The sequence below is a fragment of the Brevundimonas sp. NPDC090276 genome, assembly GCF_044772165.1.
Lineage (GTDB): Bacteria > Pseudomonadota > Alphaproteobacteria > Caulobacterales > Caulobacteraceae > Brevundimonas.
On the sequence record NZ_JBIVYK010000002.1, the window covers coordinates 980,289 to 1,200,142 of the forward strand.

Genomic DNA, 219,854 nt, shown 5'->3' on the forward strand with positions numbered 1-219,854 from the left:
GACCGGGGTAATAGCCGTCGATTCCGCCGCTTGCAAGCGCTTGCTGCGCAGTTTGTGCGACTTTTTCAAAGACCTGCGCTCGGCCAGGCTTGAAGCTCAGGCCATGCGCGGGTCGGCCACGTCCTCGATCTCGAACTGCACCCCGCGACGGCCGTTCCAGTCGTCCGCCTTCAGTCGCCCGACCAGGTTCAACCCGCCCTGCCCCGCCAGCAGCGCCTTGCCCCCGGGCAGGTCGGCGCAGCGCCAGGCGATAGCCCGCACAGAGGCCCCGTCCGGCCCCACCAGACGACACCGCACATGACCGCCGTTCATGGCGACGGGCTCGCGCGCCTGCACGCCTTGCAGGGCGAACAGGGGTTCGGGGTTGGCCGGTCCATAGGGCGCCAGCTGCTCGAAGGCCTCAAACAGGTCGCGGGTCGCCGCGCGCGGATCGATCAGGGCGTCCACCTCGACCCAGTCCTGGGCCACAGCCTCGGCGCGCTCGCCCAGCAACTGGTCGTTGAGGAAGGCGCGCAGCTCGTCGATGCGGTCCGCCGCCACCGTCAGACCCGCCGCCATGGCGTGCCCGCCCCCGGCGATCAGCACGCCTTCGTTCCACGCCGTCTGCACGGCGCGGCCCAGGTTCATGCCCGGCTGCGACCGGCCCGAGCCCTTGCCCACGCCGTTGACGGCGTCGACGCCGATAACGATGACCGGCTTACGCCAGCGTTCGCGCAAGCGCCCCGCCACAATGCCGACCACGCCGGGGTGCCAGTCCTCGCCCGAGACCACGACCAGAGCCGACTCGTCAGCGTGCGCGCCCGTGGCCTCAACGCGGCGCACGGCCTGCTCCGTCACCTGAGCCTCGACCTCACGGCGAGCGATGTTCAGGGCATCCAGCTCCTGCGCCAGCATCCTGGCTTCGTCGGCGTCGTCGGTGGACAGCAGGCGCGCGCCCAGGTCCGACTTGCCGATCCGGCCACCCGCATTGATGCGAGGTCCCAGGATGAAGCCTGCATGATTGGACTTGGCCGGTCCTAGCTCGGCCCCGGCGGCGGCCAGCAGGGCGCGCAGCCCCGGGTTCTTCCAGTCCGACATGACCTTCAGGCCCAGACTGGTCAGGGCGCGGTTGAACCCCGTCAGCCCCGTCACGTCGCAGATGGCGCCCATGGCGGCCAGATCCAGCCACTGGCGGATGTCCGGTTCGGTCTTGCCCTCAAACAGGCCCCTCGCCCGCGCCTCGCGGTTCAGCGCCGCCAGCAGGACGAAGACCACCCCCGCCGCCGCCAGATTGCCCTGCCCGGAATTACAGCCCGGCCGGTTCGGATTGACCACGGCCAGACAGGCCGGCGGCTCCTCGCGCATCATGTGGTGATCGATGACCACGACGTTCAGCCCGATGGCCGCCGCGTGGGCCACGGCCTCGTTGGCCGCCGCCCCGCAGTCGACGGTGATGACCAGATCGGCGCCGCGCGCCTTCAGCGTGTCAAACGCCCGCGCGCTGGGGCCGTATCCCTCCGTCAGGCGATCTGGGACATAGATGGGCAGGTCCGCGCCCAGCGTGCGGAACCAGCGCACCAACAGGGCCGCACTGGAGGCGCCGTCCACGTCATAGTCGGCGAAGACGTGGATGCTGGTGCCCGCCTGCAAGGCGTCGATGATGGCGGTCGCCGCCGTATCCATGTCCATGAAGCTGGACGGATCGGGGAACAGGGCCCGCAGCGTCGGCGTCAGGAAGTTCTGCCCCTGATCCGCCGCCACGCCGCGCGCGGCCAGCGCCCGCGCCATGGGTTCGTCCAGATCCAGGGCCTGCATATGGGCCCGAATGGTCGACGCCTCGGCCGGACGCTGCCGCCAGGCGCGCCCCGACAGGGACCGCGAAACGCCGAGAAAGGCGGGAGCACTGCTGCCGTCAGCCATGAGGAATCCTTGTCAGCCCGGCCATCATTCCGGGATTCTGTCGTCCAGACGACAGGGAGCGCTTCAGGGACGCTGGCGGTCGATCGGCGGCGGCGCGGCGGCGCGCCGACGCAGGGCTTCGGCGAAGGCCTCGACCTCTTCCGGCGTCTGGGCGCCGATCGCAGCCATCTTGGCCGGATCAAAGCGACGCTGGATCGAAGCCACAAAGGCCGCCGGATCGCTGTCCAGCGTCCAGTCGATGCCCGCCACCTGGCTCGCCAGCGCGCCGCTGTCGGCGTTCAGCGTTTGCACATTGGCCGCCACCTGGGCCGGTTGTGGCACATCCGTCGGCGTCGCCGGAAAATCGGCCCAGCGCGGGTACTGCCGGTGCGCGTCCACCAGTTCCTGAACGCGGGGCGCCAAAGGCGAAGTCGCGTCCGTCTGCGGGTCGAACGAGCCGACGCAGCCGCTCGTGAGCAGCAGCAAACCGGTCATCGCCGGCACGATGGTCTTTTTCGACAGGAACACGTTCATCTCACCCCCGGTCATATGCCATCATCGTTCCCGGAGGAAGGCTCGCGACCCGACGCGAGGCCGGTTCCGGAGGTTCGCCCATGGCCAAGCGCCCGACCAAGGCTCCCCCCGCCCCGCTGCCGGCCGCCGCCGCGCCGCGCAAATCCGGGCGTCCGACCTCGGCCAAGCCGCGAGCCAAGAAGGCCCCACCGCCCGACGCCCCGCCCGAATCGCCCAAAGCCGACACCCCGCCTCAACCTGAGGCCGCCGCCGATCCCTTCGCTTTCGGCGCCGATCAGCGCCATCTGCTGGAAACCCTGTCGCTGAACCTGGCCAAGGCCGCCATGACGGCCCAGTCGGCCATCGCCGAGGCGGCCCTGTCCCAGGCCGACCGCCCTGCCGCCCTGTCGCCCGATCCGTTCAACATTGCCCCGGCCATGACCTCGGTCATGACCAGCCTGGCCGCACGCCCCGAAAAGCTGTTCCAGGCCCAGGCCGACCTGTTCGGCCGCTACATGGACCTGTGGTCCACGACGGCCCGCCGCGCCATGGGCGAAGAGGTCGCCCCCGCCCCCTCCACCGACAAGCGCTTCCGCGACCCGGCCTGGAGCGAGAACCCGGTCTTCGACGTCATGCGCCAGTCCTATCTGGTCACCTCCGACTGGATGAACGGCCTGGTCTCCAGCGTCGAGGACGTCGATCCACGTGTGAAGCGTCGGGCCGAGTTCTTCACCAAGCTGCTGACCGACGCCTTCTCGCCCGCCAACTTCCTCGCCTCCAACCCGGCGGCGCTCAAAGCCCTGGCCGAGACGGGCGGCGAGTCGCTGGTCAAGGGGATGCAGAATTTCGCCGCCGACCTGGAGCGCGGCGCCGGCAAGCTGAAGATCAGCCAGGCCGACTACGGCCAGTTCAAGGTCGGTGAAAACGTCGCCACCGCCCCCGGTCAGGTGGTCTGGCGCGACGAGCTGTTCGAACTGATCCAGTTCGACGCCGCGACCGAAACCCAGCACGCCGTCCCGCTGCTGATCTTCCCGCCGTGGATCAACAAGTTCTACATCATGGACCTGCAGCCGGCGAACTCGCTGATCCGCTGGCTGTCGGCCCAGGGCTTCACCGTCTTCGTCTGCTCCTGGGTCAACCCGGATCAGGACAAGGCCCAGTTCGGCTTCGACGACTACCTGCACAAGGGCGTTTATCGCGCCGTCGAAAAGACGCTGGAGCAGACCAACCAGAAACAGCTGAACGCCGTCGGCTACTGCATCGGCGGCACCCTGCTGGGGGCGGCCCTGGCCCACATGGCGGCACGCCAGGACGCCCGCGTCGCCTCGGCCACCTTCTTCGCCGCCCAGCACGACTTCGCCGAGGCCGGCGACCTGCTGCTGTTCACCGACGAACACTGGCTGGCCGAGATCGAGCAACAGATCGACGCCGCCGGCGGGGTCCTGCCCGGCGCGGCCATGGCCGACACCTTCAACGCCCTGCGCGCCAATGACCTGATCTGGTCCTTCTTCGTGTCCAACTATCTGATGGGCAAGGCGCCGCCGGCCTTCGACCTCTTGTTCTGGAACGCCGACCAGACGCGGATGCCCAAGCGCCTGCACCTCGACTATCTGCGTCGCATGTACGGCCAGAACGCCCTGGCGAAAGGCGAGTTCGAGATCGACGGTGAGCGCACCGACCTGTCAACGGTCCGCACGCCCCTCTACTTCCTGGCCAGCCGCGAGGACCACATCGCGCCTATGAACTCGGTCTATCGCTCGGCGCGGCTGTTCGGCGGGCCGGTGACCTACACCCTGGCCGGTTCGGGCCACATCGCCGGGGTCATCAATCCGCCTGCCGCCAACAAATACCAGCACTGGACCAACCCCGCCCTTCCCGAGACGCTCGCGGAATGGCAAGCGGAAGCGCAACAACACCCGGGCAGCTGGTGGAATCACTGGGCCGCCTGGCTGCACGAAAGATCGGGCGAACAGATCCCCGCCCGCGACCCGGAGACAGGCCCGCTGAAGCCCATCGAGCCCGCGCCCGGCGCCTATGTGAAAGTGAAGTCTTGAAGCGTATCGAACCCAACCTGCTGCTGGCCCTGGCCACCGCCGTCCCGCTCGCCCTTCTGATCGCCACCGCCAGCCTGTTCGGCGAACCGGGCAAGACGCTGAAATATGTCCTGCTGGCCGTCGTCTGCACGGTCGGGTTCGTCGTCTTCAACGGCATGATGTCCAAGCGCATGGGCCTGCAGCGCCCGCCGATGATCCACCCCGAGGCCGCTTCAACCGCGGTCTGGGCCAGCCTCTTCCCGCTGGCGCTGATCCTGGGCGCCGCCGTGCCGGTCTTCTTCCCCGGTCATGACTACGGCCTGCTGGTTGTCATCGGCGCTGTCTGGTTCGGCGTGACGGTCGAATCCGCGCTCAAGGCCCGTCAGGCGGGCTGAAACGTCAGCGCCACGCCGTTGTTGCAGTAGCGCCGCCCGGTCGGCGGCGGCCCGTCCATGAACAGATGCCCCTGATGCCCCAGACAGCGGGCGCAGTGGTACTCGGTGCGGGCCACGCCGATCAGGCGGTCGGTCTTGGCGCCGATATTGTCCTGCATGACCCGCGTGAAACTGGGCCAGCCGGTGCCGCTGTCGTACTTCCACCCCGACTGGAACAGTGGCAGGGCGCAGCCCTTGCAGACGAAGACGCCGCGCCGATGCTCGTCGTTCAAGGGGCTGCTGAACGGCTGCTCGGTCCCCTCATGCCGCAGCACGCGCCACGAGGCCTCGCCCAGCCGCCGCCTCCATTCCGCATCGCTGATCCGGCGAAAGGGCGAGTTCGCCCACTGCCCTTCCGACGCGTCCGCCGCCTCGGGCGCACAGCCCGACAGGGCGACGGCGACGCCGCCCAGAAATACGGACCTTCGATCGAATACGGCGTCCATGCCCCCTATACGGCGGCCGGGCGCATTTGGTTCAGATCAGGCCGGTCGCCTCGTCCAGACCCAGCATGATGTTGAGGTTCTGCACCGCCGCGCCCGAGGCGCCCTTGCCCAAGTTGTCGAGCATGGCGACCAGACGCGCCTGCTCCCCACCCCGATCACCAAAGACGTGCAGACGCATCCGGTTTGTGCCGTTCAGGGCCTCCGGCTCGATGCCCGTCATGGCCTCGGTTTCATCCAGGTCGGCGACCTCGACGAAGCGCTGGCCGTCGTAGGCTTCCAGCAGGGCCCCATGCAGCCGCTCGACCGAGGGCGTCTCCGGCAGGGCCGACAGGTGCAGCGGAACCTCGACCAGCATGCCCTGGCGATAGGCGCCCACGGCAGGCGCGAACAGGACGTCGCGCGACAGGCCCGTGTGCTTCGTCATTTCCGGCACGTGCTTGTGCTTCAGCGTCAGGCCATAGGCACGGAAGGCGGTGGACGCGCCCTCAGCCTCGAACTCGGCGATCATGGCCTTGCCGCCGCCGGAATAGCCCGAGACCGCATTGACCGTGACCGGATGCCCAGCCGGCACCAGCCCGGCCCGCACCAGAGGCCGCATCAGGCCGATGAAGCCGGTCGGATAGCAGCCAGGGTTCGACACCCGCGTCGAGGCGGCGATGGCCGCGCGCTGCTCCGCATCCATCTCGGCGAAGCCATAGGTCCAGGCCGGATCGACCCGGAACGCCGTCGAGGCGTCGATGACCCGCACGCTGGGGTTCTCGATCATCGACACGGCTTCCTTCGCCGCATCGTCGGGCAGGCACAGGATGACCGCATCGGCGCTGTTGAGCGCCTCGCGCCGCGCCTCCACGTCGCGCCGACGGTCGCCCAGCAGGATCAGCTCCAGATCGTTACGCGCCTCCAGACGCTCGCGGATCTCCAGCCCCGTGGTCCCGGCCTCGCCGTCGATGAAGATGGTGTGGGTCATGTTGTCGGTCTGGTCCTGTTTTCGGACAGAAAAAGGGCGCTCCGGGTTTCCCCGAAGCGCCCCAAATCCAAATCGCCTGAAAGCGATTAGCGCTTCGAGAACTGGAAGCTGCGGCGTGCCTTGGCGCGGCCGTACTTCTTACGTTCGACGACGCGGCTGTCGCGGGTCAGGAAGCCGTGCGGCTTCAGGACCTTGCGCAGTTCCGGCTCGTAGTGCGTCAGAGCGTGCGACAGGCCGTGGCGGATGGCGCCGGCTTGACCCGACAGACCCGAACCTTCGACGGTGCAGATCACGTCGTATTGCGTGGCGCGGTCCGAAACGGTCAGCGGCTGAGCGATCATCATGCGCAGCACGGGACGAGCGAAGTAAACTTCCTGGTCCTTGCCGTTGATGGTGATCTTGCCGGTGCCCGGCTTGACCCAGACGCGAGCGATCGCGTTCTTGCGCTTGCCGGTCGAGTAGGCGCGGCCTTGGGCGTCCAGCTTTTGCGTATAGACCGGGGCATCGGACTCGGCCGAGGCGGTCAGGCCCTTCAGGGCGTCGAAGCCGGTGGCTTCAGCAGTCACGTCGGTCATGCTTAGGCGCTCCGGGCGTTCTTGGCGGACATCGACTTGAAGTCGATGGTCTGCGGCTGTTGGGCTTCATGCTCGTGGGCGGCGCCGGCGAACAGACGCAGGTGCGTCATCTGCTTGCGAGCCAGCGGGCTTTCCTTCGGCAGCATGCGCTCGACGGCCTTCTCGAGCACGCGCTCGGGGAAGCGACCGCCCAGAACCTTCTCCGGGGTCGTCTGCTTGATGCCGCCCGGGTGACCGGTGTGGCGATAGTAGACCTTGTCGGTGTTCTTCTTGCCGGTGAACACCACCTTGTCGACGTTGGTGACGACGACGTAGTCGCCCATGTCAACGTGCGGGGTGTAGGTCGGCAGGTGCTTGCCGCGCAGACGGTTGGCGATGAAGGTCGCGAGGCGGCCCACCACGACGCCTTCGGCGTCGATGTGGATCCACTTCTTTTCGACCTCTGCCGGCTTCATCGAAGCCGTAGTGCTCTTCAGCATATTGAGGGTCCTAAAGACGAACGGTGCGGCCCACCCCCATGCAGGAATGAGCGGAAGGCGTGCTGATAGAGGGTCATCCACAGCAGGTCAACATCAGTTCGCGACGTGATTTTAGATCAACATATTGAATTAAAACAACTTACCATAAACGGTATTAAAATACCTGATCGCGACCAGCGCAAACCTCCTTTCTTCTCCCCTTGCGGGAGAAGGACAGCCACCCGCGCCCAAATGGTCGCAGCCACGCAACCGTCACACGACCGTATCGCCCCTGTCGTCCGCAGACGGTCTAAGCTCGACCGTCAAACGGAGTCCCTGCCCCATGCGCCTGCAACGCCGCCAACTGATCTCAACCGGGGCTGCGGCCTTCGCCTTCGCCGGCTTCGCCCGCAACGTCCACGCCCAAAGCGCGGGCGAGGAAACCTACGTCAATCAGGTCGAGGGCTATGGTCCGCTGAAGGCCGATCCCAACGGCCTGCTCGACCTGCCCGAGGGCTTTTCCTACCAGGTCATCTCGCAGAGCGGCGAGACGATGGACGACGGCCTGCTGGTCCCCGGCCAGCCCGACGGCATGGGCTGTTTCGCCCTGACGCCGACCACGGTCGCCCTGGTCCGCAACCACGAACTGAAGGGGTCCAAGGCGCTTCACCGCAACATGGGGCCAGGCGGCTTCCATCATGAGCGCCTCGGCCTGCTGGACGCGTCAAAAGCCTACGACACCTACAAGGACGGCCGCCCCCTGCCCGGCGGCACGACCACCCTGATCTATGACCTCGAGACCCGTCATACGGTGCGTCAGCACCTGTCGCTGGCCGGCACCTCGACCAACTGCTGCGGCGGCCACACCCCGTGGGGCAGCTGGCTGACCTGCGAAGAGACGGTCGAGACCCCGACCGACGCCGACGTCGCCAAATCCCACGGCTGGGTGTTCGAAGTCCCGGCAAACGCCACCGGTCTGGTCGATCCCGTGCCGCTGAAGGCCATGGGCCGCTTCGACCACGAGGCCGTCTGCATCGACCCGCGCACCGGCATCGCCTACCTGACCGAAGATCAGGGCGACGGCCTCTTCTATCGCTTCATCCCAACCGTTCCGGGCCAGTTGGCGCGCGGCGGACGGCTGCAAGCCATGACCTTCAAGGGTCAGCCCGGCGCCGACAGCGCCAACCACGACGCCCGCACCTGGTCGGTCAACGACTGGCGCGAGGTCGAGTGGATCGACATGGACGATGTCGAGGACCCGGCCGGCGACCTGCGCCATCGCGGTCACGCGGCAGGCGCCGTGAAAGTGGCGCGCGGCGAAGGGATCTTCTGGGGCGAGAACGAGCTCTATCTGACCGCCACCTCGGGCGGGCCGCTGCGTCGCGGCCAGATCATGCGCTATGTCCCCTCGCCCGACGAAGGCGGCGCGGACGAGGTCCGCAATCCCGGACGCATCCAGTTGTTCGTGGAAAGCACCGATCTGCGCACCATGAACATGGGCGACAACCTGTGCATCGCGCCTTGGGGCCACCTGATCGTCTGCGAGGACAACTATTCCGATGAGGTGCGCAACCACATCAAGGGCGTGACGCCCGACGGCCGCCTCTACACCATTGCCCGCAACGTCTTCACCGGGAACTCGGAATTCGCCGGGGCCGTGTTCTCGCCGGACGGCAGCGTCCTGTTCGTGAACATCATGTACCCCGGCCTGACCTTCGCGATCAGAGGCCCGTGGAACGCGGTCCGCTCATGAACAGGCGCGGGCGCGAGCGACGAACCAGCCACAGATTAACCGTCGCCGCGCCCAGCACCAAGGCCGCCACCGCCTGGTGCAGCGCGCCCAGCGTGATCGGCACGGCGTGCATCAAGGTGACGACGCCCAGCCCGGCCTGAAGCCACAGCATACCCGCCAGCACAAAGGCCGAAACGCCCAGCCCCTCGGCCAGCCGCCAGCGCCAGGCGTGGATGGCATAGGCCGTCCCCGCCGCCAGCAGGACATAGGCGCCGAGGCGGTGATTGAACTGCACCAGTCCGTGATCGTGCAGGAAGGCCAGCCCGCCCATGCTCCACTCGACCGGAGGGAAGATCGCGCCGTTCATCATCGGCCAGTCGGTGAAGACGAAGCCCGCCTTGGCCCCCGCCACCAGCCCGCCCAGCAGGCACTGAAGGAAAACGCCGACCAGCAACAGGGCCGCGCCCCAGGTCCAGCCGCGCGGCGAACGCGAATGATCCGATCCGCTCCAGGCCTCGAGCCCTGTCCAGATCAGGCCGGCGAAGATCAGGAAGGCCAGACCCAGATGGGTCGCCAGACGTTCGGGGGCCACATCGACACGCTCGGACAGGCCGCTGGACACCATCCACCAGCCGATCAGGCCTTGCAGACCGCCCAGACCCAGCAGAATCAGGCAGCGCCCGATCAACCGCTTCGGCATCCGCCGCATCATCAGGAAGACCAGGAAGGGAACCGCGAAGACCACGCCGATCAGGCGCCCGAACAGACGGTGCAGCCATTCCCACCAGAAGATCCCCTGGAACTCGCCCAGGCTCATGCCGGCGTTGACCTGGGCGTACTGCGGGATGGCCTTGTACTTGTCGAAGGCCTCGGCCCACTCGGCCGCGTTCATGGGCGGGATGGCGCCCATGATGGGCTTCCATTCGGTGATCGACAGGCCCGAACCCGTCAGGCGCGTCACGCCGCCGATGACCACCATGGCGAAGACCATCGCCGCGCTGAAGAAGAGCCACAGCGCCACCGCGCGGCTTTGATCCTGATTTCCGAAACGCTTCATTCGACGCCTGCCGTTCGCCCCGATACACTGTCGCCTTACAAGTCGGGCGACCGGGGCGGTATGCCCCCCCAGCGCGGCAAGATCGAGTCGCATTCGACGCCAAGGCGTCGCACCATTCTAAAGGAGCGCCCGTGGCGCCATATGCGGATATCGCCATCGCCGTCGTCGGCGCTCTGGTTCTGGCCTGGATCGCAGACCTGCTGACCGGCCGTCGCGGTCTGGGCGGGACTATTCTGGTCGCCGCTGTCGGCGCCGGCTGCGGCGCCTTCCTGGCCATCCGCGTCTTTGCGGTGGCCACGCTGGGCGACTGGATCTGGACCGTCTGGTCGCTGGGCGCCGCCGTGATCTGTCTGGTCGCCTTCTTCCTGTTCCGGAGCAAGCGCTGATGGGCGCCCGGACCCGCCGCTTCATCGCCACCATCGGCGTTCTGCTATTCCTGACCTTCTGGGTCTGGGGCGCGGTGTCGATCAACGACGTCCTGCCCAACATCTGGTGGCTGGACCTTATCTTCTTCGCCGTCGCTGGCATCGGCTGGGGCGTGCCCCTGATCCCCCTGCTGCGCTGGGCCGAGCGCGAGCCGACGCCCAAGACCTGACGCGATCAGTCTGCCGCTGATTTCAGCGCGTCCGGCCTGACGCCGTCGAACAGCCCCGCCATGTCCAGACGGCGGCTGGTCAGGTTCTCAAGCGTATAGCCGTCCAGCACCTTCATGAAGGCGGTCAACGCCTGCGCCAAGGCCCCGGTCAGGCCGCAGGCCGGAGCAATGACGCAGCTGCCGCAGTCCACTAGGTCGAAACCGTCTTCGGTATGGCGGACGACGGCCCCGATATTGATCTCTGACGGCGGTCGAGCCAGACGCACGCCGCCAGACCGCCCACGCACGCTCTCCAGATAGCCCGCGCCGACCAGATCGCTGACCACCTTCATCAGATGGTTCTGCGAAATCCCATAGGCGCCCGCGATCTCGGAAATCGAGCACAGCCGATCAGGTCGCGCCGCCAGATAGAGCAGCACGCGCATGGCGTAGTCGGTGTACCGCGTCAGGCGCATCCAAGTCTCCGATCGGCGCGTCACGGCGCCACACGAGAATTATATGCATCCTGCTTGCATGTTTCAAACGGCGCTTATAGATGCATAGCTAATGCATCTTTTGAGTGGATCCGATGATCGGCGCCTCGCAGAATACCCCACCGGCCTCAGCCCCGTTCGTGCTCAGCCCACCCGCGACCGCACGGGCGTCGGTGAAGATGCAAGCTGACGACGCGCCGCCCGACGACTAGGGCGCCGCCCCACCCCGCCCCACATTGCTATCACCTAAGGAGACTCTGATGTCGCAAGCCCTCAGCGAGCGTACGATCGCGCTTGTCAAAGCCACGGTTCCCGCCCTCGAAGCCAAGGGTCTCGAGATTGTTCGCGAGATGTACTCGCGGATGTTCCAGAACCCCGAAATCCGCGACCTGTTCAACCAGTCGCACCACGGCGACGCCGGGTCCCAGCCCCGCGCCCTGACCGGCGCCATCCTGGCCTACGCCAACAACATCGATAACCTGGGCGCCCTGGCCGCGGCTGTCGAACGCATCGCCCAGAAGCACGTCGGGCTGCAAATCCTGCCGGAACACTATCCCCACGTGGCCAAAGCCCTGCTCGGCGCCATCGCCCATGTCCTGGGCGAGGCGGCGACCGAGGAAATCCTGAACGCCTGGGGCGAGGCCTACTGGTTCCTGGCCAATATCCTGATCACGCGCGAAGCCGCCATCTATGACGACCTGGCCTCCGCGAACGGCGGCTGGAAGGGCTGGCGCGCCTTCGAGGTCGCCGAGGTCAAACCCGAGAGCAGCGTGATCACGTCCTTCGTGCTGAAGCCGGTGGACGGCGGCCCGGTACTGCGCCACCAGCCCGGCCAGTACCTGACCTTCTGGTTCGACATCCCCGGCCATCCGCCGGTGAAGCGCAACTACTCCATCTCCTGCGCCCCGAACGACGACACCTATCGCATCTCGGTCAAGCGCGAGGATCACGGCCTGGCTTCGGGCTGGCTGCACGACAACGCCCGCCCCGGCATGGTCCTGAAGGTCGCCGCCCCGGCCGGCGAGTTCTTCCTGCCAGAAACGCCTCAGCGCCCGGTCGTCCTGCTGTCAGGCGGCGTCGGCCTGACGCCGATGGTCTCCATGCTCGAAACCATCGTGGCCCAAAATCCCGACACCCAGGTCCACTATGTCCACGGCGCACGCGACGGCCAAGCGCACGCCATGAGCACCCATGTCCGCCAACTGACCGCAGCCCACCCCGGCGCCCGCAGCAGCACCTTCTATGAGACCACGACGGCGAACGAGGTACAGGGTCGCGACTATGACCACGAAGGTCAGATCAACGGCGCCTGGCTGAGCGAGCAGACCCCGATCAAGGAGGCCGACTACTATCTCTGCGGCCCCCGCCCCTTCTTGCGCGCCCTGGTCGCGGACCTGACGCAAGCGGGCGTTCCGTCCGACCGCATCCACTATGAGTTCTTCGGCCCCGCCGACGAACTGCTGGCGGCCTGACGCTCAAACGCCAAGCCAAGGGGCTGGACGCCTGCGTCCGGCCCTGAGGCGGATTTAAGGGCTGAAATTGCAAAAGGGGTCGCCCGAAAGCGACCCCTTTAACCAACCGATTTCCCTAAGGAAATGGTCGGAGCGACAGGATTCGAACCTGCGACCCCTTGACCCCCAGTCAAGTGCGCTACCAGGCTGCGCCACGCTCCGAAGGCGCTCCGTATAGACGGCGATTCCGCAGTCCGCAAACGCTAAAACGCTCTTTGAACAACAAGTTCGCTTCAGCGCTGCAGAACAGCGTCCAGACGCGCCTTCGCCGACTCCAGGTCGGCCAAAACAGCGCCCAGACGCGCGGAGGCGAAGGGCTGGGCCGAGATAGGAGCCGCCTCTTCCCGCTCGATGTCGGAATCAATCTCCAGCGCCGTGGCCGGGTCGCCATAGGCCGCCAGACGGGCCAGCCCCTGTTCCTTGTGCAGACGCTGGACGCCGCGAATGGTCAGCCCCTCGTCGTGCAGCAACCGACGCACGGCCTTCAGCACCGTGATGTCCTCAGACCGATAGAAGCGGCGGCCGCCCGCGCGCTTCACCGGGACGATGAAGTCGAACTTCGTCTCCCAGAAGCGCAGGACATGCTGCTGCGCGCCGACTTCGTCAGCGGCTTCGGAAATAGTGCGAAAGGCGTTCGGGCTTTTGGCCACAGTAACTTAGTCCTCGACGACCGCGTCGTGGACCCGGCTCTTCATGATTTGCGAAGCGCGGAAGCTGATGACCCGACGCGGATTGATCGCCGCCGGTTCACCCGTCTTGGGGTTGCGGCCCATCCGCGCGCGCTTCTCGCGCACCTGAAAGACGCCGAATCCAGAAAGCTTCACTGTCTCGCCGCGCTCGAGCGATTCGACGACCAGCTCGAGCGTGCGCTCGACCAGACCGGAGCATTCCTGGCGGGAAAGCCCCACCTCGTCATGCACCGCATCGCACAAATCCGCCCGGGTCAGGGTCTCTTGTCCCGTCACTGCGTCTCTCCGCTGCCAATTCGCACGCATAGAAGGGCAAAGTCGCCCCGAATCAAAGCCCTGAATGCAAATCTAGAGACGGAAGGCGCAGGCGCCCCATGTCAGACCGCCGCCCATGGCCTCGATCACCACCAGATCGCCACGCTTGATTCGCCCGTCCTTGATGGCCGCATCCATGGCCAGAGGGATGGACGCCGCAGAGGTGTTGGCGTGCAGAGCCACGGTCGAGACGACCTTGTTCTCGTCCAGCCCCAGACGCTCGCCGACACCGCGAATGATTCGCTGATTGGCCTGGTGCGGCACGAACCAGTCGATCTCGGGGATCTCGACACCCGCCGCCTCCGTCGCGCCGACGATGGCTTCAGAAATGTTCACCACGGCGTGGCGGAAGACCTGATTGCCCAGCATCTTCAGATGGCCGACCGTTCCCGTCGTGGACGGACCGCCGTCGACATAGAGCATGTCCGACTTGGAGCCGTCGCAACGCAGGGCGAAGCCCAGCACGCCCTGATCAGCCTTGGTCCCCTGCCCCTCGCGCGGTTCCAGCACAAAGGCGCCGGCGCCGTCGCCGAACAGGACGCAGGTGGTCCGGTCACTCCAGTCCATCAACCGGGTCATTTCCTCGGCGCCGATGACCAGGGCGCACCTGGCCATGCCGCGCGCGACGAAGCCGTCGGCGACGCTCATGGCATAAACGAAGCCCGAGCAGACGGCCTGGACGTCGAAGGCGATACCGACTGGTGCCCCCAGCTTGGCCTGCACAATGGCGGCGGTGGCGGGAAAGGTCTGGTCCGGCGTGGTGGTGGCGACGATGATCAGATCGACGTCCGCCGCCGTCTTGCCGGCGTCAGCCAGAGCGCGACGGGCGGCCTCGACGGCCAGATCGCTGGTCGGCTCGTCGTCGCGCGCCTGATGGCGCTGATGAATGCCGGTGCGCTCGACGATCCACTCATCCGAGGTGTCGACGAACTTGGCCAGGTCGGCGTTGGTGACGACCTTCTCCGGCAGGAAGGAGCCGACGCCGGTCACGGCGCTGCGGATGACGCTCACTGGTGGGTCTCCCCGATGGTTTCGGCGACGGGCGCGGGCTGGTCCAGGGCGGCGAGCCGTCCCAGATTGGCCCCGACCTTGGCCATGTAGTCGCTGCGCGCCAGATCGACGGCGATGCGGATGGCGTTTCCATAGCCCTGGGGCGTGGCGCCGCCGTGGCTCTTCACGACGATTCCATTCAGGCCCAGCAGAGGCCCGCCGTTAATGGCGTTGGGGTCGATCTTGGCCGCCATACGCTTCAGCGCCGGCATTGCGATCAGGGCGCCCAGCTTGGCGATCGGACCCGAGGTCAGCGCCTCTTTCAGCAGGGCCGAAATGAAGCGTGCCGTGCCCTCGGCCGTCTTCAGAGCGATATTGCCGGTGAAGCCGTCGGTGACGATGACGTCCACCGTGCCCTTGGCGATGTCATCGCCCTCGACAAAGCCGTGATAGGCAAGCGGGATACCGCCCTCGCGCAGGATGGCGTGGGCCTCGCGCACCTCGTCGTGGCCCTTTATGTCCTCGGAGCCGACATTCAGCAGACCGACGGTTGGCTTGGCTACGCCGTGCACCGCCGACTGGAAGGCCTCGCCCATGATGGCGAATTCGATCAGTTGCTTGGCGTCGCTGCCGATGTTGGCGCCCACGTCCAGAACGGCGGTGTAGCCGCGCAGGGTCGGCCAGCTGGCGACAATGGCCGGACGTTCCAGCCCGGGCGCCGCCATGCGCAGGATCAGCTTGGAGATGGCCATCAGGGCGCCGGTGTTGCCGGCGGACACGGCGGCCTTGGCCTCGCCCGTCTTCACGGCCTCGATGGCGTTCCACAGGCTGGAGCCCTTGCCACGACGCATGGCCTGGGCCGGCTTCTCGTCCATGGCCACCACCTTGTCGGTGTGACGCACGTCGCAGGTGGCGTCGGTCAGGCCGCAGCGCGCCATCTCGGCGCGAATCGCGGCCTCGTCGCCATGCAGCAGGAAACGCACGCCCTCGCCGTCATGTCGCGAGAGATAGTCCTTCACGCCGCCGACCACGACCGAGGGACCGTGGTCTCCCCCCATGGCGTCAAGCGAGATCAGTGTTGGGGATGCCAAGTGGAAATGGACTCCGTCGCCGTCTTGTCGCGGCTTCATATAGGGATGCAGGACGCAAATGTCGCACCCTTGGGATGCTACCAGGTCGACGTCAGGTCAACCTTCGCCGGAATCGTCCTTGGATTGCAGGGACTTCAGCACCGCAAAAGGCGAGATTTCGCCCGGTTCCTTAGGCTGTTCGAACACCGCACCCGGCTTGCGCGGGAAGGGATCCAGGCTCAGCGCCAGTTGTTCGACGGCGTACTGGCCCAGGTCCAGGCTGCCGCCTTCGATCTGGTCGGGCGAATCATCATCCAGCTCCAGATCGATTTCGCCCTCTTCATCAGCCTCGTCGCGCTCGCTCGCCTCGACCATCTGCACCGAGAACTTGCGATCGACATGAACCGGAAGCGGCTCCAGCGTCAGACCGCAGGTCTGAACCGCATCGGCCACAACCCGTCCGTCCAACCGCCAACCTGACACCGTCGGGACCAGGTTGATGTCTACTTGGAACGCCTCCAGCGCCCGAAGGTCCAGCGCTCGGGCGATCCGCTTGATGGCGTCGGCATCCGGTGTCAGGCGACGCTGCACGCCCGCACCGATCTGGTGCAGTCTCAGCGGCTCGCTGTAGGGCAGAGGAGGAAAGTCGTTCATGCGGTGATCTCCGCCCAGGCCGGGGCCTTGGACACGGTTTCAAACGACTGGGTCGTCAGGTTCTGACGCGACGTGACGGCATAACGCGCCAGGGCGTGTCCGGTCGCGACGTCGGCGCTTTCATAGACGTTCTTGGCCAGGGCCGCGGCCAGGGCGCCCACATCTTCGGCGCGCAGCGGGCCTTCATAGGCGCTCATACGGCCATACAGGGACTCGCCCAGCTTGCGCATCTTCTTGCCGACCGACACGTCGCCGACGCCCAGTTCGCGCAGGGTGTGATCCAGCGAAGAGATATAGGTGTCGAACAGCTTCTGGGCCGCGACCTCGCCGCGCTCGCCGTCCTGCTTGAGGCGAAGAAACAGAATCAGCACGTGCAGGGTGTAGAGCTCGAATCGGGCGTCGATCCGGTCAGCGACGCCCAGCGACGTGTAGAAGGCCGGCTGACGCGCCTGTTCGACCGCCAAGGCATACAGGGCGTCGCCCTGACGCTCGTCGGGCCGTTGTCGGAAGAGATTTCTTAGCATGAGCACCAGCCCCTTTTTCGCCGCGCCGTTGCACTAGGACGCAGCGCCGGTTAGGTCAAAGACCTTGTTATGCTGAGGCGGACGCTGATGCCCCGAATTACACCGATCTTCGCCGCTGTCGCACTGGCCGCCGCTGCCGGCGCCTGTGCGCCTACCATCGCCACCCAAGGCTTCCAGGCGATTGACGCCAAGCCTCAGGATGTCGTGGCCGGCACCGACACGCGCGAAACCGTCCTGTCGCGTCTGGGATCGCCGTCGACGACCTCAACCTTCGAGCCTGAAACCGTCTGGTACTATCTGACCCAGACGACCGAGCGCTACACCTACAACAAGGCGCAGGTGTCGCAGCGGACGATCACCGAGATCACCTTCGACAAGGCCGACGGCAAGGTCGCCGCGGTCCGCACCCTGGGCCTGGAGGATGGTCGCCAGATCGCCATGGAGCGCCGCGAAACGCCGACTCGCGGTCGCCAGCTGTCGATCATGGAACAACTGCTCGGCACCGTCGGCCAGGGCCAGTTGCCGCGTACCGAAGAAAACGTCCCCGGCCAGCGTCGCCCGGACTAAGGCTTCGGGCCGAAAAGATCAGGCCCCGGGGAGCGATCCCCGGGGCCTTATTCATTAGACGATCTTTCCGCTCGCCAGCACCGCCAGCAGCAGCAAGGCGACGATGTTGGTGATCTTGATCATCGGGTTCACCGCCGGACCGGAGGTGTCCTTGTAGGGATCGCCCACGGTGTCGCCGGTGACAGCGGCCTTGTGCGCTTCCGAGCCCTTGCCGTGGACCACGCCGTTCTTGTCCGTGAAGCCTTCCTCGATCAGCTTCTTGGCGTTGTCCCAGGCGCCGCCGCCCGAGGTCATCGAGATGGCCACGAACAGGCCGGTCACGATCACACCCATCAGCATGGCCCCAAGCGCAGCGAAGGCGTTGGCCTTGTCCGGCTGGATCAGCATGACGACCACGAACAGGACGATCGGCGACAGTACCGGCAGCAGGCTGGGTACAATCATCTCGCGGATGGCCGCGCTGGTCAGGATGTCCACCGCCTTGCCGTATTCCGGCTTGGTCTGGAACGTCATGATCCCGGGGTTTTCGCGGAACTGACGACGCACCTCGGCCACGACAGCCTCGGCCGCGCGCCCCACCGCTGTCATCGACATCCCGCCGAACAGGAAGGGCAGCGCCCCGCCGAACAGCAGGCCCACGACGACATAGGGGTTCGACAGATCAAAGGCGACCGCCCCCATCCCGTGGAAGAAGCTGCCCGGCGCGGCCTCGGCCGAGAAATGCTTCAGGTCTTCCACATAGGCGGCGAAGAGGACCAGAGCGCCCAGACCCGCCGAACCGATGGCGTAGCCCTTGGTCACGGCCTTGGTGGTGTTGCCCACCGCGTCCAGGGCGTCGGTCGAGACGCGGACTTCAGGAGCAAGGCCGGCCATCTCGGCTATGCCGCCAGCGTTGTCAGTGACCGGACCAAAGGCGTCCAGCGCCACGATCATCCCCGCCACGCCCAGCATGGTCGTGGTGGCGATGGCGATGCCGAACAGACCCGCCAACTGGAAGGCCGCGACGATGCCGACAATGATGGTCAAGGCCGGCAAGGCCGTGGATTCCAGCGAGACGGCCAGACCCTGGATGACATTGGTGCCGTGGCCCGAGACCGAGGCGTTGGCCACCGACTTGACCGGACGGAAGCCGGTGCCGGTGTAGAACTCGGTGATGACCACGATGGCCGCCGTGACCAGCAGGCCGACGACGCCCGCCCAGAACAGGTTCATCGGCTGGATCAGCAGCCCGCCCGAGGTCTCGACCGCACCAGGCAGCAGCTGATTAATGACCCACCAGACCGCGATGACCGACAGGACGCCGGTCACGATCAGGCCCTGATACAAGGCCCCCATGATATTGCCGCCCTTTCCCAGACGGACGAAGAACGACCCGATGATCGAGGTCACGATGCAGATGCCACAGATCGCCAGCGGCAGCATCATCATCACTTCGACGTAGGGCTGGCTGCGGAAGAAGATGGCCGCCAGCACCATGGTCGCCACGGTCGTGACGGCATAGGTCTCGAACAGGTCTGCGGCCATGCCGGCGCAGTCGCCGACGTTGTCGCCCACGTTGTCGGCGATGGTGGCGGCGTTGCGGGGATCATCCTCGGGGATGCCGGCCTCGACCTTGCCCACCATGTCGCCGCCCACGTCGGCGCCCTTGGTGAAGATGCCGCCGCCCAGTCGCGCGAAGATGGAGATCAGCGAGGCGCCGAAGCCCAGGGCCACCAGGCCGTCGACGACCGTGCGGCTGGTGCTCTCAAACCCCATGCCCTGGGTCATGAAGGCGTAGTAGCCCGACACGCCCAGAAGCGCGCCGCCCGCCACGAACATGCCGGTGATGGCGCCCGAGCGGAAGGCCAGGTCCAGCCCCTTGGCCAGACTTTCAGACGCCGCCTGGGCCGTGCGCACATTGGCCCGCACCGAGATCAGCATCCCGGCGAACCCCGCCGCGCCGGACAGCACCGCCCCGATCAGGAACCCGAGCGCAGCCCAGGGCCCGATAAGCAAAAAGGCCGCGACCAAGATCACGACCCCCACCATACCAATCGTTGTGTACTGACGCTTCAGATAGGCCGACGCCCCCTCCTGGATCGCCGCGGCGATCTCTCGCATCCTGTCGTTACCAGTGCCGGCCTTCATCAGGACGGCGGTCTGGACGGCGCCGTACAGCACCCCCAGCGCGCCGGCCGCGATGGCCAGCCAAACATAATTCATCATGGCGTTTCCAAGCCCTTGTGCAACGAGCACACGGATCCTTGGCGCGGGCGGGCTTTGCGCCTCTCACCGCCTTCCGGTCCCCCCGTGCGCCTACGGACGCAACTTCACGTCCCCCGGGAATTGCGGCTCAACTGTGTCAAAAGCTTCGTCGTGAAGCAACAGCGGTTTCTGAGACGCTTTTCAGACGCCCTGCATGCCCGTGCGGCGGCGCGGGGTCTGGCTGACGACCTCCACGCGTGTCACGGCCCCCCGGCCGATCAGGGTCGAGGCGGACCGGATCAGACTGGCGCTCAGGGCCGCCGTGTCCAGCGCCACCCAAGTGTTGGGCAGGACGAAGGGCGTGCGATGCCCGGCGCGGACCAGGGCGTCGCGCAGATAGGCCTCCTTGGCCCGAACCGCCTCGACCGTATGGCCCGCCCCCAGGTGCAGCTTCAGCACGATGAAGACGTAGTTGCGCACCCGCCCGTCGGTGATGACCGGCAAGCCCATGCCGGGCAGGTTCAGAACGGCGGCGGCGGGTTCGGCCTTCTCACTGGCGCGCGCGGTTCCAGCCATCGCGGTGGCGGTCAGGAGGGCTCCAGCCTGGATCAGGGCGCGACGTTGCATGGGTCCCACCCTGCCCTGCCCCGGTTAGGATTCCGTTGCCTAGTCGTGGGTCCAGCCGGTTCGCGTCGGGGTGATTTCCTGCCCCAGGTGGCGAACCGTTACGCCCTTGCCCTCGGTCACGCGGCCAATGCGGGTCAGGCGCAAATGGCGTCGCTCCGCTTCACGACGCAGGGCGTTCTCGGCGCCCGCCGGGATGGTCAGGATGATCTCGTAGTCGTCGCCGCCGGTCGCCAGCAGTTCCAGCGCTCCTTGCGGATCGACGCGGCTGTCCAGCCAGGCCTGGGCCGCCGCTGACAGCGGCAGGACCTCCAGATCCAGCTCGACGCCCACACCGCTGGCCTCGGCGATGTGACCCGCGTCGGCCAACAGGCCGTCGGAAACATCGGCGCTGGCCGTGGCCAGACCACGCACGACCGGAGCGAACTCCAGTCGCGGCATGGGGGTGCGATAGGCGGCCTCCAGGGCGTCCATGCGCTCGGGCTCCAGCGACAGCGTCCCTTGCGCCGCCTGCAGGCCCAGCCAGCCGTCGCCTATGGTGCCGGTGACGAAGACCAGATCGCCGGGCCGCGCCCCGCCTCGGCTGACCGTCGAGGACGACGGGGCCCAGCCCATCAGGGTGGCGGAAAAACTGGCCGGTCCCGGCGTCTTGACCGTGTCGCCGCCCAACAGGGAAATATCGAAGATGGCCTGATCGCGCCTCAGCCCGGCGACAAAGGCCTCGCGCTCGGGCCAGCCGCAGCGTTCGGACCAGTGGCAGGCCAGCAGGTAGCCGAACGGCTCAGCCCCCTTGGCAGCCAGATCGGACAGGTTCACGCGCAGCAGCTTCTGCGCCACCGTGTCCAGAGGGTCGTCGGGCAGGAAGTGGACGCCCTCGATAATGGCGTCCTTGGTCAGGATCAGATCATGCCCCGGACGCGAGGGCAGCACAGCCACGTCGTCGGCCAGCCCCCTCGCCCATTCCGGGTGCGCCAGCGGCTTCAGTAGCCGCTGGATGGTCTCGAATTCGCCAGCGACATCAATCGCGGGCATCGCGCGCCACGCCGTCCAGCGCCGCGTTCACGAACTTGGCTTCGGCGTCGTCGAAGAAGGCCTTGGCCAGCTCGACATATTCGTCGATCACGATTTCACGCGGCACGTCGGGCTTGGACTTCAGTTCCCAGGCGCCGCAGCGCAGCAGGGCGCGCAGGGTGGCGTCCAGACGCTCCATGCGCCAGTTCGAGGCCAGACGCGCCTTGACGGCCTCGTCGATGCCCCGCTGATCCTCGACCACGCCATGGACGATGTCGGAGAACCACTGCTCGTCAGCCTCGGCCAGAGGCGCGCCGTCGATGTCGGCGTCGAAGCGGTGATTGCGGAATTCCTTGACGACGACTTCGACGCCCTCGCCCGCCAGTTCCATCTGGTACAGGGCCTGAACGGCGGCCAGGCGGGCGACCGTGCGGGCGCGGCGTTGGCGGCTGGTCAGCTGCGGCTCGGCGCGGGCTTTGTCGGCCTCGGCCAGTTGGGCCATGACTTCTGCGACGGTCGCCGGGGTGGTGTTGGTCGGCTCGGTCACGAGGCCAGTCCTCCGCGCAGGCGCTTGCGCAGCGCGATCAGGTCCAGACAGGCGCGAGCGGCGCCGCCGCCCTTGTCGCCTTCGCTCATCCGGGCGCGGGCCCAGGTCTGGTCTTCGTCCTCGGTCGTCAGGATGCCGTTGCCGATGGCCAGGCCCTTGAGGCCCAGTTGCATGATGCCGGCGGCCGACTGATCCGAGACGATCTCGAAGTGATAGGTCTCGCCACGGATGACGCAGCCCAGGGCCACGTAACCGTCGTAGCGCGGCGCGGTCGGGAAGCGACCGGCTTCCTCGGCCATGGCGATGGCGGTCGGAACCTCCAGGGCGCCGGGCACGGTGACGACGTCGAACTGGGCGCCTTGCGCGCGCAGGGCGTCCTTGGCCCCTTCCAGAAGGGCGTCAGCCAGATCGTCGTAGTAACGCGCCTCGACGATCAGGACGCGAGTGGGGTCGTTCAGGATTGGTCTTCTCCGTCCATGTCGCGCCAGCCGGCGATGCGCAGGCCGTAGCCTTCAAGCGCCGTCGGATTGGGGCGGGTCGAACTCATGATGATCATGTCGCGCACGCCGAGATCCAGCAGGATCTGGGCGCCCACGCCATAGGCTTTGATCGCGCGGTCTGCGGCGGCGGGCTTGTCGCCGCCGACGAGGCGTTCCGACAGGCGGTGCAGGCCCGGGTCGCGCAGGAAGACGGCGACGCCGGGGCCCTTGTCGGCGCTGAGAGCCTTGAGCGCGCGGGGGATATAGTCCTGACGGGCCTCGATATGGCCCAGCAGGTCGGCGGCGAAGTCGATCTGGTGCATCCGCACCACGGTCGGCTTGGACGGGTCGATGTCGCCGTGGACCAGGGCGACGTGCTCGGCGCCCTCGATGGTGTCCTTGTAGACGATCATGCGGAACGGGCCGCCGTGGACGCTCTCGAACGGGGTATCCAGCACGCGCTCGACGAAGCGCTCAGTGCGGCGGCGATAGGCGATCAGGTCGGCGATGGTGCCGATCTTCAGGCCGTGCAGCTGGGCGAAGGCGATCAGGTCAGGCATCCGCGCCATCTCGCCGTCATCCTTGATGATCTCGCAGATCACCCCGGCCGGGATCAGGCCGGCCATGCGGCTGATGTCGACGGCGGCCTCCGTATGGCCGGTGCGGACCAGAACCCCGCCGTCGCGCGCCACCAGCGGGAAGATGTGGCCAGGCGAGACGATGTCGTCGGCGCCGCGCGACGGATCGGCGGCGACCTGAACGGTGCGGGCGCGGTCGGCGGCGGAAATGCCAGTCGTGACGCCGTCCTTGGCCTCAATGGAAATGGTGAAGGCCGTGCCCATGCTTTCGCGGTTTTCCGCGGCCATCGGCGGCAGGCGCAGTTGCTTGGCGCGCTCGGCCGTCATGGCCAGGCAGACCAGACCGCGCGCATGCTTGATCATGAAGTTGATCTGATCCGGCGTCGCGAACTGGGCCGGAATGATGATGTCGCCCTCGTTCTCGCGATCCTCGGCGTCCACCAGGATGTAGGGACGGCCGTTGCGGGCGTCCTCGAGAATGTCCTCGATCGGGCTGATCGGGCTATCGTTCATATTCGCCGCCAGTTGCATCACGCCGTCTCCTGCCACCGCGCGAGGTAGCGCGCCAGCATGTCGATCTCCAGGTTGACCTTGTCGCCGACCTTGAGGCCGCCGAGCGTGGTCGCATCCCACGTATGCGGAATGATGTTCAAGTCGAAGCGGCGCTCTTGCACCCCATTCACGGTCAGGGAAACCCCATCGACGGTGATTGAGCCCTTGGGCGCGATAAATCGGTGCAAAGGCGCGGGCGCCTCGATCACGATGCGGTGCGATCCGCCCTCCGGCGTGATGGAGACGACCTCGCCCAGACCGTCGACATGGCCCGAGACGATGTGGCCGCCCAATTCGTCGCCCAGCTTGGCGGCGCGCTCCAGATTGACGCGCGTATTCTCGGCCCAGTCGCCGAGTTTGGTCTTGGACAGGGTCTCGCCCGACACCTCGACGGCGAACCAGCCCTCGCCCTTTTCGGTCACAGTCAGGCAGCAGCCCGCGTGGCTGATGGAGGCGCCGAGGTCGATGCTGGCCGTGTCCCACACGGTTTCGATCTCATAGCGACGGTCGCGGTCGGTTTGGCGGACGCTGCGGACGCGGCCGATGTCGGTGACGATGCCGGTGAACATGGAAACTCCGGTCCCTTCGGACCCAAAAAACACAGTCTGAATAGTCTGAATCGTCTGAAATCAGCCGCCAGAGCGCGTGTAGCGTTCCCACAGGTCATCTCCGACAGGCTCGACGCCCAGACGACGGAACTTGGGGGCGTCAGCCAGCTTTGCAAGCGCCAGAGAGGCCACGCAGGGCCTGCCCTCCCCGCCCAGCAGGATCGGGGCGCGGAACCATTCGATGGCGTCCACCACACCCGCCTGCAGGAATGAGGCGACGACGCGGCCTCCGCCCTCGATCAGCAAGGAGCTGACGCCGCGGGCGGTCAGGGCGTCCAGAACGGCGGCGACGGCGGGGCGACCGTCGTCGGCGGCGACAGCGACGACCTCGGCCTGACCGATGGCGTGGGCGGTTGCGGTCGTCAGGATCAGGCTGTGGCCGCTGGTGATCTTGGCCGTCGCGGGGGTGCGCAGGCGGCTGTCGAGGACGACACGCAGGGGATGCGGCCCGGCGTAGTCAGGAAGACGCACTGTCAGTTCGGGATCGTCAGCCAACACAGTCTCGACGCCGACCAGGATGGCGTCATGGGTCGCGCGCAGGCGGTGGCCCTGCTGACGGGCTTCCGGCCCGGTGATCCACTGGCTTTCGCCGGACGCCGTGGCGATGCGACCGTCCAGCGACGTGGCCAGCTTCAGGGTGACGCGCGGGCGCATCAGCGCGGGTCGTCGGGCTTGGTCTCGTCGAAGCCCTCGTCGCCCAGGAATTTGGCGAAGTCGCCCGTATGGCGGAAGTCCTTGTAGACCGAAGCGTAACGGACGTAGGCGACCTCATCGACCGACTTCAGCGCCTTCATGATGAAGTCGCCGACGATGTGCGACGGGATCTCGGTCTCGCCCAGGCTTTCCAGCTGGCGCACGATGCGGCTGACCAGAAGTTCGACCTGATCAGGCTGCACCGGACGTTTGCGCAGGGCGATGCCCAGCGAGCGTTCCAGCTTGTCGCGGTCGAAGGGGGTGCGGCGGCCGTTCCGTTTCAGGATGACCAGTTCGCGCAGCTGCACCCGCTCGAAGGTGGTGAAGCGCCCGTTGCACTGCGGGCAGGACCGACGGCGGCGGATGGCCGCGCCGTCGTCAGACGGGCGGCTGTCCTTGACCTGGGTGTCGGCGTTTCCGCAGAAAGGGCACTTCATCCAGTCAGTCCCTTAGCGGTAGATCGGGAAGCGCGCGGTCAGTTCGCGCACCTGGGCGGCGACGCCCGCGACGACGGCCGGATCGGCTTCATCGCCGCCGTTCATCGACGAGACGACGTCGGCGATCCAGTGGCCGATCTGCTTGAACTCTTCCTCGCCGAAGCCGCGCGTCGTGCCGGCCGGGGTGCCCAGACGGACGCCCGAGGTGACGGTGAAGGGCGCGGTGTCGAACGGCACGCCGTTCTTGTTGCAGGTCATCAGCGCCTTCTCGAGCTCATGCTCGGTGGCCTTGCCGGTCACGCCCTTGGGACGCAGGTCGACCAGCATCAGGTGGCTGTCGGTGCCCCCCGAGACGATGGCCAGGCCGCGCTCGATCAGGACGCCGGACAGGGCCTGGGCGTTCTTGACGACTTGTTGGGCATAGCCCTTAAACTCAGGCTTCAGAGCTTCACCGAAGGCCACGGCCTTGGCGGCGATGACGTGCTCCAGAGGGCCGCCCTGCAGGCCGGGGAAGACGGCCGAGTTGATCTTCTTGCCCAGGTCCGCGTCGTTGGACAGGATCATGCCGCCGCGCGGACCGCGCAGGGTCTTGTGCGTCGTGGTGGTGACGACGTGGGCGTGCGGGATCGGGTCGGGATAGACGCCGCCGGCGATCAGACCGGCATAGTGGGCCATGTCGACCATCAGATAGGCGCCGACCGAATCGGCGATCTCGCGGAAGCGCTTGAAGTCGATGTGACGCGAATAGGCCGAGGCGCCGGCCAGGATCAGCTTGGGCTTCTCCTTCTGGGCCATTTCGGCGACATGGTCATAGTCGATCAGATGGGTGTCTTCGCTGACCTTGTAGGTCACGGGGCGGAACCACTTGCCCGACTGGTTGGCGGGCGAACCGTGGGTCAGGTGACCGCCGCATGCCAGGTCCATGCCCAGGAAGGTGTCGCCGGGCTGCAGCAGGGTGAAGAAGACGGCCTGGTTGGCCTGGGCGCCCGAGTGAGGCTGGACGTTGGCAAAGGCGGCGCCGAACAGTTCCTTGGCGCGCTCGCGGGCCAGGTCCTCCGTGACGTCCACGAATTCGCAGCCGCCATAGTAGCGACGGCCGGGGTAGCCCTCGGCGTACTTGTTGGTCAGGACCGAGCCCTGTGCGTCCAGCACCGCCTGCGAGACGATGTTTTCCGAAGCGATCAGCTCGATCTGCTCCTTCTGGCGGCCAAGCTCGCCCTGGATGCCCTTGAAGATCGCCGGATCAGCGTCGGCGAGGCTCTTGGAGAAGTACGAGTCGTGGGTGAAGGCGGTCACTGGCAGGCATCCCGAAGGCTGAGGGCGGAAACGGCGCTCCCTTCTAGGCCGCGCCGCCGAACACCACAACATCTAGGGGGTCAGCGCTGTGACAACGCTCGTTTCAGTTTGGCGATCGCCACGCGTTCGACCGCGCGCGGCTCCAGCGCCGGGCCCATGGCGGAGACCTCGACGCCCGTGGACGTGTGGATGGCCGAGCATTTCACATAGGCGCCGTTGCGGACGAACTCGACGATGACCTCGCCGAGTTCGGCGTCGGTCGTCATGCCGCGACCGGACGACGCGCCACGTTGCAATGCGAGAACAGCTTGTCCATCGCGTCGACCAGCTTGTCGATCATGCCGTCGTCATGGTTGGGCGACGGGGTGAAGCGCAGGCGCTCGGTCCCCTTGGGCACAGTCGGATAGTTGATCGGCTGGACGTAGATGCCGTGCTCTTCCAGCAGCATGTCCGAGATCAGCTTGCAGTGAACCGGATTGCCGACGTGAACCGGCACGATGTGGCTGACGCTGGGCAGGACCGGGATGCCGGCCTCCAGCAGGCGGCGCTTCAGGGTCTCGGCGCGTTCCTGGTGGGCGACGCGCAGTTCCGGGTGGGCCTTGAGGTGGCGCACCGAGGCCAGGGCGCCGGCGGTCAGGGCGGGCGGCAGGCTGGTGGTGAAGATGAAGCCCGAGGCCCAGCTTCGGACGGCGTCCACGATCACCGCGTCGGCGGCGATATAACCGCCCATGACGCCGATGGCCTTGCCCAAGGTGCATTCGACGATGTCGATGCCGTCCAGCACGCCGTCGCGCTCGGCCACGCCCGCGCCGGTTTCGCCGTACAGGCCGACCGCATGGACTTCGTCCAGATAGGTCATGGCGCCGTATTTCTTGGCCAGGGCGATGGTGCCGGCGATGTCGGCGATGTCGCCGTCCATCGAATAGACGCTCTCGAAGGCGATCAACTTGGGCGCGCTCAGCGGCGCGGCGGCCAGCAGTTCCTCGAGGTGTTCCAGGTCGTTGTGGCGGAAGATGTGGCGCGGGCCGCCGCCGTGGCGGATGCCCTCGATCATCGAGGCGTGGTTCAGCGCGTCCGAGAAGATGATCAGGCCCGGCAAGATCTTCTGCAGGGTCGACAGTGTCGCCTCGTTGGCCACATAGCCCGAGGTGAACAGCAGGGCCGCTTCCTTCTGATGCCAGCTGGCCAGCTCGGCTTCCAGATCGACCGCCGAGCGGGTGGTGCCCGAGATGTTGCGCGTGCCGCCGGCGCCCGCGCCGGTCTGGTCGATCTCGGCCGTCATGGCCTCGACCACGACCGGATGCTGGCCCATGCCCAGATAGTCGTTGGAGCACCAGACCACGACGTCCTGTTCGGAGCCGTCGTCGCGTCGGCGCACCGCCTGCGGGAACTGGCCGCGCACGCGCTTTAGGTCGGCGAAGACGCGATAGCGCCCCTCGCTGCGGACCTGCTCTACCGAGTTTTGAAAGGCGGACTTATAGTCGAACAAGACGGTAGTTCTTTCGCTTATACAGCTTTCCCCGCCTAATTGCGCTCGCCGACCAGCCTTGTCCATGACGAGAGCCGGACAAAACGTCTCAACCCCTTAATTGATAACGGTTCTCATCATGCCTTGACCGCCTATATCAAGCGGCTAGTTTCCCGCCGCATGAACAGACGCCACCTGATCCAGACCGGACTCGCCGCCTTTGGAGCCGGAACGACGGGATGCGCCGCACCGCCCGCCGCCCCTCCTTCGCGCTATGAAATGCCGATGGAAAGCGCGCCCCACCTGCGCACCCTGATGCAGTGGCCGGTCAGCGTGGACGTCTATGGCGCGCGGGACCTCGCTGCGGTTCAGGCCAATATCGTCGCCATCGCCAACGCCATCAGCGAACACGAGCCGGTGGCCATGATGGCCGCGCCCGGCGCGCGCGGCCTGGATCGCGCGCAGTTCAGCAGAAGCGTCGAGGTCTGGGACATTCCCACCGACGACCTGTGGTGCCGCGACAGCGGACCGACCTTCGTCAAGGACGCCGCCGGAAATCTGGCCGTCGCCCACATCCGCTTCAACGGCTGGGGGAACAAGCAGCGCCATCGCAACGATGGTCAGATCGCCGCGCGGGTGGCCGAACGCCTGAGCCTGCCGTTGATCGACAGCGGCGTGATCGGGGAACAGGGCGGGCTGGAGCATGACGGCGCCGGGACCATGATGGCCCACGCCAGCTGCTGGGTGAACGCCAACCGCAATCCGGGCCTGAACGCCGATCAGATCGCCGAACGGCTGGGCAAGGCGCTGGGCGCGACCAAGATGATCTGGGCGCCAGGGATCAAGGGCGCGGACATCACCGACTATCACATCGACGCCCTGGCTCGATTCTCGGGGCCGGGACAGGTGCTGATCCAGATCGACGACGAGCTGGATCCCGAGGACCCGTGGTCCGCCGCCGCGCATCAGACCCTGGGCATTCTTGAACAGGCCACGGACGCGCGCGGTCGTGCGCTGGAGATCACCCGCCTGCCGGAACCGATCGACATTCGCGGGACGGGGGACGACTTCGTGTCCAGCTACGTCAACTACTACGTCTGCAACGGGGCGGTGATCGCGCCGCAGTTCGGCGACCGTCGCGCCGACGCCGAGGCGCGCGAGATTATCGCGGCCCTCTATCCGGGGCGCGAGGTCGTGCAGTTGAACATCGACGCCCTGGGCGCATCCGGCGGCGGCATCCACTGCGCCACGCAGCAGCAGCCGGCCTGACCCGAACGGTCAGGCCGCGCCGCCGATGGCGGCTTATTGAGCCAGCGTATCCAGCCGTCCGCGCAGCATCTGCACCATGGCGGAGAAGTCCTTGCCGCCGTAGCCGAGGCCGTTGAACAGGGCGTAGAGGGCCTCGGCCTGGGCGCCCAGCGGGGTCGTGGCGCCCGCCTTGGCGGCGGCGTCCTGGGCCAGTTTCAGATCCTTCAGCATCATGGCGGTGGCGAAGCCGCCTTCGTAGTCGCGGTTCGACGGGGCGGTCGGCACCGGGCCGGCCCAGGGGTAGTAGTTGCTGACGCTCCAGCACTGGCCCGAGGACTTGGAGGCGATCTCGAAGAAGCGTTCCGGCTCCAGACCCAGCTTCTCGGCCAGGGCGATGGCCTCGCATGTGCCGACCATGGAGATGCCCAGCAGCATGTTGTTGCAAATCTTGGCGGCCTGCCCTGCGCCGTGGTCGCCGGCGCGAATGGTGATGCGGCTCATGGGGTCCAGCGCCGGCTCGACGCGGGCGAAGTCGGCCTCGTCGCAGCCGACCATGAAGGCCAGGGTGCCGGCGTCGGCGGCGGCGGTGCCGCCCGAGACGGGGGCGTCGGCGAAGGCGTAACCCGCCTCCTTGGCCAGACCGGCGACCTTGCGCGCCGTCTCCACGTCAATGGTCGAGCAGTCCAGCAGCAGGGCGCTGGCCGGGGCCACGCCGATGATCTGTTCCGAATAGACGCTGAGCACGTGCGGGCCAGCGGGCAGCATGGTGATGACCACCTCGGCGTCCTTCACCGCCTCGGCGACCGAGGCGACCGTGCGGCACCCGGCCTCGGCGGCGCGTTCCAGCGCGGCGGGCGACAGGTCGAAGGCGGCGACGTCATGCCCGGCCTTGGCCTGATTGGCGGCCATGCCGCCGCCCATGTTGCCGAGACCGATGAAGGCGATGCGAGTCATCTGAAGCGTTTCCCTTATGGATTTTGCGGCAGGGTTAGCGCCCCCCGCTCCGCTTCGCCAGTCACCAAATCGAGACGGTTCAGCCCGGCTTTCTGAACCGCAGCATGAACTGGCTGGTGTGGCCGCGAACGGCGGGATCGAAGACATTGGCGGTCAGCGGATCGTCGGTCCGCACCAGCAGATCGCTGGCGCCGTCCAGCACGAAGCCCGCCGCCTCGACCTCGCGCCGCACCTGATCCACGTCGATGCGGTGCAGGGTGTCAGGCGCATAGGGCCCCGCCCCTGTCGCAGCGGCGTGGTCGATGATGACGTAGAGTCCGCCGGGCTTCAGCGCCCGATAGGCCGCGGCATTGACCTTGTCCGCCGTATCCTCGGGGAAGGCCGCCAAATGCAGGTCGTGATAGTTCTGGGCGGTGAAGATCAGGTCCAGGCCGCGCGGCCAGGCCGGATCGCCGATCGACCCGCTAAGCGCCTTGACGTTCTCCAGAGCAGCGGCGGCGGCCAGGGCCTCGGCGTAGCTGGCCTGAAAGCCGATGAACTCGGCCGGTTGCCAGGCGACGACCTGCCCCTCCGGGCCGACGGCGGCCGAGAACAGGCGGGTGAAGTAGCCGCCGCCCATGATCATGTCGCCGATCTTCTGACCCGGCTCGACCTGGGCGAAGGCCAGGGTGTCGGCGGCGTGGCGGGCCGCGTCGCGGTCCGTGTCGGCGGCGGTACGGATCGGGCTGGTCAGGGCGGCTTCGTATGTGTCCGACGCGCTCTGTGCCGACGCCCCCGAGACGAAGATCAGGGGCGCCGCCGTCGCCAGTGAGGTGGCAAGGATGAAAGCAAGGAAGGAACGCACGGCTACTCCTCCTGTGATTTCAGCCGGTTCAGCCCGGCTTTCTGAAGCGATAGACAAACTGGTCGGTCTTGCCGCGAATGGCCTCGTCAAAGACGTTCAACGTGTGGTCGTCCGCCGGGTTCGCAACGGCCGAGGTCTCGCCGTCGAAGACGAAGCCGGCGGCCTCGACCTCGCGGCGCAGTTGGGCGCCCTCGATGCGGTGCAGGGTCTCGACGGCGGTGTTGCCGGCGCCGGGCGCGGCCTGATGGTCGATGACCACGAACAGGCCGCCGGGCTTCAGCGCCTTGAAGATGTCGCCGTTCATTTTCGTCACGTCCACGCCGAACCGGGGGATGTGGAAGTCGTGGTATTCCTGGCTCATGAAGACCACGTCCAGCGGCGCGTCGAAGGTCATGGCGTCCAGGTCGCCGTTGACGCGGCTGACGTTGGGATAGGCGGCGACCAAGGCGTCGGCGCGCGGGTTCTCGCGTTCAGCGGTCTTGTTCGGCACGAAGGCGTAGACGTGACCGCCCTCGCCCACGACGCGCGCAAACAGGCGGGTGAAGTAGCCCGCGCCGGGGCGGATGTCGGCGACGCGCTGGCCTGGCTGGATCTGAGCGAAGGCGAGGATTTCGGCGGGATGCCGCAGCGGGTCGCGGGCGACCTCGTCGGCGGGGCGGAGCGGATCGGCGACGGCGCTCTGATAGGCGGCGGGCGCGGCGTTCTGGGCCAGAACCGGCGAAGCGGCGGCGACCAGCAGGGCCGACAGGGCGGCGGCGAGCAGACGGGACTTCATGGGGCTACCTCCGGGAAAGCTGGGCCGCATAAGGCGCGCGTCCGGAGCCGCTGGCAAGCGGCTCCGGACAGGAGGGATCAACCCGCCATCGACGTGGCCGACTGCTTCTCCTTCAGCGTCACCAGTTCCTCCGCCATGGTCGGGTGGACGGCGCAGGTGGCGTCCCACTGGGCCTTGGTCAGGCCCGCCTTCACGGCAATGGCGGCCAGCTGGATCATCTCGGGGCTTTCCGGGCCGACGACGTGGACGCCGACGACGCGCTGGCTGTCGGCGTCGACCACCAGCTTCATCAGCACCCGCTCGTCCGAGCCGGTGAAGGCGTACTTCATCGGCCGGAAGCGGGTCACATAGACATCGACGCCATTCGTGCAGGCGCGGCGAGCCTCGTGTTCAGTCAGGCCGACGACGCCGACCGGCGGCTGGCTGAAGACGGCGGTGGCGACGGCTTCATAGTCGAAGTGCTGCGGGTTGTTCTTGTAGACCGTCTCGTGGAAGGCGACGGCCTCGCGGATGGCGACCGGCGTCAGGTTCATCCGGTCGGTCACGTCGCCGATGGCCCAGATGTTGTCCGCCGAGGTCCTGGAATACGGATCGACGGCGATGGCGCCCTCGTCGTTCAGTTCGACGCCCGCGTTCTCCAGGCCCAGCCCCTTGACGTAGGGGACCCGGCCGGTGGCGAACATGACCACGTCGGTTTCCAGCGTCATGCCGTTGCCCAGGTGGTTGACCAGGCCGCTTTCGGTCTTCTCGATCGACGCGTGCTGGCAGCCCAGGATGACCTTGATCCCGCGCTTCTCGATCTCGCCCGCCAGATGGGCGCGCACATCGTCGTCAAAGCCGCGCAGGATGTTCGGGCCGCGATAGATCAGGGTGGTCTCGACGCCCAGACCGGCGAAGATGCCCGCGAACTCGACGGCGATGTAGCCGCCGCCCGCGATCAGGATACGCTTGGGCAGTTCCGGCAGGTGGAAGGCTTCTTCGGACGTGATGGCGTGCTCGACGCCCGGCAGTTCCTCGGGCTTCCACGGACGGCCGCCGGTGGCGATCAGGATCTTCTCGGCGGTGAAGGTCTGGTTTTTGCCGACGATCTCGACGGTGTGGGCGTCCTTCATCACGGCGCGGCCGTGGACCAGATCGACGCCCGCCTTGCCCAGGTTGGCGGCGTAGATGCCCGACAGGCGGGCGATCTCGACGTCCTTGGCCTGAAGGAAGGTCGGCCAGTCGAATGTCGCATTGTCGAACGACCACCCATAGCCCTCGGCGATCTCCAGCGCATGGCTGACTTCCGAGGCCATGACCATGAACTTCTTGGGCACGCAGCCGCGGATGACGCAGGTGCCGCCGACGCGATATTCCTCGGCCACGGCCACCTTCTTGCCGCCCAGAGCCGTCAGCCGCGCGGCGCGCACCCCGCCCGAACCGGCGCCGATGACGAAGAGGTCGTAGTCGTATTGGGTCATGAGAAACTCCGCGCCGCAGGCCCCGGCGACGCTGCATGGCATGTGTAACGAGAAGTCGTGCCGGACGGCGACTGCCGTCCAGTTAGGCGGCGTGTGGACGACAGACAAGCCACGGGCACCGCGCCCGCACACACGCGGACGATTTGACGCTTGGCGCCTCGCAACCCTACATTCAGAGAACATCGATAACCCGAACGGAGACTCGCTATGATTGCGCTCACCCTGGCTGCACTGCTGTCAGCGACCCCTGTTCAGGACGCGCCCGCCACCAGGGCAACGCCGGCAGCCGAGGAATCGCCCGTCCGCCTTGAGGACGTCGAAGTCTCGGGACGCACCCTGGATGACATGATCAATAATTTCGTCGGCTCCGTCGCGGCCCCCAACCCAAATCGGAGTCTGGCGCGGTGGCGCGGCGGAATTTGCATCGGCGCCGCCAATTTCGATCCTGAAACCGCCCAGTATCTGGTGGACCGGATATCCACCGTGGCCAGCGATCTTGACCTGAGGGCCGGCGCTCCAGGCTGCACACCAAACGTAATTGTAATCGCCGCCAGCGACGCCGACGCCTTTTCACAAACGCTGGCCCAACGGTACGAGCGTGTCTTGCGGGTCAACGGCGTGGGCATGGACCGTGGCCGCGCCGCCTTCGCGGAGTTTCAGTCGTCCGACCGGCCGGTGCGATGGTGGCAGGTCAGCATGCCTGTGAATGCCGATACCGGCGAACGCGCCACCCGTATCCTGGGCGAGTGCGAAGGGACCTGTGGCGGCGGTAGCGCCGGCGGCGATATCTATTCCTACGCCCCGACCACAAAGGTCACAGCCTCACGTCTGAGTACGCAAATCGTCGACGACATTTTCAGAACCGTTGTCGTCGTGGACACCCGCCAACTGGCAAACGTGCAGACCCAGCAACTGGCTGACTATATCGCCATGGTCACCTTCGCACAGATCGATCCTAACGCGGACACCAGCCGCTATGCGTCGATCCTGAACGTCTTCGATGAGCCCGACAGCGTCACGAGCCTCACCGAATGGGACAAGGCCTATCTGACGGGACTCTACAAGACTGAGCGGACCCGCAAGAATCTCAGTTCGGCGCGCACCGAGATCGCCTCATCGATCCGACGCGCCCACGAACGCCTGCGCACCGAAGAGCAGTCTGAGGACTAGCCCGCAAGCGGGGCCTAGGGATTGAGCGTCTCCACGCCCTCGTCCGTGCCGATGACAGCCAGGTCGGTGAGGTCCAGGAAGAGGCCGTGCTCGACCACGCCGGTCAGGCTCTTGAGGTCGGCGGCGAGGCGGGCCGGGTCGTTGATGACCTTGCAGGCCGCGTCGTAGATCAGGTTGCCGCCGTCGGTACGGATCAGGCCGCGGTCGGCCTGACGGACGCGGGCGGGCATGGGGATGTCATGGTCGGCCAGGACGTCGGCGATGCGGTTAGCCGTGGTCTTGTGGCCGAAGGCGACGACCTCGATCGGCAGGGGGAAGGTTCCCAGCGCCGGAACCACCTTGGCTGCGTCGGCGATGCAGATGCAGCGTCCGGACGCCTCCCACACCAGCTTCTCGCGCAGCAGAGCCGCGCCGCCGCCCTTGATGAGGGCCAGGCCTGGGCCGATCTCGTCGGCGCCGTCGACGGTCAGATCGATGCGGGGGGTGTCCTCCAGCGTCGACAGGGTCAGGCCCAGTTCGCGCGCCAGATCAGCGGTGCGTTCCGACGTGGGGACGCAGCGCAGGTCCGGCAGGTTGCGCGCCGCCAGGGCCTTGACGAACCAGGCGGCGGTGGAGCCGGTGCCCAGCCCGACCACCATGCCGGCCTCGACGTAGGCGGCGGCGGCTTCGCCGGCGTTCTTCTTCTGCTGATCGCTCATTGGGATTTCGCCGCCTTCTTTGCGCGCATCGTGTCCATGAAGCGGGCGGCCCAGCCCGGCTTGGTCGCCTGTTCGGCGCGGCCCAAGGCCAGATCGCCCGGCGCGACGTCTTTCGTGACCACGGACCCGGAGCCGACCATGGCGCCCGCGCCGATGGTCACTGGCGCGACCAGCGACGAGTTGGAGCCGACGAAGGCCCCCTCGCCCACCGTGGTGCGGTGTTTAAAGAAGCCGTCGTAGTTACAGAAGATGGTGCCCGCGCCGATGTTGGCTTTCGCCCCCACATGGCCGTCGCCCAAATAGGCCAGATGGTTGGCCTTGGCGCCCGCCTCCATGCGGACGTTCTTGACCTCGACGAAGTTGCCGATCTTGACCCCCTCGCCCAGGTCCGCGCCGGGGCGCAGGCGGGCGTAGGGGCCGACCTCGGCCTTGCTGGCGGCCCTGGCGCCCTCGATGTGGCTGAAGCTGCGGATGCGCGCGCCCTCGGCCACGACCGCGCCGGGGCCGAAAACGACGAAGGGCTCGATGGTCGTGCCGGCGCCAACTTCAGTGTCCCAGGCGAAGTGGACGGTGTCAGGGGCCGACATGGTGACGCCCGCCGCCAGGAAGTGCTCACGCTGGGTCTGCTGGAACAGGGCCTCGGCCTGGGCCAGTTCGGACTGGGCGTTGACGCCCATGACCGAGTCTTCGGCGGCGAAGACGGCGCGGGTCGGGGCGCCGCGTTTGCGGGCCAGCTCGACCACGTCGGTCAGGTAGTATTCGCCCTTGGCGTTGTCGTTCTTCACCTCGGCCAGCAGGTCGAACAGCAGGCCGACCGGGGCGGCCATGACGCCGGAGTTGCAGGCGGTGACGGCCAGAACCTCGGCTGAGGCCTCCTTGGCCTCGGTGATGGCCAACAGGTCGTCGCCTTGCAGGATCAGGCGGCCATAGGCGCCGGGGTCGCGGGCCTCGAAGCCGATGACGGTGACGCCTTCGTGTGTGTCAGCGAAAACCGGCTCGATGTCGGCGGCCTTCAGCAGGGGCACGTCGCCGTAGGTCACGACCACATGGCCGATGAAGTCACCCAAGACGGCCTCAGCGGCGCGCACCGCGTGGCCGGTGCCGAGCGGCGGGTCCTGAACGGCGATGGAGTCTTCGCCGAGACGCTTTTCGACGTGGGCGCGGACCTCCGGCGAATGGCTACCGACCACGACCACGATGCGCTCGCAGCCCAGAGCCTCGGCGGCGTCGATGGCGTGATCCAGCATGGCGCGCTGGCCGACGGGGTGCAGAACCTTGGGCAGCGGCGACTTCATCCGCGTCCCCTGCCCGGCGGCAAGGATAATGGCGGCGCGAGGATGTGGTGCGGTCATGAATCGATCCGGCGGCTTGTCGTCCTGCGCGATCTAGCCCATTGCCGGGGCCTGCGCGAGCCGGGAGACGACATGAGCACTGAACGCGACCTGCAAGGCTGGACCATCGCCTTCGACCTGGACGGGACCCTGGTGGACTCGGCGCCCGATCTGATCGGCACGCTGAACCGGATGCTGGCGCAATATGACCTGCCGCCCGTGCCCATGTCCTCGGCCCGGCATCTGGTCGGGCATGGGGCCATGGCCCTGCTGCGTCACGGCTTCATGGAGGCGGGCGCCGCCTGGGACGAGGCCCATGCGCCCGGCCTGTTCGAGCGCTTCATCGAAGACTATCTGGCCCACATCGCCGACGAGAGCGTCGTGTTTGACGGCGTGGTGCCGGCGCTGGAGCGGCTGGCCGCGCGCGGCGCCATCCTGTGCGTCGCCACCAACAAGCGCACCGACCTGTCCGTCGCCCTGATCGAGGCGCTGGATCTGACCAGGCATTTCGCCTTCATCGCCGGGCCGGACGCGGTCTCGGCCCGCAAGCCCAGCGGGGCGCATATCCGTGAGGCGGTGCAAAAGGCCGGCGGCGATCCGGCGCGGTGCGTCATGGTCGGCGACAGCACCACCGACACCAAGGCGGCCAGCGACGCCGGCGTGGCCTGCATCGTCGTCGGCTTTGGCTACAACGACGTACCGCGCGAGGACCTGGGCGGGGATGTGGTGATCGACCACTACGACGGGTTCGAGGCGGCGCTGGCCGAGGTGATGGCGGGGTAAGCCCCCTTACAGAGAAGGAAAACTAAAAACTCAGACAGAACTTCTCAGCGTCAATCGCTCCCGTTGCGGTTGCCGTCACCTCTTGCGCCAAACACATAGAACGACCGCTCCTCCCCAAAGGTCGTCATGTTTCGTCGCTTCTTCGCTATCCCGCTCTGGCAGCGCACCGCCGCCGGTTTCGCCCTGGGCATCCTTGCCGGCCTGATCCTGCGCGAGCAGGCGACGGTCTGGCTGCAGCCGATCGGCGACGTCTATCTGAACCTGATCCGCATGGTGGTGGCGCCGCTCGTGCTGTTCACCATCGCCAGTTCGATAGCCAAGCTGGGCGAAGGGGTCGGCGCGGTGCGGCTGGGGGTGCGGACCATCGTCTGGTTCGCCATCACCTCCCTGCTGGCGGTTCTGGTCGGCTTTGCGTTCGGTCACATCATCAATCCGGGCGTCGGTCTGGCCGACCTGCCGCTGGGCGAGGTGAAGGAAAGGGTGATCCCGACGCCGCTGCAGGTACTGCTGGGCGTTGTCCCGACCAACCCCTTCGCCTCTCTGGCCGAGGGCAAGGTGCTGCAGATCATCTTCTTCTCGGCCCTGATGGGGGCGGCGCTGGTGGCGTTGGGCGACCGGGCGCAGACGGCGCGCCGGCTGGTGGACGAAGGCGCGGCCCTGGTGTTTCGCATCACCCGCTGGGTGATCCAATTGACGCCGTTCGGGGTGTTCGGCCTGATCGGCTCGGTCGTCGGCGGCTATGGCTGGGAGGCGCTGCTGCCGCTGGGCAAGTTCATCTTCGCCATCTATGCGGCCTGCCTGTTCCACATCCTGATCGTCTATTCGGGCCTGCTGAAGTTGCACGGCCTGAAGATCCGCAGCTTCTTCCGCGGGGCATTTGCGGCCCAGCAGACGGCCTTCGCCACATCATCCTCGCTGGGCACCCTGCCCATCACCCTGCGCCAGACGGTCGAGCGTCTGGGCGTGCCCCAGGCCTATGCCGCCTTCGCCGTGCCTCTGGGCGCCAATGTGAAGATGGACGGCTGCGGGGCCATCTATCCGGCCATCGCCTCGATCTTCATCGCCCAGTATTTCAGCATCGACCTGAGCCTGACCCAGTACGTGCTGATCGGCCTGACGGCGGTGCTGGGGTCGCTGGGCACGGCGGGCGTGCCCGGCACCTCCATCGTCATGCTGACCCTGACCCTGTCGACGGCAGGTCTGCCGCTGGAAGGCATCGGCTACATCGTCGCCATCGACCGGATCATCGACATGATGCGCACCGCCACCAACGTCACCGGCCAGATGCTGGTCCCGGTTCTGGTCGCCAGAGAGGAAGGCATCCTGAACGAGGACATCTACAACGGTCACGTCGCCTGGCTGCCCGGCGATCCCGAAGCGGAAACGCCGGAAGGCGTGCGCGCGGCGGGTATTTGATCAAAGAGGCTTGCCGTCGTCGGAATCGCGGGCTACATCGCGCCTCCCGACGGCCCAAGCCTTTCTGATTTGGTCGTTACTGCGCTGGACGCGTAGCTCAGCGGGAGAGCACCTCGTTCACACCGAGGGGGTCACAGGTTCAATCCCTGTCGCGTCCACCATCCTTTTCCAGCCCATACCCCAATGACGACCCTTTCGGCGTCGACGGCCTGACCGTGCCTATTCGACCCGAAGCAACTGCTTGCCCTGACTGGCGCTGCTGAAGAGGCGCAGAAAGGTTGCGGGGATGGCTTCAAAGCCCTGCTGGATGTCAACACGATAGCGGAGTTGGCCGGCGCGCAGCCAAGCTGTCAGTTCGGCCCTCGCGGCGGGAACATGATCCATGTGGTCCAGCAGGATGAAGCCGCGCATCTCAGCCCTCTGGGCGATCAGGCGCGACAGATTGCGTGGCCCAGGCGCTGGCGTCACGTCGTTGTAGCCAGAGATTGCGCCGCACAGGACGATACGGCCAAAGCGCGCGATGTGGGCGATCCCGGCCTCAAGGGTTTCGCCGCCGACGTTGTCGAAAAACAGATCGATCCCGTTGGGGGCCAGAGCTGCCAGCCGCTCGGCGACATCCCCGTTGCGATAATCGATGGCGGCGTCGGCGCCGTAGTCCTTGACCAGCCAGCGGCATTTCTCGGCGCCGCCTGCGATGCCAATGACGCGCGCCCCCCTCAGCCGCGCGATCTGCACCGCCACGGACCCGACCGCTCCCGCAGCGCCCGAGACCAGGACCGTGTCGCCGGCGCGAAGCCCCCCGACCTGATTCAGACCGACATGGGCGGTCAGGCTGGCCCCGCCGAGCACGCCCAGCGCCTCTTCCGGCGTCACGTCGGGCGCGACGAGGACCGGCGCAGGTTCGCCCCTCAGCGCAACGACAGAATAGTCCTGCCAGCTGAACAGGCCGCGCACCACGGCGCCTTCGGGATAGACGGGATTGCGGGATGCAACCACGCGCGCCGCCGCGCTGCCGCGCACAGGCTCGCCGATGGCGATGGGCGGCATATAGCTGGCGCCCTCGTCCATCCAGCCGCGCTGGGCCGGATCAAAGCCGATCATCAGGGTGCGGATCAGAATTTCACCCGCCGCCAGGTCGGGAACCGGCACAGGGCCGTCGCGGCGCGCGAAATCCTCGACACGCACCTGACCAATCGGACGGCGCGCGAGCACCCATTGGCGATTGATGCGGTCAACGGCAGGCATGGCGCGGCTCCGGCTCGATGGCGATGCGCGCACTATCCGGGTGTCGGCCCGACGCTGCCAGTCGCCCAGCCTCAACACAGCGTTTCCCGCGAGCTGGCTAATCATCGACGCGGAATGACGGATGCTACGGACAAACTGCACCGGGGTCCGTCATGTCCGAAACCGAAGCCCGCCTCGCCCGACTGGAAGCGCAGCTTCAGGCGCTGCAGGACCATGTGGCCGTCTGCCAGGTCATCGCCCGCTACGGCCCTCAGGCCGACACCGCCGATACCCATGAGCGTGGGCTGAAGGTCGGGACGCTGTGGGCCGAGGACGGCGTCTATGAACTGGCCGAAGGTTGGGCGGGTCAGGGGCCGGATGGGATCGCCGGGCTGCTGGACAACGACGTGCACCGCGCCCTGGTCCGCGACGGCGCCGCCCACATTCCCAGTTCGCCCCATGTAACGCTCGACGGCGACCGGGCTACGGCGGTCAACTATTCGCGTGTCTACAAGCATGTGGACGGGGCCTTCGTCGTCTGGCGGGTCTCGGTCAACCACTGGACGCTGGCGCGCACGGACGACGGCTGGAAGGTGCTGCGGCGGGTCAACCGCCTGCTGGACGGCTCCGACGAGGCCCGCGCCGTGCTGCGCACCATCGATCAGGCGGCCTGATCATGGACATGAAGGTCGACGCCCCGGTCCAGACGGATGTCCTGTTCACGCCGCTGACGATCCGTAAGCTGACGCTGGCCAACCGCATCGTCATGTCGCCGATGACGCGCTACTTCTCGCCGGGCGGCGTTCCGGGCGAGGACGTGGCCGCCTATTATCGCCGTCGGGCCGAGGGCGGCGCCGGGCTGATCGTCACCGAGGGCGTGGGCGTGGATCATCCCTCCGCCGTCGACGACCCGGCCATTCCCCACATGCACGGCACGGCCGCGCTGAACGGTTGGCGGCGGGTCGTGTCCGAGGTCCACGCAGCGGGCGGACGCATCTTTCCCCAGTTGTGGCATCAGGGGCCGTTGCGCGATCCGTCACGTTCCCTGCGTCCCGACCTGATCGGCGCGCGGCCCTCGGGACATTGGGGTAGGCCGGGCCACACCTCCTATGGCGACGACTATGTGGACGCCATGCGGGCGCCCACCGAGCCCATGACGACCGCCGAGATCAAGGCCGTGATCGCCGCCTTCGCCGAGGCTGCGCGCAACGCGATGGCGGTCGGTTTCGACGGCATCGCCCTGCACGCCGGGCATGGCTATCTGATCGACAGCTTCCTGTGGGCCGATACCAATCTGAGAACCGACGCCTATGGCGGCGACGCGGCCCGTCGCGCGGCCTTCGGCGCCGAGATCGTGGCGGGGGTGCGGGCCGAGATCGGAAACGCGCCGATCATGTTCCGCTTCTCGCAGCATAAGCAGCAGGACTATGGCGCCCAGCTCGGAAGCACGCCCGACGAACTGGGCGCCCTGCTAAAACCACTGGCCCAGAGCGGCGTCGATCTGTTCGACGCCAGCGGACGACACTTCGACCGCCCCGCCTTCGAAGGCTCGCCTCTGTCGCTGGCGGGCTGGACGCGCCGCCTGACGGGCAAACCTACCGTGGCCATCGGCGGCATCGGCCTGGGCAATGGTCTGGGCGAAACCCTGAGCGGCAGCAGCGAGACGAAACCGCTCGACAATCTGGACGCTGTGCGCGACGCCATCGCGCGCGGCGAGTTCGATCTTGCGGGCGTGGGCCGCGCCATCCTGAACGACCCGCAGTGGCCGCAGCGGGTCAGAACAGGCCAGCCCGCCCTGCCCTTCGACCGCGCCAACCTGCGCCGTCTGGCCTGACCAAGAGAAACGGCGCCGCCCAGAAGGGCGACGCCGTCTGTTCGTCTGCGGTCGCGGCTCAGGCGTAGCCGAGCGTGGCCTTGACCTCGAGGAACTCCGCGAAGGCGTGATCGCCCCATTCGCGGCCGTTGCCCGACTGCTTGAAGCCGCCGAAGGGCGCCATCAGGTCCGGCCCGGCGCCGTTGAGGATCACCTGACCGGCGCGCAACTGACGCGCGACCTTGCGCGCCCGGTCGATGTCGCCCGACTGCACATAGGCGGCCAGGCCGTAGACGGTATCGTTGGCCATCGCGACCGCCTCGTCCTCGCTGTCATAGGGAATGATCGACAGGACGGGGCCGAAGATCTCCTCGCGCGCGATGGTCGCGTCCGGGTCTACGTCGGCGAAGACGGTGGGCTTGACGAAATAGCCGGCGGTCAGACCCTCGGGGCGGCCGACGCCGCCCGTAACCAGGGTCGCGCCCTCTTCGATCCCCTTGGCGATCAGGCTCTGGATCTTGTTCCACTGCACGTCCGACACCACCGGCCCCAGGGTGACGTCGCCGGTCGGATCACCGACGGTCAGCCCCTCGGCCGCGGCCTTGGCGGCGGCCTTGGCCTCGTCCATGCGGGCGCGGGGGACCAGCATCCGCGTGGGGGCGTTACACGACTGGCCGCTGTTGTTCATGATGCGGGCCACGCCCGCCGCCACAGCCGCCGTAATGTCGGCGTCGTCCAGAATGATGTTGGCCGACTTGCCGCCCAGTTCCTGATGCACGCGCTTGATGGTGGGGGCGGCGTTCCGGGCCACCTCGACGCCTGCGCGGGTCGAGCCGGTGAAGCTGACCATGTCCACGCCGGAGTGGCTGGACAGGGCCGCGCCGACACCCGGCCCGTCGCCGTTGATCATGTTGAACACGCCCGCAGGGACGCCCGCCGCGTCCATTATCTCGGCCCACAGAAGACCCGACAGGGGCGCGACCTCGGACGGCTTCAGCACCATGGTGCAGCCGACGGCCAAAGCCGGGGCGACCTTGCAGCCGATCTGGTTCGACGGCCAGTTCCACGGGGTAATGAAGGCGCAGACGCCGATCGGCTCGCGGCTGATCAGGGTAGCGCCGCGCGGCGCCTCCTCGAAGGCGTAGTCCTTGAGCACCGCAATCGCCGTGCTCAAGTGGGCCACGCCCATATAGGCTTGGGCGTTGCGCGCCAGAGCGGCGGGGGCCCCCATCTCGGCGGTGATGGCCCGGGCCATCTCGTCCTGACGGCGGACATACTCAGCCAGGATGGCTTCCAGCAGGTCAATCCGCTCCTGCCTTGAGGTGCGGCTGAAGCTGGCGAATGCGCGCTGCGCCGCCTGGACCGCCCGGTCCACGTCCTCGGCTGCACCCAGACTGATGCGAGCGATCGGCTGCTCGGTCGCCGGATTGATGACGTCCAGCGTGCGCGGCGCCACGGGATCGACCCAGGCGCCGTCGATGTAGAATTTCAGATGGTCGGTCATGGCGTCTCCAGAGACGGTGAAATCGGTCAGGTCGGTTACAGGGCGACGCTCTTCATCGGCGTAGCACGGTCGGCCAGCCGCTCACGACAAACCGGCGTGCGGCGGCCGATCAACTGGCGTCCGACCAGAAATTCCCCGGGCGCGTTGACGGCCTCGACCGCCCGGATCACGTCACCGGCCATGTGGAACAGGGCGAAGCCCGGCGCGCCGGGATCGCCGCGCACGACCATGTCGTCACAGCCGACCGGCACGCCCGCGATCTGCAGCTTGAGATCATACTGGTCCGACCAGAACCATGGCGTCTCGGGCTCCGGCGCCGGGCGGCCGGTGATGGCGGCAGCGGCCTGACGGGCCTGCTCCAGTGCATTGGGCACGCTTTCCAGCCGCATGACCGTGTCATAGAGCGGCATAGGACGCCGGGTCACATCGCCGATGGCGAAGATCGCCGGATCGCTGGTCCGCGCCGCCAGATCGACCAGGATCCCGTCCTGACAGTCCAGCCCCGCCGCCCGCGCCAGTTCGTCGTTGGGCACGGCCCCGACCCCGACCAGAACCACGTCGCAATCCAGCACAGAACCATCGGCCAAACGCACGCCCCTGACCCGACCGTCCTCGCCGATCAGACGTTCGACCGCGGCGTCGAGAATGAAATGCACCCCGCGTTCCCGGTGATAGTCCTGGAAGAAGCGCGACAGGACGGGACAGGCCACGCGGGCCAGAATCCGGCTCTCGCGTTCCAGAATGACGACCTCGGCGCCGAGCGCCCGCGCGGACGCCGCCGCCTCCAGCCCGACATAGCCGCCACCGATCACCGCCAGCCGCTTCACGCGGTGACGCTGCGACGACAGCGCCGCCTTCAACGCCTCGGCGTCGGCGGCGGTGCGCAGGACCATGACGCCGTTCAGATCGGCGCCTTCGATCGGCAGCAGACGCGCCCGCGCGCCGGTGGCCAGGATCAGATGGTCATAGGGGATGGTTTCGCCGTCGCTCAGGCGCACCGCCCGCGTGGCGCGGTCGAGGGCTGCGACCGTCTGCGACAGGCGCAGGTCGACGCCGTTGTCGGCGTACCATTCCGGGGCCTTGAGCCGCAGGCTGTCGCCGTCGGCCTCGCCTTTCAGCCAGGCCTTGGACAGGGGCGGTCTTTGGTAGGGGCCCAGCGGCTCGTCGCCGATCAGGATGACGGCGCCCGCATGGCCGTACTGACGCAACAGGGCGGCGGCGGTCCCGCCGGCGTGTCCGGCGCCGACGATGACGATAGGCGCGCTGTCGCTCATGGGTCTGATTCTACTGGGAATATCAGTGACTCGATCAGGAGACCGGCGGCGCTGACGCCACCGATCCCCCATCGCGTTTTCGGCCTAGAACTTCACGCTGGCCTGTAGACCCAGGCTGCGCGGGTCGCCCCACTGACGCAGGGTGAACAGGGTCAGGTTGATGCCCGACACCCAGTACTCCTCGTCCAGCAAGTTCTTGCCCCACAGCGAGATCTCGGCCGTGCGCCCGTCGCCGATATTGATGTCGCTAAGCGAGATGCGGCCGTCCAGCAAGCCATAGGCCTTGCGATAGGACAGCGGGTCGCCGGTGATGCCGCCCTCCTGCCGGTCACGCCAGTTGTAGTTCAGGCTGGCGACGAACTCGCCGCCCGCCAGACCCGGCCAGCGATAGTCGACCCCCAGGGTGTAGTTGTGCCTGGGGATCAGCGGGAAGACATAGGTGTCGGTGACGTCCTGGCCCGAGGGCAGGATGAACTCGTCATACTCGGCCTTGGTGTAGCCGTAGCCGAAGTTGATCCGCAGGTTGTCGACCGGACGCACCGTGCCCTCCAGCTCGACGCCCGACATATGGGCCTTGCCGGCGTTGATGATGGTGGTCGTCACCAGCGACGGCACGAAAACACCCGCCTGGAAGTCCTTGTAATCACTATAATAGATAGATGCCGACAGGTTCAGACGGCGATCGAACCACTGCCCCTTGGTGCCGATCTCATAGGCCGTCAGCTTTTCAGGATTATAGGGCGTCATGAAGCTGGCGTTGGTCGCTGCCACGTCGTTGTTGCCGCCGCTCTTGAAGCCCGTGGCCACGCGGCCATAGACGTTCCAGTCGTCAGCCAGCTTCCACGACACGTTGAACTCGGGCGTGAACTCGGACCACGAACCGTCCGCCGTCAGCGGGATCAGATCGGACGGGCCGATGTTGCCCGGTCCCGGGAGGGCGCCGAGGGCCGGACCGCCGCTGCGCGTGATCGGATTGCCGGCGGCGTCACGCTTGAACACCCCCGAGCCCGGCGCCGCCGGATTGGCGAGATAGGCCGAGTAGCTCTGGCTGAGCGAGGTCGCCGACTTCTCGTCCTTGTTGATGCGGCCACCCAAGGTCAGGCTGAGCCGCTCGTCGAAGGCGGTCGGAGTCCAGGTCACCTGGCCGTAGGCGGCGACCGAGGTGTTGTCGGCCGAGCGCTCCTGCAGATCGTACTTGTTGCCGCCGAACTGGAAATTCCAGCGCGGGTTGAAGACGCCGTACTCTTCCTTGAAGCCAAACAGACCGAAGGTGTACTTCACCGGCCCGTTTGCGCCGATCAGCTGCAGCTCCTGCGACCACTGCTCGTAGTTGTTGTTGAGCGTGAAGTGCATCAGGTCGACGCCCGTCCCGTCGAAATCGGTCTGGCTACGCGACTTCATGCTGCGATAGGCCGAGATCGACTTGATGGTGATATCGCCGAAGAAGGGCACGGCGTCGGCGTTGTACTCGGCCGTCAGCGAGTGACCCTTGACGAAGAAATCGCTGCGATTGGAGTAGTCGTTGGCGATGCCATCCGGCCGCGTCGTGTGGATGGCGTTCTGGATATAGGGATAGAGGGACGCATACATCTGGCCCGGTCCAATCAGGCCCGGCGCACTGATCGCCAGCATGGCCGGCGAACTGCGGCTCGAGGTGTCGTCATAGCCGTAGGCGACCTTGATGTCCTCGGTCGGCCGCCAGACCACGTCCAGACGGCCCGCCTGCTGGTTCTGCTCACCGAAGGTCGAGAAACGGGCGTTGGGATGCGTGTTGTCGAAGAAGCCGTCGCGGGTGCGGCCCGAATAGGCCAGCTTGACGTCAAAGGCGCCGATGCCCTGACCGATCTCGCCGATGCGCGGCAGATCCAGCGACAGGCGCTGTTCGAACAGGTCGGCGCTGCCCACGCCCAGCATGAACTTGCCGCCGAACTGGCCAGTCGGCTGGCGCGTGACCAGGTTGACGGCGCCGCCGATGGTGTTCTTGCCGTACAGGGTCCCTTGCGGGCCGCGCAGCACTTCGACCCGCTCCAGGTCGACGGTGTCGAAGGCGGCGCCGGTCGACTTCGCGATCGGCACGCCGTCGATGTACATGCCGACGGGCTGGTCGCGGCCCAGACTGGTGTCCGCCGAGGGGGCCAGGCCGCGCATCGAGATCAACGGCCCGAAGGCGCCGCCGACCGTCTGGTTGATCTGGATATTGGGCACATAGCCGCTGATGGCGGAAATATCGGCCACCCCGGCGCGCTGCAGCGCCTCGCCGCCCAGGCTCGAAACCGACAGCGGCACGTCGATCAGGCGTTCCTCGCGGCGCTGCGCCGTGACGACCACGTCGTCGATGCTGGTGGCCTGTTCGGTCGCTGCTGCCTCTTGAGCCATGGCCATCACGGGCCAGGCGCCGGCCAGAGCGGTGCTCGCCAGCAGGATGGTCGCGGTGCGAGTCATGCGTCGTGTCATCTAACCCTCCCTAAATAGCCCATGACCTTTTCGGTCTAATTGGCTGTTTTTATTTGTTTTTATAAACGCCACTGTGGACCGACGGCGAGGAACGAGCCCCCTCCTCCTCGCCGCCGATTGTTTGTTGATGGTCTAGGCGCCGAAGCCCACGGGTTCAGCACGGGCCAGGATGCTGTCGGTGCGTCGGCGGATGTTGTTGTCGATCCGCTCGCTTTCCGGCAGCAGCCAGAACAGGCCGCTTGCCACGCCGTCCAGGGCGAAGTTGGCCACTTCCTCCGGCTCGGTCACCGGGACCCCGCCATTCTGCTGGGCCAACTCGGCCATCGACTTGCCCGCCGGTTGCGGACTGGCCGGATCGACGTAGTCCGCAGGCCGGGCCGAGCGCATCAGATTGGTGTTGACCAGATGCGGGCCGGGGAACAACAGCGCCGCCTTCACCTTGGCGTCCTGGGCCTTGAGCTGATGGTGAAGCACCTCCGTCAGGCTCGTCACCGCCGCCTTGGTCGAGGCGTATACGGGCGTTCGCGCCGAAGGCACCAGTCCGCCGTTGCCCGAGGTTGTGTTGACGACATAGCCGTGCTCGCCCCCCGCCAGCATCCGGGGCACGAAGGCCCGGATGCCGTGGACCACGCCCATGACGTGGATGTTGTGGCCCCACTCCCAGTCCTTGAGCGCCAGGGTCCAGATCGGCTCCCGGAAATCACCCAGGCCGACGCCGGCGTTGTTGAACAGCAGATGGACCGCGCCATGGCGGGCATAGGCCTGATCGGCCAGGGCCTCGACGGACTCCTGCTTCATCACATCGGCGACGATGCCGACGACGTCGCCCCCCTTGGCGCGCAGTTCAGCCGCGGTGGCTTCCAGCGCCTCGGCGTTGATGTCGCTGAGGACAACCTTGGCGCCCCGCTCGATCAGGGCTTCGCCCAGAGCGCGGCCTACGCCGCTGGCGCCGCCGGTGACGACGGCGACCTTCCCCGTCAGATCACGCATCCTGAAGCGCCGCCTCCGAAGCGAGCGCAATCTCGATGCCGCCGGTAGGGTTTTCGTCGTAGCGGCCGAACCAGAAGGGCTGCAGCCACTCGCCCGGCACCTTCTCCAGGATCTCGCCGCCCGTGACGCTGCGGCCTTCCGAATATTCCATCTTCAGCAGCTTGCGCACCGGCACGTCGACCAAGGGGTCACAGGCGGATTCGCGCAGGGTGACTTTTCCGCCGTTGACCACGTGGTGCATGTCCCAGTCGCGATCCCAGTTCAGTTGGGTCAGGAAGACATCGCCGTCGAAGCCGAAGCCGTTGTCGATACCCGGCATCCCCTTGTAGCAGAACAGGTTCTCGGTGAACTTCTTGGCGCCCAGGCTGTCGCCGATCTTGCCTTCCAGCTCGACGAAGGCGACGCCGTTGCGGGTGCAGGTGACGTGCAGACTGTCGCCGTTCTTGGTGAACTGGACGTCGGCGATCTTCTTAGGCTCGCCGAAGCGCTCACGGCCACCGATGACGACGAACTCGCCGCCCATGGGCATGGCCAGGACGTACCAGCCGACCTTGCCCTTGTAAGCGGACTCCACGCCGACCGTCATGGCCGCGGAAACGACCAGCTTGTCGGGCGTCGGACGCATTTCGACATAGGAGAACTGGATCAGGATCTTGGAGGCGGCGGTCGGCTCCAGCGGCTTGGGCAGCAGGGCCGCCACGATCTCGGGATCGGTCTCATAGAAGGCGCGCAGGGTCTGCACGGTGTTCTTGAGCCCGCCGCCCGAGGCGCGCGCCTCCATGGCGGCCTTGAGTTTATTCACGTCCTGAACGTAGCGAAGCTTGGCCAACGTCGTCTCTCCCAGTCGTTTTTTATGTGATGTGGACGAGAGCGGCGCGAAGGCAGCCGCTCCCGGTCGTTGTCAGGCGGCGGCCTTGATGAAGCTGGCCTTCTGCGGACCGATGCGGGCCGCGATGGCGTTCAGCGCCTTCTCATCCAGGTCGTAGACTTCCAGCGCATTGCCCGCGAACATCCTGGAAATGTCGTGTTCCGGCAGGCCGCCCAGGCTGGCGATCATCTTGGGCAGGGTGTGCGGCCAGGTGCCCTCGGGGTGCGGATAGTCGGTGCCCCACAGCACCCGGTCGATGCCGATGTTGTAGTAGGACTCGGTCGTTTCCTCGTCCGGCAGGGCCGAACAGCCGACCCAGATGTTGCGCTTGAAGTATTCGCTCGGCTTCAGCGACAGGTTCGAGCGGTGGTCGCCCAGCTTGCCGCTGGTGTGCTTGACCGAGGCGCGGACGTCCATCAGCTCCAACATCCACGGGAACCAGAACTCGCCGCCGGCTTCGGTGAAGGTGACCTTCAGCTTGGGGAACTGCTCGAACACGCCGCCGAAGATCAGCGCCGACATCGGGCGCGTCAGGTAAAAGGCGTATTCCGACAGATAGATGCCAATCCAGCCGGGCTGCGCCGTGTCATAGGCCGGCGCCGCGCCCGAGTGGAAGTTCACGGGCATGTTGTACTCTTGCAGCATGGCCCACACCCGATGGTATTTCGGATGGTTGTAGAAATCGAAGCCCTCCATCAAGGTCGGCAGGACCACGCCCTTCAGGCCGTTCTCCTTGGCCCAGCGGATCTCCTTGAGGTTCTCCTCCATGTCATAGAAGGCCGGGATGATGGCCAGGCCGATGCGGCGCACCGGGTCCATCTGACAGAACTCAGCCATCCAGCGGTTGTGAGCGCGGGCGCCGGCCCATTGCAGGTGAGCGTCCTTCAGGACCGGCCTCAGACCGATGTCGGCGCCAAAGGGCGGGGCGTTCCGCTCGGTGATGCCGTCGGGATAGAGGACCTCGGCGGCGATGCCGTCCTCGTCGAGAATCCGCGTGCGGATGGAGGAATCCCAGGCGCCTTCCATGCCTTCGCCCGCGGCGGCGCGCCACTTGTTGTTGAAGTCGTCGAGCAGGAAGTTCTTTTCGTGCTGTTCGCGCGCAGCGATTTCCTTGGCGATGCGAATATCGAATTCGGCCCGATACTGCGGATCGAGATACTCGCGATACCTCTCCGGCGGCAGACCAGCGTGACCATCAGAAGAAATTACCAGATACCGATCCACGGAACACTCCCACGTTTCTTTGACGGTTGAGAACTCATCTGTTCGTCAGCCGATTTTTTAATCTTGATGGAACGATTATTACCCGCCTCTCGTCGACAACAAGCGCGTGGACACAGACGGTTTATCCGCATCAGGAAACAATCGAAGTCCGCGCCAGATCGGCCTCACCGCGCCGCAGCGAGGCGTTCTTCCAGGCATAGAGCGCCAGCCCGGCCATGACGGCGCAGTTCAGAACAAAGGGCGCCGCAGGTGCGAACTCATACAGCAGCACGCCGACCACGGGGGTGACGACGATGGCTGCCCCCGACAGGCTCGAGACCATGCCCGCCACAAGGCCCTGCTGATCTGCGCGGGCCGCCAGCGACGCCCCCGCCGTAAAGCCTGGTCGGCAGAAGCTGAAGCCCAGGGTCAGCACGACATAGCCCAAGGTCAGCAGCCAGATCCCGTCCGCGAAGACGGTGATCAGATTGCCCGCCAGCGCCAGAAGCGCCCCGACGCGCAACAGCTGTCGCGGCGACATCTTCAGCCACGGGATCAGCACCCACTGGCCGACCAGGCCAGCGACCGCTCCCGCCGCCATGCCGATGCCGATGAAGCGTTGGGCCTCGGCCGCCGGCAGGGCCATGGAGTCCATGATGACGAATCCCAGGGTATAGACATTGATCGCCTGGGCGCAGGCCGACAACAGGCCGTACCAGAGATAGGGCCCGATATTCCTGTCGCGCCAGACCGCGAAGCCCGGCTTTTCAGACGCCGCCTTGCCCGCCGCCCTCGCCCTCAAGGCCGCCTCGCGCACGGCGGCAGACGGACGATCCGACGGGATCACCACCGCCACGGCGACCCAGATCGCCGCGGCGATCAGGGCGAAGACCACCATGGGCCCGGCCAGGCCGAGGAAGCCGAACACCAGCAGCGGCGACACCGCCGGGCCGATGATGGTGCCCATGCCCAGGGCCCCGGCCAGGGCTGACAGGGCGGCGGTCCGGTCCTTTTCGGACGTGCGTTCTGCCACATAGGCCTGGCTGGACGAGGCGGTCGCCGAGCCCAACAGGCCGAAGACGCCCCGGATCGCCGCAAAGGCCAGAAAGACCACGATCGGGGCCATCAGGGCCTGCAAACCGGCCCAGACCACTACCGCGCAGCCCAGCATGGAAAAGACGAAGCCGCCGAGGCCCAGCATCATCATCGGCTTGCGGCCGCTGATGTCCGACACCTTGGCCCAGTGCGGGGCGGTGATCGCCCAGAACAGGGCCGACAGTGAAAAGACCGCCGCGATCAGATGGTCGGAGATGCCGATGGCCCGGCCGATCGCGGGCATGACGGAGATCAGCCCCAGATTGCCCACGGCCATGGCCATCGACACCACGAAGATCAGAGAAAACACTGGCTTGGACAGGCTCTGCTCGCCCGTCAGGGGCGCGGCGGCGGCGTTGCGAAGTCTCTGAAGCACACTGGTCTCCCGCGCGGCGACCTTATGATGGTCGCGGGCGGACCAAGGCCGCCGGTCGGGAAAATAGAACCCAGGCAAACCGCGACGATAAGGCACGGATCGCGACCAGAGTGTTTCGTCTGCGGCCCTATTTCGGGTCCCGCGCAGATTGTCTTCGGACACAAACAATCCGTTCCTTCGGGGACCCTTCACCCTCTCCAGCCCGTCTCATAGCGTCGTGACAGGAACCAATCTTCCCTGCTTCACGGAGTGTCACGGCGTGCTGGACAAACGGCTGGATCTGGATGGCTTCGTCGCCAGCCTGCGCGACGGAATGACGATCGGAATCGGCGGCTGGGCGACGCGTCGCAAGCCCATGGCCCTCGTGCGCGCCATCGCGCGCTCCAACCTTAAAGACCTGACCATCGTCGGCTACGGCGGTCCCGATGTCGGGACTCTGGTGGCGTCGGGCAAGGTGAAGAAGCTGATCTTCGGCTTTGTTTCTCTGGATCATTTCCCGCTGGACCCGCACTTCCGCGCCGCGCGGCAGGCGGGCGCCCTGGAGATCATGGAGCTGGACGAGGGCCTGCTGCACTGGGGCCTGCGCGCCGCCGCCATGCGCCTGCCCTTCCTGCCCGCCAACTTCGGCCTGGCCACCGACATCCCCTCGCAGGGGATCAAGACGATCCGCTCGCCCTACGACGACGGCCAGACCCTGCTGGCCATGCCGGCGATCAAGCTGGACGCCGCCATCATGCACGTCCACCGCGCCGATCAGGCCGGCAACACTCTGATCTTCAGCCCCGATCCCTTCTTCGACGACCTGATGGCGCGCGCCGCCGATCAGGTCTTCGTCTCGACCGAACAGCTGGTGACGACCGAAGCTCTGGACCTGCCTGCCAACGCCCGCTTCCACCCGTTCGAGCGCAGCGTCGTCAGCGGGGTGATCGAGGCCCCGCTGGGCGCCCACCCGACCGGCGCCTCGCCCGACTACGGCATCGATATGGCCCACCTGAAAGCCTACGTCGGGGCGACCTCGCCGGAAGCCTGGGACGACTATCGCACCCGCTTCATCGACGCGGCGCCCGACGCCTATCTCGCGGCGGTCGGCGGTGACGACCACATCCGCGCCCTGCCCGCGCCGATCTACTGAGGCCCGCCGACATGACCCAGACTTCTCCCTACACCCTGGCCGAACTGTGCATCGCCGCCGCCGCCGACGCCTGGCGCAATGACGGCGAGGTTCTGGCCACCGGCATCACCCTGATGCCGCGCCTGGCCGCCGGCCTGGCCAAGCTGACCGTCAACCCGGCCCTGATGCTGACCGACGGCGAAAACCACTTCGTTTCCGAGCCCGTCCCGGTCGGCCCGCGCAACGGCTACGTCCCCAAGGTCGAGGGCTGGATGCCCTTCGCCCGCACCTTCGACAATCTGTGGGGCGGCAAGCGTCACGCCATGGTCGTTCCCACCCAGATCGACCGCTTTGGCCAGACCAATATCTCGGTCATCGGCGACCACGCCAAACCCAAGGCCGCCCTGCTGGGCGCGCGCGGCTATCCCGGCAACTCGATCAGCCACCCCAACAGCTATTTCGTGCCGACCCACAACACGCGGTCCTTCGTGGCGGGCGAAGTCGATTTCGTCTGCGGCGTCGGCTACAATCCGGCCCGCTGGCCCGATGGCAAGAAGCCTGCCGGCCTCGACCTGCGCATGGTGATCACCGACCTGGCCGTGCTGGACTTCAGCGGCGTCAACAAGGCGATGCGGGTGCGATCCCTGCACCCCGGCGTCACCTTCGATCAGGTTCAGGACAATACCGGCTTCGCCCTGGCGCGGCCCGAAGTCATCCCCGAAACCGCCGCCCCGACCGCTGAGCAACTGTCGATCATCCGCGACCGGCTGGACCCGCACAATCTGCGCGCCACCCTGTTCAAAGGCGATCCCGCCGGCGACCGCCGGCTGCAGGACGCCGCCTGATCATGAGCGACCTGGTCCCCCCGAAAGACGTCGAGATCACCTACGAGACCGAGACGCCCGTCGCCTATGCGGTAGAGGGGCCGGTCGCCTGGATCACCATGGATCGCACGGCGTTCCACAACGCCCAGAACTCGCAGATGACCTATGCGCTGGACGACGCCTTCCGCCGCGCCGTCGACGACGATGCGGTCAAGGTCATCGTCCTACGCGGGGCGGGAAAACACTTTTCGGCGGGGCACGACATCGGCACCCCGGGCCGCGACCTGCACAAGAGCTTTGATCGTCGGCACCTGACCTATGACCACATCAACAAGCCGGGCGCCGAGCTGCTCTATGCCCGCGAGCACGAGGTCTATCTGGGCATGTGCCGCCGCTGGCGCGACATCCCCAAGCCGACCATCGCCATGGTGCAAGGGGCCTGTATCGCCGGGGGCCTGATGCTGGCCTGGGTCTGCGACCTGATCGTCGCTTCGGACGACGCCTGGTTTCAGGACCCGGTCGTGCGCATGGGCATTCCCGGCGTCGAATACTTCGCCCACGCCTTCGAGATGCACCCGCGCATCGCCAAGGAGTTCCTCTTCCTGGGCGAGCGGATGCCCGCCGCCCGCGCCTATGAACTGGGCATGGTCAACCGCCTGGTCGCCCGCGATCAGTTGGAAGACCAGACCCGCGCCATCGCCGAAAAGATCGCCCTGATGCCGCGTCTGGGCCTGTCCCTGACCAAGCAGGCGGTGAACCACGTCGAGGATTTGCGCGGCAAGCGCACGGCCATGGACGCCGTCTTCCACATGCACCACTTCGCCCACGCCCAGAACGATCTGGTCAGCGGCCACAGCCTGGGCGGCCTGGACGGCAAGGCCATGGCCGCCGGCAACAGGCGCGCGGACGAGGGCAAGGCATGACCCTCAATACCGAACTGACCGCGCGGCTCGGCTGCCGCTATCCGATCGTCCAGACCGCCATGGGCTGGATCGCCACGCCCTCGCTGGTCGCCGCCACCAGCGAGGCGGGCGCCTTCGGCTTCCTCGGCGCGGCGGTGATGCGGCCCGACGAACTGCGTCAGGCCATCGCGCAGCTGAAGACGCTGACCGACAAGCCCTTCGGCGTGAACTTCCACATGTTCCAGCCGGGCGCCGCCGAGATCGTCGAGATCATCCGGGCCGAGCGCGATCAGGTCCGCGCCGTCAGCTTCGGGCGCGGCCCGGACAAGGCGATCATCGCCCGCTTCCGCGACGCCGGCATCGTCTGCATCCCCACCGTCGGAGCGCTGAAGCACGCCCGCAAGATGGTCGAGCTGGGCTGCGACATGATCACGGTTCAGGGCGGCGAAGGCGGCGGCCATACCGGCTCGGTCGCTACCACCGTCCTGCTGCCTCAAGTTCTGGACGCGGTGGACGTGCCGGTCGTGGCGGCGGGCGGCTTTAGCGACGGGCGCGGTCTGGCCGCCGCCCTGGCCTACGGCGCCGCGGGCATCGCTATGGGCACCCGCTTCCTGATGACCGCCGAAAGCCCCGTGCCCGGCGTCACCAAGGCCCACTATGTGAAGGCAGGTCCCGACGACATTCTGGTCACTACCAAGGTCGACGGTCTGCCCCAGCGGATGATCCGCAACCGGCGTCTGGCCCGCATCGAAAGCGCCGGTCCCGTCTCCATGTGGCTGCGCGCGCTGGAAAGCGCTCTGATGATGAAGCGCGCCTCGGGGGCCTCGACGCCCGAGCTTCTGGCCGCCGCCCGCGCCATGACCAGCCATGGCGGACTGACCCTGGCCCAGGCCATGATGGCCGCCAGCGCCCCCATGCTGATCCAGCGCGCCGTGGTCGAGGGCCAGCCTGACGACGGCCTGATGGCCACCGGCCAGGTGGCGGGGCGTCTCGGCGACCTGCCGACCTGCCACGACCTCATCGAACAGATTGTCGCTCAGGCCCGCACGCGGCTGGAGGCTGTGAGCAGCCCCCTCGCCTCCTCCCTGACGACGGCGGCCTGACGGAACCCTGACATGCCCATCCGCACCGACATCACAGACCGCATCGGCGAGGTCATCCTCGACCACCCGCCGGTCAACGCCCTGGACTCCGCGCTGTGGAACGCCCTGCCCGGCATCATCACCGAGGTCGGCAGTCGCGAAGAGGTGCGCTGCGTCCTGGTCCGGGCCGAGGGGCGCGGCTTCTGCGGCGGCGTCGACATCAAGGAGATGCAGGCCCACCCCGAGCGGATCGTGGCCCTGAACCGGGGCAACTACCTGACCTTCAAGGCCGTGCGCGACTGCCCGGTGCCGGTCGTGGTCGCCGCTCACGGCTTCGTCATCGGCGGCGGCATCGGCATCTGCGGCGCGGCGGATACGGTCATCGCCTCGGACGACTGCTACTTCTCCCTGCCCGAGATCGACCGTGGCGCCATGGGCGGGGCCTCGCACCTGTCGCGGATGCTGCCCCTCCATGTGGTGCGCGCCGCCTTCTTCACCGGCGGCAGGGTCACGGCCCAGGACGCCTGGCGCCTCGGCGGAGTCGAGAAGCTGGTTCCGCGCGATCACCTGCACGCCGAGGCCCGCGCCTTCGCCGCCGTCATCGCCGCCAAGAGCCGCACCGCCCTGGTCCTGGCCAAGCAGGCGCTGAACGGGCTCGAGGCCCGCGACGTCGACCACGGCTACCGCTTCGAACAGGGCTTCACCCTGGAAATGTACATGCACGCGGACAGCCAGGCCTCACGCGACGCCTTCGTCCACGACAACCAGACCGCGACGTTCTGAAGGTCATCCCAGTGAACCTGAGTTACACCCCCGAGCAGACGGCCTTCCGGCACGAGGTGCGCGCCTGGATGGCCGGCCACGTGCCCGTCCAGCCCCTGCCCTCATTCGACACCGCCGAAGGTTTCGAGGCCCACCGCGAGTGGGAGCGCACCCTGAGCCGAGGCAATTTCGGCATGGTCACCTGGCCTAAGGCCTATGGCGGCCGGGCGCTGGACCTCGTCCAGTGGCTGATCTTCGAGGAAGAATACTACCGCGCCGGCGCGCCCGGTCGGGTCAATCAGAACGGCATCTTCCTGCTGGGCCCGACCCTGATGGAGTTCGGCACGCCCGAACAGAAGGCCCGCTTCCTGCCCGCCATGGCCGCCGGCGATGAAATCTGGGCTCAGGCCTGGTCCGAGCCCCAGGCGGGCAGCGATCTGGCCGCCGTGGCCGCCACCGCCGTCGTCGACGGCGAGGACTATGTCCTCAATGGCCACAAGATCTGGTCGTCGCGCGCCGTCTTCGCCGACTGGGCCTTTGTTCTGGTCCGCACCGAGGCGGGGTCGCAACGTCACAAGGGCCTGTCCCTGCTGCTGATGGACCTGAAGACGCCGGGCGTCCGCGTCCAGCCCATCCCGCAGATCGACGGCGAGGCGGGCTTCGCCGAAATCTTTCTGGAAAACGCCCGCGTGCCGGTCGCCAACCGGCTGGGCGACGAGGGGCAGGGCTGGCACGTCTGCATGGCCACCGCCGGGTTCGAGCGCGGCCTGATGCTGCGCAGCCCGGCCCGCTATCAGGAGGCCGCGCGCCGACTGGCCGCCCTCTATCGCCGCCACGAAGACGCGGTCGATCCGGCGCTAGGCCGCGACGTGGCCCAGGCCTGGATGAACGCCGAGGCCTATGCCCTGTCGATCTATTCGACGGCCTGTCGTCTGACGGCGGGCGGGACGATCGGAGCCGAGGCCAGCTGCAACAAGATCTTCTGGTCCGAGATGGACATCGCCCTGCACCAGACGGCCATGGCCATCCTCGGCCCGCGCGTCGAGCTGCTGGCGACGCCCGATACCGACACCGGCGACTGGCTGGGCGGCTATCTCTTCTCGCTGGCTGGGCCGATCTACGCCGGATCGAACGAGATCCAGCGCAACATCATCGCCGAGCGCCTGCTCGGCCTGCCGAGGGGCTGATCGTGGATTTCGCCTTCTCCGACGAACAACAGGCCATCGCCCAGGTCGTCCGCAGCCTGCTTCGGGCGGAATGCACGGGCGCGCATCTGCGCCGCCTGATGGACAGCGGCACGGCGCGCGACGAGACGCGCTGGCGCCAGATTTTCGATCTGGGCCTGACCGGCGTCATGGTCCCCGAGGCCAGGGGCGGTCTGGGTCTGGACGAAACCGACTTCGTGCTCATCGCCCAGGCCTGCGGTCACGCCGCCCTGCCGGAGCCGCTGATCGAACTGGCGGGCGTGGTCCTGCCGTTGCTGGCGGCGGTCGATCATCCGCGCGCTGGCCACTGGCTGGACCGGGTTTTGGCGGGCGAAACGACGGTGGCTCTGGGCCATCCGTCCAACCCCTTCATCGCCGACGCCGATACGGCCGGCGCCCTGCTGCTGGTCCACGACGGCGCCCTGCATCTGGTCGAGCGGGCAGCGGTCGAGCTGATCGCCCAGCCGAGCGTCGACCCCTTCCGCCGCCTGTCGCGCGTGGTCTGGACGCCCTCGAACGAGACCCTGATCGGCAGCGCCGCCACAGTTGCCCCCCTGCTGGCCACGGCGCTGGAACGCGGCGCCATCTTCGCCGCCGCCCAGTGCATCGGTCTGGCCGAGCGCAGCGTCGAACTGGCCGTCGACTACGCCAAGGAACGCACCCAGTTCGGCAAGCCCATCGGCGTCAATCAGGCGGTGAAACACCTGCTGGCCACGGCCCAGGTCAGAATCGAGTTCGCCCGCCCCGTCGTCTTCGCCGCCGCCGCCGAGCGCGCCGCCGACAACGTCCTGTCGCGCGCCCGCGCCTCCCACGCCAAGCTGGCTGCGACCGAGGCCGCATCCCTGGCCGCCCGCACCGCCATCCAGGTCCACGGAGCCATGGGCTATTCGTGGGAGGTGGACGTCCACTTCCTGCTGAAGCGCGGCCTGGCCCTGGCGGGCGTCTGGGGCGACGAAAGCTTCCACCGCGCGCGGGTCAGGAGCCGCGCCCTCTCCTCCCCCGACATCGACCACAGCTTCGCCTGGGCCGCCCTGAAGGAAGACGCCGCCCATGCCGCATGAGGCCTATATCATCGACGCCGTCCGCACCCCCGTCGGGCGCAAGAAGGGCGGACTGGCCCACGTCCATTCCGCCGATCTGGGCGGACACGTCCTTTCGGCGCTAATGGCGCGCGTCGGGGTCGATCCTGGCGCGGTCGAGGACGTGGTCTTTGGCTGCTGCGACACCATCGGTTCTCAGGCTGGCGACATCGCCCGCTCCTGCTGGTTGGCGGCGGGCCTGCCCGAGCACGTTCCCGGCGTGACCATTGATCGCCAGTGCGGCTCGGCCCAGCAGGCGGTGCATTTCGCGGCGCAAGGCGTGATGAGCGGGACCCAGGACATGGTCGTCGCTGGCGGCGTGCAGAACATGAACGCCATCCCGATCTCCGCCGCCATGCTGGCCGGTCAGGCCTATGGCTTTGCCGATCCCTTCCGCGGCTCGACCGGCTGGCAAGCCCGCTATGGCGATCAGGAGGTCAGCCAGTTCCGCTCGGCCGAGATGATCGCCGACAAGTGGAACATCAGCCGCGCCGAGATGGAGCAGTTCGCGCTGGAGAGCCATCAGCGCGCGCTCGACGCCGCCGAGGCCGGGCGCTTCGACAATGAGATCATCCCGCTGGCGGGCGTGACGCACGACGAAACCCCGCGTCAGACCTCGCTGGAGAAGATGGCGACGCTGCAACCGCTGACGCCCGACGGGCGCATCACCGCCGCCGTGGCCAGCCAGACCGCCGACGGCGCCGCCGCCCTGCTGCTCGCCTCGCCGAAAGCGGTCGCCGATCATGGCCTCAAGCCGCGCGCCCGCATCCACCACCTGTCGGTGCGCGCCGATGATCCAGTCTGGATGCTGACCGCGCCCATCCCGGCCACCCGTCATGCGCTGGAAAAGACCGGCCTGCGGATCGAGGACATCGACCTGTTCGAATGCAACGAAGCCTTCGCCTCGGTCGCCATGGCCTGGATGAAGGAGCTCGGCATTCCGCGCGACCGGGTCAACGTCAACGGCGGCGCCATTGCGCTCGGCCACCCGCTGGGGGCCACCGGCGCGCGCATCATGACGACCATGCTCAACGAACTGGAACGCCGCGGCGGCCGCTACGCCCTGCAGACCATGTGCGAGGGCGGGGGTCAGGCCAATGTCACCATCATCGAGCGTCTGTGAGGAAAGCGTCCATGTTCGGTATCTGTGAAGGCCGCGTGGTCATCGTCACGGGCGCGGGCGGCGGACTGGGCCGCGCCTACGCCCTGGCCCTTGCGGCGGAAGGCGCGAAGGTCGTCGTCAACGACCTGGGCGTCGGAACCCACGGCGAGGCCGGTCAGACGCTCGGCGCGGCCCAGGCCGTGGTCGATGAGATCCTCGCCGCCGGCGGCAAGGCCGTCGCCAACACCGACGACGTGACCGAGGTCGAGGGCGGCCAGCGCATGGTCCAGACGGCGCTCGACGCCTTTGGCGACCTGCACGCCGTGGTCAACAACGCCGGCTTCGTGCGCGACCGGATGTTCGTCTCCTGCACGCCCGAGGAATGGGACGCGGTGCTGCGCGTCCACCTTCGCGGTCATTTTTGCGTCAGCCGCGCCGCCGTCGACTACTGGCGCGCCAAGCAGAAGGCGGGGCGCAATCCCGAGGCCCGCATCATCAACACCTCTTCCGGCGCAGGCCTGCAGGGCTCGATCGGCCAGAGCGCCTATTCCGCGGCCAAGGGCGGCATCGCCAGCCTGACCCTGGTTCAGGCCGCCGAGCTGGGCCGCTATGGGATCACCGCCAACGCCCTGGCCCCGGCCGCCCGCACCCGCATGACCGAAACCGCCTTTGCCGAGGCTATGCAGGCGCCCGAGGACGGCTTCGACGCCAACGACCCCGCCAATGTCGCCCCCACCATCGTCTGGCTGGCCAGCGCGAGCTCCGCCGAGGTGACGGGTCAGGTGTTCGAACTGCAGGGCGGACGGATCATGCTGTCCGAGGGCTGGCGCAACGGCCCCGGCGTGGATCAGGCTCGCCGCTGGCGTCCGTCCGAGGTCGGCGCTGTTGTCCATGAGCTTCTGGCCCAGCGCACCCCGGCCCAAGCCGTCTATGGCGCGGGCTGAGGGCAGGCGAATGAACATCACCCTCAGCGACGAACAACTGGCCATCGCCGAAAGCGCCCGCGCGTTTCTGGACGAACACGGCAGCTCGGCCCGTCTGCGCGCCGCCATCGAAACCGCCGCCGGCTGGGACGCCGAGCAATGGCGCGCCATGGCGCAGGAGATGGGCTGGCTGGGCGTCGCCGCGCCCGAGCGTTTCGGCGGCAGCGACCTGGGCCTGGTCGAGCTGGCCATCCTGCATGAAGAAGCCGGGCGCACCCTGACAGCGGCCCCGCTGTTCCCGACCCTGGGTCTGGCTCTGCCCGCCCTGATGTCGGCGGGCTGCGAGGCGCGACAGGTCGAGTTCCTGCCGCGTCTGGTCGAGGGCGAGATCCGCGCCGCCGTCTGCCTGACCGGCGCCTCGGGCGCGCCTGTTCCCGGCGATGTCGCCATCCGTCTGACGGCGGACGGCGACGGCTGGCGGCTCGACGGGACCGCCGAATATGTCCTGATGGGCCACGCTGCCAATCTGCTGATCGTCGTCGCCCGCACCGCGGGAACAAGCGGCTGGGAGGGCCTCAGTCTGCTGGCCGTCGCCGCCGACACGCCGGGGATCAGCATTGAGCGCCTGACCAGTCTGGACCTCACCCGCCCCTTCAGCCGCGTCCGCTTCGATCAGGTCCGCGTCAGCGACGACGCCCTGCTGGGCGCGCCGGGCAAGGCCGCCGCCGCTATCCACCGGATGCTGGCGGTCGGCACGGTCATGCTGGCCGCCGAACAGCTGGGCGGGGCCGAACGGACGCTGGAGATCACCACCGACTACGCCAAGCAGCGCGTCCAGTTCGGCCGCGTCATCGGCTCCTTCCAGGCCATCAAGCACAAGCTGGCCGACATGATGATGGCCGTCGAATCCGCCCGCTCGGCCCTGCATTACGCGGTGCGCCTGCTGGATGTGCCCGACGAGATGGAAGAGGCCGCCGCCGTCGCCGGGGCCTGCTGCTCCGAGGCCTTCCTGCAATGCGCGGGCGACGCCATCCAGATCCACGGCGGCATCGGCTTCACCTGGGAACACGACGCCCACCTCTATTTCAAGCGCGCCCGCGCCAGCGCCGCTCTGCTGGGCGGCCCCTCGCATCATTACGAAGCCGTCGCCGGCCTGATGGGTCTGGACGAGGCGTCGGAGCCCTCCGCATGACCCCTCCTCCGCCCTATCCGGTCGCCCGCAACCTGTTGCAGGGCAAGACCGCCGTCATCACCGCCGCCGCCGGCACCGGCATCGGCTTTTCCGTCGCCAAGCGCTTCGCCGAGGAAGGCGCGACCCTGCTGATCAGCGATCTGCACGAGCGCCGCCTGAACGAGGCCGCCGACGCCATCGAGGCCGCCGTCGGCCGGCGCCCGGCGACCCAGCTGTGCAACGTCACCGTGGAGGCCGAGGTTCAGGCCCTGGCCGCCCGTTCGGTCGAGGAGCTGGGCCGGGTCGACATCCTGGTCAACAACGCCGGCCTGGGCGGTTCGACCGCCGTGGTCGATATGGCCGACGACGAATGGGCCCGCGTCATCGACGTGACCCTGACCAGCGTCTTCCGCATGAGCCGCGCCTTCCTGCCCATCATGTATGCGCAAGGGTCCGGCGCCGTGGTCAACAACGCCTCGGTCCTGGGCTGGCGGGCGCAGAAGCTTCAGGCCCACTACGCCGCCGCCAAGGCCGGGGTCATGGCCTTCACCCGCTGTTCAGCGCTGGAAGCCGCCGAGCACGGCGTGCGCATCAACGCCGTCGCCCCCTCCATCGCCATGCACGCCTTCCTGGCCAAGGTGACGACGCCGGAACTGTTGCAATCCCTCGCATCGCAGGAGGCCTTCGGTCGTCCCGCCGAGGTCTGGGAGGTCGCCAACGCCATGCTCTTCCTGGCCTCGGACCTGTCCTCCTACATGACCGGCGAAGTGCTGTCGGTCTCCAGCCAGAGGGCCTGAGGCCATGCGCGTCTTCGAGACCCCGCAGGCCATGCTGGGACTGACCGATGAAGCCCTCGGCGTCAGCGACTGGGTGCAGATTGATCAGGACCGCATCGACGGCTTCGCCCACGTCACCGGCGACGACCAGTGGATCCACGTCGATCCCGAACGCGCCAAGTCTGGCCCCTTCGGCGCCACCATCGCCCACGGCTACCTGACCGTCTCGCTGGCCAACCTCTTCCTGCCCCAGATCATCGAGGTGCGCGGCTTTTCGATGGGGGTGAACGTCGGCGTCGACAATATCCGCTTCCTCGCCCCGGTCCGGGTCGGCTCTTGCCTGCGCGGCTCGGGCGTCCTGCTGCACGCCGAAGAAGCCAAGGCCGGGTCGGTTCAGGCCACCGTCCGCATCACCATCGAGATCGAGGGCGAGGCCAGGCCCGCCTGCGTCCTCGACGCCATCAGCCGCTATTATCCGTAAAGAGATTCCATGCGCCAAGCCGTCATCGTCAGCGCCGCCCGCACCCCCATCGCCAAGGCCTATCGCGGCGCCTTCAACGACACCGAGGCCACCGCCCTGTCCGGCCACGTCGCCGCCGAGGCCGTGCGCCGGGCGGGCATAGACCCGGCCAGCATCGAGGACGTCATCGTCGGCTGCGCCGCCCAGCAGGGGACCCAAGGGTATAACATCGGCCGTCTGACCGCCGCCGCCGCAGGCTTTCCTGACAGCGTCGCCGGCATGGCGCTGGACCGGATGTGCGCCTCGGGCCTGATGGCCATCGCCACCGCCTCGAAACAGATCGCCGACGACGGCATGGATGTCGTGGTCGCGGGCGGGGTCGAGTCCATCACCCTGACCCAGAACAAGCACAAGAACGCCTGGCGCGCCCGCAACGAGAGCGTCATCGCCCACTCGCCGCATATGTACATGCAGATGATCGAGACCGCCGAACTGGTTGCCGACCGCTATGGGATCAGCCGCGAGGCGCAGGATCAGTACAGCTTTGAGAGCCAGCAACGCACCGCCGCCGCCCAGGACGCAGGACGCTTCAATGCCGAACTGGCGCCCCTGACCACGCGCAAGCAGGTGGTGGACAAGGCCACTGGGGCGATCAGCCATGAGACCGTGACCCTGACCGCCGACGAAGGCCCGCGCGCCTCGACCACGCTGGAAAACCTCGCGGCGCTGGAGCCGGTGTTCAAGGACGGCGACATCATCAAGCAGGGCCGCCATATCACCGCGGGCAACGCCTCGCAGCTGTCGGACGGCGCCGCCGCCGTGGTGATTATGGAGGCCGCCGCCGCCGAGCGCGCGGGTCTGTCGCCTCTGGGCGCCTGTCTGGGCATGAGCGTCGCCGGCTGTCGTCCTGACGAGATGGGCATTGGCCCCGTCTTCGCCGTGCCCAGACTGCTGGCCCGCCACGGGCTGAAGGTCTCCGACATCGGCCTGTGGGAACTGAACGAGGCCTTCGCCTGTCAGACCCTCTATTGCCGCGACACTCTGGGAATCGACCCGGAACTGTTCAATGTCGACGGCGGGGCCATCGCCGTGGGCCACCCCTTCGGCATGACCGGAGTGCGCACGGCGGCGCACGCCCTGATTGAAGGCAAGCGTCGCGGCGTCAAGCACGCCGTGGTGACCATGTGTGTCGGCGGCGGCATGGGCGCCGCCGCCCTGTTCGAGGTGTTCTGATGCCCCAGATTTTCGTGACCCAGCAGGACGGCCAGCAACTGACGCTGACGGTTCCCTCAGGCCGTCGCCTGATGGAAGCCCTGCGCGACGGCGGCACCACGGTCGAGGGCACCTGCGGCGGGGCCTGTTCGTGCGGCAGCTGCCACGTCTATGTCGACGACGCCTGGCTGACCAAACTGACCGAGGCCGAGGACGACGAGCGCGAGATGATCGAGGCCATCGGCGACGTGATCGAGGTCCGTCCCAGTTCTCGCCTCGCCTGCCAGATCCAGATGAGCGACGCTCTGGACGGCCTGACCCTGACCATCGCCGAAGCCATCTAGGAGGCTGGGATGAGCCGCAATTTCGCGCCCGAACACGAGGGCTTTCGTCGTCAGGTCGCGGCCTGGCTGGACGAGCAGCTGTCCGGCCCCTTCGCCCACCTGCGCGGGCTGAACAACCACGTCGACTCCATTCCCGAGCGCCGGGAGTGGGAGGCGGCTCTGGGCAAGGCGCGCTACGGCTGCATCGGCTGGCCCGAGGAATGGGGCGGTCGCGGCGCCAGCATCGCCGAACAGGTCATCTTCGCCGAGGAATACGCCCGCGCCAAAGCGCCCTCGCGCATCGGCCATATCGGCGTCGAGCTGGCGGGACCGACCCTGCTGCTGCACGGCACCGAAAAGCAGAAGCAGCAGTTCCTGCCCGGCATCGCCTCGGGCGCCGACATCTGGTGCCAGGGCTATTCCGAGCCGAACGCCGGCTCCGACCTGTCCAACGTCCGCACCACCGCCTGGCTGAAGGACGGGCGCTGGATCATCAACGGCCAGAAGGTCTGGACCTCGATGGCCCAGTTCTCGGACTGGGTCTTCGTCATCTGCCGCGCCGATTCCGGCACGCGCGGCGCCAGCGGCCTGGCCTATCTGTTGGTGCCGATGAACCAGCCGGGCGTCACCGTCCGCCCCATCCGCCAGATGACCGGCGAGGCCGAGTTCAACGAGGTCTTCTTCGACAACGCCGAGACCGCCGCCGAGAACATCGTCGGCCAGCCGGGCGAAGGCTGGAAGGTCGCCATGGCCACCCTGGCCTTCGAGCGCGGGGTCTCGACCCTGGGCCAGCAGATGCATTTCAGGAACGAGCTGGACGAACTGGTCGCCCTCGCAAAAGCCAATGGCGCGGCCCGCTCGCCCCTGATCCGCCAGCGTCTGGCCAAGGCCCACGTCGGTCTGACGGTCATGCGCGCCAGCGCCCTGCGGATGCTGGCCAATCAGGACCCGTCCCCGACGTCGGGCGCCTATACCTACAAGCTCTACTGGGCGCTGTGGCGCCGTTCGCTGGGCGAACTGGCCATGGATGTTCAGGGTCTGTCGGGCCAGATCGGCACGGGCGAGGCCGACTTCAACGCCCTGACCCATATGCACCTGATGTCGCGCGCCGAGACCATCTACGCCGGCACCAACCAGATCCAGCGCAACATCATCGCCGAGCGCGCCCTGGGCCTGCCCCGCGAAGCGCGCGGCGCCCTGCACGCCTGATCTCCCCCTCCACCTCGGCATAAAAAAGGGCCTCTCCACGAGGGAGAGGCCCAGTTCGCCGGTCCTGGCCGGAGTCTAGACCAGGTCGAGGAAGGAAGGCCGTTCGCCGCCGCCGTCGACCGACAGCCGCGCCCCGCTGACGTAGGACGCAAGGGGCGAAGACAGATACAGAACCGCATTGGCGATATCGCGCCCGACGCCCATCCGCTTCAGCGGCAGGGCCTGAGCGATCGCGGCATGACCGGCGCCATAGTGATCGGCGGCGCCCTCGGTGGCGATCAGGCCGACGATGACGGCGTTGACGCGGATCTTCGGTCCCCACTCCATCGCCAGGCTCTGGGTCAGGTTGATCAGCCCGGCCTTGGCCGCGCCATAGATGGCCGTGCCCGGCGACGGCCGCACGCCCGAGACGCTGCAGATGTTGACGATGGAGCCGCCGTTCGGCTGCGCCTGCATATGCCGCCAGGCCGCCTGCGACACATGCATGGGCGCCATCAGGTTCAGCGCCACGATGGCGTCGCTGAAGCGCGGCGAGGCGGTCGCGGCCTCGGCCAGAGGTGAGCCGCCGGCGTTGTTGACCACGATATCCAGCCGGCCATGCCGCTCGACCAAGCCATCGACCATGGCCCGCACCTGATCGGCCACACGCACGTCGCAGGCCACGAACTCGGCGGTCCGCCCGCCATGCGTCGGCAGGGCCTCAGGCTCGCTCCGGCCGCAGACCACGACGCGGCATCCGGCCCCCAGAAGAGCCTCGGCGATGGACTTGCCGATCCCCTTGGCCCCGCCCGTGACCAGGGCGACCTGACCCGTCAGATCGACCGTGACCGAACCCTCACCCGACATGACGCAGGCCTTCTTCGGAAGGCATGGCGGCCAGCAGGAACTTCTGCACCTTGCCCGCCGGATTGACCGGCAGAACGTCGATGAAGGCGAACAGGCGCGGCACCTTGTAGTTGGCCATGTTGGCGCGGCACCACTGGCGGATTTCCTCGGCATTAGCCTCGGCCCCGGCGCGCAGGACGATGAAGGCCTTGCCGATCTCGCCCATGCGCTCGTCCGGCGTGCCGATCACCGCCACCTGGGCGATGGCCGGGTGGGCCGACAGGATGCGCTCGATCTCGGCCGGATAGCAGTTGAAGCCGCCGGTGATGAACATGTCCTTCATCCGGTCCGTGACCCGCAGATAGCCGTCGGCGTCGAAACAGCCAATGTCGCCTGTGTGCAGCCAGCCGTCGGCGTCCACCGCCTCGGCGGTCGCCTTCGGGTCCTCAAAATAGCCGGCCATGACATTGAAGCCGCGCACCCAGATTTCGCCTTCGCGGCCGGTCGCGACCGGCTCCCCCAGGCGATCGACGCACTTCACCTCGACCCCGGGAATGGGCTTGCCGCAGCTGTTGGCGATGCGATCGACGCCGTCGCCCATCTGGCTCATCGTCACCATGCCCGAGCTCTCGGTCAGGCCATAGGCGGTCAGGACGTTGCGGATGCCCAGCTCGTCCTGCATCCGCTGCACCAGAGACGGCGCCACCGAGGCGGCCCCGGTCACCGCGACGCGGATCGACGACAGTGTCACGCCCGTCTCGGCGCTGCTGGCCAGCATCTGCTGGAAGATGGTCGGCGGTCCCGGCAGGACCGTGATGCCCTCGGCCTCGATCAACTCGACGACCCGAATCGGCTCGAAGGTCGCCATCGGATAGGCCGTAGCCCCCTTCAGCAGACAGGCCAGCCAGCCGGCCTTGTAGCCAAAGGTATGGAAAAAGGGATTGACGATCAGATAGCGGTCACCCTCCCCCAGCCCGGCGCAATCGGCCCAGCAGGTGAAGGCCTGAACGCTCTGGGCGTGACCACTGACCACGCCCTTGGGATGGCCCGTCGTGCCCGAGGTGAACAAGATGTCGGCCGGGTCTTCGCCCCTGACCGCCAGCATGGCGGCGCGCGCGGCGTCCAGATTTCGGCCTGTCGCCGCGAAGGCGTCCCAATCCCCGTCCAGGGTCAGGACCCGCTCCAGATGCGGCAGGTCCAGACCCTCCAGCAAGGTGCGGTAGTCCTGCCCCAGAAAATCGCCGACCGTCAGCAGGATGCGGGCGCGGGTCTTGTCGAGGATGTACTGCGCCTCCAGTCCCTTCAGCCGGGTGTTCATGGTCACCACCACGCCGCCGGCCGACTGGACCGACAGGCAGGAGACGATCCATGCCGCGCTGTTCGGGGCCCAGATCGCGACCCGGTCGCCGGGCATCAGACCCGCCTCGATCAGGGCCGCCGCGCCTTGCAGCACGCGCTGCTCCAGTTGGGCGAAGGTCAGGCGTTCATCATCGACAATGGCCAGGGCGTCGCCGAACCGGGCGGCCGCGTCGATCACCGCCCGAGGAAGGGTCGCGACGCTCATGCCTTCTTCTTCTCGTGCCACTCGCCCATCTCGATCATGGCGTTGCGGTAGGGTCTGCGGGCCATGAAGAACATCAGCGCCACCAGCGGGCCAATGATGGCCGGCAGGATGGCCAGCGAGTAGCGCAGCGCATTGTCGTCGTGGAAGACGAACTGGGTCACGGCGGCGATGACGCTGGAGCCCAGGGCCATGCCGATGGTGGTCACGCACATCAGCATCAGGGCCGTCATCTGACCGCGTAGGCGGCTGGGGGTGATGTCCTGCAGCGAGGCCAGGGCGACGCTGTTGGTGCCTTGGCCGATGAAGGTGGCGACGCCCATCAGCAGCAGAGCCCCGCCCGCCGTCGGCATCAGCGGCCCGACCACCAGAGGCGCGACCTTCACCAGGGTCACCCAGATCATGATGTTCAGATTGGCGCCCGGATGGCCCCGGCGCATGAAGAAGCCCGAGAACCAGCCCCCGGTGAGATTGCCCAGACCGCCGCAAACGATCATCAGGATGCCGAAGGAATAGCCCGCCTCGGTGGCGCTCATCCCATAGGTGCGGATGAGGAAGGTCGGGTACCAGATGGCCGTGCCGATCGCGAGCATCCCCAGCAGGGACACCGAGCCGATCAGCGAGGAATAGACCTTCCAGCGACGGGCCAGGAAGACGCCGGTTTCGCGCAACGTCAGACGCTCGACCCCGATCACCGCCGTGGGCGCGGCGTGGCGCTTGGGCTCGCGGATCATGGCCACAAGGCCCGCGACCAGCAGACCCGGCAGGCCGACAATGAAGAAGACCATCTGCCAGGGCTGAACCAGACCGATGATCGGCACCATCACCGCGCCGTGCGCCTTGGCCAGTTGCAAGACATAGGCGCCGATGACCAGGGCCAGCCCGCCGCCGACCGGATAGCCAAGGGCAAAAACGCTGATGGCGAAGGCGCGGCGCTTGGGCTCGAAATAGTCGCTGATCAGCGAATAGGCCGTCGGCCCCAGGGTGGATTCCCCGATGCCGACCGCGACCCGCGCGCCGAACAGATGACCAAAGGTCCGCGACAGGCCGCTGGCCGCCGTGGCCAAGCACCACAGGACGATGCCCCCCGCCAGCAGCTTGCCGCGATTGCGTCCGTTATCGACGATACGCCCGATCGGCACAGCCGCCACGGCGACCAGAAGCACGGTGGCGAAGCCCTGCACCAGGCTGATCTGGAAATCGTCCAGCTTCAGGTCCTGGCGGATGTCCGACACCATCAGGGTCATGACCCGCGAGTCGATGGCCGAAATCGTGTAGCAGACGAACAGCAGGATCACGACCGCCCAGGCATAGACGCTTGAGGGCTGTTTCTCGGCCTGCCCTACGGGTTCACCAGCCTTCATCGCCGGTTCGTCATCGGGGATCACCCGGGTTACTGGCGCATCATCCAGGACGGTCATTGATGATCTTTCTAAGGGATGAAAAGGGCGACGGAAACGATCCGATGCTCGACTATATTCAGCGACGACTGCGGGATAAGTCCGCCTGAACGGCGGCTTTGTTTCCCATGACGAACACTCGTCTCACCGTTCGATCTGACCCAGATTGGCGTGCAGCACCGCGCCGTTCAGCGCGGGGCTATCGGCGCAAACGCGGATCAGGTTCGCGATCTCTTCGGGCTTCAGCAGCCGGCCCGCCACCACCATGCCGGTGATCGTCTCGACCGCATCACCGATGTGCGTGCGCAGCATCTCGGTATCGGTGAAGCCGGGACAGACGCAGGCGGTGTGGATTCCACTGCCCGCCAGATCCTGACAGGTCGCCCGCATCAGACCGATCATGCCGTGCTTGCTGGCGACATAGGAGGCGGCGCCCGCCACCGCCTTCTCCGCCAAGGTCGAGCCCACATAGAGGATGGCGGACCCCGGCTTCATCACAGGAATCAGCCGCCGGTTCAGCGCCTGGGGGGCGGCCAGATTGGCGCTAAGCACAGCCAGAAGATCGCGCGCCGACAGATCGCCGACCGTGTCATGGCGATGGACGGCGGCGTTGTGTATCAGGATCGTCTGGTCCCAGCCCGCAGCGCGTTCAGACAGAATGTCCGCCGCCTGTTCGACCTGCGCCAGGTCGGTGATGTCGGCGGCCAGATGTGCGATCTCCGGCGTCGGCGACGCCGAGCGTGACAGGCTGATCACCTCATGGCCCAAGCTCTGAAACAGCCGCGCTGTCGCCAGACCGATGCCCCGACTGCCGCCCGTCACGACGGCGCCGCGCCTCATGCCCCGACGCTCCGCCAGCGGCACTGGGCCGACTGACCGGGACCGGACGAGACCTCCAGCGCGATCTCGGTCACGCCCCAGCGCGCGGACCAGGCCTCCTGCCCCGCCAGCCGGTTCAGCAGATAGGCGGCCAGTTCCTCGACCGTCGTATTGCGGATCGGCAGCAGGCGCACGTCGTCCACCGGCAGGCGGAACTCGTCCTCGCCAAAGACAATCACGACGCTGCGCCCGACCGTGCTGATCGCCAGCGACGGCGCCTGGGTCGGGATCAGGACGTACTCGTCCAATTCCTCGCATAAAGCACGAAGCACACGCTTGATAATATTGTAATCAAACGCCATTCCATGGGCCGTCACACGGGTGGAGATGACCGCCGCGACCTTGAAATTATGGCCGTGCAGACGCTCGCGCGCGCCGTCCGCGAACAGTGTGAAATGACCGGCGGAGAACTTGATGTCCTCCTTGTCGATCCGGATCGTGCATTGCTGGATAGGAAGCGGCGCCGCCTCATGCGCGCGCCGTTCCGACCCCATCACCATTCCCATCAGAACGCCTGTCTACCGAGTGGAGGGAAAGGATGATCGACGACTATTCAGCCGCGACGCGCGCGGCCGGATCACCATCGAATTGGTAGAACTGCTCGAAATACTCGCGGAAACGCAGCACCGGACCGTCGCCGTCGCATAGCAGCGGACGGACGCGGTGGATCTTGGTGTGCCAGATCGGAATGTCGCCCTCGACGCCCGACTGGCCGATGATGCCGGCGATCGAGCGACGGATCATCTCGTTCTCGGGCGCGCCTTCGGGGAATTTCGGGTGGCGGAATTCGAAACGCAGCTCGACCTTGTCGTGCTCGACCGGGGTGGCCAGAACCTGCAGCAGAAGATCGGCCATGCCCTTGAACCGGGTCGACTTCTGACCAGCGCCCGTCTGCAGGGTGCGGACCTCGGTATCCAGGGTGCGGACCGTGCCGTCGGGCAGCTCCATGGTGCGCTGACCCGCAGCCAGGCTGCGGCGCACATGACCCTCGTAATGGCTCTCGCCTTCAGGGACCGCGTCCATCTTGTGCACGTATTTGAAGTGGGCCAGATCGACGCCGTTCTCGGCGATCTCCTGCGGATTGCTGTCGAAGGTCCACTCAAAACGGATCGGCGCGGCCCAGTCGGGCGACGACACCTCGTCCAGCACCTCGACCTCGAACATGGGGGCCACGCCCTGCGGATGGTGCCAGGCCCAGACCACGCCATTGGTCTCGGTGATGGGATAGGTCCTCAGGCAGCCCGGCTTGCGCGCCGCCGGCGGAATGATCCGCGAATAGGGGATGTCCTTGCAGGCGCCGTTCAGATCAAAGGCCCAGGAGTGGAAGGGGCAACGGATGGTCTCGCCCTCGACGACGCCGCCATGACCGATATGGGCGCCCAGGTGCGGGCAATAGGCCTCGGCCAGACCGGCGACGCCGCCCTCGGTGCGATACAGCACCAAATCCTCGCCGAAATAGCGGACCGGCTTGACGTCGCCGATCTTCAGCTCGTTCGAATAGGAGACAAAGAACCAACCGAACGGAATCGGCATGGGGAACCGGTCGACCATGGATAATCCTCCCAAAGCGCCGGTTGGTCCGACGTCTAAAGTTCAGCGATAGCGGCGTCTGCCCGCCTATGACGGTGCAGACTGAGCCGGCACGTTATCAAGAACGGGCGCCGCGATAAGGCGTCGTGCTTAGACTGAGCGTTCGCGCGGACGGACAATCGGCCCGTATGGCTTTCAGCCGACCGGCTCGGTCTCGGCCGAGCTTCGTCCCGCCAGGAAGACGTCCAGCTCGGCCAGCGAGGTCTGCATCCAGGGCCGAAGTTGGGTGCGGGCGAAGCGACTGGACAGAAAGTCGAGCAACAGCCTCAGCGTCGCGGGCACCGGCGTGCCGGGCGCGAAGATGGCCCAGGCCTCGCGGTCATAGTAGCTCCACTCGTCCTCGACCGCGACCAGGGCGCCCGACGCCAGCTCGCTGCGCACGAAGGCGATCGGCAGTTGCGCGAGACCCAGCCCCCGCACGGCGGCTACACGCAGCGCCGCCCCCTTGTTGCTCTTCCAGCGTCCGTTGACCCGCACCTTCTCGGCCCCGTCGGTGGAATTGAACCACCAGTGCCCGGTCAGGTCGGACAGGCAGATGTGGTTCTTCAGATCGGCGATGCCCTTGGGCGTCCCATGCTCGGCCAGATAGGCGGGCGAGGCGCACATACAGAAGGACAGGTAACCAATGCGGGCCGCGCGCAGGCTTGAGTCGATCAGGTCGCCGTAGCGGATGGCGACGTCGAAATCCTCGCCGATCAGATCGACCTCGCGCGAGCCCGCGTGGACCTCGATGCCCACGCCCGGATACTGGCAGGCGAAGTCGGCGATGACCGCCGAGATGAAGTTGACGTCGAAGGTGTCGTTCAAAGACACCTTCAGCTTGCCGGTCGGCGTCTGCTGCATCTGCGCCGCCTCATGGCTGGCCGCCGCCAGCGACCGGCGCATATCCCGGCACGAGGTATAGAAGCGCTCGCCGATAGCCGTCATCGACACCTGACGCGTGGTGCGCTTCAGAAGCTGCACGCCGAGCCGGGTCTCCAACTCGCTGACCCGTTTGCTGACAAAGGACTTGGAGGCGCCCAACTGGTCGGCAGCGGCGGTGAAACTGCCCGTCTCCACGACCGAAATATACTCTTCGATGCCGTCCCAGATAGAAATCACAGCCTCCCCCGGCCACTCTCTACGCGGTCCATCGCCTCACGCCCCCACGCGCCACGACTGGTCCTGACGCTCACCCTACATGTCCGCTTGATCATGACAATTGTTCGCGTGACGAAACTATTCAGAAAACTGACAAACGGGGCCGCCATGCCTAGCGCCCCGTGAACTGCGGCGCGCGACGCTCCATAAAGGCCAGCGGACCTTCGCGCGCATCCTGACTGGCCATAACCACGGCCTGACATGCCTGCTCGATCTCGAAGGCCTCAGGCAGGCCGCGGCCGCTGGAGCACAGAACCGCCTCCTTGGCCTTGGTCAATGCCAGAGGCGCGCCTTCGGCGATCCGGTCGCACAACGCCCTTGCTGTCACGCGCACGTCCGTCGGCGCGACAATGCGGTTGATCAAACCCATCGGCAGGGCGCGGTCCGCCTCGATCACGCTGGCCGCCAGGATGATCTCCATGGCGTTGGTCCAGCCGATCTGGCGCGGCAGACGCGCCAGCGAGCCGCCGCTGGGGATCAGCCCGTGCCGCACCTCGCTCAGTTGAAAGGTCGAGGCTGTCGAGGCCACGCGAAGGTCGGCGCTCAGCATCAGTTCGAACCCGGCGGCCACGGCCAATCCATTGACTGCCGCCACGACCGGCTTGTGAAAGTCGGTGCGGCGCAGCAGGGCGCGATCCACCAGCGACTGATGCTCATCGACCCACCGCTTCTCGAACACAGTCTCCGGCGCCCTCGCTCCCGTGGCCAGGGGCGCTAACGAGCCCAGATCCGCGCCCGCGCAAAAGGCCCGCTCCCCCGCACCGGTCAGCAGGACCACCCGGACGCTGTCATCCTGCGCGATCTCGTCCCATGCCTCGGCCAGACGAACCATCATCTCGGCGTTCAGGGCGTTGTGTTTCTCCGGCCGGTTCAGCGTCACCATCGCCACTCCGCCGTCGTTCTCGACCTGAACAAGAGACATGAAGCCGGCCCATCAACACCGGGCCCCTGCCCCGGCGGAAATACAGTTAAGGCGGCAAACCCCTGATCCGACAACGGCCAAGCGTCGACGAAGCGGGCTAGAAAATCACTGTTTACGCAGGAGACCCTTTCAACGACGAGCCGCGCTCTACACCCATCTTGACCCGGCCGAGACGCCGCCTGAAGCTGCGCAAAAGCCAATACGAGAGAGTGCGATGAGCAAGCGAGTCACAGTGATCACCGGCGCCTCAGGCGTGCTGGGCCGCACGATCGCGGACTCGGCGCTGGCGCGTGGCGACGCCGTGGCGGCCATCGACTTCGACCCCATCGCCCGCGAGGACGGCGACGACTGGATGAGCCTGGGTGGCGTCGACCTGACCGATCCCGCGGCCGCCGAAGCCGCTCTGCACGCAGTGGCCCGACGCTTCGGCAAGATCGACAACCTGCTCAACGCGGTCGGCGGCTTCGTCTGGCAAACGACCAATGGTCCGCTGGAAAACTGGGACCGGATGCACCGGATGAATTTGACGACCGTGCTGAACGCCTGCCGCGCTGCCCTGCCTCATCTGTCGCAATCGGCCGCCGGACGTATCGTCAATGTCGGCGCCCTGGGCGCGCTTCAGGCCGGCGCCGGCATGGGGGCCTACGCCGCGTCCAAGGCCGGGGTGCACAAGTTGACGGAGGCCCTAGCCGAGGAAACCAAGGCCAGCGCCCTGACAGTCAACGCCGTCCTGCCCTCCATCATCGACACCCCCGCCAACCGCGCCGACATGGCCGACGCCGATTTTTCGACCTGGGTTGAACCGTCAGAGCTGGCGTCGGTCATGCTGTTCCTCGCCAGCGACGCCGCCTCGGCGGTGACGGGCGCGCTGTTGCCGGTTAAGGGACGCGTCTAGCCGCCGTTCACTAGAACGCCCCCTGCCGCGGATTTGACTGCTGCAAAAACAGAAACAGTTTCCTTTTCTGCTTGCGAGAACACCGACGTTATGAAAACCTCCTGAGGGGGAAACACTCACGGGCGTTCTGGAGGGGAAATCATGAAAACGCGCACATGGCTGCCGGTCGCGATGATGCTGGTGCTGGGCGCCTGCGGGGCCAAGCCGGCCGAGAAGGGCACGGACCTTTCGAAGGCCAACACCACCTACCAGAACGAACTGATGGAGGCGCTGATCGACGCCAAGCCCGGCACGGTGATCGAAATTCCGGCGGGCGTCTTCACCATCGACACCAGCCTGAGCCTCGCCGTCGATGGCGTGACCATTCGCGGTCAGGGCATGGACAAGACCATCCTGAACTTCCGCAATCAGGCGGCGGGCGCCCAGGGCCTGCTGGTCACCGCCAGCAACTTCACCATCGAGGACCTGGCGCTCGAGGACACCAAGGGCGACGCCCTGAAGATCAACGAGGGCGAGAACATCATCGTGCGCCGGATCCGCACGGAGTGGACGCAGGGGCCGAAGACCGAGAACGGCGCCTACGGCATCTATCCGGTGCAGACGAAGAACGTCCTGATCGAGGACAGCGTGGCGATCGGCGCGTCCGACGCCGGCATCTATGTCGGCCAGTCCAGGAACGTCGTGGTTCGCCGCAACCGCGCAGAATACAACGTCGCCGGGATCGAGATCGAGAACTGCATCGACGCCGACGTCTATGAAAACCTGGCCACCAACAACACCGGCGGCATTCTGGTCTTCAACATGCCCCAGCTGCAGCAGGCGGGCTATCGGACGCGCGTCTATAACAACCGCGCCATCGCCAACAACACGCGCAACTTCGGCCACGCCGGCACCCCGGTCGCCAGCGTCCCGGCGGGCACGGGCGTCATCGTCAACTCCAACGATCAGGTCGAGATCTTCGACAACGAGATCGCCGACAACAAGACCGGCAACATCATCATCTCAGCCCTGTTCTCGGCGGGCTACTCGGACAGCGCTATGAGCGCCGATTTCGACCCCTATCCTGAGGCTATCCTGATCAAGGACAACCGCTTCAGCGGCGGCGGCAATGCCCCCGACGGCATGGAATTCCAGGCTCTGCGCATCGCCAAGTTCGGCCCGACCGGCCGCTTCCCCGACATCCTCTGGGACGGCTACGTCAATCCCAAACGCCTGGTGAACGGCCAACTGCCCGCTGCGCTGCGCATCTGCATCGACAACGGCGAGGCGGGCGTTCTGAACGTGGACGGCCCGAACAAGTACGCCAATCCGAACACAGACATGACGCCGCACAAATGCACCCTGCCGCGCCTGTCGCCCGTCGTCCTGCCGGGAGCCTGACGCGGCCCTATGACCCGGTTCAATCTGATTACCCTTTGCCTGGCGCTCGTCGCCGGGGCGACGGCCTGCACCAAGGCGCAACCTCAACAGGCCCTGGTCGACCCGACCTATTTCGCCACCGAAAACCCCAGGTCCCTGCGGGACTGGGGCATGGTCCAGGTCTCAGACGACGCCCTGATCCTGGGCCAGCGCGTCACGCCCTATGATCTGACGACGCCGCTGTTCACCGACTATGCGCAGAAGCTGCGGACCATCTGGATGCCAGCCGGCGCCGCGGCGGATTACAAGCCGGGCGACAACGAACTGTCCTTCCCGGTGGGGACGGTCATCACCAAGACCTTCTTCTATCAGACCGGTCGCGGCGGTCGGGTGCTCCAACAGGCCGATCAGGCGCTGATCCACGACGGCGAAGGGTTGAACCTGAAGAAGGTGCGCATCGTCGAGACCCGGCTGCTGATCCACCGGCCCGAGGGTTGGGCCGCCCTCACCTATCTGTGGAACGAGGCCCAGACCGAGGCGGTCCTGCACCGGGTCGGCGCGGTGGTCCCGCTGAAGTTGGCGCGTGCGGACGGCACGGACCAGGCCTTCTCCTACGTCGTGCCGAACGTGACCCAGTGCTCGGCCTGTCACGCGACCAACGTGGCCACCCGCATCATTCAACCCATCGGTCCCAAGCCCCGACTGCTCAATCGCGACTTCGCCTATTCGGACGGGACCGAGAACCAACTAACCCGCCTGACCAAGGCGGGCTATCTGCGCGGCCTCGCCGATCCGAAAGAGGCCCCGGCGGACGTGGCGTGGACAGACGCAAGCGCGTCGCTCGAGGCGCGGGCGCGGGCCTATCTCGACGTCAACTGCGGCCATTGCCACAACCCGGAGGGGCCCGCCGACACCTCGGGCCTGTATCTGAACGCCGCCACGCCGCTGTCGAGGGCCTCCGGCACGTGCAAGCTGCCGGTCGCGGCGGGTCCCGGCACCGGCAATCTTCGCTTCGATATCGTGCCGGGGGACGCCGAGGCCTCGATCATTCCCTATCGCATGGCGTCGACGAACCCCGCCGTGATGATGCCCGAGATCGGCCGCTCGACCGCCCACGCCGAGGGCGTGGCTCTCGTCCGCTTCTGGATCGATTCCATGGAGGGATCATGTCGGTAGAGACGCCCCCTGCCCTCGGCCCCCCCCTGGATGTCGCTGCGGTCGTCCAGCGCCTGCGCGCCGCCTTCGACAGCGGCCTGACGCGCGATCTGGCCTGGCGTCAGGCTCAGCTAGCCGCGCTCGAACGGATGATGATCGAGAACGAGGCCGAGATCGCCGAAGCCCTGAAGGCCGACCTCGGCAAGCCCTTCGGCGAGGCCGCCACGGCCGAGATCGATTTCGTCCGCAAGGAAGCGGCCCACGCGCGCAAACACCTGCGCCGCTGGGCGCGACCGCAACGGGCCGCGTCGCCGCTCGCCGTCCAGCCCGGCAAGAGCGCCATCGAGGCCGCGCCCTACGGCGTGACCTTGATCATCGGGGCGTGGAACTATCCCTTCCAGCTGGTGCTGGGGCCGCTGGTCGGCGCCATCGCGGCGGGCAACTGCGCTGTCATCAAGCCCTCGGAAATGGCGGCTCAGTCGTCGGCCCTGCTGAAGCAACTGATGGAACGTCATCTGGACCCGCGCGCCTTTATGGTGGTCGAGGGGGATGCCGACGTCTCAACCGCCCTGCTGGCCCAGAGGTTCGACCTGATCTTCTATACGGGCGGCGAACGCGTGGGTCGGATCGTGATGGCGGCGGCGGCCAAACATCTGACCCCCGTCGTGCTGGAACTGGGCGGTCAGAACCCCTGCATCGTCGATGAGACCGCCGATCTGGCGGTGGCGGCACGGCGCATTGTCTGGGGCCGTTTCCTCAACGCTGGCCAGATCTGCGTAGCGCCCGATCACGTCTATGTCGCCGCCTCGGTCGAGGCCCGGCTTCTGGACGAGCTGAAGCGCGCCGCGACGACCATGTTCGGGCCTGATCCGAAGTCGAGCCCGGACTTCGGGCGCATCATCAACCCGCGCCACGCCGCGCGCCTGCAGGCCCTGCTGGCCGACGGTCGCGCCGTCACGGGCGGCGAAACAGATGTCGACGCCTGCTATGTCGCGCCCACCATCCTGACCGAGGTCTCGCCCGATGCGCCGGTAATGGCCGAGGAAATCTTCGGCCCCATCCTGCCGGTCCTGCCCTACGAGACTCTGGATGCGCCGCTGGCGGCCATCAACGCCCGTTCACCGGCGTTGGCGCTCTATGCCTTCACCAAGAACAAGGCGACCGCCGACCGGATCATCGCCGCGACCCGATCAGGTTCGGCGACGATCAACGACACCGTCGTTTTCATGGCCAATCCCAACCTGCCCTTCGGCGGCGTCGGGGCCAGCGGCATGGGCGCCTATCACGGTCGGTTCAGCTTCGAGACCTTCAGCCACCGCCGCGCCGTGCTGAGGCGCAGCTTCGCCCTGGACGCCAGCATCCGCTATCCGCCCTTCACCAAGGGCAAGCTGGCGCTTCTGCGGCGCATGGCCTGAGGTCGCGTTTAGGCAGGGTCTTCCAGATAGAGCGAGAGATAGCGCTCCAGCGCCAGCGTGGCCTCGGCGAACAGGCTGTCAGTCCATTCGGACTGGGCCTCGCCGCTGGTCAGGGTTTCGAACGAGGTGAAAATCTCGGTGGCCATGCGCGCGACCGCCAGAGGCGCAGTGCCATGAAAGCCGTCGAGGCCCCGCTCCCAGCGCGCCGCCAGATAGGCCGCGATCTGCGCATTGGCGTGTTCCTTGACGATCCGCAACTCGCGCGTCGTCAGCATCAGATGGAACAGCGGCCGATAGGCCGGGTCCTCGTTCAACGTAGTACGCAGAACCAGCATCACCTGCAGATGACGCTCTCGCCACGAGGTGTACTGCGGGTTCTCCAGAATCTCGGCGATGCGGCCATGGATCTGCGACACCAGGGTCTCGAACAGCTCCTTGTAGATAGCGAAGACGTTCGGGAAGTACCGATAGATCGAGCTGACCGGCACATTGGCTTCGGCGGCGATGGCGCTGGTGGTGATCGTATCGACGGAAGTGGTGGCCAGCAGGCGTTCGGTCGCCGCCAGAACGCTGTCGATCCGGTCGCGCGCACGTTGCTGCATCGGCGCCGTGCGCCGCTCCAAGGTACTGGCCAGCGTGGTGATGGTCTCTTGCGGCGTGCGCGGGGCCACTGACGTCGTCCTCTCCATCCGGTTCCACAGGCCGTCTAACACGACCTGACGCCCCTGCAAGGGCGCATAGACGCACAGCCTCTTGTCAAACGGAATAATATTCTGTTTCGTGAACTTGAGGGAACGGGGATTTGGGAGGGCGACTATGAGCAAGATGGAATTCTGTCTGAAGGCGACGCTGGCGGCCAGCGTGGGTCTGACGGCGCTGATGGGGCCAGGTCTGGCCCAGGCACAGGAGAGGACGCCGCAGGAGGCGACGTCGCTGGACGACGTCATCGTCACCGCCCAACGGCGCGAGCAAAGCCTTCAGGAGGTGCCGATCACGGTCAACGTGCTCACCGCCGCGTCTCTGGAGGCCCTGGCGGCGGACGACATTGGCGACATGGCCGCCTTCGTGCCCGGCCTGTCGGTCTCGAACACCAGCCCGACCCAAGCGCGCTACAGCATTCGCGGCGTCGCAACCTCGGACTTCGGCGTCGGCACCGATCCGGCGGTCGGCGTCTATGTCGACGGCGTCTATGCGGCCCGATCGGGCGCGGCCCTGCTGGCCTTCAGCGACGTGGCGCGGGTCGAGGTGCTGAAGGGTCCTCAGGGCACCCTGTTTGGTCGTAACAGCGCCGCGGGCGCCGTCTCCATCACCACCAACAAGCCCAGCGACGAGTTCGAGGCCCGGCTCGGCCTTCGCCTCGGCGAATACGACAAGCGCCGCCTCGAGGGCCTGATCAACCTGCCGATCAACGACACCATGGCCCTGCGGGTCAACGCCCTGGTGAACCGCCGCGACGGCTGGCTGATCGATAGCGCCACCGGCGAGGACTATGATCGCGAAGACAACTGGGCGGCCCGCGCGGCCCTGCGCTGGGACATCACGCCCCGGACCCAGGCGACCCTGAGCTGGTCGCATGACGAGATCGATCAGGACGCGCGTCCAGCCATCGGCGTCGCGCCCATCCCGGCGGCGCCGGGCCTGCCCGCCTTCCCGTCCGATCCCGCCGGCTACACCAATCCGTTCGAGAAACGCGTCTTCAACGACGTCATCGACAACCACGAAACGCGCCGTCTCGACGAGGGCGTGCTGACCATCACACACGCCTTTGGCGACGTTGATTTCACCTCCCTGACCTCGATTCGGCAGTTCACCACCGAGAACCGCGAGGACGAGGACGGCACCAACCGCCCGGACCTGTATTTCGACACCAACAACCGGGAAAAGAACCGCTCCTGGTATCAGGAATTCCGTCTGGCCGGCGAAACCGGAGCGTTCAACTGGATCGCCGGCGCCAGCTACTATTCCGAAAACGCCAAGCAGCGCAGCGACACATACGCCACCACCGACACCATCAACACGATCCTGACCAATGCGGCCGGCATGCCGCTGTTCTCGCTGGCCGACATGATCCTGGGCATGGCCGGCATTCCCGCCAGCACCCTGGGCCACAGTTGGCAGGAGGACATGATCAACGAGGGCGACTTCGACGCGACCGCCGTCTTCGCCGACGTGATCTGGGCCGCCACCGATCGCCTGAACCTGACGTTCGGCCTGCGCTACACTCACGACAAGAAGTCGTTCCAGTGGCTGAACGACCGGCGCATCGCGCCCGAACTGGACGCCGTGCTGAACGATCCGACGACCAACTTCGTCTTGAGCGACAACATGGGCCCGGCGCTCGGTTACCTCTACTCGGACTATGTCTTCGACCTGTCTCCACTGGCCGGCGTACCGTGCGAGAACGGCGTCACGGTTCAGGAAGGCGTGACCTGCGAACTGTCGGATTCGTGGTCAGACCTCAGCCCGCGCTTCGTCGCCGACTACCACCTGACCGACAGCGCGATGGTCTTCTTCTCCTACGCCAAGGGCTACAAGGCCGGCGGCTTCAACAGCGTCGAGGTCGCCTCGCGCTTTGACAACGAAGACGTCCAGAATTTCGAGATCGGCCTGAAGAGCGACATCGGCGCCAACGCCCGCCTCAACATCTCGGCCTTCCAGTACGACTATGACGGCAAGCAATCGATCCGTCTGGTCGTCCCGGCGGGATCCAGCGTGCCGCAGTATCTGATCGAGACCAGCGACGACACCGCCTGGGGCCTCGACATGCAACTGGATGTGGAGCCGCTGGAAGGGCTGAAGCTGTTCGCCAACGCTCAGTACATCGACGCCACCTACAACCGGAAGATCACCGATGACGGCGATCTGGCCGGGCAGCCCACGGGCGAGCCCCTGTGGTCGGCGGCGGCAGGCGCTTCCTATCGCCACGACATGGGCGCTGCTGGTTCGCTCGACATACAGGTGATCCACGCCTATCGCGGCGAGGGACGATGCAACACGACCTCGACGGGCCAGGGCTCCTGCCTGAAGACGCCCTGGTTCGACCCGTCCGAAGCCCAGAACCGGACCGACGCGCGCCTCTACTGGCGGACCGCCAACGAGCGCTATCAGCTTGGCGTCTACGTCAACAACCTGTTCGACAACCAGTATGTGACCGGCGTCAACAACATCACCGCCACCACCCTGGGCACGCCGTTCGTCGGCCTGACCGAACCCCGCATGTGGGGCCTGGACCTGACCTATACCTACTGACAGACGTCGCCTGAGACCGCTTGAGAGCAACGGTCTCAGGCGCCGATCAATGGACTAGCGGTCTGGATCCGCTCAGAATTTGTCTGCCTGAAGCACTAGTCCGCATCGACGTCTGCCCTCGTCTGGCGATCAGGGTCTGAACTTCACGCTTCAATATCAGCAGAATCGGACGCTCATCTCCATGATCGGCGCCGCGACCCCGGACCGCTTGGCCCGGGGATCTTCACCCGACCTCAACGCGGCCTGCTTGATCGTCGCCGATCCAAAAGGAAATGGTCAAATTATTTGCCGTAATCGTCAGATAGTTTGACAAATAAAAGAACTGCTGCGCCAATCCCCTCATCTCGCATTCAGAACGAGAGTCAGAGGAGAGGGATAGGATGAAATTGTCATATTGGCTGAAGTGCGGCGTTGCGCTCGCCGCCGCCTGCGCCACCCCCGCGATCGCGCAGGACGCGACGACGGACGCCGCCGCAGCCCAGGTCGAAACCGCCACCATCGGCGACGTGGTCGTCACCGCCCAGCGCCGTGAGCAGAAGCTTCAGGACGTGCCGCTGGCCGTCAGCGCCTTCGGCGCCGAGGCCCTGGCCGACGGCAAGATCGAGAGCCTGACCAGCCTGGACGGCAAGATCCCGAACGTGGTCCTGGCCCCGGTCGGCGCCTATCCCTTCGCCAGCGCCTTCTTCATTCGCGGCCTCGGCTTCGCCGACGTGGAATCCAGCTTTGAACCCTCGGTCGGCGTCGAACTGGACGGCGTCTATCTGTCGCGCAACGTCGGCGCGGTTCAGGACTTCTTCGACATCGGCGGCGTGACCATCCTGCGCGGTCCGCAAGGCACCCTTTACGGCCGCAACACCATCGGCGGCGTGGTCAGCGTCCAGTCGCGTCGTCCCTCGTTCGACTTCGGCGCCCGCGCCCAGGCCACCTTCGGCTCCAACGGCCGCCAGGAACTGCGCGCCGGCGTTGAAGGCGCCCTGATCGAGGACCAACTGGCCGGCAAGTTCTCGTTCCTGACCAAGACCTACGACGGCTACACCAAGAATTTCGACGGCCGCAACATGGGCGCCCAGGACGTGACGTCGATGCGCGGCGCCCTGCTGTGGACGCCGACGGCGACCTTCGACGCCACCCTGATCGTCGACTACACCAAGGACAAGGGCACCGGCCCGGGCGTCGAGAACGCCAGCCTGCCCGGCATGGTCCTGCCCGGCTTCGGCGAGCCCGCCGACGCGGACGGCGATCCCTTCCTGACCCACATCGGCGACGACGTCTTCTCGAATCTGGAAGCCTATGGTCTGGCGCTGAACGCCAACTGGGACCTGGGCCCGGTCACGCTGACCTCCATCACTGGCTACCGCAACACCCAGACGGACGTGCAGAGCGACTTCGACGCCACGCCGATCCCCTTCATGACCGTCCACCGCAACGAAACCCATGACCAGTTCAGCCAGGAGTTCCGTCTGGCCTCGAACAGCGACGGCCCGCTGACCTATGTCGTCGGCGCCTACTATATGACCCAGGAATACGACATCGCCACGGGTCAGTTCGGTCTGGTGTTCGGCGGCCCGACGGCCGGTTCGACGATCTACACCAGCCAGAAGGCCGACTCCTGGGCGATGTTCGGTCAGGCGGACTACGAGGTCCTGCCGGGTCTGACGCTGACGGCCGGCGGCCGTTACAGCAAGGAAGAGAAGACCTTCACCACCCAGCCGCTTTTCTCGGCGATCGCGAAAACGTTCGACGCCAGCTTCGACGACTTCTCGCCCAAGGTGGCGATCAGCTACAAATGGTCGGACACCCTGCTGACCTACGCCCAGTACTCGCGCGGCTTCCGTGCGGGCGGTTTCAACGGCCGCGCCGGCACCTTCACGGCTGTCGGTCCCTATGACTCCGAAACGGTCGACTCCTATGAGGCCGGCATCAAGAGCGACCTGTTCGACCGCCGCCTGCGCCTGAACGCCGCTGTCTTCACCAGCAACTACAAGGACATGCAGCAAAGCGTTCAGCAGGTGATCCCGGGCACCAACATCAACCAGACCCTGGTCGCCAACGTCGGCAGCGCCAAGATTTCGGGCTTCGAGGCCGAGGCTACGGCGGTCATCACCAACGCCTTCACCGTCACGGCGTCGGTCGGCTACCTGGATGCCGGCTTCGACGAGTTCATGGCCGACCTGGGCGACGGCAAGGGCGTGATCGACCGTACCAATCTGCCGATGACCTATGCTCCGGAGTGGAGCAACAGCCTCACCCTCAACTACAAGGAGTCCTACGACTTCGGTCTGGTGACGGCTCAGGCCAGCGTGCGCCACATGAGCGACATGTACACCAGCTTCAACGCCCTGAACGCCACGTCGGACTTCGCCATGCGCAAGGCCAACACCATCGTGGACGGCAGCGTGTCGCTGGAACTGCCGGACGGTCGCTGGCGTGTCAGCCTGTGGGGCAAGAACCTGACGGATGAGGTGGTGATCAACAACACCTTCGGCGTGGGCCCCCTGCTCGCCGCGCGGGTCTATCAGCCGCCGCGTGAAGTCGGGGTCGACCTCAGCTTCACCTTCTGACGACCCGGAGGCCGGCGCTGAAAAGCGTCGGCCTCTTCTCTGCCTGACCGTTCCCATTCCGAGCTCACCCATGACGACTTCCGCCGAACTGATCGGCCGGGCGCAGGAGCTGCTGCCCGTCCTCAAGGCCCGCGCCGCCGAGACCGAGGCTCTGCGCCGCCCGCACGACGACACCATCAATGACCTGATCGACGCGGGCATCATCCAGATGCTGGTCCCCAAGCGCTGGGGCGGCGCCGAGTCCGACCTGAAGACCATGTTCGAGGTGGTCGACACCCTGGCCCAGGGCTGCATCTCTTCGGCCTGGATCGCGGCCTTCTACATCGGCCACAACCTCTACGCAGCCAAGCTGACCCCACAGGCGCAGGATGAACTGTTCGGCGCGCGCGGCTTCGTGCTGCTGCCGGCGGCGACCGCGCCGACGATGAAGGCCGAGCCCGTCGACGGCGGCTGGCGGATCACCGGCAGCGCGCCCTGGGGCTCCGGAGTCATGCACGCCGACTGGGTCATGGTGTCGGGCATGACCCCCGAAAAGACGCCGCGCAGCTTCATCATGCCGGTCTCCGACATCACCGTGAAAGACACCTGGCGCTTCAGCGGCATGGCCGGCACGGGCTCGAACGACATCGTCGTCAACGACGTCTTCGTCCCCCACTACCGCTCGATTGACGGCGTGGATCTGCGCAAGGGGCCGACCGACGGCACGGCCCTGTACGACAACCCGCTGTACGCCATTCCCCTGGTGCCCATGGCCTACGCCACCATCGTCCCGGTTCTGACCGGCGGGTTGAAGGGCGCCCTGTCAGCCTTCGAGGACATCGTCGACCGGCGCGTGCGCAACTTCTCGGGCGCCGTGGTCAAGGATCAGCAGCACACCCACATCACCCTGGGCGAGGTGCAGGTCGGAACACAGGCGGTCGACATTCTGGGCCGCGCCCATGTGGCCCGCACCGAGGCCCTGGTGCAGACCGGCTTCACCACCGACGACCGCATCAGCCTGAAGGGCTCGGCCGGCTATCTGGCCCGCACCGGCCGCGAGGTGTCGCAGAACATGATGGCGAACGCCGGGTCGTCCAACTACCACCACGACCAGCCGATGCAGCGCTTCTGGCGGGACCTGGCGACGGTCACCTCTCACGCCTTCTGGGACTGGGACATCGCGCGCGAGCAGGTCGGCCGCCGCCACTTCGGCCTGCCGATCAATCACCCCATCGTCTGAACGGAACGTCTTTCATGTCGCTCGAAGTCGTCGCCACAGGCCTGCAATTCCCCGAAGGCCCCATCGCCATGGCCGACGGGTCCGTCCTGCTTGTCGAGATCCGTCGCCAGACCCTGAGCCGGGTCTCGCCGGACGGCCAGATCACCGTCGTCGCCCATCTCGGCGGCGGTCCCAACGGCGCCGCGATCGGCCCGGACGGACGAGTCTATGTCTGCAACAACGGCGGTCTGGGCTGGGTCGATCTGGACGGCGGGCTGATGGTCCCCCACGGCGCGGCCAGCGACTACGCCGGTGGCTCGATCCAGGCGGTCGACCTGACCACCGGGGCCGTCGAGACCCTCTATACCGAATGCGACGGACGCCCGCTGAGCGCGCCGAATGATATCGTCTTCGACAGTCACGGCGGCTTCTGGTTTACCGATCTGGGCAAGGAAAACGAGACCACCCGCGACTATGGCGCGCTCTATTACGCTAGGACCGACGGCGGCTTCATCTCGCGTCAACGCGACCGGATTTCGTGGCCCAACGGCTGCGGCCTGTCGCCGGACGAGAAGACCCTCTACGTTGCCGAGACCTGGACCTGCCGCCTCTGGGCCTATGACCTGAGCGCGCCGGGCGTTCTGACGCCTGCCGCGGCCGCCTATCTGCCGGGGCGGCACGTCCTGACCCTGCCCGACTACCTGCCCTTCGACAGCATGGCGGTTCAGGCCAACGGCGACGTCTGCGTGGCCACCGGCATCAACGGCGGCATCACCGTCGTCTCGCCGACCGGCCAGGCCCACCACGTCCCGGTCCCCGACTTCGTCACCACCAACATCTGCTTCGGCGGCGCCGACATGAAGGACGCCTGGATCACCGGCTCCTCGACCGGAACCCTGTTCAAGACGCGTTGGGCCGAGCCCGGCCTCAAACTGGCCTTCAACGCATGAGCGCCTCCTTCCCCACTGACGCCGCCGTCCGCGCCCTCGCCGACCGCTTCATCGAGGCCATTCAGGCCGGCGACATCCAGACGGTGAAGGCCTGCTACGACCCCGCCGTCATCGTCTGGCTCAACACGGTCGGGGTCGGGGTTGATCGCCAAACCAACCTCGACGTTCTGTCCGGCTTTGTCGCAAAGACGTCCGAGCGGCAGTACCAGAACCGCCGGGTCGAGACCTTCCCCGGCGGCTATGTCCAGCAGCACCTGCTGAGAGCCACCCACGTCAAGGGACCGGTTCTGGAACTGGCGGCCATCCTGGTCTGCCAGGTGCAGGACGATCTGATCGTCCGGCTTGACGAGTACTTCGACTCCGCCCCGCTTACGGCCTGGTACGCCCAGATCAAGGCGTGCGCCTGATGCCCGCCTCCGCCCATTCGCTTCAGTACAGTACAGGAGACCGCGGATGACCTCAGCCGCCGCCACCGTCACAGCCGCAGCGCGATCGCGCCCGGCCTACGCCATCTATGTCGTTCTGGTCCTGATGGTCGCCTACATGCTGTCCTTCATGGACCGCGTCCTGATCAGCCTGATGATCGAGCCGATCCGCACGGAACTGGGTCTGGGCGACACCCAGGTCGGCCTGCTGGTCGGCTTTGGCTTCGTCCTGCTCTATTCGATCATGGGCATCCCCTTCGGCTCGCTGGCCGACAGCAGCAACCGTCGCAACCTGATGGTCTTCGGCGTGCTGGGCTGGAGCGCGGCCACGGCGGCCAGCGGCTTCGCCGGGGGCTTCGCCTCCCTGCTGGCGGCCCGGGCCATGGTCGGCATCGGCGAGGCGACCCTGTCGCCCGCCGCCTATTCCACCATCGCAGACCGGTTCGAGAAGAAGCGCCTCGGCTTCGCGGTCAGCCTCTACAACATGGGCGTGTCGCTGGGAGGCGGCGTGGCCATGCTGTTCGGCGGGGTTCTGGTCGCCTGGGCGATGAAAACCAATGTCGCCCTGCCCTGGGGCGATCTGACCGGCTGGCGTCTGGCCTTCGTGGCTGTCGGCCTGCTGGGCGCCCCCCTGGCCGCCCTGATGCTGCTGACCGTGCGCGAGGCCAAGCGTCGTCGCGGCGCCGCCAAGGCCCCGCCCCTCAGCGCCCTGTGGGCCCTGGCGATGAACCACAAGGCGGCCTTCGGCGGCGTGGTCATCGGTTATTCGCTGATGGTCATCGCGGCCTATGGCGCCATGCTGTGGGCCCCGGTCCACTTCGCCCGCGCCCACGCCATGAACCCGGCCCAGCTGGGTCTGGCCTTCGGCGTCATCATCGGCCTGTTCGGCACCGTGGGTCTGGCCGTCGGCGGCCTGCTGTCCGACCGTTCGGCCAAGCGCGGCCACGCCGACGCCCCGGTGCGGATCGTCCTGGCCTCGGCCATCATCCAGTTCCCGCTGATGATGGGCGCCTATCTGGTCAGCGACACCACCATCGCCCTGGCCCTGGCAGCGGTCGGCATGGCCACCGTCTCCACCATCGGCGGCCTGCAGGCCGGCACGCTGCAGATCCTGACGCCCGCCTCGATGCGCGGACGGATGACCGCCATCTATCTGCTGGTCGCCAACATGGCCGGCATGGGCTTGGGGCCGCTGATCATCGGCTTCATCAGCGAACACCTGTTCGACGGCCCGACCAGCCTGGGCAAGGCCCTGGCCCTGGTCACCGCCGTGTCGCTGAGCGCGGGCATCGCCCTGCTGCTGATCACCCGCAAGGCCATCATCGCCGCCGTGCAGGACAACGACCGCAACGAAGCCATCGCGGCCGCCGACGCCGTCTGATCCGCCTTCAAGGCTGACAGCAAAAACCCCCGCCGGTCGAACTGGCGGGGGTTTTCTTATGGTCCGTCAATCCGACGACCGTCAGGCCGTCTTCACATCCTTCCAGTACTCGTCGCGGATCAGCCGCTTGTAGAGCTTGCCCGTATCATGGCGCGGCAGTTCCTGCATGAAGTCGAACTGACGCGGAGCCTTGATCCCCGACAGGGACTGCCGCGCCCAGGCCGACAACTCGGCGGCGAACTCGGGCGTGGCGTCGGCCCAGTCGGCGGGTTGGATCACCGCCACGACCCGCTCACCCATCTCTGGGCAGGGCGCGCCGATGACTGCGGCGTCGGCCACCTTCGGATGCTGGATCAGCAGGTTTTCAATCTCTTGCGGATAGATATTCACCCCACCCGAGATGATCATGAAGCTCTTGCGGTCGGTCAGGAACAGATAGCCGTCCTCGTCCAGCCGCCCGACATCGCCCAGGGTGGTCCAGCCGCGCGCGTCATAGGCGGTCGCCGTCTTCTCCGGGTCGTTGTGATATTCGAAGGGGTGGTCGCCCTGGAAATAGATGTTGCCGACCTCGCCCGGCGGCAACTCGTTCCCTTCGTCGTCGCAGATATGGACGACGCAGAAATTGGCCTTGCCCACCGAACCCGGCTTCTTCAGCCACTCCTCGGAGTTGATGATGGTCATGCCGTTGCCCTCGGTCCCGGCGTAGTACTCGATCAGGATCGGGCCGAACCAGTCGATCATGGCCTGCTTGACCGGAACCGGGCATGGCGCCGAGGCGTGGATGGCCAGCTTCAGGGTCGAGACGTCGTAGCGGGCGCGCACCTCGTCCGGCAGTTTCAGCATGCGGATGAAGTGGGTCGGCACCCACTGGCTGTGGGTCACGCCGTGGGCGTCGATGGCGGCCAGGGCCAGTTCGGGATCGAACCTGTCCATCAGCACCACCGTACCGCCCAGATGCTGCACCCCCATCGACCAGCGCAGCGGCGCGGCGTGATACAGGGGCGCCGGGCACAGATAGACGCTGGCCCCGTCCACCCCAAAGCGGGTCTTGGCCACCAGGGTCGTCATGGGCATGGTGGTGATGTCGCCGTCCGCGGGCAGTTCCGGCCGGATGCCCTTGGGCCGTCCCGTGGTGCCCGAGGAATAGAGCATCTCGCCGCCCGCCACCTCGTCGGCGATGCGGGTCGGGGGTTGGGCCGACACCTCGTCCTCCCAGACGCGATAGCCGGTAACGACCCCGCCCAGCGAGAACAGCATCAGGTCCGACAGGCCCGCCGGCAGGGCTGGCGTATTCGGCAGATCGGCCCCTGCGATCAGCACCCTCGCCCCGCAATCACGGGCGATGTAGTCGACCTCGGCGAGGGTCAGCCGCGACGACAGAGCGACGAAGTAGAGCCCTGACCGCTGCGCCGCCCAGGCCAGGGCGAAGTAGTCGGGCGTGTTGCTAAGGCAGACCGCCACGGCGTCGCCGGGCCTCAGCCCCAGCGACCGCAACAGGTGGGCCGCGCGGTTCGAGGCCTCGTCCATCTGGCGGAATGTGGTGATCTCGCCCGTTCGGGCCATGATGATGGCGGGCTTGTCGGGCGTGACGGCGGCGAAATGACTGGGATGCATGATCTGCCTCAGAAGGCTCTGGCGGCGGCGTCCGCCTGGGCGTCGAAGCTGCGGACATAGGCTTCGCGGGCTTCGGCCCCCGGCTTGGTCGTGGCCGGGACCACCAGGGCGCGGATGTCGCGGATGCCGATGGTCTCAAAGATGTGCTTCAGATAGGGCAGCTGGAAATCGACGTAGTCGCCCGCCATCGTCGACGACCGCGTCAGGATCATCTGCATCGGTCGGTTCCGCAGCAGGCCGACGTGGCGCATCTCGTCGGCCTTGTAGCCAAAGGTCACGCGCGGCTGGACGATGACGTCGAGATAGAGCTTCAGGGCCCAGGGGATGCTGTAGTTCCACATCGGGCAGGACAGCAGGATGCGGTCGGCGCGATCCAGACGGGCCACGGCGTCGGTGACGATGCGCCAGGCGTCGTCCGCCTCGGGCGAGACCTCCTCGCCGAAGATGGGCGCGAACTTGCGAAAGGCGTGTTCGGCCTCAAAGCGAGGCAGGTCCTCTTCGAACAGGGCCAGGGTGTCGATCTCTTCGTCCGGGTTCTGTTCCCGCCAGGTGGCGAGGAAGCGATCCGCCAAGGAACGCGACGCCGAGCGTTCACCCTTGGGGCTGGCCACGATATGAAGCAGCATGACGTTTCCCGATCTGTCGGCTGGCGCCGATCTTTCGCAAGTTGAGCGGGAAGTTTTGTCAATTTATTTGGCAATCACAAGCCCTCGCCGCGCCGTTGACTTTCGCTGGTAGCCCCGCCAGTGATTGTAAGATTAATTGACGTTTGGAGAATGCGCCCGTGACCAGCCAACCGCTGAACGGCCCCCTGCACGGGCTGAAGGTCGTCGAGATGGGCCAGCTGATCGCCGGTCCCTTCTGCGGTCAGCTTCTGGGCGACATGGGCGCCGAGGTGATCAAGCTGGAATCGCCCGGCGTCGGCGATCCGATGCGCCACTGGGGCCAGGGCGAGACCCCGACCTGGTGGCGGGTGATCGCCCGCAACAAGTATTCCGTCGCCGTCGATCTGCGCTCGGCCGAGGGCCAGCAGACCGCGCGCGACCTGATCGCCCAGGCCGACATCCTGATCGAGAACTTCCGCCCCGGCACGCTGGAAAAGTGGGGTCTGGCCCCCGCTGACCTGATGAAAGCCAACCCGCGCCTGATCGTGGTGCGGGTGTCCGGCTATGGCCAGACCGGCCCCTATTCGTCGCGCGCCGGCTTCGGCGGAATCGGCGAGGCCATGGGCGGCTGGCGCGGCATCGTCGGCGAGCCAGACCGCGCCCCGTCGCGGGTCGGCGTGTCCATCGGCGACACCCTGGCGGCGACCTATGGCTGCATGGGCGCGCTGGCGGCGTTGCAGCACCGCGAACGCACCGGCCATGGCCAGGTGGTCGACAGCTCCCTGTATGAGAGCGTGCTGCAGGTCATGGAGAGCATGATCCCGGAATACGCGGTGAATGGCCACAAACGCACGCGCACCGGCTCGGTCCTGCCCAAGATCGCCCCGTCGAACGTCTATCCCTGCTCGGACGGCGAATACCTGATCGGGGCCAATCAGGACGCCGTCTTCGGCCGCCTGTGTGCGGCCATGGGCCGACCCGAACTGGCGACCGACGCGCGCTACGCCACCCATCTGGCGCGCGGCGAGCATCAGGTAGAACTGGACGTACTGGTCGGTGAATGGACCGCGACCCTGACGGTTCAGGAGCTGGAAGACCTGATGATCGAACACGCCGTCCCGGCGGGCCGCGTCTTTGACGCCGAGGACATGATGGCCGACCCGCATTTCGCGGCGCGCGAAGCCATCATCGAGGTCGAGGACCCGGTTCTGGGCAAGGTGGCCATGCAGGGCGTCTTCCCCAAGCTGTCGGCCACGCCCGGCTCGGTGCGCCGACCTGCTCCGCTGGAGGTGGGTCAGGACACGGCGGAGATTTTGCAACGCTGGCTCGGCGTGTAACCTCCTCTCCCCGGGCCCCCGTCGGATCTGGCCAGCGCCGGTCCGACGGGAAAGTCTCTAGATCGCGCCCAGATGCGGCGCGGCATATCCGATGCGGGCCTCGAAACGTTCGATCTCGGCCAGACGCGCCAAGGCAAGGTCAATCTCGTCCTTGCCTTCCAGCAGCCTGGTCTTGTCCGCCATGGCGATATCAAACGCCCAGACGCGACCGCCCGCCGTCACCGTCTGATCCGGCAGGGAGACGCTGAACCGCGCCGTAGCCGGATCGCGCGCCAGATCCATCAGCGCTAGACAGTCCGCCGCAGGCAGGACCAGCGGCAGGATGCCGTTCTTCAGGCAGTTGTTGCGGAAGATGTCGGCGAAGCTGGGCGCGATGACGCAACGGATACCTAAGTCCAGCAGGGCCCAGGGCGCATGCTCGCGGCTGGAGCCGCAACCGAAGTTGTCGAGCGCGATCAGCACGCCCGCCTGATCCCACGGCGACTGGTTCAGCACGAAATCAGCGCGCGGCTGATCATCGGCGTCAAAGCGCAGCGGGTGCAGCAGGATGCGCCCCAGACCGGCGCGGGTGACGCCCTTCAGAAAGCGCCCCGGCACCAGCTTGTCGGTGTCGATATTGGCGATGGGCAGGGCCGCCGCGACGGCGTCCAGAGTGGTGAAAGCACGCATCAGCCAAGGCTCCTGACATCGACCAGCCGACCCGCCACGGCGGCGGCGGCGGCCATCGACGGCGACACCAGATGGGTGCGGCCGCCGGGGCCCTGACGGCCCTCGAAATTGCGGTTGGAGGTCGAGGCGCAGCGCTCGCCCGGCGCCAGCCTGTCCGGGTTCATGCCCAGACACATGGAGCAGCCCGCCTCGCGCCATTCGAACCCCGCCTCGATGAAGACACGGTCCAGACCTTCGGCCTCGGCCGCCGCCTTGACGTGGCCCGAGCCCGGCACGACCAGGGCACGGACGCCCTCTGCCACATGACGCCCGCGCGCGATGTCGGCGGCGGCGCGCAGGTCTTCCAGACGGCCGTTGGTGCAACTGCCGATGAAGACCGTGTCGATAGCCAGACCGGCCAGAGCCTGATCCGAGGCCAGCCCCATATAGGTCAGCATCTGTTCTATCTGGGCTCGCTGGCCGGCGTCAGTCACGGCGTTCAGGTCGGGTGTGCGGCCGCCGATGGTCGTCACGGCCTCGGGGCTGGAGCCCCAGGTCACCATGGGTTCTATGGCGGCGGCGTCGATGCGCACCACCCTGTCGAACGTCGCGCCGGGGTCGCTGGCCAGGGTGCGCCAGTCGGCCACGGCGGCGTCGAAAGCCACGCCCTGCGGCGCGTGACGCCGGCCCTTCAGATAGGCGAAGGTTGTCTCGTCCGGCGCGATCAGGCCCGCCCGCGCCCCCGCCTCGATCGACATATTGCAGACGGTCATCCGCCCGGCCATGTCCAGGTCGCGGATCGCCTGGCCGGCGTATTCGATGATGTAGCCCGTCGCGCCATTGGCCCCAATCTGGCCGATGATGGCCAGGATCAGATCCTTGGCCGTCATGCCGCGGCCCAGCGCGCCATCGACCTGGATCAGCATGGATTTGGCGCGCGTCTGCACCAGGGTCTGCGTCGCCAGAACGTGCTCGACCTCGGAGGTGCCGATGCCGAAGGCCAGAGCCCCGAAGGCCCCATGGGTGGCGGTATGGCTGTCGCCGCAGACGATGGTCGTGCCCGGCAGGGTCAGTCCCTGCTCTGGCCCGACGACGTGGACGATGCCCTGATCCACACTGTCGAGCGGGATCCACGGCAGGCCGAACTCGACAGCGTTGACCTGCAGCTGTTCGATCTGCGCCCGGCTTTCCGGGTCGAGGATGCCCGCCGCGCGGTTCAGGGTCGGCACATTGTGGTCGGCTACCGTCAGGGTCTGGGCCGGGGCGTGAACGGCGACGCCGCGCTGGCGCAGGCCCTCAAAGGCCTGAGGGCTGGTGACCTCATGGACCAGATGGAAGTCGACATATATCAGCATGTCGCCGTCGCCGAGATCGGCGACCACATGCCGGTCGTAGATCTTGCTCAGCAGGGTGCAGGGTTGGCTCATGGCGACGCTCCTAGCGGCCGATAAACTGGGCGGGACGGCGCGCCAGGAAGGCGGCGGCGCCTTCCTTGAAATCGGCGGTGCGTCCGGCGTCGGCTTGCGCCTCGCGTTCAAGGTCAAGCGCCTGGGCGAAACCGAGATCCAGCGCCGCGCGGGCGGTGCGGCGCACGGCGGCATAGGCCAGCGTCGGCCCGGTCGACAGGCGCTCCAGCAGGGCCTCGGCCTCGCCGGACAGGCCCTCGGGATCGACCGCCTTCCATGCCAGGCCCCAGGTCACGGCCTGTTCGGCGTCAATGCGGTCGCCGGTCATCATCAGGCCCATGGCGCGGTGCCAACCGAGCGTGCGCGGCAGCAGCCAGCTGGCCCCGCCGTCCGGCGCCAGACCCACCTGGGCGAAGGCGTAGGACAGGAAGGCCGAGCGCGACATCAGGATCATGTCGGCGGCGAGGGCGATGGACGCCCCCGCGCCGATGGCCGGGCCGTTGACCGCCGCGATCAACGGGATCGGCAGGTCCGCCAGCTTGAGCAGCAGGGGGTTGATATGGGTCTCCAGAATCCGCCCCGCGTCGTCCGGCAGCGGCTCGGACAGGGTCCCCCCGGCGCAGAAGGCGCGGCCCGAACCCGTCAGCAGGATCGCCCGCGCGCCCGAAGCGACGGCGGCGTCCACGGCGGCGTCCAGCGCCTCCACCATCGGCTCGCTCAGGGCGTTCATCCGCTCGGGCTGATCCAGCCGGATGATCGCGCCCTCGCCCTTGCGTTCAAATCCGATCATCGCACACCTCGCCGCGCCGCCCCGGCCACGCAAGTCGCGGCGAGATCGGCGGAAAAACGCCTGAACATGAGTTGACAGACATGGTTCGGGGCGGGATTAGATGTCAATAGATTTGACAATCTTTCCCGCCCTCGCGGCGGCAGGAGCACCCCTTTCGATGAGAATTACGCAGGGCCTGGTGCGCGCCGTCGTCACGGCCGCAAACCGCACCGCCACCATCGACGGCGACCGCCGCCGCACCTGGCGCGAGGTCGGCGACCGCGTCGCGCGTCTGGCCGGCGGCCTGCGCGAACAGGGCGGGCTGACGACCGGCGACCGGGTCGCCATCCTGGCCAACAACTGCGACCGCTATTTCGAGACCTATTTCGGCGTCCTGTGGGCCGGGGGCGTGCTGACGCCGCTGAACACCCGTCTGGCCACGCCCGAACTGGCCTTCCAGTTGAAAGACGCCGGGGTCCAGGTTCTCTGCTTCGGCGAAGAGTTCGCCGCCGTCGCCGAACAGCTTCTGGCCGAAGGCGCCGTCAGCCGCCTGATCGCCATGGACGGTGCGGCCGACGACGCCGGCCTGACTCATGAAGGCCTGATCCAGACGTCAGCGCCCGCCGAGGAGCATCTGGCCGAGAACGACGATCTGGCGGGCATCTTCTACACTGGCGGCACCACCGGCCTGCCCAAGGGGGTGATGCTGAGCCACGGCAATCTGCACGCCATCGCCTCCAATCTGCTGATGACGATTCCGTTCGACGAGACGGGGGTCAATTTCCACGCCGCGCCCATGTTCCACCTGGCGGACATCGGCATCCTGTTCGCCACCATGACCGGCGCGACCCACGTCTTCCGCCGCAGCTTCAACGCAGAAACCATGCTGGAGGCCATCGCCGAACATGGCGTGACCCACTGTTTCACCGTGCCCGCCGTCATCGACCGGATGGCCAAGTACGAGCGTCTGGATCAGTTGGACCTGTCGAAGCTGAAGATGCTGGGCTACGGCGGCTCCTCCCTGCCCGCCGCCACCCTGGCCCTGGCGCGCGAGAAGTTCCCGGAGATCGCCTTCATCCAGGGCTTCGGCCAGACTGAGATGGCCTCGGTCACGGTGCTGACGCCCCAGGACCACCAGTGCGCCGACGATCACCCGCGCCTGCGCTCGTGCGGCAAGGTGGCGCCGGGCTTTGAAATCCGCATCGTCGACGAGAACGGGATCGAGGTTCCGCGCGGCCAGATCGGCGAGATCGTCGGCCGCGGCGACAACGTCATGCAGGGCTACTGGAACCGTCCCGAGGAAACCGCCGACGTCATGCGCAAGGGCTGGCTGCACACCCGCGACGCGGGCTGGATGGACGAGGAAGGCTATATCTACATCACCGACCGGCTAAAGGACATGATCGTGTCCGGGGCCGAGAACATCTATTCCATCGAGGTCGAGAACGCCCTGTCCTGGCACCCGGCCATCGAGGAAGCCGCCGTCATTGGCGTGCCGGACGCAACCTGGGGCGAACGCGTCCACGCCCACATCGTCTGCAAGGCGGGGGCGGAACAGCCGAGCTTTGAGGAGTTGTCCGCCTTCTGCCGCCAGCGCATCGCCGGCTACAAGACGCCCAAGAGCGTCAGCTTCAGCCAGACCCGCCTGCCGCGCAGCGCCGCCGGCAAGATCCAGAAGGGTCCGGTTCGTGAGGCCGTGCTGAAAGATCTGAACCTGGCCTGATCTCAGCGCCAGCAAGGAGGGGAAGAGGCGGGCGAGGGGTTGCCCGCCTTTTCTTTTGCCTGAAATCCAGCCTGGCCATCGGCCATAGAAAAAGGGCGGGACGCTCGCGCCCCGCCCTTCCCTGTTTTCAAGCCTTGTGCGGCGATCAGGCCGCGAGTGGCTTGGGCGCCGGATAGAAGCGCTCGCCCGAGGCGGACATGGTTTTCAGCAGGGCCGGCGGCGCGAAACGCTCGCCGTACTGCGCGGCCAGGGCCTCGCAGGCGGCGGTGAACTCGGCCACGCCGACGCTGTCGATCAGGCTGATCGGACCGCCGGTCCAGGGCGCAAAACCCCAGCCCAGGATGGCGCCGACATCGGCGTCGCGCGCGGCGGTGACGACGTTCTCGTCCATGCAGCGCGCGGCCTCGACGGCCTGACGATACAGCAGACGCTGCTTCAGGTGCTCGACCAGTTCCGGCGTCGAACGGGCGATCCTGACCGGGTACATCTCGGCCAGACCCGACCACAGGCTCTTGGCCCCGCCTTGCGGGTAGTCATAGACGCCCTTGCCGTTCTTGCGGCCCCAACGGTCCTGCGCGACCATGTCGATCAGGAACTTATCGGTGTCGCCCTCGACGGGCTCCGGCAGGTTCAAGTCCTTGCGACGCTGACCCGCGACACGGTCCACCAGGTCGATGGCCACGTCGTCCAGCAGCTCCAGCGGACCGCGCGGCATGCCGGTCATGCGGCCGACATTGTCGATGACGGCCGGGGCGATGCCCTCGATCAGCATCTCCAGACCTTCGCGAATATAGGTGTCGAACACGCGGCTGGTGAAGAAGCCGCGGCTGTCGTTCACGACGATCGGCACCTTCTTCAGCTGCTTGCAGTAGTCCAGCGCCTTGGCCAGGGTCTCCTGCGAGGTGTTCTTGCCGACGATGATCTCGACCAGCTCCATCCGGTCCACCGGCGAGAAGAAGTGGATGCCGATGAAGTTGGCCGGACGCTCGGAGGCCTCGGACAGGCCGGTGATCGGCAGTGTCGAGGTGTTGGAGGCGAAGACGGCGTCCGCCCCGATCTGGGCCTCGGCGCGCTTGGTCACATCAGCCTTCAGGGCACGGTCCTCGAACACGGCCTCGACCACCAGATCGGCGCCCTTGATGGCGTCATAGTCCGTGGTGGCGGTGATGCGCCCGACCAGTTCGTCAGCGGTGGCCTGGCTCATAGCCCCCTTGGTCACGGCCTTGGCGACCAGGCTTTCCGAATAGGCCTTGCCCTTGTCGGCGCCGGCCTGAGCCACGTCGATCAGAACGGTGTCAATGCCGACGCGGGCCTGGGCGTAGGCGATGCCCGCCCCCATCATGCCGGCGCCCAGAACGGCGGCCTTCTTGACGGTATAGGTCGGGACGTCCTTGGGTCGGGCGCCGCCCTTGGCCAGGGCCTGTTTCGACAGGAAGAGCGAGCGGATCATGGCCCGCGCCTGGGGCGTCTGCTGGGTGTCCATAAACAGGCGCGACTCGACGCGCAGCGCCGCGTCCATCGGCAGGTTGAAGCCCTCATAGACGCAACGGGCGATGTTCTTCTGGGCCGGATAGTTGCCATAGCTCTTGGCCATGACCTTGGGAGGGACCATGACGAAGACACCGCCCCCGGCCTCCGAATAGGGGCCGTCCTTCATGACATAGCCCTTGCGATCCCAGGGCTGGACGCCCTCGCCGCCGTTGAGGATCCAGGCCTTGGCCGCGGCCAGAGCCTGCCCCGGTTCGACCACCTCGTCGATGATGCCGATGGCCTTGGCCTTCTCAGCGTCGACCGGCGCGCCGGTCAGCATCAGGTCCAGCGCGGCCTGCACGCCCGCCAGACGCGGCACGCGCTGGGTGCCGCCCGCGCCCGGCAACAGACCGATGGTGACTTCCGGCAGGCCCACCTTGGCCTTGGTCGAGGCGACGCGGTAGTGAGCCGCCAGGGTGAACTCGAAGCCGCCACCCAGGGCTATGCCCTCGATGGCCGCGACCACCGGCTTGCCGACGGTCTCCAGCGCCCGCAGAGCCCAGGTCATGCGCGAGGTGGCGGGCAGAGCCGCTTCGCGCGCCGCGCCGGAGGCCTGACCGCCCGCCGTCTCGCCCAGTTCGCCCAGGTCAGCCCCGGCACAGAAGCCGTTCGACTTGCCCGAGGCGAGGATGGCGCCGCGGATGAAGAGGTCGTCGCGGATGCGGGCGACGATGGCGTCGATGTCGGCCACGGCGCTGTCGGTGAAGGTGTTCATCGTGCGGCCCGGCACGTCGAACAGGAAGGTGGCGATGCCGTCGGCATCCACCGAAACAGTGAAGTTGTTCATGTCGTTGTCCTGACTGTCAGATCGCGATCAGACGCGCTCGATGATGGTGGCGGTGCCCATGCCGGCGCCGACGCAGAGGGTGGCGAGGCCGGTCGACTTGCCCGTGCGTTCCAGCTCGTCCAGCAGGGTACCGAGGATCATGCCGCCCGTGGCGCCCAGCGGGTGGCCCATGGCGATGGCGCCGCCGTTCACGTTCATCTTGTCGTGCGGCACGTTCAGCTGCTGCATGAAGTACATGACCACCGAGGCGAAGGCCTCGTTCAGTTCGAACAGGTCGATGTCGTCGATGCTCATGCCGGCGCGGGCCAGAGCCTTCTGCGTCACGGCCACCGGGCCGGTCAGCATGATGGTCGGCTCCGAGCCGATCGAAGCCGTGCCGACGATGCGGGCGCGGGGCTTGAGGCCCATCTTCTCGCCCATCTCCTTGGTGCCGATCAGCAGGCCCGAGGCGCCGTCAACGATGCCCGAGCTGTTGCCGGCATGGTGGACGTGGTTGACCGCTTCGATCTCGGGATAGCGCTGACGCACGATGGAATCGAAGCCCGCCGCGCCGAGACCGGCAAACGAGGCCTTCAGCGCGCTCAGGCTCTCGACCGTGGTTTCGGGGCGCATGAACTCGTCATGGGCCAGAACCGTCACGCCGCAGTGCTTGACCGGGACGATGGAGTTCTTGAAGCGATTATCGGCCCAGGCGGCGGCGGCGCGCTTCTGGCTCTCGGCGGCGAAGGCGTCCACGTCGGTGCGGCTGAAGCCGGACAGGGTGGCGATGGCGTCAGCGCCGACGCCCTGGGGCGCGAAATAGGTGGTGAAGGCCACGTCGGGGTCGACCGACCAGGCGCCGCCGTCCGAGCCCATCTTGACCCGGCTCATGCTCTCGACGCCGCCGCCGATGGCCGCATCGGCCTCGCCGAAGACGACCTTGGCCGCCGCCGTGTTCACGGCTTCCAGACCCGAGGCGCAGAAGCGGTTCATCTGCACGCCGGCCACCGTCTGGGCCAGACCGGCGTTGATGGCGGCGACGCGGGCGATGTTGGCGCCCTGTTCGCCGATGGGCGCGACGCAGCCCAGGATCACGTCGTCGATCAGGCGGGTGTCCAGGCTGTTGCGGTCGCGCAGAGCCTGAAGCACCTGGGTCGCCAGCGAGATGGCGGTCACTTCATGCAGGCTGCCCTTGGCGTTGCCCCGCCCGCGCGGGGTCCGCACGGCGTCATAGATGTAGGCTTGTCTCACGGTCGTTTCCTCGGTTGTTCTGATCAGGCGCCGGGGGCGCGCGGAAGCGGCGCCGGCGTCAGGGAAAAGCGGGGCGCGGGGGCCGGCTGCATCACGCCGTCCAACTCGACGAAGGCCTGACGCTGGGCGTTATGCGGATAGGACGGGGCCTCGGCGAAGGAGAGCACCGGGGCGAAGCAGGCGTCGGTCCCTTCCATCAGGAGGCACCATTCGGCGCGGGTCTTGGCGGCGAAGATCTGGGTCAGGCGGGCGCGGCGCGTCTCGCGGTCCTCGATGCCGTCCTGATCCTTGAACAGGGGATCGTCGCTCAGGCCCGTGGCTTCCAGCATCCGCGCATAGAAGGGCGGCTCGATCGAGCCGATGGCGACATAGAGGCCGTCAGCGGTCTCATAGGTGTCGTAGTAGGGCGCGCCGGTGTCGAGGTAGTTGGTCCCCCGCTCGTCGCCCCAGATGCCCTGAGCGCGGAAGCCCCAGATCATGCCCATCAGGAGTGAGGCGCCGTCGGTCATGGCGCAGTCGATGACCTGCCCCTGCCCCGTCGAACGCGCCGACAGCACCCCGGCCAGCATGGCGAAGGCCATCATCATGCCGCCGCCGCCGAAGTCGCCGACCATGTTGATCGGCGGGGTCGGTTTCTCGCCCGCGCGGCCAAAGGCGTTCAGGGCGCCGGTGATGGCGATATAGTTGATGTCGTGGCCGGCGGCCTTGGCCAGCGGGCCTTCCTGGCCCCAGCCTGTCATGCGGCCGTAGACCAGCTTCGGATTGTCGGCCAGCAGGACCTCGGGGCCCAGGCCCAGGCGCTCCATGACGCCGGGGCGATAGCCCTCGACCACACCGTCAGCCTTGCGGATCAGTTCGCGCGCGGCGGCGCGGCCGTCTTCGCTCTTGAGGTCCAGTTCGACCCGCTTGCGCGAGCGCGCCAGGACGTCAGTGGGATCGACCCTGGCGCCCGGACGGTCGATACGGATGACCTCGGCGCCGTGGTCGGCCAGCATCATGCAGGCGAAGGGGCCGGGGCCGATGCCCGCCATCTCGATGATGGTCAGGCCCGACAGGGCGCCTGCGGATTTCGTCGCCGCCTTCATCGCGCCGACGCCCCGGCCGATAGTCCGAAGATGTCGCCAAGCATAACCGTCGCTCCCCGCACGTCCCTCTCGAAGAGGTCATACGGTGATCGACCGGCCGAACAATCTTGTCAAGAAATTTGACTTAAGCCGTTTCCAGTTCCGCGGCAGACCTCGCGTCCAGTCCGCCGAGGAAGGCGCGCAGACCCTCGCGCATGACGCCCAGTCCTTCGGCGCCCACGGCCTGTTCCAGCTCGGCTTCCAGCTCGCGCAGAATCTTTTGCGCGTCGTCGCGGATGGCGTGGGATTCGGGGGCGAACTGGACGATGCGGGCCCGCCGGTCGGCGGGATCGGGGACCAGTTCGACCAGCTTGTTCTCGACCATCTCCGCCAGAAACTGGCTCATGGCCTGACGCGAGATGCCCAGGTTCTCGGCCATGCGCGCCGCCCGCGTCTCGCCGTTGGCGACATTGACCAGGACCAGCGACTGGGTGCGGCTCAGCTTACCCCAGCCGCGGGCGTCCAGCCGCGACTGCAGTTGCTCGTCGAACCAGTAGACGGTGCGGACGAGATCGAGCATCAGGAGCGAGCGAGTCATAGGGCCAGTCTCGCCGCCCCGCGCCTTCGGGGAAAGCCCGAAAACGGCGTCATGTCGATTTTTAGTCAACTTACTTGACATTTATCGCGCCACATCGCGAACTGGACCTCCCACGAGGGAGGATAAAACATGACGAGCGAAATGCTCGCGGACCGGCGCATTCCTGCCGGAAACGATTTTCTGGCGCCCGACGCGGTCGCCGCCCTGACACCGGCCGAGCTGACCGCGCGGATCACGGCGCTGAAACCGATGATCACCGCCGCCTCAGCCGAGGCCGAGCGCCTGCGCCGCCCGGTGGACGAGGTGTGGAACGCCCTGCGCGCCACCGGCTATTTCTACATGTACGTGCCGCGTCGCTTTGGCGGGCTGGAGTTCGACCCCCAGGCCTATATCGACGCCACCCTGGCCATCTGCGAAGCCTGCCCCTCGACCGGATGGACGGCCAGCTTCGCCGCCGAGCACAACTGGCTGATCGCCCAGTTCCCGGAACAGACCCAGGCCGAGGTCTGGGGCCGCACCCCCTATGTCATCGCCCCCAGCGTCGCCGCCCCTCCGGGCAAGGCCGTGCGCGTGGACGGCGGCTTCCGCATCTCGGGCCGCTGGAAGTTCGGCACCGTCGTCATGCACGCCGACTGGGTCATGCTGAACGCCATGGAGGACAGGGGCGAGGGCCAGCCGCCGGTCGTGCGGATGATGCTGGCGCGCGCCGAGGACGTGAAGGTGTTGGACACCTGGTTCATGAGCGGCATGGCCGCCACCGGCTCCAACGACATTGTCGCCGAAGACCTCTTCATCCCCGAGGCCTACAGCTTTGTGGTGTCGGAGGTCCGCACCGGGCGCGGCAACGGCTCGCGCATCCACGACAACCCGCTCTACGCCGCGCCCATGCTGCCGCAGTTGTGCGTGACGGCGGCCCTGCCCTCGGTCGGCGCGGCTCGAGCGGCAGTGGAGTTGGGCCGCCAGCGGTTGACGGTTCACACCAAGATGGGCGGCCAGTCGACCCAGGTGGACAAGCCCGCCGCCCAGATGCGTCTGGCCCGCGCCGACCTCATGGTGCGCTCGGCGGAACTCTCGATCCGCCAGGCCGCCGACGAAAACCTGACGCTCTCGGCCCTGAGCGACGAGGAGCAGCTACCGCATCGTCTGCGTCTGCGTGCCCAGATCGCCTATGCCGTCAGCCAGTGCCTGGAGGCGGTGCGGACCTGCTGTGACTCGTCCGGGTCGGGCATATATGCGCTCGACAATCCGATGCAGCGCATCCTGCGCGACATCGAGGTCATGGCCAGCCACATCGTCTACGACATGGACGTGTCCACCGAACTGCATGGTCGCGCGATGGTCGGCCTGGCGCCGAACTCGCTGCTGACCTGAGCCCCGACGACTTCTCCGAAACTCTCCACTCGGGGGCCGTTCGCGGCCCCCTCTTTTTATGGACCGCCCATGAAAAAGGGGCCTGCAAAGGCCCCTCCTCCGATCCGCCATCAGCGCCGTCAGTCGATGTGCTGGCCGTCGTCGATCTGGATCACGGCGCCAGTGGCGTAGGCGGCGGCGTCCGAGGTCAGGTAGCTGATGGTCGGCGACAGGGCGTCGATCGGCATCAGGCGCTTGCGCGGCAGCTTGGAGATCATCTTCTGGCCCGCCTCGCTGGTGAACCACTCCTCATTGATGTCGGTCAGCATATAGCCGGGGCAGACGACGTTGACGCTGATGCGCGCGCGCGACCACTCATTGGCCAGGGCCCGGCCCAGCATGACCGCCGAAGCCTTGGACGCGCAGTAGGCGACCAGACCGGTCAGGGCGTGCAGGCCGCCCATTGAGGCCAGGATGACCACCCGACCGCGTTCGGACCGACCGCTGGCCAGCAGACGACGCCCGCCCTCGCGCGCGGTCAGGAAGACGCCGCGGCTGTTCACCGCCTGGATCTGATCGAACTCTTCGATAGACAGTTCCGTCGCCGGGCCGTCGGCGTTGACGCCCGCATTGGCGATGACGGTGTCGACCAGTCCGAACCGCGCCTCGGCGGCGTCATAGCCGGCGATGACCGAGGCCTCATCGGAGACATCCATCGACACGGCCAGGGCCTCGCCGCCCGCCGCCTCAATCTCGGCTACCAGGGCGGCCAGACGGTCGGCCCGGCGCGCGGCCAGAACCACCCTGGCCCCGCCCCGCGACAGGACGCGGGCGAACTCAGCGCCGATGCCGGAGGACGCGCCGGTGATCAGGGCCACGCGGCCCTCATGCGTCAGTTGGGTCATGCTTTCCTCTCACGCGCGGACAGCCAGGCGCGCGTCATGGCGCTGGTCCGGGTGCGTTGCAGTTTTTCATTGAGCCAGACGGCGGCGTCGCAGACCGCGTCGATGTCCACCGCCATCTGGCCGTTCAGGGCGTAGGCTACGTCCTCGGTGGCGACATTGCCCGCCGCCCCCGGCGCGAAGGGACAGCCGCCGGTGCCGCCGATGGAGGCGTCCACGGTCACCGCCCCGGCGGCGACCGCCGCCACGGCATTGGCGACGCCCGTACCGCGCGTGTCATGGAAATGGACCCGGACCGGCAGGGGCCGCACGGCTTCGACGACCGCCGCGACCAGAGACGACACCTCGTCCGGGCGGGCCACGCCGATGGTATCGGCCAGGGCGATCTCCAGCGGACCGAAGGCGGCCAGGCGACGCGCCATATCGACCACGCGCAACGGATCAACGGCGCCCGACAGCGGGCAGCCGAAGGCGACGGAAATCGTCACCTGGGCGTCGCGGCCTGCGGCCCTCGCCTGTTCGATGACGCGCCCGGCCATGGCGATGCCGGCGTCGACGTCCAGACCCTGATTGGCCGTGCCGAAGGCATCCGAGGCGGCGACGACAATGCCCAGCTCATCGACGCTGGTGGCCAAGGCCCGGCCCGCGCCGCGCTCGTTCAGAACCAGACCGATGGTGCGCACGTCCTCCCGTTTCGCCAGGGCGGCGATCACCGCCTCGGCGTCGGCCATCTGCGGCACCAGCTTGGGGTTAACGAAGCTGGCGACCTCGATCCGTCGCGCGCCGGCGGCGACCGCACGCGCAATAAGTTCGACCTTGTCGGCGGTCGACAGGATGGTCTTTTCGTTCTGCAAGCCGTCGCGCGGCGAGACCTCGACCCATTCGATCATGACTGGCTGTCCTTCGGCGCCGCCAATTCGTGGCGATAGCGCGGCTGGTCGATCGCCAGCGTGTCGAGCGCCAGGCGGCGCAGATGGTCGAAGACGGCGGGATCGTCAGCGCTGACGCTCCCGTCGCGCAAGGCTTCGGCCAGGGCGAGGTTCAGCGTGGCATAGTCGCCGTCCACGCCCAGAATCGCCTGCATCCGGGCGACGGCGGCGGCTTCGGCGGCGGGCCATTGGGCCAGTTCGCGCGACACGATGCCGAGCGCATTGGCCGCCACCTTGCGGTGGAAGCCGTCCGATGAGGTGCCCCCCCCTTCCAGCCAGGCCGTCGTCGCCGCCAGCAGTTCGTCCTTGCGCGGTCCCTCGATCATCGCGACGCCTCCATCAGGGCCAGAAGATCGACTTCGCATTCGCTGAGACGCCGGCCGATCACGGCGCGCTCGACCGACGCCGACGCGCCCGAGGCGAAGGTGCGGTACATCATCATCGTCACCACGGCCCATTTGAACGTGCCGACCGCCTGCCAGAAGCGCACGCGCTCGACCGACGGCGGCTCGCCGCCCGCGTCGCGATAGGCGTCCAGCAGGACCTCCAGATCGGCGAAGCCGCCCACCACCCGATGCGTCACGCCAAAGCGCCAGCTGTTGACGCATAGCCAGCCCAGGTCCTCAGCGGGATCGCCCAGGTGGGCCAGCTCCCAGTCGAGAACCGCAGCCAGCCCCCGCTCGGGGTCGACCATCAGATTGCCGTTGCGGAAGTCGCCGTGGACCAGACGCGGTGCGACCGGCTCGGGCAGTCGCGCCTCCATCCACTTCAGCGCCGCCTCCATGACCGGGCGCGGGCTGGTGCTCTTGCGATAGATGTCGGCGTAGCGGTCCAGCACGGCGCGGGCGTCCTGCACCTCCAGCGGCGGCAGGCTGGCCGGATCGACGGCGTGGATCTTCGCCAGGGCCTCGCCGCACTGACGGCCCAGTGTCTGGCGGGCCAGAGCGAAGGAGGCGTCGGCGGCGATGCGGCGACCTAGGGTATCGCCCGTAACCCGTTCGACCACATAGGCCTCGCCCAGACCATCGGCCTCGACGCAGTCGCGGACCAGACAGGCGACAGGAACGCCGCCCTCCTCCGCCGCCTTCAGCAGCCGGGCTTCGACCGGCAGAGGCAAGGAGGTCTCAAACACCTCGGCTTCGCCGCCCCCGCCACGTCGGCGTAGGATCAGCGGACGCGGACGGCCCGTGCCCTCCACGTCGAAGGCCCAGGTTTCCAGACTTGCGCCGCCGGTCAGGCGGCGCAGGCCCGTCACGCGCGCGCCGCCGGAGGCCAGCGCCGGCGCCAGCACATCGAGCCGGGCCTGGACATGCTCGGCCGGGTCGGATGCAGATGCGGATTGAGATGCAGACATGGGGAATGGATGACCGAAGCCATCGATCTTTGTCAAATAGATTGACGTTCATCGCGCAACCGGCACAGGATGAAACCTACCCTCAGTTCCAGTTGCGAGCCCCCGATGAGCGCCCACGCCGGTCCCTCCGCCTACACCCAGGAAGACGTTGATCTGTTCCGCGAGGGTCTGTCGAAATTCCTCGACGCTGAATGCTCGCCCGAGGTGATCGAGGCCTGGAACCACAACAAGATCGTGCCGCGCGACATGTGGACCAAGGGCGCCGAGTTTGGCCTGCTGGGCCTGTCGGTTCCTGAGGAATACGGCGGCATGGGCGCCGACTTCCGGCACGAACGCGTGGTGATCGAAGAGTTCGGCGCGCGCGGCATGGAGGGCTGGGGCGTGCCGCTGCACAACATGATCGTCGCCCCCTATCTGATCGCCTTCGGCACAGAGGCGCAGAAGGCGAAATGGCTGCCGGGCGTGGTCTCAGGCGAGATCGTCCTGGCCATCGCCATGACCGAGCCGGGCACAGGATCGGACCTGCAGGGCATCCGCACCCGCGCGCGTCTGGACGGCGACGAATGGGTGCTCAACGGCCAGAAGACCTTCATCTCCAACGGCCAGACGGCGGACCTGATTCTGGTGGTGTGCCGTACCTCGGACAACGGTTCGCGTGGCATCTCCCTGATCGCGGTCGAGGGCGACCGGCCCGGATTCGTGCGCGGCCGCAACCTCGACAAGATGGGCCGCGCCGCCCAGGACACCTCGGAGCTCTTCTTCGAGGACGTGCGCGTCCCCGCCTCCAATCTGGTCGGCGAGGTCGAGGGCAAGGGCTTTGGACAGCTGATGCAGATGCTGCCGCAGGAGCGCCTCGGCATCGCCGCCATGGGGCTGGCGATTCTGGAACGGGCGCTGAAGCTGACGGTCGAATACACCCGCGAACGCCACGCCTTCGGCAAGCCGCTGATGGAGTTCCAGAACACCCAGTTCACCCTGGCCGACATCAAGACCAAGGCCGTCATCGCCCGCAGCTTCATCGACGCCTGCACCGAAAAACTGATCCGCAGCGAACTGGACGCGGCCACCGCCTCCATGGCCAAACTGTGGATCACGGAAACCGAACTGGACGGGGTCAACCGCTGCCTGCAGCTGTTCGGCGGCTACGGCTACATGAACGAGTACCCGATCGCACAACTGTACAAGGACGCCCGCATCGACACGATTCACGGCGGTGCCTCGGAGGTCATGAAGCTGCTGATCGCGCGCACGCTTTAGGGCAGAAGCGATGAGACCGCAGCGCGAGTCAGGCTAGACAGGTTTCCGCTTGGCGCTTCACGGGCGACGAAGGCATAACATCGGTTCGGGAGCCCTTCATGATCTTCAAATCCGACTACCTGATCGTGCCCTTGCTGGCCGGTTTCGAATGGTTCGACGAGAGCCTGCAGATGAGCCTGCGCGAAGCGGGCTGGCCGCACCTGACCCGACCCGAGTCGATGGTGATGATGCATGTCCAGATGGATGTGGTGCGCCCCGCCGACATCGCCCGCAGCCTGCGCCTGACCCGTCAGGCGGTGCACTCGACGATCAACTCCCTGGTCGAACGTGGCGTCTTTGAAATGGCGGACGACCCCACGGACGGCCGCATCCGCATCGTGCAGCTGACCCCGATGGGCAAGGCCATGCGTCAGGACGCGCGCAAGATCGTCGAGCACCTGACCCAGGAGCTGAGCCGTCGCATCGGCGCCCGCCGCGTCAAGGCGTTGAACGAGGCCTTCGCCGGTGATTGGGGCGCCCCCATTGTTCACGCCTTGCCGGCAAGCGAATCCAAAGCGCCGGCCTTTCGTCAGGCTCAGGACAAAAAACAGTAAAGTAACTTGACGACTTTCCCGGAAAGGGATTGTCTACTTTCTTGACAATGAGGGCCACCAAGAGCCCCGGTCAGGGAGGAACACGAAGCGACCGTCGCCAAGAGCGGCGCGCACCTCCTCGTCGCCAATCAAGCCTCAATGATGAGGCCGCATGGGGAGGAAAGACATGCGCTACAAATACCTGATGCTGCTGGCGTCCAGCAGCCTGGCGCTCGGCTCGGCCGCTCACGCCCAGAACGCTGAACAGACCCCGACCGCCGATCAGCCGGCCACGGCGATCGGCGAAGTCCTGGTCACCGCGCGCAAGCGCACCGAACGCCTTCAGGACGTGCCGATCTCGGTCAACGTCACCAGCGGCGAGGAACTGGCCAGCCAGGACGTTCGCAACCTGGAGGCCCTGTCGGGCTCGGTGCCCAACCTGCATATCCAGGCCACGCCGGGCAACAACGCCATCTACATCCGCGGCATCGGCTCCTCGCCGGGCAACCTGGCCTTCGAGCAGTCGGTCGGCCTGTTCGTCGACGGCGCCTACGCCGGACGTGGCCGCCAGTTCGCCGCCCCCTTCCTGGACGTGGCCAGCGTCGAGGTCCTGCGCGGCGCCCAGGGGGCCCTGTTCGGCAAGAACACCGCCGCCGGGGCCATCAACATCACCTCGAACGGCCCGCGCGCCACACGTGAACTGGCGACCACCGTCACCGGCACGATCGACGGCGACAACGGCTATGAGATCACGCAGATCGTCTCGGGCCCGATCACCGACAAGCTGCTGGTCCGTCTGGCTGGCAAGTACAGCGACAACGAAGGCTGGCTGGAGAACACCACCACCGGCGACCACAATCCGGGTCGTGAGGACCTGATCGGTCGCGCCGTCATCGACTATCTGGCCAGCGACACCCTGTCCTTCCGCCTGAAAGTCGAGGGCGCCAGTCAGGACCTGACCGGCCAGCCGATGAGCAGCGTAGGCCCCGGCGGCGCCAAGTCCTTCACCCGCGCCACCACGCCGGGCGTGCCGGACTTTGACAACACCAACAGCTTCAACAGCGTGCTGACGGTCAACAAGGACTTCGACAACGGCGTCACCCTGACCGCGATCACCGCCTACTCGGCCTTTGACTACGACAAGCAGATCGACAGCGACTTCGTCGCTGCGCCCCTGCTGCGCACCATCTTCCAGGAAGAGTTCAGCCAGATATCCCAGGAGGTCCGCCTGACCTCGCCCAACGACGGCGCCCTGACCTGGATCGTCGGTGCCTATGCGCACCGCAACGAAATCGACATGCATCAGAATTCCAGCATTCTGATGGGCCCCTTCAACGGCGCCAGCGACCGTCTGTTCAACCAGACCAACGAGAGCTACTCGATCTACGGTCAGGCCACCTACGCCTTCAATGACCAGTGGAAACTGACCGCTGGCCTGCGCCAGACCTGGGAAGACAAGGCCGCCGACCAGACCCGCGCCACGACCGGCGCCGTCCCGCCGTCCTGGGTCAACACGCCGCTGAAGGGTCAGCGCGAGGAGAGCCAGCTCGATCCCTCGGTGCAGGTCCAATACGTCCTCGACCGCAACGCCATGTTCTACGCCTCCTACGCCAAGGGTTCGAAGGCGGGCGGCTTCGTCGGCGCCCAGTCGACCGGCGGTCAGGACGCCTTCGAGTTCGAGGGCGAGACCTCGCAGTCATTCGAGGTCGGGACCAAGCTGACCCTGCTGGACGGGCGCGCAACTCTGAACCTGGCGGCCTACACCTCCAAGTTCGAGGACCTGCAGGTCTCGGGCTTCAACGCCGCGACCAACGCCTTCATCACCACCAACGCCGCCAGCGCCAAGAGCCAGGGCGTCGAGGCCGAGGGCACGCTGCGCCTGCATCCGTCGGTCACCCTGTCGGGGTCGGTCGCCTACAACGACGCCAAGTATGATTCCTATCCGACCGCGCCCTGCGTCTACAAAAACGGCGTGGCCCCGCCGGCCAACTGCGTCGAGGACATCGGCGGCGTGCGCCTGCCCCGCGCGCCCAAGTGGTCGGGCGCCCTGACGCTGAACGTCGATCATCCGCTCGACAACGGCATGCGAGTCCAGGCCGACGCCACCGTGCGCGGCCGCAGCGGGACCTATCTGGAAGAGAACCTGAACCCCCTCTCCTATCAGGAAGGCTTCTCGAAGGTGGACCTGCGCCTCGGCCTGGTCTCGGCCGACGATCGCTGGACCCTGGCCCTGATCGGCCGCAACCTGACCAATGAATGGACGGCGTCCCACTCATACGGAACGCCCTTCCTGGCGGGCTCGCAGACCTACGTGGTCGATCCTGGGCGGGTCGTCTCGGTCCAGTTGGGCCTGCGTTACTGATCCCGTCCTCGTCCGGGGCTTGATCGGGGCTCCAGACAAAAACTCGCCGGAGCGGTCCCCCCGACGCTCCGGCTTTTTTCTGCCCGCTGTCCGCTGTCCGCTGTCCGGCACGCGCCGGGCAAAAGAAAACGGCCAGTCCCGCGAAGGACCGGCCGTTGTCGTCTCGACCGCGTCGGTCGATCAGAAGGTGGCGTTAAGCCACTCCACGAAGACGTCCGCCGATTCCGCCGCCTTGTCGGGCTGACCGGAATAGTAGTGGTTGGCGGCCTTGATGACCGCGTGGGTCTGGGGTGCCTGGACCGCGGCCGCCATCAGGCGGGCTGCGTGGCTGGGGGTGCAGGCGTCGTCGGCGCTGTTCTCGATGACCAGCATGGGCACTGTGATGCGCGCCGCGCACTTCAGACCGTCGGCATTGGAGTCGTCATACGACCATTGCGACATCCACGACCGCAGGGTCGAGAAGCGCGCCAGTCCGACCGGGCCGTCGTTGACCACCACCGGGTCGCCCAGCATGCAGTAGTTGGGACGGCGGTCGCTGGGCTCCAGCGTCTCGTCGATGAAGCGCGGGTCGGCCATGGTCCCCTGCACCACGAAGCCGCGCTCGTGGTTGTGCAGACCGGCGGCCTTCAGCTCGGCCAGCTGCGCCTTCACCCAGGCGGTGATGCGACGGTTGCGGGCCACCTGGGCGGCGCGATAGCGGGCCACATATTCCGATGAATAGGGCGCCTGATTGGGGTTGGCCGGGTCGTAGATGTTCAGTTCGGGATCGCGGTCGAACGGGCGGGTCTCGTCCGTCACCGAAGGGTCGATCCACTCGGTCAGGGTCAGGTTGCGCGACAGGTGGGCCGCCAGAAGGGCGATGCCGTCCGCCGGGATCAGATTGGCCTTGGTCAGGTCGATCGGATCGCCCGCCGGGGTCTGGGTCACCGTCGGGTTTTCGGCTTCCGCCTGATAGAAGAGCGACAGGGCGCCGCCACCGGACCAGCCGCCGAGGATCACCTTCTTGTAGCCCAGACGCTCCTTCGCATCGCGGACGCAGGCGCCCAGATCGAGCGCGCACTTCTCCATGATCAGGGCGTTGTCGATGCCCCGATAGCGGCTGTTGCAATAGATGACGTGGACGCCCTGCTTGGCCAGGGCCGCCGGCAGGGGCAGCCAGGCGCCGCCGCCGATCGGATGCATCATGATGACGACGGTGTCGGATTCCGTGTCCGGCCTCAGCAGGTGGGCCTCCAGCGCAACCGAGCCCTCGGCGCCGCCATAGGTGTCCTTGAAGGTGGCCTGCTCCTGGAAGACGATCAGGTAGGGAATACGCTGGTACTTCTTCTTCACGGCGCTCATCCCTTCAGCTCCGACTGGGGCTTGCCGCGGCGGTCCAGAGACTCGGCGCCGAACTTGGCTTCCTTTTCCGCGCGGGTGCGGGCCGACCAGTCCTTGATGAGCTGCGGCAGGACCGCGCCTTCCTCGGCCAGGATGCGGTCGTGATCGGCGGTGCGGCAGGTGACTTCGACCTGGATGCCGTTGGGGTCGTACATATAGACCGAGCGGACGAAGTGATGCTCGACCGGGCCCAGGCAGCTGACGCCATGCGAACGGATGCGCTGCTGGATCTCCAGCATGTGCGCCTCGTCACGCGCCTGCAGGGCGATGTGCATGTCGAAGCTGTCCTTGCGCTGGAACCAGTCGGCGTCAGCGGTCGAGGGCGCGTCGAAGAAGGCGACGAAATTGCCGTCCTCCATCTCGAAGAAGATGTGCATGTAGGGCACCGGATCGCCCAGGCCCGGCACCTCGTCCAGGACGATGCCCGCCGAGGCCTTCAGCCCCAGCACGTCCTCGTAAAACCAGCGCGTCTGCTCGGCGTCGCGGCAGCGGAACGCGGCGTGATGCAGCGACTGCAGGCCGCTGGGGGGAGACGATGTCGTGCCCATGGATCCGTCCTTCCTGACGTTTCTTATGTTGAAATCACTCCATACCCGCGCCCGATGTTTGTCAAATTGCTTTACGTTATTCGACAGCGGGCCTAGGCTCGGTCCAACGATAAGGAGGAGCCGAAATGGACTTCGAACTGCCCGCCGAACTGACCGGCTATCTGGCGGAACTGGACGCCTTCATCGCGGCCGAGATCGCTCCGCTTCAGGCGCAGGACGACAACGAACGCTTCTTCGACCACCGCCGCGAATGGGCCCGCACCGACTATGATCGCGGCGGCCTGCCCCGCCACGAATGGGAGGATCTGCTGGCCGAGGCCAAGCGTCGCGCCGACAAGGCGGGCCACCTGCGCTTCGCCCTGCCCGCCGAGTTCGGCGGCAAGGACGGCTCCAATCTGGCCATGGCCGTAATCCGCGAGCACTTCGCCGCCAAGGGCCTGGGCCTGCATAACGACCTGCAGAACGAGCACTCGATCGTCGCCAACTATCCGCAGGTGCTGATGTTCCGCGACTTCGGAACCCCGGCCCAGCGTGAGGAATTCATCGGCGGTATTCTGAACAACAAGCGCTCGGTCTGCTTCGGCCTGACCGAGCCCGACCACGGTTCCGACGCCACCCACATGGAGACCGTGGCCGTGCCCGAGACCCGCGACGGTGTCGCCGGCTGGCGCATCGACGGCGAGAAGATGTGGACCACGGGCATGCACGTCGCCACCCACGTCATGGTCTTCTGCCGCACCTCGGGCAAGGCGGGCGACGCCGACGGCATCAGCTGCCTGCTGGTTCCCGCCGAGGCGCCGGGCGTCAAGGTCGAGGAGTATCTGTGGACCTTCAACATGCCCACGGACCACCCGCGCGTCAGCTTCACCAACGTCTGGGTTCCCGCAGACGCCATGTTCGGCCCGGCCGGCGGCGGGCTGACCCTGGCCCAACATTTCGTCCATGAGAACCGCATCCGTCAGGCGGCCTCGTCGCTGGGCGCCGCCGATTTCTGCGTCAAGCAGAGCGTGGCCTACGCCCGCGCGCGCAAGCCCTTCGGCAAGCCGCTGGCCGCCAATCAGGCCATCCAGTTCCCTCTGGTTGAACTGGCCACCCAGGTCGAGATGCTGCGCCTGATGATCCGCAAGACGGCCTGGGAGATGGACCGCATGTCCAAGCCCGAGGTGGCGACCAAGCTCTCGGACCGGGTCTCCATGTGCAACTACTGGGCGAACCGTCTGGTCTGTCAGGCGGCGGACACGGCCATGCAGGTTCACGGCGGCATGGGCTATTCGCGCCATACCCCGTTCGAGCACATCTATCGCCACCACCGCCGCTATCGGATCACCGAGGGCGCGGAGGAAATCCAGATGCGCAAGATCGCCGCCTGGATGTTCGGCTTCGCCGGCCCGAACAAGATCGCCCGCGAACCCAAATCGGGTGACAAGGCGTGAGCCTCATCGTCGCCTTCAGCGACCTGCCGGACATGGCGGGTCGCGACCTCGGCGTGTCCGACTGGCTCAGCCTCGACCAGCCGCGCATCAACCGCTTCGCCGACGCCACCGACGATCATCAGTGGATCCACGTCGACGTCGAGCGGGCGACCCGCGAACAGGGCGGGCCCATCGCCCACGGTTTCCTGACCCTGTCGCTGCTGCCCCGGTTGCAGGACGACCTGTTCCACATCCAGGGCGCGGAGAAGGTGCTGAACGTCGGCGTCAACAAGGTGCGCTTTGTCTCTCCCGCTCCGGCGGGCGTGCGCGTGCGTCTGCGTCAGACGGTGGCGGCGATCGAGGCGCGCGCCGGCGGCTGGCAGATCACCAGCGACTGCGTCATCGAGGGCGAGGGCCTGGAGAAGCCTCTCTGCGTCGCCCAGAGCGTCATGCTGGCCCTGCCGGCGTCAGACGCGGATGCGGCCTAATTAGTAAAGTAACTTGACATATATTTCCCCGGTCGCAGTATCGGGGAAACCATGCTCGGCAACAGGGCAGGTCTACAGGGAAGGACGACGGCCATGGACAATGATCTGGCGCCCGCGCTGAAAAGCGCCCTGCGCAATCTGGTGCGCTCGGTCGTGGTCGTCACGGCCCAGGTCGACGGCCAGCCCTTCGCCATGGCGGCCACCGCCGTCAGCGAGGTCAGCATGGACCCGCCCTCCATGCTGGTCTGCATCAATCGCAACGCCGCCATCTTCCAGGCCATCGACGCCGGGTCGGACCTGATGCTGAACGTGCTGAGCGCCGACCATGAAGCGGTGTCGCGCGCCTGCGGCGGCGGCGTGCGCGGCGGCGAACGCTTCGCCATCGGCCATTGGCAAGAGGCCGCCGAGGGCCGCCCGCCCTTCCTGCGCGACGCCTGCGCCGTCATTCATCTGCAGCAGGCCAACGTGGTCGATCACGGCAGCCACCGGGTCGTCATCGGCGATGTCCTGTCCGTGACCCTTCCTTCGGCTCTGCCGCCGCTCGCCTATTTCGACGGCCGCTACGTGCAGGTGGCCGCCTGACCTGACAGATCGCCCAAAAGCCGCACAGAACGGCAGGGTTCATAGTGGAGTAGAGACATGACCAGGATCGACCGCCGTTCCCTGCTGGCCGGCATGGCAGGCGTCAGCGCCGCCGCAAGCGCCCCGCCTGTCCGCGCCCGCCCGCAAACGCCGCGCGATCCATCCAGGCCCCTGAACATCCTCTTCATCGTCACCGATCAGGAGTTCGGGCTGCAGTCCTATCCCGAGGGCTTCCTCGATCACCTGCCCGGCCACCGCGCCCTGCTGGAACGCAGTCTGCATGTGCGCAACTATCATGTGCACACCACGCCCTGCACGCCGTCGCGCGCCGTCATCTACACCGGCCAGCACACCCAGAAGACCAAGGTCTATTCCAACGCCGAACAAGGCGCCGTCCTGACGCCCGAGATCGACACCCTCGGCGACATGATGCGGGCGGCGGGCTACTACACGACCTACAAGGGCAAGTGGCACCTATCGAAGCTGCCCACGGCCGCGCCGGGCTTCCAGCGCGAGTTCCCCGACACCACCGACGCGATGGAGCCCTTCGGCTTCTCCGACTACAACTTCTACGGCGAGGAAATCGGCCTGACCTGGGCCGGATACCGCACCGACCGCGCCGTCACCGGCGACGCCGCCATGCTGATCGAGCAACTGGCGAAAAAGCCCGAGAAACGCGAGGACAAGCCCTGGTTCATGGCCGTGAACCTGGTCAATCCGCACGACATCATGTTCTACGACGCCACCGGCGAGCAGGCCGAGACGCGCGCCGTGTGGAACTTGGCCGGGGTCATGCGGGCCGAGCCGGGCGATCCGCTGTATCAGACCGACCTGGGCTACCCCCTGCCGCGCAGCTTCCATCTGGATGACCTGTCGACCAAGCCCGAGGCCCATCGCGGCATCTCGGCCCTCGACGTGAAGACCTATGGCGCCATGCCGCGCGACAACGAGGCCGCCTGGCTGCGCTTCGTAAACTATTACTGCAACTGCATCCGCGACGTGGACCAGAACATCCTCACCCTGCTGTGGGCGCTGGAGCACTCGGGCCAGATGGACAACACCATCATCGTCTATACCTCGGACCACGGCGAGCGGGCCGCCGCCCACGGCATGCGCCAGAAGGGCGGCACCATCTACCGCGAGGAAACCAACGTCCCGATGTTCATCGCCCACCCCGACGGCGTGCGCGGCATGACCACGGATGCGGTGATGAGCTCGGTCGACATCGCCCCCACCCTGCTGGGCTTCGCCGGCAAGGATGCGGCCTGGAGCAAAGCCGCCTTCCCGCAACTGGTCGGCCACGACCTGTCGGGCCTGACGCGCACGCCGACGTCCCGCACGGCCCGCGACGAGGAGGGCCACCTGTTCAACTACGGCGTCCTGCTGTCGTGGGAGCGGACCAATAAGAACTACCTCGACCGCCCCGTCTTCGACCTGTCGAAGCGGCGCGTGCATCGGGGCGTATTCGACGGCCGCTACAAGTTCGCCCGCTACTTCGCGCCGGGCGAGCACCATACGCCTGTGACCTGGGAGCAGTTGACCGCCCACAACGATCTGGAACTCTACGACACGGCCAGAGATCCCGAGGAAATCGTCAACCTGGCCGCCCGGCCCGAACGCCACAAGGCCCTTATCCTGCGCCTCAACGCCATGACCAACGCCCTGATCGCCCGCGAGGTCGGCGAGGACCGCGGCGGCGAATACCCCGGCCCGATCGAGCAGTACAACAGACTAAGCCTAGCCTAGCCCCAACTTCATATTGGGTCCGCCATCGGAAAATGACCGCAACATAGAAGAGGCCCTTCGTCCTCCATCGAAGGGCCTCTCCAATTCAGCTGTTCGTCAGAACAGCTGCCTGAGCTGGATCACTCCCACTCGATGGTGCCGGGGGGCTTCGACGTCACGTCGTAGACGACGCGGTTGACGCCGCGGACTTCGTTGATGATGCGCGTGGCGGTCTTGGCCAGGATGTCCCAGGGGAACTGGTAGAAGTCGGCGGTCATGCCGTCGGTCGAGGTGACGGCGCGCAGGGCCAGGACCTTTTCATAGGTCCGGGCGTCGCCCATGACGCCGACTGTCTTGACCGGCAGCAGGACGGCGAAGGCCTGCCAGATGTCGTCGTAGAGACCGGCCTTGCGGATTTCTTCCAGATAGATGGCGTCCGCGTCCTGCAGGGTAGCGACCGCTTCCGGCGTGATCTCGCCGGGGATGCGGATGGCCAGGCCCGGCCCCGGGAAGGGGTGGCGTCCGACGAAGGCGTCGGTCAGGCCCAGTTCGCGGCCCAGGGCGCGGACCTCGTCCTTGAACAGTTCGCGCAACGGCTCGACCAGCTTCAGCTTCATGAAGTCCGGCAGGCCGCCGACATTGTGGTGGCTCTTGATCACCGCCGAGGGGCCGCCCGAGGCCGAGACGCTCTCGATCACGTCGGGATAGAGGGTGCCCTGGGCCAGGAACTCAGCGCCTTCGATCCTGGCGGCCTCGCGGTCGAAGATCTCGATGAAGACGCGGCCGATGGTCTTGCGCTTGGTTTCCGGGTCGGAAATTCCGGCCAGCTCGCCGAGGAATTCCTTCGACGCATCAACGTGCACCAGCGGGATGTTGTAGTGCTCGCGGAACAGTTCCGTGACCTGCTTGGCCTCGTCCTTGCGCAGCAGGCCGGTGTCCACAAACACGCAGGTCAGCTGATCGCCGATGGCTTCGTGGATCAGGACGGCGGCGACGGAGCTGTCCACCCCGCCCGACAGGCCGCAGACCACCTTGGCCGAGCCGACCTGCTCGCGGATCTTGGCGATCTGCTCGTCGCGATAGGCGGCCATGGTCCAGTCGCCGGTCAGGCCGGCGATGCCGTGGGTGAAGTTCTTCAGGATCACGGCGCCGCGCGGGGTGTGCATCACCTCCGGGTGGAACTGCACGCCGTAGATCTTGCGCTCCTCATTGGCGATGGCCGCATAGGGCGCGCCTTCCGAGGTGGCGATGACATGGAAGCCTTCGGGGATGGCGGTGACGCGGTCGCCGTGGCTCATCCACACCGTCTCGCGGTGATCGACGGCGCCGATGCCGGCGAACAGCGGGCTCTCGCGCGTGATGACGATCTCGGCGCGGCCGAACTCGCGATGGTGGCCGCTCTCGACCTTGCCGCCCAGCTCGGCGCAGATGGTCTGTTCGCCGTAGCAGATGCCCAGCACCGGCACGCCCGCCTCGAACAGGGCGTGGTCAGCCTTGGGGCTGTCGGCGTCGGTGGTCGAGTTGGGGCCGCCCGACAGGATGATGGCCTTGGGCGCCACCGCCTTCAGCGCCTCGCCCGCCTTGTTGAACGGATGGATCTCGCAATAGACGCCGGCTTCGCGCAGGCGGCGCGCGATCAACTGGGTCACCTGACTGCCGAAATCGACGATCAGGACGGCTTCATGCGTGTGGGGCGCGGTCATGAGGGCTCAGAATCCGAAGCGGGCGTTGATGGGGCGGGTTCTTGACGGGTGAAGACGTCGGGATCAAGTCGCGATGCAGGAACATCGGCCAAAGCGGCGAGGCCCTGCGTCGTCAGCACCTCGGCCAGACGGTCCCAGGCCTCGGCCAGGTTGGCGTCGACCAGATGCAGGGTGGAGGTCCAGTCCTCCAGTTTCGTCAGCTCGCTCTTGCCGTCGCTGACCCCGCGCAGCGCCACCAGAGGCACGCCGAAGGTCTGGGCCACGCGCAGTAGGGCGAAGGTCTCCATGTCCACCATCTCGGCGTCGATAGCGTCATAGGCGGCGCCGGAAACCACATTGGCGCCGGTCGACAGGGTCGCGGTCGGCACGCCGGGGATGGGGCAAGGCAGGGGCAGGACGGCGGGCAGGTCCAGCAGCGGCGTCTTGCCCTTCTCGAACCCCAGCGGGCTGGCGTCCATGTCGCGATAGCTGACGGAAGAGGCCTGATAGACCGCCGCGTGCTCCAGATCGCGCGACCCGCACGAGCCCAGCGAGACAATCAGGTCCGGCAGGGCGTCGTCCGCCTCCAGCCGCGTCAGGGCGGCGGTCAGGGCGATGGCCCCCTCGACCGGGCCGATGCCGGTCATCAGGGGCGTGATACGCGCTTGGAGCGCCGCGCCGTACTCGGCGGGCGCCGCCATGACCGGCAGGACCGTCAGGCCATAGATGTCTTCTGACCGCCCGTCGCTCATGCCGTCCGCTCATAGACGGCGGCGAAGAAGCCGTCGGTGCCGGTCGAGGCCGGCGACAGGCGCAGACGATGACCGCCCTCGGCCAGAGCGCCCAGACGCTCGCGCGCCGCGTCGGTCAGGTTTGCCGCCTTCAGGGCCTCGGCCACCGGGACCGGGGCGAAGGCGGGGTTGTTTTCCTCGAAGGCGTCAGCCGTGGCCTCGTTCTCGCCGCGCAACATGGAGCAGGTGACGAAGACCAGACGCCCGCCCGGCTTCACCAGCTCGGCGGCCCGGCCCAGGATCTGGACCTGCAGGGCGTGCAGGCGCTCGACCTCGGCGGGCTTCAGACGCCAGGCGTCCTCGGGGCGACGACGCCAGGTGCCCGAGCCGCTGCACGGCGCGTCGACCAGGACCACGTCGGCCTGACGCACCAGATCCTCGACACCCCCGCCGTTCTGACCCAGCAGACGCAGATCGGCGGAGACGCCGGCGCGGGCCAGACGCGGACGGATGTTGTCCAGACGCTTCTGCACCACGTCATAGGCGAACAGGCGGATCCCCATCTCGACCGGCTTGGCCTTGGGCCTGGGCTGGACCACAGCCCCCTGCCCGTCCCCGCCGACCGGCGACCAGACAGCGACCGGAGCGGCGGGCGCCTCGGCCACGACAGCCTGGGTCGCCACCGGCTGGCCCAGCATGGCCAGACCCAGGGTCTTGCCGCCGCCGCCGGCGCAGTAGTCGACGACGGTCATGCCGGGCTGAACGCCCGTCAGCCAGCAGGCGACCTGACTGCCTTCGTCCTGAATTTCGATATGGCCCTGTTTGAAGGCCTCCAGCGCCTGGACGTTGGGCGGCGGCTCGGCCGACAGGCGCAAGCCCGCGGCCGACCAGGGCGCGCGCTCGGGCGACAGACCGGCCTCGACCAGTTCGGCCTCGACGCCGGCGACGGTCGTTTTCGCGAGGTTGACGCGCAGGTCGATCGGCGCGCGCGGCGCCATCAACTCGTGGGCTTCCTCGATCCAGCGGTCGCCGAAGGTGGTCTTGAAGTCCTCGACCACGAACTCGGGCAGGCCGGCAGCGACCCAGCCCGGCAGTTCGCCGGGGGCCGAGGTGATGCGGCCGCGCTCCTGCTTGGACAGCGGACGCGGGCCATAGCCCTCGCCCGAGTGCAGGGCCTCGATCTCGTCCAGCGGCAGGCCGTCGATCAGCGACAGCGAGCCGATGACCAGGGCGCGACCGTCTTCACGCCCGCCCATGGCCCAGACCAGACGGCCCCGGGCGCGGATGACCTTGTAGACGCGGTCGGCGATGGCGCGACGATCCTTGGACCCCGCATAGCGGTTGGCGGCGCCCCAGGCCTTCAGCACCACCTCGGCCGGCTGGCGGCTGTGGGCGATGCTGTCGAGGACGGAGGCGGCGGCGGCGAGGCGGGCTGCAGGGGTCAATCGGGTCTCGGATCAGATGAAAAGGGCCGCGAAGATCATGATCAGTCCCGCGAGCGAGACCAGCCAGACCAGCGACCGGATGTAGGGCACGCCAAGGGCGTAAAGCGGGATATAGGCGACGCGCGCCCAGAAATAGAGGGCGACGCCCCACAGGGTCAGGGCGCTCTCCGCGCCCGTGACGTGAGCGATCAGGACAGCGCCGATGAACAGCGGAAGGGTCTCATAGAGGTTGGTCTGGGCTCTTTCGAGGCGACCGACGACAAGGTTATGCGACGGCGGCGTCTGATCCCGAGCCCCGGCGTTCCAGCCAATGCCGAACTCCAGCGTCCGTCCTGCGGCGGGCAGAAGCACCTGCACCAGGGCCAGGACCAGCGTCGCGACCAGATAGGTCAGTTCAGTCGTCACGCCCCGGCCCTCCGCAACCAGTCAAAACGAAACCGCTCCCGATCCGAAGACCGGGAGCGGATCAGGGGGTCAGCCCTGACGATAGTTCGGCGCCTCGCGCGTGATCATCACGTCGTGGACATGGCTTTCGCGCAGGCCCGCATTGGTGATGCGCACGAAGCGAGCGCGTTCCTGGAAGTCCTTGATCGTGGCCCCGCCGACATAGCCCATGGAGGCGCGCAGGCCGCCGACCATCTGATGGATGACCGGTGCGATCGGCCCCTTGTAGGCGGTCTGGCCCTCAATGCCTTCCGGCACCAGCTTCTCGGACGAGACTTCCTTCTGGAAGTAACGGTCCGCCGAGCCCGCGCCCATGGCGCCGACCGAGCCCATGCCGCGGTACGACTTGTAGCTGCGCCCCTGGTACAGGAAGACCTCGCCCGGCGATTCATCCGTCCCGGCGAACATCGAGCCCATCATGGCGACGCTGGCGCCGGCCGCGATGGCCTTGGCCATGTCGCCCGAATACTTGATGCCGCCGTCGGCGATGACCGTGGCGCCCGTGCCCTTGGCGGCGCGAGAGGAATCCATGATGGCCGTCAGTTGCGGCACGCCCACGCCCGCGACGATGCGGGTGGTGCAGATCGAGCCCGGGCCGATGCCGACCTTCACGGCGTCGGCGCCCGCGTCGATCAGGGCGCGGGTGGCGTCATAGGTGGCGACGTTGCCGGCGATGATCTGAAGGCGGTTATTCTCGCGCTTGATGCGCTCGACCACCTGGGCCACCGAAGCCGAGTGGCCGTGGGCGGTGTCGATCACCACCACGTCGGCGCCGGCTTCCGCCAGAGCCATGGCGCGCTCGTAACCGGCGTCGCCGACCGTCGAGGCGGCGCCGACCAGCAGGCGACCCTGCTCGTCCTTGGCGGCGTTCGGGAAGGCCTGGGCCTTCTCGATGTCCTTCATCGTGATCAGGCCGACCGCGCGATAGTCCTCATCGACGACGATGACGCGTTCGATCTTGCGCGTGCGCAGCAGGTTCCACGCCTCTTCACGACCGGCGCCTTCGCGCACGGTGATCAGATCGCCGGTGGTCATCAGGGCCGAGGCCTTGATCGACGGATCGCCTTCGAAGCGCATGTCGCGGTTAGTCAGCATGCCGACCAGCTTGCCCGTCGCCGGGTCGACCACCGGGAAGCCGGTGATCTTCTTGGCGGCGACGATCTGGCGAACCTCGCCCAGGGTCGTGTCGGGCGAGACGGTCACCGGGTTGATGACCATGCCGCTTTCATAGCGTTTGACGGCGCGGACCTGCTCGGCCTGCTCCTCGATGGTCATATTGCGGTGAAGCACGCCCAGACCGCCGGCCTGGGCCATGGCGATCGCCAGACGGCTTTCGGTCACCGTGTCCATGGCGGACGACAGCAGCGGGATGTTCAGTTTGATGTTGCGCGTCAGCTGGGTCGAGACATCCGCCATCGCAGGCATGATCTCGGACGGGCCGGGTTCGAGCAAAACATCGTCGAAGGTGAGGCCTTCGCGTATCTCCATGGGGGAGTCTCCGTTTTGCGGGCCGCGTATAACGCCCCATGGCATGGAACCGCAACCCCAACCCAGACCTATGCAAGGAATAAGAGGAATTGCCTTGCGCCTTGAGGCGTTCAGACCCAAGTATTGCGAATGGTTCGCATGTTAATCAGTACAGCCCGACGCCTCGCCCTGAAGATCGCGAGCTACGGCCTGATGCACCTGATCGTCGCGATCCTGGTGGCCTTCGCCCTGACCCGCGACTGGCGCATCGCTCTGGCGGTCGGCGTGGTGGAGCCGATCGTCCAGACCCTCGCCTATTCGATCCACGACCGGGTCTGGCACCGCATCGAGCAGCGCCGGATGCTGTCAGGCTTTGAAGAAACCGCCGAGGCCGTCACCGCCCGTCTGGAGCTGATGAACGCCCACGAGCAGAACCGCGCCCACAACCACCACGGTCACAGCCATGCCCTGCCCCGCAGCCTGAAACAGGTGGCGTTGAAGACCGTGACCTATGGCCTGATGCACTTCACCGTGGCGGTTCTGGTGGCCTTCGCCCTGACCCGCGACTGGCGCATCGCCCTGGCCATCGGTATGGTCGAACCCCTGGTGCAGACGGTCTTCTTCACCCTGCACGACCGCATCTGGACGCGCATCGAAGCCAAGAAGGCCCGCCGGGCGGCGGAAGCCGCAACTGCCTGATCCTTTTCCGTCATCCTCCGGCGAGCGTAGCGAGACCGGGGGACCCAGCGGCGCCCGGAGGGCGAAAAACCCACGCGCTGTGTTTGCCGTAAAGATCGCCTTCGGCGCCGCTGAGTCCCCCGGTCTGCGCCGCTACGCGGCTTGCCGGAGGATGACGGAAGAGGAAGCTACTTCTTGTTCAGCGCCACCAGAAACACCTCGGCGCTGCCCTTGCGGCTCGATTCCGGCTTCACGTACTTCACCGTCTCGAACTCTTCGCGCAGCCGTGTCAGAACCCCGCCGGCGTCGCCGCCCTGGAAGTTCTTGGACACGAAATTCCCGCCCGGCTTCAGCGTGCGGATGGCGAAATCGGCGGCGATCTCGATCAGGGCGATGATCTTCAGGTGGTCCGTCTTGCGGTGGCCCACAGTGTTGTGCGCCATGTCCGACAGCACCAGGTCCGGTCGCCCGCCGATGGCGTCGATCAGTTGCTGGTCCACGCCCGGATGGGTGAAATCAGCCTGGATAAGGGTCGCGCCGGGAATCGGCTCGATCATCAGCAGGTCCACGCCCGCCACCGCCGTCGCGCCGCGATCCAGGCAGACCTGGATCCAACCGCCAGGCGCCGCGCCCAGGTCGATGACCCGCGAGCCCTTCTTGATCAGGCGGAACCGGTCGTCGATCTCCAGCAGCTTGAAGGCCGCGCGGCTGCGCCAGCCCTCGGCGCGCGCTCGCTCGGACCATTTGTCGGCCAACTGGCGTTTGATCCACTGCTGGCTCGACATGGACTTGGTGTCGGCCGTCTTCATCTTCTGGCCCAGGCCGCGCCCGGCGGCGGTGCCGCCCGTGGGCGGGCGAACCATCCGGCGGCGTTCCGGCGGCTTCTCGGCGGGCTTTTCGTCGTCAGTCATGCTTCCCACATAGCGGTGACAGCGTTCAGCCGCTATGACCCGCGCACAATTCTAGTCCGCACACCCCAAGGAGAGCCTCATGGCCGACCAAACCCTGACCTTCACCCTCGACACCGGCGACGGCGAAGAGCGCAACGTCGTGATCAAGCTGCGCGACGACCTCGCGCCGAACCACGTCAAGCAGATCACCGACCTGGCCAAGGAAGGCTTCTACGACGGCGTGGTCTTCCACCGCGTGATCCCGGGCTTTATGGCCCAGGGCGGCGACCCGACCGGCACCGGCACCTCGGGCTCCAAGAAGCCGAACCTGAAGCAGGAGTTCTCGGCTGAACCGCACGTCCGCGGCGTCTGCTCGATGGCCCGCACCGCCAACCCCGACAGCGCCAACTCGCAGTTCTTCATCTGCTTCGACGACGCCCGCTTCCTGGACAAGCAATACACCGTCTGGGGCGAAGTGATCGAAGGCATGGAACACGTCGACGCCCTGCCCAAGGGCGAGCCGCCCCGCGCTCCGGGCAAGATCGTCAAGGCGACCGTCGCCTAACGACCGGTATCAGCGGCGGGGGATCAGTCCCCCGCCCACCACCGCATCGATACGTTGTTGAAGGTCCGGTTTCCGACCTTGAGCGTCCCCGTCAGGACGACACCCTGGTCTCCCAGATTGCGCCGCGCCGTCGCCAGCGCGCCCTGGTCGAGCTTTCCATCGAACGACACCGCGCCCAGGCCTCCCGACAGGGTCTGAACACGCACCCGATCCTCGGTCACGTCATAAGCCGCTGGAATCAGACGCAGCCGACGCCGATTCCCGCTTTCCAGCGGCGGCCCGACCATGTCCTCGAACTCGATCATCACGGGCGCAAAGCCCGGTGGCCGCTGACCGCCCTCCCAGGCGATGAAGTCCGGAACCTGCCCCATGAAGACGTGGTGCAGCCGCCAGTTGTCGACCCGCACCTCTTCGGCCGGCAGATAGTAGCCGGACACGTCTTCAGGCAGGTCGTGCTTGAAAGCGGCGGACTTCGACGCCGCTGGGGCTTCGGGCGCATTCGCGGGCCGGTCACAAGCCGCCAGCGTCATCACTCCGGCCAGGGCCGCAATGGCGGCGAGACGCGTTGTCTTCACGAAACCTCGGCTCACGGAAGATGGATCAGGGCGGCCAGCCAGCCGATGTTCTGCAGCTTCTCGACCGACTCGAACAGCGGCACGGCCAGCAGGAAGACCAGCCCATCGCGCAACGTGGTCAGGAAGAAGCGCGGCCGCACGTCCAGCGACTCGGCATCCTGCCACTTGGAGAAGTCGGGCCCGAACCGCGGCGTCCGCGCGCAATAGTCCAGATAGGTTTGACCAAAGGCGCCCGTCAGCCAGGCCTCTTCGCGCTTCACTGTGGCGTAGAAGACGGCGACGGTCAGCAGCAGGAACAGGGTAACAAGCGTCACGCTGCCCGTCTGGGCGCCGACGCCGAAGGCTCCCATGAAGCTGAAGACGTAGAGCGGGTTGCGGCTGATCGAATAGGGCCCGCGATCCACGATCTCGGCCTTCTTGCGCCCGCCGATATAGAGCGAGCACCAGGCCCGCCCGACGATGCAGACGGCGATCAGCGCCAGACCAAAGGCCTCCAGCCCTTCATGCAGCGCCGTCTCGCCGCCCATTGACTGCGTAAAGAAGGCCAGAGCCACCACGGCGATGATGCCGACCAGCAGCGCCAGCTTGCGCAGCTTCTGCACCTTTTGAAGATCGAAACCCTGAACCGCCGACATCTGTATTTCCTCGACTGATGAGGGTGCGACAGAACGCCGCTCTGAAGGCGGATTCAAGGCCTATGTTTGCGAAGCTTTTGCAGCAGCCCCTACTGATCCAGCCAGGCGTCCAGCGCCCGGAAGCCCTCGATCGCCAGCTCGGTTGAGGACTGGAAGGTGGCGGGCACCACCTTTTCGAAGTCATCGCTCGGGCGGTGATAGTCGGGGTGATAGTTCACGCCGAAATAAAGGAAGGGCAGACCCGCGCGGTGGAAGGCGGCGTGGTCCGACGCCTCGACCCAGTTGTCGGCGCCCTTGTCCTCGGGCGTGTCCTTGCCAAAGGCCAGCGAGACAGTGCCACGCGGCGCGATCCGTTCCAGCACCGGGCGGAAATAGGGATGCTGATAGGTGCCGGTGACCCACAGCTTGCCGTCGCTGTCGGCGCGCGCCGTCATGTCGAAGTTGAGGTTCATCGAGATCGACGACAGCGGCACCGGCGGCGCCTCGACGAAGTGTTTCGCCCCCAGCAGGCCCCGCTCCTCCCCATCCAGAGCGACGATCAGGACGGTGTGCTCGGGCGGGTTGGCCTTCAGCCGCTTGGCCAGCTCCAGCATGGTCGCCACGCCCGAGGCGTTGTCGTCCGCGCCGTTGAAGACCTGACCGTCGTTGACGCCGACATGGTCATAGTGGGCCGTCACCACGATGTACTTGTCCGACACGCGTGTGCCCGGAATGACGCCGATGATGTTGGTCCCGTTGAAGGTCTTGGTCCCCTCGCGCGTCCGGCCCTGCATCTCCCAAGGCTGCAGGCGCCCCATGGACGAGGCCTGGACGCCCAGGGCCTCCAGCCGGCCGACGATGTATTCGCGCGCCCTGGCCCCGCCTTCCGATCCGGTGTCGCGGCCCTGCATGTCGTCGGCCGACAGGATGCGCAGGTCGTCCATAAGCTGGGCGTAGTCGGCGGGCGAAGCCGCGACGGGCGCCTCGGTCGCTGCGGGCGTCGTGGTCTCGCAGGCGGCCAGCGTCAGGGCGGCGGCGATGGCGGTCAGGCTGGCGAGAACAGGACGCATGAAGGGCTCCGGCAAATCAGTCGGCGGGACGCTAGCGGGCGTCGCGGTCGGCGTCAGATTACGTTTCTGTCATGGACGCTGCGATCCCGTCGCCGCCAGTGCTAAACAGCGCGACTGAACAAGGCTGGCCGCGCGATTCCCATGTTTGAAACTCCCGTCGAAATCCTGACCGAAGACCAGGCCCGCGAGGAGTTGGCGCAGCTGTCGGCCGAACTGGCCCGCCACGACGCCCTCTACTACGCCGACGCCGCGCCCGAAATTTCCGACGCCGACTACGACGAGCTGAAGCGCCGCGCCCTGGCCATCGAGGCCGCCTTCCCCGCGCTGACCAGCCCCGTCTCGCCGTCGCAACGGGTCGGCGCCCCCGTCTCCAGCCAGTTCGCCGAGGTCCGCCACGGCGTGCCCATGCTGTCGCTGGACAACGCCTTTGACGAGGGCGAGGTGCGCGACTTCGTGGCCCGCATCGCCCGCTTCCTCAAGCTGCCGGGCGACGAGCCCATCGCCTTCGTCGCCGAGCCCAAGATCGACGGCCTGTCGGCCAGCCTGCGCTATGAAAATGGCGTTCTGGTTCAGGGCGCCACGCGCGGCGACGGCAAGAGTGGCGAGGACGTCACCGCCAACCTGCGCACGCTCAACAGCATCCCCCAGACCCTGACCGGCTCCGGCTGGCCCGACGTCATCGAGATCCGCGGCGAGGTCTACGCCCCCAACGACGCCTTCGACGCCTTCAACGCCGCCGCCGAGGCCGAAGGCCGCCGCACCTACGCCAACCCGCGCAACTTCGCCGCCGGTTCGCTGCGCCAGAAAGACCCGAAGGTCACGGCCAAGCGCCCCCTGACCTTCTTCGCCTACGCCTGGGGCGAGACCTCGGCGCCGTTCGCGGACACCCAGCACGGCGCGCTGGAGGCCTTCCGCAGCTGGGGTTTCCAGGTCAACGAGCGCTCGATCCGCGTCGAGGGCGCTGAGGGCCTGATCGAGGTCTATCGCGGGCTGGAGACCGACCGCAGCGGCCTCGGCTACGATATCGACGGCGTGGTCTACAAGGTCGACCGGCTGGACTGGCAGCAGCGCCTCGGCTTCATCGCCCGCAGCCCCCGTTGGGCCATCGCCCACAAGTTCCCGGCGCAACAGGCCACGACCGTGCTGGAAGGCATCGACATCCAGGTCGGCCGCACCGGCTCCCTGACCCCGGTGGCCCGCCTGCATCCCGTCACCGTCGGCGGCGTCGTGGTGCGCAACGCCACCCTGCACAACGAGGACGAGATCGCCCGCAAGGACGTGCGCATCGGCGACACCGTCATCCTGCAACGCGCCGGCGACGTCATCCCCCAGATCGTCGGCGTGGTCGAAAACCTGCGCCCGGCCGGCGCCGTTCCCTTCGCCTTCCCCCACGTCTGCCCCGTCTGCGGATCGGAGGCCGTGCGCGAGGGTGACGAGGTCAAGCGCCGCTGCACCGGCGGCCTGATCTGCGACGCCCAGATCGTCGAGCGGTTAAAGCACTTCGTCAGTCGCCGCGCCTTCGACATTGAAGGCCTTGGAGAAAAGCAGCTGATCGCCTTCCACGCGCGCGGCTGGATCAAGGAACCGGCGGACATCTTCCGCCTGGCTCGCGATGAGGAAAAGCTGGCCCTGCTGCGGGCCGAGGATGGCTATGGCGAGACCAGCGTCCGCAACCTGATCGCCGGGATCAACGCGCGCCGCACCATCAGCCTGGACCGCCTGATCTTCGGCCTCGGCGTGCCCGATATCGGCGAACAGACCTCGCTGGTCCTGTCGCGCGCCTTCGGCAGCTGGACCGCCTTCCGCGACGCCTGCATGGCCGCGTCCGGGGGTCTGGCCAGCGACGACTGGAAGAGGCTCGCCGCCACCCACGCCATCTCGACCCGCGTGCTGGGACTCATGGCCGAGGCGAACCCGCCCGCCGACGATCCCTGGCCCGAGGCGCCGATGGATCAGAAGATCGCCCTCGCCTTCCCCGGCATGGCCGCCCCCGCCCGCCGCTCGCTGGCGGAGATTTCAAGCGGCTGGTCCGACCTGACCCGCTGGGCGAGCGTGGCGCGAAACGAAGGCCCGTCCGAGATTCTGAACCAGATCGCGGGCGTCTCCGGCGTCGGCCCCGTCGCCGCCGAGGCCCTGGCCCACTTCTTCCACGAGCCGCACAATCAGGCCGTCATGGACGCCCTGCTGGCCGAACTGGATGCGGTCGAGGACGTCGCCGCCCCAACAACCGACAGCCCCGTGGCGGGCAAGACCGTGGTCTTCACCGGCTCCCTGGAACGCTTCACCCGCGACGAAGCCAAGGCCCGCGCCGAAAGCCTGGGCGCCAAGGTCTCGGGTTCGGTGTCGAAAAAGACCGACTACGTCGTCGCTGGCCCCGGCGCCGGGTCCAAGCTGAAGGACGCCGAGAAACACGGCGTGACCGTCCTGACCGAGGACGAATGGCTGGCGCTTATCGCCTGACCATGGTCGCCTGAGCTAAGAACCCTGATGCACGCCGTCGCCATCGACTTCGAAACCGCCAACGAGCAGCGCTCCAGCCCCTGCTCGATCGGCCTTGCCTGGATCAACGACGGCGTCATCGAGTCCGTCGAGCACCACTACATCCGCCCGCCCGGCATGCGCTTCGCCAGCTTCAACATCGCCTTCCACGGCATCGGCCCGGAACAGGTCGAGGACGCCGAAGAGTTCCCCGCCGTCCTGGCCGCCATCGCCCCGCGCCTGCAGGGCCGGACCGTGCTGGCCCACAACGCCGCCTTCGACGTCAGTGTCATTCGCGGAACCTGCGACCACTACGGCCTCGCCTATCCCGAGTTCGACTACCTCTGCACCGTCAAGCTGGCCCAGATCACCTGGCCGGAGTTCGCCTCGCACAAGCTGAACAACGTCTGCGCGGAACTGGGCATCCAGTTCAAACACCACGACGCCGCTGAAGACGCCTTCGCTTGCGCCTCGGTCGCGCTGGAGACCCTGCGACTGCACGAAGCCGCCTGCGCCCGCACGCTCGCCAGCGCCGCCGGCATCAGCCTCGGGCGGCTCTACGCTGGCGGCTACAACCCCTGCTCTTCGGCTGGCTCGCGCCCACGTCGTCCGCGCGCCTGACCGACGACAGAAGGCCAGAGAATCCATCACCTTAGTCTGGAAGCGCACTCAGATATTGACCTAAGGTCATGTAATCATTGAGCGATACTCACAATTCAGGCCTTGTTTCGGACTGAAACCCGGATCACCCTTCGTCCAAAGGATCGGCTCAACGATCCGTGTGAAGGAATACGCCCGATGAAGCTTTCCGTCCTGGCGGCAGCCGCCGTCGTCACTGCGGCCCTGGCCTCGCCCGCTCTCGCGGCTGATCCGACCGGCCTGTGGCAGACCCCGACCAATGGCGGTCAGGTCCGCATCGCCCGCTGCGGTCAGGCCCTGTGCGGAACCCTGGTGACCTCGGAACACATCCGCGCCGAGCCTAACGCCCGCGACGAGCACAACAAGGACGCCAGCCAGCGCAACCGCACCCTGCGCGGCCTGAGCATGCTCAGCGGCTTCACCGGCGGTCCGACCGAATGGCGCGGCGGCTCCGTCTACAACCCGGCGGACGGCGGCACCTATCGCGGCACCATCACCATGACCAATGACAACAGCCTGCGCCTGCGCGGCTGTATCGTCGCCCCCCTGTGCAAGACCCAGACCTGGACCCGCATCCAGTAGCAGCGATCTGCACGCTCGAATGAAAGACGCCTCCCCCGCGATCGCGAGGGAGGCGTCTTTGTATCAGCGGTTCAGTGCCGATCGCCCGGCGGCGGCGTAGCGTTCGCCTGACGCCGCGCCCTTGGGGAAGACCGCCTCGATCCGCGTGAGGTCTTCCGAAGTCAGCACGATCTCCGTCGCGGCGATGTTCTGCTCCAGCGTCGTCACCCGGCGCGTGCCCGGAATGGGAACCAAATCCTCGCCCTGCGCCAGCACCCAGGCCAGGGCCAGTTGCGCCGCCGTCACGCCCTTGTCCGCCGCGATGGCGCTGACCGCCGCGACCAGGTCCATGTTCTTCTGGAAATTCTCGCCCATGAAACGCGGGTTCGATCGGCGGAAATCGTCGGCCGGCAGGTCATCGATCGACTTGATTTCACCCGACAACAAGCCCCGCCCCAACGGACTATAGGGCACGAAGCCGATGCCCAGTTCACGCACCGTGACCAGGATTTCATCCTCCGGGTCGCGGCTCCACAGTGAGTATTCGGTCTGCAGGGCCGTGATGGGATGAACGGCATGCGCCTTGCGGATCGTGGCGGACGCGGCCTCGGACAAACCCAGGAAGCGGACCTTGCCCTCCTTCACCAGCTCGGCCATCGCCCCGACCGTTTCCTCGATCGGCGTATTGGGATCGACACGGTGCAGATAATAGAGGTCGACGTGATCGACGCCGAGTCGGGTCAGACTGCCCTCGATGGCGCGGCGCACATTGGCGGGCGATCCGTCAACCGCCAGCACGGTACGGTCGGCGTTGTAGTTGATGCCGAACTTGGTGGCGACGAAGGCCTCATCGCGCCGCCCCTTCAACGCCTTGCCCAGCAGCAGCTCATTGGTGTGAGGGCCATAGACTTCCGCCGTATCGAACAGGGTCACGCCCAGATCGAGCGCACGGTGGATCACGTCGATCGACTGCCCCTCGTTCGAGCCGCCGTAAAAGGCGCTCATGCCCATGCAGCCCAGACCTATGGCCGAGACTTCAGGGCCGCCGAGACCCAGCTTGCGCGTCTTCATGAGCGCATTCCTTCTGATGTGAGGGGGCCGGCGGCGCATCCGCCAGCCGACATCAGATGGGCGCCGTATCGCCCCATTTCAAGGGGCGGTGCTCAGATCAGGCTGGCGACGATGGACAGGATGGTCGCCGTCGCCACCGCGTTCAGCGCCATGCCCAGGCTGGCGAAGGCGCCCGCCGTCTGATTCACCTGAAAGGCCCGCGCCGCGCCGAAACCGTGCGCCGACACCCCGACCGCGAAGCCCCGCGCACGATAATCCCTGATCTTCAGCAGGTTCAGCAGCGGCGTCGCCGTCATCGCTCCGATCACGCCCGACATCAGCACGATCACCGCCGCCAGAGCCGGTATGCCGCCCAACTGCGAGGCCACCGCCATGCCGACCGGCGTGGTCGTGGCGCGCGGGGCGATGGAGGCCATGATCTCGGCCGGTGCGGCGAACAGCCAGACGATGCCGACCGCGCTGACGATGGCCGTCGCGGCCCCCGCCAGCAGGGCGCAGGTCAGCGGCCTGGCCAGACGCCGGATCGTCGCCCGCTGCGCCCAGATCGGCACGGCCAGCCCCACCACCGCCGGCCCCAGCAGGAAGCCCAGCACCTGCGTCGCCTCGGCATAGGTCGGATAGGGCGTGCGGGTCAGCAGCAGGAGGCCGATCAGCACCGGCGTCGCCAGCAGCACCGGATGGCACAGCGGGTGGCGCCCACTGCGCCGCGACAGCACATCGGCCGCCTCGAACACCACCAGCGTCACCGCCAGCCACAGCAAGGGCGTCGCGATCAGATCGCTCACGACGCGTCCTCCACCGCTTCAGGCTCCGGCTCGCGCCCCGCCACGGCGCGGAACACCAGAGCCGTCACCACCAGCGTCAGCAGGGTCGAGACCACCACGGCCACGACGATGCCGAGGCCATAGCGCGACAGGATCGCCCCCTCCTGCATCACGCCCACAGCCGCCGGAACGAACATGATCGACAGATGCGCCGTCAGCCAGCCCGTCACCTGGGTCAGCGTCAGCCGCTCCCTCGGCACAAAGGCCAGCCAGCCCAGCAGCAGCACCATGCCGATCACCGACCCCGGCAGGGGCAGGCCCGTCAGCCGGTGGATCACCTCGCCCGCCAACTGGCAGACGAACAGCAGGGCGATGGCGCCGATCATCGGATCAGAGCGGCGCCGTCTGCGCCTTCAGCCATTCCAGCGCCGCCTCGTCCTTCTGCACGCCCTCGGCCAGCAGAGGCCCGACCTTGGCCAGAACCTCGGCGTGATAGGCGTCCACATAGGCCCGCTCGTCCGCCGTCAGCAGGGCGACGTCGATCAGACGCCGATCCAGCGGCGCCAGGGTCAGCTGCTCAAACCCGTGCATCGGCCGCTCGCCGCCCGGCACCTGAACCGGAGCGGTCACGACCTGAAGGGTCTCGATGCGGATGCCCCACTCGCCTTCGCGGTAATAGCCCGGCTCGTTGGACAGGATCATGCCGGTCAGCAGCGGCTGGGTATTGACGTAGGGGGCGATGCGCTGCGGCCCCTCATGCACGCCCAGATAGGAGCCGACGCCGTGGCCGGTGCCGTGATCGAAGTCGAAGCCCGCGTTCCACAGCGGCTGACGCGCCACGGCGTCCAGCTGATGCCCCGTCGTCCCGGCGGGGAAGCGGATCACCGCCATGGCGATGTGGCCCTTCAGGACCAGGGTGAACATGCGGCGCTGATCGGCCGTGCCCTCGCCGATGGCCATGGTGCGGGTCACGTCCGTGGTCCCGTCCAGATACTGACCGCCGCCGTCCACCAGCAGAAGCGAACCCGCCTCCATCGGACGGATCTTGGCCCCGACCGGCTTGTAGTGCGGCAGGGCGCCGTTCGGGCCGACCCCGGCGATGGTGTCGAAGGACAGGTCCTTCAGCATGCCCGTCGCGTCGCGGAAGCCTTCCAACGCCTCGACCACCGCCCGCTCGTCCGGCAGTTCAGCCTGAGCCACCGTATCGACCCAGTGCAGGAAGCGGGTGAGGGCCGCGCCGTCACGGATGTGAGCCTGACGGCTGCCCTCGATCTCGACGGCGTTCTTCTGGGCGCGCGGCAGGGCGCAGGGGTCCATGCCGCGCACGATGGCGGCGCCCGCCGTTTCCAGACGGTCGAAATACCATGCCGAGGACACAGCCGGGTCGATCAGCACCTTCTGGCCCGACAGGGCGTCCAGGGCGGCGGGCAGCGCCTCGGGCGCCTCCAGCGTCACGGCGTCGCCCAGCCAGCCGGGCAGTTCGTTGGTGATCTTGGCGGGGTCGAGGAAGACCTTGGCCGTGCCATCGGCCTTCACCACCGCCTGCCCCAGCGGCAGGGGCGTGCGGATCACATCGCCGCCGCGAATATTGAACAGCCAGGCCAGCGACGACGGCGAGGTCAGCACGGCGACGTCCGCGCCCTTGGCCGCGATGGCCTGACCGATGCGGGCGCGCTTGGAGGCGGCGTTCTCGCCGGTATAGCGGTCCTCGTGCGGGACCACCGGGGCCTGCGGCTGGGCCGGGCGGGCGTCGCCCCAGGCCAGATCAATGGGGTTGGGCTCGACCGCCTTCAGCGTCGCCCCGGCCTTCTCGACCGCCGCGCGCAGGGTCGCCAGGGCGTCGGGGCTGTGCAGGCGCGGGTCATAGCCGATGACCGAACCGGCGCTCAGGCCCTCCAGCCAGGCGGCCAGCTTGTTCAGTTCAACACGCTCGAACAGGGCCGGGTCAGTCTGGGCCTTGGCCTGAACCGTATAGCGGCCGTCGACGAAGACGGCGGCCTTGTCCTGCAGCACCACGCCGGCGCCGGCCGAGCCGGTGAAGCCGCTGACCCAGGCCAGACGCTCGCTGGCGTCGGGCAGGTATTCGTTCTGATGCTCGTCCTCGTGCGGGACCAGCAGGCCATCGAGGCCCTGCTCGGCCATCTTCGCCCGCAACAGGGGCAGATGCTTCGCCCCGAAGGACGGATCGGTGGTTTCGTCGAATGTCTGGCGCATGGTGCTTCCATACATCCCCCCATTGGACATGGGGAGAGGCCCTACGCATTCGCCTCGGTTCGGCCGTCGTCGCGATGACGACGGCCAATCCGGTTTACCGCAATCAGAAGCGGAAGGTCAGGAAGGTCCCGAGATAGGACTGGTCCTCGGCCGTGCCGGTTTCCTTCAGGAAGTCGCCGGCCCTGGTGTAGTTCGCCACCCCCATCAGCGAGACATAGGGCGTCAGGGCATAGCGGGCGAAGACGCCGGTGCGCCAGCCGACATAGGAGGACTGCCCCTCGTTGGCGCCGCGCAGCACCATGCCGGACAGGGCGTAGAGGCCGTCGTCCTTGCTCTGACGCCACAGGCCGGCGGTGTTGGCGCCCAGGGTCAGCTTGGGCGTCGGGCGCACCGTCACCTCGGGCTGCAACAGCACCATGTTGGCGAAGCCCAGATCGGTGCGCAGGGCCGCCGGCTGCGGGAACAGGGGGTTGAAGCTGTTCAGCTTGCCGTCGTTCGGGTCCTTGTCGCCCGAGCCGACGTCCAGACGCACGGCCACGCGCGGCGACCACTTCACGCCCGGGAAGGTACGGCCGCCGACCGCCGAGAAGAACCAGGCGTCGATGTCGAGATCGCGGAACGAGCCCCACTGCTTGACCGCCTCGACCTCATAGTCCCAGGGCGCGACCTTGCCGGACAGACGAACCGACAGGGTGTCGCGGTCGTCGCGGCCCGCGACCTGACCGTCGAACGGCGTCACCAGACGGTCGGTGTTAACGTAGAGCAGTTCCAGCTTGGGCGCCGTCGCCCCCTGCCCCAGCGCCTTCGCCGCCGTCGCGCCATAGAGGCGATAGTCGAAGTTGGTGGCGTCGTCCCACGAGGCCTTGCCTTCGCGCAGGGCGTAGCCGGCGAAGGCGCCGCCGCTCCAGCCGGTCGGGCTGTCATACAGGACCCGAACCATGTCCATGGCCACGCGGGCGTTGGCGCCCTCACGCATGTCGAACAGGCGGAAACCGCCCTGACCGAACTCCTGACGACCAGCGCGGACGCGCAGGCTGCCGCCGCCCAGACCGGTCTTCGCCTCAAGGAAGGCCTGATGCAGGTCGGTGCGGTTTTCCTCGATCACCGGCTCGCCGCTGGCGAGGCCCGAGGTGCGAGCGTCCTGCACGTCGACGAAGGCGCGCAGCGAAGAGCCCAGGTTCAGTTCCCCCCACAGGCGGGCGCGGGTCTGGAAATCGCCGCCGGTGTCCTGAGCCCCGCGACCGAAGCGCTCATTGTCGCGGTGTTCGGCGCGGAAGCGCAGTTCACCGCCGAAGCTGGCCCAGACGGGGCTGCGCTCGCCGCCGACCGGCACATATTTGAACTTCGACCAGGTGGAGGTGCGCTTGGCCGGGTCGGCCAGGTAGGCGTAGCTCTCGTCATGGTTGATCAGCTTGAACGGCGGCGGCGCGGCGGCCGGAACCGCTACCGGAGCCTTCTGGATCGGCGCCTCGGCGTCTGCGGGCATGGGGGCGTGCGAAAGCAATGCGGCGGCGGCCGCAGCGGCGATACTCATGGATTTCCTCCGGGAAAGGGCGCGGTTGGCTCCGCGCTCGGTTCGATTGGGATGATTATTCGGCGTCGGGTTGTTTGCCCGGGACGGCGTTCTGGAAGGCGGGCAGTTCGAGGCAGGCGGCCTCAAGCGCCAGCAGGCGCGGCCAGCGCAGCTCGACGCCGAAGCGGCGCGCGTTGCCCAGTTGCGGCACGATGCAGAGGTCGGCCAGGGTAGGAGCGTCGCCGAAGGCGAACGGGCCCGGCTGGTCGGCCAGCAGCTTGTCGACCGCGTCGAGGCCTTCCTCAATGACGGTGGCGGCCCAGGCCTGAACCACCTCTTCGCCCAGACCGAGATCGCGCAGGCGTTGCAGCACCTTGAGGTTCTGCACCGGGTGGATGTCGCAGGCGACGGCCTGAGCGACCGCCCGAACCTTGGCCCGTTGCACGGGATCGGCAGGCAGCAGAGACGGCTCGGGCGAAACCTCATCAAGGTATTCGATGATGGCCAGCGACTGGGTCAGGACCGCACCGTCGTCGGTGACAAACGAGGGCAGCAGGCCTTGCGGGTTGAGCGCCAGATACTCCGGCGCCCGCTGTTCGCCCTTGCGCAGGTGGTGGATGACCTGCACGGCCTCCAGTCCCTTGAGGCCCAGGGCGATACGAACCCGCCATGAGGCCGTGGAGCGGAAATAGCCGTGCAGGATCATGGGGTCAGACTCCGGCGCGACGGCGCACGCCGCCGAGGGTGAAGACCGCGATCGAGGCGATCACGGCGGGGATGACGGCCAGCAGGATCAGCGACTGCGGCGTCCAGCCGGCGGCCAGCAGCACGCCGCCGACCAGCGGTCCGACGATGGCGCCGATGCGGCCCACGCCCAGAGCCCAGCCCACGCCGGTGGCGCGGATAGCGGTCGGATAGACGGCGGCCGTCAGGGCGTTGCAGCCGATCTGGGCGCCGACGACGCCGAAGCCGGACAGGGCCGCGCCGAGCAGAAGGACCGTCAGGTTCGTGCCGCCGAAGGCCAGCAGGGCGATGAAGGCGGCCGAGGCGGCATAGGCCGAACCCAGGACGACATAGGGGCTGATCTTGTCGATCATCCGGCCCAGGACAATGGCGCCGACGACGCCGCCGAGGTTCAGGGTGGCGGTGGACAGGATGGCCATGCTGAGCGGCAGACCCGCGCCCTTCAGCAGGGTCGGCAGCCAGTTCACCAGGAAGTACATGACCAGCAGGTTCATGAAGAAGGCGACCCACAAAAGCAGGGTCACCGGCGTGCGGCCTTCGCGGAACAACTGGAAGACGGAGAAGCCCTTGGCGGCCGACGATTGCTCGTGTTTCAGGCCGGCGATGAACTCGCTGACCGAGGCGTCAGCGTCGATCTTCTTCACGATGGGGGCGATCTTGTGCTCCGGCGCGCCCTTGGCGACCAGGAAGCGCACCGATTCCGGCAGCATGAAATAGAGCACCGGCAACAGCAGCAGCGGCAGAACCCCGCCGACGACGAAGACCGAATGCCAGTCCCAGGTCGCGATCAGCCAGGTCGAGATCAGGCCGCCGATGGTCGAGCCCAGCGGGAAGCCGCAGAACATGACCGTCACCAGGGTCGCGCGCAGGCGGGCCGGGCCGTACTCGCTGGTCAGGGCGATGATGTTGGGCATGGCGGCGCCCAGACCCACGCCGGTGATGAAGCGATAGATCAGCAGTTCGTTCATCGAGCCGGCGAAGGCCGTCAGCAGGGCGAACAGGCCGAAGATGAAGGTCGAGATCAGGATGACCGTCTTGCGGCCGAACTTGTCCGCCGCCGGGCTCAGGGTGAAGGCGCCGACCGTCAGGCCCAGAAGGCCGATGGCGAAGATCGGGCCGAACGCCGACGGGGCCAGGCCCCAGTCCTCGGCGATCTTGGGCGCGACGAAGGCGATCGACTGGGTGTCGAAGCCGTCGAGCATGGCGATGATGAAGCACAGCGCCGTGACGCCGAACTGTAGCGGGCCGAATTTGGCCCGGTCGATGACGGCGTTGCCGCCCCCCTCACCCATGGCTGCCATATGTGTCGTCCTCCTGCGGAGGGCGCGTCTGTCGCGCGCCTCTCCGTGTGTTGATGATGCGTGTGAAAAGGGATCAGGCGGCGGGCGGGCCGACCTTGATGTTGAGCGGGGTCAGGCCGTCGATGGTCACGGTCATGGCGTCGCCAGGAACCACAGCGCCGACGCCGGCGGGGGTGCCGGTGTAGATCAGGTCGCCGGGCTGGATTTCCCACAGACCGGACAGGTAGGCGACGATGTCCGCCACCGGCCAGATCAGGTCGGCCAGATCCGCCGTCTGCTTGACCTCGCCGTTGACGGTCAGCTCGATCTTGCCGTGTTCGGGATCAAAGCCCTCGCCCGCCTTGTGGATCAGGCCCAGCGGCGACGACTGCTCGACGTTCTTGCCGGTGTCCCACGGACGGCCCTGAGCGCGGGCTTCCAGTTGCAGGTCGCGGCGCGTCATGTCCAGGCCGGTGGCGTAGCCCCAGACATGGTCCAGCGCGTCTTCGACGGCGATGTTGCGACCGCCCTTGCCGATGGCGACGACCAGTTCGGCCTCATAGTGGAAGTTCTCGGTCTTGGACGGATAGGCGATGGTCGTCCCGTCCAGCACGACCGTCTCGGCCCAGGCGGTGAAGAAGAAGGGCGGCTCGCGGTCCGGGTCGCGGCCCATTTCGCGGGCGTGGGCGGCGTAGTTGCGGCCGACGCAGAAGATGCGGCGGACCGGGAATTCGTCCCCGGTGTTGGTCGGGGCAAGCACGGGCGCTTGCGGTTGGAACAGCAGGCTCATGCGTTCTCTTCCTTGTAGAGGTTCAGTTTTTCCTGACAGGCCTTGTCGGAGTATCCGAACAGGACCAGTCGGCTGGCCGCCTTGAAGGCGACCGATTTCCACGACGGCACGACGACGATGTCGCGCGGCTTCAAAGCGATGGTTTCGCCCTCGATCACCGCCTCGCCCGTCCCTTCGACCACCACGAAGATGGTGCCGTCGGTCGAGCGGCGCGGCTGGGTTTCAAAGCCTTCCGGCAGCAGGCGGACATGCGCCGAGATGGTGGCCATGATCGGCCCGCCGTTGATCGGGTTCATGAACTCCAGCGCGTGGCCCAGATGCGGGTCGATCTCGGCGCCGCCTTCCGCCATGGCGTCCAGCGCCGGACGCCATTCAGCATAGGGATAGTGGAACAGCGGCTGATGCGCCGGACGACGATCCGCCGTGTGCCCCTTCAGCGGACGCATATTGCGGCCATAGCGGTTCAGGCTGTCGCCAGCCGGGGCCTGTTCCGGGAACTGGTCCTCGGCGTAGCCCTCGGCGAAGCTGGCGTCGAAGTGACGAACGGTGGGGATGTCCAGACCGTCCAGCCAGATCATCGGCGTCTCGGTCGGATTGCCGTGGTCGTGCCACTGGCCGCCCGGCGTCAGCACCAGATCGAAGGGCTGCATCACCGCCTTCTCGCCATCCACCGAGGTATAGGCGCCGCCGCCCTCCATGACGAAACGCAGGGCGCACTGGGCGTGGCGGTGGGCCGGGGCGATCTCACCCGGCAGGATCAGTTGCAGACCGGCATAGAGGCTGGGCGTGATGCCCGAATGGCCCGGCAGGCCGGGGTTCTCCAGGATCAGCACCCGGCGCTCGGCCTGTTTGGCGCTGATCAGGTCGCCCGCCCGCATCAAGTATTCGCGGGCGTTGTCATAGGACCACTTGTGGACCTTGGCCGGAGAATCCGGCTGGGGCAGGACCAGGGCCGACAGCTTCTCCCACAGCGGATAGAGGCCTTCCGGCTCCATCTGCTCATAGAGGGCGTTCAGCTGGGACTGCTGGTCGTTGGACAGGGTTTCGTGCATCTCAGCCCTCCATGCCGACGTGCAGCAGGCCGTCCTGAAGCTTGACCGGGAAGCTGCGCACGGCGACCGAGCACGGCGCGTCTACGGGCGCGCCGGTCTTCACGTTGAAGGTGCCCTGATGCAGCGGACACTCGATCAACTCGCCGTCCAGAAAGCCGTCCGACAGGCTGGCCGCGCCGTGGGTGCACAGGTCGGCGGTGGCGAAATACTCGCCGTCCACGACATAGAGGGCGACGCTCAGGCCATTGGCGCTGGCCTTGGCCACGCCATGTTCATCGAGGGCCGAGGGCGGCAAAGTCGCCACCCACGACAGGGTCGCGGCTTCGGTCATGCGGGGTACACCAGACTGTTGGGGATCATTTCGGAATCGAAGACGACGACGCGCTCGACAAAGCGCAGCCGGTCGCCGTCGCGGACGATGCGGTCATGGCAGACGGCGGACAGGATGATGTCCGACTGCTTGTCCACCAGGGTCTGCACCACCAGCAGGTTGTGACGGACGCGCACGCCCTCCCCGTCCTGAGCCACGACGCGCGGCGCGGTCGGGAAACGACGGTAATAACGCGGCGCATACATCTGGGTGCGCGTCAGGCCAGTCACCCGATCCTTCAGCATGCCCCGGCTCTCGGCCTGCATGGTGCACAGGGTGTAGCCGGCCTCGTAGTTCTCACGCGGGATCACCCGATAGAGGCAGTCCTCGGTGAAGAAGTCGGGCCAGGCGTGCAGATCGACGTCGTCCAGAACGCCGTAATAGGCGTCGTACAGGTCGCGGATCTCGTCGCGAGCAATAGTCATGGTCGCGCTCACAGGCCCATCACCTTGCGCCAGTAGCGGTACATCCCGCGCACGGCGGTTTCCGTGACCTGATGATCGGTCGGCGCGATCTCGCGGCCGCCCATCTGCAGGATGAAATGCTCGTCCGGCGAACCGGCGGCGCCCTGCTGGGTCATTTCCAGGACCTCGCCGTCGTCGGCCGAGACGAAGCCCGCCGGGCCGAACAGGTTGGCCTGACGCGTGCGGCGCAGGCGCATCTCCGGCGTGTCGTCGGCGTAGCACCAGTGGGTCCAGTGGAAGTCGAACCCGCCCGGCCCCTTGGGCACGATCTGGCGCGTGGTCAGGCTGTTGACCTGCTGTTGCAGGATCACGCTGGGGAAGATGGTGATCATCCCGACGGTCTCTTCGCCGGGGAACTCCTGCACCACGTCCATGACGCGGGGGTCTTCCAGCACCAGATCGCCCTGGAAGTTGCGGATGTCGGCCATGGCCTCGGTCTTTTCCTGCTCGCCCTTGCGCGAGATCAGGATGCCGTGGCGGCCCTCGTCGTCGATATCGACGGCGGACTTCTGGTCGGCGCGGAACAGGCCGAAGGTGGCGAAGAAAACGTGCAGCAGACCCGCGTGATAGGGGTCCTTGATGTTTTCCTGCATCTGCTTCCAGTTGGCCGGGATGTGCTGACGGTTGTAGCCCAGCACCTCCAGCTTCCGACCGTCATAGACGCGGGTGTAGTGCTTCCAGAACTTCTCGCCGAGGTATTCGCGGAAGGGCGGCGTCTCGTCCGAGAAGGTGGCCCAGACCACCCCATTGACCACCTCGACGCGCAGCTTGTTCAGGCTGTGGTCCTTGGGATCGAAGTCCGACGGCATGCCGCCCTGACGCTTGACGCCGCGGCGGAAGGGCACCCCCTGAAGGTCACCGTTCAGCGCATAGGACCACTGGTGATAGGGGCAGATCAGTTCCTTGGAGTGGCCGGTGCGGGTCTGGCAGAACTTGACGCCCTTGTGGGCGCAACGGTTCTCGACGACCGAGATCTCGTCCTCGCCCGAGCGGACCATGACGCAGGGCTTCTCGCCCAGGGTGGTCGTTTTCCAGTCGCCGACCTCGGTCAGTTCGCACTCCAGACCGACATAGAGCCAGTGCGGCCCGTACCAGATCTTCTGCAGTTCCTCGGCGTAGATCGCGGGGTCCGTATAGACCCAGTAGGGCACGGCGGCGTCGACGTCGGCCGGCCATGCGCGGCTGTTGGCGCCCTCCGGCGGGCGTACGGGGATGTTCACTGAAAGCTCCCGGACAAAGAATTCGAAGCAGCGATCTCATGTCGCCGTTGACCGCATTGGTGTCGTGGTTTTTGATCTATGTCAAATGCGTTGCATCTAGTGCAACGAATAGCGGAGATCACAAATGGCTGAACGCATCGTCATCCTGGGGGCCGGTCACGCAGGCGGCGCGACCGCTATCGCCTTGCGTGAGCTAAGTTTTTCGGGATCGATTCTAGTCGTCGGGGACGAACCGCACCCCCCCTACGAACGTCCAAGCCTGTCCAAGGATTATCTGTCGGGCGCCGAGGCCGATCCGGTCTGGCTGGCGCCAGCGGAACGCTGGGCCGAGCTGGATGTGACCCTGAAACTGGGCGCCGAAGCGGTCGCCATTGACCGCGACAAGGGTGAGATTCGGCTGGCCGACGGCACGATCGAAGCCTTCGACACGCTGGTCCTGGCCATGGGCGGTCGCGTGCGTCGCCTGCCCCTGCCCGACCATGCCGCCGTCCGCTATCTGCGCACGGCCGACGACGCCCGCGCCATCGCGGCGGCGGCGACGCCAGGCGCCCGCGCCCTGGTGATCGGCGGCGGGGTGATCGGATTGGAAGCCGCTTCGACCCTGCGCGGTCTGGGCCTGAGCGCCACGGTGATCGAGGCGGGCGAGCGCCTGCTGGGCCGCAACGTTCCCGCCGAGGCCGCCGAATGGCTGGCCGCCGCCCACGCCCGCATCGGCGTCGAGGTGAAGCTGGGTCGGTCGCTGCAATCACTGGAAGACGCCGCCGACGGCTCGGTTCTGGCGCGGCTGGACGACGACTCGACCATTGAAGCCGACCTGGTGGTCGTCGGCATCGGCATCATCCCCTCGACCGAGATGGCCGAGGCGGCGGGCCTGCCGGTCGCGGGCGGGGTTCTGGTCGGCGACGACTACCGTTCGCCCGCCGACGACCGCGTCTTTGTCGTCGGTGATCTGGCCGCCCGGACGCGAGACGGCGCCGCCGCCCGCATGGAGACCTGGGCCCACGCCCAGACCTCGGCCCGCGCCGCCGCCCTCGCCATCTTGGGCCAGCCCCCCGAGGTCGAGCCGACTCCCTGGTTCTGGACCGCCCAGTGCGGGCACAACCTGCAGATTCTCGGCGATCCGGCGTCGGGCGACGCGGTCGTGTCACGCGGCGATGCGGTGCGTCTTTACCTGCGCGACGGAGCCTTGGTCGGCGCCGTCTGTCTGGATCAGCCGCGCGACTTCGCTACCGCGCGCCGCCTGATGGGCAAGGTCCTGATCGCGGAAACGGCCAGCGATCCGGCGACCGACCTGCGCAAGGCCGTCGCCGCCTGATCCATCAGGCCGGGCGCACCCCGCCCGTCGACCGGGTGATCTCGTCGCACACCTCGATCAGGCGTTCGCGCGCCTGATCGTCGTATTCCGGCTTGAACACGTCTGTGGCCAGAACCGTGGCGGTGAAGACCGCCTCCCCCTGCAGGTCGAAGATCGGCACGGCGGTGGCCCGCAGGCCGGGGATCAGATCACCCCGGATGGCCGAATAGCCGTCGCGCCGCACCCGCGCGCGCAGACCCTCGACATCAACCGGCTGGAACTGCGGCTGGGTTTCGCGTTCGACCATCTGACACGTCGCCGCCTCTGGCCGGAAGGCCAGAAACACATGCCCCGTCGCCGAACTGAGCAGCGGCAGGGGCGAGCCGACCATCAACGAGGTCGAGATGGCCGGCGTGCCCATGATCCAGCGCACCACGATCGGCCCGGTCGGCCCCAGGGCGCCCATCTGCACCGTGCGCCCGGTCTCGGCGACATAGTCGGTCAGGGCGATCGCCGCCTCGCGGAAACTGTCCATACGCGACAGGGCCGCCAGACCCAGACGCAGCGCGCCCGGCCCCAGCTCATACCGCCCCGTCGCCGCATCCTGACGGGCCATGCCCGCCGCGATCAGACTGGCCAGATAGCGGTGGGCCTGCGACGCTGACAGATCCGACGCCTGGGCGATGGCCCCCAAGGCCGCCGCCCCGTTCAGCGAGGCCAGAACCTCCAGTACGCGGAGGCCGATGCCCACAGACTGAATGCCCTGCCGCCGCTCGCTCGTTTCACCCATCACCATACGGCCCCGCAACAACGCCCGCTGTTAACAACGCACGTCCTGTCGCGCCTGGCGCCTGACGTCAAGCGTACGTCGATGAGCGTCAGCGCTTCCGCAACTGCAGGGCGGTCCAGGCATCATGATGGATGGTCTGCTCGACCACGAAGCCCAGCGGCAGGTAGGCTTCCAGCACACGCTCCTCCTGCGTGCGCAGCAAGCCCGACAGGATAGCGACGCCGCCCGTTTTCAGCGCAGCCGCGATCTCGGGCGCCAAAAACACCAGCGGCGCGGCCAGAATATTGGCGAAGACAAGATCATAGGGCGCGTGCTGGGCGATGCGCGCATCGCTCAGGCCGTCGGCGAAATAGAACTCGCATTTGGCGTCGTTGATCTGGGCGTTCTCATTGGCGATGCGGGCAGAGGGCTCGTCGATGTCGGTGCCGACAGCGATGGGCGAGCCCGTCTTGGCCGCCGCGATCGCCAGCACGCCCGTGCCGCAGCCGACGTCCAGCACCTTCTCGAAGCTCTCGGTCGCCAGCAGATTGTCGAAGGCTTCCAGGCAGCCGACCGTCGTGCCGTGATGGCCGGTGCCGAAGGCGGCGCCCGCGTCGATCTTCAGATTGACCCGCCCCTCGGGGATCTTGCCCTGGTCGTGCGCGCCATAGACGAAGAAGCGCCCGGCCTCGACCGGGGGCAGGCCCGACAGGCTCATGGCCAGCCAGTCGGCGTCAGCCAGCTTCTCGACGATGACCTCCAGACCCGGCGTCGCGCGCAGGATCTCGGCGATGCCCTCGGCTTCCTCGTCGGTCGTCGGGAAGGCGTCGATGCGCCAGATTCCCTTGTCCTCATCCTCTTCGAGAATGGAATAGGTCGCGTTTTCCAGCAGGGGATTGGCGTCGATCGCTTCAGCGGCGGCTTCGGCCGGGGCGCGATCGCCGCGTGCGATCACCTGAACTGCGGACTCGGACATTTCTCAAACACCGTTATTATGACGAATCGCAACGCGTGCGGGCGTACGGAATGCCCGTGTCCATCTAGGGGTCGGGGTATCCATGGCTAAAGCACCGTCTGAGTCGAAATCTTCTACGCCGAAAGCGGCGCCTGCCGCTTCCAAGCCGAAACCGGCGGCAAAGTCGAGCGCTGCGGCGCCCAAGGCCGCTGCAAAACCGAAGGCCGCGCCGAAAACCGCCGCGCCCAAGGCGGCCGCCGCCAAACCCGCTGCCGCCAAGACGGCCGCTCCGAAGGCTGTAGCGAAACCCGCCGCCAAGGCTCCGGCTGTAAAGGCCGCAGCCAAACCGACGACCAAGGCTGCTGCTCCCAAGGCCGCTCCAAAGGCCGCCGCCAAGCCCGCAGCGCCGAAGAAGGCAGTTGCGCCGAAGGCCGCCGCCGCCAAGCCGGTCGAGGCGCCCAAGCCCGCCGTCGCTCCCGTGGCCGCCGCTCCGGCTGCTCCCGCCCCGGCTCCGACGCCCGCTCCGGCCGCCGCCGCTCCTGCCCCGGCGCCCAAGCCGGTCGAAGCGCCCAAGCCCGCTCCGGCTCCAGCTCCGGCTCCGCAACCGGCGCCCGCCGCTGCTGCGCCCCAGCCCGAAAAGAAAAAGGGCTTCTTCGCTCGCCTGTTCGGCTGGTGATCGCCTGAAACGACAAAAGGCCGGAGGGTTCGCCCCTCCGGCCTTTTTCATGCGTGCTTCCAGAGAAATCCCTGGTGGCGCGGCCTTAGTCCTGCGGCAGGTCTTCGGCCAGGATCGCCATCTCGAACATGAACGAGCCGGCCTCGTCTTCGTCCTCGAACACCACGCCGATGAACTCGTCATCGACATAGACTTCGGCGGAGTCGGCGACCTTGCGGGCCTTCACCTTGATGCCGCCGTGGTTGAAGGTGCGCTTCAGGTGCGTCTCGACGCGCTTCAGATCAGATTCTTTCACGGGGGTAGCCTCGTTGGTGTCGTTGACGGCGGAACCTAGAGAAGCCGCCCCCTGATGGGAAGCCCGCGTATCGGGCGTCCACAGGCGGCAGCCTCAGATCACGTAATCATAGGCGATGTCGGCCAGGGTATGGTCCATCGTCCGCGCGGGCGCCGCGTCGGTGGGACAGGCTACCACCTTCGCCGGCACCCCGGCCACGGTGCAGCCCGCCGGCACTGGCTTCAGCACCACCGAACCAGAGGCCACCTTGGCGTAGTCGCCGACCACAATATTGCCCAGCACCTTGGCCCCGGCCCCCAGCAGGACGCCGCGCCCGATCTTGGGGTGGCGGTCGCCGCGCTCGGCCCCGGTCCCGCCCAGGGTCACGGCGTGCAGCATCGACACCTCGTCGCCGACCACCGCCGTCTCGCCGATGACGATGCCGGTGCCGTGGTCGATGAAGACGCCCGAGCCGATCCGCGCCGCCGGATGGATGTCCATCTGGAACAGTTCCGAAATCCGGCTCTGGAAATGGAAGGCCAGGGTGTCGCGGTCCTGGCCCCACAGCCAGTGGGCCACGCGCCACGCCTGCAGCGCCTGGAAGCCCTTGAAATACATGAAAGGCTGCAACAGCGACCGGATCGCCGGGTCGCGATCCTGCACCGCCTTCAGGTCGACTTCGGCCGCCGCAACGATGCCGGGATCAGCGGCGAAGGCCGACAGGGCCACCTCGCGCAGCGTCATGGCCCCCAACTCCGCATCGCCCAGCTTGCGCGCGATCTGGAAACTCAGGGCCCCAGCCAGATCGTCATGCGCCAGCACCACCGCATTCATCTGCGAAGCCAGACGCGGTTCCTCGCGCGCGGCGTCCTCGGCTGCGGCGCGCAACTGCGTCCACAGGTCCGGCTGTTGCGGCACGATTTCCAGCTTGGCCATCGGCCCTCCGTTCTCTGGCGGCGATCCTACGCCCCCAGCATGGCCTGCGCCAGCGCGGCGGGCAGTTCGCCTTCGCGCGCCATATGGTAGGCCTTGTAGGCCGTCGCCACCGTCAAGCTGTCGCGCACCGCCCCGCGCTCGATCTCGACCAGCAGGTCGCGGAACGGCACGCGTATCGACACGATCACCTCGGTCGGGTCCGGGGCGACCGGAACCGCGCTCAGCCCCCAGGCCACCCAGGTCATCGCCCGTTCGTCGGTGATCGAGTTGGACAGGTCCATGTCCAGCGCCGCGCGCCAGTACTCCGCCGCCAGTCCGGCCTCCTCGGCCAGTTCGCGACGCACGGCGTCGAACGGGTCCTCGTCCATCGGCGCCCCGCCTTCCGGCATTTCCCAGGAATAGCGCATCAGGGTGAAACGGTGCTGCCCGACCAGGGTCACCGTTCCATCCTCATGTAACGGCAGGACCCCCGTCCCCACATTCTTGGGCCGCATGGCCACATAGTCGGCGTCGGCCCCGGTCGGCGCCGTCGCCGGATGCCGCGTCACGGTCATCCACGGCGTGTCGATCAGGACGCTGTCGCCATGACTCTGCCATTTCGGCGTCTCGGGCAGGTCTTCGGCCCAACGGGGCTTGATGTCGGCGATATTGTGCATGCTTCCGCTATGGCGCCGGGCTCAACGAAATCCTAGCTAGACGGCATGACCGATCTCAACGCCGCCCTGCCCCTGCCCGTCCGTTCGGACGAAATCCTGACCCGTCTGGCGAACCGCCGCTCGGCCTCGGCCCAACTGCTGGCCGCCCCCGGTCCGTCCGAGGCCGAGATCGAGCAGATCCTGCACCTCGGCGCCCGCACCCCCGACCACGGCAAGCTCTTCCCCTGGCGCTTTGTGGTGCTAGGCCCGCAGAGCCGCACCGACCTGTCCGAAGCCCTCGCTGTCCTGGCCGAAAGCCAGAACCGCGTCGACAAGGACCTGGCCGTACTGGCCAAGCTGGCCAACCCGCCCCTGACCATCATGGTCGTCTCGACCCCTATTCAGGGCCACAAGGTCCCGGTCTGGGAGCAACAGCTGTCCGCCGGCGCCGTCTGCATGAATCTTGAACACGCCGCCGACGCTCTCGGCTATTCCGCCAGCTGGATCACCGACTGGTACGCCTACGACCCTGCCGCCGTCGCCCTGTTCGGCGTCAAGGAAGGCGAGACCATCGCCGGCTTCATCCACCTCGGAACCCTGACCGAAGCCCCGCTGGAACGCCCCCGCCCCAACATGGCGCACAAGGTCGAGCGGCGCGCCTAGCGCCCCTCCTCCTCCGGCCGGTGCACCAGCGACACCAGCACCACCGAAATGATCATCAGCAGGAACCATGCCCCCAGCTTGTTCAGGCTGACCATCTCCCAGCCGTCCGTCTGCCCCGGATAGACCCAGGCCCGCGCGAACGTCCCCAGGTTCTCGGCGAACCAGATGAACAGCGCCACCAGCCCATAGCCCAGCAGCAGCGGCATCCCCCGCCGCCGCCGGTCCGTGGTGAACCAGAACCAGCCCCGCCCGAACAGCAGCGCCGTCGCGACAAACAGCGCGATCCGCACGTCCGGCAGCCAGTGATGGGCGAAGAAGTTGACATAGATGGCCGCCGCCAGAACCCAGGTCGTCCACAGCGGCGGATAGTTCCGCACCCGGATATGGAAGATGCGCTGCACCCGCGCGATATAGCTGCCCACCGCCGCATACATGAAGCCCGAGAACAGCGGCACGGCCCCGATCCGCAACAGCGAGTCCTCGGGATAGATCCACGATCCGTGATGCGTCTTGAACAGCTCCATGATCGTACCGGCGATGTGGAACAGGAAGATGACCCGCGCCTCCTCCCAGCTCTCCAGCCGGAAGGCCAGCATCAGCCCCTGAATGGCCAACGCCCCGACCACCAGAAAGTCATAGCGCGACAGCGGAGCCCCGCCTTCCGGCCAGAAGACCGGCCACAGAAGATGCGTCCCCACCAGCAGCATCAGCATGGCCCCGCCGAACAGACAGGCCCACCCCTGCTTCAGCCCGAACCACAGGAACTCATAGGCATACCCCCGCCACCGCCCCCGATCCGCCCACGCCTCGGCGCGAGCCATCAGACGACGGCCCCAGGCTTCGAGCGGGAGACGGGGGGATGGGGTCATGTCGTCAGCCATCCTTCTTCACGCAGGACGCCGACCCGGGCGCGCGACACCGGCGCTTCCAGCCCTCCGGCCAGGCGCAGCCGCGTGTTGCGTCCATCCTCGACCACCCCGATCACGCCCGCGCGCGCCACCCACCACGAGCGATGGGTTTGCGCCCCGTCCACGTCCTTCAGGCCCGCCATGGCCTGGGACAGGGACATCAGCACCAGGGCCGACCCCTGCGGCGTATGCACCCGCACATAGTGATCCTCCATCTGCAGGCACAGCACCGTCCGCCCCAGCCGGGCCGGCAGGCGGTCGCGCGGATCAGCGGATTCGGCCTCGGGCTTGTCCGTCATCGCCTCGCGCGGTCGCGTCGCCCACATCATGCCCGCCGTGGCCAGGGCGCTGATGACCAGTCCCTGTCCGTACCATTCCAGCCAGCCGACCTGCCCCACCACCGGCCACAGCCGCACGGCCAACGATCGGCTAAGCACGACGGGCAGCAGGGTCAGAACCGCCACCGCGGGCGGCGTCCAGACCCAGACCGAAATCTTCCGCGCCTCGGCCCAGCGCGCCAGGATCGGCAGGCTGACGCCAAAGGCCAGCCACCCCGCCCACAGACAGACCACCCAATAGGCCGTCCGCACCGGCAAGGTCCCGCTCAGATAGCTGCCGAACGGCCCGATGATCCCCAGCGCCAGCCCCACGGCGGTCGAAACGGCGAATCCCACGAACGCCGCCCGCCATCGCCTGTCCTTCAGTCCCCACGATTCCATGACCGCAGACTAGCAAGCGCCGCCGCCGATGACAGCCGTTCGCCGGACCGCGAACCCGTTCGCCCATTCGCCCATATCCACTGGCGCGGCGGCGTTCCTGGGCCTCACACAGCCTCATCACTTCCCACCAAAAGGCCCCTACGAAATGAACACCGCCGCCCTGATCGCCGTCGCCTCCGTCCTGCTGGGCGCCTGCGCTGCGACCGCTGCGCCCGCCCCGGTCGTCCCGCCGCAAGCCGTCGATCCCATGATCCGCGACGGCGTGATCATGGCGCGCCTGGCCATTCCCGACGGCGATCAGCCGGCCATCGAGGCGGGCTTCTGGGTACCGACTGATGAAGCGGCAAAACCGCGCCCCCTGATCGTCATCTCTCACGGCAACGGCGGCGATTTCCGCAGCCACCACGACACGGCCACGGCCCTGGCCAAGGCGGGCTTCGTCGTCGTCGCCCTGACCCATACCGGCGACAATTGGCGCGACCAGAGCCGCGCCACCGACCTTGTCGGTCGCACGCGCCAGTTGTCGGCGGTGATCGACTACATGACCCGGGACTGGAGTGCTCGAGACGGGATCGACGCGGACCGTATCGGCGCCTTCGGCTTTTCCGTCGGAGGGTTCACGGTTCTGGCGGCGGCGGGCGGCGATCCCGACCTCGGCCGACTGGCCGACCACTGCCGCGCCAACCCCGGTTTCTATGACTGCCGCCTGATCGGCCAGCACGCCGGGACGATGAAGGACGGCGCCGCCGCCCCGCGCCTGCCGCACGACGCCCGCATCAAGGCCCTGGCCGTCGCCGCCCCCGCCCTGGGCTTCACCTTCACGAAGGACGGCCTGAGCGACGTCACCCAGCCGGTCCAGCTATGGCAGGCCGGCGCCGACCAGATCCTGCCCGCGCCCTTCTATGTCGAGCCGGTCCGCGACGCCCTGCCCGTCGCGCCGGAATACCGGCGCGTCGAGGGCGCCGCCCACTTCGACTTCCTGCCGCCCTGCGCGCCCGAACTGGCCGCAGCGGCTCCGATGATCTGCAAACCCACGCCCGGCTTCAACCGTGCGGCCTTCCACGAAACCCTGAACCGCGAAGTGGTCCGTTTCTTCAGGGAGAAGCTGTAGTCAGCCCCGCCCGCGATAGGTCGCGACGCCCTGATCGGGCAGCCAGACGCCTTCGATCGGTGCGCCGGTCTGCCAGAAGACGTCGATGGGGATGCCCCCACGCGGATACCAGTAGCCGCCGATGCGCAGCCATTTCGGTTGCAGCAGGTCGGCCAGGCGCTTGCCGATGGCGACGGTGCAGTCCTCGTGGAAGGCGCCGTGGTTGCGGAAGCTGGTCAGGTACAGCTTCAGGCTCTTGCTCTCCACCAGCCAGTCGCCGGGCACATAGTCGATGACGATGTGGGCGAAATCAGGCTGGCCCGTCACCGGGCACAGGCTGGTGAACTCGGGCGCGGTGAAGCGCGCGACATAAAGCGTGTCGGCGTGCGGATTGGGCACGCGTTCCAGCACCGCCTCTTCGGGATTGGTCGGGGCGGCGGTCTGGGCGCCGAGCTGGGACAGGCTGTCGGTATAGTGCGTCATGCCCGCCATTTAGGCCTTTGGCCCGCCAAAGAAAATCCTGCCGCCGCGACGGCCTTTCCACAATCGACCTGGCGCCCCTCCCCGCCATGGTAGGATGCGGGCCGCAGGCTGATGGGCCTTAAGGGGATTTCAGACGATTCAGACGAATTAGACTCTGTTTTTCTGCGCGACTTCTCTGCCCTTCTCTCCACTGGGCAGAGGTTGATCCGTCATTGCCTTCCCCCGCGACACCCGGTTAGCGTCCCTTAAAACAACCCGCTAAAACCATCCCAGGAAACGATCCGTGGCCATTCCCGCTTCCCTGCAGTCCGGCCTCAAGCTGCCGGTCATCGCCTCGCCCATGTTCCTGGTGTCCGGCCCGGATCTGGTGGTCGAGGCCTGCAATGCGGGCGTGATCGGCACCTTCCCCTCGCTGAACCAGCGCACGACCGAGGGCTATCGGGACTGGGTTCAGGAGATCAAGTCGCGGCTGAAGCCCGACGCCGCCGCCTTTGGCGTCAACCACATCGTCCACCCGACCAATCCGCGCCTGATGGCCGACATGATGGTCTCGGTCGAGGAAAAGGTGCCGCTGATCATCACCTCGCTCGGCGCGGTGCGCGACGTGGTGGACGCGGTCCACGGCTACGGCGGCGTGGTCTTCCACGACATCGCCAATGTCCGCCATGCGCGCAAAGCCGCCGAGGCCGGGGTCGACGGCCTGATCCTGGTCGCCAACGGCGCGGGCGGCCATGCCGGCGTGGTCAATCCCTTCGCCCTGATCAACGAGGTCCGTAGCTTCTATGACGGGACCATCATCCTGGCGGGCTGCATCTCGACGGGTCAGGACGTGGCCGCGGCCCTGATGATGGGCGCCGACTTCGCCTATATGGGCACCCGCTTCATCGCCACGGCCGAGAGCGAGGCCCAGCCCCATTACAAGGACCTGATCGTCCAGTCCGGCTCGGCCGACATCACCTATACGCCCGCCGTCTCGGGCATCCCGGCCAACTTCCTGACCCCGTCCCTGGTCGAGAACAAGATCGACCCCGCCTCCCTGCCCGCGCACAAGCTGGACATGGGCGAGGAAGCCAAGGCGTGGAAGACCATCTGGTCCGCCGGCCAAGGTTCGGGTTCAATCCACGACAGCCCCACTACGGCTCAGCTTATCGCGCGGTTGGCGGACGAGTTTTCACAGGCCTGTGATAAATTCGACAAGAAGCGTCTCTAGGAGCGGCCTCGTCGCTTCACGAGGCTCTTCATGCTCCGCACCCTGACAAACGCCGCCCTTCTCGCCGCCGCCCCCCTGGTCCTGCTGGCCACCGGGGCCCACGCCCAGGATGCGGGCAAGTGGTCCTTCTCCGCCGGCGCCGCGACCGACAACCGCTCCAAGGACGCGTCCAAGTCCGACGGAAACCCCTTCGTCTATGGGGCTGCGGAATGGGAAAGCGCCAGCGGCCTTTTCTACGGTTCGGGCGGTCTGGAGACCATCGACGGCGGCGGCTCCAAGCTGGAGTCCGAACTGGTGGCGGGCGTCCGTCCCGAGTTCGCCGGCTTCGACTTCGACCTGAACGTCGCCCACAAGAACCGCTTCGACGCCGACCCGGGCTATGACAACGACGCCTGGGAATTCACCGCCGACATGAAGCGCTCGATCGGCCCCGCCAGCGCCCGCCTGCGCCTGCAGCACTCGCCCGACGGCACCGGTTCGACCAAGGCCTGGACCTGGGTCGCCCTGCGCGGGGGCTGGGACTTCACCGACAAGCTGAACGTCTCGGCCGAGGTGGGTCGCCGCGATCAGGACAACAGCATCGACTACACTGGCTGGAATGTCGGCGGCTCCTACGCCCTGACGCCGAAAACCGAGCTGGAACTGCGCTGGTACGACACCGACGCCGACGTTCCGGGCGAGCAGTACAAGGGCGCCCTGGTGGCCGGGATCAACTTCTCGTTCTGATTTCCTGACCGCTTAAAGGTGGTCATTCGGCGGAAAGTCCCTAGGTTAAGGCCATGACTTTCCGCCCCACGACCCTTGAACGGGCCTATCAACTGGCTGAAAGCGGCGCCTGTCGCACGGTCAGCGACGTCAAGCAGGCTCTCCAGAGCGAGGGCTATGATCGCATTCAGGACAGCCTCTACGGCGGCACCATAACCGCCGCCCTGCGCAAGCGCTGTCAGGAGAACTTCGTCGGCGGCGCAGGCGACGCCGCAGCGGCCGTCGAGGAGGAAGAAGACGCCTGAATCCAAGGGGTCTTGCTTTGGGCGCGATTGCCGTCCATTTTAACGCCGTCGATCTCTCTGCGTAACGCTGCTGCCCCTTTGCTCTGCGCACCGAGGACTAGGCCGATCCATTCAGACCCGACAGGCCAAAGGGGCTCTTCCCTGAGGTCAACGACTAGCGGAGGTCCTGAAAATGGCTACCGGCACTGTGAAATGGTTCAACTCCACCAAGGGCTACGGCTTCATCCAACCGGATGACGGCGGCAAAGACGTGTTCGTGCACATCTCGGCTGTCGAAGCTGCCGGCCTGCGTGGCCTCGACGAGAACCAAAAGGTCTCGTACGAAATCGAGCGCGACCGTCGCTCGGGCAAGGAATCGGCCGGTCAACTGAAGACCGAAGGCTGATTTCTTCCTCGTCAGGGCTCTAGCCCGGACGAAGAAATCGAAGGGGCGCTCCGGCTGGCCGGAGCGCCCCTTTTTCGTGGCCGATCAGGCCCTTTGCTTAGGACAGCGCCTGGTCCAGATCGGCGATCAGGTCGTCGATGTCCTCGACCCCGACCGACAGGCGGATCAGGTTGTCGGTGACGCCGCCCGCCTCGCGGACGTCCTTGGGCACGGATGCGTGGGTCATGATGGCCGGGTGATTCACCAGGCTCTCCACGCCGCCCAGGGACTCGGCCAGGGTGAAGACCTGCACCCGTTCCAGCACCCGCTTGGTGCGCTCCAGATCGCCGTCGATCAGGACCGTGACCATGCCGCCGAAACGACCGTTCATCTGGCGCGCCGCCAGCTCGTGCTGCGGATGGCTGATCAGGCCCGGATAGATGACCTTGGCCACGCCGCCATTCTTTTGTTCGGCCCTGTCTTCCAGCCAGCGCGCCACGGCCATGGCGTTCTCGTTGTGCGCCTTCATGCGCAGGCCCAGGGTCTTCAGGCCGCGGTTGGCCAGGAAGGCGTCGAACGGCCCCATGACGCCGCCGATGGAGTTCTGCAGGAACTTCAGCTGGGCCGCCATCTCGGCGTCCTTGGCCACCAGAACCCCGCCGACGATGTCGGAGTGGCCGTTCAGGTACTTGGTCGCCGAATGCATGACAACGTCGGCGCCGAGCGCCAACGGCTGCTGGCTCCACGGCGTGGCGAAGGTGTTGTCGACCACCAGGATCAGCTTGTGCGCCTTGGCGATCTTGGACAGGGCCTCGATGTCGGCCAGCTTCATCAGGGGATTGGTGGGCGTCTCGACCCACAGCATCCGCGTCTTGTCGGTGATGGCCGCCTCGACCGCCGCCAGGTCGGTCAGGTCGATATAGCTGAAGTCCAGCCCCATCGAGCGACGACGCACCCGCTCGAACAGCCGCCACGAGCCGCCGTAGAGGTCGTCGCCGGTGACGATGTGCGAACCGGCGTCCAGCAGCTCCAGCGCCGTCGAGGTCGCCGCCATGCCCGAGCCGAAGCCGAAGGCCTGAACCCCGCCCTCCAGATCGGCGATGCAGGCCTCGAAGGCCTCGCGCGTCGGGTTCTTGCCGCGCGCATACTCATAACCCTTGTTCACGCCCGGGCTTTCCTGGGCATAGGTCGAGGTGGCGTAGATGGGCGTCATCACCGCGCCCGTGGTCGGGTCGGGCTTCTGGCCGGCATGGATGGCGCGGGTCGAGAAACCCTGGCTGTTCTTCAGGTCTGCCATGGTCTTACCGGTTCAGGCTGAGGTGGTTGATCAGGTCGGTGCGGGCGATCAGGCCGACGAAGGTCTCGCCGTCCAGAACGATGGCCACGCGGTCGCGGTCGAAGATCGGGATCAGAGCGTCCAGGCTTTCCTTGACCTGCAAGGTGTCCAGATCGCGCGTCATGGCCGAGGACACCGGCTTGGCGAAGCGTTCCTTCCGCGTGATCTCGTCGGTGTTCATGATGTGGACGATGTCGCTCTCGTCCAGGATGCCGACCAGACGACCGTCCTGAATGACCGGCAGTTGGGACACGCCGTCGCCCTTCATCCGTTTGAAGGCGGTGTCCAGGGTGTCATCGGGGCCGATCACCACCACGTCGCCGTTGGCGTATTTGCGCGTGATCAGGTCCGACAGGTCGCCGTGCATCTCACGCTGGGTCAGGCCCTGATCGGCCAGCCAAGCGTCGTTATAGACCTTGGACAGGTACTTGGCCCCGGTGTCGCAGACGAAGGTCACGACGCGCTTTGGCTCGGTCTGTTCGCGGCACCAGCGCAGGGCCGTGGCGATCAGGGTGCCCGACGACGAGCCGGCGAGGATGCCTTCCTTCAGCAGCAGCTCGCGCACGGTGGCGATCGCCTCGCTGTCAGGGATCGAATAGGCCATGTCGATCAGGTCGGGATCGGCCGTCTCGGGCATGAAGTTCTGGCCGATGCCTTCGACCGCATAGCTGCCGTCCGGACCGGCCACGCCCTCGTTGACCAGGCCCGCCAGGGCCGAACCGACCGGGTCGGCCAGGATGATCTTGGCGTTCGAGCCCTGCGACTTGAAGTACTGCGCATTGCCCGTGATCGTCCCGCCCGAGCCAATGCCGGCGACGAAGGCGTCGATCTGGCTGTCCATCTGCTCGTAGATTTCGGGGCCGGTCGTCTTGAAGTGGGCGGCCGTGTTGGCGTCGTTGGCGAACTGGTTGACGAAGTAGCCGCCCGGAATCTGCTGGGCCAGTCGCTCAGCCATGTCGGTGTAGTATTCGGGGTGGCCGTGCGGCACATCCGAGCGGGTCAGACGCACATCGGCGCCCATGGCGCGCAGGTGCTGGATCTTCTCCTTGGACATCTTGTCGGGGATGACCAGCAGGACCTTGTAGCCCTTCTGCTTGCCGACCAGGGTCAGGGCCAGACCCGTATTGCCCGCCGTCGCCTCGACAATGGTGCCGCCCGGCTTCAGCCAGCCCGCGTTTTCCGCCGCCTCGATCATCGACAGGGCGATGCGGTCCTTGATCGAACCGCCGGGGTTCTGGCTTTCCAGCTTCAGGAACAGGCGGCAGGGGCCGGTGTCGATCCGCGTCACCTCGACCATGGGCGTCTTGCCGATCAGGTCCAGCAGCGATCCCACGGGACGGATTAGGACGGGGGCGTCGGACATCGACATGCGGAAGGCTCCGAAAAAGGCGTGTTCAGAGCCGAAAGCTGGGCGTCGAGGTCCTCGCGGTCAACTCACGCAAGTTTTCACCTATTTAGGCCGAAGCGCATTACATAGGACGCAATGACCAAGACGCCGAAACGCCCCGCCGCGGGCCTGCCCGACAAAGACACCCTGATCGCCTTCCTGCGCGAAGCCGGCGAGGCCGAGAAGGCCGACATCGCCCGCGCCTTCGGATTGAAGGGCATCGAACGCCGCCAACTGCGCGAAATGTTGAAGACGTTGGAGGCCGAAGGCGCCCTGGGCAAGCGCGGCCGCAAGGGCTTTTCCGAGGCCGGGGCCCTGCCCCCTGTCGGCGTGGCCGACGTGGTGGATCGCGACGCCGACGGCGAACTCTACGTCGAACTGGTCAAGGGCGGCGAGGATGCGCCGCGCGCCCTGCTGCTGCCGGACCGGGAGGGCAAGACCCCCGCGCCGGGCATGGGCGACCGTCTGCTGGTCAAGTTCGCGCGCGGCGCCGAGGGCTGGGAGGCCCGGCTGGTCAAGCGGCTGGACGCTGGAACCAACCGCGTCCTGGGCGTGATCCGCAAGTCGGCGCGCGAACCCCGCGTCGAGCCGGTCGACAAGCGTTCCAAGGATGTCCTGCTGATCCCCTCGGCCCAGGCGGGCGACCTGCGCGACGGCGATCTGGTCCTGGCCTCGATCGAAAAGGGCGACCACCGCTACGGGCCCAAGCGTGGCAAGATCCTGGAGTCCATCGGCCGCGAGGATGATCCCCGCGCCGCCTCCATCATCGCCATCCACGCCCACGGCCTTCCGACCGGCTTCTCGGAACTGGTGGAGCGCGAGGCCGAGGATCAGGCCCTGCCGACGTTGAAGGGGCGCGAGGACCTGCGCGAGGTGCCCTTCATCACCATCGACCCGGCCGACGCACGCGACCACGACGACGCCGTCTATGCCGAGCGCGACACGGACTCGAAAAATCCCGACGGCTGGATCGTCTGGGTCGCCATCGCCGACGTCGCCGCCTATGTCCGCCCCAACTCGGCGCTGGACCGCGAGGCCCGCGACAAGGGCAACTCGACCTACTTCCCCGACCGCGTCGAGCCGATGCTGCCGGAAGTCCTGTCCAACGGCCTGTGCAGCCTGAAACAGGGCGAGAACCGCGCCTGCATGGCCGTGCGGATGATCTTCGACAAGGACGGCAGGAAGACCGGGCACAAGTTCATGCGCGGCCTGATGCGCTCGCACGCCAAGCTGTCCTACGAACAGGCCCAGTCGGCCATCGACGGCCAGCAGGATGATGCGACGGGTCCGATCATGGACGCCATCCTCTATCCGCTGTGGAACGCCTATTCGACCATGCTGAAGGGCCGCGAGCGCCGCAGCCCCCTGGCCATCGAAAGCGCCGAGCGCCGCATCATCATGGCCCCCGACGGCGGCATCGCGGCCATCGAGCCGCGCAAGTCGCTGGAGGCCCACCGCCTGATCGAAGAAATGATGATCCAGGCCAACGTCTGCGCCGCCGAGACGCTGGAGAAGACGCGCACGCCGCTGATCTATCGCGTCCACGAAGCGCCCAGCCAGGAGAAGATCTTCAACCTGGCCGACTTCCTGCACACCATCGCCAAGCCCTGGAACAAGGGCGAGGCGCCGACCACCAAGCGGTTCAACAAGCTGCTGGACGAGATGCGCGACACGCCTCACGCCGAGGTGGTCAACGAGGTGGTCCTGCGCACCCAGATGCAGGCCGTCTATTCGCCGGACAACGTCGGCCACTTCGGTCTGCACCTGGACCGCTACGCCCACTTCACCTCGCCGATCCGGCGCTACTCCGACCTGATCGTCCACCGGGGCCTGATCCGCGGCCTGAACCTGGGCTCGGACGGCCTGACGGACCGCGAGATCGCCGAGCTGACGGCCATCGCCGAGCAGGTGACCTCGACCGAGCGCCGATCGATGGCCGCCGAGCGCGACGCCATGGACCGCTACATTGCCGCCTTCCTCGAAGACCACGTCGGCGCGACCTTCAGCGGCCGCATCACCGGCGTGACCCGCTTCGGCCTGTTCGTGCGGCTGGACGAGACGGGGGCCGACGGCCTGGTGCCGGTCTCGACGCTCGGCAGCGAGTATTTCACCCACGACGACCGCGCCCACGCCCTGGTCGGCGAACGCACGGGCAAGCGCTTCACCCTGGGCCGTCGCGTCGAGGTCAAGCTGATGGAGGCCACCCCCGTCACCGGCGGTCTGGTGCTGGAGATGGTGTCCGAGCCTGACCCGCGCGACCCCAACGCCCCGGCCCCGCGCTACGGCATTCGCGGGCGCGGCGGCGACACCCCGCCCAAACGTGGAAAAGGCCGCCCCGGCGGTCCCAAGCCCCGCAACGGCGCCAAGCCCTCCGGCGGGCTCAAGGGGGTTCGCAAGGGCAAGCGGCGGTGAAGCCTCAGCCCTTCGACGCCGCCCAGGACCTGGCCGACGCTCCGCGCACGGGCGGCGGTCAGAAGCCCAAGGACGCCGCCACCCTGATCCTGACGCGCGGCGCAGATAAGCCCGAGGTGCTGATGGGTCGCCGCGCCCCCGGCCACGTCTTCATGGCGTCGAAGTGGGTCTTCCCCGGCGGCCGCATCGACCGGTCCGACTTCACCGCCGCCTCGACCGGTGAGCTGTCGTCCGACGTCGCACGGCGGCTGGAGGCGGAAATGCCGGCCCGCCGCGCCCGCGCCCTGGCTCTGACCGCCGTGCGCGAGACCTTCGAGGAGACCGGTCTGATCCTGGGCCGCCCCGCCCCGCCCGCCTCCGTCGCCGGGCCTTGGCGCGAATATCGTCAGGCGGGTGCCCTGCCTGACCTGTCGATCCTGTCCTATGTGGCCCGCGCCATCACGCCGCCCGGCCGCACGCGTCGCTTTGACGCCCGCTTCTTCATGGCCCCGGTCGACGCCCTGCGCGATCCCGACCGCATCGAGGGCTCAGGCGAACTGGACGAGATCGCCTGGCTGCCGCTGGACGAGGCGCAAGCCCTCGACCTGCCCGCCATCACCCGCTTCGTTCTCGGCGAGATGGCCGAGCGCCTGACGCACCCCGACCGCCCCCTGCCCTTCGTCCGCATGGTGCGGGGCCGTCACGTCGTCGAACACAGGGACTGACGGCCCGCAGACGCCCTACTGGGCGACCGGCTTCTTCAAGTCGAACTCAACGCGGAAGTGGCGGCTGGGGCGACGCAGCTCATAGGCGAACATCTGGCCCGGATGAACTTCCATGGCCCAGGTGTTGGTGGTCGAGACCGAGGCGTTGTTGGCGTTGAACAGGTCGATGGATTCCTGATCGACCGGGAATTCCTGGCGCTCAGCCGTGCCGGCCCCCGCCGTGTCGCCGCCGTACCAGTGCAGGACGTCGGTCGTGCCGTCGTCGTGGCGGTGATCGTGCTTCAGGCGCAGACCCGTGGCGGTGCGCGTCACCACCCAGGTGCGCGACCGGTCGGCGCCGACCCAGAAGGGAATGCGGATTTCTTCCGCCGAGCAGTCGCGCACATGCATCAGCAGGCGCTGACTGGCGAAATCCGAATCGGCGGAATCGGTGGTGACGACCTTGCCCTCGAACCTCTGGCCGCACAGGGCGCTCAGGTTCTTGAAGAAGGCGTCCTGCGGCGTGTCCGCGTGCGCAGCGGCGGGCAAGGACGACAGGGTCAGGGCGGCGGCCGCGAGGGCGATCGAGGTCATGGCTTTCATTCCCGCAGCCTAGCCGCTAGAAGGCATTCCTCAACGTGACATCGCGGGCGTTGACTTTGGTTCACGCCTGAGTATGTTCCGCGCCTCTCATTTCATGCGGCTTTCGCCGTCGCAAAGGTACTTCCGATGGCCAAACCGGCTTCCATCAAGATCCGCCTGAACTCCACCGCCGACACCGGCTTCTTCTACGTGACGAAGAAGAACGCGCGCACGATGACCGAAAAGATGGTCGTCAAGAAGTACGACCCCGTCGTCCGCAAGCACGTCGAGTTCAAGGAAGGCAAGATCAAGTAAGGGTTTAGCCGCCCGAGCCTCAGGGCTCGCTTGACTGCAGAATTCGAAACGCCCGGCTTTTCAGCCGGGCGTTTTTCTTTGTTCGATCAACAGGAAGAGCAATCAGGCCGCGCGGGCGACGACCTTGTTGCGCCCAGACGCCTTGGCCTCATAGACCCCCTCGTCCGCCCGCTTCAGCAGGGCCTCGGGCGTGTCCTCCGTTCCCGTGGTGGCGGCCACCCCGACCGAGACGGTGATGTTCAGATGGGCCTGGCCGTCCATGACACGGAAGGGCGCAGCGCCCACGTCGCGCCGGATGCGTTCGGCGATACGATGGGCGTCTTCCAACGTCGTGCCGGGCATGACCACCACGAACTCCTCGCCGCCGAATCGGCACGGCAGATCAACCGCCCGCACATTGGTGGCCAGTCGCACCGAAAACTCGCGCAGCACCTCGTCGCCGGCGTCGTGGCCGAAGCCGTCGTTCACAGCCTTGAAGTGGTCGATGTCCAGCACCAGCACCGCCACCGGCTCGCCGCCGCGATTGGTGCGCGCCACAAGAGGCTGAAGCTGATTCGTCATGTAGCGACGGTTGTGCAGCCCGGTCAGGGCGTCGGTGACGGCCATCTCCAGACTGTGATCCAGCTTCTCGCGCAGGAAGTCGCCGTATCGCTTGCGCCGCACCTGTGTCCGCACCCGCGCCGAAAGCTCTTCAGGATCGACTGGGCGCGTCAGGATGTCATTGGCGCCGAGCTCAAGCGCCTTAAGCAGACGAGGCCTGTCCTGCGAATCGACCAGAGCCAGAACAGGCAATCGCCGCGTCGGCTCCTTGGAGCGGGCCTGAGCAATCAGGCGCAGCCCGTCGAAGCCTTCAGACGTCACATTGACGATCATCAGATCAACAGCCCCACGCGCCGCCTCGAGCGCCGCCACGGGATCCGCCTCAACCAGCGGACGATGTTCGACCGCCAATTCCTGCGCCACCTTGGCCGCCTGCAGGGCATTGTCATCCACGACCAGGACGCGCCCGCCCGAGCCTTTCAGCCGCGCCACGCCGGCGGTGTCGACGCCGACGCGTCGCCCGCTCTCCTCGCGCTCGCGCAGTTCGTCCATGACCATCTTCAGCCGGGTCAGGCTCTTGACCCGCGCCATCAGGATGACGTCGTCCAGCGGCTTGGTCAGGAAGTCGTCGGCCCCGGCCTCAAGGCCCCGGATACGGTCATGCCGCCCGTCCAACGCCGTCACCAGCACCACCGGAATATGCCGCGTCTTCGGCTCGTCCTTCAGGCGGCGACAGGTCTCGAACCCATCCATGCCCGGCATCATGACGTCCAGCAGGATCAGGTCGGGCTGCTCGGCGATGGCCAGAGCGATGGCCGCCAGCCCGTCGCCGCAGGTCAGGGCGTCGTAATATTCAATGGTCAGCTTGGCTTCGAGCAGTCGGACATTGGTCTCGACATCATCCACGACCAGGATACGCGCGCTCATGCCGCCCTACCCCAGATGCTTGCGGATCGTCTCGAGGAAGGACACCACCGAGATCGGCTTGGAGATGTAGGCCTCGCAGCCGCCCTGCCGGATGCGTTCCTCATCGCCCTTCATGGCGAAGGCGGTGACGGCGATGACGGGGATGTGGTTCAGCTCCTCGTCGTCCTTGAGCCACTTGGTTACTTCCAGGCCCGAAATTTCCGGCAACTGGATGTCCATCAGGATCAGGTCCGGGCGATGCTGGCGCGCAATGGCGAGCGCCTGCAGCCCTTCGCGGGTCTGCAGGGTCTCATACCCCTGGGAATCGAGCAGATCATGAAAAAGCTTCATGTTCAGCTCGTTATCCTCGACGATGAGGACTTTCTTGGACATCCGCCACCCGGCTGTTTCGCCAATAATTTTGCGCCGCTGCGCAGGGCTTTTCGCCTTCTTCCGATGCACTGTGGCGTTGGCAGTCTTAAGTTGAGATGAAGCTGAGGAACCGGAGTTCATTTTGGGCCTGAAGGCCGTTTGCCGCGACTGTCTGTGGACCGGCGACCGTAAGGTCGCACGGTGCCCTTCGTGCGCCTCGCGTCGCGTCATCAGCCACGACGAACTGGGCGAGCTGACCATCGCCCACCTGGACTGTGACGCCTTCTACGCCTCGGTCGAGAAGCGCGACCGGCCGGAGTTGCGCGACAAGCCCGTCATCATCGGCGGCGGTAAGCGCGGCGTGGTCTCGACCGCCTGCTACGTCGCCCGCCTGCACGGCGTCGGCTCGGCCATGCCCATGTACAAGGCGCTGAAGGCCTGTCCCGACGCCGTCGTCATCAAGCCGGATTTCAGAAAATATGTCGCTGAGAGCGAACGCATCTTCGGCGCCGTGGGCAAGCTGACGCCCCTGGTCCAGACCTTGTCGCTGGACGAGGCCTGGATCGATCTGGCCGGCACCGAACGCCTGAACGGCGGCCCGCCGGCATTCCAACTGATCCGCCTGCAGAAATGGATCGAGGACGAGACCGGCCTGACCGTCTCCATCGGCCTGGCCCCGAACCGCTTCCTGGCCAAGATCGCCTCGGAACTGGACAAGCCGCGCGGCTTCTCGGTCATCGGCGCGGCCGAGGCCAAGGGCCTGCTGGCCTCGCGTCCGGTCAACATCCTGCCCGGCGTCGGCCCGGTGTTCGGCCGCACCCTGCGCTCAGACGGCTTCGCCACCGTCGGCGATCTGGCCGCCGCCGACGTCAAGGACTTGGTCCGGCGCTACGGCGAGACGGGTCTGCGCCTCTATGACTTGAGCCACGCCCGCGACGCTCGCCCCGTGCGACCCGACCATGACCGACGCGGCATGAGCGCCGAGACCACCTTCAACGACGACCTGACCGCCGCCGAGGACCTGGAGGCCGAGTTGTGGCCCCTGTGCGAGAAGCTGGCCTCAAAGGCGCGGCGCGACGGGGTGGCCAGCCGGGTGGTGGTGCTGAAACTGCGCAAGGCCGACTTCAGGATCGTCACCCGCCGCATCACCCTGGCAGAGCCGGTACAGACGGCGCGGGTGCTGTTTTCCGCCGGACGCGACCTGCTGAAACCCGAACTGGGCGAGCCCTATCGCCTGATCGGCATCGGTCTGGCCGAGATCGCCGAGGCGGGCGCCGCCCCCGCTGGCCTGTTCGCCACCGCCGAGACGCGCGCCCTGAAAACCGAGACCGCCATCGACGCCCTGCGCGAAAAGTTCGGCGCCGCCGCCGTGGTCGCGGGCCGGGCGCTCAAGAAGCCCGGATGACGCCGCCCGTCTGGCGCGCTACACCCCGCTCGAACCTTTCAACGGAGTCTCCGACATGAGCATCCACGCCCGCATCGCCGAACTCGGCATCACCCTGCCCGAGCCCGCAAAGCCGGTCGCCAGCTACGTCTCCTACGTCCAGTCGGGCAACCAGGTCCTGATCTCGGGCCAGCTGTCGAACGACGCCAACGGCGGCATCAAGGGCACCGTCGGCGTCGACGTGACCCCGGAGCAGGCCGCCGAGGCCGCCCGTCTGTGCGGCATCAACCTGCTGGCCCAGATCAACGCCGCCGTCGACGGCGACCTGGATCGCGTGGCCCGCATCGTCAAGCTGGGCGCCTTCGTCCAGGCCGGCCCGGACTTCGAGGCCATCCCGGCCGTCGTCAACGGTTGCTCGGACCTGATGGTTCAAGTCTTCGGCGACGCGGGCAAGCACGCCCGTTCGGCCGTCGGCGTCTACAAGCTGCCGCTCGGCTTCGCCGTGGAAATCGACGCCATCATCGAGGTGAAGTGAGCTTCACGCTTCAGGTTCACGACGGGATCGCCGACATAGGCCGGGACGCGTGGGACGCCTGCGCGGCCCCGACCGGCGATCCCTTCGTCTCCTACGACTTCCTGCACGCCTGCGAGGCGTCCGGCAGCGCCGTCCCGACCCAGGGCTGGGCGGCGCGCCACCTCTCCCTGCACGACGAAGACGGCGCCGTGATCGGCGTCATGCCCCTCTATCTGAAGGGCCACAGCCAGGGCGAATACGTCTTCGACCACAGCTGGGCCGACGCCTATCAGCGCGCCGGCGGCCGCTACTACCCCAAGCTTCTGGGCGCCGTGCCCTTTACGCCCGCGACCGGGCCGCGCTTTCTGAACGCCCCCGGCGCCGACACCGCCACCCTGCGCGAGGCCCTGCTGCAAGGCGCCCTGACCCTGGTCGAGCGCCTCGGCGTCTCGTCCCTGCACGTCAACTTCCCGACCGAGCCGGAATGGCGCGCCATGACCAAGGCGGGCCTGCTGCCGCGCCGCGACATCCAGTTCATCTGGCGCAACGAGGGCTACGGCAGCTTCGACGACTTCCTCGCCGCCCTGTCGTCCAACCGACGCAAGACCATCCGCCGTGAGCGGCGCGAAGCCCAGGCCGGGCTCGACATCCGCGTCCTGACCGGCGCCGACATCAGCGAGGCCCACTGGGACGCCTTCTTCGCCTTCTACATGGACACCGGCGACCGCAAATGGGGCAGGCCCTATCTGACGCGCGACTTCTTCACCCGCGTCGGGGCCAGCATGGCCGACCGCATCGCCCTGGTCATGGCCTTCCGGGACGAGGCGCCCATCGCCGGAGCCCTGAACTTCATCGGCCACGACGCCCTCTATGGCCGTCAGTGGGGCGCGCTGGAGGAGGTGCCCTTCCTCCATTTCGAGCTCTGCTATTATCAGGCCATCGACTTCGCCATCGCGCGTGGCCTGTCGCGCGTCGAGGCGGGCGCCCAGGGCGAGCACAAGATCGCGCGCGGCTACCTGCCCTCCCCGGTCTATTCCGCCCACTGGATCGCCGATCCTGCCCTTCGCGATCCTGTCGCCCGCTACCTCGACAACGAGCGCCCGGCAGTCGAGGCGGAAATGGCGGCGATGACGACTGAGCTGTCGCCCTATCGCAAAGGCTGACATTTGGTCGCGACCGACGCGAAGTCAGGAACTCTCGGCAGGCCGAGGCGCTTCCAATGAGAGTCTTTTCCTCACATTCAGGGATCACCATGACCGATCAACGTATCGAAGGCGTCGCGACGGAACTGAAGGGCAAGGCCCAGAGCGGCTTCGGTCGCCTGACCGGTGACAGCAAGCTGCAGGTCGAAGGCAGGTTGAACGAGGTGAAGGGCAAGGCGCTGGACGCCTATGGCCGCGTCATCGACGGTCTGGACGGCATGGTGGACAAGGCCCCCGCCGACCTGCGCGAACCGGCGCGCAAGGGTCTGGACTTCGCCCGCCGCAAACCCCTGCTGACCACCGGCATTCTGGCCGGAGCGGCCATCCTGCTCGGTAGCCTGGGCCGCAGGCGCTAAACCTCACCCCCTGTCAGCCGCCTGTGCGAACAGGCGGCTGATCTCGGCGTCCACCTGACCGACGGCGTCCAGTTCGACCGTCGCCGTCAGCCGCTCGGACCAGGATTCGCGTCGCGCCGACGGCGACAGGCGCGGCGAGGTTTCAACCGCCACCTTCAATCCCAACAAGGCCCGACCGCCCTTCAGCGGGCGCATGGCCGCGAACTGCACGCTGCGTGAGAACGACGTGTAGCCCTTCCTCTGCCCTGAGATGACGCCCTCGACGCCGTCCGCGACGCGTTCGACCGCCTCAAGGACGGCCAGCGAGGCCGAGTCTTTCCACAGCGCTGCGCGCAGGGCCTCGGGGTCGTCCCAGCCGGAGCCGTCGGCGGGGCGGCAGGCGTCCAGGATCTGCGCCGCGTGGTTCTGGCCCACGCCATGCTCGGCCTTCAACCAGGCCGCCTGAGCGCGCGGCGCGGTCTCGGGGCAGGTCTTCATGATCGCGACCCAGTCGGCCAGCGGCTTGCCGGTGCTCTTTTCCAGATTGGCCTGGACCGTGGCGAACCACTTCTTCTGCCGCTCGGTCAGCACTGCGGTCATGTGTCCCTCCGTCTCAGCCCGACCATGCCCCTACCCGCGCCAAAGAAAAAGGCCCGGACGTTCCCGCCCGGGCCTCCGACTTTAAACCTGACTGAAATCAGGCCGTTTCTTCTTCCTCTTCCTTCACCGCCGCGCCCTTGGCCGGGGTGATGTCGAAGGCGATCTTGCCGTCCTTCAGCTCGACCTTGACGTGTCCGCCGCGGGTCAGGCGGCCGAACAGGATGTCGTCGGCCAGCGGCTTCTTGATGTGCTCCTGAATGACGCGGGCCAGGGGCCGTGCGCCATACAGTTCGTCGAAGCCGTTCTTCGCGAGCCAGTCGGTCGCCTCGTCGGTCAGTTCGATGGTGATGTTGCGGTCCGCCAGCTGGGCTTCCAACTGAAGGATGAACTTGGTCACCACCGAGCGGATCGTCTCGGCGGCCAGCGGCTTGAAGGCCACGATGGCGTCCAGGCGGTTGCGGAACTCCGGCGCGAACAGGCGCTGGATGGCCTTGTCGTCCTCGCCCTCGACCTTGCCCCGGCCGAAGCCGATGGAGGCGCGGGCGTTGTCGGCGGCCCCGGCGTTGGTGGTCATGATCAGGATGACGTTCCTGAAATCGACCTTCTTGCCGACGGCGTCGGTCAGCGTCCCGTTGTCCATCACCTGCAGCAGGATATTGTAGACGTCGGGGTGGGCCTTCTCGATCTCGTCCAGCAGCACCACCGAGTGCGGATGCTGGTCGACAGCGTCGGTCAGCAGCCCGCCCTGGTCATGACCGACATAGCCCGGAGGCGCGCCGATCAGGCGGCTGACCGTGTGGCGCTCCATGTATTCGGACATGTCGAAGCGCTGCATCTCGATGCCGAGCGTGGCGGCGAGCTGCTTGGCCACCTCGGTCTTGCCGACGCCGGTCGGGCCGCTGAACAGGAAGGCGCCGATGGGCTTGTTCGGGTCGCGCAGGCCCGCTCGCGCCAGCTTCATCGCCGCCGAAACCTGCTCGATGGCCTGTTCCTGACCGAAGACGGCTCGCTTCAGGTCGGCCTCCAACTCGCGCAGGGATTCCGTGTCCGACTTGCTGACCGACTTGGGCGGGATGCGGGCCATCTTGGCGATGACGGCCTCGACCTCCTTCTGCCCGATGACCTTCTTGCGCTTGGATTCCGGCAGCAGCATCTGAGACGCCCCTGCTTCGTCGATCACGTCGATGGCCTTGTCCGGCAGCTTCCGGTCGGTGATGTAGCGCGCCGACAGATCGACAGCCGTGCGGATGGCGGCGTCGGTGTAACGCAGCTTGTGATGGGTCTCGTAGGTCGTCTTCAACCCCTTGAGGATCTTCACCGTGTCCTCGATCGTCGGCTCATTGACGTCGATCTTCTGGAAGCGACGCACCAGGGCGCGGTCCTTCTCGAAGTGCTGACGGTATTCCTTATAGGTGGTCGAACCCATGCAGCGCAGGCTGCCCGAGGCCAGGGCCGGTTTCAGCAGGTTGGACGCGTCCATCGCCCCGCCCGAGGTGGCGCCAGCGCCGATCACTGTGTGAATTTCATCGATGAACAGGACCGCATTCTCGTGCGTCTCCAGTTCCTTGACGACCTGTTTCAGCCGTTCCTCGAAGTCGCCGCGATAGCGGGTGCCGGCCAGCAGCGCCCCCATGTCGAGGCTGTAGATGGTGGCGTCCTTCAGGACGTCCGGCACTTCGCCATTGACGATCTTGCGGGCCAGGCCCTCGGCGATGGCGGTCTTGCCGACGCCGGGGTCGCCGACCAGCAGCGGGTTGTTCTTGGTGCGGCGGCACAGGATCTGGATCGAACGCTCGACCTCGGCATGACGGCCGATCAGGGGGTCGATCTTGCCGCTCCGGGCCTTCTCGTTCAGGTCGACGCAGTAGGCTTCCAGCGCCTCTCCGCCGGATTTGACGGCGGCGGAGTCCTCGGCGTCCTCGGGACTGGCGCCGCGCGCGGGACGGGCTTCGGCAGCGCCCGGCTTCTTGGCGATGCCGTGGGCGATGAAGTTGACCGCGTCATAGCGCGTCATGTCCTGCTCTTGCAGGAAGTAGGCGGCGTGGCTTTCGCGCTCGGAGAAGATGGCGACCAGGACATTGGCCCCCGTCACCTCTTCGCGGCCCGACGACTGGACGTGGATGACGGCGCGCTGGATCACGCGCTGGAAGCCGGCCGTAGGCTTGGCGTCGTCGCCGTCGGCCGTGGCCAGAGCGGCCAGGTCGTTATCGACATAGAGGGTCAGAGCCGTCTTCAGCGCGCCGAGGTCCACATTGCAGGCGGTCATGACGGCCGCCGCATCCATGTCGTCGATCAGGGCCAGCAACAGGTGTTCAAGCGTGGCGTACTCATGCCGACGCTCGTTCGCATAGCTGACTGCGCGGTGCAGGGTCTCTTCGAGAGGACGAGAAAAGGAGGGCATGGGAAGATCCTCTCAGTCTTTTTCCATCGTGCATTGCAGAGGGTGCTGGTGACGGCGCGCCGTCTCGACCACCTGGGCGACCTTGGTTTCGGCCACTTCGTAGGTGAAGACGCCGCACACTCCGACGCCATGCTGGTGCACATGCAGCATGATGCGGGTCGCGTCTTCCCGGCTCTTCTGGAAGAACCGTTCCAGCACGTAGATGACGAACTCCATGGGGGTGTAGTCGTCATTCAGGATCAGCACCCGATAGAGCGAGGGCCGCTGAAGTTTCGGCTTTGTCTCGGTGACGACGGCGGCGCCTGCGCCTCCGCCTTGTTCACCTGGCCGTCTGGTAGGCATTCTTTGTCCGTCTTCGGGGGAGTCTTGATGGATCAGATAGGTGATGATGGCCTGATTTGTAGAGGCGTCCAGTCACGCGTTGCGTGAACAGCCCTCTGGTCACGCTTGGAGCGTCGCCGGACGCAAAAAGCCCCGGCGTTTCCGCCGGGGCCTGATTGTACGCTACTGAACCTTGTCAGGCTTAGCGGGCGGCCTGGAAGCTCTCGACGGTCGCGGTGACGCGCTCGTTGATCGGCTTGAAGCTGTCCTTCACCGAAGCGGTGAAGATCTCGGTCGCCTTGCCGAACTGGGCCAGATAGGCCTCGGCGGCCGACTTGGCCCACGAGGTCTGCAGTTCGACCAGTTCCTGAACCGAACGGGCCTGGCTGATCGACTGGGCGGCGGCGACGCCGTCTTCCCAGCTCTTCTTCGAGAAGGCGATGGCCTCCTGCGACAGGGCCTCGGCGCCCTTCTGGGCGGCGGCGGCCGACTCGACGACGGCTTCGAGGTTCTTCTTGCCGTGAGCGTTCAGCTCGGTCAGCGAGGCGACGGACTTGTCCACGCCTTCACGGAAAGCCTTGGCGCCGGCGGCCTGGATGGATTCCGCCTGGGCCTTGGCCTTGGCGGTCGTCTGTTCAACGGTCTTCTTAACAGTCTCGGCGGCGTCAGCCATTGGGACTCTCCCGAAGCGGATAAAGGATCTCACGACGAACGACGTTCATCGCGACAGGGGTCATATGGTGCAAGTGCGAAATGACTTCAAGTGAAAATTGTGCGACGCAACATATGATCGCCGATCACCTGCTCCCGCCAAGCCGATCACAACTCCGTTGACGGCTTGTTTACCCTCTCGAAACCCGCAGAGCCGATGTTAGCCTTTGTAACGCGCGGTGATCACGGTCGTCTTCGCGCCACAGTGACGAGGCTAGTAGATTGACCATGAACGCTGCATTCCAACGCCGCTTCCTGGCCGCCCTGGTTCTGGGCGGCGTGGTCCTGACGCCCGCTCTCGGCGCACCGCCGCCGGTCGCCCAGTCCTCGGACAACTCACGCTACGCCTCGATCGTCGTCGACGCCGCCTCGGGAGAGGTGCTGTTCTCACGCTTCGCCGACTCGCGCCGCTACCCCGCCTCGATCACCAAGGTCATGACCCTGTATCTGGTCTTCGAGGCGCTGGAATCCGGCAAGGTCAAGCTGACCGACAACCTCACCGTCTCGCCACGCGCCGCCTCGCAGCCGCCGTCCAAGCTGGGGCTGGCCGCCGGCCAGTCGATCAGCCTGGACGACGCCATGAAGGCTACGGCGGTGCGCAGCGCCAATGACATGGCCGTGGTCCTGGCCGAGCACATCGGCGGCTCCGAAGCCCAGTTCACCGCGCGCATGACAGCCAAGGCCCGCGAACTGGGCATGGACCACACCCGCTTCACCACCGCCAACGGCCTGCCCGACACGCGTCAGGCGACGACCGCCCGCGACCTGTCGATCCTCAGCCGTGCTGTGATGCGCGACTACCCGCAGTACTATCGCTACCTCGGCCTGCACGACTGGTACTACAACGGCCGCGATTACCGGAACACCAACGGCCTGCTGGCCACGGGCAGGGGCTACGACGGCATCAAGACCGGCTTCACCAACGCCTCGGGCTACAACCTCGCCGCCTCCTCGGTGCGCGACGGCAAGCGGATCATCACCATCGTCATGGGCGGCCGCTCGACCGCCAGCCGCAACGCCCACGTGGCCGAGCTGATGGACACCGGCTTCGAGGTCCAGCGCCGTCGCGGTCAGGGCGAGCGCATCCAGGTGGCCCAGGCCTTCTTCGAACAGCGCGGCTACGGCATCAGCGCCGATCCCAATCCGCCGGTCGAATACGCCTCGGCCTCAGACGAAGATGGCGAAGGCGTCGGCTCGACCGCCGTGGCCTATGTCGCCGGCCCGCCGCCCGCCAGCCTGCCGACCGAGGTGACGCCGCCGCCCTCGGCACGCGCCGCCGCTGCCTCGCGCGCCGCAACGCCCCGCGCCGCCGCCCCGGTCCAACGCGCAGAAGCCCGCACGCCCGAGAACCTGACTGCCTCGCTGAACGGCGGCTCTTCGTCGACCGCGATGCGTCGCTCGACCTCGGCGTCCGTCCCTGCCCGCGCCTCATCCCGCGATGCGGCCCGCGCGCCCGCCGGACGCTGGACGGTTCAGGTCGGCGCCTTCCGCGAGGAAGCCGTGGCCCGCGACTGGCTGAACGACGTCAGCCGCCGCTTCCGCACTCAGTTCAGCGACGCCCAGCGCGACGTTCAGACCGCCAACGGCTGGTATCGCTCGCGCTTCACCGGCATGACCGAAGCCGCCGCCCAGGCCGCTTGCGAAACGCTGAGCGAGCGTCGCGTCACCTGCATGGTCATCCGCCCGAGTTAAGGCCCCTGCCCTGACCATTGCGCCAGCTCCCCTCTGCCAGACGCCGGGCGTAGTCGCGCACGTCTGAAGGCCAAGCCTCGATCGCAGCGTCAAAAGCCGCCCAGTCGCCGGCGAACAGCATCCGCGTCGCCTCTTCATAGCCGCGCCGATCTCCCGCCACGGCGGTCATAAAGCGATAGGCGGTCTCGCGACTGCGGCGCACCCGATCCGGCCCCTCGGCCTCGCGCAGGGCGTTCTCGACCAGCTTCCTCAGCGCTACGGACGCGCCGCCCGGCTGGGCCGCCAACCAGTCCCAATGACGCGGCAACAATGTCACTTCGCGCGCAGTCACGCCCAACTTGGGCCGTCCCGGCCCGCGCTTCTCGACCGGCGCGGACGGCAGACGCGCCAGCACCGCCGCCAAATCCCCGCGCAGGTCGAACTCCACCGGCCGCGCGTCGGCGTCGTTGAAGACCAGCACCGCCGCGCCCGCGTCGTGCGCTGCCTTGACGGCGGCCACGACCTCGGCCGGCGTGCCCGAGGCGATCACTCGATCATCGGCGAAGGCAGTGCAGGTTGCTGTGGTCATCGTCAGCTCCTTGAAGGTCGCGACGATTTACCCGGACAAAATTTGCCCGTCAATATTACCCGGATTAATTACCGAGCCCTTTCACCGCTGCTGAACGGCGCACCGGCGACCCAGCTGACCAACCCGGTGACAATGGCCGCGCCGATTCCGGCCCAGAAGCCATTGACCACGAACCCGCCGAGGAACCACGCCGTCAGCCCTATCATCGTGGCGTTCACCACCAGCAGAAACAGGCCCAGGGTCACAATGGTCAGCGGCAGCGTCAAGACGACCATGATGGGTCGCACAATCGCGTTGACCAGGCCCAGCAGAACCGCTGCAGCGACCAGGGTTCCGGTCGAGGTGAAGTCCACCCCCGGCACGATCTGGGCGGCCAGCCACAGGCCCAGGGCCGTGACGACGGCTTGAATAATGAAACGCAGCATGGAAGGCGATCTCCGTGAACCTTGACCATATAGCGCGTCAGATCGCGTTTCGCTCCCGTGCGAAATCCGCCCTGCCCTGCTAGCCTCGGCGTGACACCTCTGACGGAGCCTCCCCATGAGCCTTCACGGCGCCTACGACCCCGACAACATCTTCGCGAAGATCCTGCGCGGCGAGATCCCCAGCGTGAAGGTGTGGGAAGACGACGACGTCCTGGCTTTCATGGACGTCTTCCCCCAGTCCGAAGGCCATGTGCTGGTGGTGTCCAAGACCTCGACGGCGCGCAACCTGCTGGAAATCGAGCCGGACGCACTCGCAAAACTCATCACCGCCGTCCAGCGCACCGCCCGCGCGGTCGAGAAAGCGCTTAAGCCCGAGGGTCTCAGCCTGATGCAGTTCAACGGCGAGGCCGGCGGCCAGACCGTCTTCCACCTGCATTTCCACATCGTCCCCCGCTGGAGCGACCGTCAGATGAAGGGACACGGCCACGCTCCCATGGCCGACGCTGAACAGCTGAAGGCGCTGGCAACCCGGATCGCCACCGAACTGGACTGAGTTACAGCGGGCCTTTGAAGATGAAGAAGGCCCCACCCGCGATCAACGAGAAGCCGACCAGGTGGTTCAGGGTCAGCTTCTCGCCGAGATAGGCCACCGAAAAGACGGCGAAGACCAGCAGGGTGATCACCTCCTGCATGGTCTTCAGCTCGGCCGCTGAATAGACCTGATGGCCGATGCGGTTGGCGGGCACGGCCAGGCAGTATTCGAAGAAGGCGATACCCCAGCTCAGGATCACCACGATCCACAAGGGCTTGGCCCCGAATTTCAGATGACCGTACCAAGCAAAGGTCATGAAGACGTTCGACAGGGCCAGCAAAAGGATCGGCGTGAGATAAGGCGTCATCGGCATGGCCGGACTGTGCTTGCGTCCTGACGATTCCACCAGCATAAGGCGCGCACGGCCGGCTTAGCTCAGTTGGTAGAGCGCCAGTTTTGTAAACTGGATGTCGCGGGTTCGATTCCTGCAGCCGGCACCATCATCTTCGGCCGCCTCCCTCCATGACCGAGACGACCAACAAGCTGGGCCACAAGATCGGGACGCGCGGGGCGCGAACCCGTCGCGCCATCCTTGACGCCCTGCGCGGCCTGCTGAATCACAAGCATCTGGGCGAGATCCGCGCCGCCGACGTGGCGCTGGCGGCCAGCGTTTCAGCGCCGACCTTCTACACCTATTTCAAAACGGTCGAGGAAGGCCTGCTGATCCTCTGCGAAGAAGCCGGCGAGGACTTCCAGCGCCTGGCCAAGCATATCCACGCCGACTGGACCGGCGACCGCGCCTTCGAGGCTGTCCGCGCCTATGTGCTGGAAGTCCTGGCGCTCTGGGGCGACCACGGACCTGTGCTGCGGGTCGAACATATGCTGGCCGACAAGGGCGAGCCCGACTTCGCTGAAAGCCGCATCAAGAGGATGCGCCGCCTGCACCTGGCGCTGGAGCGCCGCATCGCCCAGGCCAAGGCCAACGGCCATCACCCCGCAGGGCTGAACCCGCGCCTGACCTCCTACGAGACCGCCAATCTGGTGGAGTCCGTCGCCGCCGGCTTCGCCCTGATGCGTCGGGCCGACACCGCCGAGGCCATCGTCGATACAACGACGCATATCGTGGTGAAACTGACGACGGGGCGCTGACGCCCCAAAGAGGGGCCAGCTTCATTCCTGTCAGGCCGCAGTCAGAAGGCTCGCCCTTTTCGACCCGATGCGACCTAGCCCCCGCCCAGCGCCACGGCCGTGTGATAGACGATGAAGGCCGCCAGATAGGCCAGGCCGAACATGTAGCCGACCATGATCAGGGTCCACTTCATCGAGCCGGTCTCGCGGCGCACGACGCCGATGGTCGGTAGGCACTGGGGCGCAAAGACATACCAGGCCAGGAAGGCCAGGCCGGTGGCCAGCGACCAGTCGGCCGACAGGACCGAGGCCAGGGCGCCGACGTTCTCTTCGGCGCCGGCGATGGAATAGACCGTGCCCAGGACCGCTACGGCGACTTCACGCGCGGCCATGCCGGGAACCAGGGCCACCACCATCTGCCAGCTGAAGCCGATGGGGGCGAAGATGGGCTCCAGCGCCTTGCCGATCATGCCGGCGAAGGAATAGTCGATGGCCGGTCCCGTCGCGCCTTCCGGCGGATAGGGGAAGGTCGACAGCGCCCAGACGATGACCATCAGCGGCAGGATGATCTTGCCCGCGCGACGCAGGAAGATCTTGGCGCGCAGCCACAGATTGAACAGCACGCTCTTGATATCCGGGATCTTGTAGGCCGGCAGCTCCATCATGAAGGGCTCGACCGCGCCGCGCCAGAAGACCTTGCGGATCACCACCGAGACCAGCAGCGCGCTGATGATGCCCGCGGCGTAGAGGCCGAACATGACCAGACCCTGTAGGCTGAAATAGCCCCAGACCGTCTCGTTCGGGATGAAGGCGGCGATGATCAGAACATAGACCGGAATGCGCGCCGAGCAGGTCATCAGAGGCGCGATCAGGATGGTGGTCAGGCGGTCGCGCTTCGCCTCGATCACCCGCGTCGCCATGATGCCGGGAATGGCGCAAGCGAAACTGGACAAGAGGGGGATGAAGGCGCGGCCATGCAGCCCCGCCCCGCCCATGATCTTGTCCATCAGGAAGGCCGCGCGGGCCATGTAGCCGAAATCTTCCAGCACGATGATGAAGAAGAAGATGATCAGGATCTGCGGCAGGAAGACCAGAACATTGCCCACGCCGCCGATCAGGCCGTCGACGATCAGGCTCTGGATCAGCCCCGGAATTCCATGATCGGGAATCACGGCGGAAATCCCCTGCCCCAACAGGCCGAAGCCCGCCTCGATGCTGTCCATCGCCGGTGTCGCCCAGGTGAAGACCGCCTGGAACATGACGAACAGGATGCCCAGCAGGATGGCCAGACCGGCGACCGGATGCAGCAGGACGCTGTCGATCTTGCCGGTCAGGGTGTCGGGCCGCTCGGGCGGACGCACACAGGCCTTGACGATGCGTTCGGCCTCGCGGTGCGCGGCGCGGATTTCAGCGGGCGAAGGCGAATGCCAGTCGTTGTGGCTTTCGCCCACGGTCAGATCGGCCTGGGCTTGAGCGGCGGCGACCAGTTCAGCGATGCCGCGCCTGCGCGTGGCCACTGTCGTGACCACCGGGGCGCCGATCTCCGCCGACAGCTTCTCAAGGTCGATACGCAGGCCCTGACGCTGGGCGATGTCGTACATATTGAGCGCCAGCACCATCGGCCGCCCGACCTGCTTCAGCTCCAGCGCCAGGCGCAGGACCAGACGCAGGTTGGTGGCGTCGGCGACGCAGACCACCACGTCCGGCGGACTCTCGCCCGGCAAGGTCCCCAGGACGGCGTCGCGGGTGACTTCCTCGTCCAGACTGCGGGCGCGCAGGGAATAGGTGCCCGGCAGGTCCAGCACCGACAGGGTGCGGCCGTCGGCGGCGTGGATACGTCCTTCCTTCCGCTCGACGGTGACGCCGGCGTAGTTGGCGACTTTCTGATGGGAACCGGTCAGGGCGTTGAACAGCGCGGTCTTGCCGCTATTGGGGTTCCCAACCAGAGCGATCCGGGCGGTGCGAACGGCCATGTCCATCAGAGGCCTCCCTCTTCAAGACGAATGGTCAGACTGGCGGCCTCGTGCCGACGCAGGGCCACGCGCATGTCATCGACCTTGATGGCGATGGGGTCACGACCGAACAGGCCTTCGTGCAGCAGTTCGACGTGCGCGCCCTCGACGAAGCCCAGCTCCAGCAGGCGGCGCTCCAGTTCGATCTCGTGATCCTGATGGTGGCAATGGGCGCCGACCTGAACGATGACGCCGCGATCGCCGCGTCGGGCCTGGCTGAGTTTGATAGTGTCGGTCATGGCGCTCATTACGACGACGCCCGGCGCCGCTCACTTAAGTTGACAGTGATTATCAGCTGCGAACGGTTCGCGTCCAGTAACGATAACCGGCGCCGTTGCGACTAAACGCCCATCGGCTATCAAGAGGGTCTGGCCTATGGAGTTCGCCCATATGGAGTTTCCTATGCGCACCATCTCGACCCTTTCCATCGCCCTGACCGTCTCTCTGGCCCTGGCCGCCTGCGGCGACAACGCTGCGCCCGCCGCCGATGCGACGCCCAAGGCCCCGCCGCCGCCCGCCCTGACCGAGGCTGAAAAGGTCGCGGTGCTGGCCACCCTGCCCGCCCCCTACAACGCCGGTGATCTGGAGAACGGCCGTCGCGCCTTCGCCCGCTGCCGGTCCTGCCACACCATCACGCCGGGCGGCCCGAACATGGCGGGTCCGAACCTGTACGGCGTCTTCGGACGGCAAGCCGGAGCGCTGGACAAGTACAGCTATTCGCACGCCTTGCGCACGGCAGGCTTCACCTGGGACGCCGACAAGCTGGATCACTGGCTGGAAAACCCCAAGACCTTCCTGCCCGGCAACAAGATGACCTTCGCAGGCCTGCGCGACGCTACCGACCGCCGCGACGTCATCGCCTTCCTGAAGGTGGAGACGGGCTACACCCCGGAAACGGCGAAGGCCGCCGCAGCCGCGACGGCCCCCGCTACCTAAGTCTGAGCCCGAGGGCGCGTTAGCCCGGCGTCATGTCCGGGGTCTTGCCCTCGGCGATCTCCTGGGCTTCCCACTCCTCGATTTTGCGGGCCGTGTATTCCGGCGACTTGGTGAAGCGCGCCAGCACGCCATAGATCACCGGCACCACGAACAGGGTCAGGATGGTGGCGAAGATCGCGCCGGTGAAGATGACCACGCCGATGGTCTGACGGCTGCCGGCGCCCGCCCCTTGCCACAGCACCAGCGGCAGGGCGCCGAAGGCGGTGGCGATCGAGGTCATGATGATCGGACGCAGACGAAGCGACGAGGACTCGATGATGGCCTCGCGGATCGTCCGCCCCTGATCGCGTAGCTGGTTGGCGAACTCGACGATCAGGATGCCGTTCTTGGCCGCGACCCCGATCAGGATGATCAGGCCGATCTGGCTGTAAATGTTCAGGCTGGAGCCCGCCATCAACAGGCCGAACAGACCGCCAGCAGCCGCCAGAGGCACGGTCAGCATGATGACCGCCGGAGTGATCCAGCTCTCGAACTGGGCCGCCAGCACCAGGAAGACCAACAGCAAGGCCAGACCGAAGGCCCAGCCGACGGCGCTGCCCGCCTCCTGCTGGTCGCGCGCGGCGCCGCCCCAGCGGATCGTCACCAGACCCTGCGGCTGCTTGGCCACCTCGGCGTTCAGGAAGGCGACCGCGTCATCGATGGTGGTGCCGGGGTTCAGGTCGGCCGAAAGCGTAATGGCCCGCTGGCGGTCCAGGCGGCGACGGTCGGGCGTGTCGCCTGAGGTCTGGGTCGTGACCACCGCCGACAGCGGCACTAGTTGGCCCGCGCCGGTCGAGACATAGAGAGCTTCAAGGTCCGCCACGCCGCGACGGTTGTCGCGATCGGTCTGCAGGATGACGTCGTACTCCTGTCCGCCCTTGATGTAGGTGGTGGCGCGACGCGAACCGAACATGGTCTCGAGCGCGCGGCCTATCTGCTGTGATGATACGCCCAGGGCCGCCGCCTTCTGCGGATCGACGTCAACCAACAGACGCGGCGCGTTCGGCTCATAGTTCAGGCGCGGACGCGACAGGCCCGGATTCTCTTGCGCCGCCGCCAGAATGGGCTGCAGCCAGTCATAGATCGGGCCATATTCAGCGCCCGTGACGATCATCTCGACCGAGTTGGAGTTGCCCCCGCCGCGCTGGAAGGCCCCAGGCGTCGAGGCGTTGACCTGGGCGTCGGTCTGGCCGCGCAGCTTGCCGTTCAGTTCCTGGGCGATCTCATCGGCCGAGCGCTCGCGCTGGGACCAGTCCGCCAGGTTCAGCACTCCGTTGCCGGAGTTGTAACTGCCGCCGCCGAAACCGGGCGACGAAATCAGATAGTTCGCGGCCTCGCCGCTCTCGCGGTATTCGGCCAGGATCGGCTCGAGCCCCAGCATGATCTTGCGAGTGTAGTCGAAGCCGGCGCCTTCCGGGCCCTGAACCCGGATCTGAACGCGACCGCGATCCTCGTTCGGCACAAGTTCATTGGGCAGAACCTTGAAGATGCCCCCGGCCCCTGCCGCGACCAGAATGATCAGACCGATCACGCCGCCGACCGCGATCCGACGGCCCAGCAGGGCGTTGAGCGAGCTGGCGTAGGAATTCTTCAGCGCGTCCATGGCCCGGTCGACGCGACGCGCCACCCAGCCGCCGGTCTGCGCCGGCTTCAGGATCTTCGACGCCAGCATGGGCGACAAGCTCAGCGCCAGGAAGGCCGAGAAGGCCACGGCCGCCGCGATGGCCGCCGCCAGTTCGACGAACAGACGACCGACATAGCCCGGCAGGAACAGCAGGGGCGCGAACACCGACAGCAGAACCACCGTCGTCGCCACGACGGCGAAGAAGACCTGCCGCGCGCCACGCTCGGCGGCGATCAGGGGCGGCTCGCCGTGATCCAGACGGCGCTGGATGTTCTCGACCACCACGATGGCGTCATCGACCACCAGGCCGATGGCCAGAACCAGGGCCAGCAGGGTCAGAAGGTTGAGCGAGAAACCGAGTGGGGCCAGGACGATGAAGGTGGCCAGCAGGCAGATAGGCGCCACCACCGAGGGGATGATCGCCGCCCGCAAACTACCCAGGAAGATGAAGTTGACCAGGGCCACCAGGGCCATCGAAATGCCGATGGTGATCCAGACCTCGTCGATGGCGTGCGAGGTGAAGACCGAGTTGTCGGACCCGACCTCCAGCGTCGTGCCGGGCGGCAGGGTCGGCTTGATCTGCGCCATCAGGGCGCGCGCGCCCTCGGAAATCTGCAGGTCGTTCGACTGCGCCTGGCGGGTGACGGCCAGACCGATCTGGTCGATGCCATTGCCGCGGAACAGGCGACGCGCCTCGGCGGGTGCCTCCTCGATCCGGGCGATATCGCCAAGACGCGTAACATAGGCGGCGTTGCCCAGCAGGGCGCCGGTCACGCCATTGGTCATGGCGGCGGAGGCAGCGCCGAGCGTGCCGGACGACTGGGCGCCCGTGGCCGTCGAAGCCGACCCGCGCGTGCCGATCGGCAGTTGGGCGAAGTCAGCCGGCCTCGCGTAGGTGCGAGCGACGCGGACCGTATAGTCCTTCTGCGTGGATTCCAGCGATCCGGCGGGCAGTTCGACGTTCTGGTTGCTCAGCGCCGTCTCGACGTCGTTGACGGTCAGGCCTCGCGCAGCCATGGCGGCGGCGTCCAGCCAGATGCGCATGGCGTAGCGCTGCTCGCCGAAGATGTTGACCTGGGCCACGCCCGGCACGGTGGCGAACCGGTCCACCAGATAGCGGTCGGCGTAGTCCGTCAGCTCCAAACGGTTCATCGTCGTCGAACGCAGGAACATGATCATGATGGGCTGGCTGTCGGAGTCAGCCTTGGCCACCTCCGGCGGATCCGCCTGGTCCGGCAGACGCCCCTGAACGCGCGAGACGCGGTCGCGCACGTCGTTTGCAGCGTCGTCGATATTGCGGTCCAGCGAGAACTCGATGTTCACGTTGGAACGGCCGTCGCGGCTGGTCGAGTTGATGCGCTCGACGCCCTGGATGCCGGCGATCTGCTGCTCGATCGGCTCGGTGATCCGGCTTTCGATGACCTCGGCCGAGGCGCCGGCGTAGCTGGTGCTGACCGACACGATGGGCGGATCGACGTCCGGCAGTTCGCGCACCGGCAGGAAGAAGAAGGCCGCCAGACCGATAACGCACAGGACAATGGCCGCCACCGCCGCAAAGACGGGGCGACGGACCGAAACATCAGAGAGCATCATCAGCGTGCCGCCTGAGCTGCGCGCGCGCCGCCCTTCTGCGTCGCGCTACCGACAGTCACAGGCGCGCCGGGCTGGATGCGGTTCAGGCCCGAAGCCACCACATGATCATTGTTGTCCAGACCCGACAGGATTTCCACGAATCCACCCTCGACGGCCCCGGTCTGCACCTCGACGCGCTGGGCGGTCGTGCCCTTTTCGCCTCGCGCGATGCGGTAGACGAAGGCGCCCTGGCCCTCATACTGAACAGCGGCTTCCGGAACCGACAGACTCTGACGGCGGCCCTGCTGCACGGCCACGCGCATCATCATGCCGGGCCGGATGCGGGCGCCGGGGTTGGCGAACTCGGCGCGGGCGATGACGGCACGGGTCTGTTCATTGACCCGCGTGTCCAGCAGAGCGATGCGGCCGTTGAAGCTCTCGCCAGCGTAGGCGTCGGCCGTGGCGATTAGGGGAGTGCCAACCTGCAGCACGCCCAGATAACGCTCCGGCAGCGGGAAATCGACGCGAATGGCGCTGGTGTCGTCCAGGGTGGTGATGACCGATCCCGGCGAAATCAGGGTGCCCGGCGTCACGGTCGTCAGCCCCAGGACGCCGGCGAAGGGCGCGCGCAGCACACGGTCGCCGCGGCGGGCTTCCGAGGCGGCGAGTGCGGCACGGGCGCTTTGCAGAGCGGTTTCCGCCTGCTCGGCGGTGACGCGCGGCGCAAAGCCGCGCTCAGCCAAAATCTTGAAGCGGTCGTATTCGCGCTGAGCCTGGGCCAGTTGGGCCCGCGCCTGGATCAGATCGGCGTCTTCCTCGCGCGCCTGCAACTCGACCAAGGGCGCGCCGGCCGCCACGCGCTGGCCGTCCGTGAACATGACGCGGGTGATCAACTCGGTCGTGTTGGAGGTGATGTTGACCGAGCGCTTGCTGCGCGCCACGCCCAGCACCCGGATCTGATCGGCGAACTCGCGCGGGGTCACGACCGCCTCGGCCACCGCCTGGCCACGACCGCCGCCGGGGCCGCCGCGACCGGGACCGCCCGCGCCGCCCTTGCTGTCGTCAGCCAGGGTGATCTTCAGAACCGCCGCCAGGACCATAAGTCCAACCAGACAGGCCGCAGCGATGATGAAAAAATGGCGTTTGAACACGCGACGCAGTCTCCCCGACAACAAGCGGTCCCGCTTAGCGGGTCATGGCCGTTACGCAAATAAAGTATCTGTAACGTCGGCGCGCTTGATGTCCGTCGCGGAAATCCTCGTCAAAAGCGACGCCAGACCCCAATGATCGGCCCTCCGGCCACGGGCGTCTCGCGGCCTGCGACCGCCTGACGCCATCCCGCCTGAAGGCTCCAGGGACCGAAATCACGCACCGCGGACAGTTCAACTGACAGCCAGCGCGCGCCATCGCCGTCCACCGCCCCGCCAAAGCCCTGGGCCATCAGCATCCAGTTCTTGTTGACACGCGCGCCCGCCGTGACGTCAAGCCGCACCTCGTCCGGCAGCCCCTGACGCCAGCGCCGTGCGATCTGCGCCTCGACGAAGCTTCGTTGCGGCATCCATTTCGCGCCCGATCCGTCGATCGCACGACCGGCCAGCAGCCGCGCCTCCCAGTCGCTGTCGCCCGCTCCCGGCTGAGCGTAACCGGCATTGCGGCCAGACCCGCCCTGGGCATAGCCCGCATAGACGGCCACGACGTTCGCGTCGTCGCGATAGGCCTGCCAACGCGCGCCGATCTCTATCGGCCCGCGCCCTTCATAGTCGGCATAGTCATCTCGACCCGACTGCCAGTCACCCTTGAACTGAAGGGTCAACCGGTCGGTCAGGCCGTACTCGGCAAAAAGCGACGCAGCGCGGTCCACACGCTCGGCCGGCAGGTCGGTGCGACCGCCCGACACGAACTGCTCATCGGCGCGCATGTCCTCGTACTTCACGATCGCCTGCCCCTTCCCCTTCGGCAGGTTCCAGGCGCCGGCGGACGCGGAAGACGCCGCCGCCAGGCTCAATGCGACCAGCAGCCCCCCGACCGCCCTCACACGTCGTAACCCGGCGATTTGCGTTCAAGCTGACGCAGGGCGCCGGGCCAGGCCAGGGCAGAGATGAAGCCGATGCCGCGCCCCTGATCCTTCGTTTCCGCCTGCGCGGCCTCCGGCGCGATCAGCACCTGCTCGCGTCCGCCCGACAGGGCCGCGACCTGCTGGGCGCAGGCCCGTTCCAGGAAGAAGATCCCGACCCAGGCCTGAGCCGCCGTTTCGCCGACGGCCAGGGTGCCATGGTTGCGCAGAAGCATCAGCGGTTTGTCGCCCAGATCGGCCACCAGACGCTCGCGCTCGTCGTGGTTCAGCGCCAGGCCTTCATAGCCGTGATAGGCGACCTGATGCTGCAACAGGCAGGCGTTCTGGCTGATCGGCAGCAGGCCGTGCTGCTGGGCCGCCACGCCGACACCATTCACGGTGTGCAGGTGGATGACGAATTTGGCGTCCTCGCGCGCGGCGTGGACCGCCGAGTGGATGGTGAAGCCGGCCGGATTGATGAAGCTGGTCGTCTCCTGAACAATATTGCCGTCCAGATCGACCTTCACCAGAGAAGAGGCTGTAATCTCGTCGAAATACCAGCCGTAGGGATTGATCAGAAAGTGGTGCTCCGGCCCCGGCACGCGGGCCGAGATATGGGTGAAGATCATGTCGTCCCACCCGTGCAACGCAACCAACCGATAGAGCGCCGCCAATTCGAGGCGCACCTGCCATTCGGCTTCTGACACCCGCGACTTCAGCGACGACGTCGATCCGTCCGCCATGACGACCTCCCTTATCATTGTTCGGTTGAACCTCGCCCTGCTCCGCCGCGCCGTCAAGCGACCCGCGTTCGTCGCGGAAGGTTTTCATTAACCCTGTTTTCACGTCGTCAGGATGAGTATGCCGCGCGGCCAAGGCGGCCGCCTTTCGATGCGCGGAGCCGCCAGTGTCCACAGTCGTTCCGCTAGCCCCCGAAAAGCCATCTCAGGCCGTGCCGCTGGCGGGCCTGAACCAGTTGCTGGACCTGGCCAAGTCACGCTCTCCCGACGATCAGCATCGCCTGCTGATGGGGGTGGCGGGCCTCTATGAATCCGCAGCCGGCCACGGCGGCGCGCCCGAGGCTCTGGCCGACATCTTCATCGCCCTGACCCGCAGCGCCGAGCGCGAAATCCGTCAGGTCCTGGCCCAGCGACTGGCCAAGGCGGAATGGGCGCCCGCCGCACTGGTGCGGATGCTGGCCGCCGACGAGATCCAGATCGCTCGCCCGGTGATCGCCGCCAGCCCCCTGCTGCTCGACGACGATCTTCTGCAGCTTCTGGCCGACTGCTCGATCGAGCATCAGATCCAGGTCGCCCTGCGCCCTGACCTCGGCGCCGCCGTGGCCCGCGCCATCATCGCGGGCGGCGATCCGGCGGTGATGACAGCACTGGCCACCAACCGCAGTGCGCGGATTGAGGACGCTTCCTTCACTGTTCTGGTCAATAGGTCGCGCCAGTTGGCTGCCCTGCGCGCGCCGCTGACCCGACACCCATCGCTGAATGAAGATCTGGCGCTGGTTCTGTATCAATGGGTCGGCGAGGCCCTGCGACAAGCGATCAGCGACCGCTTCACCATCGACCCCGCCTGTCTGTCAGAAGCGGCCCAGAGCGCAGCCAGCGACACGGCCGTCGCCTGGGAAGCCCCATCAGCATCCGCCGCCGACGAGTCGGACGCCCGGTTGGTGGCCAAGCTGAACGCAGCCGGCCAGCTCCGCCCCGCCTACCTTATCCGCGCCCTGCGTGAAGAAAAGCTGGGCGTCTTCGCTCACGGCCTGGCGGTACTCGGCCGTTTCGAGGTAGCGCAAATCCATCGCGCGCTGACGGGTGACACGGCCCGCCCCCTGTTCCTCGCCTGTATCGCGGTCGGTCTCGACCGCGCGGCCTTCCCTGCCCTCTTGACTGAAATCCGCAAGCTGAACAAAGGATTCCCGCGTGATCCTGACAGTTCCGCCTGGCGGCTGGCTGAACGGTCCGCTGATCAGGCCGCTTACGAATTTCGCCTGCTGATGGCCGACATCGACGCCGCTTCCGTTTGACACAGGCGCTCCGCTCAGCTTGCGTGGCGCCGTGAACACGCCCGCCCCCCTTGCCCTGACCTTCGTCGCCAGCGACCGCCCCGAAGCCGAGGCGGCGCGCGTGCGTCTGACCGAACGCTACGGCTCGGTTCCCGTGGCCGAGGCCGACGTCATCGTCGCCCTGGGCGGCGACGGCTTCATGCTTGAGACCCTGCACAACAACCTGCAGCTTCGCACGCCGGTCTATGGGATGAACCGGGGCTCGGTCGGCTTCCTGATGAACGACTACGAGGAAGACGGTCTGCTGGGACGGCTGGCCGAGGCCGACCGTACCGTCATCCATCCGCTGCAAATGGACGCCTGGGTCGAAAGCGGCGAGGTCCACAGCGGCCTGGCCATCAACGAGGTCTCTCTGCTGCGCCAGACCCGCCAGACCGCCAAGCTGCGCGTCAGCATCAATGACAAGGTGCGACTGGAGGAACTGAGCTGCGACGGCTGCATGGTCGCCACCCCCGCCGGCTCGACCGCCTACAACCTGTCGGCGCACGGCCCGATCATTCCTCTGGACGCGCCCAGCCTGGCGCTGACGCCCATCAGCGCCTTCCGTCCCCGACGCTGGCGCGGCGCCCTGTTGTCGCACACCGCCCGCGTCCGTTTTGAGGTGCTGGAGCCTGACAAGCGCCCCGTCAGCGCCACCGCCGACAATTTCGAAGTCCGCCGTGTGACCCGGGTCGAGGTGCGCGAGCGCCGGGACATCAGTCTGATCATGCTGTTCGACGCCGGGCGCTCGTTCGAGGAACGCGTCATGGCCGAACAGTTCGCCAGTTGAACGTCACGGGTTTTTAAGGCTCCGCGCCTAGGCTCCTCGCCAAGAGTTCAGGAGCCGTCACGTGAGCAACCCTCCCCAGGTCATTCGTCCGCCCCATCCGCTGCGCGCCAAGGTCGGCGGATTCGGCGGCATCGACGCCGACGCCATCGCCAAGGCGGAGGCCGCGCTCAAGGCCATGTCGGCCCAGTTCGGCCAGTGGCTCAACGACGAGGTCGCCAAGCTGAATCAGGCCCAGGCCGACATCCGCGCCAAGGGCTACACCCAGGAAACCGCCGAAGCCCTCTACTTCCGCGCGCACGACCTGAAGGGCCTGGGCGCCACCTACCAATATCCGCTGGTGACCCGGATCGCCGGCTCCCTGTGCCGGATGATGGACGACAGCGACAAGCGGATGCAGGCGCCTGTCGCCATTCTGGACGCCCACGTCGACGCCATCCGCGCCGTGGTCCGCGACGAAATCCAGACCGATGACCACCCGGTCGGCCGCGATCTGGCCGAGACCCTGGAAGCCCGCGTGGCCGAACATCTGGCCTGAGGCCCGCTCACAGCCATAAGAAAAGGCGCCGCCGATGCCGGGGGCGCCTTTTTTCATGGGCAGTGGGCTGAAATTCAGGCGGCGCTGACAGCCGCGTCCTGAACTGCGGCCGAGCGCCGGTCCAGCCGCTCCATCAGATAGGACAGGTCGTCGCGCGAAGCATTCGGGCGCTGACTCAGGAAACGCTCCAGCATCTTCTGGCGGAAGGTGTCGCTGGCGGTGTCGCCGCCTTCAGCTTGAAGGGTGCGCCAGGTGTCCACACCGGCGCGGAAGGCCTGGAACAGACGCGGCGGAAGACCGGCACGGTCGTAGATGGCCTTGAGTCCCAGAGGTCCGGCGTCGTGCACCATCAGCCAGGCGCGGTGATGCGGCGTGCCGGTCAACTCGGCCAGAGCGTGCTCGAACAGAGCCATCTGCCCCCGCGCCAGCGCCCGCAGCAGCAGGGAGGCGTTCAGCACCTTTCGCGCGTTCAGCCCGGCGACGAAGGCCGGCAGATCGTTGCTGACCCGCGCCTGATCGACCAGATCGACCGTAACCCGCTCGCGCGTGAACTGTGCGAACTGGATGGCGGTTTCAGGAGCCACGGCATGGCGCGTCACCAGATGCTCGCGCACCGCGTCACTGGCCAGCGCCACCAGACGCTCGGTCACGGACAGGGGCAGAACCTGCCGATAGGCGATGGCGGACACGACCTCGGACGCCTGACCGAAGCGGTCGATGACCACGCCCAGTGCGGCTTCGGACAGGTCAGCGTTGTCATTGGCCGCTAGAATCTGCACTGCCGATCGGCAGCCCTCGGCTGCCAGGACGGTGGCCACGTCGCGCGGCACGCGCCCGCGCGACGCCACGGCGTTCTGGCGCACGACTGAGCCTGCGCGGATGATCTCGATCAGGTCGTCGTCGGTAAAGGCCGGAGAACTGGCGATGATAGGCAGGGCCACGCTGTCCACGTCGGCGACCAGGCGGCGCGCAACCTCGCGCGGCATCAGGTCCGAGGCCTTCAGGGTGACAGCAAGAGCCCTGCGCACCAACTCGGCGGCGTCGCTGGCCAGAACTCCGAGAATCTTCTGCGCTGCAGCCCGATCCGCCTCGTCCAGTGGCATCCGGTCGATGCTGCGGCACAACTTGTGCGCCGCCGCCGCGCGCTCATCTTCCGCGTCGGACTTGATCAGGCGCCGGATGTCGCTTTCCGTCAGTCGTGCGCGGTAGGCGGTCATGCGGGAGCTCATGAGCTGGGCGGGCGAAGAATCAATCGTCACGCTTAGCTTTACATAGTTAACGTCTCGTTAGGAGTGAGACGGAACCATGTTCGTCACGCCGCTGTTTCCGAGGGCGGCGCAAAGGCCCCGCCGAAACCGCTGCTCTTGCCGCCCTGACCGTCCTGGCCCAGCAACAGGGCCAGCAAGCTCTGGTCCTGCTTCAGGCGATCCAGGCGGGCGGCCAGCATACGATCCTTGTCGCTGAGGTCCGGCGTCGTGCTCAGGGTCGAGCCCACGCCCGCCGCCGGCGCGCCCTCGCCCGCCGTGCGCTGCAGGTTGGCGTGAACCTCGGCCACCGTCGCGTGGCGGCCGTTGCGATAGAAGATGGAACGGTTGGCCGAGGCCGCGTCGGGGAAGAGCGACGCCGCGCTGGCGCCCGGCCGCGACTGCATGGCCTCCATCAACTTGGCGGCGCCCGCCGGGCCGAGGAAGTGGGCGGCGTACAGGTCGCCCGCACCCGGCTCCTGCCCTGTACGGCCGCGCAGATAGGCGGCGTTGGAGGCCGTCAGCTCCGCCGCCATGGTCGAAGCGGCCTGGGCGTCGAAACGCAGGTCCAGCACCACGTTGCGGGCCGAGCCCTGCACCCGCCAGCGACCGTCGTCACCGCGATGGATCAGATCAGCATACTGGCCGTAGCCGTGCTTGGCGCCGTGCTGCTTCACCGTGGCCAGCCAGGTCTGCTCGATGAACTGGAACAGGCCTGAAGCGGACGAGGTCGGCGCCCGCGCGGACGGGTTCATCGCGCTCTCGCGGCGAGCCGTCTTCATCAGGAAATCGAAGTCCACGCCGGTCGTGCTGGACGCACGCCGAATGGCCGCTTCAACCCCGCCAGACGATGGAATCGCTCCTACGCTCATATGGTTGACGGTCGCTAACCAAGGTTAACGAAGCCCTAACGATCAAGCGCCGCAATAAAGCCGCAAGCCTGGCGCGAACTTCGTTACGTGGGCTCTGGGGAGGGCCAACGACAGGAGGCGTTGAAGGCCATGATGATCAGAACCGCGGGCGGCCCCGGACTGGTGAGCCCGATAGACTTTTCCGAGCGCAAGAAGCCGATTCCGCGCTGGATGTGGGCGGCGATCGGGGTGTCGGCCCTGGTCCATGTCGGCGCCGGGGTATGGCTCTACAATCAGCGCTTCGAATTGGCGGAGATTCCGGCCGTCGACGACACGCCGACCACGGTCATCGACATCATCCCCATGCCCAAGCCGCCCGAGCCCGTGGTCGCGCCCAAGGCTCCACCCGCGCCGACGCCGCCGCTCCATCGGCCAGAGACCGTCATTGCTTCGCCCGTAGCGCCCCTGGAGGTCCCGGTCGCGCCCGTCACCACGACGGATGCAGGCCCGGCGATCAACCTTACCGCCCCCGCCACCGAGCCCTCGACCGGCACGGCGGTCGCGTCGCAGCCGACCCCGCCGGTCCCGGTCATCACCAACCCCGACTGGGTGCGTAAACCCACGGCCGAGCAGATGATGCGGGCCTATCCGTCGGCAGCCGAGGCGCGGGGCGTCAGCGGCGTCGCCAACCTGTCCTGCCTGGTCAAGGTCGACGGGACCCTGACCGGCTGTTCGGTCGCGTCCGAGACGCCGGGCAATCAGGGCTTTGGCCGGGCCGCCATGAGCCTGACGCGCTACTTCCGCCTGAGCCCGCGCACGGTGGACGGTCAAGCCGTCGACGGCGCCCGTGTCAGCATGGCCATTCGCTTCACCCTGCCCGAGTAGGACTGCCCTCGGCGGCTAGATGAAGCGACGGGGGGCGAGGGTCGGTTCTTTCGAGGGCCGACCCTCGACTTCGTCAGCCACCACGCTGGCGACGAGCGGCCCGAGCAGCCAGCCGTTTCGGCGCGGCCCGACCGCCAGATACAGTCCCTCACCGACCGCGCCCGCCATCGGCAGACCGTCCGGTGTGGCGCCGCGCACCCCGGCGCGCCAATCGATCTGAAGCGGACGCGGCGCCTGGCCCAGTACGGCCCAGGCCGCATCCAGCATCTGGGCGCAGCGCTCAGGATCAGGCGCCAGCGACCGCTCACCGGCCTCCATCGTCGCCCCGATCACGCAACTCCGCCCCATCGGCGCGACATAGGCGCCGGGCCCGCGCATGACGTGATCGACCATCCGCTCGGCCACCAGACCGATCTGGCCCCTGATCGGCGTGATCAGGCCCAGCAGCCGCGCCGCCTCCTCCGGCAGCCCCGCCATCGCCTCAGTCGCGCCGGTCGCCAGAACGACCTGATCGGCCTCGACCAGCCCGGCCGTCGTCTCGACTCGCCAGCGCGCCCCCGAACGCCCCGCGGCCGTCGCGCGAGCTTGCAGCATCCGAACACCCTGCCCCAGCGCCGCCAGGGCCTGTTCCGGTTCGACCTTCCAGTCTTCGTTGGTCGTCAGCCGCCCAGCGTCGCAGTCATGATCGTGCGCAAAGCCCAAAGCCGCCAACCGCGCCGCCAGAACCTCGACGTTCCCGCCGCGCCACTCAGCCAGGCCGTGATCCAGCCGGACGCCTGTCGCGGCGGCGAACTCGCCCCAGGCGTCGCGGGCGCGGCGCAGCAGGGCGGCGTGTTCGGCGTTGAGGTCGTCGACGGCGCTTTCCATCGCCGGGGCGATCATCCCCGCCGCCACCGCCGAGGCGTTCAGACCGCCGGGATCGACGACGGTCACACGGTGGCCGCGCCGGGCCAGTTCCGCCGCCGTGCACAGGCCCAGAACGCCCGCACCTACCACCAGGATGTCTTGAGAATTGAAAAGGGGCACGGGCTGTCCTTCGACCTCCCGCGCCCCGATTTCAACCCGGCTTTTGTCTTACTCGGCGGCGAGCTTGGCCGCGCGAGCCTCTTCCAGACGCTTGGTCAGGGCCGCGTGCTGGCCCCACAGGGCCTTGGGCAGGCGCTCGCCGAACTTCTCGTAGAAGGCGGGGATCAGGGCCGCTTCCTCGGTCCAGACGTCGGCGTCGACGTCCAGCAGGATCTTCAGGTCGGCGTCCGACAGGCTCAGACCCGACAGGTCCAGCGCGGCCTTGGTCGGCAGACGGCCGACCGGAGTGTCCGCGGCCTCGGCCTTGCCGTCCAGACGCTCGACGATCCACTTCAGAACGCGGGCGTTGTCGCCGAAGCCCGGCCAGACGAACTTGCCGTCCTCGTTCTTGCGGAACCAGTTGACGAAGAAGAGGCGCGGCAGCTTGGACGCATCCGCCTTCTCGCCCATCTTCAGCCAGTGGCCGAAGTAGTCGCCCATGTTGTAGCCGCAGAAGGGCAACATGGCGAAGGGATCGCGGCGCAGCTCGCCGACCTTGTTCTCGGCAGCGGCGGTGCCTTCCGAGGCCACGGTCGAGCCCATGAAGACACCGTGCTCCCAGTCGAAGGCTTCCGTCACCAGCGGCACGGCCGAGGCGCGGCGACCGCCGAACAGGATGGCGTCGATCGGCACGCCCGCCGGGTCTTCCCACTCGGGCGCGATGGCCGGGCACTGACCGGCGGGGGCAGCGAAGCGGGCGTTGGGGTGAGCGGCGGGCTCGCCCGAGGCCGGGTCGTGCGGTTGACCCTTCCAGTTGGTCAGGCCCGCAGGCGCTTCCTTGGTCAGGCCTTCCCACCAGACGTCGCCGTCCGCGGTCAGGGCGACGTTGGTGAAGATGGTGTTCTTCGCCAGGGTCTCGAGCGCATTGTGATTGGTGTTGCGGCTGGTGCCCGGCGCCACGCCGAAGAAGCCCGCTTCCGGGTTCACGGCATAAAGGCGGCCGTCGTCACCGAAGCGCATCCAGGCGATGTCGTCGCCGACCGTCTCGGCCTTCCAGCCGGCCAGCGCCGGTTGCAGCATGGCCAGGTTGGTCTTGCCGCAGGCGCTCGGGAAGGCAGCGGCCACGTACTTGGACACGCCCTCGGGGCTGGTCAGCTTGAGGATCAGCATATGCTCGGCCAGCCACCCCTCGTCCCGGGCCATGATCGAGGCGATGCGCAGAGCGTAGCACTTCTTGCCCAGCAGGGCGTTGCCGCCGTAGCCCGAGCCATAGGACCAGATTTCGCGGGTCTCGGGGAAATGGACGATCCACTTGTCGTCGTTGCAGGGCCACGGCACGTCGGCCTGACCCTCGGCCAGCGGCGCGCCCAGGGTATGGACGGCGGGGACGAAGACGCCGTCAGCGCCCAGCATGTCCAGCGCGCCCTTGCCCATGCGGGTCATGACGCCCATCGACACGGCGACATAGCCGCTGTCGGTGATCTCGACGCCCAGGGCGGAAATCTTGGAGCCCAGCGGTCCCATGCAGAACGGGACGACATACATCGTCCGACCCTTCATGCAGCCGTCGAACAGGCCGTCCAGACGATCGCGCATCTCGATCGGATCAGCCCAGTTGTTGGTCGGGCCGGCGTCGGCCTCATCTTCCGAGCAGATGAAGGTGCGGCTCTCGACGCGGGCCACGTCCTTGGGGTCCGAGGCGGCATAGTAGCAGCCGGGGCGCTTGGACTGATCCAGCTCCTTCAGTGTGCCCTTGGCGATCAGATCGGCGACGATGGCCGATTTTTCGGCGTCGGAGCCGTCGCACCAATGCACCCGGTCCGGCTTGGTCAGGGCCGCGATCTGCTCGACCCAGGCGACCAGACCCTTGTGGGCGGTGGGCGCCGGATAGAGTCCGGGAATCGATACGTCTGCAGTCACAACATGATCTCCTGAACCGTGCCGCCCGACGATCTGACGCCGCCGTGACGAGTCGGACGCTGATCACGTCCGGTTACAGGCGCAATGCCATCGGAGACGACGCAAGGTCAACCGTTGCCGCAATTCACCCTCATCGGAATAAATTTGCTGCGCTGCAGCAAGTTTTCCGGTCGCGACCAGCCCCGGCCAGGGATAACAAGACCGGATGCGCACCATGGACACCCTCGCCGCCCTGCCCGACGGAGCCATGGCTTCGCCCGCCTCGGTTCGCAACGCCGAGCCGATTCTGGCGGTGCTGCGGGCCCATCTGCCGAAACGCGGGCGCGTTCTGGAAATCGCCGCGGGCTCAGGCCAGCACGCCGTCGCCTTTTCCACCGTCCTGCCCGGCCTGGAATGGACGCCGAGCGACCCCAGCCCCGAAGCCCGCGCCAGCATCACTGCCTGGGGGGCCAAGGCGGGCCTGCCCAATCTTCAGGCGCCGCTGGCTCTGGACTGTCTGGACGAGGCGACCTGGCCCAAGGCCGGGTTCGACGCCGTCGTCTGCATCAACATGATCCATATCAGCCCCTGGGCGGCGACCGAGGGGCTGATGACGCTGGCGGAACGCGTCCTGCCGCGCCCCGGGGGTCTGCTTTATCTCTATGGCCCCTATCGCGAGGTCGAGGCGCCGCTGGCTCCATCCAATGAAGCTTTCGACGCCAGCCTGAAATCTCGCGACCCGGCCTGGGGCCTGCGCGACCGGGACGAGGTCGTCGCCCTGGCCCGATCGCACGGCCTGACGCTAACGCTGCGGACGGACATGCCCGCCAACAACATCAGCCTTCTGTTCAGACGGGTCTGATCAACAGATCAGGCGATGGTCGCGACCACGGCCGACAGTTCAGCCCGCTCGTTAATCAGAGCGACCTTGTCATTCTGGAAGACAGCGCCCGGCGCATCCGCCGCCACGCCGAAGACTTCAGCCGCCAGCGCCACGCCGTCGGCGAAGGCCAGAACGGGCAGGCCCTGCGCCTTGGCCAGACCCAACAACGCCTTGACCTGAGCCACGCCCGCCTCATCCGCCGCGCCGCCCGGCACGACCACGCCCCTGACCCGTCCGCTGGTGATGTCGTCCGCCGTCGCCGTGGCCAGCACGGTCACACCGCCGCTGATCAGGCTGGCGTCGCCGGTCGAGATCGGGGCCAGGGACACGCCGTCAAAGCGCAGCGCGGTCTCCATGTCGCCTAGAAGACCGAAATCCATGCCCTTGCGCATGATCAGGCCCATGCGCAGTCGCACGGGTGCGGGGCGGTTGAAGCCGGGACGAGTACGGGATGCGGTCGAATTGTTTCGTTGAGCGGACAAGACGTCTCCTTCAAAGGTTGTCGTTCAATATTCAGTCGTCTGTTCAGAATGGATCAGACGAAAATCCCTGCATTGGGAACTGAAAACGAGAATCGCCGCGTCACGGCATGGCCGAACGCGATCTGCATCAGTTCGTAGGGGTGACTGAACATATAGACCCGCTGCGCTCTGGGTCAATGACAGGTCATGACTATCTGATCTCATCGATATTCAGAGCCGCCGTATGAAATCTTTTGGGTCAGGCCGAGCGGGACGGCTTGCCTGCCCGGCCCCCGGCCTTCTACAGAGCGCCATCCTCAAGGACCGACGCCATGGCTTTCACTCGCACCTATGACGGCCCAGAGCCTGTCCGCATCAACAAATGGCTGGGCCAGACGGGCGTCTGCTCTCGGCGTGAGGCCGAGGCCCTGATCGCCGCCGGCATGGTCAGCATCGACGGCGAAAACGTCACCGATGCGGGCCGCAAGATCGAGCCGGGCCAGACCCTGACCCTGAACGACCGGGGCGAAGCCGCCCTGGCCTCAGGCGTCACCATCCTGATCCACAAGCCGCTGGGTTATGTCTCGGGTCAGCCGGAGCCGGACAAGATTCCCGCCGTGCGCCTGCTGACCGAGGCCAACCGCGTCGGCGAAGGCGACGTCCCGGCCGAGGACGCCTCCCTGCCCCCCATCGGCCGTCTGGACGAGGATTCGCGCGGCCTCCTGATGCTGTCGTCGGACGGCGTGGTGGCCAAGGCCGTGATCGGCCCGCAGTCGCACCTGGACAAGGAATACCTGGTCCGCGTCGCCGGCGACGTGACCGAGAAGAAGCTGGCCCTGCTGCGCCGCGGCCTGATGCTGGACGGACGGGTGCTGAAATACGCCAAGGTCTCGCGCATGGAACAGAACCGCCTGCGCTTCATCCTGACCGAAGGCCGCAACCGCCAGATCCGCCGCATGTGCGAGATGGTGGATCTGGAGGTTATCGATCTTCTGCGTATCCGCGTCGGACCGATCCACCTCAACAACCTGCCTGAGGGCAAGTGGCGGATGATAACCAACGAAGAACGCGACGCCCTGATCAGCGGCGCGATGGGCTGAGGTCAGCCGGCCACGATCCCGGCCAGCCGGGTCAGTTCCGACACGTGGGCGGCGAAAGCCGCCCTGCCTTCCGGCGTCAGCGCCAGCCAGGTGCGCTGACGCCCCGCCGCCGCTGCCTTGCGGACCTTGAGATAGCCCGCCTCCTCCAACTGCTTCACGTGCTTGGACAGGACGGAATCGGATACGGCGATGGCGTCGCGGACCGTGGCGAACTCCACCTCGTCCGCCACGGACAGCATGGCGCAGATCTGCAACCGGCCCGGCGCATGGATGACGGGGTCGAACTGTGGAACGAAGCTCATCCCTTGGCCCCAGCCTCGGTGCGATAGACCCGCAGCCACAACCGCGAAAAGACCAGGGCTCCGACGAAGGCGATCACCGTCAGGGCATAGGGCGCCCAGACCAGATCGTCGCGACGACCGGCGTAGAGCGCCAGCCCCATCAGGATCAGGAACAGAGCCCCCACCCCATAGGCGACCCAGCGCGCCTTCTTCGGCGACGTCCCCAGCACCGTGATCCCGTTCTTTTCGCTCCAGGCCCGCATCAGCAGAGCCAACGACAAGGCGCCGACGCCCGAGGCCAGAACATTGAACGGCAAGGGCGCAGCCTGTCCGCCCACCATCACGGCGGCGATGAACGAATAGATCAGGTCATAGCGCCACGAGCCCTGAGCCAACTTGTCATGGACGACGGCCTGGGCCTCACGGATCGAGGCCAGGGCGGCGGCGGGATCGTTGCTATCGGGGTGGTTCATGGCGTCCTCATCACTTTCCAGATAGGAAAATGACTCTGACTTTCCAACTCGTCAAGTTATAAGTTTCCAAATTGGAAAGTTAAAATCGCAGCGCCTCGAACCACCGTTGCAACAAGGCCGCCTCATCACGGTGAGCGGCGACGCGCGCGGCGGCTTCCTCGTCCACGCCCCAGCGCTCCTCCGTGAAGGCCTCGTCCAGACGCGACAAATCCAGCGCCGCCGCGCCCGACAGCGCCCCGCGCTGCACGGCCAGACCCAGCACCGCCGACCCCAGCAGGGGCACTGCCGTCGCCAGACCGGTCAGGGCGTGATCATCCATTTCCAGAGCCAGGGCCTTGACCCGCTCCAGCGCCTCGGGCGCCTGGGGCCGGTGGATGATGCCCTCGGCGGTATGCAGCTCGACGCCCAGCTCCTTCGCCGCCCAGTCGCGCCACGGCCCCCACGCCGCCTGCTGACGCTCAATCAGCGCCGCCGGATGTTCGGCCAGATAGCAGAGGACGTCCGACCCGGCGTACGCGGCGATCTCGGCGGCCACCGGCTCACGTGTCTGGCTGACCCGGTCGATAGCGGTCGAGGCCAGACGGGTGGCGGGCATGGTGCCGGGAACCAGGAACTCTTCCTGCGCCGCCCATTCATCCGCCACCAGCCGCGCGGCGGCCTCGGTCGGCAGGGTCAGGGTGCTTCCGGCCGGCGTCTTGGGCGTGCGCCCATCCAGACGCACCGTCCAGCCCCCCTCATCCTTCGAGACGTCCGCGACCTTCCAGAAGCGTTTGATGCGTTCCTCGGACTCGCGAAAGCCCTTGCGGGCGGCGACGTTGGGATCAAGCGGGGGGATGTGGGACATGGGGCGTCTCAGGCAGTGATGGCGGTCGAGGCGAAGCGATCCAGCGCCGCCTCCAGATCAGGACAGTCGACGGCGACGTGATGGGCGCCCGCCGCCGCCTGTTCCTCACGGGTGTGGAAACCCCAGCCGACGCCCAGCGGATGCACGCCCGCGTTCCGGGCCATCAGGATGTCGTGGCTGGTGTCGCCGATCATGACGGTCGAGGCCGCATCGCCCCCGCAGGCGGTCATGGCGGCGAACAGCATAGCGGGGTCGGGCTTGCCCGGACCGTCGGCGGCGCAATGGCTGGACAGGAACAGGTCGCTCCACTCCGGCCGCGCCAGATTGCGGGCCACGCCGCGCCGGTTCTGACCCGTCGCCAGCGACAGCCGCCAGCCGTCGCGTTTCAGCCGCCGCAGGGTATCCATGACGCCGGGATAGAGGGGCTCCTCATGTCCCGCATCGTACATGGCGCGGAAACTGGCCTGAAAGGCCGCCACGAAGTCCGCCAGTTCGGCCATCGTCAGGCCGGGCTCCAGCACGTGCAACGCCTTGTCCAGCGTCAGACCGACGATCTGACGCACCCGGTCATAGGACGGTTCGGGCAGGCCCAGGTCCCGCGCCGCTTCGCAGCAGGCCCGATGGATGGACGCCCGGCTGTCCACCAGGGTCCCGTCGATGTCGAAGACGGCGAGCGGCCTCATCATCGCTGGCGCTTGACCCCTTCGAAGGGATCGACGTCGCTTTCATCCTCGGAGAAGCCGAAGTGGGCGAAGCCAGCCTTCATCTCGGGGCTCAGCGGCGCCTCGACGATCAGCTTGCCGCCGCGCGGGTGGTCCAGTTCGATGCGGCGGGCGTGCAGTTGCAGCTTCAACACGCCGGACAGTTCGCGCGACTTCTCGTCGCCATACTTGGGATCGCCAAGGATCGGGTGGCCGATGGCCGCCATATGGGCGCGCAGTTGGTGCGTGCGGCCAGTGAAGGGGCGCAGGGCCATCCAGGCGGCGCGATGCGCGGCACGGCTGATGGTGGCGAAGGCGGTCTCGGCCGGTTCGCCCTTGGGGTCCTTGGGATCGGCCGGACGCATCATCTCGAAGTCGTTGATGCCGGTCTTCTTCAGCGCCATGTCGATCTGGCCGTGTGTCGGCTTGGGGTTGCCGATGACGATGGCCCAGTAGGTCTTCTTGGCCTGACGACGGGCGAAGGCTCCGGCCAGACGCTTGGCCGCCTCCGGCCCCTTGCCCAGCAGCAGGACGCCCGAGGTGTCGCGGTCCAGGCGGTGGACAAGACGCGGCCGGTCCATCCCCTCGCCCCAGGCCGACAGCAGGCGATCGACGTGCTTGGTCGTCTTGGTGCCGCCCTGCACGGCCAGGCCGTGCGGCTTGTTCAGGGCGATGACCATGTCGTCTTCATAGAGGACCAGCGACTTGGCGTAGGCCACGTCGCGTTCGCTCAATTCATGCAGATCGCCGGGCTTGCGCGGATTGGCCTCAGGCAGAGGTGGCACGCGCACGGCTGCTCCGGCGGTCAGGCGGTCCTGCGGCTTGACCCGTGAGCCGTCGACGCGGATCTCGCCCTTACGGGCCATCTTCTCGACCTGGATATGGGTCAGGTGCGGCCAGCGACGCTTGAACCAACGGTCCAGGCGGATGTCGTGCTCATCCTCGGCGACATAGAGGGTCTGGACTTCGCGGCTCATGCGCCCACTCCGGTAAACAGTTTGCGCGCGATCATCAGGCCGACGAACAGGGCGGCGATGGAAAGAACCACCGAACCCGCCACATAGACGAAAGCCGTGGCCAGTTCACGGCGTTCGATCATCAAGGCGACTTCCAGTGAAAAAGCCGAGAAGGTGGTGAAGCCGCCCAGCACGCCGACAGCGGCGAACAGGCGGATGCTCTCCTGCCCCGCGCCCGCCTTCAGCGCCAGCCAGCCGGCCAGCAGCCCCATCAGCAGACCGCCGGTGATGTTGGCGGCGAAGGTGCCCCATGGCCAGACCGCGCCGGGGGCAAGCCGACCGACCGTGAGGCCCAGCCCATAGCGGGCGACCGCCCCCAGGGCGCCGCCGGCGGCGACAAGAAGAAATTGCGTCATGCCGGGCTTCTACACCGACGCGGCGGGAATGACAGCGGTCGGCGGGGCCTTACAACCGGTTGCGGATCGCGTCCTGAACCCCGCGCGCGTCATAGGCGTCGGGGCGGTTCGGCTTGGCGCCGCGGCCCATGACGATCTCGAGCGTGGTCGAAGTCGGCTGCGGTCCACTGAGGTCGAAGCCCAGGCCGACGCCGACGCCCGAGGCGCGATAGCCGCCGTAACGACTGGAGCCCGCGCCGATCGAGACGCTGGGGCGCACGCCGCCAGCGCTGTCGGGGCGGCCGTCGATCCAGCGCTGCGTCACCTCGAACCAGTCATAGCCTTGGTCGACGGTCAGTTGCGCGGCGCGGAACAGGGCGCGGTCGGCCACAGGTCCAGGCGCGCCGACGCCATTGTAGGTGACGCGGAATCGGTTGGTTTCGATCTGCTGCTCGCTGAAGCCCTGCCCGCGAGCCGACTGCTGCGGACCATAGGGGGCCAGGCTGGCGCAGGCGCTCAGCGCCAGGGCGGAGGCTGCGATCAGGCCGAAGGTCAGACGTTTCATGCCAGTTCTCCCTGCCCGAATAGCGCCGGGCCCGTCGGGATGTTCCGCCGTGAAGCTGAACAGAGACTGAACCGGCTAGATACCCGCTGCCGTCTTCAGCGCCGTGAAATCTTCGGGCAAGGGCGCCTGCAGCGTCACGCGCTCACCGCCCTCAGGGTGTGGGAAGGACAGTTTGGCGGCATGCAGCATCAGGCGCGGCGCGCCACGACCGGCGAAGGTCAGCGCGCCGCCGTAACGCACGTCGCCGACCAGAGGCCGGCCGATCGAAGCCATGTGAACCCGAAGTTGGTGCATCCGCCCCGTCTCGGGCGACAGCTCGACCAGAGCGCCGTCTTCGCTGGACGCCAGGGTGCGATAGCCGCTGACGGCGCCTTGCGCGCCTGGGGCGTCGAACTCGACCACCCGCATATAGCTCTCGCGCCCGATCTCTTCGCGACGCAGGGCGGCGGTGATGCGGCCCGACTTCGGCTCAGGGGCGGCGGAAATCAGGGCCAGATAGGTCTTCTGGAACCGGCGCATCTGCATGGCCTTGCCCAGGAACCCGGCGGCGGGCTTGGTCTTGGCCGCCAGGATGACGCCCGAGGTGTCGCGGTCCAGCCGGTGCACCAGTTCCGGCCGCTTGCCGTTGGAGCGGGCGAAGGCCCACAAAAGGTCGTCCAGGGTATGGGCCTGGATGCGTCCGCCCTGGCTCGACAGGCCCGACGGCTTGTTGAAGGCGATGATGTGCGCGTCCTCGTGGATGACCCACGAACGGACGGCGGCGATGTCTTCTTCGGTCAGGGAAGCGGGCTGGCGGGTTTTCACCCGCCGAGCCTTTAGCGGAGGACGGCCTTCTTCGCCATGGCCGAGGCGTACCACAGCAGCAAGGCCGCGATCACGACGATGACGTAGGGCATCCATTCCATCATCGCGAATTCCGGCGGCAAGGCCGGCGGCGGATTGATGAACTTGGAATAGACCAGGCTGACCAACGCCCCGATCAGCGACAGGCCAAAGGCGTGAACCGCAAAGCGGCTGCGCGCCAGCAGCAGCAGCGAGCCGATCACCGCGCCCCAGACGCCCAAGGTCCACGGCACATACATCCACGTCGGCATGGCATTGAAATAGGCGATCATGTCGTCGCCGAAACCGGAAGCCCGCATATAGGCCTCGCCGCGCGTCGTGGTCTGGATGTAGTCGAAGGCGCCATAGCCGTTCCAGGCCAGCGATAGCAGACCCACCAGCCACAGATGCCAGGGCGTCGCCGCCCGTCTTGCAATATCGGTCATTGTTCCCTCCCCAGGTTGCCGATGGGAGGCAGGCTAAGCCCGAACGGCCATGCTTAACAATGAACGATGATCAGGAACCGGCGACACGCCACGGCGGGTTCATCCGGTTCTCGCCCGCCCGGTAGAAGCACAGGCGATTGCCGTCGGGGTCGCGCAGCCAGGCTTCGCGCCACAGCCAGGTCTGATCCACCGGGTCGTGGTCGAAGGCCACGCCCGCCGCCTTCAGCGCCGCCACCCGCTCGTCCAGATCGGCGCACTCGAAATAGATACCCGCGCCTCCGGGCGTCACCTGATCGGCCAGATGGATCGAAAAGGTCGCGGGCGCCGCCGATCCGTCGCCGGGACAGACAAAGCGGGCATAATGGTCGCTGGACACGATCATCGTCAGTCCCAGCCGCTGGTAGAAGGCTTTGGCGCGCGGGACGTCCGTGGTTTCGACGGTGACCTGATTGAGATTCATGGCGTTACGCATTCCACAACTGAAGGACGCAGGACTTGGGAAGTCCACGGCCCCGCTTCAACGCCGCCGGCGCCTCAGCCTTCCCTCTGCGCCCGTTCCCGCAGCGCCGCCCAGCGCTCCAGCCGCGCCTTGACCTTCTCCTCATGGCCCTCGCCCTTGGGCTTGTAGAAGGTGCGGCGCTCCATCTCGTCGGGAAAGAAGTTCGCGCCCGAAAAGCCCTCGGGGGTGTCGGGATCGTACTGGTAGCCCTTGCCGTAGCCGAGTTGCTTCATCAGCTTGGTCGGGGCGTTGCGGATATGGGCCGGCGGCATCAGGGAGCCGGTCTCGTGCGCCGCCTTCCTGGCCGCCTTGAAGGCCTCATAGACCCCGACCGACTTGGGCGCCGTGGCCAGATGGACGACCGCCTGGGCCAGAGCCAGTTCGCCCTCGGGCGATCCCAGGAAGTCGTAGGTGTCCTTGGCCGCATTGGCGACCAGGATGGACAGGGGGTCGGCCTGACCGATGTCCTCGACCGCCATGCGCACGATGCGCCGCGCCAGATACAGGGGGTCCTCGCCCCCGTTCAGCATCCGCGCCAGCCAGTAGAGGGCCGCGTCCGGGTCCGAGCCGCGCACCGACTTATGCAGGGCGGAGATGAGATTGTAGTGCTCCTCGCGCGACTTGTCGTAGGCGGGCGCCCGCTTCTGCAACACCCCCGCCAGGGCCTGAACGTCCAGCAGATCGCCTTCGGGCAGATCGAACAGCACTTCCGACATGGTCAACAGATAGCGGCCGTCGCCGTCGGCCAGGGCCAGCATGGCCTGACGCGCCTCCGGCGTCAGCGGCAGGGGCCGCTCCATCAGGGCCGCCGCCCGATCCAACAGCTGATCCAGCGCCGCGTCGTCCAGACGCTTCAGCACATAGACCTGGCTGCGCGACAGCAGCGCCCCGTTCAGCTCGAACGACGGATTCTCGGTCGTGGCGCCGACCAGGGTGACGACCCCCTCCTCGACGAAGGGCAGGAAGCCGTCCTGCTGGGCGCGGTTGAAGCGGTGGATCTCGTCGACGAACAGCAGGGTCTGCTGGCCCGCCGCCCGGCGCATCCGCGCGGCCTCGAACGCCTTCTTCAGGTCGGCGACGCCCGAGAAGACGGCGCTAATCGATTGATATTCATAGCCCGCCGCCTTGGCCAACAGGCGCGCGATGGTGGTCTTTCCGGTGCCGGGCGGTCCCCACAGGATCATGGACCCCAGACGCCCGGCCTCGATCATCCGACGGATCGGCCCGCCCTCGCCCAGCAGATGGTCCTGGCCCACGACCTGATCCAGCGTCTGCGGGCGCAGACGGTCGGCCAGGGGCGCGTCGGGGGCATGGATGCCGGAGGCTTCGAACAGGTCAGTCATGGAACGGCAGAGATAGGCGTTCGTTCGAAGAACTGCACGAACTTCCAGCGGCCCGAACGGAGGAACCATGTCCGAATCCCAACCGAACCAGGGTCCGACGGGCGGCGTCACGCCCCACCTGACCATTCCCTCGCGCGGCGGTCAGGCAGCCATCGAGTTCTACGGCCGGGCCTTCGGCGCCGAGGAGATCATGCGGATGCCCGCCGAGGACGGCGAGCGGCTGATGCACGCCCACCTCAAGATCAACGGCGCCAGCCTGATGCTGGCCGACGAATTCCCTGAATGGACGGGCGAGGCCGACATCACGCCCAAGGGCGTCACCCTGCATCTTCAGGTCGATGACCCCGACGAATGGTGGAACCGCGCCCTGGTGGCGGGCGCCATCCCGGTCATGCCGCTGGAGGACCAGTTCTGGGGCGACCGCTACGGTCAGGTCCGCGACCCCTTCGGCCACACCTGGTCCATTGGCGGCCCCAAGAAGGGATAAGATCATGTCCGACCCCGCCTATCCGCCGCTCAGCCCCTATCTGATGGTCAAGCGCGGGCCAGAGGCCCTGGACTGGTATGTCCGCGCCTTCGGGGCCGAGGCGGTCGAGCGTTACGACATGGAGGACGGGCGGCTGGGCCACGCCACCCTCAGCCTCAACGGCGGCTCTCTGATGCTGTCGGACGAGTTCCCGGAACTGGCCGAGATCACCGGCACGGCCTCGCCCGAGACCTTGGGCGGCACGACCAGTTCAGTGAACCTGTCGGTTGACGACGTGGACCGCTGGTTCGACCGCGCCATCCAGGCCGGGGCGACGGCTCTGCGATCGCCTGCCGACGAGTTTTACGGCCGCCACGGCAAGCTCCGCGACCCCTACGGCCACGTCTGGTCGATCATCGGGCCCGGCAAAGACACCTAGGGCGCTTCGCGATCCAGTCGCGCCTGAAGCCGTCCCCGAGCCCTTTCAGCATAGGCGCGGCAGGCTGAGGGATCGAGGAAGGGATTGGGCGTCGCCGCGGCTTCCAGGGCCGCAATCTTGACGTCGCCGCCCGAGTTGTCGGGATGGGCCGAAATCAGCAGGTCGCAGGGCAGCGACTCCACTCGATCGATCGAGGTCCGCAGCGCCGCCGTCACCTCCGGGTGCGCCCTGTAGGTGAAAGCCCCGCTGGCCACAGCGTTGAGGCTGGATGCGAACACCACATCCACGCAGGCGTCGCCTGCGCAGGACTTCCATGTCCAACTGACGCTGCCCGGCGTGTGGCCCGGCGTGAAGACCGCCGTCACGGCCGTATCCCCCAGACGCACGGCTTCGCCGTCACCGATGCCGCGCGCATTGAGAACCGGCGGATGTTTGGGAACGCTGGAGGCCTGCGGGTCATGGCCATCCGCTCGGCCCGTCCGTAGCGCCGCCGCGCCGATAGGGCTGGTGATCACCTCCGCCCCACTGTCGCGCGCCAGAGCAGCAAGACCGCCGGAGTGGTCGTAGTGCGCCTCGGTGTTCAGGATGTAGCGGACATCCTCCACCCGAAAACCCAGTTGGCGAATATTCGCCTCCGTCATCGCCACGGTCTGAGGCAGGGCGCCGTCGATCAGGATCAGACCGTCCCCCGTGTCGATCAGCACGAGACTGAGACCGCCGGTACCGACAAAGTAGGTCTTGCCGTACAGCTTCAACGGCGTTTGCGGCTTCACCCAGTCGGCGTTGCCGGGGATCGGCTGGGTCAGAGGATCGTCATGGACTGCGCCCCCGCTTACGGACATCAGGGCGAGAGCGGCGGCGAAGGGCAGGACGATCATCCCGCTATTCCACACGCCGCATCCCCGGACGCAAGCCGCGCCGAGCCGAACGGCGCAGCTATCCCCAGCCTCGTCTCCGGCGACTTAGGGCAGACGCCCCGTCAGCTTCCGTCCGCCGCGCACGATGGTCAGTTCCGAACCGCGCTGGGCCCGGCCGAGGGCGGCGACCGAGGTCGCCGGGCGGCCGTCCACCTGAATGATCAGGTCGTTGGGACGCAGGCCGATGCGGGCCGGGATACTGTTGCGCTGCAGGCCCGTCACCACCACGCCGCTAGTGAAGGGATCGCCGCCGAGGCGGTCGGCCAGCGCCGGGTTCAACGCCACGCCCTGCAGGCCGGCCAGCGCCCCCTGCCCAACGGTCGTGCCCTGCCCCGGATCGGCGTCGCCCGGCAGGGCCGAGACGCGGGCGTTGACCGTCTGGGTGCGCCCGTCGCGCAGGATGGTCACGGCCACGGTGTCATTGGGCGCGCGCGTGCCGACGCGGAAGTTCAAGCCGCCCTGATCGTTGATCTCGGCGCCGTCGATGGCGGTGATGACGTCGCCTTCCTCCAGACCCGCACGCGCGCCGGGTCCTTGCGGATAGACCTCGGTGATGATCAGACCCTGCGGGCGCGACAGGCCCAGGCTGCGGGCGATGTCGGCGCTGACGGTGTCGCCTTTCACGCCCAGCCACGGACGGACCACGGCCTTGGCCCCACCGACGGCGGAATCCACCACCCGCTTCACCATGGTCGCCGGCACGGCGAAGCCCACCCCGGTCGAGGAGCCGGTGCGCGAGAAGATGGCCGTGTTGATGCCGATCAGGTCGCCGTCCATGTCGACCAGCGCCCCGCCCGAGTTGCCTGGGTTGATCGCCGCGTCGGTCTGGATGAAGGAGCCGGAATCGCTGATCCCGGTCTCGGTCCGGTTCAAGGCCGAGATGATGCCCGTCGTCACCGTCTGGCCGACGCCGAAGGGGTTGCCGATGGCCAGAACCAGATCCCCGACCTGCTGTTCTTCCTGATCGTCGATACGCAGGATCGGCAGGCTGCCTTCGACGCCCTCCAGTTGCAGCACGGCGATATCAGAGCGCGAGTCGGCCAGCAGCACCCTGGCCGCATATTCGCGTCGGTCATTCAGGGTGACGCGGATCTGCTGCATGTTCTCGATGACGTGGTTGTTGGTCACCACCACCCCGTCGGACCGCACGATCACACCTGAACCGATGGAGCCGGTCACACGCGACTGCGGGCCGCCGCCGAACATCTCGAAGAAGGGATCACGGACCTGCTGGACGCCGCGCGCCGAAATATTGACCACAGCGGGCGCCGCCTCGCGCACCACGGGGGCGAAGCTGGACTTCATGGCGCCGGCGTCGCGCGGAGCCTGACGCGGCTGCTCGGCGAAGACCCCTTCCTGGGCCTTGGACGGTTGCGGCTGGCCGCATGCGGACAGCATCAGGGCGGCGGCCAAGGCCAGTCTCGATGTCTTCATGTCGTCCCGGTCTCATTCGGAAAGCTGGTTTTACAGAGCATTGCGCAATGGTTTTGGGACGGCATCAAGGCCAACGGCCAAGCCTGACGCCCCTCGCGATCAAACGACCGTGACCTCGTCCCGTTCCGCCCGCCGCGCCGTGATCCAGCCGATCAGCGCGGCCAGGGCCAGAACAACGGCGGCCAGATAAAAGGCGAGGCCGGGATTGGGCGCCCACATCCCCTGCTCGACCGACTGCGAATAGACCCAACCGAAGAAGAGCGGCGAGGCCACCCCCGCGATGGAGGCGACGCTCATGTTTGCGCCTTGAAGTTGCCCCTGCTCGCTCTCGCCCACCCGCCGCGTCATCAAGGATTGCAGCGTCGGCATGGCCAGACCCCAAAGGGCGTTGGGCAGCATGGCGATGATGAAGGCGACGCCCGTCGGCGCCCACCCCATCAAGGCGATGCCGATCGTGCCGCCGCACAGGCCGAACACCATGGTGGCGCGGTCGCCCAGCTTCTTCGAGACCGGCCCGACAAGAACGCCCTGGACGATCATGTCCAGCACCCCGACCAGGGCCAACAGCATCCCCACCTGCCACGGCCCCCAGTCGTATCTCAGGCCGGCATAGAGGACGAAGACCGCCGAAAAGACGTGGTGGGCGAAGTAGAGCAGGAAGTTCACAACCGCGAGGCCGGTCAGTTCGGCATGGCGACGCAGCAGCATCATGGCCCCGACCGGATTGGCCCGGCCCCAGCTGAACGCCATCCGCTTCTCGGGCGCCAGGCTCTCGGGCAGGATGAACAGGCCATAGAGGAAGGCCACGCCCGACAGGCCGCCCGCCACCCAGAAGGGCACCCGCGGCCCGAACTCGCCCAGAAAGCCGCCCAGCACCGGCCCCAGCACGAAGCCGCCCGAGAAGGCCGCGCCGATCAGGCCATAGGCCCGGGCCCGCTTCTCCGGCTCGGTAATGTCGGCCATGTAGGCGTAGATGGTCGTGAAGCTGGACGAGGTGACGCCCGCAATCAGCCGTCCCGCCGCCAGCCACCACAGGTTCGGCGCCAGCGCCATCAGCACATAGTCCGCCGCCAGCCCGGCGCAGCTGATCAGGATGACCGGCCGCCGCCCATACTGGTCCGACAACGAACCGATGACCGGCGAGGCCAGGAACTGCATTCCCGCCCACAGGGCGATGAAGAGGCCGTTCAGCAGCCCGGCCTGGGCGTTCGAGCCAACGAACTCCTCGATCAGATGCGGCAGCACGGGGATGACGATCCCCATGGCCACGATGTCGAGCACCGCAGTCACGAGGATGAAGGCGATCGCCGCGCGGCGGACCTTGGGATGATGCAGGGACATGGAACGCCGATCTATTGGAACGCTCTTTTAGCGACGACGTCTCGCCCCGCCCATCCCCGATACTCGGATCAGCGCGTCGTCACCGGCAGCGTGTCTTCCGCCCGGCCGTCGCCGCGCGGCGCGTCGATGCCGAGCAGACGCGCCAGGAAGGGCTGGACGTCGACGCTGTCCAGATCCTGCAGACGTCGCCCCTGCACCACGCCCGGTCCGTGGGCGATGAAGATAGCCGCCATATCCGGCGAGGCGTTGTCATAGCCGTGCGCCCCGCCCGGCTTGGTCACCGGCCGCGCCCTGGTCGTGAAGGTCCAGCCCGGCTCGGAGGCGCAGACGATGGCCGAGACGCGGGGATTGGAGCCCAGGACGAACCTGGCCGGAATCTCGCTCTTTTTCCAGCAGTCCAGATGCGGACGCGAGCCCAGCAAGGCCGCCTCCACCTCGGCCTCGCGGCCGGGCGCTGGGTTCAGGAAGGTGACGGCGCCGGAATAGACGATCTGGATCGCCGCCGGGTCGATAAGGTCGTCGATCCAGGTCACGCGCTCGGGCGAGGTCGCGGCCATGCCATGGTCGGACACCACCACCAGAACCGTGCGCTCATAGAGGCCCCTCGCCTTCAGCCCCTCGACCAGACGGCCGATGGAGGCGTCGACCGAACGGATGGCCTCGGCGGTTTCGGGCGCGTCGGGGCCGTTGTGGTGGCCCTGGGTGTCGACAATGTCGAAATAGAGGGTGGTCAGTTGGGGCCGCTGATCCGACGGCAGGTCCATCCATTGCAGCACACGATCCACGCGCGCGTCGCCGGGCATGCCCTGATCGAAGTTGGTCCAGTAGGACGGCCGCACGCCGCGAATGTCGGCTTCCGACCCAGGCCAGAACATGGTGGCGGTCCTGACGCCCGCCTTCTCGGCCGAGACCCAGATCGGCTCACCCTGATCCCACCAGCGGCGGTCGGTCACGGCCTGCTTGTTGCCCAGGCTGAACCGACCCAGTTCAACGTCGACCATGTTGTTGCCGACGATGCCGTGGTGATCGGGGTGCAGACCCGTCACCAACGTATAATGGTTGGGGAAGGTCACGCTGGGGAAGGAGGGCCGCATCGGACCCGTCGCCCCCTCGCCCGCCAGTTGCGACAGGTTGGGCGTGATGCCCCGACCCAGGTAGTCGGCACGGAACCCGTCAATGGAGACCAGCATGACCAGCGGCGGCTCGGCCGGCGCCTGAGGCTCGGGGGCGACGACGGGCGTGGTGGCGCAGGCTGTCAGCAGCAGGGCCAGACACAGGCCCGCGACGCGAGAGAACATGGAAACTCCGAAGCGACTTCGGGGAGATTGCCTAAGCTTAATCTGCGACAGCAAGAAGACGGCTTGTCGGCTTATCCCCATCGCGCCAAGCTCTGCCACATGACCGCGGTGATCGAAACGACTGGCCTGACCAAGACCTATGGCGCGGTGCGCGCCCTGGACGGGCTGAGCCTGAGCATTCCGCGCGGCGGAGTCTACGGGGTGCTGGGCCCCAACGGCGCCGGCAAGTCCACCTTGTTCCGCATCCTGCTGGGCCTGATCCGGCCGACCGCGGGCGAGGTCCGGGTGCTGGGCCAGCACGCGGGCGATCCCGCCGTCATGCGCCGCATCGGCTCCATGATCGAGACGCCACGCTTTCCGCCCTACATGACCGCGCGTCAGGTGCTGAAATGGCTGGCCCTCGCCCACGGCATGGGCAAGGAGGCCGCCATCGACGCCTGGCTGGACCGCGTCGGCCTGACCGAAGCCGCCAACCGCAAGGTGCGCGGCTTCTCGGTCGGCATGTTGCAGCGCCTTGGCGTCGCCGCCGCCTTGATGACCCGGCCCGACCTCGTCATCCTCGATGAGCCGACCAGCGGCATGGACCCGCCCGGCATCCAGGAGATGCGCGCCCTGATCCGCAGCCTGGCCGACGACGACGGCGTGACCATCATCCTGGCCAGCCACCAGTTGCTCGAGGTTCAACGCGTCTGCGACCGCGTGGCCATCTTCAATCGCGGGACCCTGGCCGCCGAGGGCAAGGTCAGCGACCTGACCGCCGCGGGCGAGCGCCTGCGCCTGTCGGCCACGCCGCTAGCCAAGATCATGAGCGTGCTGGGGGACAGGGCCACACTGGACGGCGACGCCGTCCTGGCCGCCATCCCCCGCGCCGAGGGCCCTGCCCTGCTGCGCGCCCTGATCGAACAGGGCGTGGACATCGACGAGGCCCGCTGGGTCGGCGCCGATCTTGAGAGCGTCTTCATGGCCGAGACCGGCCCGGCGCGCACCGATGCCCACGTCCGGGAGGCCCTTCATGCTGGCTGACGCCGTCCGTTCCGAATCCTGGCGCCTGCTCAAGAACCGCACGGTCCTGTCCTGGAGCCTGATCTTTGTGCCGCTGGTGTGGCTGGCTGTCCTGGTCGGCGGCGCCGTCATCGACGCCAAGGTCGACCGCATGGCGGACCAATTGCCGGTGCAACTGGCCTCCGCCCGCAGCGCCCTTGATCTGGGCGAGACCCTGCTTTCCGCTGCTGGCCAACTGGCCAACCCTGCCCTGCTGGCCTTCCTCCTGATCGGCGCGGCGACCGTCTTCTCCAGCGACTATCGCTGGGAGACCTGGCGTCTGATTACGGCGCGCAACAGCCGCCCCAACCTGATCGTGGGCAAGGTCGGCGCGGTTAAGCTGATGACCCTGGCGGGTTTGGGCCTGTTCCTGGCGGCCGCCCTGATCGGCGCCGCGATCAAGGGCGTCGTCCTCGACCAGGATCTGGTGTTCCGCTTCGGCGGCGACGAAGTCCGAACCTTCGGTCTGCTCTTCCTGCTGGCCTTTGTGCGTGTCGTCCAGTTCATGCTGCTCAGCCTGCTGACAGCCATCGTCACGCGCTCTCAGATGGCGGCCCTGTTCGTGCCTCTGGTCGTCGGCGTCGTGCAGGCCTTCCTGGTCACGGTCACCCCAATCCTGGGGTGGAGCGCGTTCGAATGGCAGACCCTGCTGCTGTTTCCGGGCGCCGCCTATGAGGCGCTAAAAGCCGCGATCCTGGGCAGGGTGCCTATGGAGGTTCTGCAAGACGGCGTCGTCCTGCGGGCCGTCGCCAGCCTGGCGCTGTGGTCCCTGGTCCCGTTCGGCCTGGCCCTGTGGTGGTTCAGCCGTCAGGATCTGTCGAAGGAGTAGCGGCTACAGCCGCTTCTCCATCCAGACGTCAGCGCGGGCATAGGGGGTCGGCTGCGGCGGCAAATCCACGAAGCCGAAGCGGGCATAGAGCCCCAGCGCCGCCCCCAGCGTCGAGCTGGTCTCAAGATAAAGGCGATGCGCGCCCGCAACCCGCGCCGCTGCCTCGCAGGCCTCCAGCAGCCGCAGCGCCAGACCCCCGCCCCGCGCCTCGGGCCGCACCGTCATCTTGGTGACCTCAAAGCCGCCGTCCGACATGGCGATCAGACCGCAGCAGCCGACCGGCGTCCCGTCCCGCTCTGCGAAGAAGATATGGCCGCCGTTCGACAGGATCTGCCCCTCGGGATCGTCCAGCGTCAGGTGATCCTTCGCCTCCAAAGCGAACCCGCCTTCGGCCAGCCATCCCGTATTGAGCGCCTTCCAGGCGGCGCGCTGGGCGGACGTGTAGGCGACGATGCGGTCTTCAGGCTTACTCATGGCCGCTCTATCGCCCCCTGCGCCGCAGCGAACAATGAAAAAGGCGGCTGGATCGCTCCAGCCGCCTTTTCATGTCTTCAGGTTGAAGAAGCCGATCAGGCTTCGTCGCCCTCAATGGCGAAGACCGGACCAGAGTCCTTGCCCTTGGCTTCAACGTCGCGATCGACGAACTCGATCACGGCCATCGCGGCGTTATCGCCGTGACGGAAGCCAGCCTTCATGATGCGGATGTAACCACCCGAACGTTCGGCGTAGCGCGGGCCGATCGTTTCGAACAGCTTGCCGACCTGCGGCACGTCGCGAACGGCGCTGATGGCCTGACGACGAGCGTGCAGGTCGCCCTTCTTGGCGAGCGTGACCAGCTTCTCAACGAAGGGACGCAGTTCCTTCGCCTTGGGCAGGGTGGTCGTGATTTGCTCGTGCTTGATCAGCGAGGCGGCCATGTTGGCGAACATGGCTTGGCGGTGGCTGACCGTACGGCCGAGCTTGCGGTAAGCGGCGCCGTGGCGCATCGGGGTCTCTCCTACTCAACCCTGGTTTCCGGCCTAATCAAAGGGGCGGGACCTGGGGCCTTTTCATTCTAACCGCCCCATCCGCGCCGACTGGCGCTGGGCGGAGGGTTGATGATCAGATCTGGTCGTCGAACTTTTTGGCCAGATCTTCGATGTTTTCGGGCGGCCAGTTCGGCACGTCCATGCCGAGCGACAGGCCCATCGTCGCGAGAACTTCCTTGATCTCGTTCAGCGACTTGCGGCCGAAGTTCGGGGTGCGAAGCATTTCGCCCTCGGTCTTCTGGATCAGGTCGCCGATGTAGACGATGTTGTCGTTCTTCAGGCAGTTCGCCGAACGGACCGACAGCTCCAGTTCGTCGACCTTCTTGAGCAGGGCCGGGTTGAAGGGCAGGTCGGGCTTGCCGTCCGTAGCCTCAACAGCCTTGGTCGGCTCGTCGAAGGTGATGAAGATCTGCAGCTGGTCTTGCAGGATGCGGGCGGCGTAGGCCACCGCGTCAACCGGCGAGACGGCGCCGTTGGTTTCAACTTCCAGGATCAGCTTGTCGTAATCCATCGACTGGCCCTGACGGGTCGGCTCGACGCGATAGGCGACGCGCTTGACCGGCGAGTACAGGGCGTCGACGGCGATCAGGCCGATCGGCGCATCTTCCGGACGGTTCAGTTCGGCGGCGACATAGCCCTTGCCGTTCTGGACAGTCAGTTCCATGCGGACCGAAGCACCGTCGTCCAGCGTGCAGATGACGTGGTCGGGGTTCAGAACCTCGATGTCCGCCGGCGCTTCGATCTGGCCCGCCGTGACGACGCCGGGCCCCGTGGCGCGCAGGGTCATGCGCTTGGGGCCTTCGGCGTGCATGCGCAGCGCCAGTTGCTTGATGTTCAGGACGATGTCGACCACGTCTTCCCGGACGCCTTCCAGCGACGAGAACTCGTGAACCACGCCGTCGATCTGGATGGCCGTGACAGCCGCGCCTTGCAGCGAGGACAGCAGAACGCGACGGAGCGCGTTGCCGAGCGTCACACCGAAACCGCGCTCGAGGGGCTCAGCGACCAGACGCGCCTTGCGCAGCGGGTCGGAACCGCCTTCCACTTGCGGCTTCTCGGGACGGATCAGCTCTTGCCAGTTTCTTTCGATCATAGAGTCCCTCGAACGGGTTTCGTCGGCTCCGGCCTTGTCGACGAGGCCATGGTGGAGCCGACGGAGATTGGGGGTGCCTGGAACGCTGTCGCGATTAAACGCGGCGGCGCTTGGGCGGACGGCAACCGTTGTGCGGCATCGGCGTGACGTCGCGGATGGTCGTGATCGTCAGACCAACGGCTTGCAGAGCGCGAAGCGCCGACTCACGGCCGGAACCCGGACCCGAGACGTTGACTTCCAGTGTCTTCACGCCGTGCTCTTGAGCCTTCTTGCCTGCGTCTTCAGCAGCCATCTGGGCGGCGTACGGGGTCGACTTGCGCGAACCCTTGAAGCCCATGTGACCGGCCGACGACCAGGAAATCGCGTTCCCCTGGGCGTCCGTGATCGTGATCATGGTGTTGTTGAAAGAAGCGTTCACGTGAGCCACGCCCGACGTGATGTTCTTACGTTCGCGACGCTTAATGCGACCCGGTTCCTTAGCCATCGGTCAGCTCTCTCTTACTTCTTCTTGCCGGCGATCGGCTTGGCCGGGCCCTTGCGGGTGCGGGCGTTGGTGTGCGTGCGCTGACCGCGGACCGGCAGGCCCTTACGGTGACGCAGGCCGCGGTAGCAGGCCAGGTCCATCAGACGCTTGATGTTCATCGAGGTTTCGCGGCGCAGGTCGCCCTCGACCGTGTGATCCTTGTCGATCGTTTCACGGATCTGCAGGATCTCGGCATCGGTCAGCGAGTTGACGCGGCGAGCGGGCTCAATGCCGACCTTCGCGGTGATTTCCTTGGCGGCGTGCGCGCCGATGCCATGGATGTACTGAAGCGCGATTTCGACGCGCTTGTTGGTCGGAATGTTGACGCCAGCGATACGGGCCACGAGAATCTCCAGATACGCTTAAACAGACGCGGAAACCGCTCCGGTCAACAGACCTGGAACGTGTGCGCCCTTCGCGGAAGCCGCCCTTATACAGGGGATTCGAGTGGCGTCAACGGGCGCGCCGTTCCCGCGGCGCCTCACGGCATGAACTCCACACCCACAGTGATCTCGCGTCCTTCAACAGGGCGACCGTCGCGCGTGGGAGGACGAAAGCGGAAATAGCCGGACGCCGCAAGAGCCGCCTCACCGAAACCCCGGCCCGACGGCGCTTCGTCCACAACCCGGCAATCCTCAAGCCGGGTGTCCAGCCGAATGCGGCAGGCGATCCGCGCGCTGCCGTTCAGGCGCTGGCGGAAGGCTTCGCGCGGGTGCAAACGCCGGAGCTGGTCTTTGGTCGGTCCCAGGATCAGGCGCGGCGGGCCGTCCCCAGCCCCCGGTCCCGATCCCGCGCCCGCGCCGCTGCCGGATCCGGTCCCTATTCCGCCGAGGCCCTGCCCCGGCGTTGCGCCAGCCTCAGGGGCCACGCCGATGACCAGAGGCGCTTCGGGCGCGGCTTTAGGCGGCGCCGTCAACTCGGGCGGGCGCTCAGGCTTTCTGGCTGGCAGGTGCGTGCGCGACGGCGCCGCAGGCGCCCCGCCGCCCGCGACAGGCGCGGGCTTGGACGGCGGCGGTGCTGGCAAGGGCGGAATTGGCGACGGCCGGACGAGCTCTACCTCGACCGGCCGCGACAAGGGTGTAGGGGGCGTGATGGGGCGTAGATGCCCCAGCACCATGAACAGAGCCAAATGGAGCAGCCCGACACCAGCCGCCACGCCCGCCGTGGCGAGCCTGGCATTTCGAGGCGACGATCGACTGCTCATCTGCGTCCCTTGAAGCGGATACCCTGACGCCTAACGCCCGACCTCCGCTTCAGATCAGGACTCAGGCCAGGGCGCCGTCGATGGCGGCGGCGACTGTGGCGATGTCGCCCATGCCGTCGATCTCGGTCAGCTTGCCCTGGACTTCATAGTAGGGAAGCAGCGGGGCGGTCTGAGCATTGTAGACGGCCAAACGATCCTTGAAGGTCTCGGGATTGTCGTCCGGACGGCCCTGCTCGGCGAAGCGCTTGCCGATGCGGGCGGTCAGGGCCTCATCGTCGACCTTGAGGCGGACGACCCGGTCGATCTTGGCGCCGCGCTTGGCCAGCATGGCGTCCAGGGCTTCGGCCTGGGCGACGTTGCGTGGGAAGCCGTCGAAGATGGCGCCGCCGGCGGCCTCGGCCTCCGGCAGACGGTCCTCGATCAGGGCGATGACGATCTCGTCGGTGACGAGGTCGCCGCGCGCCAGCACGTCCTTGACCTTCAGGCCCAGTTCCGAGCCGGAAGCGATCGCAGCGCGCAGCATGTCGCCGGTCGAGAGCTGGATCATGCCCCGCTGTTCGACCAGACGCTTGGCCTGCGTGCCCTTGCCGGCCGCAGGCGGCCCGAACAGGATCAGATTCATTTTACGGGCTCCCCTACCCGACTATCAGCGGCGGGCGGGGGCGGAACCGCCCCGGCCGCCACGACCACGCAGCTTGGCCTTCTTGATCAGGCCTTCGTACTGGTGCGCCAGCAGTTGGGACTGGATCTGGGCCACGGTGTCCATCGTCACCGAAACGACGATCAGGATCGACGTGCCGCCGAAGTAGAGGCTGTTGCCCATGCTGCTGACCAGGAACTCGGGCAACAGGCAGACGGCGGTGATGTAGGCGGCGCCGATCACCGTCAGACGCGTCAGCACATAGTCCAGATACTCGGCCGTGCGCTTGCCCGGACGGATGCCCGGCAGGAAGCCGCCGTACTTGCGCAGGTTCTCGGCCGTGTCCTCGGGGTTGAAGGTGATCGAGGTGTAGAAGAAGCAGAAGAAGACGATCAGGACCGCGTACAGGATCATGAACACGGGCTGGCCGTGAGTCAGCTGCGCCGTCACCAGCGGCAGCCAGCTCATCCACTCGGGCAGGTTGGCCTGGGCGGTGAAGGTGGCGACCGTCGTCGGCAGCATCAGCAGCGACGAGGCGAAGATGGCCGGGATGACGCCGGCGGTGTTGACCTTCAGCGGCAGGAACGAGCGTTCGCCGCCCGTCATGCGGTTACCTTCCTGGCGCTTCGGATACTGGATCAGAAGGCGGCGCTGGGCGCGCTCCATGAAGACGATGAAGACGATCACGGCCACCGCCATGATGGCGATGAACATCAGGGCGAAGACCGACATCTGGCCTTGCTGAGCCAGGCCCAACAGACGCGCCACAGTGGACGGCAGTACCGCCACGATGCCCGCGAAGATGATCAGCGAGATGCCGTTGCCGACGCCGCGCGCCGTCACCTGCTCGCCCAGCCACATCAGGAACATCGTGCCGCCGGTCAGGGTGGTGACCGTCGAGATGATGAAGAAGACGCCCGGTTGGTCGATCAGACCGGCCTGGGCGTTCAGGCCTGCAGCGATGCCGAAGGACTGGGCCAGCGCCAGGAAGACCGTCAGGTAACGGGTGTACTGGTTCAGTTGCTTGCGGCCGCTTTCGCCGCCTTCCTTCTTCAGCTTCTCCCAGGGCGGATAGACCGCGCCCATCAGCTGCACGATGATCGAGGCCGAGATGTACGGCATCACGTTCAACGCGAAGACGGCCATACGCTCGACCGCGCCGCCCGAGAACATGTTGAACATGTCCAGGATGCCGCGCTGGCCATCAGGGTTCTGGAAGAAGGCCAGGAAGGCCTCGGAATTAATGCCCGGAATCGGAACATAGGTGCCGATCCGATAGACCAGCAGCGCGCCCAGCGTGAACAGCAGGCGTTTGTGCAGCTCGGTCGCTTTCGCGAACGAGCCCATGTTCATATTGGCGGCGAGTTGTTCAGCGGCCGAAGCCATCAGGCGGTCCCCACGACTATGCCCGTCGTCAGATAGGCGGAAAGCGGCTCCCTTGCGAGAGCCGCTTTCGGAAAATCGTCATCCCGGTGCGGATGATCCCGACGAACGCCGCGTCAGCAGCGCTCGCACGGGATGACGATATCGATTTTAGGCCTTGGCCGCGGCGCGCTTGGCGCGGGCCGAGATCTTGTTGGCGTCACCCAGCGGAGCCTTGGGAGCCGGAGCCTTGCCCTTGGCGGCGTTGCGCTTCTCGACGCGAGCAGCAGCCTTGGCTTCAGCGGCGATGCGCTGTTGCTCGACCGAACCGCCAGCAGCTTCGATGGCCTTGATGGCGCCGGCCGAGGCCGACCACACGACCAGGTTCAGCTTGGCCTTCAGTTCGCCTTCGCCCAGAACGCGCACGCCGTCCTTGACGCGACGGATCACGCCGGCGGCCACCAGGGCGGCGCCGTTGATTTCAGCCTTGGCGTCCAGCTTGCCGGCGTCGATCGCCTCTTGCACGCGCCACAGGTTCACTTCGGCCAGCTTCAGCGCGTTCGGGTTGTTGAAGCCGCGCTTCGGCATACGCATGTAGAGCGGCATCTGGCCGCCTTCGAAGCCGCCGATGGCGACGCCCGAACGCGACTTCTGACCCTTGACGCCGCGACCGGCGGTCTTGCCCTTGCCCGAACCCGGGCCGCGGCCGACGCGCATGCGCTTCTTATGGGCGCCTTCGTTGTCGCGAATTTCGTTCAGTTTCATATGCCTGATCCTTTCGGGTTCTAGCGCCAGGCCGCAAAGACGACTCTGACTCGGCGTTGGAAAAATTGAAGGGCCGCTTCTAAGCGGCCCGTCGCAGCATCGCAAGATGCTTCTTCAAAGAGAAACGCCCTCCCCCGGCATCGGGAGAGGGCGCATCGTCTTATTTTTCGACCACTTCGACCATGTGGGCGACCTTGGCGATCATCCCACGGACCGAGGGGGTGTCTTCCAGCGTCGACTCACGGCCGATGCGGTTCAGACCCAGGCCCGACAGAGTGGCGCGCTGATCCGACTTGCGGCGGATCGGGCTGGCCGTCTGGCGAACCGTGACGGTGGCTTTTTCGTTCTTGGCCATGTCTATCAGCCCTCGACAGCTTCGGGCGCCGAAGCGCCGTCGTTGCGGCGGCCCATCAGGTCAGCGACCTTCTTGCCACGCTTAGCAGCAACCTGACGCGGCGACGATTGAACCTTCAGAGCTTCGAAGGTCGCGCGGATCATGTTGTACGGGTTCGACGAACCGGTCGACTTGCCGACGACGTCCTGGACGCCGAGGGTTTCGAGGACCGCACGCATCGGACCGCCAGCGATGACGCCCGTGCCGGGAGGGGCAGCGCGCATCATGATCTTGCCGGCGCCCCAACGGCCGTTGCCGTCGTGGTGCAGGGTGCGGTTCTCACGAAGAGGCACGCGGATCATGGTCTTCTTGGCTTCTTCAGTCGCCTTGCGGATGGCTTCCGGCACTTCACGCGCCTTGCCATGACCGAAGCCGACCCGGCCCTTGCCGTCGCCCACAACCATCAGGGCTGCGAACGAGAAACGACGACCGCCCTTAACAGTGGCGGCGACGCGGTTGATGTGCACCAGCTTTTCGACGATGTCCGAATCCGGGCCGTCGACAACGGGAGCGTTACGGTCGCGGCGGTCGCGGTTCTGACCACCTTGTCCGCGTTGGGGTTCACGAGCCATGCTTCTCGATCCCTTAGAAGTTCAGGCCGGCTTCACGCGCGGCCTCCGCCAGCGCCTTGACGCGGCCGTGATAGATGTAGCCACCGCGGTCGAAGACGACGTCCTTGACGCCCTTCTCGATGGCGCGTTCGGCGATCAGCTTGCCAATGGCGGCTGCAGCGGCGACGTTCGAACCACGCGAACCCTTGCCGCCTTCCAGCGACGAGGCGGCGGCCACCGTGACGCCCTGGGCGTCGTCGATGATCTGAACCGAGATGTTCTTGTCCGAACGGTAGACCGACAGACGCAGACGACCGTTGGCGACAGCCTTGAGGCGACGACGGTTGCGTTCGGCGCGGCGCTTGGCTTGTTGTTGCAGAGAAAGAGCCATGACTTACTTCTTCTTGCCTTCCTTGCGCCGGACGGTTTCGCCCTGATAGCGCACGCCCTTGCCCTTGTAGGGTTCCGGCGGACGCAGCTTGCGAATGACGGCGGCGATTTCACCGACGGCCTGCTTGTCGTTGCCCGAGATCTTGATCTCGGTCTGCTTCGGCACGACGAAGGTGATGCCGGCCGGCGGCGCGATGTCGACTTCATGCGAGAAGCCGAGTTGCAGCGACAGCGACTGGCCCTTCAGCGCAGCGCGGTAACCCACGCCGACCAGTTCCAGCGTCTTGTCGAAGCCGTCGGTCACGCCGGTCACCATGTTGGAGACCAGGGTGCGCGACAGACCCCACATCGCGCGAGCGCGAGCGGTGTCCGAACGCGGGGTCAGCGACAGTTCGTCGCCTTCCTGCTTGACTTCGATTTCTTCGGCGACGGTCCACGAGCGTTCGCCCTTCGGACCCTTCACGGTGACGTCCTGGCCGTTGAGCGTGACAGTCACGCCCTTCGGCACAGCGATGGTTTTCTTGCCAATACGGGACATATCAGTAGACCCTGCAGAGGACTTCGCCGCCGACGTTAGCGTCGCGAGCGGAGGCGTCGGACATGACGCCCTTCGAAGTCGAAAGGATCGAGATGCCGAGGCCGTTCTTGATCGGCTTCAGATCGTTGATGGCCGAGTAAACGCGGCGGCCAGGCTTCGACACGCGAGCGATCTCAGCGATCACCGGCTGGCCGTCGAAGTACTTCAGCTCGATCTCGAACTGCGGGAACTCGCCGGGGTTTTGAACCAGCGAATAGCCGCGGATGTAACCTTCGTCCTGCAGCACGTCGAGGACGCGCTGGCGCAGACGGGAGGCCGGGGTCAGCACCTTGGAACGCTTGCGGGTCGCCGCGTTCTTGATGCGAGCGATCATGTCGCTCAGGGGATCGTTGATCATCATATCTGTTCGCTCCCCTTACCAGCTCGACTTCGTCAGGCCGGGGATTTGCCCCAGGTTGCCGAGTTCGCGCAGGGCGATACGGCTCATCTTGAGCTTGCGGTAGAAAGCCCGCGGACGGCCGGTGACTTCGCAGCGGTTGCGAATGCGCGACGGTGCGGAGTTACGCGGCAGCTCAGCCAGCTTCAGACGAGCGTCGAAACGCTCTTCCAGCGGCAGGCTCTCGTCGTTGGCGGTCGCCTTCAGGGCGGCCCGCTTTGCGGCATACTTCGCAACCAGAGCCTTGACGGCTTCGTTACGGTTTACGGCGCTTTTCTTAGCCATTGTTCTCTTCCCTTCCCGATCAGTTCTTGATGAACGGGAACTTGAACTCGGTGAGGAGAGCCTTGGCTTCCTCATCGGTCTTGGCCGTGGTGCAGACGACGATGTCCATGCCCCACATCTGGTCGATCTGGTCGTAGTTGATCTCGGGGAACACGATGTGTTCCTTCAGACCCGTGGCGTAGTTGCCACGACCGTCGAACGAAGTACCCTTCAGGCCGCGGAAATCCTTCACGCGCGGCAGCGCGATCGTGATGAACCGGTCCAGGAATTCGTACATCTGGGCGCCGCGCAGCGTGACCTTGCCGCCGATGACCATGCCTTCACGCAGCTTGAAGCCGGCGATGGAGTTACGAGCCTTGGTCGGCACAGCCTTCTGGCCGGCGATGGCCGTCAGATCCTTGAGGGCCGTGTTGGCCTTCTTGGAGTCGGCGACAGCTTCACCGATACCCATGTTCAGGACGATCTTGTCCAGCTTGGGGATCTGCATCTCGTTGGTGTAGCCGAACTGTTCCTTCAGGGCGGCGCGGATGCGCTCCTGATATTCGGTCTTGAGACGCGGCGTGTACTTGGTGTCAGCCATTAGATGACGTCTCCCGTGGTCTTGGCGAAGCGAACCTTGGCGTCGCCTTCGACCTTGAAGCCGACGCGGGTCGCCTTGCCGTTGGCGTCGGCGATCGCGACGTTCGACAGGTGAAGCGAGGCTTCCTTGTGCTTGATGCCGCCTTGCGGGTCAGCCTGGGTCGGGCGCGTGTGGCGCTGAACCATGTTGACACCTTGCACGACGACGCGGTTTTCGGTCGGCAGAACCTTCAGCACCTGGCCGGTGCGTCCCTTGTCCTTGCCGGTCAGGACGACGACCTTGTCGCCCTTTTTGATCTTGGCGGCCATATTACAGGACCTCCGGAGCCAGCGAGATGATCTTCATATGGTTCTTGGCGCGCAGTTCGCGAGGAACCGGGCCAAAGATCCGCGTGCCGACCGGCTCGTTTTGCTTGTTGACGATGACGGCGGCCGACTTGTCAAAACGAATGACCGAGCCGTCCTTGCGCTGGATGTCCTTGGCGGTGCGCACGACGATGGCGCGAACGACGTCGCCCTTCTTCACGCGGCCGCGAGGAATAGCTTCCTTCACCGAGGCGACAATGGTGTCGCCCACCGAGGCGTAGCGGCGCTTGGAGCCGCCCAACACCTTGATGCACATGACCCGGCGAGCGCCCGAGTTATCGGCGACCTCCAGGTTAGTTTGCATCTGGATCATAGGATCCGATCCTTTTCTTTAGGAAGCCGAGGCGGGGGAAACGACT

The 219,854-nt window shown here is 67.0% G+C and carries 231 protein-coding genes, 3 tRNA genes and 1 pseudogene (1 of these 235 only partly in view); 84 read left to right on the plus strand and 151 right to left on the minus strand.

What is annotated here, in order from left to right; genetic code table 11:
- Nucleotides 1–96: 96 nt before the first annotated feature.
- Nucleotides 97–1,899, minus strand: coding sequence for a single-stranded-DNA-specific exonuclease RecJ (gene recJ / locus ACIQTU_RS10575; RefSeq protein ID WP_400546351.1), 1,803 nt, complete (start codon nt 1,897–1,899; stop codon nt 97–99).
- Nucleotides 1,900–1,962: 63 nt separating this feature from the next.
- Nucleotides 1,963–2,427, minus strand: a complete 465-nt coding sequence (locus ACIQTU_RS10580; protein WP_400546354.1) for a hypothetical protein — start codon at nt 2,425–2,427, stop codon at nt 1,963–1,965.
- 65 nt (nt 2,428–2,492) lie between these two features.
- On the opposite strand from ACIQTU_RS10580, the gene phaC reads away from it, so the two are divergent.
- On the plus strand, nt 2,493–4,445 hold the full coding sequence (gene phaC / locus ACIQTU_RS10585; RefSeq protein WP_400546357.1) for a class I poly(R)-hydroxyalkanoic acid synthase: 1,953 nt from the start codon (nt 2,493–2,495) through the stop codon (nt 4,443–4,445).
- Complete coding sequence (locus ACIQTU_RS10590; RefSeq protein WP_400546360.1) at nt 4,442–4,819, plus strand: hypothetical protein; 378 nt, start codon at nt 4,442–4,444, stop codon at nt 4,817–4,819. The genes phaC and ACIQTU_RS10590 overlap by 4 nt, the downstream gene beginning before the upstream one ends.
- Here ACIQTU_RS10590 and msrB read toward each other — a convergent pair.
- The 4 genes from msrB to rplM form a co-directional block, all read right to left on the minus strand.
- Complete coding sequence (gene msrB, locus ACIQTU_RS10595) at nt 4,807–5,304, minus strand: peptide-methionine (R)-S-oxide reductase MsrB (protein WP_400546363.1); 498 nt, start codon at nt 5,302–5,304, stop codon at nt 4,807–4,809. The genes ACIQTU_RS10590 and msrB overlap by 13 nt on opposite strands.
- A gap of 31 nt (nt 5,305–5,335) precedes the next feature.
- Complete coding sequence (gene argC, locus ACIQTU_RS10600; RefSeq protein ID WP_400546366.1) at nt 5,336–6,271, minus strand: N-acetyl-gamma-glutamyl-phosphate reductase; 936 nt, start codon at nt 6,269–6,271, stop codon at nt 5,336–5,338.
- Between the two features lie 86 nt (nt 6,272–6,357).
- Nucleotides 6,358–6,846 (minus strand): 30S ribosomal protein S9, encoded by a 489-nt coding sequence (gene rpsI, locus ACIQTU_RS10605; RefSeq protein ID WP_400546369.1) that lies wholly within the window; start codon nt 6,844–6,846, stop codon nt 6,358–6,360.
- 2 nt (nt 6,847–6,848) lie between these two features.
- Nucleotides 6,849–7,325 carry a 50S ribosomal protein L13 gene (gene rplM / locus ACIQTU_RS10610; protein ID WP_400546372.1) on the minus strand — a complete coding sequence of 159 codons (477 nt, stop codon included), beginning with the start codon at nt 7,323–7,325 and terminating at the stop codon, nt 6,849–6,851.
- 322 nt (nt 7,326–7,647) lie between these two features.
- Here rplM and ACIQTU_RS10615 point away from each other — a divergent pair, with 322 nt between their 5' ends.
- Nucleotides 7,648–9,057: an alkaline phosphatase PhoX gene (locus ACIQTU_RS10615; RefSeq protein ID WP_400546375.1), complete on the plus strand. Its 1,410-nt coding sequence runs from the start codon at nt 7,648–7,650 to the stop codon at nt 9,055–9,057.
- Here ACIQTU_RS10615 and ACIQTU_RS10620 read toward each other — a convergent pair.
- A complete protein-coding gene (locus ACIQTU_RS10620; protein WP_400546378.1) occupies nt 9,026–10,093 on the minus strand; it encodes a COX15/CtaA family protein in 1,068 nt (355 codons plus the stop codon). The genes ACIQTU_RS10615 and ACIQTU_RS10620 overlap by 32 nt on opposite strands.
- 131 nt (nt 10,094–10,224) lie before the next feature.
- On the opposite strand from ACIQTU_RS10620, the gene ACIQTU_RS10625 reads away from it, so the two are divergent.
- Nucleotides 10,225–10,479 carry a transglycosylase gene (locus ACIQTU_RS10625; RefSeq protein ID WP_400546381.1) on the plus strand — a complete coding sequence of 85 codons (255 nt, stop codon included), beginning with the start codon at nt 10,225–10,227 and terminating at the stop codon, nt 10,477–10,479.
- On the plus strand, nt 10,479–10,688 hold the full coding sequence (locus ACIQTU_RS10630; protein WP_400546384.1) for a DUF2842 domain-containing protein: 210 nt from the start codon (nt 10,479–10,481) through the stop codon (nt 10,686–10,688). Before ACIQTU_RS10625 ends, ACIQTU_RS10630 begins: the two co-directional genes overlap by 1 nt.
- Nucleotides 10,689–10,693: 5 nt before the next feature.
- On the opposite strand, the gene ACIQTU_RS10635 is transcribed toward ACIQTU_RS10630, so the two are convergent.
- Nucleotides 10,694–11,143, minus strand: a complete 450-nt coding sequence (locus ACIQTU_RS10635) for an RrF2 family transcriptional regulator (protein WP_400546387.1) — start codon at nt 11,141–11,143, stop codon at nt 10,694–10,696.
- Between the two features lie 278 nt (nt 11,144–11,421).
- Between ACIQTU_RS10635 and hmpA the strand changes: the two genes are divergently transcribed.
- Complete coding sequence (gene hmpA / locus ACIQTU_RS10640; protein WP_400546390.1) at nt 11,422–12,633, plus strand: NO-inducible flavohemoprotein; 1,212 nt, start codon at nt 11,422–11,424, stop codon at nt 12,631–12,633.
- Nucleotides 12,634–12,757: 124 nt separating this feature from the next.
- On the opposite strand, the gene ACIQTU_RS10645 is transcribed toward hmpA, so the two are convergent.
- The 7 genes from ACIQTU_RS10645 to ACIQTU_RS10675 form a co-directional block, all read right to left on the minus strand.
- A tRNA-Pro gene (locus tag ACIQTU_RS10645) sits at nt 12,758–12,834 on the minus strand.
- Nucleotides 12,835–12,905: 71 nt separating this feature from the next.
- On the minus strand, nt 12,906–13,322 hold the full coding sequence (locus ACIQTU_RS10650) for a MerR family transcriptional regulator (protein ID WP_400546393.1): 417 nt from the start codon (nt 13,320–13,322) through the stop codon (nt 12,906–12,908).
- A gap of 6 nt (nt 13,323–13,328) precedes the next feature.
- Nucleotides 13,329–13,637 carry an integration host factor subunit alpha gene (locus tag ACIQTU_RS10655; protein ID WP_245945209.1) on the minus strand — a complete coding sequence of 103 codons (309 nt, stop codon included), beginning with the start codon at nt 13,635–13,637 and terminating at the stop codon, nt 13,329–13,331.
- A 72-nt stretch (nt 13,638–13,709) separates the two neighbouring features.
- A complete protein-coding gene (locus tag ACIQTU_RS10660; RefSeq protein ID WP_400546397.1) occupies nt 13,710–14,687 on the minus strand; it encodes a beta-ketoacyl-ACP synthase III in 978 nt (325 codons plus the stop codon).
- Nucleotides 14,684–15,757 (minus strand): phosphate acyltransferase PlsX, encoded by a 1,074-nt coding sequence (plsX, locus tag ACIQTU_RS10665; RefSeq protein WP_400546400.1) that lies wholly within the window; start codon nt 15,755–15,757, stop codon nt 14,684–14,686. The genes ACIQTU_RS10660 and plsX overlap by 4 nt, the downstream gene beginning before the upstream one ends.
- A gap of 96 nt (nt 15,758–15,853) precedes the next feature.
- Nucleotides 15,854–16,390, minus strand: coding sequence for a YceD family protein (locus ACIQTU_RS10670; RefSeq protein WP_400546403.1), 537 nt, complete (start codon nt 16,388–16,390; stop codon nt 15,854–15,856).
- The gene (locus ACIQTU_RS10675) at nt 16,387–16,914 is read right to left on the minus strand and encodes a ubiquinol-cytochrome C chaperone family protein (protein WP_400546406.1); all 528 of its coding nucleotides are present in this window, start codon (nt 16,912–16,914) and stop codon (nt 16,387–16,389) included. The genes ACIQTU_RS10670 and ACIQTU_RS10675 overlap by 4 nt, the downstream gene beginning before the upstream one ends.
- Before the next feature lie 87 nt (nt 16,915–17,001).
- On the opposite strand from ACIQTU_RS10675, the gene bamE reads away from it, so the two are divergent.
- On the plus strand, nt 17,002–17,481 hold the full coding sequence (gene bamE, locus ACIQTU_RS10680; RefSeq protein ID WP_400546409.1) for an outer membrane protein assembly factor BamE: 480 nt from the start codon (nt 17,002–17,004) through the stop codon (nt 17,479–17,481).
- Nucleotides 17,482–17,535: 54 nt separating this feature from the next.
- Here bamE and ACIQTU_RS10685 read toward each other — a convergent pair whose 3' ends face one another.
- The 12 genes from ACIQTU_RS10685 to hemA form a co-directional block, all read right to left on the minus strand.
- Complete coding sequence (locus ACIQTU_RS10685) at nt 17,536–19,686, minus strand: sodium-translocating pyrophosphatase (RefSeq protein WP_400546412.1); 2,151 nt, start codon at nt 19,684–19,686, stop codon at nt 17,536–17,538.
- A 180-nt stretch (nt 19,687–19,866) separates the two neighbouring features.
- Entirely contained in the window at nt 19,867–20,292 is a 426-nt protein-coding gene (locus ACIQTU_RS10690) for a hypothetical protein (protein WP_400546415.1), read from the minus strand.
- A gap of 39 nt (nt 20,293–20,331) precedes the next feature.
- Complete coding sequence (gene thiL, locus ACIQTU_RS10695; RefSeq protein ID WP_400546418.1) at nt 20,332–21,321, minus strand: thiamine-phosphate kinase; 990 nt, start codon at nt 21,319–21,321, stop codon at nt 20,332–20,334.
- Nucleotides 21,308–21,802: a transcription antitermination factor NusB gene (nusB, locus tag ACIQTU_RS10700; RefSeq protein ID WP_400547110.1), complete on the minus strand. Its 495-nt coding sequence runs from the start codon at nt 21,800–21,802 to the stop codon at nt 21,308–21,310. Before nusB ends, thiL begins: the two co-directional genes overlap by 14 nt.
- A gap of 41 nt (nt 21,803–21,843) precedes the next feature.
- Entirely contained in the window at nt 21,844–22,308 is a 465-nt protein-coding gene (gene ribH, locus ACIQTU_RS10705; protein ID WP_400547113.1) for a 6,7-dimethyl-8-ribityllumazine synthase, read from the minus strand.
- Nucleotides 22,302–23,435: a 3,4-dihydroxy-2-butanone-4-phosphate synthase gene (gene ribB, locus ACIQTU_RS10710; RefSeq protein WP_400546421.1), complete on the minus strand. Its 1,134-nt coding sequence runs from the start codon at nt 23,433–23,435 to the stop codon at nt 22,302–22,304. The genes ribH and ribB overlap by 7 nt, the downstream gene beginning before the upstream one ends.
- Entirely contained in the window at nt 23,435–24,025 is a 591-nt protein-coding gene (locus ACIQTU_RS10715) for a riboflavin synthase (RefSeq protein WP_400546424.1), read from the minus strand. Before ACIQTU_RS10715 ends, ribB begins: the two co-directional genes overlap by 1 nt.
- A 60-nt stretch (nt 24,026–24,085) precedes the next feature.
- Complete coding sequence (locus ACIQTU_RS10720; RefSeq protein WP_400546427.1) at nt 24,086–24,718, minus strand: RibD family protein; 633 nt, start codon at nt 24,716–24,718, stop codon at nt 24,086–24,088.
- The gene (nrdR, locus tag ACIQTU_RS10725; protein ID WP_292083034.1) at nt 24,718–25,194 is read right to left on the minus strand and encodes a transcriptional regulator NrdR; all 477 of its coding nucleotides are present in this window, start codon (nt 25,192–25,194) and stop codon (nt 24,718–24,720) included. Before nrdR ends, ACIQTU_RS10720 begins: the two co-directional genes overlap by 1 nt.
- A 12-nt stretch (nt 25,195–25,206) precedes the next feature.
- Nucleotides 25,207–26,490 carry a serine hydroxymethyltransferase gene (gene glyA / locus ACIQTU_RS10730; RefSeq protein ID WP_400546431.1) on the minus strand — a complete coding sequence of 428 codons (1,284 nt, stop codon included), beginning with the start codon at nt 26,488–26,490 and terminating at the stop codon, nt 25,207–25,209.
- Nucleotides 26,491–26,570: 80 nt separating this feature from the next.
- Nucleotides 26,571–26,756 (minus strand): DUF6898 family protein, encoded by a 186-nt coding sequence (locus tag ACIQTU_RS10735; protein ID WP_400546434.1) that lies wholly within the window; start codon nt 26,754–26,756, stop codon nt 26,571–26,573.
- Entirely contained in the window at nt 26,753–27,979 is a 1,227-nt protein-coding gene (gene hemA / locus ACIQTU_RS10740) for a 5-aminolevulinate synthase (RefSeq protein ID WP_400546437.1), read from the minus strand. The genes ACIQTU_RS10735 and hemA overlap by 4 nt, the downstream gene beginning before the upstream one ends.
- Nucleotides 27,980–28,138: 159 nt before the next feature.
- Between hemA and ACIQTU_RS10745 the strand changes: the two genes are divergently transcribed.
- Nucleotides 28,139–29,227: an agmatine/peptidylarginine deiminase gene (locus ACIQTU_RS10745; protein WP_400546440.1), complete on the plus strand. Its 1,089-nt coding sequence runs from the start codon at nt 28,139–28,141 to the stop codon at nt 29,225–29,227.
- A gap of 33 nt (nt 29,228–29,260) precedes the next feature.
- Here ACIQTU_RS10745 and mmsB read toward each other — a convergent pair whose 3' ends face one another.
- The 4 genes from mmsB to gor all read right to left on the minus strand — a co-directional run bounded on the left by mmsB (nt 29,261) and on the right by gor (nt 33,239).
- Nucleotides 29,261–30,307 carry a 3-hydroxyisobutyrate dehydrogenase gene (gene mmsB / locus ACIQTU_RS10750; RefSeq protein WP_400546443.1) on the minus strand — a complete coding sequence of 349 codons (1,047 nt, stop codon included), beginning with the start codon at nt 30,305–30,307 and terminating at the stop codon, nt 29,261–29,263.
- Entirely contained in the window at nt 30,240–31,004 is a 765-nt protein-coding gene (locus ACIQTU_RS10755) for a class I SAM-dependent methyltransferase (RefSeq protein WP_400546446.1), read from the minus strand. The genes mmsB and ACIQTU_RS10755 overlap by 68 nt, the downstream gene beginning before the upstream one ends.
- A 28-nt stretch (nt 31,005–31,032) precedes the next feature.
- Nucleotides 31,033–31,779 (minus strand): class I SAM-dependent methyltransferase, encoded by a 747-nt coding sequence (locus ACIQTU_RS10760; protein WP_400546448.1) that lies wholly within the window; start codon nt 31,777–31,779, stop codon nt 31,033–31,035.
- Nucleotides 31,780–31,856: 77 nt separating this feature from the next.
- Entirely contained in the window at nt 31,857–33,239 is a 1,383-nt protein-coding gene (gene gor / locus ACIQTU_RS10765) for a glutathione-disulfide reductase (protein ID WP_400546451.1), read from the minus strand.
- 207 nt (nt 33,240–33,446) lie between these two features.
- On the opposite strand from gor, the gene ACIQTU_RS10770 reads away from it, so the two are divergent.
- Nucleotides 33,447–34,409, plus strand: coding sequence for a hypothetical protein (locus tag ACIQTU_RS10770; RefSeq protein WP_400546454.1), 963 nt, complete (start codon nt 33,447–33,449; stop codon nt 34,407–34,409).
- 14 nt (nt 34,410–34,423) lie between these two features.
- On the opposite strand, the gene rpiA is transcribed toward ACIQTU_RS10770, so the two are convergent.
- Together rpiA and glmU are read right to left on the minus strand one after the other, a co-directional pair.
- Entirely contained in the window at nt 34,424–35,107 is a 684-nt protein-coding gene (gene rpiA, locus ACIQTU_RS10775) for a ribose-5-phosphate isomerase RpiA (protein WP_400546457.1), read from the minus strand.
- The gene (glmU, locus tag ACIQTU_RS10780; protein WP_400546460.1) at nt 35,104–36,459 is read right to left on the minus strand and encodes a bifunctional UDP-N-acetylglucosamine diphosphorylase/glucosamine-1-phosphate N-acetyltransferase GlmU; all 1,356 of its coding nucleotides are present in this window, start codon (nt 36,457–36,459) and stop codon (nt 35,104–35,106) included. The genes rpiA and glmU overlap by 4 nt, the downstream gene beginning before the upstream one ends.
- Before the next feature lie 72 nt (nt 36,460–36,531).
- On the opposite strand from glmU, the gene ACIQTU_RS10785 reads away from it, so the two are divergent.
- From ACIQTU_RS10785 to ACIQTU_RS10795, 3 genes are all read left to right on the plus strand, one after another.
- Entirely contained in the window at nt 36,532–37,221 is a 690-nt protein-coding gene (locus ACIQTU_RS10785; RefSeq protein WP_400546463.1) for an HAD-IA family hydrolase, read from the plus strand.
- 126 nt (nt 37,222–37,347) lie between these two features.
- On the plus strand, nt 37,348–38,637 hold the full coding sequence (locus ACIQTU_RS10790; RefSeq protein ID WP_400546466.1) for a dicarboxylate/amino acid:cation symporter: 1,290 nt from the start codon (nt 37,348–37,350) through the stop codon (nt 38,635–38,637).
- Nucleotides 38,638–38,723: 86 nt separating this feature from the next.
- A tRNA-Val gene (locus ACIQTU_RS10795) sits at nt 38,724–38,798 on the plus strand.
- Between the two features lie 58 nt (nt 38,799–38,856).
- Here ACIQTU_RS10795 and ACIQTU_RS10800 read toward each other — a convergent pair.
- Nucleotides 38,857–39,882, minus strand: coding sequence for an NADP-dependent oxidoreductase (locus ACIQTU_RS10800; protein ID WP_400546469.1), 1,026 nt, complete (start codon nt 39,880–39,882; stop codon nt 38,857–38,859).
- A 152-nt stretch (nt 39,883–40,034) separates the two neighbouring features.
- Here ACIQTU_RS10800 and ACIQTU_RS10805 point away from each other — a divergent pair, with 152 nt between their 5' ends.
- Nucleotides 40,035–40,535: a nuclear transport factor 2 family protein gene (locus ACIQTU_RS10805; RefSeq protein ID WP_400546472.1), complete on the plus strand. Its 501-nt coding sequence runs from the start codon at nt 40,035–40,037 to the stop codon at nt 40,533–40,535.
- 2 nt (nt 40,536–40,537) lie between these two features.
- Nucleotides 40,538–41,695: a 12-oxophytodienoate reductase gene (locus ACIQTU_RS10810; protein WP_400546475.1), complete on the plus strand. Its 1,158-nt coding sequence runs from the start codon at nt 40,538–40,540 to the stop codon at nt 41,693–41,695.
- A gap of 58 nt (nt 41,696–41,753) precedes the next feature.
- Here ACIQTU_RS10810 and ACIQTU_RS10815 read toward each other — a convergent pair whose 3' ends face one another.
- The 7 genes from ACIQTU_RS10815 to ACIQTU_RS10845 all read right to left on the minus strand — a co-directional run bounded on the left by ACIQTU_RS10815 (nt 41,754) and on the right by ACIQTU_RS10845 (nt 51,438).
- Entirely contained in the window at nt 41,754–43,178 is a 1,425-nt protein-coding gene (locus ACIQTU_RS10815) for an aldehyde dehydrogenase family protein (protein WP_400546478.1), read from the minus strand.
- Between the two features lie 35 nt (nt 43,179–43,213).
- Complete coding sequence (locus ACIQTU_RS10820; RefSeq protein WP_400546481.1) at nt 43,214–44,452, minus strand: NAD(P)/FAD-dependent oxidoreductase; 1,239 nt, start codon at nt 44,450–44,452, stop codon at nt 43,214–43,216.
- Between the two features lie 84 nt (nt 44,453–44,536).
- Nucleotides 44,537–46,894 carry a TonB-dependent receptor gene (locus ACIQTU_RS10825; RefSeq protein ID WP_400546484.1) on the minus strand — a complete coding sequence of 786 codons (2,358 nt, stop codon included), beginning with the start codon at nt 46,892–46,894 and terminating at the stop codon, nt 44,537–44,539.
- A gap of 144 nt (nt 46,895–47,038) precedes the next feature.
- Nucleotides 47,039–47,896, minus strand: coding sequence for an SDR family NAD(P)-dependent oxidoreductase (locus ACIQTU_RS10830; RefSeq protein ID WP_400546487.1), 858 nt, complete (start codon nt 47,894–47,896; stop codon nt 47,039–47,041).
- Entirely contained in the window at nt 47,889–48,725 is an 837-nt protein-coding gene (locus ACIQTU_RS10835; RefSeq protein ID WP_400546490.1) for an acetoacetate decarboxylase family protein, read from the minus strand. Before ACIQTU_RS10835 ends, ACIQTU_RS10830 begins: the two co-directional genes overlap by 8 nt.
- Nucleotides 48,726–48,797: 72 nt before the next feature.
- Complete coding sequence (locus tag ACIQTU_RS10840; RefSeq protein ID WP_400546493.1) at nt 48,798–49,988, minus strand: amidohydrolase family protein; 1,191 nt, start codon at nt 49,986–49,988, stop codon at nt 48,798–48,800.
- Between the two features lie 130 nt (nt 49,989–50,118).
- Nucleotides 50,119–51,438, minus strand: coding sequence for an MFS transporter (locus ACIQTU_RS10845; protein WP_400546496.1), 1,320 nt, complete (start codon nt 51,436–51,438; stop codon nt 50,119–50,121).
- Nucleotides 51,439–51,697: 259 nt separating this feature from the next.
- Between ACIQTU_RS10845 and ACIQTU_RS10850 the strand changes: the two genes are divergently transcribed.
- The 15 genes from ACIQTU_RS10850 to ACIQTU_RS10920 are packed head-to-tail and all read left to right on the plus strand — an operon-like array spanning nt 51,698 to nt 65,579.
- A complete protein-coding gene (locus ACIQTU_RS10850) occupies nt 51,698–52,570 on the plus strand; it encodes a CoA transferase subunit A (RefSeq protein WP_400546499.1) in 873 nt (290 codons plus the stop codon).
- Nucleotides 52,571–52,581: 11 nt separating this feature from the next.
- Nucleotides 52,582–53,394, plus strand: coding sequence for a CoA-transferase subunit beta (locus ACIQTU_RS10855; protein WP_400546502.1), 813 nt, complete (start codon nt 52,582–52,584; stop codon nt 53,392–53,394).
- A 2-nt stretch (nt 53,395–53,396) separates the two neighbouring features.
- Complete coding sequence (locus tag ACIQTU_RS10860; protein ID WP_400546505.1) at nt 53,397–54,296, plus strand: enoyl-CoA hydratase; 900 nt, start codon at nt 53,397–53,399, stop codon at nt 54,294–54,296.
- Nucleotides 54,293–55,378, plus strand: coding sequence for an NAD(P)H-dependent flavin oxidoreductase (locus ACIQTU_RS10865; RefSeq protein WP_400546508.1), 1,086 nt, complete (start codon nt 54,293–54,295; stop codon nt 55,376–55,378). Before ACIQTU_RS10860 ends, ACIQTU_RS10865 begins: the two co-directional genes overlap by 4 nt.
- 12 nt (nt 55,379–55,390) lie before the next feature.
- Nucleotides 55,391–56,140 carry an enoyl-CoA hydratase family protein gene (locus ACIQTU_RS10870; RefSeq protein ID WP_400546511.1) on the plus strand — a complete coding sequence of 250 codons (750 nt, stop codon included), beginning with the start codon at nt 55,391–55,393 and terminating at the stop codon, nt 56,138–56,140.
- Nucleotides 56,141–56,151: 11 nt separating this feature from the next.
- A complete protein-coding gene (locus tag ACIQTU_RS10875) occupies nt 56,152–57,306 on the plus strand; it encodes an acyl-CoA dehydrogenase family protein (protein ID WP_400546514.1) in 1,155 nt (384 codons plus the stop codon).
- A 2-nt stretch (nt 57,307–57,308) separates the two neighbouring features.
- On the plus strand, nt 57,309–58,385 hold the full coding sequence (locus ACIQTU_RS10880; RefSeq protein WP_400546517.1) for an acyl-CoA dehydrogenase family protein: 1,077 nt from the start codon (nt 57,309–57,311) through the stop codon (nt 58,383–58,385).
- The gene (locus ACIQTU_RS10885; protein WP_400546520.1) at nt 58,375–59,526 is read left to right on the plus strand and encodes an acetyl-CoA C-acetyltransferase; all 1,152 of its coding nucleotides are present in this window, start codon (nt 58,375–58,377) and stop codon (nt 59,524–59,526) included. Before ACIQTU_RS10880 ends, ACIQTU_RS10885 begins: the two co-directional genes overlap by 11 nt.
- Nucleotides 59,527–59,537: 11 nt before the next feature.
- Nucleotides 59,538–60,449 (plus strand): SDR family oxidoreductase, encoded by a 912-nt coding sequence (locus tag ACIQTU_RS10890; RefSeq protein ID WP_400546523.1) that lies wholly within the window; start codon nt 59,538–59,540, stop codon nt 60,447–60,449.
- A gap of 10 nt (nt 60,450–60,459) precedes the next feature.
- Complete coding sequence (locus tag ACIQTU_RS10895) at nt 60,460–61,620, plus strand: acyl-CoA dehydrogenase family protein (RefSeq protein WP_400546526.1); 1,161 nt, start codon at nt 60,460–60,462, stop codon at nt 61,618–61,620.
- Nucleotides 61,617–62,396 carry an SDR family oxidoreductase gene (locus tag ACIQTU_RS10900; protein ID WP_400546529.1) on the plus strand — a complete coding sequence of 260 codons (780 nt, stop codon included), beginning with the start codon at nt 61,617–61,619 and terminating at the stop codon, nt 62,394–62,396. The genes ACIQTU_RS10895 and ACIQTU_RS10900 overlap by 4 nt, the downstream gene beginning before the upstream one ends.
- Nucleotides 62,397–62,400: 4 nt before the next feature.
- A complete protein-coding gene (locus ACIQTU_RS10905) occupies nt 62,401–62,856 on the plus strand; it encodes a MaoC family dehydratase (RefSeq protein WP_400546532.1) in 456 nt (151 codons plus the stop codon).
- 9 nt (nt 62,857–62,865) lie between these two features.
- On the plus strand, nt 62,866–64,068 hold the full coding sequence (locus ACIQTU_RS10910) for an acetyl-CoA C-acyltransferase (protein WP_400546535.1): 1,203 nt from the start codon (nt 62,866–62,868) through the stop codon (nt 64,066–64,068).
- Nucleotides 64,068–64,391, plus strand: a complete 324-nt coding sequence (locus tag ACIQTU_RS10915; protein ID WP_400546538.1) for a 2Fe-2S iron-sulfur cluster-binding protein — start codon at nt 64,068–64,070, stop codon at nt 64,389–64,391. The genes ACIQTU_RS10910 and ACIQTU_RS10915 overlap by 1 nt, the downstream gene beginning before the upstream one ends.
- Nucleotides 64,392–64,400: 9 nt before the next feature.
- Nucleotides 64,401–65,579 (plus strand): acyl-CoA dehydrogenase family protein, encoded by a 1,179-nt coding sequence (locus ACIQTU_RS10920; RefSeq protein ID WP_400546541.1) that lies wholly within the window; start codon nt 64,401–64,403, stop codon nt 65,577–65,579.
- A 75-nt stretch (nt 65,580–65,654) separates the two neighbouring features.
- Here the strand turns inward: ACIQTU_RS10920 and ACIQTU_RS10925 are convergent, their stop codons facing one another.
- The 8 genes from ACIQTU_RS10925 to ACIQTU_RS10960 form a co-directional block, all read right to left on the minus strand.
- The gene (locus tag ACIQTU_RS10925; RefSeq protein WP_400546544.1) at nt 65,655–66,425 is read right to left on the minus strand and encodes an SDR family oxidoreductase; all 771 of its coding nucleotides are present in this window, start codon (nt 66,423–66,425) and stop codon (nt 65,655–65,657) included.
- Nucleotides 66,415–67,968 carry a FadD3 family acyl-CoA ligase gene (locus ACIQTU_RS10930; protein WP_400546547.1) on the minus strand — a complete coding sequence of 518 codons (1,554 nt, stop codon included), beginning with the start codon at nt 67,966–67,968 and terminating at the stop codon, nt 66,415–66,417. Before ACIQTU_RS10930 ends, ACIQTU_RS10925 begins: the two co-directional genes overlap by 11 nt.
- Nucleotides 67,965–69,386, minus strand: coding sequence for an MFS transporter (locus ACIQTU_RS10935; RefSeq protein ID WP_400546550.1), 1,422 nt, complete (start codon nt 69,384–69,386; stop codon nt 67,965–67,967). The genes ACIQTU_RS10930 and ACIQTU_RS10935 overlap by 4 nt, the downstream gene beginning before the upstream one ends.
- Nucleotides 69,387–69,509: 123 nt before the next feature.
- Nucleotides 69,510–70,205, minus strand: a complete 696-nt coding sequence (locus ACIQTU_RS10940; protein WP_400546553.1) for an SDR family NAD(P)-dependent oxidoreductase — start codon at nt 70,203–70,205, stop codon at nt 69,510–69,512.
- The gene (locus ACIQTU_RS10945; protein ID WP_400546556.1) at nt 70,202–70,738 is read right to left on the minus strand and encodes a 6-pyruvoyl trahydropterin synthase family protein; all 537 of its coding nucleotides are present in this window, start codon (nt 70,736–70,738) and stop codon (nt 70,202–70,204) included. The genes ACIQTU_RS10940 and ACIQTU_RS10945 overlap by 4 nt, the downstream gene beginning before the upstream one ends.
- A 55-nt stretch (nt 70,739–70,793) precedes the next feature.
- Entirely contained in the window at nt 70,794–71,795 is a 1,002-nt protein-coding gene (locus ACIQTU_RS10950; protein ID WP_400546559.1) for an aromatic ring-hydroxylating dioxygenase subunit alpha, read from the minus strand.
- Between the two features lie 174 nt (nt 71,796–71,969).
- On the minus strand, nt 71,970–72,935 hold the full coding sequence (locus ACIQTU_RS10955; RefSeq protein WP_400546562.1) for a LysR family transcriptional regulator: 966 nt from the start codon (nt 72,933–72,935) through the stop codon (nt 71,970–71,972).
- Nucleotides 72,936–73,086: 151 nt separating this feature from the next.
- Nucleotides 73,087–73,896 (minus strand): enoyl-CoA hydratase/isomerase family protein, encoded by an 810-nt coding sequence (locus ACIQTU_RS10960; RefSeq protein ID WP_400546565.1) that lies wholly within the window; start codon nt 73,894–73,896, stop codon nt 73,087–73,089.
- A 214-nt stretch (nt 73,897–74,110) separates the two neighbouring features.
- On the opposite strand from ACIQTU_RS10960, the gene ACIQTU_RS10965 reads away from it, so the two are divergent.
- From ACIQTU_RS10965 to ACIQTU_RS10980, 4 genes are all read left to right on the plus strand, one after another.
- Nucleotides 74,111–74,791, plus strand: coding sequence for an SDR family oxidoreductase (locus tag ACIQTU_RS10965; protein ID WP_400546568.1), 681 nt, complete (start codon nt 74,111–74,113; stop codon nt 74,789–74,791).
- 141 nt (nt 74,792–74,932) lie between these two features.
- Complete coding sequence (locus ACIQTU_RS10970) at nt 74,933–76,171, plus strand: parallel beta-helix domain-containing protein (protein ID WP_400546571.1); 1,239 nt, start codon at nt 74,933–74,935, stop codon at nt 76,169–76,171.
- A gap of 9 nt (nt 76,172–76,180) precedes the next feature.
- Nucleotides 76,181–77,326 carry an SO2930 family diheme c-type cytochrome gene (locus ACIQTU_RS10975; protein WP_400546574.1) on the plus strand — a complete coding sequence of 382 codons (1,146 nt, stop codon included), beginning with the start codon at nt 76,181–76,183 and terminating at the stop codon, nt 77,324–77,326.
- The gene (locus ACIQTU_RS10980; protein WP_400546577.1) at nt 77,317–78,720 is read left to right on the plus strand and encodes an aldehyde dehydrogenase family protein; all 1,404 of its coding nucleotides are present in this window, start codon (nt 77,317–77,319) and stop codon (nt 78,718–78,720) included. The genes ACIQTU_RS10975 and ACIQTU_RS10980 overlap by 10 nt, the downstream gene beginning before the upstream one ends.
- A gap of 8 nt (nt 78,721–78,728) precedes the next feature.
- On the opposite strand, the gene ACIQTU_RS10985 is transcribed toward ACIQTU_RS10980, so the two are convergent.
- Nucleotides 78,729–79,391 (minus strand): TetR/AcrR family transcriptional regulator, encoded by a 663-nt coding sequence (locus tag ACIQTU_RS10985; protein WP_400546580.1) that lies wholly within the window; start codon nt 79,389–79,391, stop codon nt 78,729–78,731.
- A 145-nt stretch (nt 79,392–79,536) separates the two neighbouring features.
- Between ACIQTU_RS10985 and ACIQTU_RS10990 the strand changes: the two genes are divergently transcribed.
- The 6 genes from ACIQTU_RS10990 (at nt 79,537) to ACIQTU_RS11015 (ending at nt 88,484) form a co-directional block, all read left to right on the plus strand.
- On the plus strand, nt 79,537–81,969 hold the full coding sequence (locus tag ACIQTU_RS10990) for a TonB-dependent receptor (RefSeq protein WP_400546583.1): 2,433 nt from the start codon (nt 79,537–79,539) through the stop codon (nt 81,967–81,969).
- Nucleotides 81,970–82,349: 380 nt separating this feature from the next.
- Nucleotides 82,350–84,530: a TonB-dependent receptor gene (locus ACIQTU_RS10995; protein ID WP_400546586.1), complete on the plus strand. Its 2,181-nt coding sequence runs from the start codon at nt 82,350–82,352 to the stop codon at nt 84,528–84,530.
- 70 nt (nt 84,531–84,600) lie between these two features.
- Nucleotides 84,601–85,749 carry a hypothetical protein gene (locus ACIQTU_RS11000; protein ID WP_400546589.1) on the plus strand — a complete coding sequence of 383 codons (1,149 nt, stop codon included), beginning with the start codon at nt 84,601–84,603 and terminating at the stop codon, nt 85,747–85,749.
- 14 nt (nt 85,750–85,763) lie between these two features.
- On the plus strand, nt 85,764–86,678 hold the full coding sequence (locus ACIQTU_RS11005; RefSeq protein WP_400546592.1) for an SMP-30/gluconolactonase/LRE family protein: 915 nt from the start codon (nt 85,764–85,766) through the stop codon (nt 86,676–86,678).
- Complete coding sequence (locus ACIQTU_RS11010) at nt 86,675–87,085, plus strand: nuclear transport factor 2 family protein (RefSeq protein ID WP_400546595.1); 411 nt, start codon at nt 86,675–86,677, stop codon at nt 87,083–87,085. The genes ACIQTU_RS11005 and ACIQTU_RS11010 overlap by 4 nt, the downstream gene beginning before the upstream one ends.
- Before the next feature lie 46 nt (nt 87,086–87,131).
- The gene (locus tag ACIQTU_RS11015) at nt 87,132–88,484 is read left to right on the plus strand and encodes a spinster family MFS transporter (protein WP_400546598.1); all 1,353 of its coding nucleotides are present in this window, start codon (nt 87,132–87,134) and stop codon (nt 88,482–88,484) included.
- A gap of 81 nt (nt 88,485–88,565) precedes the next feature.
- Here the strand turns inward: ACIQTU_RS11015 and ACIQTU_RS11020 are convergent, their stop codons facing one another.
- Entirely contained in the window at nt 88,566–90,098 is a 1,533-nt protein-coding gene (locus ACIQTU_RS11020; protein ID WP_400546601.1) for an acyl-CoA synthetase, read from the minus strand.
- Between the two features lie 8 nt (nt 90,099–90,106).
- Nucleotides 90,107–90,724, minus strand: a complete 618-nt coding sequence (locus ACIQTU_RS11025; RefSeq protein WP_400546604.1) for an FMN-dependent NADH-azoreductase — start codon at nt 90,722–90,724, stop codon at nt 90,107–90,109.
- A gap of 158 nt (nt 90,725–90,882) precedes the next feature.
- Between ACIQTU_RS11025 and ACIQTU_RS11030 the strand changes: the two genes are divergently transcribed.
- Nucleotides 90,883–92,040 (plus strand): CaiB/BaiF CoA transferase family protein, encoded by a 1,158-nt coding sequence (locus ACIQTU_RS11030; RefSeq protein ID WP_400546607.1) that lies wholly within the window; start codon nt 90,883–90,885, stop codon nt 92,038–92,040.
- Between the two features lie 57 nt (nt 92,041–92,097).
- Here the strand turns inward: ACIQTU_RS11030 and leuD are convergent, their stop codons facing one another.
- Genes leuD through ACIQTU_RS11045 form a run of 3 tightly spaced genes read right to left on the minus strand, consistent with a single transcriptional unit; the run spans nt 92,098 to nt 94,884 of the window.
- Nucleotides 92,098–92,709, minus strand: a complete 612-nt coding sequence (gene leuD, locus ACIQTU_RS11035; protein ID WP_400546610.1) for a 3-isopropylmalate dehydratase small subunit — start codon at nt 92,707–92,709, stop codon at nt 92,098–92,100.
- The gene (gene leuC, locus ACIQTU_RS11040; protein WP_400546613.1) at nt 92,709–94,115 is read right to left on the minus strand and encodes a 3-isopropylmalate dehydratase large subunit; all 1,407 of its coding nucleotides are present in this window, start codon (nt 94,113–94,115) and stop codon (nt 92,709–92,711) included. Before leuC ends, leuD begins: the two co-directional genes overlap by 1 nt.
- A 10-nt stretch (nt 94,116–94,125) precedes the next feature.
- On the minus strand, nt 94,126–94,884 hold the full coding sequence (locus ACIQTU_RS11045) for an enoyl-CoA hydratase-related protein (RefSeq protein ID WP_400546616.1): 759 nt from the start codon (nt 94,882–94,884) through the stop codon (nt 94,126–94,128).
- Between the two features lie 157 nt (nt 94,885–95,041).
- On the opposite strand from ACIQTU_RS11045, the gene ACIQTU_RS11050 reads away from it, so the two are divergent.
- A complete protein-coding gene (locus ACIQTU_RS11050) occupies nt 95,042–96,586 on the plus strand; it encodes a long-chain fatty acid--CoA ligase (RefSeq protein ID WP_400546619.1) in 1,545 nt (514 codons plus the stop codon).
- Between the two features lie 145 nt (nt 96,587–96,731).
- Here ACIQTU_RS11050 and ACIQTU_RS11055 read toward each other — a convergent pair whose 3' ends face one another.
- The 4 genes from ACIQTU_RS11055 to ACIQTU_RS11070 all read right to left on the minus strand — a co-directional run bounded on the left by ACIQTU_RS11055 (nt 96,732) and on the right by ACIQTU_RS11070 (nt 101,795).
- A complete protein-coding gene (locus ACIQTU_RS11055; RefSeq protein ID WP_400546622.1) occupies nt 96,732–98,903 on the minus strand; it encodes a 3-hydroxyacyl-CoA dehydrogenase NAD-binding domain-containing protein in 2,172 nt (723 codons plus the stop codon).
- A 27-nt stretch (nt 98,904–98,930) separates the two neighbouring features.
- Nucleotides 98,931–100,133, minus strand: a complete 1,203-nt coding sequence (locus ACIQTU_RS11060; protein WP_400546625.1) for an acetyl-CoA C-acetyltransferase — start codon at nt 100,131–100,133, stop codon at nt 98,931–98,933.
- A gap of 23 nt (nt 100,134–100,156) precedes the next feature.
- Nucleotides 100,157–101,218 carry a CaiB/BaiF CoA transferase family protein gene (locus ACIQTU_RS11065; protein WP_400546628.1) on the minus strand — a complete coding sequence of 354 codons (1,062 nt, stop codon included), beginning with the start codon at nt 101,216–101,218 and terminating at the stop codon, nt 100,157–100,159.
- Nucleotides 101,219–101,342: 124 nt separating this feature from the next.
- Nucleotides 101,343–101,795, minus strand: coding sequence for a MarR family winged helix-turn-helix transcriptional regulator (locus tag ACIQTU_RS11070; protein WP_400546631.1), 453 nt, complete (start codon nt 101,793–101,795; stop codon nt 101,343–101,345).
- 129 nt (nt 101,796–101,924) lie between these two features.
- On the opposite strand from ACIQTU_RS11070, the gene ACIQTU_RS11075 reads away from it, so the two are divergent.
- A complete protein-coding gene (locus ACIQTU_RS11075) occupies nt 101,925–103,166 on the plus strand; it encodes an acyl-CoA dehydrogenase family protein (RefSeq protein WP_400546634.1) in 1,242 nt (413 codons plus the stop codon).
- Between the two features lie 119 nt (nt 103,167–103,285).
- Here the strand turns inward: ACIQTU_RS11075 and ACIQTU_RS11080 are convergent, their stop codons facing one another.
- From ACIQTU_RS11080 to ACIQTU_RS11095, 4 genes are read right to left on the minus strand one after another with little or no spacing between them, the layout of a single operon-like run.
- Complete coding sequence (locus ACIQTU_RS11080; RefSeq protein ID WP_400546637.1) at nt 103,286–104,050, minus strand: SDR family NAD(P)-dependent oxidoreductase; 765 nt, start codon at nt 104,048–104,050, stop codon at nt 103,286–103,288.
- Nucleotides 104,047–104,937: a hydroxymethylglutaryl-CoA lyase gene (locus ACIQTU_RS11085; protein ID WP_400546640.1), complete on the minus strand. Its 891-nt coding sequence runs from the start codon at nt 104,935–104,937 to the stop codon at nt 104,047–104,049. Before ACIQTU_RS11085 ends, ACIQTU_RS11080 begins: the two co-directional genes overlap by 4 nt.
- The gene (locus ACIQTU_RS11090; RefSeq protein WP_400546643.1) at nt 104,934–105,302 is read right to left on the minus strand and encodes a DUF6285 domain-containing protein; all 369 of its coding nucleotides are present in this window, start codon (nt 105,300–105,302) and stop codon (nt 104,934–104,936) included. Before ACIQTU_RS11090 ends, ACIQTU_RS11085 begins: the two co-directional genes overlap by 4 nt.
- Complete coding sequence (locus tag ACIQTU_RS11095; protein WP_400546646.1) at nt 105,299–106,330, minus strand: phosphotransferase family protein; 1,032 nt, start codon at nt 106,328–106,330, stop codon at nt 105,299–105,301. The genes ACIQTU_RS11090 and ACIQTU_RS11095 overlap by 4 nt, the downstream gene beginning before the upstream one ends.
- A 105-nt stretch (nt 106,331–106,435) precedes the next feature.
- Between ACIQTU_RS11095 and ACIQTU_RS11100 the strand changes: the two genes are divergently transcribed.
- The 3 genes from ACIQTU_RS11100 (at nt 106,436) to ACIQTU_RS11110 (ending at nt 110,521) form a co-directional block, all read left to right on the plus strand.
- Nucleotides 106,436–107,587 carry an acyl-CoA dehydrogenase family protein gene (locus tag ACIQTU_RS11100; protein WP_400546649.1) on the plus strand — a complete coding sequence of 384 codons (1,152 nt, stop codon included), beginning with the start codon at nt 106,436–106,438 and terminating at the stop codon, nt 107,585–107,587.
- A 98-nt stretch (nt 107,588–107,685) separates the two neighbouring features.
- Complete coding sequence (locus ACIQTU_RS11105) at nt 107,686–108,180, plus strand: MarR family winged helix-turn-helix transcriptional regulator (RefSeq protein ID WP_400546652.1); 495 nt, start codon at nt 107,686–107,688, stop codon at nt 108,178–108,180.
- Between the two features lie 166 nt (nt 108,181–108,346).
- Nucleotides 108,347–110,521 carry a TonB-dependent receptor gene (locus ACIQTU_RS11110; protein WP_400546655.1) on the plus strand — a complete coding sequence of 725 codons (2,175 nt, stop codon included), beginning with the start codon at nt 108,347–108,349 and terminating at the stop codon, nt 110,519–110,521.
- Between the two features lie 180 nt (nt 110,522–110,701).
- Here the strand turns inward: ACIQTU_RS11110 and ACIQTU_RS11115 are convergent, their stop codons facing one another.
- Nucleotides 110,702–111,862 (minus strand): alpha/beta fold hydrolase, encoded by a 1,161-nt coding sequence (locus ACIQTU_RS11115; RefSeq protein WP_400546658.1) that lies wholly within the window; start codon nt 111,860–111,862, stop codon nt 110,702–110,704.
- A complete protein-coding gene (locus ACIQTU_RS11120; RefSeq protein WP_400546661.1) occupies nt 111,859–112,449 on the minus strand; it encodes a VOC family protein in 591 nt (196 codons plus the stop codon). The genes ACIQTU_RS11115 and ACIQTU_RS11120 overlap by 4 nt, the downstream gene beginning before the upstream one ends.
- Nucleotides 112,450–112,574: 125 nt before the next feature.
- Here ACIQTU_RS11120 and ACIQTU_RS11125 point away from each other — a divergent pair, with 125 nt between their 5' ends.
- The 4 genes from ACIQTU_RS11125 to ACIQTU_RS11140 all read left to right on the plus strand — a co-directional run bounded on the left by ACIQTU_RS11125 (nt 112,575) and on the right by ACIQTU_RS11140 (nt 116,677).
- Nucleotides 112,575–113,882 (plus strand): acyl-CoA dehydrogenase family protein, encoded by a 1,308-nt coding sequence (locus tag ACIQTU_RS11125; RefSeq protein WP_400546664.1) that lies wholly within the window; start codon nt 112,575–112,577, stop codon nt 113,880–113,882.
- On the plus strand, nt 113,879–114,349 hold the full coding sequence (locus ACIQTU_RS11130) for a MaoC family dehydratase (RefSeq protein WP_400546667.1): 471 nt from the start codon (nt 113,879–113,881) through the stop codon (nt 114,347–114,349). Before ACIQTU_RS11125 ends, ACIQTU_RS11130 begins: the two co-directional genes overlap by 4 nt.
- 93 nt (nt 114,350–114,442) lie before the next feature.
- On the plus strand, nt 114,443–114,931 hold the full coding sequence (locus ACIQTU_RS11135) for a flavin reductase family protein (RefSeq protein ID WP_400546670.1): 489 nt from the start codon (nt 114,443–114,445) through the stop codon (nt 114,929–114,931).
- A gap of 57 nt (nt 114,932–114,988) precedes the next feature.
- A complete protein-coding gene (locus ACIQTU_RS11140) occupies nt 114,989–116,677 on the plus strand; it encodes a sulfatase-like hydrolase/transferase (RefSeq protein WP_400546673.1) in 1,689 nt (562 codons plus the stop codon).
- Between the two features lie 119 nt (nt 116,678–116,796).
- Here the strand turns inward: ACIQTU_RS11140 and guaA are convergent, their stop codons facing one another.
- The 5 genes from guaA to guaB form a co-directional block, all read right to left on the minus strand.
- On the minus strand, nt 116,797–118,359 hold the full coding sequence (guaA, locus tag ACIQTU_RS11145) for a glutamine-hydrolyzing GMP synthase (RefSeq protein ID WP_400546676.1): 1,563 nt from the start codon (nt 118,357–118,359) through the stop codon (nt 116,797–116,799).
- Nucleotides 118,356–119,090, minus strand: a complete 735-nt coding sequence (locus ACIQTU_RS11150) for a 5'-methylthioadenosine/S-adenosylhomocysteine nucleosidase (RefSeq protein ID WP_400546679.1) — start codon at nt 119,088–119,090, stop codon at nt 118,356–118,358. Before ACIQTU_RS11150 ends, guaA begins: the two co-directional genes overlap by 4 nt.
- Entirely contained in the window at nt 119,087–120,514 is a 1,428-nt protein-coding gene (locus ACIQTU_RS11155; RefSeq protein WP_400546682.1) for an RsmB/NOP family class I SAM-dependent RNA methyltransferase, read from the minus strand. The genes ACIQTU_RS11150 and ACIQTU_RS11155 overlap by 4 nt, the downstream gene beginning before the upstream one ends.
- 12 nt (nt 120,515–120,526) lie before the next feature.
- Entirely contained in the window at nt 120,527–120,919 is a 393-nt protein-coding gene (locus ACIQTU_RS11160) for an MAPEG family protein (protein WP_400546685.1), read from the minus strand.
- A 69-nt stretch (nt 120,920–120,988) separates the two neighbouring features.
- Entirely contained in the window at nt 120,989–122,446 is a 1,458-nt protein-coding gene (gene guaB / locus ACIQTU_RS11165) for an IMP dehydrogenase (RefSeq protein WP_400546688.1), read from the minus strand.
- Between the two features lie 138 nt (nt 122,447–122,584).
- Between guaB and ACIQTU_RS11170 the strand changes: the two genes are divergently transcribed.
- A complete protein-coding gene (locus ACIQTU_RS11170) occupies nt 122,585–123,124 on the plus strand; it encodes a DUF2061 domain-containing protein (RefSeq protein ID WP_400546691.1) in 540 nt (179 codons plus the stop codon).
- Between the two features lie 167 nt (nt 123,125–123,291).
- On the opposite strand, the gene ACIQTU_RS11175 is transcribed toward ACIQTU_RS11170, so the two are convergent.
- Complete coding sequence (locus ACIQTU_RS11175; protein WP_400546694.1) at nt 123,292–124,014, minus strand: RlmE family RNA methyltransferase; 723 nt, start codon at nt 124,012–124,014, stop codon at nt 123,292–123,294.
- A 79-nt stretch (nt 124,015–124,093) separates the two neighbouring features.
- Between ACIQTU_RS11175 and ACIQTU_RS11180 the strand changes: the two genes are divergently transcribed.
- Nucleotides 124,094–124,558, plus strand: a complete 465-nt coding sequence (locus tag ACIQTU_RS11180) for a peptidylprolyl isomerase (protein ID WP_400546697.1) — start codon at nt 124,094–124,096, stop codon at nt 124,556–124,558.
- Nucleotides 124,559–124,581: 23 nt separating this feature from the next.
- Here the strand turns inward: ACIQTU_RS11180 and ACIQTU_RS11185 are convergent, their stop codons facing one another.
- From ACIQTU_RS11185 to ACIQTU_RS11195, 3 genes are all read right to left on the minus strand, one after another.
- Nucleotides 124,582–125,088 carry a hypothetical protein gene (locus ACIQTU_RS11185; protein ID WP_400546700.1) on the minus strand — a complete coding sequence of 169 codons (507 nt, stop codon included), beginning with the start codon at nt 125,086–125,088 and terminating at the stop codon, nt 124,582–124,584.
- Nucleotides 125,089–125,144: 56 nt separating this feature from the next.
- Nucleotides 125,145–125,768: a methyltransferase family protein gene (locus ACIQTU_RS11190; protein ID WP_400546703.1), complete on the minus strand. Its 624-nt coding sequence runs from the start codon at nt 125,766–125,768 to the stop codon at nt 125,145–125,147.
- Between the two features lie 89 nt (nt 125,769–125,857).
- Nucleotides 125,858–126,817: a M20/M25/M40 family metallo-hydrolase gene (locus ACIQTU_RS11195; protein ID WP_400546706.1), complete on the minus strand. Its 960-nt coding sequence runs from the start codon at nt 126,815–126,817 to the stop codon at nt 125,858–125,860.
- A 141-nt stretch (nt 126,818–126,958) separates the two neighbouring features.
- Here ACIQTU_RS11195 and ligA point away from each other — a divergent pair, with 141 nt between their 5' ends.
- The 3 genes from ligA (at nt 126,959) to ACIQTU_RS11210 (ending at nt 130,516) form a co-directional block, all read left to right on the plus strand.
- Nucleotides 126,959–129,277, plus strand: coding sequence for an NAD-dependent DNA ligase LigA (ligA, locus tag ACIQTU_RS11200; RefSeq protein ID WP_400546709.1), 2,319 nt, complete (start codon nt 126,959–126,961; stop codon nt 129,275–129,277).
- Between the two features lie 27 nt (nt 129,278–129,304).
- Nucleotides 129,305–129,916 carry a 3'-5' exonuclease gene (locus ACIQTU_RS11205; protein WP_400546712.1) on the plus strand — a complete coding sequence of 204 codons (612 nt, stop codon included), beginning with the start codon at nt 129,305–129,307 and terminating at the stop codon, nt 129,914–129,916.
- 177 nt (nt 129,917–130,093) lie between these two features.
- Nucleotides 130,094–130,516 (plus strand): DUF2147 domain-containing protein, encoded by a 423-nt coding sequence (locus ACIQTU_RS11210; protein ID WP_400546715.1) that lies wholly within the window; start codon nt 130,094–130,096, stop codon nt 130,514–130,516.
- A 63-nt stretch (nt 130,517–130,579) separates the two neighbouring features.
- Here ACIQTU_RS11210 and ACIQTU_RS11215 read toward each other — a convergent pair whose 3' ends face one another.
- The 12 genes from ACIQTU_RS11215 to ACIQTU_RS11270 all read right to left on the minus strand — a co-directional run bounded on the left by ACIQTU_RS11215 (nt 130,580) and on the right by ACIQTU_RS11270 (nt 141,977).
- A complete protein-coding gene (locus ACIQTU_RS11215) occupies nt 130,580–131,566 on the minus strand; it encodes an aldo/keto reductase (RefSeq protein ID WP_400546718.1) in 987 nt (328 codons plus the stop codon).
- A gap of 92 nt (nt 131,567–131,658) precedes the next feature.
- Nucleotides 131,659–132,351 carry an LrgB family protein gene (locus ACIQTU_RS11220; RefSeq protein WP_400546721.1) on the minus strand — a complete coding sequence of 231 codons (693 nt, stop codon included), beginning with the start codon at nt 132,349–132,351 and terminating at the stop codon, nt 131,659–131,661.
- Nucleotides 132,348–132,716: a CidA/LrgA family protein gene (locus ACIQTU_RS11225; RefSeq protein ID WP_400546724.1), complete on the minus strand. Its 369-nt coding sequence runs from the start codon at nt 132,714–132,716 to the stop codon at nt 132,348–132,350. Before ACIQTU_RS11225 ends, ACIQTU_RS11220 begins: the two co-directional genes overlap by 4 nt.
- Before the next feature lie 4 nt (nt 132,717–132,720).
- A complete protein-coding gene (locus tag ACIQTU_RS11230) occupies nt 132,721–134,544 on the minus strand; it encodes an aminopeptidase P family protein (protein WP_400546727.1) in 1,824 nt (607 codons plus the stop codon).
- A 103-nt stretch (nt 134,545–134,647) separates the two neighbouring features.
- Nucleotides 134,648–136,078 carry an alginate export family protein gene (locus tag ACIQTU_RS11235; protein ID WP_400546730.1) on the minus strand — a complete coding sequence of 477 codons (1,431 nt, stop codon included), beginning with the start codon at nt 136,076–136,078 and terminating at the stop codon, nt 134,648–134,650.
- Nucleotides 136,079–136,133: 55 nt separating this feature from the next.
- Nucleotides 136,134–136,763, minus strand: coding sequence for a maleylacetoacetate isomerase (maiA, locus tag ACIQTU_RS11240; protein ID WP_400546733.1), 630 nt, complete (start codon nt 136,761–136,763; stop codon nt 136,134–136,136).
- 4 nt (nt 136,764–136,767) lie between these two features.
- The gene (locus ACIQTU_RS11245; RefSeq protein ID WP_400546736.1) at nt 136,768–138,102 is read right to left on the minus strand and encodes an MFS transporter; all 1,335 of its coding nucleotides are present in this window, start codon (nt 138,100–138,102) and stop codon (nt 136,768–136,770) included.
- A 73-nt stretch (nt 138,103–138,175) separates the two neighbouring features.
- On the minus strand, nt 138,176–138,871 hold the full coding sequence (locus ACIQTU_RS11250) for a fumarylacetoacetate hydrolase family protein (protein ID WP_400546739.1): 696 nt from the start codon (nt 138,869–138,871) through the stop codon (nt 138,176–138,178).
- Complete coding sequence (gtdA, locus tag ACIQTU_RS11255; protein ID WP_400546742.1) at nt 138,868–139,923, minus strand: gentisate 1,2-dioxygenase; 1,056 nt, start codon at nt 139,921–139,923, stop codon at nt 138,868–138,870. Before gtdA ends, ACIQTU_RS11250 begins: the two co-directional genes overlap by 4 nt.
- A gap of 1 nt (nt 139,924) precedes the next feature.
- On the minus strand, nt 139,925–140,254 hold the full coding sequence (locus ACIQTU_RS11260) for a non-heme iron oxygenase ferredoxin subunit (protein ID WP_400546745.1): 330 nt from the start codon (nt 140,252–140,254) through the stop codon (nt 139,925–139,927).
- A complete protein-coding gene (locus tag ACIQTU_RS11265; RefSeq protein WP_400546753.1) occupies nt 140,251–140,718 on the minus strand; it encodes an aromatic-ring-hydroxylating dioxygenase subunit beta in 468 nt (155 codons plus the stop codon). The genes ACIQTU_RS11260 and ACIQTU_RS11265 overlap by 4 nt, the downstream gene beginning before the upstream one ends.
- Nucleotides 140,719–140,726: 8 nt before the next feature.
- Nucleotides 140,727–141,977: an aromatic ring-hydroxylating dioxygenase subunit alpha gene (locus ACIQTU_RS11270; RefSeq protein WP_400546756.1), complete on the minus strand. Its 1,251-nt coding sequence runs from the start codon at nt 141,975–141,977 to the stop codon at nt 140,727–140,729.
- Nucleotides 141,978–142,101: 124 nt separating this feature from the next.
- Here ACIQTU_RS11270 and ACIQTU_RS11275 point away from each other — a divergent pair, with 124 nt between their 5' ends.
- A complete protein-coding gene (locus ACIQTU_RS11275) occupies nt 142,102–143,292 on the plus strand; it encodes an NAD(P)/FAD-dependent oxidoreductase (protein ID WP_400546759.1) in 1,191 nt (396 codons plus the stop codon).
- A 4-nt stretch (nt 143,293–143,296) separates the two neighbouring features.
- Here the strand turns inward: ACIQTU_RS11275 and ACIQTU_RS11280 are convergent, their stop codons facing one another.
- Together ACIQTU_RS11280 and ACIQTU_RS11285 are read right to left on the minus strand one after the other, a co-directional pair.
- Nucleotides 143,297–144,022, minus strand: a complete 726-nt coding sequence (locus ACIQTU_RS11280; protein WP_400546762.1) for an IclR family transcriptional regulator — start codon at nt 144,020–144,022, stop codon at nt 143,297–143,299.
- 127 nt (nt 144,023–144,149) lie between these two features.
- On the minus strand, nt 144,150–145,016 hold the full coding sequence (locus ACIQTU_RS11285) for a 50S ribosomal protein L11 methyltransferase (RefSeq protein WP_400546765.1): 867 nt from the start codon (nt 145,014–145,016) through the stop codon (nt 144,150–144,152).
- An 82-nt stretch (nt 145,017–145,098) separates the two neighbouring features.
- Here ACIQTU_RS11285 and ACIQTU_RS11290 point away from each other — a divergent pair, with 82 nt between their 5' ends.
- Entirely contained in the window at nt 145,099–145,671 is a 573-nt protein-coding gene (locus ACIQTU_RS11290; RefSeq protein WP_400546768.1) for a hypothetical protein, read from the plus strand.
- Nucleotides 145,672–145,756: 85 nt separating this feature from the next.
- On the opposite strand, the gene ACIQTU_RS11295 is transcribed toward ACIQTU_RS11290, so the two are convergent.
- The 3 genes from ACIQTU_RS11295 to ACIQTU_RS11305 all read right to left on the minus strand — a co-directional run bounded on the left by ACIQTU_RS11295 (nt 145,757) and on the right by ACIQTU_RS11305 (nt 147,537).
- Nucleotides 145,757–145,966: a DUF3126 family protein gene (locus tag ACIQTU_RS11295; protein WP_105564438.1), complete on the minus strand. Its 210-nt coding sequence runs from the start codon at nt 145,964–145,966 to the stop codon at nt 145,757–145,759.
- Nucleotides 145,967–146,059: 93 nt separating this feature from the next.
- Entirely contained in the window at nt 146,060–146,881 is an 822-nt protein-coding gene (gene cysE, locus ACIQTU_RS11300) for a serine O-acetyltransferase (RefSeq protein ID WP_400546774.1), read from the minus strand.
- A 26-nt stretch (nt 146,882–146,907) separates the two neighbouring features.
- Nucleotides 146,908–147,537: an NUDIX domain-containing protein gene (locus ACIQTU_RS11305; protein WP_400546777.1), complete on the minus strand. Its 630-nt coding sequence runs from the start codon at nt 147,535–147,537 to the stop codon at nt 146,908–146,910.
- A gap of 45 nt (nt 147,538–147,582) precedes the next feature.
- On the opposite strand from ACIQTU_RS11305, the gene ACIQTU_RS11310 reads away from it, so the two are divergent.
- Nucleotides 147,583–148,179: a nitroreductase gene (locus ACIQTU_RS11310; protein ID WP_400546780.1), complete on the plus strand. Its 597-nt coding sequence runs from the start codon at nt 147,583–147,585 to the stop codon at nt 148,177–148,179.
- On the opposite strand, the gene ACIQTU_RS11315 is transcribed toward ACIQTU_RS11310, so the two are convergent.
- Together ACIQTU_RS11315 and ACIQTU_RS11320 are read right to left on the minus strand one after the other, a co-directional pair.
- Entirely contained in the window at nt 148,176–149,048 is an 873-nt protein-coding gene (locus tag ACIQTU_RS11315) for a DUF817 domain-containing protein (RefSeq protein WP_400546783.1), read from the minus strand. The genes ACIQTU_RS11310 and ACIQTU_RS11315 overlap by 4 nt on opposite strands.
- Entirely contained in the window at nt 149,045–149,761 is a 717-nt protein-coding gene (locus ACIQTU_RS11320) for a LytTR family DNA-binding domain-containing protein (RefSeq protein ID WP_400546786.1), read from the minus strand. The genes ACIQTU_RS11315 and ACIQTU_RS11320 overlap by 4 nt, the downstream gene beginning before the upstream one ends.
- 190 nt (nt 149,762–149,951) lie before the next feature.
- On the opposite strand from ACIQTU_RS11320, the gene ACIQTU_RS11325 reads away from it, so the two are divergent.
- A complete protein-coding gene (locus tag ACIQTU_RS11325) occupies nt 149,952–150,917 on the plus strand; it encodes an alpha/beta hydrolase family protein (RefSeq protein ID WP_400546789.1) in 966 nt (321 codons plus the stop codon).
- On the opposite strand, the gene queF is transcribed toward ACIQTU_RS11325, so the two are convergent.
- Nucleotides 150,918–151,379 (minus strand): preQ(1) synthase, encoded by a 462-nt coding sequence (gene queF / locus ACIQTU_RS11330; RefSeq protein ID WP_207826552.1) that lies wholly within the window; start codon nt 151,377–151,379, stop codon nt 150,918–150,920.
- Between the two features lie 283 nt (nt 151,380–151,662).
- On the opposite strand from queF, the gene ACIQTU_RS11335 reads away from it, so the two are divergent.
- From ACIQTU_RS11335 to ACIQTU_RS11350, 4 genes are all read left to right on the plus strand, one after another.
- Nucleotides 151,663–152,589, plus strand: coding sequence for an NAD(P)H-dependent flavin oxidoreductase (locus ACIQTU_RS11335; RefSeq protein WP_400546792.1), 927 nt, complete (start codon nt 151,663–151,665; stop codon nt 152,587–152,589).
- Nucleotides 152,590–152,619: 30 nt separating this feature from the next.
- On the plus strand, nt 152,620–153,315 hold the full coding sequence (locus ACIQTU_RS11340) for a TorF family putative porin (protein ID WP_400546795.1): 696 nt from the start codon (nt 152,620–152,622) through the stop codon (nt 153,313–153,315).
- Nucleotides 153,316–153,368: 53 nt separating this feature from the next.
- Nucleotides 153,369–153,599, plus strand: coding sequence for a hypothetical protein (locus ACIQTU_RS11345; protein WP_400546798.1), 231 nt, complete (start codon nt 153,369–153,371; stop codon nt 153,597–153,599).
- 172 nt (nt 153,600–153,771) lie between these two features.
- A complete protein-coding gene (locus ACIQTU_RS11350) occupies nt 153,772–153,984 on the plus strand; it encodes a cold-shock protein (RefSeq protein ID WP_003167329.1) in 213 nt (70 codons plus the stop codon).
- A gap of 97 nt (nt 153,985–154,081) precedes the next feature.
- Here the strand turns inward: ACIQTU_RS11350 and ACIQTU_RS11355 are convergent, their stop codons facing one another.
- Entirely contained in the window at nt 154,082–155,260 is a 1,179-nt protein-coding gene (locus ACIQTU_RS11355) for a cystathionine gamma-synthase (RefSeq protein WP_400546803.1), read from the minus strand.
- A 4-nt stretch (nt 155,261–155,264) separates the two neighbouring features.
- Nucleotides 155,265–156,668 carry a pyridoxal-phosphate dependent enzyme gene (locus ACIQTU_RS11360; RefSeq protein WP_400546806.1) on the minus strand — a complete coding sequence of 468 codons (1,404 nt, stop codon included), beginning with the start codon at nt 156,666–156,668 and terminating at the stop codon, nt 155,265–155,267.
- A 114-nt stretch (nt 156,669–156,782) separates the two neighbouring features.
- Between ACIQTU_RS11360 and rnr the strand changes: the two genes are divergently transcribed.
- Nucleotides 156,783–159,098 (plus strand): ribonuclease R, encoded by a 2,316-nt coding sequence (gene rnr, locus ACIQTU_RS11365; protein ID WP_400546809.1) that lies wholly within the window; start codon nt 156,783–156,785, stop codon nt 159,096–159,098.
- Nucleotides 159,095–159,802, plus strand: coding sequence for an NUDIX hydrolase (locus ACIQTU_RS11370; RefSeq protein ID WP_400546812.1), 708 nt, complete (start codon nt 159,095–159,097; stop codon nt 159,800–159,802). The genes rnr and ACIQTU_RS11370 overlap by 4 nt, the downstream gene beginning before the upstream one ends.
- A gap of 15 nt (nt 159,803–159,817) precedes the next feature.
- Here ACIQTU_RS11370 and ACIQTU_RS11375 read toward each other — a convergent pair whose 3' ends face one another.
- Nucleotides 159,818–160,375 (minus strand): hypothetical protein, encoded by a 558-nt coding sequence (locus tag ACIQTU_RS11375; RefSeq protein ID WP_400546815.1) that lies wholly within the window; start codon nt 160,373–160,375, stop codon nt 159,818–159,820.
- Nucleotides 160,376–160,510: 135 nt separating this feature from the next.
- Here ACIQTU_RS11375 and rpmG point away from each other — a divergent pair, with 135 nt between their 5' ends.
- A complete protein-coding gene (rpmG, locus tag ACIQTU_RS11380) occupies nt 160,511–160,678 on the plus strand; it encodes a 50S ribosomal protein L33 (protein WP_003164451.1) in 168 nt (55 codons plus the stop codon).
- 102 nt (nt 160,679–160,780) lie between these two features.
- On the opposite strand, the gene ACIQTU_RS11385 is transcribed toward rpmG, so the two are convergent.
- Both ACIQTU_RS11385 and ACIQTU_RS11390 read right to left on the minus strand, forming a co-directional pair.
- A complete protein-coding gene (locus tag ACIQTU_RS11385; RefSeq protein ID WP_400546822.1) occupies nt 160,781–162,145 on the minus strand; it encodes a PleD family two-component system response regulator in 1,365 nt (454 codons plus the stop codon).
- 6 nt (nt 162,146–162,151) lie between these two features.
- A complete protein-coding gene (locus tag ACIQTU_RS11390; RefSeq protein ID WP_184273318.1) occupies nt 162,152–162,517 on the minus strand; it encodes a response regulator in 366 nt (121 codons plus the stop codon).
- Between the two features lie 127 nt (nt 162,518–162,644).
- On the opposite strand from ACIQTU_RS11390, the gene ACIQTU_RS11395 reads away from it, so the two are divergent.
- The 4 genes from ACIQTU_RS11395 to ACIQTU_RS11410 all read left to right on the plus strand — a co-directional run bounded on the left by ACIQTU_RS11395 (nt 162,645) and on the right by ACIQTU_RS11410 (nt 165,952).
- Nucleotides 162,645–163,901 (plus strand): DNA polymerase IV, encoded by a 1,257-nt coding sequence (locus ACIQTU_RS11395; RefSeq protein WP_400547117.1) that lies wholly within the window; start codon nt 162,645–162,647, stop codon nt 163,899–163,901.
- 55 nt (nt 163,902–163,956) lie between these two features.
- On the plus strand, nt 163,957–164,415 hold the full coding sequence (locus ACIQTU_RS11400) for a RidA family protein (RefSeq protein WP_400546825.1): 459 nt from the start codon (nt 163,957–163,959) through the stop codon (nt 164,413–164,415).
- On the plus strand, nt 164,412–165,557 hold the full coding sequence (locus ACIQTU_RS11405; protein ID WP_400546828.1) for a GNAT family N-acetyltransferase: 1,146 nt from the start codon (nt 164,412–164,414) through the stop codon (nt 165,555–165,557). The genes ACIQTU_RS11400 and ACIQTU_RS11405 overlap by 4 nt, the downstream gene beginning before the upstream one ends.
- Before the next feature lie 89 nt (nt 165,558–165,646).
- Entirely contained in the window at nt 165,647–165,952 is a 306-nt protein-coding gene (locus ACIQTU_RS11410) for a CsbD family protein (protein ID WP_400546831.1), read from the plus strand.
- Nucleotides 165,953–165,955: 3 nt separating this feature from the next.
- Here ACIQTU_RS11410 and ACIQTU_RS11415 read toward each other — a convergent pair whose 3' ends face one another.
- From ACIQTU_RS11415 to ACIQTU_RS11430, 4 genes are all read right to left on the minus strand, one after another.
- Nucleotides 165,956–166,531, minus strand: a complete 576-nt coding sequence (locus tag ACIQTU_RS11415) for a DUF4287 domain-containing protein (protein ID WP_400546834.1) — start codon at nt 166,529–166,531, stop codon at nt 165,956–165,958.
- Between the two features lie 97 nt (nt 166,532–166,628).
- Nucleotides 166,629–168,932, minus strand: coding sequence for an ATP-dependent Clp protease ATP-binding subunit ClpA (clpA, locus tag ACIQTU_RS11420; RefSeq protein WP_400546837.1), 2,304 nt, complete (start codon nt 168,930–168,932; stop codon nt 166,629–166,631).
- A gap of 12 nt (nt 168,933–168,944) precedes the next feature.
- Entirely contained in the window at nt 168,945–169,274 is a 330-nt protein-coding gene (clpS, locus tag ACIQTU_RS11425) for an ATP-dependent Clp protease adapter ClpS (protein WP_105564763.1), read from the minus strand.
- Between the two features lie 181 nt (nt 169,275–169,455).
- Nucleotides 169,456–169,926: a phasin family protein gene (locus ACIQTU_RS11430; RefSeq protein ID WP_400546840.1), complete on the minus strand. Its 471-nt coding sequence runs from the start codon at nt 169,924–169,926 to the stop codon at nt 169,456–169,458.
- Between the two features lie 266 nt (nt 169,927–170,192).
- Between ACIQTU_RS11430 and ACIQTU_RS11435 the strand changes: the two genes are divergently transcribed.
- The gene (locus ACIQTU_RS11435) at nt 170,193–171,656 is read left to right on the plus strand and encodes a D-alanyl-D-alanine carboxypeptidase (protein WP_400546843.1); all 1,464 of its coding nucleotides are present in this window, start codon (nt 170,193–170,195) and stop codon (nt 171,654–171,656) included.
- Here ACIQTU_RS11435 and ACIQTU_RS11440 read toward each other — a convergent pair.
- Both ACIQTU_RS11440 and ACIQTU_RS11445 read right to left on the minus strand, forming a co-directional pair.
- A complete protein-coding gene (locus ACIQTU_RS11440; protein ID WP_400546846.1) occupies nt 171,640–172,224 on the minus strand; it encodes a DUF2239 family protein in 585 nt (194 codons plus the stop codon). The genes ACIQTU_RS11435 and ACIQTU_RS11440 overlap by 17 nt on opposite strands.
- A 68-nt stretch (nt 172,225–172,292) precedes the next feature.
- Complete coding sequence (locus ACIQTU_RS11445; RefSeq protein WP_400546849.1) at nt 172,293–172,649, minus strand: phage holin family protein; 357 nt, start codon at nt 172,647–172,649, stop codon at nt 172,293–172,295.
- 115 nt (nt 172,650–172,764) lie between these two features.
- Between ACIQTU_RS11445 and ACIQTU_RS11450 the strand changes: the two genes are divergently transcribed.
- Entirely contained in the window at nt 172,765–173,202 is a 438-nt protein-coding gene (locus ACIQTU_RS11450) for an HIT family protein (RefSeq protein WP_400546852.1), read from the plus strand.
- Between the two features lies 1 nt (nt 173,203).
- Here ACIQTU_RS11450 and ACIQTU_RS11455 read toward each other — a convergent pair whose 3' ends face one another.
- A complete protein-coding gene (locus tag ACIQTU_RS11455; protein WP_400546855.1) occupies nt 173,204–173,554 on the minus strand; it encodes a DMT family protein in 351 nt (116 codons plus the stop codon).
- 51 nt (nt 173,555–173,605) lie between these two features.
- On the opposite strand from ACIQTU_RS11455, the gene ACIQTU_RS11460 reads away from it, so the two are divergent.
- Together ACIQTU_RS11460 and ACIQTU_RS11465 are read left to right on the plus strand one after the other, a co-directional pair.
- A tRNA-Thr gene (locus ACIQTU_RS11460) sits at nt 173,606–173,681 on the plus strand.
- A gap of 22 nt (nt 173,682–173,703) precedes the next feature.
- Complete coding sequence (locus ACIQTU_RS11465) at nt 173,704–174,330, plus strand: TetR/AcrR family transcriptional regulator (RefSeq protein WP_400546858.1); 627 nt, start codon at nt 173,704–173,706, stop codon at nt 174,328–174,330.
- Between the two features lie 74 nt (nt 174,331–174,404).
- Here ACIQTU_RS11465 and ACIQTU_RS11470 read toward each other — a convergent pair whose 3' ends face one another.
- Together ACIQTU_RS11470 and ACIQTU_RS11475 are read right to left on the minus strand one after the other, a co-directional pair.
- Nucleotides 174,405–176,288 carry a ferrous iron transporter B gene (locus ACIQTU_RS11470; RefSeq protein ID WP_400546861.1) on the minus strand — a complete coding sequence of 628 codons (1,884 nt, stop codon included), beginning with the start codon at nt 176,286–176,288 and terminating at the stop codon, nt 174,405–174,407.
- The gene (locus ACIQTU_RS11475) at nt 176,288–176,560 is read right to left on the minus strand and encodes a ferrous iron transport protein A (RefSeq protein ID WP_400546864.1); all 273 of its coding nucleotides are present in this window, start codon (nt 176,558–176,560) and stop codon (nt 176,288–176,290) included. The genes ACIQTU_RS11470 and ACIQTU_RS11475 overlap by 1 nt, the downstream gene beginning before the upstream one ends.
- Before the next feature lie 136 nt (nt 176,561–176,696).
- On the opposite strand from ACIQTU_RS11475, the gene ACIQTU_RS11480 reads away from it, so the two are divergent.
- Nucleotides 176,697–177,257, plus strand: coding sequence for a c-type cytochrome (locus ACIQTU_RS11480; protein WP_400546867.1), 561 nt, complete (start codon nt 176,697–176,699; stop codon nt 177,255–177,257).
- Between the two features lie 19 nt (nt 177,258–177,276).
- Here ACIQTU_RS11480 and ACIQTU_RS11485 read toward each other — a convergent pair whose 3' ends face one another.
- From ACIQTU_RS11485 to ACIQTU_RS11500, 4 genes are all read right to left on the minus strand, one after another.
- Nucleotides 177,277–180,510: an efflux RND transporter permease subunit gene (locus ACIQTU_RS11485; protein ID WP_400547120.1), complete on the minus strand. Its 3,234-nt coding sequence runs from the start codon at nt 180,508–180,510 to the stop codon at nt 177,277–177,279.
- Between the two features lie 2 nt (nt 180,511–180,512).
- Nucleotides 180,513–181,643, minus strand: coding sequence for an efflux RND transporter periplasmic adaptor subunit (locus ACIQTU_RS11490; protein ID WP_400546870.1), 1,131 nt, complete (start codon nt 181,641–181,643; stop codon nt 180,513–180,515).
- Nucleotides 181,644–181,753: 110 nt separating this feature from the next.
- Nucleotides 181,754–182,527 (minus strand): hypothetical protein, encoded by a 774-nt coding sequence (locus ACIQTU_RS11495; RefSeq protein ID WP_400546873.1) that lies wholly within the window; start codon nt 182,525–182,527, stop codon nt 181,754–181,756.
- Nucleotides 182,524–183,288 (minus strand): class II aldolase/adducin family protein, encoded by a 765-nt coding sequence (locus ACIQTU_RS11500; protein WP_400546876.1) that lies wholly within the window; start codon nt 183,286–183,288, stop codon nt 182,524–182,526. Before ACIQTU_RS11500 ends, ACIQTU_RS11495 begins: the two co-directional genes overlap by 4 nt.
- A 164-nt stretch (nt 183,289–183,452) precedes the next feature.
- Here ACIQTU_RS11500 and ACIQTU_RS11505 point away from each other — a divergent pair, with 164 nt between their 5' ends.
- The 3 genes from ACIQTU_RS11505 (at nt 183,453) to ACIQTU_RS11515 (ending at nt 185,923) form a co-directional block, all read left to right on the plus strand.
- Nucleotides 183,453–184,580 (plus strand): DUF2336 domain-containing protein, encoded by a 1,128-nt coding sequence (locus ACIQTU_RS11505; RefSeq protein ID WP_400546879.1) that lies wholly within the window; start codon nt 183,453–183,455, stop codon nt 184,578–184,580.
- A gap of 31 nt (nt 184,581–184,611) precedes the next feature.
- Nucleotides 184,612–185,388 (plus strand): NAD kinase, encoded by a 777-nt coding sequence (locus ACIQTU_RS11510; protein WP_400546882.1) that lies wholly within the window; start codon nt 184,612–184,614, stop codon nt 185,386–185,388.
- Nucleotides 185,389–185,449: 61 nt separating this feature from the next.
- Entirely contained in the window at nt 185,450–185,923 is a 474-nt protein-coding gene (locus tag ACIQTU_RS11515; protein WP_400546885.1) for an Hpt domain-containing protein, read from the plus strand.
- A gap of 74 nt (nt 185,924–185,997) precedes the next feature.
- Here the strand turns inward: ACIQTU_RS11515 and ACIQTU_RS11520 are convergent, their stop codons facing one another.
- Both ACIQTU_RS11520 and ACIQTU_RS11525 read right to left on the minus strand, forming a co-directional pair.
- Entirely contained in the window at nt 185,998–187,140 is a 1,143-nt protein-coding gene (locus ACIQTU_RS11520; RefSeq protein ID WP_400546888.1) for a DUF2336 domain-containing protein, read from the minus strand.
- Between the two features lie 95 nt (nt 187,141–187,235).
- A complete protein-coding gene (locus ACIQTU_RS11525) occupies nt 187,236–188,039 on the minus strand; it encodes a transglycosylase SLT domain-containing protein (RefSeq protein ID WP_400546891.1) in 804 nt (267 codons plus the stop codon).
- A gap of 129 nt (nt 188,040–188,168) precedes the next feature.
- Here ACIQTU_RS11525 and ACIQTU_RS11530 point away from each other — a divergent pair, with 129 nt between their 5' ends.
- Entirely contained in the window at nt 188,169–188,903 is a 735-nt protein-coding gene (locus ACIQTU_RS11530; RefSeq protein ID WP_400546894.1) for an energy transducer TonB, read from the plus strand.
- A gap of 15 nt (nt 188,904–188,918) precedes the next feature.
- Here ACIQTU_RS11530 and ACIQTU_RS11535 read toward each other — a convergent pair whose 3' ends face one another.
- A complete protein-coding gene (locus ACIQTU_RS11535; protein ID WP_400546897.1) occupies nt 188,919–189,929 on the minus strand; it encodes an NAD(P)/FAD-dependent oxidoreductase in 1,011 nt (336 codons plus the stop codon).
- 48 nt (nt 189,930–189,977) lie between these two features.
- Nucleotides 189,978–191,828, minus strand: a complete 1,851-nt coding sequence (locus ACIQTU_RS11540; protein WP_400546900.1) for a phosphoenolpyruvate carboxykinase (GTP) — start codon at nt 191,826–191,828, stop codon at nt 189,978–189,980.
- Between the two features lie 214 nt (nt 191,829–192,042).
- On the opposite strand from ACIQTU_RS11540, the gene ACIQTU_RS11545 reads away from it, so the two are divergent.
- Nucleotides 192,043–192,669, plus strand: a complete 627-nt coding sequence (locus tag ACIQTU_RS11545; protein ID WP_400546903.1) for a DUF938 domain-containing protein — start codon at nt 192,043–192,045, stop codon at nt 192,667–192,669.
- An 8-nt stretch (nt 192,670–192,677) separates the two neighbouring features.
- Here ACIQTU_RS11545 and ACIQTU_RS11550 read toward each other — a convergent pair whose 3' ends face one another.
- Nucleotides 192,678–193,172: a hypothetical protein gene (locus ACIQTU_RS11550; protein WP_400546906.1), complete on the minus strand. Its 495-nt coding sequence runs from the start codon at nt 193,170–193,172 to the stop codon at nt 192,678–192,680.
- A gap of 311 nt (nt 193,173–193,483) precedes the next feature.
- On the opposite strand from ACIQTU_RS11550, the gene ACIQTU_RS11555 reads away from it, so the two are divergent.
- Nucleotides 193,484–194,251 (plus strand): pseudouridine synthase, encoded by a 768-nt coding sequence (locus ACIQTU_RS11555; RefSeq protein ID WP_400546909.1) that lies wholly within the window; start codon nt 193,484–193,486, stop codon nt 194,249–194,251.
- A gap of 2 nt (nt 194,252–194,253) precedes the next feature.
- Here the strand turns inward: ACIQTU_RS11555 and ACIQTU_RS11560 are convergent, their stop codons facing one another.
- From ACIQTU_RS11560 to ACIQTU_RS11610, 11 genes are all read right to left on the minus strand, one after another.
- On the minus strand, nt 194,254–194,553 hold the full coding sequence (locus ACIQTU_RS11560; protein ID WP_400546912.1) for a winged helix-turn-helix domain-containing protein: 300 nt from the start codon (nt 194,551–194,553) through the stop codon (nt 194,254–194,256).
- A complete protein-coding gene (locus tag ACIQTU_RS11565) occupies nt 194,550–195,005 on the minus strand; it encodes a hypothetical protein (RefSeq protein ID WP_400546915.1) in 456 nt (151 codons plus the stop codon). The genes ACIQTU_RS11560 and ACIQTU_RS11565 overlap by 4 nt, the downstream gene beginning before the upstream one ends.
- Nucleotides 195,006–195,084: 79 nt before the next feature.
- Entirely contained in the window at nt 195,085–195,849 is a 765-nt protein-coding gene (locus tag ACIQTU_RS11570; RefSeq protein WP_400546918.1) for an ATP12 family chaperone protein, read from the minus strand.
- Nucleotides 195,850–195,857: 8 nt separating this feature from the next.
- Complete coding sequence (locus tag ACIQTU_RS11575; RefSeq protein ID WP_400546921.1) at nt 195,858–196,535, minus strand: HAD-IA family hydrolase; 678 nt, start codon at nt 196,533–196,535, stop codon at nt 195,858–195,860.
- Nucleotides 196,532–197,527: an RluA family pseudouridine synthase gene (locus tag ACIQTU_RS11580; RefSeq protein WP_400546924.1), complete on the minus strand. Its 996-nt coding sequence runs from the start codon at nt 197,525–197,527 to the stop codon at nt 196,532–196,534. Before ACIQTU_RS11580 ends, ACIQTU_RS11575 begins: the two co-directional genes overlap by 4 nt.
- Nucleotides 197,524–197,922, minus strand: a complete 399-nt coding sequence (crcB, locus tag ACIQTU_RS11585; RefSeq protein ID WP_400546927.1) for a fluoride efflux transporter CrcB — start codon at nt 197,920–197,922, stop codon at nt 197,524–197,526. Before crcB ends, ACIQTU_RS11580 begins: the two co-directional genes overlap by 4 nt.
- 49 nt (nt 197,923–197,971) lie before the next feature.
- Nucleotides 197,972–198,466, minus strand: coding sequence for a CC0125/CC1285 family lipoprotein (locus ACIQTU_RS11590; protein WP_400546930.1), 495 nt, complete (start codon nt 198,464–198,466; stop codon nt 197,972–197,974).
- Between the two features lie 75 nt (nt 198,467–198,541).
- The gene (locus ACIQTU_RS11595; protein ID WP_400546933.1) at nt 198,542–199,270 is read right to left on the minus strand and encodes an RluA family pseudouridine synthase; all 729 of its coding nucleotides are present in this window, start codon (nt 199,268–199,270) and stop codon (nt 198,542–198,544) included.
- Nucleotides 199,271–199,281: 11 nt separating this feature from the next.
- Nucleotides 199,282–199,734, minus strand: a complete 453-nt coding sequence (locus ACIQTU_RS11600; RefSeq protein WP_400546936.1) for a hypothetical protein — start codon at nt 199,732–199,734, stop codon at nt 199,282–199,284.
- Nucleotides 199,735–199,804: 70 nt separating this feature from the next.
- Complete coding sequence (locus ACIQTU_RS11605; RefSeq protein ID WP_400546939.1) at nt 199,805–200,194, minus strand: VOC family protein; 390 nt, start codon at nt 200,192–200,194, stop codon at nt 199,805–199,807.
- A gap of 74 nt (nt 200,195–200,268) precedes the next feature.
- Nucleotides 200,269–201,576, minus strand: a complete 1,308-nt coding sequence (locus ACIQTU_RS11610; protein ID WP_400546942.1) for a replication-associated recombination protein A — start codon at nt 201,574–201,576, stop codon at nt 200,269–200,271.
- Between the two features lie 67 nt (nt 201,577–201,643).
- On the opposite strand from ACIQTU_RS11610, the gene ACIQTU_RS11615 reads away from it, so the two are divergent.
- Entirely contained in the window at nt 201,644–202,063 is a 420-nt protein-coding gene (locus tag ACIQTU_RS11615; RefSeq protein ID WP_400546945.1) for a VOC family protein, read from the plus strand.
- Between the two features lie 4 nt (nt 202,064–202,067).
- Nucleotides 202,068–202,481, plus strand: coding sequence for a VOC family protein (locus ACIQTU_RS11620; protein ID WP_400546948.1), 414 nt, complete (start codon nt 202,068–202,070; stop codon nt 202,479–202,481).
- Here ACIQTU_RS11620 and bla read toward each other — a convergent pair.
- From bla to ACIQTU_RS11640, 4 genes are all read right to left on the minus strand, one after another.
- Nucleotides 202,478–203,359, minus strand: coding sequence for a subclass B3 metallo-beta-lactamase (bla, locus tag ACIQTU_RS11625; protein WP_400546951.1), 882 nt, complete (start codon nt 203,357–203,359; stop codon nt 202,478–202,480). The two genes, ACIQTU_RS11620 and bla, sit on opposite strands and share 4 nt — an antisense overlap.
- Before the next feature lie 84 nt (nt 203,360–203,443).
- Nucleotides 203,444–204,832: a trypsin-like peptidase domain-containing protein gene (locus ACIQTU_RS11630; RefSeq protein ID WP_400546954.1), complete on the minus strand. Its 1,389-nt coding sequence runs from the start codon at nt 204,830–204,832 to the stop codon at nt 203,444–203,446.
- A 99-nt stretch (nt 204,833–204,931) separates the two neighbouring features.
- Entirely contained in the window at nt 204,932–206,173 is a 1,242-nt protein-coding gene (locus ACIQTU_RS11635) for a TCR/Tet family MFS transporter (protein WP_400546957.1), read from the minus strand.
- 68 nt (nt 206,174–206,241) lie between these two features.
- Nucleotides 206,242–207,471, minus strand: a complete 1,230-nt coding sequence (locus tag ACIQTU_RS11640) for an ectonucleotide pyrophosphatase/phosphodiesterase (RefSeq protein WP_400546960.1) — start codon at nt 207,469–207,471, stop codon at nt 206,242–206,244.
- Between the two features lie 99 nt (nt 207,472–207,570).
- On the opposite strand from ACIQTU_RS11640, the gene ACIQTU_RS11645 reads away from it, so the two are divergent.
- Both ACIQTU_RS11645 and ACIQTU_RS11650 read left to right on the plus strand, forming a co-directional pair.
- Nucleotides 207,571–208,494 (plus strand): ABC transporter ATP-binding protein, encoded by a 924-nt coding sequence (locus ACIQTU_RS11645; protein WP_400547123.1) that lies wholly within the window; start codon nt 207,571–207,573, stop codon nt 208,492–208,494.
- Nucleotides 208,484–209,341: a hypothetical protein gene (locus ACIQTU_RS11650; protein ID WP_400546963.1), complete on the plus strand. Its 858-nt coding sequence runs from the start codon at nt 208,484–208,486 to the stop codon at nt 209,339–209,341. The genes ACIQTU_RS11645 and ACIQTU_RS11650 overlap by 11 nt, the downstream gene beginning before the upstream one ends.
- A gap of 3 nt (nt 209,342–209,344) precedes the next feature.
- On the opposite strand, the gene ACIQTU_RS11655 is transcribed toward ACIQTU_RS11650, so the two are convergent.
- The 19 genes and pseudogenes from ACIQTU_RS11655 to rpsQ form a co-directional block, all read right to left on the minus strand.
- Complete coding sequence (locus tag ACIQTU_RS11655) at nt 209,345–209,815, minus strand: GNAT family N-acetyltransferase (RefSeq protein ID WP_400546966.1); 471 nt, start codon at nt 209,813–209,815, stop codon at nt 209,345–209,347.
- A 95-nt stretch (nt 209,816–209,910) separates the two neighbouring features.
- Nucleotides 209,911–210,327, minus strand: coding sequence for a 50S ribosomal protein L17 (rplQ, locus tag ACIQTU_RS11660; protein ID WP_105563656.1), 417 nt, complete (start codon nt 210,325–210,327; stop codon nt 209,911–209,913).
- Between the two features lie 115 nt (nt 210,328–210,442).
- The gene (locus ACIQTU_RS11665) at nt 210,443–211,462 is read right to left on the minus strand and encodes a DNA-directed RNA polymerase subunit alpha (RefSeq protein WP_400546969.1); all 1,020 of its coding nucleotides are present in this window, start codon (nt 211,460–211,462) and stop codon (nt 210,443–210,445) included.
- A gap of 94 nt (nt 211,463–211,556) precedes the next feature.
- A complete protein-coding gene (gene rpsK / locus ACIQTU_RS11670; RefSeq protein WP_292083332.1) occupies nt 211,557–211,946 on the minus strand; it encodes a 30S ribosomal protein S11 in 390 nt (129 codons plus the stop codon).
- 14 nt (nt 211,947–211,960) lie between these two features.
- Nucleotides 211,961–212,329 carry a 30S ribosomal protein S13 gene (rpsM, locus tag ACIQTU_RS11675; protein WP_105563653.1) on the minus strand — a complete coding sequence of 123 codons (369 nt, stop codon included), beginning with the start codon at nt 212,327–212,329 and terminating at the stop codon, nt 211,961–211,963.
- 137 nt (nt 212,330–212,466) lie between these two features.
- Entirely contained in the window at nt 212,467–213,189 is a 723-nt protein-coding gene (locus ACIQTU_RS11680; protein ID WP_400546974.1) for a TonB family protein, read from the minus strand.
- A 61-nt stretch (nt 213,190–213,250) separates the two neighbouring features.
- The gene (locus tag ACIQTU_RS11685; RefSeq protein WP_400546976.1) at nt 213,251–213,811 is read right to left on the minus strand and encodes an adenylate kinase; all 561 of its coding nucleotides are present in this window, start codon (nt 213,809–213,811) and stop codon (nt 213,251–213,253) included.
- 24 nt (nt 213,812–213,835) lie between these two features.
- Nucleotides 213,836–215,215 (minus strand): preprotein translocase subunit SecY, encoded by a 1,380-nt coding sequence (gene secY / locus ACIQTU_RS11690; RefSeq protein ID WP_400546979.1) that lies wholly within the window; start codon nt 215,213–215,215, stop codon nt 213,836–213,838.
- 279 nt (nt 215,216–215,494) lie between these two features.
- Nucleotides 215,495–215,956, minus strand: a pseudogene (gene rplO / locus ACIQTU_RS11695) (50S ribosomal protein L15); the annotation flags it as partial.
- 160 nt (nt 215,957–216,116) lie between these two features.
- Nucleotides 216,117–216,311 carry a 50S ribosomal protein L30 gene (gene rpmD / locus ACIQTU_RS11700; protein WP_105563648.1) on the minus strand — a complete coding sequence of 65 codons (195 nt, stop codon included), beginning with the start codon at nt 216,309–216,311 and terminating at the stop codon, nt 216,117–216,119.
- Between the two features lie 5 nt (nt 216,312–216,316).
- A complete protein-coding gene (gene rpsE / locus ACIQTU_RS11705; protein WP_292036860.1) occupies nt 216,317–216,922 on the minus strand; it encodes a 30S ribosomal protein S5 in 606 nt (201 codons plus the stop codon).
- Nucleotides 216,923–216,935: 13 nt separating this feature from the next.
- Entirely contained in the window at nt 216,936–217,292 is a 357-nt protein-coding gene (gene rplR / locus ACIQTU_RS11710; protein ID WP_400546984.1) for a 50S ribosomal protein L18, read from the minus strand.
- Between the two features lie 3 nt (nt 217,293–217,295).
- Complete coding sequence (gene rplF, locus ACIQTU_RS11715; RefSeq protein ID WP_400546987.1) at nt 217,296–217,829, minus strand: 50S ribosomal protein L6; 534 nt, start codon at nt 217,827–217,829, stop codon at nt 217,296–217,298.
- A gap of 1 nt (nt 217,830) precedes the next feature.
- Nucleotides 217,831–218,229, minus strand: coding sequence for a 30S ribosomal protein S8 (gene rpsH / locus ACIQTU_RS11720; protein WP_400546990.1), 399 nt, complete (start codon nt 218,227–218,229; stop codon nt 217,831–217,833).
- A gap of 15 nt (nt 218,230–218,244) precedes the next feature.
- Complete coding sequence (rpsN, locus tag ACIQTU_RS11725; RefSeq protein WP_400546993.1) at nt 218,245–218,550, minus strand: 30S ribosomal protein S14; 306 nt, start codon at nt 218,548–218,550, stop codon at nt 218,245–218,247.
- A gap of 19 nt (nt 218,551–218,569) precedes the next feature.
- Nucleotides 218,570–219,130 carry a 50S ribosomal protein L5 gene (gene rplE, locus ACIQTU_RS11730; RefSeq protein ID WP_400546996.1) on the minus strand — a complete coding sequence of 187 codons (561 nt, stop codon included), beginning with the start codon at nt 219,128–219,130 and terminating at the stop codon, nt 218,570–218,572.
- Nucleotides 219,130–219,438 carry a 50S ribosomal protein L24 gene (rplX, locus tag ACIQTU_RS11735; RefSeq protein WP_105563641.1) on the minus strand — a complete coding sequence of 103 codons (309 nt, stop codon included), beginning with the start codon at nt 219,436–219,438 and terminating at the stop codon, nt 219,130–219,132. Before rplX ends, rplE begins: the two co-directional genes overlap by 1 nt.
- Nucleotide 219,439: 1 nt before the next feature.
- Entirely contained in the window at nt 219,440–219,808 is a 369-nt protein-coding gene (rplN, locus tag ACIQTU_RS11740; RefSeq protein ID WP_021698481.1) for a 50S ribosomal protein L14, read from the minus strand.
- 18 nt (nt 219,809–219,826) lie between these two features.
- On the minus strand, nt 219,827–219,854 hold the end of the coding sequence (gene rpsQ, locus ACIQTU_RS11745; RefSeq protein ID WP_105563640.1) for a 30S ribosomal protein S17. Its footprint extends 215 nt past the window's final position; only the last 28 of its 243 coding nucleotides appear in the window; its start codon lies off the right edge, out of view — the gene reads right to left on this strand; its stop codon occupies nt 219,827–219,829.

Coding starts and splice junctions, on each gene's coding strand:
- recJ (WP_400546351.1), bottom strand. CDS start 1,899: ATGGCTGACGGCAGCAGTGCTCCCGCCTTTCTCGGCGTTTCGCGGTCC.
- ACIQTU_RS10580 (WP_400546354.1), bottom strand. CDS start 2,427: ATGACCGGGGGTGAGATGAACGTGTTCCTGTCGAAAAAGACCATCGTG.
- phaC (WP_400546357.1), top strand. CDS start 2,493: ATGGCCAAGCGCCCGACCAAGGCTCCCCCCGCCCCGCTGCCGGCCGCC.
- msrB (WP_400546363.1), bottom strand. CDS start 5,304: ATGGACGCCGTATTCGATCGAAGGTCCGTATTTCTGGGCGGCGTCGCC.
- argC (WP_400546366.1), bottom strand. CDS start 6,271: ATGACCCACACCATCTTCATCGACGGCGAGGCCGGGACCACGGGGCTG.
- rpsI (WP_400546369.1), bottom strand. CDS start 6,846: ATGACCGACGTGACTGCTGAAGCCACCGGCTTCGACGCCCTGAAGGGC.
- rplM (WP_400546372.1), bottom strand. CDS start 7,325: ATGCTGAAGAGCACTACGGCTTCGATGAAGCCGGCAGAGGTCGAAAAG.
- ACIQTU_RS10615 (WP_400546375.1), top strand. CDS start 7,648: ATGCGCCTGCAACGCCGCCAACTGATCTCAACCGGGGCTGCGGCCTTC.
- ACIQTU_RS10620 (WP_400546378.1), bottom strand. CDS start 10,093: ATGAAGCGTTTCGGAAATCAGGATCAAAGCCGCGCGGTGGCGCTGTGG.
- ACIQTU_RS10630 (WP_400546384.1), top strand. CDS start 10,479: ATGGGCGCCCGGACCCGCCGCTTCATCGCCACCATCGGCGTTCTGCTA.
- ACIQTU_RS10635 (WP_400546387.1), bottom strand. CDS start 11,143: ATGCGCCTGACGCGGTACACCGACTACGCCATGCGCGTGCTGCTCTAT.
- hmpA (WP_400546390.1), top strand. CDS start 11,422: ATGTCGCAAGCCCTCAGCGAGCGTACGATCGCGCTTGTCAAAGCCACG.
- ACIQTU_RS10670 (WP_400546403.1), bottom strand. CDS start 16,390: ATGAACGACTTTCCTCCTCTGCCCTACAGCGAGCCGCTGAGACTGCAC.
- ACIQTU_RS10675 (WP_400546406.1), bottom strand. CDS start 16,914: ATGCTAAGAAATCTCTTCCGACAACGGCCCGACGAGCGTCAGGGCGAC.
- bamE (WP_400546409.1), top strand. CDS start 17,002: ATGCCCCGAATTACACCGATCTTCGCCGCTGTCGCACTGGCCGCCGCT.
- ACIQTU_RS10685 (WP_400546412.1), bottom strand. CDS start 19,686: ATGATGAATTATGTTTGGCTGGCCATCGCGGCCGGCGCGCTGGGGGTG.
- ACIQTU_RS10690 (WP_400546415.1), bottom strand. CDS start 20,292: ATGCAACGTCGCGCCCTGATCCAGGCTGGAGCCCTCCTGACCGCCACC.
- thiL (WP_400546418.1), bottom strand. CDS start 21,321: ATGCCCGCGATTGATGTCGCTGGCGAATTCGAGACCATCCAGCGGCTA.
- nusB (WP_400547110.1), bottom strand. CDS start 21,802: ATGGCCCAACTGGCCGAGGCCGACAAAGCCCGCGCCGAGCCGCAGCTG.
- ribB (WP_400546421.1), bottom strand. CDS start 23,435: ATGCAACTGGCGGCGAATATGAACGATAGCCCGATCAGCCCGATCGAG.
- ACIQTU_RS10715 (WP_400546424.1), bottom strand. CDS start 24,025: ATGTTCACCGGCATCGTCACCGACATCGGCCGCGTCCGCAGCGTCCGC.
- ACIQTU_RS10720 (WP_400546427.1), bottom strand. CDS start 24,718: ATGCGCCCGCGCGTCACCCTGAAGCTGGCCACGTCGCTGGACGGTCGC.
- nrdR (WP_292083034.1), bottom strand. CDS start 25,194: ATGAAGTGCCCTTTCTGCGGAAACGCCGACACCCAGGTCAAGGACAGC.
- ACIQTU_RS10735 (WP_400546434.1), bottom strand. CDS start 26,756: ATGACGACCGACGCCGAACTCGGCGAGGTCATCGTCGAGTTCGTCCGC.
- ACIQTU_RS10745 (WP_400546440.1), top strand. CDS start 28,139: ATGAACAGACGCCACCTGATCCAGACCGGACTCGCCGCCTTTGGAGCC.
- mmsB (WP_400546443.1), bottom strand. CDS start 30,307: ATGTCTTCGATCCCGCCGTTCGCGGCCACACCAGCCAGTTCATGCTGC.
- ACIQTU_RS10760 (WP_400546448.1), bottom strand. CDS start 31,779: ATGAAGTCCCGTCTGCTCGCCGCCGCCCTGTCGGCCCTGCTGGTCGCC.
- gor (WP_400546451.1), bottom strand. CDS start 33,239: ATGACCCAATACGACTACGACCTCTTCGTCATCGGCGCCGGTTCGGGC.
- ACIQTU_RS10770 (WP_400546454.1), top strand. CDS start 33,447: ATGATTGCGCTCACCCTGGCTGCACTGCTGTCAGCGACCCCTGTTCAG.
- rpiA (WP_400546457.1), bottom strand. CDS start 35,107: ATGAGCGATCAGCAGAAGAAGAACGCCGGCGAAGCCGCCGCCGCCTAC.
- glmU (WP_400546460.1), bottom strand. CDS start 36,459: ATGACCGCACCACATCCTCGCGCCGCCATTATCCTTGCCGCCGGGCAG.
- ACIQTU_RS10785 (WP_400546463.1), top strand. CDS start 36,532: ATGAGCACTGAACGCGACCTGCAAGGCTGGACCATCGCCTTCGACCTG.
- ACIQTU_RS10790 (WP_400546466.1), top strand. CDS start 37,348: ATGTTTCGTCGCTTCTTCGCTATCCCGCTCTGGCAGCGCACCGCCGCC.
- ACIQTU_RS10800 (WP_400546469.1), bottom strand. CDS start 39,882: ATGCCTGCCGTTGACCGCATCAATCGCCAATGGGTGCTCGCGCGCCGT.
- ACIQTU_RS10805 (WP_400546472.1), top strand. CDS start 40,035: ATGTCCGAAACCGAAGCCCGCCTCGCCCGACTGGAAGCGCAGCTTCAG.
- ACIQTU_RS10810 (WP_400546475.1), top strand. CDS start 40,538: ATGGACATGAAGGTCGACGCCCCGGTCCAGACGGATGTCCTGTTCACG.
- ACIQTU_RS10815 (WP_400546478.1), bottom strand. CDS start 43,178: ATGACCGACCATCTGAAATTCTACATCGACGGCGCCTGGGTCGATCCC.
- ACIQTU_RS10820 (WP_400546481.1), bottom strand. CDS start 44,452: ATGAGCGACAGCGCGCCTATCGTCATCGTCGGCGCCGGACACGCCGGC.
- ACIQTU_RS10825 (WP_400546484.1), bottom strand. CDS start 46,894: ATGACTCGCACCGCGACCATCCTGCTGGCGAGCACCGCTCTGGCCGGC.
- ACIQTU_RS10830 (WP_400546487.1), bottom strand. CDS start 47,896: ATGCGTGATCTGACGGGGAAGGTCGCCGTCGTCACCGGCGGCGCCAGC.
- ACIQTU_RS10855 (WP_400546502.1), top strand. CDS start 52,582: ATGACCCAGACTTCTCCCTACACCCTGGCCGAACTGTGCATCGCCGCC.
- ACIQTU_RS10860 (WP_400546505.1), top strand. CDS start 53,397: ATGAGCGACCTGGTCCCCCCGAAAGACGTCGAGATCACCTACGAGACC.
- ACIQTU_RS10865 (WP_400546508.1), top strand. CDS start 54,293: ATGACCCTCAATACCGAACTGACCGCGCGGCTCGGCTGCCGCTATCCG.
- ACIQTU_RS10870 (WP_400546511.1), top strand. CDS start 55,391: ATGCCCATCCGCACCGACATCACAGACCGCATCGGCGAGGTCATCCTC.
- ACIQTU_RS10885 (WP_400546520.1), top strand. CDS start 58,375: ATGCCGCATGAGGCCTATATCATCGACGCCGTCCGCACCCCCGTCGGG.
- ACIQTU_RS10890 (WP_400546523.1), top strand. CDS start 59,538: ATGTTCGGTATCTGTGAAGGCCGCGTGGTCATCGTCACGGGCGCGGGC.
- ACIQTU_RS10895 (WP_400546526.1), top strand. CDS start 60,460: ATGAACATCACCCTCAGCGACGAACAACTGGCCATCGCCGAAAGCGCC.
- ACIQTU_RS10900 (WP_400546529.1), top strand. CDS start 61,617: ATGACCCCTCCTCCGCCCTATCCGGTCGCCCGCAACCTGTTGCAGGGC.
- ACIQTU_RS10905 (WP_400546532.1), top strand. CDS start 62,401: ATGCGCGTCTTCGAGACCCCGCAGGCCATGCTGGGACTGACCGATGAA.
- ACIQTU_RS10910 (WP_400546535.1), top strand. CDS start 62,866: ATGCGCCAAGCCGTCATCGTCAGCGCCGCCCGCACCCCCATCGCCAAG.
- ACIQTU_RS10915 (WP_400546538.1), top strand. CDS start 64,068: ATGCCCCAGATTTTCGTGACCCAGCAGGACGGCCAGCAACTGACGCTG.
- ACIQTU_RS10920 (WP_400546541.1), top strand. CDS start 64,401: ATGAGCCGCAATTTCGCGCCCGAACACGAGGGCTTTCGTCGTCAGGTC.
- ACIQTU_RS10925 (WP_400546544.1), bottom strand. CDS start 66,425: ATGTCGGGTGAGGGTTCGGTCACGGTCGATCTGACGGGTCAGGTCGCC.
- ACIQTU_RS10930 (WP_400546547.1), bottom strand. CDS start 67,968: ATGAGCGTCGCGACCCTTCCTCGGGCGGTGATCGACGCGGCCGCCCGG.
- ACIQTU_RS10935 (WP_400546550.1), bottom strand. CDS start 69,386: ATGACCGTCCTGGATGATGCGCCAGTAACCCGGGTGATCCCCGATGAC.
- ACIQTU_RS10940 (WP_400546553.1), bottom strand. CDS start 70,205: ATGAGGCGCGGCGCCGTCGTGACGGGCGGCAGTCGGGGCATCGGTCTG.
- ACIQTU_RS10945 (WP_400546556.1), bottom strand. CDS start 70,738: ATGGGGTCGGAACGGCGCGCGCATGAGGCGGCGCCGCTTCCTATCCAG.
- ACIQTU_RS10950 (WP_400546559.1), bottom strand. CDS start 71,795: ATGGTCGACCGGTTCCCCATGCCGATTCCGTTCGGTTGGTTCTTTGTC.
- ACIQTU_RS10960 (WP_400546565.1), bottom strand. CDS start 73,896: ATGTCTCTTGTTCAGGTCGAGAACGACGGCGGAGTGGCGATGGTGACG.
- ACIQTU_RS10965 (WP_400546568.1), top strand. CDS start 74,111: ATGAGCAAGCGAGTCACAGTGATCACCGGCGCCTCAGGCGTGCTGGGC.
- ACIQTU_RS10970 (WP_400546571.1), top strand. CDS start 74,933: ATGAAAACGCGCACATGGCTGCCGGTCGCGATGATGCTGGTGCTGGGC.
- ACIQTU_RS10975 (WP_400546574.1), top strand. CDS start 76,181: ATGACCCGGTTCAATCTGATTACCCTTTGCCTGGCGCTCGTCGCCGGG.
- ACIQTU_RS10980 (WP_400546577.1), top strand. CDS start 77,317: ATGTCGGTAGAGACGCCCCCTGCCCTCGGCCCCCCCCTGGATGTCGCT.
- ACIQTU_RS10990 (WP_400546583.1), top strand. CDS start 79,537: ATGAGCAAGATGGAATTCTGTCTGAAGGCGACGCTGGCGGCCAGCGTG.
- ACIQTU_RS10995 (WP_400546586.1), top strand. CDS start 82,350: ATGAAATTGTCATATTGGCTGAAGTGCGGCGTTGCGCTCGCCGCCGCC.
- ACIQTU_RS11000 (WP_400546589.1), top strand. CDS start 84,601: ATGACGACTTCCGCCGAACTGATCGGCCGGGCGCAGGAGCTGCTGCCC.
- ACIQTU_RS11005 (WP_400546592.1), top strand. CDS start 85,764: ATGTCGCTCGAAGTCGTCGCCACAGGCCTGCAATTCCCCGAAGGCCCC.
- ACIQTU_RS11010 (WP_400546595.1), top strand. CDS start 86,675: ATGAGCGCCTCCTTCCCCACTGACGCCGCCGTCCGCGCCCTCGCCGAC.
- ACIQTU_RS11015 (WP_400546598.1), top strand. CDS start 87,132: ATGACCTCAGCCGCCGCCACCGTCACAGCCGCAGCGCGATCGCGCCCG.
- ACIQTU_RS11020 (WP_400546601.1), bottom strand. CDS start 90,098: ATGCATCCCAGTCATTTCGCCGCCGTCACGCCCGACAAGCCCGCCATC.
- ACIQTU_RS11025 (WP_400546604.1), bottom strand. CDS start 90,724: ATGCTGCTTCATATCGTGGCCAGCCCCAAGGGTGAACGCTCGGCGTCG.
- leuD (WP_400546610.1), bottom strand. CDS start 92,709: ATGCGTGCTTTCACCACTCTGGACGCCGTCGCGGCGGCCCTGCCCATC.
- leuC (WP_400546613.1), bottom strand. CDS start 94,115: ATGAGCCAACCCTGCACCCTGCTGAGCAAGATCTACGACCGGCATGTG.
- ACIQTU_RS11045 (WP_400546616.1), bottom strand. CDS start 94,884: ATGATCGGATTTGAACGCAAGGGCGAGGGCGCGATCATCCGGCTGGAT.
- ACIQTU_RS11050 (WP_400546619.1), top strand. CDS start 95,042: ATGAGAATTACGCAGGGCCTGGTGCGCGCCGTCGTCACGGCCGCAAAC.
- ACIQTU_RS11055 (WP_400546622.1), bottom strand. CDS start 98,903: ATGAACAACTTCACTGTTTCGGTGGATGCCGACGGCATCGCCACCTTC.
- ACIQTU_RS11065 (WP_400546628.1), bottom strand. CDS start 101,218: ATGAAGGCGGCGACGAAATCCGCAGGCGCCCTGTCGGGCCTGACCATC.
- ACIQTU_RS11070 (WP_400546631.1), bottom strand. CDS start 101,795: ATGACTCGCTCGCTCCTGATGCTCGATCTCGTCCGCACCGTCTACTGG.
- ACIQTU_RS11075 (WP_400546634.1), top strand. CDS start 101,925: ATGACGAGCGAAATGCTCGCGGACCGGCGCATTCCTGCCGGAAACGAT.
- ACIQTU_RS11080 (WP_400546637.1), bottom strand. CDS start 104,050: ATGACCCAACTGACGCATGAGGGCCGCGTGGCCCTGATCACCGGCGCG.
- ACIQTU_RS11085 (WP_400546640.1), bottom strand. CDS start 104,937: ATGATCGAATGGGTCGAGGTCTCGCCGCGCGACGGCTTGCAGAACGAA.
- ACIQTU_RS11090 (WP_400546643.1), bottom strand. CDS start 105,302: ATGATCGAGGGACCGCGCAAGGACGAACTGCTGGCGGCGACGACGGCC.
- ACIQTU_RS11095 (WP_400546646.1), bottom strand. CDS start 106,330: ATGTCTGCATCTCAATCCGCATCTGCATCCGACCCGGCCGAGCATGTC.
- ACIQTU_RS11100 (WP_400546649.1), top strand. CDS start 106,436: ATGAGCGCCCACGCCGGTCCCTCCGCCTACACCCAGGAAGACGTTGAT.
- ACIQTU_RS11105 (WP_400546652.1), top strand. CDS start 107,686: ATGATCTTCAAATCCGACTACCTGATCGTGCCCTTGCTGGCCGGTTTC.
- ACIQTU_RS11110 (WP_400546655.1), top strand. CDS start 108,347: ATGCGCTACAAATACCTGATGCTGCTGGCGTCCAGCAGCCTGGCGCTC.
- ACIQTU_RS11115 (WP_400546658.1), bottom strand. CDS start 111,862: ATGAGCGCCGTGAAGAAGAAGTACCAGCGTATTCCCTACCTGATCGTC.
- ACIQTU_RS11120 (WP_400546661.1), bottom strand. CDS start 112,449: ATGGGCACGACATCGTCTCCCCCCAGCGGCCTGCAGTCGCTGCATCAC.
- ACIQTU_RS11125 (WP_400546664.1), top strand. CDS start 112,575: ATGGACTTCGAACTGCCCGCCGAACTGACCGGCTATCTGGCGGAACTG.
- ACIQTU_RS11135 (WP_400546670.1), top strand. CDS start 114,443: ATGGACAATGATCTGGCGCCCGCGCTGAAAAGCGCCCTGCGCAATCTG.
- ACIQTU_RS11140 (WP_400546673.1), top strand. CDS start 114,989: ATGACCAGGATCGACCGCCGTTCCCTGCTGGCCGGCATGGCAGGCGTC.
- guaA (WP_400546676.1), bottom strand. CDS start 118,359: ATGACCGCGCCCCACACGCATGAAGCCGTCCTGATCGTCGATTTCGGC.
- ACIQTU_RS11150 (WP_400546679.1), bottom strand. CDS start 119,090: ATGAGCGACGGGCGGTCAGAAGACATCTATGGCCTGACGGTCCTGCCG.
- guaB (WP_400546688.1), bottom strand. CDS start 122,446: ATGGAGATACGCGAAGGCCTCACCTTCGACGATGTTTTGCTCGAACCC.
- ACIQTU_RS11170 (WP_400546691.1), top strand. CDS start 122,585: ATGTTAATCAGTACAGCCCGACGCCTCGCCCTGAAGATCGCGAGCTAC.
- ACIQTU_RS11175 (WP_400546694.1), bottom strand. CDS start 124,014: ATGACTGACGACGAAAAGCCCGCCGAGAAGCCGCCGGAACGCCGCCGG.
- ACIQTU_RS11180 (WP_400546697.1), top strand. CDS start 124,094: ATGGCCGACCAAACCCTGACCTTCACCCTCGACACCGGCGACGGCGAA.
- ACIQTU_RS11185 (WP_400546700.1), bottom strand. CDS start 125,088: ATGACGCTGGCGGCTTGTGACCGGCCCGCGAATGCGCCCGAAGCCCCA.
- ACIQTU_RS11190 (WP_400546703.1), bottom strand. CDS start 125,768: ATGTCGGCGGTTCAGGGTTTCGATCTTCAAAAGGTGCAGAAGCTGCGC.
- ACIQTU_RS11195 (WP_400546706.1), bottom strand. CDS start 126,817: ATGCGTCCTGTTCTCGCCAGCCTGACCGCCATCGCCGCCGCCCTGACG.
- ligA (WP_400546709.1), top strand. CDS start 126,959: ATGTTTGAAACTCCCGTCGAAATCCTGACCGAAGACCAGGCCCGCGAG.
- ACIQTU_RS11205 (WP_400546712.1), top strand. CDS start 129,305: ATGCACGCCGTCGCCATCGACTTCGAAACCGCCAACGAGCAGCGCTCC.
- ACIQTU_RS11210 (WP_400546715.1), top strand. CDS start 130,094: ATGAAGCTTTCCGTCCTGGCGGCAGCCGCCGTCGTCACTGCGGCCCTG.
- ACIQTU_RS11215 (WP_400546718.1), bottom strand. CDS start 131,566: ATGAAGACGCGCAAGCTGGGTCTCGGCGGCCCTGAAGTCTCGGCCATA.
- ACIQTU_RS11225 (WP_400546724.1), bottom strand. CDS start 132,716: ATGATCGGCGCCATCGCCCTGCTGTTCGTCTGCCAGTTGGCGGGCGAG.
- ACIQTU_RS11230 (WP_400546727.1), bottom strand. CDS start 134,544: ATGCGCCAGACATTCGACGAAACCACCGATCCGTCCTTCGGGGCGAAG.
- ACIQTU_RS11235 (WP_400546730.1), bottom strand. CDS start 136,078: ATGAGTATCGCCGCTGCGGCCGCCGCCGCATTGCTTTCGCACGCCCCC.
- maiA (WP_400546733.1), bottom strand. CDS start 136,763: ATGATCCTGCACGGCTATTTCCGCTCCACGGCCTCATGGCGGGTTCGT.
- ACIQTU_RS11245 (WP_400546736.1), bottom strand. CDS start 138,102: ATGGCAGCCATGGGTGAGGGGGGCGGCAACGCCGTCATCGACCGGGCC.
- ACIQTU_RS11250 (WP_400546739.1), bottom strand. CDS start 138,871: ATGAGCCTGCTGTTCCAACCGCAAGCGCCCGTGCTTGCCCCGACCAAC.
- gtdA (WP_400546742.1), bottom strand. CDS start 139,923: ATGCACGAAACCCTGTCCAACGACCAGCAGTCCCAGCTGAACGCCCTC.
- ACIQTU_RS11260 (WP_400546745.1), bottom strand. CDS start 140,254: ATGACCGAAGCCGCGACCCTGTCGTGGGTGGCGACTTTGCCGCCCTCG.
- ACIQTU_RS11265 (WP_400546753.1), bottom strand. CDS start 140,718: ATGACTATTGCTCGCGACGAGATCCGCGACCTGTACGACGCCTATTAC.
- ACIQTU_RS11275 (WP_400546759.1), top strand. CDS start 142,102: ATGGCTGAACGCATCGTCATCCTGGGGGCCGGTCACGCAGGCGGCGCG.
- ACIQTU_RS11285 (WP_400546765.1), bottom strand. CDS start 145,016: ATGTCCGAGTCCGCAGTTCAGGTGATCGCACGCGGCGATCGCGCCCCG.
- ACIQTU_RS11290 (WP_400546768.1), top strand. CDS start 145,099: ATGGCTAAAGCACCGTCTGAGTCGAAATCTTCTACGCCGAAAGCGGCG.
- cysE (WP_400546774.1), bottom strand. CDS start 146,881: ATGGCCAAGCTGGAAATCGTGCCGCAACAGCCGGACCTGTGGACGCAG.
- ACIQTU_RS11305 (WP_400546777.1), bottom strand. CDS start 147,537: ATGCACAATATCGCCGACATCAAGCCCCGTTGGGCCGAAGACCTGCCC.
- ACIQTU_RS11310 (WP_400546780.1), top strand. CDS start 147,583: ATGACCGATCTCAACGCCGCCCTGCCCCTGCCCGTCCGTTCGGACGAA.
- ACIQTU_RS11315 (WP_400546783.1), bottom strand. CDS start 149,048: ATGACCCCATCCCCCCGTCTCCCGCTCGAAGCCTGGGGCCGTCGTCTG.
- ACIQTU_RS11325 (WP_400546789.1), top strand. CDS start 149,952: ATGAACACCGCCGCCCTGATCGCCGTCGCCTCCGTCCTGCTGGGCGCC.
- queF (WP_207826552.1), bottom strand. CDS start 151,379: ATGACGCACTATACCGACAGCCTGTCCCAGCTCGGCGCCCAGACCGCC.
- ACIQTU_RS11340 (WP_400546795.1), top strand. CDS start 152,620: ATGCTCCGCACCCTGACAAACGCCGCCCTTCTCGCCGCCGCCCCCCTG.
- ACIQTU_RS11345 (WP_400546798.1), top strand. CDS start 153,369: ATGACTTTCCGCCCCACGACCCTTGAACGGGCCTATCAACTGGCTGAA.
- ACIQTU_RS11350 (WP_003167329.1), top strand. CDS start 153,772: ATGGCTACCGGCACTGTGAAATGGTTCAACTCCACCAAGGGCTACGGC.
- ACIQTU_RS11355 (WP_400546803.1), bottom strand. CDS start 155,260: ATGGCAGACCTGAAGAACAGCCAGGGTTTCTCGACCCGCGCCATCCAT.
- ACIQTU_RS11360 (WP_400546806.1), bottom strand. CDS start 156,668: ATGTCGATGTCCGACGCCCCCGTCCTAATCCGTCCCGTGGGATCGCTG.
- rnr (WP_400546809.1), top strand. CDS start 156,783: ATGACCAAGACGCCGAAACGCCCCGCCGCGGGCCTGCCCGACAAAGAC.
- ACIQTU_RS11375 (WP_400546815.1), bottom strand. CDS start 160,375: ATGACCTCGATCGCCCTCGCGGCCGCCGCCCTGACCCTGTCGTCCTTG.
- rpmG (WP_003164451.1), top strand. CDS start 160,511: ATGGCCAAACCGGCTTCCATCAAGATCCGCCTGAACTCCACCGCCGAC.
- ACIQTU_RS11385 (WP_400546822.1), bottom strand. CDS start 162,145: ATGAGCGCGCGTATCCTGGTCGTGGATGATGTCGAGACCAATGTCCGA.
- ACIQTU_RS11390 (WP_184273318.1), bottom strand. CDS start 162,517: ATGTCCAAGAAAGTCCTCATCGTCGAGGATAACGAGCTGAACATGAAG.
- ACIQTU_RS11400 (WP_400546825.1), top strand. CDS start 163,957: ATGAGCATCCACGCCCGCATCGCCGAACTCGGCATCACCCTGCCCGAG.
- ACIQTU_RS11410 (WP_400546831.1), top strand. CDS start 165,647: ATGACCGATCAACGTATCGAAGGCGTCGCGACGGAACTGAAGGGCAAG.
- ACIQTU_RS11415 (WP_400546834.1), bottom strand. CDS start 166,531: ATGACCGCAGTGCTGACCGAGCGGCAGAAGAAGTGGTTCGCCACGGTC.
- clpA (WP_400546837.1), bottom strand. CDS start 168,932: ATGCCCTCCTTTTCTCGTCCTCTCGAAGAGACCCTGCACCGCGCAGTC.
- clpS (WP_105564763.1), bottom strand. CDS start 169,274: ATGCCTACCAGACGGCCAGGTGAACAAGGCGGAGGCGCAGGCGCCGCC.
- ACIQTU_RS11430 (WP_400546840.1), bottom strand. CDS start 169,926: ATGGCTGACGCCGCCGAGACTGTTAAGAAGACCGTTGAACAGACGACC.
- ACIQTU_RS11435 (WP_400546843.1), top strand. CDS start 170,193: ATGAACGCTGCATTCCAACGCCGCTTCCTGGCCGCCCTGGTTCTGGGC.
- ACIQTU_RS11440 (WP_400546846.1), bottom strand. CDS start 172,224: ATGACCACAGCAACCTGCACTGCCTTCGCCGATGATCGAGTGATCGCC.
- ACIQTU_RS11445 (WP_400546849.1), bottom strand. CDS start 172,649: ATGCTGCGTTTCATTATTCAAGCCGTCGTCACGGCCCTGGGCCTGTGG.
- ACIQTU_RS11450 (WP_400546852.1), top strand. CDS start 172,765: ATGAGCCTTCACGGCGCCTACGACCCCGACAACATCTTCGCGAAGATC.
- ACIQTU_RS11455 (WP_400546855.1), bottom strand. CDS start 173,554: ATGCCGATGACGCCTTATCTCACGCCGATCCTTTTGCTGGCCCTGTCG.
- ACIQTU_RS11465 (WP_400546858.1), top strand. CDS start 173,704: ATGACCGAGACGACCAACAAGCTGGGCCACAAGATCGGGACGCGCGGG.
- ACIQTU_RS11470 (WP_400546861.1), bottom strand. CDS start 176,288: ATGGACATGGCCGTTCGCACCGCCCGGATCGCTCTGGTTGGGAACCCC.
- ACIQTU_RS11475 (WP_400546864.1), bottom strand. CDS start 176,560: ATGACCGACACTATCAAACTCAGCCAGGCCCGACGCGGCGATCGCGGC.
- ACIQTU_RS11480 (WP_400546867.1), top strand. CDS start 176,697: ATGGAGTTCGCCCATATGGAGTTTCCTATGCGCACCATCTCGACCCTT.
- ACIQTU_RS11485 (WP_400547120.1), bottom strand. CDS start 180,510: ATGCTCTCTGATGTTTCGGTCCGTCGCCCCGTCTTTGCGGCGGTGGCG.
- ACIQTU_RS11500 (WP_400546876.1), bottom strand. CDS start 183,288: ATGGCGGACGGATCGACGTCGTCGCTGAAGTCGCGGGTGTCAGAAGCC.
- ACIQTU_RS11520 (WP_400546888.1), bottom strand. CDS start 187,140: ATGACCGCCTACCGCGCACGACTGACGGAAAGCGACATCCGGCGCCTG.
- ACIQTU_RS11525 (WP_400546891.1), bottom strand. CDS start 188,039: ATGAGCGTAGGAGCGATTCCATCGTCTGGCGGGGTTGAAGCGGCCATT.
- ACIQTU_RS11530 (WP_400546894.1), top strand. CDS start 188,169: ATGATGATCAGAACCGCGGGCGGCCCCGGACTGGTGAGCCCGATAGAC.
- ACIQTU_RS11545 (WP_400546903.1), top strand. CDS start 192,043: ATGGACACCCTCGCCGCCCTGCCCGACGGAGCCATGGCTTCGCCCGCC.
- ACIQTU_RS11555 (WP_400546909.1), top strand. CDS start 193,484: ATGGCTTTCACTCGCACCTATGACGGCCCAGAGCCTGTCCGCATCAAC.
- ACIQTU_RS11560 (WP_400546912.1), bottom strand. CDS start 194,553: ATGAGCTTCGTTCCACAGTTCGACCCCGTCATCCATGCGCCGGGCCGG.
- ACIQTU_RS11565 (WP_400546915.1), bottom strand. CDS start 195,005: ATGAACCACCCCGATAGCAACGATCCCGCCGCCGCCCTGGCCTCGATC.
- ACIQTU_RS11570 (WP_400546918.1), bottom strand. CDS start 195,849: ATGTCCCACATCCCCCCGCTTGATCCCAACGTCGCCGCCCGCAAGGGC.
- ACIQTU_RS11575 (WP_400546921.1), bottom strand. CDS start 196,535: ATGATGAGGCCGCTCGCCGTCTTCGACATCGACGGGACCCTGGTGGAC.
- ACIQTU_RS11580 (WP_400546924.1), bottom strand. CDS start 197,527: ATGAGCCGCGAAGTCCAGACCCTCTATGTCGCCGAGGATGAGCACGAC.
- crcB (WP_400546927.1), bottom strand. CDS start 197,922: ATGACGCAATTTCTTCTTGTCGCCGCCGGCGGCGCCCTGGGGGCGGTC.
- ACIQTU_RS11590 (WP_400546930.1), bottom strand. CDS start 198,466: ATGAAACGTCTGACCTTCGGCCTGATCGCAGCCTCCGCCCTGGCGCTG.
- ACIQTU_RS11600 (WP_400546936.1), bottom strand. CDS start 199,734: ATGACCGATATTGCAAGACGGGCGGCGACGCCCTGGCATCTGTGGCTG.
- ACIQTU_RS11605 (WP_400546939.1), bottom strand. CDS start 200,194: ATGAATCTCAATCAGGTCACCGTCGAAACCACGGACGTCCCGCGCGCC.
- ACIQTU_RS11610 (WP_400546942.1), bottom strand. CDS start 201,576: ATGACTGACCTGTTCGAAGCCTCCGGCATCCATGCCCCCGACGCGCCC.
- ACIQTU_RS11615 (WP_400546945.1), top strand. CDS start 201,644: ATGTCCGAATCCCAACCGAACCAGGGTCCGACGGGCGGCGTCACGCCC.
- ACIQTU_RS11620 (WP_400546948.1), top strand. CDS start 202,068: ATGTCCGACCCCGCCTATCCGCCGCTCAGCCCCTATCTGATGGTCAAG.
- bla (WP_400546951.1), bottom strand. CDS start 203,359: ATGATCGTCCTGCCCTTCGCCGCCGCTCTCGCCCTGATGTCCGTAAGC.
- ACIQTU_RS11630 (WP_400546954.1), bottom strand. CDS start 204,832: ATGAAGACATCGAGACTGGCCTTGGCCGCCGCCCTGATGCTGTCCGCA.
- ACIQTU_RS11635 (WP_400546957.1), bottom strand. CDS start 206,173: ATGTCCCTGCATCATCCCAAGGTCCGCCGCGCGGCGATCGCCTTCATC.
- ACIQTU_RS11640 (WP_400546960.1), bottom strand. CDS start 207,471: ATGTTCTCTCGCGTCGCGGGCCTGTGTCTGGCCCTGCTGCTGACAGCC.
- ACIQTU_RS11645 (WP_400547123.1), top strand. CDS start 207,571: ATGACCGCGGTGATCGAAACGACTGGCCTGACCAAGACCTATGGCGCG.
- ACIQTU_RS11650 (WP_400546963.1), top strand. CDS start 208,484: ATGCTGGCTGACGCCGTCCGTTCCGAATCCTGGCGCCTGCTCAAGAAC.
- ACIQTU_RS11655 (WP_400546966.1), bottom strand. CDS start 209,815: ATGAGTAAGCCTGAAGACCGCATCGTCGCCTACACGTCCGCCCAGCGC.
- rplQ (WP_105563656.1), bottom strand. CDS start 210,327: ATGCGCCACGGCGCCGCTTACCGCAAGCTCGGCCGTACGGTCAGCCAC.
- ACIQTU_RS11665 (WP_400546969.1), bottom strand. CDS start 211,462: ATGATCGAAAGAAACTGGCAAGAGCTGATCCGTCCCGAGAAGCCGCAA.
- rpsK (WP_292083332.1), bottom strand. CDS start 211,946: ATGGCTAAGGAACCGGGTCGCATTAAGCGTCGCGAACGTAAGAACATC.
- ACIQTU_RS11680 (WP_400546974.1), bottom strand. CDS start 213,189: ATGAGCAGTCGATCGTCGCCTCGAAATGCCAGGCTCGCCACGGCGGGC.
- ACIQTU_RS11685 (WP_400546976.1), bottom strand. CDS start 213,811: ATGAATCTGATCCTGTTCGGGCCGCCTGCGGCCGGCAAGGGCACGCAG.
- secY (WP_400546979.1), bottom strand. CDS start 215,215: ATGGCTTCGGCCGCTGAACAACTCGCCGCCAATATGAACATGGGCTCG.
- rpmD (WP_105563648.1), bottom strand. CDS start 216,311: ATGGCCAAGAACGAAAAAGCCACCGTCACGGTTCGCCAGACGGCCAGC.
- rpsE (WP_292036860.1), bottom strand. CDS start 216,922: ATGGCTCGTGAACCCCAACGCGGACAAGGTGGTCAGAACCGCGACCGC.
- rplR (WP_400546984.1), bottom strand. CDS start 217,292: ATGGCTCTTTCTCTGCAACAACAAGCCAAGCGCCGCGCCGAACGCAAC.
- rplF (WP_400546987.1), bottom strand. CDS start 217,829: ATGTCCCGTATTGGCAAGAAAACCATCGCTGTGCCGAAGGGCGTGACT.
- rpsH (WP_400546990.1), bottom strand. CDS start 218,229: ATGATGATCAACGATCCCCTGAGCGACATGATCGCTCGCATCAAGAAC.
- rpsN (WP_400546993.1), bottom strand. CDS start 218,550: ATGGCTAAGAAAAGCGCCGTAAACCGTAACGAAGCCGTCAAGGCTCTG.
- rplE (WP_400546996.1), bottom strand. CDS start 219,130: ATGGCTGACACCAAGTACACGCCGCGTCTCAAGACCGAATATCAGGAG.
- rplX (WP_105563641.1), bottom strand. CDS start 219,438: ATGGCCGCCAAGATCAAAAAGGGCGACAAGGTCGTCGTCCTGACCGGC.
- rplN (WP_021698481.1), bottom strand. CDS start 219,808: ATGATCCAGATGCAAACTAACCTGGAGGTCGCCGATAACTCGGGCGCT.